Below are 228,386 nucleotides of genomic sequence, written 5' to 3' on the forward strand. Positions count from 1 at the left end.
TTTTCGGTTTGTTGTCGACTTCAACCATCGAGCACACAAACAGCAAATTGTTTGGGTGTTATATGGTCAAGCCTCACGGGCAATTAGTATGGGTTAGCTCAACGCCTCACAGCGCTTACACACCCCACCTATCAACGTCGTAGTCTTCGACGGCCCTTCAGGGAGCTCAAGGCTCCAGTGAGATCTCATCTTGAGGCAAGTTTCCCGCTTAGATGCTTTCAGCGGTTATCTCTTCCGAACATAGCTACCCGGCAATGCCACTGGCGTGACAACCGGAACACCAGAGGTTCGTCCACTCCGGTCCTCTCGTACTAGGAGCAGCCCCTCTCAAATCTCAAACGTCCACGGCAGATAGGGACCGAACTGTCTCACGACGTTCTAAACCCAGCTCGCGTACCACTTTAAATGGCGAACAGCCATACCCTTGGGACCGGCTTCAGCCCCAGGATGTGATGAGCCGACATCGAGGTGCCAAACACCGCCGTCGATATGAACTCTTGGGCGGTATCAGCCTGTTATCCCCGGAGTACCTTTTATCCGTTGAGCGATGGCCCTTCCATACAGAACCACCGGATCACTAAGACCTACTTTCGTACCTGCTCGACGTGTCTGTCTCGCAGTCAAGCGCGCTTTTGCCTTTATACTCTACGACCGATTTCCGACCGGTCTGAGCGCACCTTCGTACTCCTCCGTTACTCTTTAGGAGGAGACCGCCCCAGTCAAACTACCCACCATACACTGTCCTCGATCCGGATAACGGACCAGAGTTAGAACCTCAAGGTTGCCAGGGTGGTATTTCAAGGATGGCTCCACGCGAACTGGCGTCCACGCTTCAAAGCCTCCCACCTATCCTACACAAGCAAGCTCAAAGTCCAGTGCAAAGCTATAGTAAAGGTTCACGGGGTCTTTCCGTCTAGCCGCGGATACACTGCATCTTCACAGCGATTTCAATTTCACTGAGTCTCGGGTGGAGACAGCGCCGCCATCGTTACGCCATTCGTGCAGGTCGGAACTTACCCGACAAGGAATTTCGCTACCTTAGGACCGTTATAGTTACGGCCGCCGTTTACCGGGGCTTCGATCAAGAGCTTCGCGTTAGCTAACCCCATCAATTAACCTTCCGGCACCGGGCAGGCGTCACACCCTATACGTCCACTTTCGTGTTTGCAGAGTGCTGTGTTTTTAATAAACAGTCGCAGCGGCCTGGTATCTTCGACCGGCATGGGCTTACGCAGTAAATGCTTCACCCTCACCGGCGCACCTTCTCCCGAAGTTACGGTGCCATTTTGCCTAGTTCCTTCACCCGAGTTCTCTCAAGCGCCTTGGTATTCTCTACCTAACCACCTGTGTCGGTTTGGGGTACGGTTCCTAGTTACCTGAAGCTTAGAAGCTTTTCCTGGAAGCATGGCATCAACCACTTCGTCGTCTAAAAGACAACTCGTCATCAGCTCTCGGCATTAAGCGCCCGGATTTACCTAAGCACTCTGCCTACCACCTTAAACACGGACAACCAACGCCGTGCTGGCCTAGCCTTCTCCGTCCCTCCATCGCAGTAACTAGAAGTACGGGAATATTAACCCGTTTCCCATCGACTACGCATTTCTGCCTCGCCTTAGGGGCCGACTCACCCTGCGTCGATTAACGTTGCGCAGGAAACCTTGGTCTTTCGGCGTGCGAGTTTTTCACTCGCATTGTCGTTACTCATGTCAGCATTCGCACTTCTGATACCTCCAGCAAGCTTCTCAACTCACCTTCACAGGCTTACAGAACGCTCCTCTACCGCTCAACTTACGTTGAACCCGTAGCTTCGGTGTATGGTTTGAGCCCCGTTACATCTTCCGCGCAGGCCGACTCGACTAGTGAGCTATTACGCTTTCTTTAAAGGGTGGCTGCTTCTAAGCCAACCTCCTAGCTGTCTAAGCCTTCCCACATCGTTTCCCACTTAACCATAACTTTGGGACCTTAGCTGACGGTCTGGGTTGTTTCCCTTTTCACGACGGACGTTAGCACCCGCCGTGTGTCTCCCGTGCTGACACTTGCTGGTATTCGGAGTTTGCATCGGTTTGGTAAGTCGGGATGACCCCCTAGCCGAAACAGTGCTCTACCCCCAGCAGTGATACACGAGGCGCTACCTAAATAGCTTTCGAGGAGAACCAGCTATCTCCGAGCTTGATTAGCCTTTCACTCCGATCCACAGGTCATCCGCTAACTTTTCAACGGTAGTCGGTTCGGTCCTCCAGTCAGTGTTACCTAACCTTCAACCTGCCCATGGATAGATCGCCCGGTTTCGGGTCTATACCCAGCGACTAAACGCCCTATTAAGACTCGCTTTCGCTACGCCTCCCCTATTCGGTTAAGCTCGCCACTGAATATAAGTCGCTGACCCATTATACAAAAGGTACGCAGTCACCTAACAAGTAGGCTCCCACTGCTTGTACGCATACGGTTTCAGGTTCTATTTCACTCCCCTCTCCGGGGTTCTTTTCGCCTTTCCCTCACGGTACTGGTTCACTATCGGTCAGTCAGTAGTATTTAGCCTTGGAGGATGGTCCCCCCATATTCAGACAAAGTTTCTCGTGCTCCGTCCTACTCGATTTCACTTCTAAGATCCTTTCGCGTACAGGGCTATCACCCACTATGGCCGCACTTTCCAGAGCGTTCCGCTAAAATCAAAGAAGCTTAAGGGCTAGTCCCCGTTCGCTCGCCACTACTAAGGGAATCTCGGTTGATTTCTATTCCTCAGGGTACTTAGATGTTTCAGTTCCCCTGGTTCGCCTCCTACACCTATGTATTCAGTGCAGGATACCCAGCTTGTGCTGGGTGGGTTCCCCCATTCAGAGATCTCCGGATCAAAGTCTGTTTGCCGACTCCCCGAAGCTTATCGCAGGCTACCACGTCTTTCATCGCCTCTGACTGCCAAGGCATCCACCGTATGCGCTTCTTCACTTGACCATATAACCCCAAGCAATCTGGTTACGGCCTCGAACGTGAAGACGACATTCGCCGAAAATTTGCACTTGAGAACAACGCAAATTTTACCTTGATTGATCAACTGCCAGTGAAAGCAGTCAATCAGTCACTTCTATCACATACCCAAATTTTTAAAGAACGATTTTCGTACTGATCAAAGACCAGAAATCAACATTCAGCAGGTCACACCTGGAACGCTCATTTCTGAACTCTAAACGGGCTGTCGGTGGTGGAGCCAAGCGGGATCGAACCGCTGACCTCCTGCGTGCAAGGCAGGCGCTCTCCCAGCTGAGCTATGGCCCCATATTCTACCAAGGCCAAACCCCACAACAATTGGTGGGTCTGGGCAGATTCGAACTGCCGACCTCACCCTTATCAGGGGTGCGCTCTAACCAACTGAGCTACAGACCCAATCGTCTTTCGCAATGAATCAAGCAATTCGTGTGGGAGCTTACAAGGAAGCTGATGTCGTCGATTAAGGAGGTGATCCAGCCGCAGGTTCCCCTACGGCTACCTTGTTACGACTTCACCCCAGTCATGAATCACACCGTGGTAACCGTCCCCCTTGCGGTTAGACTAGCTACTTCTGGTGCAACCCACTCCCATGGTGTGACGGGCGGTGTGTACAAGGCCCGGGAACGTATTCACCGTGACATTCTGATTCACGATTACTAGCGATTCCGACTTCACGCAGTCGAGTTGCAGACTGCGATCCGGACTACGATCGGTTTTATGGGATTAGCTCCACCTCGCGGCTTGGCAACCCTTTGTACCGACCATTGTAGCACGTGTGTAGCCCTGGCCGTAAGGGCCATGATGACTTGACGTCATCCCCACCTTCCTCCGGTTTGTCACCGGCAGTCTCCTTAGAGTTCCCGGCATGACCCGCTGGTAACTAAGGACAAGGGTTGCGCTCGTTACGGGACTTAACCCAACATCTCACGACACGAGCTGACGACAGCCATGCAGCACCTGTGTCTGAGTTCCCGAAGGCACCAATCCATCTCTGGAAAGTTCTCAGCATGTCAAGGCCAGGTAAGGTTCTTCGCGTTGCTTCGAATTAAACCACATGCTCCACCGCTTGTGCGGGCCCCCGTCAATTCATTTGAGTTTTAACCTTGCGGCCGTACTCCCCAGGCGGTCAACTTAATGCGTTAGCTGCGCCACTAAAATCTCAAGGATTCCAACGGCTAGTTGACATCGTTTACGGCGTGGACTACCAGGGTATCTAATCCTGTTTGCTCCCCACGCTTTCGCACCTCAGTGTCAGTATCAGTCCAGGTGGTCGCCTTCGCCACTGGTGTTCCTTCCTATATCTACGCATTTCACCGCTACACAGGAAATTCCACCACCCTCTACCGTACTCTAGCTTGCCAGTTTTGGATGCAGTTCCCAGGTTGAGCCCGGGGCTTTCACATCCAACTTAACAAACCACCTACGCGCGCTTTACGCCCAGTAATTCCGATTAACGCTTGCACCCTCTGTATTACCGCGGCTGCTGGCACAGAGTTAGCCGGTGCTTATTCTGTTGGTAACGTCAAAACAGCAAGGTATTAACTTACTGCCCTTCCTCCCAACTTAAAGTGCTTTACAATCCGAAGACCTTCTTCACACACGCGGCATGGCTGGATCAGGCTTTCGCCCATTGTCCAATATTCCCCACTGCTGCCTCCCGTAGGAGTCTGGACCGTGTCTCAGTTCCAGTGTGACTGATCATCCTCTCAGACCAGTTACGGATCGTCGCCTAGGTGAGCCATTACCTCACCTACTAGCTAATCCGACCTAGGCTCATCTGATAGCGCAAGGCCCGAAGGTCCCCTGCTTTCTCCCGTAGGACGTATGCGGTATTAGCGTTCCTTTCGAAACGTTGTCCCCCACTACCAGGCAGATTCCTAGGCATTACTCACCCGTCCGCCGCTGAATCATGGAGCAAGCTCCACTCATCCGCTCGACTTGCATGTGTTAGGCCTGCCGCCAGCGTTCAATCTGAGCCATGATCAAACTCTTCAGTTTAATACTGCTTGGGTTTTGAGAAAACCCTAAACTTGGCTCAGCAATCGCAAATCTCTTACTTAAAAGAGTTAACTCTCGAATTAACGAGTGTTGCTTTGTGATGCTGATAATCAGCTGACTATCAGTCTTACCTCACAAGCACCCACACGAATTGCTTGATTCAGTTGTTAAAGAACAGTTGGTTAAGTCTTTCGTCTCAACCGAGGCGCGCATTCTACAGCAGCCTCATCTTCCGTCAAGCAGTTTCGAAAATTTCTTTTCAAACTCAACCGCTTGCGCCTTCGATCAGCGTTCAGCTCCTCGTCAGCGGGAGGCGAATTCTACAGCGTTCGAAACCGCTGTCAACCACCTCCTTCAACCGCCTCCGATCACCTCGACCGAAGCCCCGACAGGACCAACCCTCCACCCTGTCAGGCCGGTGTATTCTACGCAGCCTTCGCTGCTTTGCAACCCCTCTTTTAAAGATAACCAATTGATTTACAAGAGGTTTCCGAGAGGCCCGCGCCGGAAGTGGTGCGCATTATAGGCACCGCAAGCGGCAGGTCAATGCTTTATTTGAAGAATCCATCACCTCGCATGATGAACCATGCAAGGCCAAGGCTATACATGCCTTGCATACACCGCCTAAAGCCGAGGGATAGCAGATCAGGATGAGGGGGCGAGGAGAGATCGGAACGGAAAAATGACAACAGCCCTGCAGCCCCGGGCAACAACACCTCAATAGACTGCAGAGTCTGACAGTGACCAGGTCAGCTTACGATTTACGCCGACGCAACTGCAGCAAGTACTGCAAGGGACCGGATGCCGCATAGGCCAGGAAGATGATCAGCAGTATCCGTGGCGGATCGCTGAACACCACGGCGAACAGCAGCACCACCGCCAAGATCGCGACGAAGGGCACACGCCCTTTCAGATCCAGATCCTTGAAGCTGTAGTACTTGATGTTGCTGACCATCAACATGCCCGCGGCCGCCACCAGCACCGCCACACCAAAGGCCATATTCGAGCCCTTGATACCGAAATCGCTGAAGGCCCAGACAGTGCCTGCGACCACACCCGCGGCAGCCGGACTGGCCAAGCCGATGAAATAGCGTTTGTCGGTGGTACCGATCTGGGTATTGAAACGCGCCAACCGCAGCGCCGCACCGGCGACATAGATGAAGGCCACCATCCAGCCCACCTTGCCCATGCTGCCCAGAGCCCACTCGAACGCCAACAACGCGGGCGCCACGCCGAAGGCGACCATATCGGACAAGGAGTCGTACTCGGCACCGAAGGCGCTCTGGGTATTGGTCAGACGCGCCACCCGGCCATCGAGACTGTCCAGCACCATGGCCACGAACACGGCGGCGGCGGCGACGTAGAAGTTGCCGTTCATGGCATTGATGATGGCGTAGAAGCCCGCGAACAAATTCGCCGTGGTGAAGAGATTGGGCAGCAGGTAGACGCCACGATGACGAACCTTGCGCCCTTCATCGTCATGACCCTCTTCGACATGCTCGTCGATTGGCAGCAGGCTCTCTTCCTCGGCGGCCGAGTTGGGCTCTTCTGGACGTTCGCTCATGAACAACACCTTGCAACGGATAGGAAAATTTCGGCGAGGAGCAACCCGGACAACAGACTGCCAGCCCGCCTCGATGACCTGGCTTTATACCAGAAGCCTCGCTACAGAACGAAAAAACGCGGCCAAGGCCGCGTTTTTTCTAACACCGACAGGGCTTAGTTCTTGCTCTTATCGACGATCTTGTTGGCGGAGATCCACGGCATCATCGAGCGCAGCTGCTCGCCGATGATCTCGATGCCATGGGCCGCATTGTTGCGACGCTTGGCGGTCATCGACGGATAGTTGGTCGCGCCTTCGCTGATGAACATCTTGGCGTACTCGCCGTCCTGGATGCGCTTGAGGGCGTTGCGCATGGCCTTGCGCGACTCCTCGTTGATCACTTCCGGACCGGTCACGTACTCGCCGTACTCGGCGTTGTTGGAGATCGAGTAGTTCATGTTGGCGATGCCGCCTTCGTACATCAGGTCGACGATCAGCTTCAGCTCGTGCAGGCACTCGAAGTAGGCCATTTCCGGAGCATAACCGGCTTCGACCAGGGTCTCGAAACCGGCCTTGACCAGCTCGACGCAACCGCCGCAGAGAACGGCCTGCTCGCCGAACAGGTCGGTTTCGGTCTCGTCCTTGAAGGTGGTCTCGATGATGCCGGTACGACCACCGCCGACGCCGGAGGCGTAGGACAGGGCGACGTTCTTGGCGTTGCCGGAAGCATCCTGGTAGACCGCGATCAGGTCAGGGATACCGCCGCCCTTGACGAACTCGGAACGCACGGTGTGGCCCGGGGCCTTCGGCGCGATCATGATCACGTCCAGATCGGCGCGCGGCACGACCTGGTTGTAGTGGATGGCGAAGCCATGGGAGAAGGCCAGGGTCGCGCCCTGCTTGATGTTCGGCTCGATCTCGTTCTTGTACAGCTGGCCCTGGAACTCGTCCGGGGTGAGGATCATCACCAGGTCGGCAGCCGCGACAGCGGAGGCGACGTCGGTGACCTTCAGGCCATGGGCCTCGGCCTTGGCGACAGTAGCCGAGCCCTTGCGCAGACCGATGGTGACATCGACGCCGGAGTCCTTCAGGTTGCACGCCTGGGCGTGCCCCTGGGAGCCGTAGCCGATGATGGCGACTTTCTTGCCCTGGATGATGGAGAGGTCGCAGTCTTTGTCGTAATAAACTTTCATGTTCTTGGCTCTTTTGAATCGAAAGGGATGGGGCGCAAGGCACCGTGACAGAGGCACCTTAAGTGATCCGAACCGTTGCGTAAAATGATATATTTGCAACACAACATGCCGGTACACGGAACAACCATGGACAGCCACGCCCTCGGACTCTTTCTTGCCCTGGCAGACAACCTGCACTTCGGCAAAACCAGCCGCGAGCAGCACGTCAGCCCCTCCGCACTCAGTCGCTGCATCAAGCAGCTGGAGGACGAACTCGGCGCACCGCTGTTCCTGCGCGACAATCGCTCGGTCCGGCTGACCCGCGAGGGGCAACAGTTCCGCGCGTACGCCAGCGAGGTCATAAACGGCTGGCAGGCCATTCGCCAGGCGTTCCGGCAGGACCAACTGGTTCTGCACGGCGAACTCTCCCTGTACTGCTCGGTCACGGCCAGCTACAGCTTCCTCTACGACATCCTCAGCAGCTTTCGACAGGACTACCCGCGCATCGAAATGAAGCTGCACACCGGCGACCCGGCAAGAGCCGTCGAGCGCGTGCAGCAAGGACTGGAAGACCTTGCCATCGGCGCCCGCCCCGACCACTTGCCCGCCGGCATCGACTTTCAGCCGATCACCCGTTCCGAGCTGCGCTTCATCGGCCCCCAGTCGCCACAGCTACTGACCGAAGACCAGCTGATGCACCCCGGCGCGGAAAGCTGGAAAGACGTGCCGATGATCCTATCGGAAGAAGGCCTGGCCAGAACCCGGACCGACCGGTGGCTGAAAAGCCACAACATCAAACCGCGCATCTACGCCCAGGTGAGCGGCAACGAAGCTATCGTGAGCATGGTGAGCCTGGGGTTCGGCATAGGCGTGGTGCCGCAGATCGTGCTGGACAACAGCCCGCTGACCGCACGCATCCGCATCTACGACATTCAGCCGCCGCTGACCGCCTACGATATCGGCCTGTTCGCCCTGCAAAAACGCCTCAAGGACCCGCTGATCGCGGCCTTCTGGAATCGTCAGCAATAATCTGCGGCGAAAAAAAGCCCCGCACTAGGCGGGGCTTTCCTCGGCATGGCAGTCAGAGACTCAGCACCTTGTCGCCCCGGGCGATGCCGGTGACGCCGCTGCGCACGGTTTCCAGGATCGACGCGGTGCCGATGGCCTGGATGAAGCTGTCCAGCTTGTCACTCGTGCCGGCCAATTGAATGGTGTAGACACTGGTGTTCACGTCGACGATCTGCCCACGGAAGATGTCGGTGGTACGCTTGACCTCGGCGCGCTGGGCACCCGTGGCCTTGACCTTGACCAGCATCAGCTCACGCTCGATATGGGCGCTCTCGGACAGGTCGACCAGCTTGACCACCTCGACCAGCTTGTTGAGGTTCTTGGTGATCTGCTCGATTACTTCATCATGACCGACGGTGGTGAGTGTCAGACGCGACAGGGTCGGGTCTTCGGTCGGAGCCACGGTCAGGCTTTCGATGTTGTAGTTGCGCTGCGAGAACAGACCGACCACCCGGGACAATGCGCCTGGCTCGTTTTCCAGCAGCAGGGAGATAATGTGTCGCATGGTTAGGTCCGCTCCGTCTTGCTCAGCCACATGTCACGCATCGCCCCGTCTTTGATCTGCATCGGATAGACGTGCTCGCTGGTGTCGACCTGGATGTCGAGGAACACCAGGCGATCCTTCATCGCGAAGGCCTGCTCCATCATCGGCTTGAGGTCCTTCAGCTCGGTGATGCGCATACCGACGTGGCCGTAGGCCTCGGCCAGCTTGACGAAGTCCGGCAACGACTCCATGTAGGAGTGCGAGTGACGGCTGCTGTACATCATGTCCTGCCACTGGCGCACCATGCCCAGGGCGCCGTTGTTCAGGTTGATGATCTTCACCGGCAAGTCGTACTGCAGGCAGGTCGACAGCTCCTGGATGTTCATCTGGATGCTGCCTTCGCCGGTCACGCAGGCCACGTGGTCATCCGGGAAGCTCAGCTTGACCCCCATAGCCGCCGGCAGGCCGAAGCCCATGGTGCCCAGGCCGCCCGAGTTGATCCAACGGTTGGGCTTGTTGAAGCGGTAGTACTGGGCCGCGAACATCTGGTGCTGACCGACGTCCGAGGTAACGAAGGCATCGCCCTGGGTGACCTCGCACAGCGTCTCGACCACGGTTTGCGGCTTGATGATGCTGCCGTCGCCCTTGTCGTAGGGGAACATGCCGCGGCTACCGCGCCATTCGTCGATCTGCTTCCACCAGCTGGACAGCGCTTCCTTGCTCGGGCTCTGGCCGATTTCCTTGAGGATCGCGACCATCTCGGTCAGCACGCTGTCGACCGGGCCGACGATCGGGATGTCGGCCTTGATGGTCTTGGAGATCGAGGCCGGGTCGATGTCGATGTGGATGATCTTGGCGTTCGGGCAGAACTTGCCGGCGCCATTGATCACGCGGTCGTCGAAGCGCGCACCGACGGCGAGGATCACGTCGGCATGGTGCATCGCCAGGTTGGCGGTGTAGCTGCCGTGCATGCCGAGCATGCCGAGGAACTGGCGATCGGTGCCGGGGTAGCCGCCCAGCCCCATCAGGGTGTTGGTCACCGGCAGATTGAGCATCTGCGCCAGCTCGGTCAGCGGCGCCGCCGCGCCGCCCATGATCACGCCGCCACCGGAGTAGACCACCGGACGCTTGGCGCTCAGGAGCAGCTCGGCCGCCTTGCGGATCTGTCCGGAATGTCCGCGAACGGCCGGGCTGTAGGAACGCAGCTTGGCCTTCTTCGGATAGACGTACTCGAACTTCTCGGCCGGGTTGGTCATGTCCTTGGGAATGTCCACGACCACCGGGCCGGGACGACCGGACTGGGCCAGATAGAAGGCCTTCTTCATGACTTCCGGAATTTCCGAGGCGTGCTTGATCATGAAGCTGTGCTTCACGATCGGCCGGGAGATGCCGATCATGTCGGTTTCCTGGAAGGCATCGGTACCGACCATGTTGCTCGGCACCTGACCGGACAGCACCACCATCGGAATGGAGTCCATGTAGGCGGTGGCAATGCCGGTGATGGCGTTGGTCGCGCCGGGACCCGAGGTCACCAGCACCACACCGGCCTTGCCGGTGGCCCGGGCGTAGCCGTCGGCCATGTGAGTCGCCGCTTGCTCGTGGCGAACCAGGATGTGATTGACTTCCGGTTCCTTGAACAGGGCATCGTAGATATGCAGCAGGGCACCGCCAGGGTACCCGTAGATGTTCTTTACGCCTTCGTCACGCAAAAAGCGGACGACCATTTCAGCGCCGGATAAAAGCTCCACGTTGTTCACCTCTTGAACGCCAGAATGCCACCCGACAACGAGTGACTCTAAGTAGGTCTTACTGGTCAGCGGACTTGCACGACTGTGGTCGTGAACTCTGAGTATCGGCATGACGAGTAACGGAACAGCCCATGGTGTTGCGGGGCTGACCCTCCCAGCGCGAGGTAACGCGTTGCGGGTAACACGGTTCGGCACGGGTAGCGCCTCTTGTTGCTGAGCTGGAGGACACTTGCGGCGGACTCCACTACAGCGAACGTTGGATTGTTCGGATTAGTCGAGGGCAAGTCAAGCGATGCATAACGAATTTCACAATCTTCTGCTGTGACGCAGCGCAGGATGAAGATTCGACCGATTTGGTTATAGTAAGCCCCAGCTATCGCAGCCTTTAAAAGGAACCAGCATGCGCCGCACACTCCTCCTCAGCAGCTTGCTGCTCGCCCTGAGCGCACCCGCCATGGCCGGCCAGGTGTACAAGTGGGTCGACGCCCAGGGCGTCACCCACTTCGGCGCGCAGCCGCCGCAGGGCGCACAGGCCACCAGCATCAATACCGCCACGCCGCCCCCCAAACCGGCCGAGCCACAGCCCGCGCCGACCTTCAAGAACATCGCCGACCCGGAGCAGGCCGCCATCGACAAGAAGGTGAAGCAGGAGGTCGCGGCCAAGGAGGCCGAGCGCAAGCAGTACTGCGACAGCATGCGCAACAGCCTGGCCCAGCTGCAGAACAACCCGCGCGTACGCATCGAGGAAGACGGCGAGGTCCGTCGCCTCAGCGAAGAGGAGCGTCAGGAGCGCATCGGCGCGGCGCAGAAGTCGATTGCCGACAACTGCCTGTGACCCCGTAGGCGCGGCCTCAGGCCGCGCCGCCGATCAACCGGTCGAACTCGCCCAGCAGCCGGATCAGCTCCGCGGCCTGCTCAGACCGGTCGCTGTAGACCTGCTCGGCCATCGGCTGGATACCGGAGACGCCGGGTAGCTTGCCCCCCGCCTCGAGTATCTGCTTCATCCGCGGCAGGAATATCCACTGCAGCCATTGCTCGAAGGCCATGCTGTCGACACAGAACGGCTCCCGGCTGGCCAGTGCCTGGGCGCTGGGCGACTGCTCGGCCCACCAGCCCTGCACACGTAACTCGCGCTCGATCAACAACAGCTGCTCGGCGATGGCCGGCATTCGCGTATCCATCAGAGGCTGACCCGCGCACGCTCACGCGCCTGGGCGGCACCGGCAGGGTCGCCCTGGCGCTCGCGCGCCTGGGCGATCAGGTTCCACAGACTGGCCTGCAGGGCCGGACGGCCGCTGGCGTAGCTCAGGCCACGGCGGGCGAACTGCTCGGCCTGGGCCGCGTCGCCCTGGGCCAAACGCACCTCGGCCAGGCGGTAGAGCACCTGGGGTTCGCGCGGGGCGATGCGCTGGGCGCGCTCCAGGCTGGAGGCCGCGCCATTGAGGTCGCCACTGCCCTGCTGCTGCTGAGCGGTGGTCAGCAGCGCCAGCACCGGACCATCCAGCTGCTCGTCGGCGGCCAAGCCGCCATTGCTCGGAATACCGCTCGGCATCGACGGCGGCGGGCTGTAACCGCCCAGCGGCTCGCCGCTGCCGAGCGGCGCGCTCTCGGCGGCACCGCCAATCGGCGCGCTGGGGGCCGGGAAGGTCTGAATCGGCGCGGAGCTGCCGGCGCCCTGCGGCACCATGACCACCACTCCCGAGTCCTGCGGCTGGGTCTGCGGCTGAGCGGCCGGCTGGCCATAGCTGCCACCGCCCTCTTGCTGCTCATAGACCGAACCGCTGGAGTCGACCACCGGAATCGAACCGCGCGGTACGCTGGCGCAGCCGCCCAGCACCATCGAGGCCGTTAGCGCAGGAATCCACCACTTAGTCACTTCACACCCTCTCACTTAATCCAACCAGCCACGCACCCAGTCCATCACCGAATCGACCGGCGCCTGAATACCGCAGGACGGGCCCGGCAATGGCTCACTCCCACGAATATACGGCATCTGCACGGCATTCGGGCAGCTCGGGTCGGTGCCCTGACCGGTATTGGCATCGACCCAGGCCTGCGTCACATTATCCGGCAGCGGCATGTCCAGCGGCAGCGGATCGGCCTTGCGCATGAAGTCGGTCCACACCTGCAAGGCGCCGCTGGCCCCGGTCAAGGGCGTCGGGCCGTTGTCGTCACGGCCGAGCCAGACCACCGCCAGCAGGTCCTGGCTGAAGCCGGCGAACCAGCTGTCGCGCGAGTCGTTACTGGTGCCGGTCTTGCCGGCCAGGGTCAGGGAGCCGGGCAGCTGGCTGTACACCGAACGGCCGGTACCCTCGCGCATGGTGCGCTGCATGGCGTTCTGCAACAGATAGATGGCGCCGGCATCGAAGCGCTGCTGGATCTGGTAGGGGTAGCGCTTGAGCGGTTCGCCCTCGGCGGTCAGCACGCTGCGAATGCCGCGCAACGGCGTATTGAAACCGCCGTTGGCCAGGGTCTGGTACATGTCCGCCACCTCCATCGGGGTCAAGGCACCGGCTCCCAGCAACATCGAGGGATAGGCCGGCCACTTGCGTTCGACCCCGAGACGCTCGAGGGTCTTGAGCACGTTCGGCACGCCCAGCTCTAGGCCCAGCTTGGCGGTGGAGAGGTTGTAGGAGTTGGCCAGCCCCTGGTACAGGTAGATGGTGCCATGGGCCTTGCGGTCATAGTTCTGCGGGCGCCAGACCTGGCCATCCTGGCCCTTGATGGAGAAAGGCTGGTCTTCCAGCAGGCTGGTCAGGGTGAACTGGCTGGGACGCTCCAGGGCGGTCAGGTAGATCGCCGGCTTGATCAGCGAGCCGATCGGCCGCAGTGCATCCAGGGCCCGGTTGAAGCCGGCGAAGCGCGGCTGGCGGCTGCCGATCAACGCCTGCACCTCGCCGGTTTCCGGGTTGGTCACCACCATGCCGGCCTCAACCTGATCCACGCCCTTGCGCCCGGACAGGCGCTTCAAGGAGTCGCCCAGGGCGGCCTCTGCCTTGAGCTGGAGGATGGGGTCGAAGCTGGTGAAGATGCGCAGGCCCTCTTCGGTCAGGTCGGCCTCGCGGTAGTCCTCACGCAGCTGGCGCTTGACCAGGTCGAGGAAGGCCGGGAAGGAGCTGTCGGCCAGGCTGCCGCGCTGGGTCACGCCCAGCGGCTTTTGCTTGGCCGCGGCCGCCACCTCGGCGGCGACCACGCCCTGCTCGACCAGGATGTCCAGCACCAGGTTGCGCCGCTCCAGGGCTCGCTCGGGATTGCGCCGCGGGTTGTAGTAGGTCGGCCCCTTGACCATGCCCACCAGCAGCGCCACCTGGTCGAGCTTCAGCTCGTTCAGCGGCTGGCTGAAGAAATACTGGCTGGCCAGGCCGAAGCCATGCACCGCGCGCTGGCCGTCCTGACCGAGGAACACCTCGTTGAGGTAGGCCTCGAGAATATCCTTCTTGTCGTAGTGCAGCTCCAGCAGCACCGCCATCATGGCCTCGGTGGCCTTGCGCGTGAGACTGCGCTCGTTGGTCAGGTAGAAGTTCTTCACCAGCTGCTGGGTCAGGGTGCTGCCGCCCTGGCGCAACTGCCCGGCCGTGGCGTTGATCCAGACCGCACGGGCGATGCCCTTGGGCGAGACGCCGAAGTGATTGAAGAACTCGCGGTCCTCGACCGCCACCAGGGTCTCCACCAGATAGGGTGGCACCTGCTCCAGCTTGATCAGCACGCGGTCTTCCTGGTGGGCCGGGTACAGCCCGCCGATCAGCATCGGCTCCAGGCGGGCCACCGCCAGGTTGCCGCCGTTGGCCTGGTTCAGACCGGCCACGTAATCGCCGGAGAAGCGCACGCGCACGCGCTGCGCCGGTTCGCTGCTCTCGTAGAACTGAAAGCCGCGGGTGTGCAGTTCGATGTTGTTGCCGGCCACCGCCACGGCGCCCGGGCCGCTGGCCGCGCTCTCGCGGCGATAACCCAGGGCGTCCAGTTCCTTGAGGAAGTCGCTCTTCGCCAGCTTCTGCCCGACGAACAGCTCCAGAGGCCGGGCATAGACCTTGGCCGGCACCGTCCAGCGCTTGCCGGAGAACTTCTCCTGCACCACGGCATCGAGGTAAACCGCAAAGCCCGCCAGCACCACCAGAGCGACCAGGCCGAGCTTGAAAGCCCAGCCGAGCCAGGGGCGCATGCCACGGGAACGACGTTTGGAACGGGAACGGGGAGATCGGGTACGAGTCATGGCGCGGCATTATACGCACTTTGCGAAGGCACCGGCAGGCGCTGCCGGGCGGTTTGCAGAGCGGCTCGCAGCGGCCATAATGCCGGCCTACTTAATAGTCCGAACGCCAAGGATCGCCCGTGAGCCAAGCCCTGATCGCCGCCCTGCAGAACCCGGCCCTCTACCCCCACCCGGTAGACGGCTTCCAGGTCATCGAGACGCATATCTCCTGGGTGCTGCTGACCGGCCCCTATGCCTACAAGATCAAGAAGCCGGTGAACTTCGGCTTCCTCGACTTCACCGAGCTGGCGGCCCGCGAGCACTTCTGCCGGGAGGAGTTGCGCCTCAATCAACGCCTGACCCAGGGCCTCTACCTGGAGGTTTTGCCGATCAACGGTAGCGTCGAGGCACCGCAACTGGGCGGCGACGGCCCGGCCATCGAATATGCCTTGAAGATGCGCCAGTTCCCCCAGGACCAGCTGCTCGGCGAGGTCCAGGCCCGCGGCGAACTGAGCGAGGAACATATCGAGGCGCTGGCCCGGCAGATCGCCGCCTTCCACCTCAAGGCCCCGCAGGTGCCCCAGGCACACGAACTCGGCACGCCGCAGGCGGTCATGGCGCCGGTGCTGCAGAACTTCGAGCAGATCCGCCCGCTGCTCTCGGACCCGGCCGACCTGCAGCAGCTCGACGCCCTGCAGGCCTGGGCCGAAACCAGCTTCGCCCGCCTCGAACCCGTGCTGGCGCGGCGCAAGGCCGAGGGCTTCATCCGTGAATGCCACGGCGACATCCACTTGGGCAACGTGACCCTGCTCGACGGCCAGGTGACGCTGTTCGACTGCATCGAGTTCAACGAGCCCTTCCGCCTGATCGACATCGCCTCCGATGCCGCCTTCCTCGCCATGGACCTGGAAGACCGCGGCCTCAAGTGCCTGGCCCGCCGCTTCGTCAGCGCCTGGCTGGAGCACACCGGCGACTACGCCGCAGTGGAGCTGCTCAACTTCTACAAGGCCTACCGCGCCATGGTCCGTGGCAAGGTCGCGCTGTTCCGCCTCGGCCAGGAGCAGGACGCCGTGCAGCGTGCGGTGATCCTGCGCCAGTACCGCCGCTATGCCAGCCTGGCGGAAAGCTACAGCGCCATCCCCTCGCGCTTCCTGGCCATCACCCATGGCGTTTCCGCGGTCGGCAAGAGCTCCGTGGCCATGCGCCTGGTCGAGGCGCTGGGCGCCGTACGGCTGCGCTCGGATGTCGAGCGCAAGCGCCTGTTCGGCGAGCAGCCGAGCGGTGACCGGGGCCAGCTGGATGCCGGCATCTACAGCGCCGATGCCAGCAGCGCCACCTACCAGCGCCTGCATCAGCTGGCCGACGCCGCCCTGCATGCCGGTTTCCCGGTGGTGATCGACGCCACCTACCTGAAACAAGCCCAACGCCGGGCGGCCTGGCAGATCGCCGAAGCCACCGGAGTGCCCTTCCTGATCCTCGACTGCCGGGCCCCGCAGGAGGTGATCGCCGGCTGGCTCGCCCAGCGCCAGGCCGCCGGCCTCGACCCGTCCGATGCGACCCTGGAGGTGATTCAGGCGCAACAGGCCAGCCGCGAGCCACTCGATGCAGACGAGCAGGCCAACAGCAAGCGGGTCGACACCCACGACAGCGCCAGTCTGGATAATCTGGTGAAGCAGATCCGCCAGCGCCTGCCCGGGTTGTAAGGGCGCAGAACCGGCGCCCGGCGCGACGAGCGGATCGCGCCGCGGCTTCTATACTGGCGGAAACCCTCCTATGGAAAGCCCGTCATGAGCCAGCCGCGCCAACTCGATAGCCCGCTCTACCGCCTGCTGCGCGAGGAAAACATCGCAGGGTTCAACACCCAGCGCCCCATGGACGTCGAGATCGACTTGAGCGGCGGCGACTTCCGCGGACTCGACCTGCGCGCCCTGGACGCCCAGGGCATCGACTTCACCGATGCCTATTTCCGCGGCACCGACCTGCGCGGCCTGGACCTGCGCCAGTCCCGCCTGGAAGGCGCCAGCCTGGCCCATGCGCAGATCTCCGGGGCCTACTTCCCGGCAGACCTCTCGGCCGACGAGCTGCTGATGTCGGTCAACTTCGGCACCCGCCTGCGCTACCGAACCCGCTGAGCATGAGCGAGATCAGCGCGCTGTTCGGTGCCGGCGCAGAGGCCTACGCCAGCTATCGCCCGCACTACCCGGACGATCTGTTCGCCTGGCTGGCCAGGCACAGCCCGCAACACCAGAGGGCCCTGGATATCGGCTGCGGCAACGGCCAGGCCAGCCAGCCGCTGCGCCGCTACTTCAGCCAGGTGCTGGCCTGCGACGCCAGCATCGAACAGCTGCGCGCCGGCAGCGACTGGAGGGGTATCCAGCTGTTCGTCGCCGACGCCCAAGTGCTGCCACTGCCGTCGGCCAGCCTCGACCTGGTGGTGGTCGCCCAGGCGCTGCACTGGTTCGCCAGCCCGGCGTTCTTCGCCGAGGTCAACCGCCTGCTCAGGCCGGACGGTCTGTTCTGCGCCTGGTGCTATGGCCTGATGCAGATCGACGCCGGCCTGGACGCCTTGGTCGCAGATTTCTACCGCGGCACGCTGGCCGGCTACTGGCTGGACGGGCGCGCCAGCGTCGATGCCGGCTACCGGGACATCCACTGCCCCCTGTCCCCCATCGAGACGCCCGAACTGGCCCTCGCGACGTCTTGGGACTTCGCCCAACTGCTCGGCTATCTGCGCACCTGGTCTGCGGTACAGCGCTGGGAACGGCAACACGGCCGCGACCCGGTTGCCGAACTGGCGCCGGCATTGCGCCAGGCCTGGGGCGATGTCAGACAACCGCGGCCGATACGCTGGCCGCTACACTTCCTGGCAGGCATTGCACGCTGATCGCGCTTCGTTCCGCACTCGCAGACGCAAGGAGACTCGATGAACGACGAACTGCAACACCTGAAGAACCTGGGCAAGACCTCGGTGCAATGGCTGCACGCGGCCGGCATCCACAGCGCCAACGACCTGCGCCGCCTGGGTGCCGTGAGCGCCTACCGGGCCGTTCGGGCGCGGGGCTTTCGCGCCTCCAAGGTGCTGCTCTACGCCATCGAGGGGGCACTGCTGGACGTGCACTGGAACGAGCTGCCCCCCGCCCACAAGGCCGAACTCAATGGCCAGGTCGAGGCCTACGCGGCCCACAACAAGAGCTAGCTCACAACCTGTGCCGACGAGGATTTACCAAAACCGCCGCGCCACCTATTGTTTCAAGGCCATTCGTGCGCTCTAGCCCGCCCAAGCCCGTTCAAGGAATTACGCTCATGTATCTACTCGGGGAGCAACCGGCATATGCCGACCAGCTGATCAGTCGACTGCAAAGCATCCCCGCCCAACTGCTGGACGACCTGCAGCCGGCGGGCGACGTGCTCAGGCTGGAGCAGGTCGAGGACCTGGCGCCGATGCTGCCAAGCAATCAACTGTTCATCATCGAGGACGGCCTGCTCCATGCCCTGGTCGACGAACGCCCGCTGTTCTATCTACAAGAGGGCGACCTGGTCGGCCTGCGCCAAGGCATCGATCTGCCCAGCTGCCGCTATCGCAGCGAAGAGCCGCTGAGCCTGGTGCCCTACTCGCGCAGCGAGGTGTTCCGGCATATCTACGCCAGCGAATCGCGCCAGGAGCAGTTCATCCAGTACCTGATCGGCCACACGGCGCTGCTCTCCGATGCCCTGGCACGCCTCAAGCAACCGGAAATACGCCCCGCCACCGGCTTCCAGCACTTCGCCGCCGGCGAAGAACTGATCCACCAGGGCGATGCCGCCGATCATGTGTTCATCATCATCGAAGGCCACGCCGAAGCCTTCGTCGACGGCCACAAGGTCGGCGACGTGCAGAAGGACGAGATCTTCGGCGCCATGGCGGTGTTCACCCGGGAGCGGCGCAGCGCCACGGTACTGGCCACCGAGCCCTGCACCGTGATGGTGATCCCCAAGGAACAGTTCCTCGGCCTGATGCAGAGCAACCCGCGAATCGCCCACAGCCTGATCGAGAGCATGGCCCGGCGCATCGACCTGTTGAACAAGGAAGTCACCCAGTTGCGCCTGCCGGCCGAGGCGGTCTAGCCGGCGCACCAGCCCGAAGCGGGACGGCGAGAATTTATTTGCCCGGAAGCGTTGACATCGAAATGAGAATTGTTATTATTCAATCAACTGATCGCGAGATCAGCCGGTAAGCTAAAGGGGCCTTCAATCGGACTCTTCAGGTTATCTCCTCATCAGGCTAATCACGGTTATTGACCCGGCGCATGCCGGGTCTTTTTTTGCCTGCAGTTTCTGCCTCCGCCCCCCGCCTAATACTCCAACTTGGCGTAGGTGGTATTCTGCGAGGCTTCGCGCGCCTGCCGCAGCGTGTGGATGCCACGCTCGGCGAGCAGCGGGATCAAACGCAGGAACACCTCCCCGGTGACCATGGCATCCCCCAGGGCGGTATGCCGATCTATCACCTGCACCCCCAGGCGGGCGGCGATCTGCTCGAGACGATGCTCGTCGGCCGTATGGCCGGGATGGACCAGGGCCGACAGCAGCAGGGTGTCGAGCACCGGCTGGATGAAGCGGATGCCGGTCTGCGCCTCCTTGAGTTGCAGGAAGCGCATGTCGAATGCCGCATTGTGGGCGACCAGCACGGTGTCCTCGGCGAAACGCTGGAACAGCGGCAGCACCTGGGCGATGCTCGGCTGGCCGGTCAGCAGCTCCGGGGTCAGACCGTGCACCTGCTGGGACTCACGGGGAATCGAACGGTGCGGGTCGATCAGCTGCTCGAAACACTCCTGCTTGAGCAGGTGGCCGTTGACAATGCGCACCGCGCCGATCGAGATGATCTCGTCGCCCTCGGAGGGCGCCAAGCCGGTGGTCTCGGTATCGAACACCGTATAGGCCAACTCGACCAGGGGGCGCTCGTCCAGTTCCGGGGTCTGCCCCGGCTGACTGAACAGGTCGAAGTCGTAGTACACCGGACGCCCCTGGCTGGGCTCCGCACAGGCCTCCGCCGGCTCCGGCTCGATGATCGGCAACTGCAGACACAGACGGCTGGCGCCGGTGGCGCGATCGCTCCGGCACCAGAGCTCGCCGCCGTGGCGCTCCAGCACCTCGCGCAGGGTCGCCGCGCCGGGGTCGTCGCCGCCCAGGCTGAACGGCCGTTCCTCCCACTCGTGCAACAGTTCAGGCTCCAGGGGAGCCCCCTGCCAGCACAGGCCCAGGCGGGCGAAACCGTCCTCCTCGGCCAGTTCCAGTTCGACCTCGCGCACCGCACAGGCGCTGGCCAGGGCTCCCATCAGCTGGGTCATGGCCTGCACCAGGGAGTAGCTGTCCAGGCACAGCCAGAGCGGCGGGGCGTTGCCCGCGTAGTGCGCGGTGACGTCCAGCACCGCGGCAAAGTTGCGCTGCAGGGCGAGCAGCAGGTCGCCGGCCAGCATGTCCTCCAGCGGCCATTGCGGTCGCAGAATATCGGCGTGCCGGGCCAGCGACTGCTCCAGCTGTCGGGACAGCCGCTGCGCCTCGTCGAGGATCACCGCACCGAAGCGCTGGCGGCGCTCGGCATCCATCTCGGGATACTGCTGCAGGGTTTCGGCGGCGGCACGGATATTGGCCAGGGCACCGCGGCTGCCCTCGGTGAGCTGCAGCATCAGGGCATCGCGGCGGCTGTTGAGTTGCACCGCGCGGGTAATGTCCTCGAGGATCAGCACAAAACCGACCAACTCGCCCTCCCCGTCCTGCAGCGGCACCATCTGGGACCGCAACAGCTGGGTGCCGCGGGCCGCGACGAAAGTGGCCACGGGTCGCGGACTGCGCTGTTCCAGACGCCGGCGCACGCGTTCCAGGGCATGCCCGATCAGGCGCCGGTCGAGGATGGCGAAGATCGACCGCCCCAGCCCGACCGGTGCGCCGCCGACCTGTGTGGCGGAGGGTTCCAGCAACAGGCTGGCACGGCTGTTGTACAACAGGATGCGCCCCTCGCGGTTGCACACCAGCACGCTCTGGGCCAGTTCCGACATCAGCGCCGCCAGGCGGTTCTTCTCCTGTTCCAGATGGACGTTGGCCTCCTCAATGCGCTGCCTGACCTCCTCCTGCAGGGCGCCATGGCTCTCGGCGAAGGCATTCAGCGCGCGCGCCAGTCGACGCATCGCTCGTGCGCCGCCCGGCTGGATGCGGTGTCCGGGATTGACCCGGTGGATGATGCCGACTTCCTCGGCCAGGCGCGCCGCCGACTCCGGGTAGGCCTGCAGGGCGAGGCGCAGGAGCACGGCGAAGGGCACCAGCAGCAGGGCGCCGAGCACCGCCAGCAAGGCGCCGCGGCCCTCGAGCAGGACCGCCAGCGCGGCACGCTCGGCCGGGTCCAGGTCGCTCCACAACGCCGCCCCGGCCAGGCCGAGCAGGACCATGAGCAGCCCGACGAGTCCGGCCAGCCAGGCGACGAACCTGAGCCGTGGGCTCATGCCTGGTCGCCCCCGAGCAAGGTGCGTACCCGGGCCAGCAGGTCCTGGGTCGAGAACGGCTTGGTGATGTAGGCATCGGCCCCCAGCGCCAGGCCCTTGCTGATCTCCACCTCGCGGCCCTTGGCGGTCAGCATGACGATACGCAGTCGGGCCCAGGCCGGATTCTCGCGAATCTTCTGGCACAGGTCGAAGCCGCTCAGGTGCGGCAGCATCACATCGAGCAGCACCAGATCAGGCGGCTGGCGCTGGATCGACTCCCAGGCCTGCTGGCCGTCGTGGGCCACCCGCACCTGGTAGCCCGCCTGCTGCAGGAGGAACTCCAGGGAGATGACGATGTTCGGCTCGTCGTCGGCGATCAGCACGCTATGGCTCATACCGAGTCCTCCGTCTTGCGATCGGGGGCCGGCGCCTCGGCGCGCGCCCCTAGGGGAAGGGTAAAAGAAAAGCACGCGCCCTGCCCGCGCGCGCTGTCCACCCACAGGCGGCCGCCGAAGTGCTCGATGATCTGCCGGCTGATGGGCAGCCCCAGGCCGGTGCCCTGGGGCTTGCCGGTGAGGCTGTCGCCGACCTGGCGGAATTTCTCGAAGATCGCCTCCTGGTCGGCCGGGTCGATGCCGGCGCCGTTGTCGCGCACCTCCACCCGCAACGCCTCGGCCTGCTCGCGCAGGACGATGTCGATGCGCCCATGTTCGCGGTCGCAGAACTTCACCGCGTTGCCGATCAGGTTGAGCAGCACCTGCAGCAGGCGGTCGCGGTCGGCCACTACCGGCGCCACCCGTGGCGGCAGCTCGAGCCCCAGGCCGATCCGCTGGTCGCCGAGCAGCTGGCTGGTGCTGGCCACGGCGTCCTCGATCACCGCCCTGAGGTCGACCTCTGATGCCTGCCACTCGACCTGCCCCGATTCGAGCTTGGCCAGGTCCAGCACCTGGTTGATCATCCGCGTCAGACGCTCGCTCTCCTTGACGATGATGGCGACGAAGCGCGCGCGCTGCTGCGCCGCCAGCTCCGGGTTGTCGTTAAGTATCTCGGCGAAGGCGCGGATCGAGGTCAGCGGCGTGCGCAGTTCGTGGGTCACGGTGGCGACGAAGTCGTCCTTCAGCCGGTCGAGCTCCTGCAGCCGGGCATTGGCCGCGCGCAGCTCGCCGGTGGCGGCCTCCAGCTCCCGCGATTGCTGTTCCAGGCGGCGGCTGTAGGCGCGCACCTGGGAGGCCTCGTCGAGTATGCCCAGCACCTCGTCCATGCCCAACGGCTCCTCCTGGACCACCGAGGCCAGCATCACCCGCGCCGAGGCGGTGCCGATGGCGCCGGCCAGCTGCTGCTCGGCGAAACGCACCAGCTCGGCGTCCGGCGTCAACTCGGCGGGCGCAGCCAGCCCGCGGCGCCGGGCATGATCGGCGAAGGCCTCGGCGGCCCGCTGCGGACCGAGGAAGCGGCCGACCAGGGCGACCACCTCGCTCATCGAGGCACTGCCGCGCCACGGGCTGGAGCCACCGCCGGCGACCTTGAAGGCATCGACGAACAACAGCGCCTGGGCATGCTCGCGGGCGCTCTGACGGCCCAGCAGCGACACCCCGACATAGGCGCCGAGGTTGGCCGCGAGGCTCCAGAACAGTGCGTGACCGATCTCGTCCAGTCCCTCCAGGCCGAACAGTGCCAGCGGCTTGAGCCAGGCGATGGCCAGCGGTCCCTGTTCGATGAAGGACAGCGGCAGCCAGCCGGACTTGGCGAACGCCGGCAGCAGCAGGGTGTAGGCCCAGAGCGCGAAGCCCAGCGTCAGGCCGCTCAGGGCGCCGGCGCGACTGCCCTGCGTCCAGTACATGCCGCCGAGCAGCGCCGGGGCGAACTGCGCCACCGCGGCGAAGGACACCAGGCCGATCGACACCAGGGCATAGGCCTCCCCGGCCGCCCGGTAATAGGCATAGCCGAGCAACAGCAGCAGCAGAATGGCGCCGCGACGAATGCCCAGCAGCAGCCCGGAGAGATCGCTGCGACGGGCCAGGGCCTTCCAGCGCAGCAGCAGGGGCATCGTCAGGTCGTTGCAGATCATGGTCGACAGGGCGATGGTCTCGACTATGACCATGCCGGTGGCCGCCGACAGCCCGCCGATGAACACCAGCAGCGCCAGCGCCACCTGGTGCTGGGACAGGGGCAGGCTGAGGACGAAGGTATCGGCATCCAGCGTGCCGGCGGGGAACTGCAGCAAGCCGGCGAAGGCGATCGGCAGGACGAACAGGTTGATCGCCAGCAGGTACAGCGGAAACAGCCATACGGCCTTGGCCAGGTGGTCCTCGTTGACGTTCTCCACCACACCGACCTGGAACTGCCGCGGCAGCAGCAGGACCGACAGCATCGACAGGCAGATCAGCGCCGTCCAGGAACCGTAGCGGCCTTCCGGGCCGCCCAGGGTCAGCAGGCGGTCGAAATCCGGCAACCGCGCCGCCTGGGCGAACAGGTCGGCGAAGCCCTGGTAGAGGCCGAAGGTGACGAACAGGCCGACGGCCAGGAAGGCCAGCAACTTGACCAGCGACTCGAAGGCGATGGCCGCGACCATGCCCTCGTGGCGCTCGGTGGCATCCAGGTGGCGGGTGCCGAAGAGGATGGTGAAGGCCGCCAGCAGCAGCGCCACATAGAGCGCGGTGTCCTGCAGCGGGCCGGGGGCCTGGGCCTGCCCCGGCATGCGCAGCGCCGGGTACTGCCAGAGGATCAGGAAGCTGGTGGACACCGCCTTGAGCTGCAGGGCGATATAGGGGATCACCCCGACCACCGCGATCAGCGTCACCAGGCCGCCGAGCAGCGCGCTCTTGCCATAGCGCGCGGCGACGAAGTCGGCGATCGAGGTGATGCGGTTGGCCTTGCTGATGCGGATCATCTTGCGCAGCACCAGCCAGAACAGCGCCGCCATCAGGGTCGGCCCCAGGTAGACCGGCAGGAAGCCGACGCCACTGTCTGCCGCGCGGCCGACGCTGCCGTAGAAGGTCCAGGAGGTGGCATAGACCGCCAGCGACAGCGCATAGATATAGGGGTTGGCGATGATCGAGCGGCCGGCGTCGGCGCGCCTGTCGCCCCAGTAGGCGATGGCGAAGAGCAGCCCCAGGTAAGCGCCGGCGGCCAGCAGGATCAGGGCGCCGAGGGACATGCTCAGGGCTCCCTCATCGACGCGAAACCTCGATGACCAGCACCATCAGGCCGATCAGCGCGGCCCAGGCCAGAAACAGATAGGCATAGAGCAGCGGGATGCCCAGCAGCCGAGCGTCGTTGTCGAACAGGGTCAGCAAGGGATAGCTGAACAACAGCCAGCCCAGCAGGAACAACGCCGCCAGGCGCTGCCCGCGCAGCGAACGATCGGCCATAAGCGCCCACCTCCTGAGCCTAAGTGTGGCCTATTCGTCGGGCGACGCTCGGCGAGCCTGGCCGGCACAGGGTCGGACCCGCCGCGTTTCGCCGTCGCTCAGCCGCCGATGCGCGCGCAGTGATCCTGTTCCGGCACGGCCGGGGTGTACCAGACGAAGTCCGCCTGCGCGGCCGTGACCGCCGCCCCCACCTCGGCCAGCTGCAGCACCCGGGTGCCACCCCCGGCGCCCAGGTCGGCCAGGTGCAGCGGCACGCCCAGGTCGCGGCGCACATGGTAGGCCCCGGCCAGCAGCAGGCTCGGTGCCGGCGCCGCCAGCAGCGCCTCGGCCATGCGCCGGTCGCGCTGCTGCTGCACGGCGAGCATGGCCGGCAGCTGGCTGTCCGGCAGCTTGTCGCAGTGGGCCTGGCGGAGCTGCGTCAGCAGTCGCTCGCGCACCGCCGGCGCGCTCGCCGCACCGGCGGGCAAGGCCGGTGGCTGGCGATAGACGGCCAGCAGCTCGTCACGGCTCAGGTTGGCCGCGCGCAGCGGGACGCCCTCGGTCAGGGCATGGCGCAGGATGGGTCCGTACAGCGCCCAGTCCCAACCGGGCTGCCAGGCCAGTGCCGCCGGCAGGTCGGCGGGCAGGCGCGCGGCGGCCTGGACGGCATCCACCCGCGCCTGCTGCGCGGCGTCGAGCATCTCCAGCAGCAACGCCCCCGGCTCCCGGCGCGCCGCCAGGGCCTCGAGCAGCCACAGCTGCAGGGCGTGGTGGTCGGGGTTGTCGTGGCGCTCGCCGACCAGCAACCGCTCGGCGTCGGCCAGGCGCTCCACCAGCGCCTCGGGCGAGAGGCGTTCGCCGCTGCGCAGGTCGCGGATGACGCCGAGGTCGGCATGATCGCGACCTGCGGGGCTCTGCCAGGCCGGCATCGGCGGCAGCGCCTGGCAGGCGCTCAGCAGCATCAGCACAAAGGGCAGGAGCAGGCGCATGGCGGCTTCCTCAACGGGCGACTATCAGCGGGTGACCGCGTTCGGGATGAACCTGCACCAACACCTCCAGGCCGAACACCGCCTGCAGCGGCTCGGCGCGCAGCACCTGCTGCGGCGTGCCCAGGGCATGGGGGCGGCCGCGCTCGAGCAGCAGCAGGCGGTCGCAGTAGCGCGCGGACAGGTTGAGGTCATGCAGTATCACCAGCACCGCGGCGCCCTGCTCGGCGAAGGTGCGCACGGCCTGCAGGGTGGTGTGCTGGTGCAGCGGGTCGAGCATCGAGGTCGGCTCGTCCAACAGCAGCACCTGGCCCTCGCCTCCCGGCCACAGCTGCGCCAGCACCCGCGCCAGGTGCACGCGCTGACGCTCCCCGCCGGACAGTTCCAGGTAGCTGCGCCCGCCCAGGTGCGCGGCATCGGCCGCCTGCAACGCCGCCTCGACTATCTCGCCGTCGCGCAGACGGCCGCTGGCGTGGGGCAAACGCCCCATGGCCACCACCTGCTCGACGCGAAAGGCGAAGTTCAGGGTCGAGCTCTGCGGCAGCACCGCCAGGCGCCGCGCCCGCTCCGGGCCGGACCAGGCGCCGAGGGGACGCTCGTCCAGCAGCACCTGGCCCTGGGCCGGCGGCAACTCGCCGCACAGCGCACCGAGCAGGGTGCTCTTGCCGGCGCCGTTGGGGCCGAGCACGCCGAGCACCTCGCCCGGCTGCAGCCGCAGGTCGATATCCGCCAGCACGCTACGGCCGCCACGCCGCACCGCCAGGTTCTGCGCACACAGCATCAGGGCCGCCCCCGCAACAGCAGGTAGAGGAAGAAGGGCGCCCCGATCAGCGCGGTAACGATGCCGATCGGCAACTCCGCCGGGGCCAGGGCCAGGCGCGCGGCCAGGTCGGCGAACAACAGCAGGCTGGCACCGGCCAGGGCCGACGCCGGTAGCAGCAGGCGGTGATCCGGCCCGACCAGCAGGCGCATCAGGTGGGGCACCACCAGGCCGATGAAGCCGATCATGCCGGCGGCCGCCACCGCCGCGCCGACGCCCAGGGCGGTGCACAGCACCAGTTCGCGCTTGATCCGCTCCACGGCGAAGCCCAGGTGGCGCGCCTCCGACTCGCCCAGCAGCAGGGCATTGAGCGCCCTGGCCCGCCGCGGCAGCCACAGCGCCACGCCGCAGGTCACCAGCAGCAAGGGCCACAGCCGCGCGTAGCTGGCGCCGTTGAGGCTGCCCAGGTTCCAGAAGGTCAGGCTGCGCAAGGTGGTGTCGTCGGCCAGGTAGGTGAACAGGCCGATCGCCGCACCGGCCAGGGCGGTCAGCGCGATGCCGGCCAGGAGCATGGTCGCCACGCTGGTCTGGCCGTCGCGCCGGCCGAGGCGATAGACCAGCGCCGTCACCCCCAGGCCGCCGGCGAAGGCGCACAGCGACAGCAGATAAGGCGCCAGGGCCGCGGGCAGACCGCCCAGGGCAGCGCCACCGACTATGGCCAGGGCCGCCCCCAGCGCCGCGCCGCTGGAGACCCCGACCAGCCCCGGGTCGGCCAGCGGATTGCGGAACAGCCCCTGCATCGCCACGCCGCACAGCGCCAGCACCGCGCCGACCGTCAGGCCCAGCAAGGCGCGCGGCAGGCGGATCTGCCCGAGAATCAGCTCGGCCTGCCCCCGTTCGGCGCCGCCCAACGGCAGGCCGAGCAGGCGCAGCGCCGCCTGCAGGGTGTCCGCCGGCGGCAGGCTGACCGGCCCCAGGGCCAGCGACAGCCACAGGGCCAGTGTCAGCAACAGGCCCAGGGCGGTGAACAGTGAGCGCGGCTGGATGACGGGATGCATGGGGTAGGCTGGCTTCGCGCGGCTGGGTTGGCTGGCAGGATAAAAGGCCGCGACCCGGGCCGCCAGCCCGGTCAACGGCCGGTTCCCCTTGGCAGCGCCCGACAGAGGGGGATAATGCCCGCCTGCCATGGAGAGACCGATGATGCGTTTATGTGCCCCCGACGAGCTGGCCGAAGGCCACAGCCGGGGCTTTGTGATTACCGAGCAGAAGCTGCTGGCCGTGCGCAAGGACGGCCGGGTGTACCTCTACCGCAACCGCTGCCCGCATCGCGGCATTCCCCTGGAGTGGCTGCCGGACCAGTTCCTCGATGCCAGCGCCAGCCTGATCCAGTGCGCCACCCACGGCGCGCTGTTTCTCATCGACTCGGGCGAATGCGTGGCCGGTCCCTGTGCCGGGCAGGCGCTGGAGGCGCTGCCCTGCGAGGAAAACGCCGAGGGTATCTGGGCCGAGCTGTAGCCCGTTACGGCCGCACCTCGAGCCGGCGCACCAGGCGCACCTCCTCCGGGTCGAGCTGCGCGCCATAGGCCAGCACCTCGACGCCCGCCGCCCGCGCCTCGCGCAGGGCCGCGGCATAGGCCGGGTCGATCTCCTCGGCCGGACGCACCGCCTCGATACCACTCAGGTTGACGCAGTACAGCTGCACCGCCCGCACGCCCTCGCGGGCCAGCGCGGCCAACTCGCGCAGGTGCTTGGCGCCGCGCTCGGTACGGGCATCGGGAAAGGCCGCCACCGGGTTGTCGGCGAAGCCCAGGGTCACGCTCTTGACCTCGACGAAGGCCGGCCCCTCCGGGTAGTCCAGGCGAAAATCGATGCGGCTGCGTTCCTGGCCATAGGGTACCTCGCGCTTCAGCCCGCTGAAGCCGGCCAGCTCGGCGATCAGTCCGGCACGCAGGGCCTCCTCCACCAGGGCGTTGGCCCGCCCGGTATTGATCAGCGCCAGGCGCCCGTGGGGGGTCTCGCCGATCTCCCAGGTGCCCGGCAGCTTGCGCCTGGGGTCGTCGGAGCGGCTGAACCAGACCCGCGCGCCCTCGCTCATGCAGTTGAGCATCGAACCGGTGTTGGGACAGTGGATGCACAGCCGCTCGCCGCCCGCCGTCTCGATGTCGGCGAGGAAGCGCTTGTAGCGGCGCAGCAGGCGCCCCTGCTGCAGCGGCAGCTCAAAGCGCATCGGGGCGCCAGGTCTTGAGGCCGCGGGCCAGGCGCTCGACCGCCTGCTCCAAGCACGGCAGGTCCTGGGTGTAGGCGAAGCGCACATGCTGGCCGGCCAGGTGGCGGCCGAAATCCAGGCCCGGGGTGAACGCCAGGTGTTCGGTCTCCAGAAAGTGCTGGCAGAAGGCGAAGGCGTCGCCGCCGAAGGCGCCGATGTCGGCATATAGATAGAAGGCGCCCTCCGGTTCCACGGCGATCCTGAAGCCCAGCTCGCGCAGGGCCGGCAGGAGGAAGTCGCGGCGCCGCTGGAACTCGTGACGGCGCTGCTCGCAGATCGCCAGGGTCTGCGGCTCGAAGCAGGCCAGGGCGGCGTGCTGGGCCATGCTCGGCGCGCTGATGTAGAGGTTCTGCGCCAGCTTCTCCAGCTCCGGCACCGCCGCCGGCGGCGCCACCAGCCAGCCCAGGCGCCAGCCGGTCATGCCGAAGTACTTGGAGAAGCTGTTGAGCACGAAGGCCTCGTCGTCCACCTCCAGCACGCTGGTCGCCTCCACCCCGTAGGTCAGGCCGTGGTAGATCTCGTCGACCACCAGATGGCCGCCGCGCCCCTTCAGCGTGCGGGACAGCGCCGTCAGTTCGTCGCGGTGCAACAGGGTGCCGGTGGGGTTGGCCGGCGAGGCGATCAGGGCGCCGACGCTGTCGCCATCCCAGTGCCGCTCGACCAGCTCGGGGGTCAGCTGGTAGCGCACCTCCGGGCCCACCGGCACCAGCTGCGCGGCGCCCTCGATCAGGCGCAGGAAGTGGCGGTTGCAGGGGTAGCCCGGGTCGGCCAGCAGCCAGTGCTTGCCGGGATCGACCAGCAGGCTGCTGGCCAGCAGCAGGGCGCCGGAGCCCCCCGGGGTAATCAAGATCCGCTCAGGGTCTATGCTCAACCGATAGCGTTGCGCGTAGAAGCCGGCGATGGCCTCGCGCAGGGCCGGAATGCCGCGCGCCGCGGTGTAGCGGGTATGCCCGGCGGCCAGCGCGGCCTGGCCGGCGGCGACTATGGGCGCGGCAGTGGTGAAGTCCGGTTCGCCGATCTCCAGATGGATCACGTCATGACCGGCGGCCTGCAACTGGTTGGCGCGGGCCAGCAGGGCCATGACATGGAAGGGTTCGATGGCGCGGCTGCGCGCACTGTAGGACTGGGCCATGGACCTGCCTGAATAAAGGTTGGACCGCGGATTCTAACCAAGGGCTCGGCGAAACGGCAGTAACCTAGACAACCGGGAGTGGCGCGGCTGCAATCGATCTGGTAAGTTCGCCCGCTTGCAGCCGCAGGGCCGATATGCCTAATCGGCACAAAGGGACACCACTCCTGCGCAGTGGAATTAGAGAGTGAGAGGCGGTCATCCATGCCCACCAAAGCAAAAGCAAAGAGCAGCCAACTGATTCGTGGCTTCGAACCCTACCAAGAGAGCAAGGGCGAGGAGTACATGAGTGAGCCGATGCGCGCCCACTTCACCGGCATCCTCAACAAGTGGAAGCTGGAACTGATGCAGGAAGTCGACCGCACCGTGCACCACATGCAGGACGAGGCGGCCAACTTCCCCGACCCGGCCGACCGTGCCAGCCAGGAAGAAGAGTTCAGCCTGGAACTGCGCGCCCGCGACCGCGAGCGCAAGCTGATCAAGAAGATCGACGAGACGCTGGAGCTGATCGAGGAGAACGAATACGGCTGGTGCGACTCCTGCGGCGTCGAGATCGGCATCCGTCGCCTGGAAGCCCGCCCCACCGCCACCCTGTGCATCGACTGCAAGACCCTGGCGGAAATCAAGGAAAAACAGATCGGTTCCTGAACCGACCACGGGGCGCGCAAGCGCCCCGCGTTGTTTCCGGGCGACAGCGGCCGCCCTAGCCCGCCGCCCCCGTTCGCGCATCGCCAGCCCATCGCCCGCATGAACGCTCCCGCCTATATCGGTCGTTTCGCCCCCACCCCCAGCGGTTACCTGCACTTCGGCTCCCTGGTCGCGGCCCTGGCCTCCTACCTGGATGCGCGCGCCGTCGGCGGTCGCTGGCTGCTGCGCATGGAAGACCTCGACCCGCCGCGGGAGGTGCCCGGCGCCCAGGATGCAATTCTCAGAACCCTGGAAAGCTACGGCCTGCACTGGGACGGCGTGCTGGTGCGCCAGAGCGCGCGACATGCCGAGTACCAGGCGCTGATCGAACGCCTGCTGGACAGCGGCCTGGCCTACGCCTGCACCTGTTCGCGCAAGCAGCTGGAGGGCTATCACGGGGTCTACCCGGGGTTCTGCCGCGACGCCGGCCACGGCCCGCGGGATGCGGCGATCCGCCTGCGGGTGCCGCAGCTGAGCTATGGCTTCGACGACCGCGTGCAGGGCGAGTATCGCCAGCACCTGGGCCGCGAAGTGGGCGACTTCGTCATCCGCCGCCGCGACGGCCTGTACGCCTACCAGCTGGCGGTGGTGCTCGACGATGCCTGGCAGGGCGTGACCGACGTGGTGCGCGGCGCCGACCTGCTCGACTCCACCCCGCGCCAGCTGTACCTGCAGGAGCTGCTCGGCGCCCCCCAGCCACGCTACCTGCACGTGCCGCTGATTATCCAGCCGGACGGCCACAAACTGGGCAAGTCCTACCGCTCGCCGCCGCTGCCCGCCGACCGGGCCGCGCCCCTGCTGCTACGCGCCCTGCACGCCCTGGGACAAGAGGTGCCCGAAGCGCTCGCCGAGGCGCGCCCGCCGCACCTGCTGGAGTGGGCGGCCCGGCACTGGGACGCCGGGCGCATTCCCCGCAGCCGCACCCTGGCCGAGGCGCAGCTGCGCTGAGCCCGCCCTATTCCTGCGGCGGCGTTGCTCCGGGGCCGTCGCGCTCAAGGGCGGCCTCCTCCTCCAGCCAGGACCAGAACGCCTCGGCCTGGGGCGACAGGTACTGGTGCGCAGGACAGGCCAGGTAGAAGGCCTCCGAGGTGGCGATGCGCTGCTCGAACGGCGCCACCAGGCGTCCGCTGGCGATCATCCCGGCCACCAGGGAGGTGCGCCCCAGGGCCAGGCCATGGCCGAGGGTGGCCATCTCCAGGGCGGTGATCAGGGTGTCGAACTGCATGCCCTGGGATGCATCGACCTGGTGGAAGCCGGTCTGGCTGAGCCAGTAGCCCCAGCCCTCCTCGTAGCCGATCACATGCAGCAGGCTGTAGGCGTCCAACTCCGCCGGCGAGGTAGGCGGCGGCGCGCCGTCGAGCAGGCGCGGGCTGCACACCGGGAACAGCTCGTCCCAGGTCAGCCGGCTGGACTTGTAGCCCGGCCAGACGCCCTGGCCGTAGCGGATCTCCATGTCCGCCTCCTTGCCCTGCTCGTCCAGCCAGATGTTGCTGGCGAAACGCAGGCCGACATCCGGGTGGCGCGCACGGAAGCGCGCCAGGCGCGGCGCCAGCCAGGTGGTGAAGAACACCAGGTTGACCCGCAGGGTGAGCAGGCGCTTGCGACCCTGGCCGAACAGCTCGTCGGTGGCGGCGGCCAGGCGCTCGACGGCCTCGTGCACCACCGGCATATAGGCCTGGCCGGCCTCGGTCAGCTCCAGGCCGCGCGGCAGGCGCTTGAACAGGCTGACGCCCAGCTGCGACTCCAGCCCCTTGACCTGCTGGCTGATGGCCGCCTGGGTCAGGTTCAGCTCGGCGGCGGCCTGGGTGAAGTTGAGATGACGGGCGGACGCCTCGAAGGCGCGCAGCCAGTTCAGTGGGGGTAGCCTTTTCTTCATCGCAAGCGCTCGCTATCGGTCCCTGACGACCTCCGTGTCGCTGATCAGCCGGCCCAGCTCCCCGGCCGCCTCGCGTAGCAGCGGAGTATATGCCAGCAGTTCCGCCAGGCTCTTGCGTATCAGCGGCGCATGGGCGAACAGACAGGCGAATAAGCGACCATCGCGACCGCGGATCGGCACCGCGCAGGCCGCCAGGCCATCGACGAACTCCTCGTCGTCGGTACCCAGCTCCGCCTCGCGGATCTTCAGCAGGGCCGCCTCCAGTGCAACGGCGTCGGTCAGGGTGTTGCGCGCGTAACGCTGCAGCGGCAGGTTGTGGAGAATGCGCCGGCGCCGCTCCCTGGGCAGCGAGCTGAGGTACAGCTTGCCGCTGGCGGTGCACCAGATCGGCGTATGGCTGCCGACCGACAGCTGCAACTGCAGGGGCCGCTCGCTCTGCACCCGGTCGTAGTAGATCATCTCGGTGCCATTGGGGATGGCGATGCCGCAGGTCTCGCCGATCTGCGCGGTGAGACGCTTGAGGATGGCCTGGCGCGGCGCCTTGAAGCGGCCGCTGTAGAGCACGCCCAGGGCGATGTCGAGCATGCGCTCGCCCGGCACCAGCTGGCCGCGCATGTTGAGCTGCAGGTAGCCCTCGCCCTCCAGCTGGCCGAGCAGGCGGTGGATGCTCGGCTTGGGGATGTCCAGCTGGTAGGCCAGGTCGGCCGGCGACATGGGCCGCTCGGCCTTGGCGACCGCTTCGATGATCTCCAGCACCCGACCGATCGAGGAACCCTTCTCTCGGGTTGTGCTACTCACCATGGCATCTCCCCCGTATGACGGACACAGCGCCGAACGCCACAGGCCACGCCCTGGCATGGGCGTGGCCTGTGGCCCGAGCGGGCAGACGCCTACTTCAGGGTCGGCATGGAGAAGGAGATCCCCTCGCGCACCCCGGCCGACGGCCAGCGCTGGGTGATGGTCTTGCGCTTGGTGTAGAAGCGCACGGCGTCCGGGCCGTAGGCATGCAGGTCACCGAACAGCGAGCGCTTCCAACCGCCGAAGCTGTGGTAGGCCACCGGCACCGGCAGCGGCACGTTGATGCCGACCATGCCGACCTTGATGTGGTCGGAGAAGTAACGCGCCGCCTCGCCGTCTCGGGTGAAGATGCAGGTGCCGTTGCCGTACTCGTGGGCATCGATCAGCTCCATGGCCTCCTGCATGCTGTCGACACGTACCACCTGCAGCACCGGGCCGAAGATTTCCTCCTGGTAGCTGAGCATCTCCGGGCGCACCTTGTCGATCAGCGTGCCGCCGACGAAGAAGCCGTTCTCGTGACCTTCGACCTGCAGATTGCGGCCGTCGACCACCACGGTGGCGCCCTGCTCCTCGGCGCTATTGATGTAGCCGACCACCTTCTGCTGATGGGCCTTGGTGATCACCGGGCCGAAGTCGTTGCGCTTGTCCGAGTAGGCGCCGACCTTCAGCGACTGCATGGCGGCCTGCATCTTCTCGACCAGCGCATCGGCGGCCGCATCGCCCACCGCCACGGCCACCGACAGCGCCATGCAGCGCTCGCCGGAGGAACCGAAGGCGGCGCCGAGCAACTGGTTGACGGCGTTGTCCATGTCCGCGTCGGGCATCACGATGGCGTGGTTCTTCGCGCCACCTAAAGCCTGGCAGCGCTTGCCGTTGGCATTGGCGGTCCTGTAGATGTACTCGGCGATCGGCGTCGAGCCGACGAAGCTGACGGCCTGGATGCGCTCGTCGCCGAGCAGCACGTCGACCGCTTCCTTGTCGCCGTTGACCACGTTCATCACGCCATCGGGCAGACCGGCTTCCTGCAGCAGCTGGGCGATGAACAGGGTGGAGCTGGGGTCGCGCTCGGACGGCTTGAGGATGAAGCAGTTGCCGCAGACGATGGCCATGGGGAACATCCACAGCGGCACCATCGCCGGGAAGTTGAACGGGGTGATGCCGGCGACCACGCCCAGGGGCTGGAACTCGCTCCAGGAGTCGATGTTCGGGCCGACGTTCTTGCTGTGCTCGCCCTTGAGCAGCTCGGGGGCGCCGCAGGCGTATTCGACGTTCTCGATGCCGCGCTGCAGCTCGCCCAGGGCGTCGTGGGCGATCTTGCCGTGCTCCTCGCCGATCATCTGGGCGATGCGCTCGGCGTTCTGCTCGAGCAGCTCCTTGAAGCGGAACATCACCCGCGCGCGCTTGATCGGCGGGGTGTTGCGCCACTCGGGGAAGGCCGCCTCGGCGGCGGCGATGGCCTGCTCGACGGTGGCCTTGGACGCCAGGGCCACCTGCTTGCTGACCTCGCCGGTGGAGGGGTTGTAAACGTCCTGCAGGCGCGCGGCTTCGTTGATGACTTGGCCGTTGATCAGGTGTCCTACTGTGTTCATCGCAGCTATTCCTCGAAAGTAATTCAGATGGCGGGAGCACCGCCGTGGGCGTCTAAAAAATTGGCTTACCAGAGCTGCTTGTAGAGTTCGATGATCTCTGCGGCGCTCGGCACGCGGGGGTTGTTGTTCGGCGAGCCGGAGCCCAGGGCCTGCTCGGCCATCACCTGCAGCTGGTCGAAGAAGTGCTGGCGATCGATGCCGAACTGCTCGGGCGTGGGCACCTGCAGCTCGTCGTTGAGGGCGCGCAGTTCGGCGAGCAGCTTGTCGTTGGCCACCTCGTCGCTGTCCTGGGCACTGGCCACGCCCATGGCACGGGCGCAGTCGGCGTAACGCGCGGCGGCGGCCGGGATGGAGAACTCGGTAACGGTCGGCAGCAGCATGGCGTTGGACAGGCCATGGGGCACGTGGAAGTGCGCGCCGATCGGCCGGCTCATGCCGTGCACCAGCGCCACCGAGGCGTTGGAGAACGCCACCCCGGCCAGGGTCGAGCCGAGCATCATGGCCTCGCGGGCGGCCTTGTCCGCGCCGTCGTGGTAGGCGCGGCGCAGGTTCGGCGCGATCAGGCGCATGGCCTCCAGGGCCTGGCTGTCGCTGTACAGGCTGGCCTTCTTGCTGACATAGGCCTCCATGGCGTGGGTCAGGGCGTCGATGCCGGTGTCGGCGGTGATGCGCGCCGGCAGGCTGAGGGTCAGGCTGAAGTCGATCAGCGCCGCCACCGGCATGAAGCCGATGCCCACGCAGAGCATTTTCTCGTCGGTCTTCTCGTCGGCGATGATGGTCACCCGGGTGACTTCCGAACCGGTGCCGGCGGTGGTGGGCACCGCGATGATCGGCAGGCCGGACTCGACGACAATGCGCGGGAACTTGTAGTCGCGCATCTCGCCGCCGTGCTTGGCGAGGATGGCGATGGCCTTGGCGCTGTCGATCGGGCTGCCGCCGCCGAGGGCGATGATGCAGTCGTAGTCGCCGCTGCGCGCCTTCGCCACGCCGGCCTGGATCGACGCCACGGTCGGCTCCGGCACCGTCTCGTCGAACACTTCGGCCTGGATGTCGTGGGCCTCTAGGCGCTGCTGGATGGCGGCGGCGTAGCCCAGCTTGACCATCATCTTGTCGGTGATGATCAACGGCCGCTTGCAGCCCAGATTGGCCATGACGACCGGAATGTCCTGACTGGCGTTCTCGCCGATCTGCAGGATGCGAGGAAGTATCACTTGAGTGGACATGGCGACTCCGCTATTGGCGAATGACCGGGCGCGGGAGTAAGCCTGCGCACTCCCAGACGCTGTTATTGATTTAAATATTGCGCATTGTCCAAGTGCGCGGCGTTATTCGTGACAGCACTGCACGGCACAACTAACCAGCACTTTTCCACGCTATAAACGGCGACACCTTAGCGCGTGACAATTGGACGGAAGTTATTGTTTATCCGGGCAACGTTTGCCGCTGCCTCGCCCTCGTCTCTACTTCACCGATTCGACTTTCGCCCAACTTGCAGCGACCGCCGATATCGAGACGAAATCTATTGTTATGAAGAAGAAAAACCATGAAAAGCAAAAAAAAAGCGGCCTATGACGCGCTTTTCCTTATGGCTCCATTAGCCAAATCCAGCCACGACCGACACCGGCAATCGAGGTCATGCCGCTGCAGCGAGCGCGCACATAGGGAGTCGCCCAGACACTTGTGCACCCATAAATAAAACCCCGCCTTAGGTCCATTTTTTATTGCTGGTTGCGGCAATTCTTCATTCCTACTATCCGCCTCACCGATGAAGGCCATGCGCCTGTCGACTGCCCTGATAAATCGCGTTCGATTAAACAACCCACCCACTTGACTGTTCGCACCAGCAGGCTGGATCGTTCCTCGAGGGATAAGTAGCCATGAATAACAACAATCAATTGCCTTTGACCGGTGTTCGCGTCGTCGACTTCGGTCAGCAGATCGCCGGCCCCGCCGTGGCCATGACCCTGGCCGACCTGGGCGCCAGCGTGGTGCATATCGATCCGCCCGAAGGCCCGCAGTGGGAGCACCCGGCCAACGCCGTGCTCAACCGCAACAAGAGCTGTCTGCGCCTGAACCTCAAGTCGCAGGAGGGCCTGACCCAGGCCCTGGCCCTGATCGACCAGGCCGACATCGTCATCGAGAGCTTCCGCCCCGGCGTCATGCAGCGCCTGGGCATCGACTTCGCCCAACTGCGCGAGGCCCGCCCCGAGCTGATCTGCCTGTCGCTGCCGGGCTTCGCCAGCAACGACACGCTGCGCCGCGAATGGAAGGCCACCGAGGCCGTGGTCGCGGCCACCGCCGGCGCCTTCACCGACATGGGCTTCAACCGCGTGCTGCTGGGCCTGAACCCGAGTTTCTCGCCGCTGCCGCTGGGCTCGGCCTACGCCACCACCCTGGCCGCCGCCTCCGTCGCCCTGGCCCTGCAGGCCCGCGAGCGTACGGGCCGTGGCGATGCCATCGAGGTGCCGGTGATCTCCGCGCTGATGGAAGGCCTGTCGTACAACTCCTATGTCATCGAGGGCCTGCCCGAGCGCTACAAGACCATGCGCGAGCTGGAAATCGAGTACCGCAAGGCCAACAACATTCCGATGGACCTGAGCTACGACGACCTGCAGGAATACCTGGACCCCTTCTACCGCACCTACAAGTGCGCGGACGGGCGCATGTTCTATTGCGTCTGCCCCTCGCACCGCAACCACGCCAAGCGCGCCCTGACCGTGCTGGGCATCTACGACGAGCTGGTGGCCGAGGGCCTGCCGGAGGTCAACGACCTGCATGCGCCGATCAGCGAGTGGGACGGCGAGACCTCCATCGGTGTCTACCCGCTGCCGAAGAAGTGGGCCGACCACATCTCCGCCAAGATGAAGCAGGCCTTCCTGACCAAGACCTCCGAGGAGTGGGGCAAGATCTTCGGCGAGGGCCAGATTCCCGGCGCGCCGCACCGCACCACCCAGGAGTGGGTCAACCACGAGCACACCAACGCCGCCGGCCTGATCGTCGAAGTCGACGACCCCGAGTACGGCCTGATGAAGCAGCCCGGCCCCTTCGCCTGGCTGGAAGAAAGCGCGGGGCAGATGGTCAGCCCGCGCCCACGCAAGAACGTCAGCTTCGAGCAGGCCCTGGCCGAACTCAGCGCCGTGGCCGCCGCCGAGGTCGTCACCCGTCCGGTCGGCGCCGCGATCAAGCCGGCGTCCAAGGCCGGCTGGCTCGACGGCCTGCGCATCCTCGACCTGACCAACGTGATCGCCGGCCCGCACTCCACCGCCTTCCTCGCCCGCTTCGGCGCCGAGGTGATCAAGCTCGACCCGGTCAAACCGCTGTACGACCCGCTGATCGGCACCCTGTTCAGCTTCCAGACCAGCATGGGCAAGCGCAGCGCCCTGGTCGACATCATGAGCGCCGAAGGCCGCGAGGTGTTCAACCGCCTGGTGCGCTCGGTGGACATGGTGGTGATCAACGCCCCCGAGCGTCAGCTCGCCCCCCTGGGCCTGGATAACGACAGCCTGCAGGCGGTCAACCCGGGCGTGCTGTTCTGCCGCCTCGACTGCCTCGGCGGCCCGCTGCCGGGACCGAAGACCAACTACATCGGCTACGACGACATCATCCAGGCCCACAGCGGCATCATGAGCCGCTTCGGCGGCCCGGACACGCCGGAGGAGCACGCCCACCTCGGCACCCTGGACGTCAACTGCGGCTTCGCCGCCGGCCTGGGCATGGCGGTGTCGATCTACCACAAGCTCAAGACCGGCCAGGCGACCCGCGCGCGCACCTCGCTGTCGGCCATCACCAACCTGGCGCAGCTGTCGTTCGCCTTCGACTACGCCGGCCGCGCGCCCTTCGACGAGCCGTCCGGCCGCGAGGTGCTGGGCCACCACGCCCTGTCGCACTTCTACCAGACCGCCGACGGCTGGCTGTACCTCGACGCCAAGCCCGCCGAACTGGCGAAGCTGGAGCGCATCGAGGGCCTGGCCGGCATCGCCGCCGCACCCGACGTCGGCGCCTTCCTCGAGCAGGCGCTGCAGGCCGCACCGGCCGCCTACTGGGCCGAGCAGCTGCAGGCCGCCGACATCGCCGCGGCGGTGCCGATGTCCATCGAGTCGCTGCGTGAACAGTACAGCCGCGACGGCGATGGTAGCGTGGGCATCGACCGGGGCAGCTTCGCCTTCTCGATCCACCGCGACCACCCGAGCGGCCACTGCCTGACGCAGATCGACCACCTGGCGATCCGCCCGAGCGAGGCCAGCATCAAGGCGGTGAGCCTGCCGGAGCGCTGGGGCCACTCGACCCGCGAGGTGCTGGCCGATGCCGGGTACAGCTCGAGCGAGATCGAGTCGATGCTCGCGCGCAACATCGCCAGCCTGGGCTGGGCCAGGGAGTTCCTGCCCAGCTAAGCTCGGCCTCAAGCGGGCGGAACAGCCGTCCCGTCCGCCACCACCCGGCTCTGCCGCGCACCTGCGCGGCAGAGCCGTTTTGCCTGATGCGCCTGGCATCGTTGGGGGGAAGCATGCTGCAGCAGACTGTCCGTTCCGTTTGGCCGCTGTTCTTCGGCCTGGGCATCATCGGCCTGTGCATCGGCGCCCAGGGCTCGCTGCTGGGCATTCGCGCCGAACTGGAGGGCTTCGACACCCGCGCCACCGGCCTGCTGATGTCCTGCTACTACGTCGGCTTCCTGCTCGGCTCGCTGCGCGCGCCGGCGATCATCCAGCGGGTCGGCCATGTGCGCGCCTTCGCCGCGCTGACCGCCCTGGCCTCCATGACCATCCTGGTCCACTCGGTGCTCGTCGACCCCTGGGTGTGGGGGCTGATGCGCCTGCTCACCGGCTTTGCCGTGTCGGCCATCTACGTGGTGGCCGAGAGCTGGCTGAACCAGGCCGCCGACAACCGCACCCGCGGCCAGCTGCTGTCGCTGTACATGATCACCATGCTCGCCGGGCTGTCCGCCGGCCAGTTCCTGCTCAACCTGTCCGACCCGGCCGGCTTCGAGCTGTTCACCCTGATCTCCATCCTCATCAGCCTGGCGGCCATCCCCATCCTGATCACCGCCACGCCGATGCCGGCCTTCGAGAGCGCCCGCCCGGTGAGCATCGCCACCCTGTACCGCCTGGCGCCCACCGGCCTGGTCGGCTCCTTCCTGATCAACGCCTGCTACGCCATGGTGCTGGGCATGGGCTCGGTGTACGCCAGCCGCCTGGGCATGCGGGTCGAACAGATCGCGCTGTTCATGGCCCTGCTGGTGGTCGGCGGCATGCTGCTGCAATGGCCCCTGGGCCGACTGTCGGACAGCCGCGACCGGCGCACGGTGATCGCCGCGGCGGCCGTCGCCGCCCTGCTGTGCGCCCTGGTCAGCGCCCAGGTCGGCTTCGCCAGCAATCACAGTCATCTGCTGCTGGCGCTGCTGTTCGGCGGCACCTGCTTCCCCCTGCTGGCCCTGTACCTGGCGCTGACCAACGACCAGCTGGAAGCCGACCAGGCCACCGGCGCCAGCAGCACCCTGTTGCTGGTGGGCGGGGTGGGCGCCAGCATCGGCCCCTTCCTGATCTCCCTGACCATGGACCGCTGGGGCCCGGCCAGCTTCTTCTGGAGCCTGGCGGTGATGGCCGGGCTGATGGCCGCCCATGCCCTGTACAAGCGCATCACCGACCCCTTCCCGGCCACCAGCGAGAGCGCCAACCCCTTCCAGATGCAGGCGCCCTTCCCGGTGGGCTCGGTGCTGATGGAGTCGATGCCGGGGGAGGACAGCGCAGGCGAAATGCCCAGCGAAGGCAGCCCAGCGGCGGCCCGCGACGAGGCGCCGCCCCTTGCCTGAGCGCACCCCGGCGGGCGCGGGGGCGGCGATTTCGGCTATCCTTGCCGCCCCTTTTTTCGCCAGGAACCTCGCCATGCAAGCCCAACTCGAAGAACTGATCGGCAAGATAAGCTCGGGCTGCATGCAGGCCACCGACATCGCCCGCATCGCCGCCGAGGCCGCCCAGGCCTACGCCGACCCGCAGGCCTTCCTCGCCGCCAACCCGGACATCAACTACGACGACGACTTCCCCATCCCCCTCGGCGAATGGGTGGTGGTCGGCAGCCTGCCGGACACCGTGCTGTTCCAGGCCGACAGCTACGAGCAGCTGTTCCAGCAGATCACCGACTCCTTCGGCCCCGGCGTGAACTTCGTGCTCAAGCCCAAGCAGCTGGCCAAGACCGAGCCGCTCAAGGCGCTCAACCGCATCCAAGTGCAACTCTCCAGCCTCTCCCCGGAGACCCAGGGCTACGTGCTGGTGGACTTCAGCGAACCGCTGGACGACGAACTGCAGGCCGTGCTGGTGTACAGCAGCGACCTGCAGCGGGTGCTGGAACTGGCGGTGGAAGTGGGCATCTATGCGGCGCCGGCCTACGAGGCCATGAAGGCGGCCCAGGCCGAGTGACCGATGCCACACGGCAACCCGCCTCAATCGTCAAGGCCCTGAGCGATAAGATTGCTCGTAGAGGCCCCAGCACATAATCTGCAGGCGCCCTTGCCGGGCGGCCTCGACGCCCGGCGACAGCCCAATCACTTGGCCGGCGGCGCCACGTCGAAGCCTCCGAACTAGCCAGTTTGTTGAACAACTTGTGCAGCATCGCCACGCGCAACGCGGCAGCCAGCTGGAAATGGCAGACCGAGGACGCCGGCAAACAAGCGGCTCGACAGATTTCGGGAAGGGAATGACAGCGAGTGTGTTGCTAGCCATGGCGCACCTCCAAAACGGAGGGCAAGCCCGATGAAAGGAAGCTGTTTGCCACAACAACTTGTGGCGACGCGCCGCATTCGGGTAGCTTCAACCCACGCAATGAAGCACCCCGCAGGCAGGACGCCCGTTATCTTCCCCCTGCTCGCATAGGCCGTTTTCAACGAAACCTTCCGCCGATGCGGATACTTGCCCTGGGCTGCCGATGAGCCCTGGTGCACAACACCCCCCAAAGGCCCCTGCCGCAAGCTGGACACCTCAAGATTGAGAGGTCGCACTGGCAACGGCAGGGAATGTTATCCACCAAGTGGCGCATTTAATCGCACCACTGGGTGTTCAATTTTAGGTAGAGGTACTGCTGTTGGCCATATCTATTCGAGAAGCACGCCCGGAAGACGCGGTGGAAATCAGCGCCCTCATAATTTCTGCCATTAAAGAGACTAACGCCAAAGACTATCCCACCTCTCTTATTGAGAAATTGCCAGAGAATTTCTCCCCCGAGCAAATAGCAAGCCGCATGCTGACCCGTGAGACTTTCGTTTCCGTGAAAGACGGAGAGATCACCGGAACTGCAAGCTTAGACAAAAAGACCATTCGATCTGTTTTCGTAATGCCAAGACATCAGGGCTTCGGTATTGGCCTAGCCCTAATGAAGCACATAGAAAAGCTAGCCTCAAACAACAAAACAGAAGAACTGACTGTGCCCTCTTCAATCACTGCTGAAGGTTTTTATCAGAAACTAGGGTATACAAAGATGCGTGAAGAGCATGAAGAAGTTGAGAAAATCATCATAATGAGCAAGATCATTTCACCAGTCTAGCTAGTGCTATACGGACGCGCGCCCATGAGCAGTGAGCAATAGCGTTCAGACCTGTCGTCAGTGCGCTTGCACTCGTATATCCGGCCTGTAATTCACGCACAGGCCTCACTCCCGTGGGATGGGCTAACGCCCAACCCTTAATCCAAGTTCTGGACCATGTAAGAAGCCATGCGGGCCTCCACTGCAACTGAAGACGCCACGATAGAAATCACCGCGTACGATCCAGCTTGGCCACGTATTTTCGCAGAGGAGCAGACGTTACTGGCCGAAGCTCTTAAACCCTGGCTTGTCGGCCCCATCGAGCACGTCGGCAGCACTTCAGTGCCTGGCTTGGTTGCCAAACCGATCATCGACATTGCTGCGCCTGTCAGGTCGCTGGCAGAGTCCCGCGGTGCTATTGAAGCACTGCGCCATTTGCTCTATCAGCACTACCCGTATAAACCCGAAGACATGCACTGGTTCTGCAAGCCTTCGCCTACATTTCGCACGCACCACCTTCATATCTTGGTTTATAACAGCCCGACGTGGCTTGATCGGCTGGCATTCCGCGACACCTTGCGCTCAAACCCTGAGCTCGCTGCGCAGTACGCCGCCTTGAAACTACAGCTTGCCGTTCAGCATCGCACTGACCGCGAAGCGTACACAGCGGCCAAAGCACCCTTCATACAGGCGGTACTCACTCTCTGCCGGCGCGGCCAGGGCAGTGAGGCCTAACAAGCAGCGCAGGCCGCACGCAGGGCTTACACAGGACGGGCGAAAACCGGACTTTAACCAAGCGGTTATCTAGAGGAAGCACTCAATGGAATATGAGGCACTAAACCTCGAAAGCAAACTTTCTCTCTTTGACGAGCAATGGACACCCAAAGTCATCGCAGAGATGAATGACTACCAGTTCAAACTAGTGAAAATCAAAGGCGACTTTGTCTGGCATGAACACAAGGATACAGACGAAACCTTTATTGTGCTGGACGGGAAATTACGAATTGATTTTCGTGACGGGCATGTGACCCTATCGAAAGGCGAGATGTACGTCGTACCGAAGGGCAAGGAGCACAAACCTTTCGCCGAGGAAGAAGTAAAGATTCTACTTATTGAACCCCGAGGCGTACTGAATACCGGTCACGAAGATGGTGAGCGCACCGCTAAAAATGATATTTGGATTTAAATACCTCGTAGGATGGGTTGGCCGCGCAGCGGCGTAACCCATCGCCCATATCCCAGGCGACACCCGGTTTGCGTCAACCACATGGGTGTCACTACGTGATACCCATCCTACGGGCTAGTGTGCACCTTAGGAAGTGATGACATATGAAACGGATAGCTGTTTTTGGTAAACCTGGCGGCGGCAAGTCTACTCTTAGTAGACATCTGGCGAAGGCCGTGGGCGTTGAGTTGTTCCCCTTGGATCGAATCGAGTATCGACCAGACGGCTCAAAGGTACCCGCCGAAGAATACAAGTCATCCCACAGAGATATTCTGATCAAGGATGGCTGGATCATAGAAGGGCTGGGGACTCTGGAGTCCTTTTGGCAAAGAATAGATTCGGCGGATACGCTCATCTATGTTGATCTACCATACTGGCAACACTACTGGTTCACCACCAAGAGATTGCTAAAAAGTCCATTTTTAAAACCGGAAGGTTGGCCAGAGGGTAGCTCTGTGCTGAAAGGAACCTTGGCGAGCTGGAAATACCTTCGGCTTTCTCCCAATTTCTGGACTACTGGCTTCCTCGACAAGATCAAAGCGAGAGCCGCTGGGAAGGCGGTATACCATATAAAGTCAGCATCAGATCTCAACACATTCGTTAACAATCACATAACAAGGCGCTGAAGCCGCTCATTTCATTCGCTGGGACCGGCCCAAGCCGGCCCGTAGTTCAATCATTATATTTTTACCAAAAAAGGTGTCATTCAAATGTCTCAATCAGAAACAAACTGCCTTTGTGGCGCTGTCAAAATCGTTGCCGAGAAAGTCAACCCCAAGTTTACAGTATGCCATTGCCAATCATGTAGAACTTGGGGCGGCGCCCCATTCTTTGCAGTGAAATGTGGCACCAAGGTGAAAATTGAAGGCAATGATAAAGTCAAAATGTTTGAGTCGTCGTCATGGGCATCCCGTGGCTTTTGCACAGAATGTGGTACTCATCTGTTCTATAAATTCAAAGAGACGGGTGAGTACAACATGCCAGTAGGCATGTTTTCAAATCTGGAAGGGCTGGAAATGGATATGCAGTACTTTAGCGACATGCGCCCTAGCTATTACTGCTTTTCAAACCAAACAAAAGAAATGACTACAGCTGAGATAATGGCTTATTTTGCACCCAAAATGTAATCACACATATCGCCATGCGTGTATGGACGCTCCCCAGAAGCGGTGAGGAATAGCTTTCCCAACCCTGTCGCCAGCCTCTAGGCGGGTGTCCGTGAAACCGGGGGCAGCTCACCAAACGCTATGCCACAAGGCCGAACTCATGAACAACATCGACATACGCGTGCTATCCATGAGCGATTGGGAAACATATAGGTCCTTGCGGCTTAGCTCATTGAAAGACTCGCCTGACTCCTTCGGCTCAACTTTCGAGCGCGAGGCAGAGTATTCAGATGATGAGTGGATGTCTCGCCTCAACCTGCCCAGTCGCGAAGACACGGCTCTGCCTCTTGTAGCCGAAGTCAACGGCGTACCATCCGGCTTGGCTTGGGGGCTGCTTCATCAAGCAGAGTCTAAAACAGCACACATATATCAAATGTGGGTAAGACCAGAGAGCCGAGGCATGGGTATAGGCCGGGCGTTGATTGAATACATAATCTCATGGGCTACAGCATCGCAGCTAAGCTCATTGTCACTCGCAGTCACTACAAGCAATTCGGCAGCAATATCGCTATACCATTCATTGGGGTTCGTACCTGTGGGTGAGCCTGAGGAACTACGGACTGGCTCACCGCTTCGAACTCAGCCGATGATTTTGGCGCTCTGTGTAAATGCTGCATAACAGCAGCGGCGTAACCCATCCTACGGGCTACGCACTACAAGGTTCCGCGTAGCGCCTTCTCGAACAGCTGGCTGTACTGGCTCGCACTGAAGGGGATCGGGTTGGTACCGGCCGAAGGATCGGCCTCGGCCATCTGCCCGACCTGTTCGATGCGGGCGTCGTCGATGCCGATCTCGCCGAGGCTGTGGGGGATGCCGACCTCGCTGCGCAGTTCCAGCACCCAGTCGAGCACGCCAGCGAACCCCGCCTTGCTCAGGCCCAGGTAGCGCGCCAGGCGGTACATCTGCGGGCCGATGCTGGCCTGGTTGGCCTGCAGCACGTAGGGCATCAACACCGCGTTGAGCAGGCCGTGGTGGGCATCGTAGAGCGCGCCGAGCGGGTGGGCCAGGGCATGCATGGCACCCAGCCCACGCTGGAAGGCGGTGGCGCCCATGGTCGAGGCCACCAGCATCTGCAGCCGCGCCTCGACATCCGCGCCGTGGGCCACCGCCCGCGGCAGATACTGCTGCACCAGGCGCATGCCCTCCAGGGCGATGCCCTCGGCCATGGGGTGGAACAGCGGCGAGCAATAGGCCTCCAGGCTGTGCGACAGGGCGTCCATGCCGGTGGCGGCGGTGACCTTGGCCGGCAGGCCGATGGTCAGTTGCGGATCGAGGATGACCAGCGCCGGCAGCATGCGGGCGTGGAAGATGATGCGTTTGATGTGCGCCGCCTCGTCGGTGATCACCGAGGCGCGGCCGACCTCCGAGCCGGTGCCGGCGGTGGTCGGCACCGCCACCACCGGGGCCATGCCGGCGACCTTGACGCGGCTGGCGTTGTCGCCGATGTCCTCGAAGTCCCACAGGGGGCGGTCCTGCCCGACCATCAGGGCGATGGCCTTGCCGGCGTCCAGGGCCGAGCCGCCGCCGAAGGCGATCACCCCGTCGTGGCCGCCGGCCTTGAAGGCCGCCACGCCGTCCATCACGTTCTGCCCGGTGGGGTTGCCCTTGATCGCCGCGAACAGCCCGGCCTTGAGGCCATCGTCGCGGCATTGCAGCAGGGCGTCATCGATGATCGACAGGGCCGCCAGGCCAGGGTCGGTGACCAGCAGCGGCGCGGCCATGCCCAGCTCACGGCAGGCGGCGGGCAGTTCGCGGATGCGTCCGGCGCCGACGCGGATCGCGGTGGGGTAATTCCAGTTCATGCGGTAGTGGTTCAGGTCCATGGCGCGCCTCACAACTGGGTCTTGAAGTGGAAGGATTTCGGCCGGGTCAGCTGTTCGTAGCCGATGCTCGACAGGGTGCAGCCACGGCCGGAGTGCTTGACCCCGGTCCAGGCCAGGGCCGGGTCGAGGTAGTCGCAGCGGTTGAGGAACACGGTGCCGGCCTCGACCCGCTCGGCCAGGGCCAGGGCGGCCTCGGCGTCGCGGCTGAAGATGGCGGCGGTGAGGCCGAACTCGCTGTCGTTCATCAGCGCCAGGGCCTCCTCATCGTCCTTGACCTTCTGGATGCCTACCACCGGGCCGAAGGACTCCTCGGTCATCACCCGCATGCCGTGGTAGACGTCGGTCAGCACCTGGGGCGCCAGGTAGGCGCTGCCCGGCCGGTCGAGGGCGAAGTCGGCCGGGTCGATATGGGCGGTGGCGCCCTGGGCCAGGGCCTCGTTGATCTGCCGGCGGACGAAATCCGCGGCCTCGGCCCGTACCAACGGCCCCAGGGTGGTGGCAGGGTCGTCGGGGCGGCCCAGCTTGTAGCGCTTGACCAGGGCCACCGCCTGCTCGACGAAGGCCTCGAACAGCGACTCGTGCACGTAGATGCGCTCGATGCCGCAGCAGGACTGCCCGGAATTGAAGAAGGCGCCGTCGATGGCGGTCTCCACCGCGTGGGCCAGGTCGGCGTCGGCGCGCACGTAGGCCGGGTCCTTGCCGCCCAGCTCCAGGCCGGTGCCGATGAAGCGTCCGGCGGCCGCCCGCTCGACCATGGCGCCGCCCGGCACCGAGCCGGTAAAGGCCACGTACTGCACGGCCGGCGCCTGGATCAGCCGCTCGGTGTCGGCGTGGCTGAGGTGCAGGTACTGGAACACCCCGTCCGGCAGGCCGGCCTCGACGAAGGCCTCGACCATGCGCTCGGCGCACAGCGGGGTCTGCGCCGAGTGCTTGAGCAGCACCGCGTTGCCGGCCAGCAATGCCGGCATCACCGCGTTCACGGCGGTCAGGTAGGGGTAGTTCCAGGGCGCGATGATCAGCGCCACGCCCAGCGGCTCGCGGCGGATGAAACGGGTGAAACCGGGTTTGTCCGGCAGGCGGATATCGGCCAGGGCGCTCTCGGCGATATCGGCCATGTGGCTGGCGCGCTCGACGAAGCCGCGGACTTCCCCGGCGCAATAGCGGATCGGCCGGCCCATCATCCAGCACAACTCCTCGGCCAGCTGCTCTTCCTTGGCGGCGAAGGCGGCGATGGCCTTGCGGCCGATGGCGACCCGTTCGCTCAGGGGGGTGGTCTTCCAGGCCCGCTGGGCCTGCTCGGCCTTGGCCAGGGCCGCCTCGATCTGCGCGGCCGTGGCCAGCTCGCGCTCGACGTAGAGGCTGTCGTCGACCGGTGATATGCACTGCAACTTGCTCATTGCGACGCTCCAGAACCGGAGGCGGCACCGTGGCGCCGCCCCCGGCGATCAGATGATTTCGAAGTAGCGATCGAGCTCCCAATCGCTGACATGCCGACGGTATTCACGTTCCTCCCATTCGCGGCTGGCGGCGTAGTGCTCGACGAACGGGTCGCCGAACAACTCGCGCGCCGCCTGGGAGGCCTTCAGGCGCTGCGCCGCGTCCCACAGGGTGCGCGGCAGGGCCAGTTCCGGCGGGTGCTTCTGCGCATAGGCGTTGCCGGACACCGGCTCGGTCGGCTGCCAGCCCTGCATCACCCCGTACAGCCCGGAGCCGATAGCCACCGCCAGGGCCAGGAAGGGGTTGCCGTCGGCGGCGCCCAGGCGATATTCCTGGCGCTGCGACTTGTCGCTGCCGGGGATCACCCGCAACGCCGCGGTGCGGTTCTCCACGCCCCAGGTGGCGTCGGTCGGCGCCCAGAAGCCGGGGATCAGCCGGCGGTAGCTGTTCAGGGTCGGCGCCACCATGCACAGGAACTCGGGCATCAGGCGCTGCTGGCCGGCGAGGAACTGGCGCTGGACCTGGCTCATGCAGTGCGGCTGGCTGGGGTCGTGGAAGGCCGACTTGCCGCTCTCGCGCTCACGCAGGGAGACGTGGATATGGCCGCTCTGCCCCGGGTACTTGCCCGACCACTTGGCCATGAAGGTGGCCATCAGGCCGTTGCGCTGGGCCAGCACCTTCATGAAGGTCTTGAACAGCGCGCCCTTGTCCGCCGCGTCCTCGGCCTGGTCATAGGCGATGGCCGCCTCCAGCACGCCGGGGCCGGTCTCGGTGTGCAGGCCCTCGATGGGGAAGTCCATCTGCTCGCCCAGCTCGAGAATCTGGTGGTACAGCTCGGCATGCACCGAGTTGCGGATCATCGAGTAGCCGAACCAGTCCGGGGTGAACGGCTTGAGGTTGCGAAAGCCCTTCTCCCGCGCCGACTCCGGGGTCTCGTCGAACATGAAGAATTCGTACTCCAGCGCTGCGAAGGGATCGAAGCCCATCTCCTCGCAGCGCTTGACCACCCGCCGCAGGGTGCCGCGCGGGCAGACCGCCTCGGCCTGCTCGGCGAACTCGCAGATGAACAGCAGCATACCGTTCTCGAAGGGAATCTCCCGGCAGGTGTGCGGCAGCACCCGCACCGGCGCGTCCGGGTAGCCGGTGTGCCAGCCGGTGTAGCTGGCGTTGTCGTAGAGCTGGTCCTTGACGTCCCAGCCCAGTACCACGTCGCAGAAGGCGAAGCCCGAGTCCAGCGCGGAAAGGAACTTGCTGCGGCTCAGGTACTTGCCGCGCATCACCCCGTCGTTGTCGAACACCCCGACCTTGATATGACTGAGCCCGCGCTCCTCGACGATGCGTTTGGCATCTTCGACGGTCTTCACTTCTCGCGGTTTGAGCATATGCACCCCCATCTATTGTTATGGCCGACGTCCCCTGTCGGTTGTCTCCAATGCCCCGAACGGCGACCGGCGCTCCAACGCAGGGCGCCCATGCCCGCGGAGAGCCATCCGGGCACGGGCGTGCGCCTGGGCGCCGACGGCGTGGTCGCCGGTATCAGTAGCGATAGGGTGGGCCGGCCTTGGCCATCAGGGCGTTGTACTTCTTGAAGATCTCCACCACCTTGGCGCTGCGCGGGCTGGCCTTGGCGATCTCGTCCCAGAACTTGTGCGCCTCGTCCTCCACCGTCTTCCACTCCGCGTCGGGAATGGTGGTCAGCTGCAGCTTGCCGCCCTCCACGCGCAGCTGCGCCTCGCCGCCCCAGTACCAGTGCTGGCGGTAGTAGTGGGAGCTGTCCATGCACAGCTTGAACAGGGTCTGCAGGTGCGCAGGCACCTCGGCCCACTTCGCCGAGTTGGCGAAGTAGGAACCGATCCAGGCGCCGGAGATGTTGTTGGTGAGGAAGTACTTGGTGACGTTGGCCCAGCCGACGGTGTAGTCCTCGGTGATGCCCGACCAGGTGATGCCGTCCAGCTCGCCGGTCTGCACCGCCACCTCGACGTCCTCCCAGGGCAGGGTCACCGGGATCACGCCGAAGCGCGAGAGAAACTTGCCGGCGGTGGGGAAGGTGAAGATGCGCTTGCCCTTGAGGTCGGCCAGGCTGCGGATCGGCTCGACCGTGGCGAAGTGGCAGGGGTCCCAGGCGCCGGCGCCAAGCCAGGTGACGCCCTCGACCTCGCCGTAGGCCTCCTCCCAGATCTGCCGCAGGCCGTACTTCTCGAACAGCACCGGCACGTCCAGGCTGTAGCGGGTGGCGAAGGGGAAGTAGCCGCCGAACACCGAAACGTCCACCGGCGCGGCGATGGAGTCGTCGTCGCTCTGCACCGCATCGATGGTGCCGCGCTGCATGGCGCGGAACAGCTCGCCGGTGGGCACCAGCTGGTCGGCGAAGTACAGCTGGATCTCCATCTCGCCCTTGGCCGCCAGGTTGAAGGCGTCGATCGAGGGCTTGATCACGTGCTCGGCCAGGGCCGGGCCGGCGTAGGTCTGCAGGCGCCAGGTGATCTTCTTCGGCTCCTGCGCGTAGATATGCGCCGAGCCCAGGGCCGATGCGCCCACCGCGCCGGTGGTGACCGCGGCGGTCTTGAGGAACTTGCGTCTCGTACTCATGCTGTTATCTCCAATGAATGTCGATCCAGATGTCATACAACCGCATGGCACCACTGCGACCCGGCGAGGTCGGTGCAGCGTGTTCAGGTGGGCGCGTTACCCCGCAGGGCGGCCAGCGCCTGTCGCCGCTCGGGGTGAAAAAACCAACTGCGTCCGAGCCTCTCCTGAATTCTGTGGGTCAGCGCGCGTAGTGCCACTGGGGCAACCACAGCGCGATCTGCGGAAACATCATCACCAGCACCAGGGCCAGCACCATGATCAGCACGAAGGGGGTGACCGAGAGGTAGATGTCGCGAAGGGTCACCTCCGGCGGCGCCATGGCGCGCATGAGGAACAGGTTGTAGCCGAAGGGCGGGGTCATGTAGGCGATCTGGCAGGTGATGGTGTAGAGCACGCCGTACCAGATCAGATCGAAGCCCAGGGCGCCGACCAGGGGCACGTATAGCGGCGCGACGATCACCAGCATGGCGGTGTCGTCGAGAAACATGCCCATCAGGATGAACGACAGCTGCATCATGATCAGCACCTGCCAGGGGCCCAGCTCCAGGCGGTCGATGAAGAAGGCCTCGATGGCGTTGACCGCGCCGAGGCCGTCGAACACCGCGCCGAAGCACAGGGCGGCGAGGATGATCCACATGAACATGCAGCTGATGCCGAGGGTCTTGCGCAGGGTGTCTTCCATCACCTGGGCGCTCAGCCGGCCCTTGACCAGAGCGGTGAAGGTGGCGGCCGCGGCGCCCACCGCCGAGCTTTCCACCAGGCTGGTGATGCCCATCAGGAACAGGCCGGTCATGCAGAAGAAGATGAACAGCGGGGCGATGCCGGCCTTGAGCAGACGCAGCTTCTCGCCCCAGCCGATCTGCTGGCGCTCCTCCTCGGCCAGGGCCGGCCCCAGGTGCGGTTGCAGGCGGCAGCGGATGACGATGTAGAGGACGAACAGCCCGGCCATCATCAGCCCCGGGAACACCCCGGCCAGCCACAGCTGGCCGACCGGCTGGCGGGCGATCATGCCGTACAGCACCAGCACCACGCTGGGCGGAATGAGGATGCCCAGGGAGCTGCCGGCCTGGATCACCCCGGTGACCATGATCTTGTCGTAGCCGCGGCGCAGCAGTTCCGGCAGGGCGATGCTGGCGCCGATGGCCATGCCGGCGACGCTCAGGCCGTTCATCGCCGAGATCGCCACCATCAGGCCGATGGTGCCGATGGCCAGGCCGCCGTTCAGCGGCCCCATCCACACGTGGAACATGCGGTAGAGGTCTTCGGCCAGCCCCGACTCGGAGAGCATGTAGCCCATGTAGACGAACATCGGCAGGGTCAGCAGCGGGTACCACTTCATCAGTTTCATCGCCGCGCTGAAGGCGATCTCCGAGCCGCCGTCGCCCCACAACAGCAAGGCGGCGCTGACCGCGACGAAGCCGATGGCGCCGAACACCCGCTTGCCGGTGAGCAACAGCAACATCATCGAGGAGAACATCAGCAGGGCGATGAGCTCGTAACTCATTACAGCGTCTCCCCGCGGGCGGCGGCGATATCCTTGAAGAAGGTGGCAACGGTCTGCAGCAGCATCAGCGCCACGCCGACGGTCATGATGATCTTGATCGGCGCCATGGGCGGCGACCAGGCCGAATAGCTGGTCTCGCCGTACTGCAGGGCGTACTGGGTCGAGGAGATGCCGCCGTAGAGCAGGAAGATCAGGTAGAAGATCAGGAAGCCGACGGTGATGGCGTCCATGATCGCGCTGGTGCGCGGCGACCAGCGGCTGTAGAACAGGTCCATGCGCACATGGGCATCGAGCTGCATGGAGTAGCCGCCGCCGAGGAGAAAGTAGGCGACCATGAGGAACTGCGCGGTTTCCAGGGTCCAGATCGCCGGGTCGGCGAAGGTCTTGCTGATGGATGAGTACAGCAGCACCGCCAGCATGGCGAAGATCAGGTACATGGCGAACCGGCCGATGACCCGGTTCATCGCGTCCACTCCCCGCACGAACAGCCGAATCGCCTTGGGCATTCAGTTCTCTTCGAAATAGATGTTATCCCGTCAGACTAGCCGAAGATTTCCCAATGCCAACTCGCCGCGGGAGAGGCGAAAGCGCCATTGCGAGGCTGCGCGCGACCGACGGGCCTGGCGGCCTCGCGCGGGCGCCAGGCCGGCGCAGTTCCTGGGCAAGTTGAGGGGAAAACCCGCGAAGACGCCGGCTAAAAGCGCTTATATCCCAACATCACCAAGATCGATGGGCACTATCGAGGCACTCGACTTCTTATCCGCGGGCAAGTCCTTAACATCTCCTCCCGTAGCCATTGTTCTCCAACGGGAGGAGCCATCATGAAACGCCAACTCGCCCTCAGCCTGGTCCTCGCCCTGTTCGCCGCCAACGCCTTCGCCCTGCCGAGCCTCAACCCGCAACCCTTGCTCGGCGAGGCGAAGGACAGCCAGCAGGAAGTCCGCCCGCTGGACCGCCATGTCGCCGAAGGCGGGGCAGAGCGCACCCCCGGCCAGCAGCGCCTGCGCCTCGCCGAAGGCGGGGCCGAACGCCTGCTGGAGCACCGCCGAGCCGGCTAACGCCGGCCGCACCGGACCACCGCGAGCCTGCGCAGCGGCACGCTCCATTCCAACCTGCCCAACGGCCCCGCAAGTCTCCCGCCGATCAGCGCCAGGGATGGCAAGCTCGCCTGAGCAGCTACCATAACAACAGGGGCTCCAGGGCCCGGCACGCCACGCAGAGGTCATGCGGCGAGCGTCTGCGGCAACGCACAGTGGAGTCCGACACCACGTGCCCCGCGGGAGGCCACCATGCACCAGCAAACCCTGGGCGTCCTCGCCCTGTTGAGCACCCTGTCCGGCTGCGCCGGCTCCCTGGGCAACCCGAACGCCTACCTGACCTATCGTGACGAACCGCTGGTGGCGCACGTCGCCCGGGACATGAGCAAGCAGCAGGTCCTGGAGATCGGCGGAGCCCCGTCCGGGGTGATGCCGCGCAGCGTCCACCCGGGCAGCTGTCACGACTACATCCTCACCCGGGACGGCCAGCCCCAGGCCTACCATGTCAGCTTCGACTCGGCCGGGCGCGTCGACGGCAAGGGCTTCAGCACCTGCACGCAGATGGAAGACGGCGAACGCGCCCGAGCGCGCAGGCCGGTCGGCATAGGCGGCGGGGGCGGCTACTGAGCGGGCGCGGCATTCGCGCTCCCCCCGGTCACCCAGGCTGTCCGCAAAGGTGTGCCGGCTGTCGCGATTCACCTCTCGCCGCCCTCCCTTTCCTTTGTCATAGTCCGGGCTCGCCCTTTCACAGCCACCTTGGAAGCCTCCATGCTGCGCCTCGCCCGTTTTCTTCTCGCGCCCTTGCTGCTGACTGCCATCGCCCTGCTGACCCTGATGCTGACCAGCCACCCGGCGTCGCCGCCGGCCGTGCTCGCGGCCCTGGGTGAGCGGCCCCTGGTGATCGCCCATCGCGGCGGCAAGGGCCTGTGGCCGGAAAACAGCCTGTTCGCCTTCGAACGCGCCAGCGCCCTGGGCGTGGACATGCTGGAGATGGACCTGCACCTCTCCAGCGATGGCGAGCTGGTAGTGATCCACGACAGCACCCTGGAGCGCACCACCGACGGCCAGGGTCCGGTCGCCGCCCAGAGCCTCGCCCAGCTGCAAGCCCTGGATGCCGGCTACCGCTGGACCGCCGACGGCGGCGAGAGCCACCCCTACCGCGGCCAGGGCATTCGTATCCCGAGCTTCGCCGAGGTCCTCGAGCGTTTCCCGGACAAGCCCAAGGTGGTCGAGATCAAGGTGCCGGACGTCGGCATGGAGGCGCAGCTGTGCGCCATGCTGCAGGCCCATGGCCAGCGCGACCTGGTGCTGGTCGGCAGCTTCTACGAGCGCAGCCTGCAGCTGTTCCGCGAACACTGCCCGGGGGTTGCCACCTCCGCCGGCCCCGGCTCGGTACGCCTGCTGGTGGCGCTCGACTGGCTGGGACTGGGCGGCGTGCTGTCCCCCTCCTACCAGGCGCTGCAGATCCCCGAGCGCCACAGCGGCCTGCCGATCGCCAGCGCCAGCCTGCTGCACACCGCCCGGGAGCGCGGGCTCAACGTGCAGCTGTGGACCATCAACGAACAGCCGGCCATGCGCCGTCTGCTCGACATGGGGGCCCAGGGCCTGATCACCGACTACCCGGACCGTGCCTTGCAGCTGCTCGATCGCTCGACCCGGATCGGCGCGCTGGGCGAATAGCCCCGCCCAGCGATCAAAACTCGACCAGCGCCCGCCAGGCCGCTCTCCGCCTGGCTTGGCGCCAGGCGCCCGCAGCTTATCCACAGCACCTTCCACAGTTTGCCTGGATAACTGCCGCCCCGCCTCCGCACGGATAGTGCGGCCCTGGATTTTGGCTTGACGCCGGGCCGCAGCTGAGGCGCTCGCACAAGACGACCGAGCGCTGATCAAAAAACACCCGATCCGCGAAGCCCCAGGGCCTGCCTGGCCTGCAGCGACTTCACCGGCAGTTATCAACAGGACTACCCACAGTAGTGGTGGACAACTCGGACACGCCCAGGCTCGCCCAGCCATCCCTCTAAGTTACTGTTTTAAGTGAATAAAAGCGGATAGCTCGAAAATTGACCAAGGCCCCAGAAGGACCATCCGGCAAGGCCTGCACGGTTCTACCACCACTTTATCCACAATTCGTTCCACAGACTTTGTGGGCAACTGGCCGCGACGGCTCGCCGGAGGCCACTCGAGGGATAAGAGGAGCCAACGTTGCGTGGCCAGCAGTGCGCCAGCCACCTCGGTTCGACGAAGGAGTCGCGCGTGCCGCCACGGCACGCGCGCTCCGGAGGGTGACGGAACTCAGTGCCCGCCCAGATAGGCCTTGCGTACCTCTTCGTTGCCCAGCAGCTCCTCGCCGGTGCCGCTCAGGCGGATCTCGCCGTTGACCATCACGTAGCCGCGGTTGGACAGGCGCAACGCATGGTTGGCGTTCTGCTCGACCAGGAAGATGGTCATGCCGCTGCGGGCCAGCTCGCGCAGGGTCTGGAAGATCTGCTTGACCACGATAGGCGCCAAGCCCAGGCTCGGCTCGTCCAGCAGCAGCAGCTTGGGCCGGCTCATCAGCGCCCGGGCGATGGCGAGCATCTGCTGCTCGCCGCCGGACATGGTCATGGCCCGCTGGTTGCGCCGCTCCTTGAGGCGCGGGAACAGCTCGAACATGCGCTGCTTGTCCTCGTCGACATGTTTGTCGCCAATGGGGATGGTGCCCATCATCAGGTTTTCCTCGACGCTCATGTCGGGGAACACCCGCCGCCCTTCCGGCGACTGGGCGATGCCGTTGGAGGCGACGTAGTGCGAGGACTTCAGGGTGATGTCGGTGCCGCGGTAGAGGATCTGCCCGGCCGCCGCCCGCGGCTGGCCGAAGATCGACATCAGCAGGGTCGACTTGCCCGCGCCGTTGGCGCCGATCAGGCTGACCGTTTCGCCCTCGTCGATGTGCAGGTCGACCTTCTTCAACGCCTGAATCGGGCCGTAGAACACGTCCAGCTGCTTCAGTTCGAGGATCGGCTGACTCATACCAGTTCCTCCTCGTCGGCGCCCAGGTAGGCGGCGATCACTTTGGGGTCGTTGCGAATCGCCTCGGGACCGCCCTGGGCGATCACCAGGCCGTGGTCGAGTACGACGATATGGTCGGAAATGCTCATGACCATGCCCATGTCGTGCTCGATCAGCAGCACGGTCAGGTCGTGCTCGTCGCGCAGCAGGCGGATGATCCGGCTCAGCGCCTCGGTTTCCTGCGGGTTGAGGCCGGCGGCCGGCTCGTCCAGACAGATGATCTGCGGCCGCGTGCACATGGCCCGGGCGATCTCCAGGCGGCGCTGCTGACCGTAGGACAGCTCGCCGGCCAGGCGGTTGGCGCAGTCGACCAGGTCGACCACCTCCAGCCAGTAGAAGGCATGGTCCAACGCCTGGCTCTCGGACTTGCGGAAGCCCGGGGTATTGAACACGCCGGCCAGCAGGTTGCGGTTAATCCACATGTGCTGGGCCACCAGCAGGTTCTCCACCACCGACATCTCCTTGAACAGGCGGATGTTCTGGAAGGTGCGCGCCAGGCCGGCGCGGTTGACCAGGTGGGTGCCGCCGAACATCTTGTAGTACAGGCGGCTGAAGAACTTCGGCGGAGAGACGAAGTCCCCCGGCGCGAAGGGTTCGCCGAGCACCTTGATCACGTCGGTGGTCTTGCCCCGGGCCTTGAGCTTGATGCTGCCGCCGGTGGCGCTGTAGAAGCCGGTCAGGCAGTTGAACACCGTGGTCTTGCCGGCACCGTTGGGACCGATCAGGGCCGAGATGGAGTTGCGCTTGATGGTCAGGCTGACATCGTTCAGCGCCTTGATCCCGCCGAAGTGCATGGCCAGGCGGTCTACCGAGAGGACAATTTCTTCGCTCATGGCGCTACTCCTTGGCGCGGTTGCACACCGTTGCGGCTGACCCGGATCAGGCCCCGGGGGCGCCAGATCATCATCAACACCATCAGGATGCCGAACAGCAGCACCCGGTACTCGGCGAAGCTGCGCAGCAACTCCGGGGCGACGGTCAGGACGAAGGCCGCCAAGACCACGCCGACGGTCGAGCCCATGCCGCCGAGCACGACGATGGCGAGAATCAGCGCCGACTCGAAGAAGGTGAACGAGGCCGGGTTGACGAAGCCCTGGTAGCTGGCGAAGAACACCCCGGCCAGACCGGCCGTGGAGGCGCCGATCATGAAGGCCGAGAGCTTGACCAGCACGTGGTTCAGCCCCATGGCGCGGCAGGCGATCTCGTCCTCGCGCAGCGCCTCCCAGGCACGGCCGATCGGCATGCGGGTCAGGCGGTTCTTCACGTAGAGCACCAGCAGCACCACCAGCAGCAGCACCAGATAGATGAACAGGAACTTCAGGTTGGAGTCGTAGGGAATGCCGAAGAACTCATGGAACGGCACCCCGCCGTCCTTGGCCCGGCGGGTGAACTCCAGGCCCATGAAGCTCGGCGACGGCGCCGACATGCCGTTCGGCCCGCCGGTGAACTCCAGCCAGTTGTTCAGCACCAGGCGGATGATCTCGCCGAAACCGAGGGTGACGATGGCCAGGTAGTCGCCGTGCATGCGCAGCACCGGAAAGCCGAGAATGCCCCCGGCCACCGCCGCCGCCACCGCCGCCAGCGGCAGCACCGACCAGAAGCCCAGGCCGAGGTACTCGTAACCCAGCGCCAGGCCGTAGGCGCCGATGGCGTAGAAGGCCACGTAGCCCAGGTCGAGCAGGCCGGCGAGGCCGACCACTATGTTCAGGCCGAGGCCGAGCAGCACATAGATCAGGCCGAGGATGACCACGGTCAGCAGGTACTTGCCGGCGAAGAACGGAAACACCAGGGCGACCGCCACCAGCAGCGGGATGACCCAACGCAGCTGGCTCTTGTGGTCCGGCGCCAGCACATGCACGCCGGAGCCGGTGGTCTCGAAGCCGGCGAGGATCGCCAGGCCCTTGGGGGTCTGCAGGAACAGGCTGAGGAGGAAGCGGCCGAGCATGACCACGCCGACCACCGCCGCCATGCGCTGGGTTTCCAGGTTGAACTCATAGCCGTCGAGAACCACCCCGACGATCGGGCCGAATACGATCAGCGCGATCAGGCCGGCGAGAACCGCATCGACCAGGCTCTTCTTCACATCTAGACGCTTGCTTGCAAGGGCTGAGGACATGGTTACACCTTCGCCACGTGGGGACGGCCCAACAGGCCCTGGGGACGGAAGATCAGGATCAGCACCAGCAGCGAGAAACTGAACACGTCCTTGTAGTCGGTGTTGACCATGCCGGAGAACTGCGCCTCGGCCACGCCGAGAATCAGCCCGCCGAGCATGGCTCCGGGCAGCGAACCGATGCCGCCGAGCACCGCGGCGGTGAAGGCCTTGATGCCGATGATGAAACCGGCATAGAAGTCGAAGGTGCCGTAGTTCATGGTGATCAGCACCCCGGCCAGGGCCGCCATGGCCGCGCCGATGACGAACACGTAGGAGATCACCCGGTCGGTGTTGATCCCGAGGATCGAGGCCATCTTGCGGTCCTGCTGGGTGGCGCGGCACATGCGCCCGAGCTTGGTGCAGCGGATCACATAGGTCAGCAGCGCCATGCCGGCGAAAGCGGCGATGAGGATGAACACCTTGGTGTAGGTCAGCTGCACGAAGCCTTCGCCGATGTTCAGCTTGAAGGCGCCCTCGAGCAGGGTCGGCACGCCTTGCTGACGCGCGCCCTGGCTGATCTGCACATAGTTCTGCAACACCAGCGACATGCCGATGGCGCTGATCAGCGGCGCCAGGCGGGTGGAGTTGCGCAGCGGCTTGTAGGCCACCCGCTCGATCACCCAACCGTACACACCGGTGATGCAGATGGTGAACAGCAGCGTGCCGAGAATCAGCAGCGGAAAGGATTCGAGGCCGAAGTAGGCCAGTATGGCCAGGGTGATGGCCGCCAGGTAGGCGCTGATCATGTACACCTCGCCGTGGGCGAAGTTGATCATGCCGATGATGCCGTAGACCATGGTGTAGCCGATGGCGATCAGGCCATAGACCGCCCCGAGCGTGAGCCCGTTGATCATTTGCTGCAGGAAGATACCGTCCATTGACTCAGTCTCGTCTGCTGGGCTGCCGGCCGGGTCGGGCCGGGCGCCTCAGGTGTTGTCAGACGGGTACTGCTGAGCGCCGCCGCATGAGGTGCGGCGGCGGACGGGGTCGACGACTCAGCAGTTCCCGGAAGGCACTAGTCCTTCGGCGACGCTGCGTCGCCGAGGGCTAGCCGAGCAAGGCGCCGGCAGGACCGGGACATCCCCAGCGGGACGCCCTGGGCCTGCCACGCGCCCCGAGCTTACTGCTGGTGGTATTTGCCCTGGTCGTCCCATTCGTAGACGACATAGTCGGAGACTTTCAGGTCGCCCTTGGCGTCCCACTCCTTCTGGCCCATCACGGTCTGCACCGGATTGGCCTTCAGCCAGGCACTGGCCTTTTCGCTGTCGTTGCTGCCGGCACCGCCGAAGGCGGCCGCCAGGGCCTGCACCGAGGCATAGGAGTAGAGGGTATAGCCCTCGGGCTCGAAGCCGTTGGCGCGGAACTTCTCGATCACCGCCTGGCCATCGGGGATCAGGCGCGGGTCGGCGCCGAAGGTCATCAGCACGCCCTTGGTGTATTGCGGCCCGCCGGCTGTGGTGACCATCTCGTCGGTGACGATGCCGTCGCCGGAGAGGAAGGTCGCGGTCAGCCCCTGTTCGCGCATCTGCCGCACCAGCGGGCCGGCTTCGGCATGCAGGCCGCCGAAGTACACGACCTCGACGTCGGCGGCGCGCAGCTTGGTGACCAGCGCGTTGAAGTCTTTCTCGCCGCGGGTCAGGCCCTCGTAGATCGCCTCGGTGACGCCGCGCTTGTTCAGCTGGGCCTTGGTCGCATCCGCCAGGCCCTGGCCGTAGGTGTCCTTGTCGTGAATGATCGCGACCTTGCTGGCCTTGAGGGTATCGACGATGTAATCGCCGGCGATGATGCCTTGCTGGTCGTCCCGGCCGCAGATGCGGAACATGCCCGGCAGGCCACGCTCGGTGACCTGGGGATTGGTCGAGCCCGGAGTAATGGCGATGATCCCGGCCTCGTCGTAGACCTCGGAAGCCGGAATGGTCGAGGAGGAACAGAAATGCCCGACCACGCCGTTGACGCCGTCCTGATCGACCAGGCGGTTGGCCACGGCCACCGCCTGCTTGGGCTCGCAGGCATCGTCGGCCTTGATCAGCTTGATCATCTCGCCATTGACGCCGCCGGCGGCGTTGATGTCCTCGGCCGCCTGCTTCGCACCCTGCCAGAACTGTTCGCCGAAGGTCGCGTTGGCCCCGGTGTGCGGCCCCGCGACGCCGATCACCAAGTCGGCCTGGGCCAGGGAGGAAAGGCCCATGGCACCGGTGACCGCGAGTGCCAGAAAACCCTTTTTGAAAATCATCTGCGACATAGCTTTGTTACTCCATATGGTGGGTGTGAGTACCGCTACTGTTCTTGTTGGTTGCAGCAAATGGCATGAGCAAATGGCATGCCACGGTTTTCTACCGGGGAATCAGCCGACAGAAAAAGAGGTTTTTGCAAAAAAACCGGAAGTTCTTGATAGACATTTTCTTATTCCAGACAAGCCGGAGCCGATCATGGCGATAAGGCCGATCGATGCCGTTTACTTTCGGTAACGGCCGGGCGATGGCTGCACCAAGACGGCGCCACGGATGCGTCTTTACGACCCACCGGGCCCGCCGCGGGGCCATTCAGATCACCACGCGCAGGCATTGACCGGCGTGGTACAGCGAGAACCCCGCCTCATAGAGGCCGCTGCGCAGCCCGGCGACACTGACCTTGCGCATCGGCTGCACGGGCATCGGCAAGGCTTGCGCGCCCCCCTGACACAGGTAGTCGGCGAAGGCCTTGCCGACCACGCTGCCGGTGGTGACCCCGCGGCCGTTGTAGCCGGTGACGGCGAGCAAGCCGGGCGCCGGCTCGAACAGGCGCATCAGGTGGTCCGGGGTGAAGGCGATGCAGCCGGTCCAGGTGCTCTGCCACTGCACCCGTCCCAACTGGGGAAAGTAATGCTGCTGGATGCGGTCCGCCCAGGCCCGCAGGAACCAGAGCGGCTTGGCCGCGCCGTTGCCCAGGCTGCCGAGGAGCAGGCGGCCCTCGGCGTCGCGACGAATGCTGCTGAGCACCTGGCGGGTGTCCCAGGCGCCCTGTCCGCCGGGCAGGATGCCCGCGGCCGGCTCGCCCTGCAGCGGCGCGGAAGCCACCTGGTAGTAGAAGCCCGGGAAGAAGTTGCGGCGCAGCTCGCTCCATTCGCCTTCGGTGTAGGCATTGGACGCCAGCACCACCTGCTCGGCGCTGACCGCTCCGCCCTGGGTGATCACGCACCAGCCCTGCCCCTGGCGCTCCAGGCTGGTCACCGGGGAATGATGGAACAGCCGCCCCCCCAGGCCGATGACCGCGCGGGCCAGGCCGCTGGTGTAAGCCATGGGGTTGAGGGTGCCGGCGCGCCTGTCGAGCAGCGCCGCGGCGATCCGCCGGGTACCGGTGGCCTGCTGGCAGGCCGCGCCGGTGAGCAGCTCGACCGGCGCACCGCGGCGCTGCCACTGCTCGCAACGACTCTGCAGGTCGGCCTGGCCGCGGGCGTTGTGCGCCATGTGCAGGGTGCCTTCGCGGCGCGCCTGGCAGTCGATGCCGTACTTGTCGATCAAGGCGAACACCAGCGCCGGTGCCGCCCCCATGGTCGCCAGCAGCTTACCGCCCACCGCGGCGCCGAGCTTGCGCTCGACCTCGTCCGGTGCGATCCACATCCCGGCATTGACCAGGCCGACGTTGCGCCCGGAGCCGCCATGGCCGGTTTCATGGGCCTCCAGCACGCACACCGTCTTGCCCTGCTCGAGCAGGTGCAGGGCGGCGCTGAGCCCGGTAATGCCGGCGCCGACCACACAGACATCGACCTTCAACTCGCCGCGCAGCGCCTCGGCGCGGGGCCGTTGTGGCGTCAGTCGCTCCCACAAACACTCTTGGCGTAGGCTCATCCAGCAATCCTTACAAGGGCACGGCAAATATCGCCCGAACAACCGAGCAACGGCTCATCTGGCCCGAAGTAATAGCCGGCTGCGAGGCCGACAACAAACAACCTTTATTCGCCATGTCATTCCATTTGGTGATGCAGCCGTCGCGTGCGCGGCGTTCCGGCTATCGCCCCCATCGAGACAATCAAGCGGATCGCCGGCGGCGGCGACGCCTACACTGTGGCCAGCCCCTCGTCGGAGCATGACCATGGCCATCACCACCCTGCTGCAACGCCTGCTCGCCAGCTATGCCTGCGGCGCCAGCGGCACCGAACTGCCGCTGTAACGACTTGGTCGCGGCGGGCACAACCGCTACCCTGAGCGCCTCGATTCGCCTTCAGGAGTGGCCATGTCCCTGCAATCCATCTGCGTGTTCTGCGGCGCCAGCCCCGGCGCCCAGCCCATCTACCGCCAGGCCGCGGAAAGCCTCGGCCGCCACCTGGCCGAGCAGGGCTTGCGCCTGGTCTACGGCGGCGGCGCGGTGGGGCTGATGGGCGTCGTCGCGGACGCGGCGCTGGCCGCCGGTGGCGAGGTCATCGGCATCATCCCGCAGAGCCTGGAGCGGGCGGAGATCGGCCACCAGGGCCTGAGCCGCCTGGAGGTGGTCGACGGCATGCATGCGCGCAAGGCGCGCATGGCCGAACTCAGCGATGCCTTCATCGCCCTGCCCGGCGGCCTCGGCACCCTGGAGGAGCTGTTCGAGGTATGGACCTGGGGTCAGCTCGGCTACCACAGCAAGCCCCTGGGCCTGCTGGACGTCGGCGGCTTCTACAGCAAGCTCGGCGACTTCCTCGACCACCTGGTGGCCGAGCGTTTCGTCCGCTCCCAGCACCGCGCCATGCTCCAACTCGGCGACTCGCCGGGCGAACTGCTGCAGACGCTGCGCCAGTGGCAACCGAGCGCGGCGCCGAAGTGGGTCGATCGCCACCCCGACTGAGCGGCCACGCCCCCCATCACTCAACCGCCCCAAGAGAAGGAACCCTTGCATGGCCGGCGCCAGCCTTTTGACCCTGCTCGACGACATCGCCACCCTGCTCGACGATGTCGCCCTGATGACCAAGGTCGCCGCGAAGAAGACCGCCGGCGTGCTCGGCGACGACCTGGCGCTGAACGCCCAACAGGTCACCGGCGTACGCGCCGAACGGGAGCTGCCGGTGGTCTGGGCGGTGGCCAAGGGCTCGCTGAAGAACAAGCTGATCCTGGTGCCGGCGGCGCTGCTGATCGGCGCCTTCGCACCCTGGGCGGTGACGCCCCTGCTGATGCTGGGCGGCGCCTTCCTCTGCTACGAGGGCTTCGAGAAGCTGGCGCACCGTTTCCTCCACGCGCCGGAGGAAGACCTGGTGCAGCACCAGCAGCTGGTGCAGGCGGTGGCCAACCCGCAGGTGGACATGCTGACCTTCGAGCGGGACAAGATTCGCGGGGCGGTGCGCACCGACTTCATCCTCTCCGCCGAGATCATCGCCATCACCCTGGGCACGGTGGCGGCGGCCCCCTTCCCCCAGCAACTGATGGTGCTGAGCGGCATCGCCCTGCTGATCACGGCCGGGGTCTACGGCCTGGTTGCCGCCATCGTCAAACTCGACGACGCCGGCCTGTACCTCAACCGGCGCGCCGGCGCGGACCTGGTCGCTCGCCTGCAACGCGGGCTCGGCCGCGCCATTCTGCGGGCGGCGCCCTGGCTGATGAAGGGCCTGTCGGTGCTCGGCACCGCGGCGATGTTCATGGTCGGCGGCGGCATCCTCAGCCATGGCGTGCCCGTCGCCCACCACGCCATCGAGCAGCTGGCCCAGGGCACCGGCCACGACCTGCTGGGCGCGCTGGTCCCGCCGCTGATCAATGGCCTGGGCGGCATAGTCGCCGGCGCCATCACCCTGGTCGCCGTCACCCTGGCCACCCGGCTGTGGCGGGCCTTGAAGCCCGCGACCGCGCGCTGAGCCGCCTCAGGCCGGCGCCGCGGCCTCGGGCGCGGCCAGGGGCAGCACGGTGACGCTCACCTCGGGGTCGTGGCTGCCGCCGCCGAGGATCACCCCGCGCAGCGGCGAGACATCGGCAAAGTCGCGCCCCCAGGCCAGGGTGATGTGCTCCAGGGCCGGCAGGACGTTGTTGGTCGGATCGAAGTCGACCCAGCCCTGGCGCGGGCAGTACACCGAGATCCAGGCGTGCGAGGCGTCGGCCCCGATCAACCGCGGCTGCCCCGGCGGCGGCTGGGTCAGCAGGTAGCCGCTGACGTAGCGGGCGGCCAGGCCGCGGGAACGCAGGCAGGCGAGCATCAGGTGGGCGAAGTCCTGGCACACCCCGCGGCGCGCCTCCAGCACCTGCAGCAGTGGCGTGGCCACCTGGGTGGCCACGGCATCGAAGGTGAATTCGCCGAAGATCTTGCCCATCAGCGCCTGCACCGCCAGCAACAGCGGGCGCCTGGCCGGAAAGCAGTCGGCGGCGTAGTCGACGAAGGCCTGCTTGATCCGCACATAGGGCGACTCGAAACGGTAGCGGGCAGCCTCCAGCAAGGCGTCGGGCAGCGCCTGACCGCTGTAGCTCAGGGCGCCGCTGATGCTCTCCCAGGGCGGCGAATCGCGCAGTGCCAGCGGCGGCCGGGCCAGCACCTCGATGCGCAGGCGCGTGCCCACCACCAGGGCATCGTGGGGACGCTCGAACACCAGCCGGGTCAGCGGGTTGCCGAACACATCGAATTCGTCGCGCCGCTGGCTGGGTGACGGACTGACCTGCAACCGACGCTCGTGGCAGTGCTGCCAGGGGCAGGGCCGCGGCCACAAATGCGCCAGCTGCTGGGCCAGGGACACCGAGGCCGAATACCGGTAGTGGGTGTCGTGGATGACTTGATAGGTCGTACTGTTCATGTCGACTGGGTCCCCTGGCTCGGATCGACATGCACGAAGAAGCGCAGGCCGAGATGCTCGGAGGCGTCTTCGCCGGCCTGGGCGATGCGCTCCAGCAGCTCGGCCAGCCCCTCGAGCACCGCCGTCACGCTGCTCGGGCCGAACAGCGGGTTCTCCAGGCTGGCCAGGCTGAAGCCGCTCAACTGCCGCTCCAGTTGCAGCAGGGGCACCTCGACAGGCAGCTCGAAGTGCTCGCCCAGGCGCTTGAGCGAACGCAGCAGGGTCCGCAGCTGGAACAGCACGGCGTGCGGGTTCTGCGCATCCAGCAGCAACAGGTCGAGCACCGGGATCAGCTGCGCCGAGGCCAGGTAGCGGGTGCGATAGGTGATGCTGCTGTTGCCCAGCTCCAGCAGCCAGCCCAGGGCCGATGCGTCGGCGACGGCGTCGCTGCGCAGGAAACCGGCGATGCTCTCGGCCATGAAGTGCAGGCGTTCGATGCTGCGCCCGAGCAGCAGGAAGCGCCAGCCGTCGTCGCGGGTCATGTCGTCCAGGGCGAAGCCGGACAAGGCCGCCAGCGAGATCAGCAGGCCGTCGAGGTAGTCCAGCAACTCGCCGAAGTCCTCGACCTCGGCGTCCAGTCGCTGGGCCTCGCGCTGCAGCTCCAGCAGCACCTGCCAGTTGCCCTGGGACAGCTTGCCGCGCACGCTGCCAGCGGTCCATTGCAGGCGCTGCAGGTTGGCCTTCAGGCTGGCCGGCCAGTCGACCCCGAGCAGGGCCTGCAGCAGGCGCTGCTCCAGCTCGCCGCTCTCCTCCTCGGGCAGCAGGCCGAGGCTTTCCCCCAAGGCCAGGGCGGTCTGCAGGGCCTGGGGATCGTCGTCATCGTCGACATAGCGCGCCAGCATGATGCGCAGCAAGCGTGCGCCATCCTCGCAGCGGGAGCTGTAGCGACCGAACCAGAACAGGTTCTCCACCACCCGCGACGGCAGGAAGGGGTCGCTGCGCACCAGGTCGGCCACCCCCAGCGAACGCCGCCACTGCCAGGGCTCGCCGGCGGCGTGACGCTCGCCGAGCACCCAGGTGTCCTTGCTCGACCCGCCGCGCTGCATCGACACCTCCTCGGCATCGGCCTCGGCGGCCACCCGGGTCAGGCCACCGGGCATGACCCGATAGCCCTCGGCGCTGGCCACGGCGAACACCCGCATGCCGATGGCACGGGACTGCAGGCCACCCGCCTCGCCCAGCCAGACCGGGGCCTGGGACAACTGCGCCAGGGCCTGGGCGACATAGGCATAGGGCCTGGCCCGCAGGCGCTCGGTCAGCGCCGCACGCTGGGCCGGATCGAGATCGCGCCCGTACACCGGGGCGAAACTCTGGGAGGGGAAACTCGCCCGGATCAGCAGCTCCGGCAGTTTCTCCAGCGCCTGCTCCAGCACCGGCGGCTCACCGCACCACCAACTGGCGATGCTCGGCAGCAACAGTTCTTCGCCGAGCAGCCTCTGGCCGATCGCCGGCAGAAAGCCCGGCAAGCCCGGCGACTCCAGCACCCCGCTGCCCAGGGCGTTGGCCACCAGCACACGACCGCGGCGCACCGCCTCCAGCAACCCGGGCACGCCGAGCGCCGAGTCGGTGCGCAGCTCCAGGGGGTCGCAGAAATCGGCGTCCAGCCGGCGCAGCACCGCATGCACCCGGCGCAAGCCGCCCAGGGTCTTGAGGTAGAGGGTGGCGTCGCGCACGGTCAGGTCGCTGCCCTCGACCAGCGGATAGCCGAGCTGACGCGCCAGATACAGATGCTCGAAGTAACTCTCGTTGAAGCGCCCGGAGGTCAGCAACACCACCAGGGGCGTCTCGCCGTCGGCCGGCGCCTGCTGCGCCAGGCTGTTCTGCAGGGTACGGAAGAAACCGCCGAGGTACTGCACGTTGAGCTCGCGGTACAGCTCCGGCAGGGTGCGCGAGACGATCTGCCGGTTCTCCAGGGCGTAGCCGGCACCGGATGGCGCCTGGGTGCGATCGGCGGTGACCCACCAGCGGCCGTCCGGGGCCCGCGCCAGGTCCACCGCATACAGATGCAGGAAGGTGCCGCCCGGCGGCTGTACGCCCTGGCACGGCCAGAGGAAGTTGTTGTGGCCGAACACCAGCTCGGCCGGCAACAGGCCGTCGGCGATCAGCCGCTGCGGCCCGTAGATATCCGCCAGCACGGCATTCAGCAGGCTGGCGCGCTGCGCCACCCCGGCGGCGATCTGCTGCCACTCCTGCGCCGGGATCAGGTTCGGCAGCAGGTCCAGCTCCCAGGGCCGGTCGGCGCCGTCGGGCTCGGCGTAGACGTTGTAGGTCACGCCGTTTTCCTGGATCTGCCGATTCACCAGGGCCAGGCGCTGCGCCAGTTGCGCCGGGGTGCTGCGCTGCAGCCGCTCGAACAGGCGGCGCCAGTGTGCCCGCACCTTGCCCTTGCCATCGACCAGCTCGTGGTAGGCCGCATCTGTCGGGGGGTAATCGGCAAGCAGATCGGACATGGCTCACTCAACAAATGACGGATAAGGGATGGGATAACGCCCGGCGCCTAGCCGCGGCGCAAGTCCAGGGTCATCGGCAGCTCCGGGTTGGCCGTGGTCGGCATGGCCGTGACCGTACCCGGGCTATGGCCGATCCGGAAGAAACGGGCCAGGCGCCGGCTTTCCGCCTCGTAGGCATTGACCGGCAGGCTTGCGTAATTGCGGCCGCCGGGATGGGCGACATGATACTGGCAACCGCCCAGGGAGCGGCTCATCCAGCCGTCGACCAGGTCGAACACCAGCGGCGCGTGCACGCCGATGTTCGGCTGTAGACAGGAGGCCGGCTGCCAGGCGCGGAAGCGCACGCCGCCGACGAACTCGCCGACCGTGCCGGTGGGCCGCAGCGGCACCGGCCGGCCATTGCAGGTCAGCACATAGCGATCCGCCGGCATGCCGCTGACCTTGACCTGCAGGCGCTCCAGGGACGAATCGACATAGCGCACGGTACCGCCGGCACTGCCCTCCTCGCCCAGCACGTGCCAGGGCTCCAGGGCCTGGCGCAGCTCCAGTTCGATGCCCTTGACGTTGAAGTCGCCGGCCTTGGGGAAGCGGAACTCGAAGTGCGGGGCGAACCACTCGGCGCGCACCGGGTAGCCGGCGGCATAGAGTTCCTGCAACACATCGGCGAAGTCCTGCTCGACGAAATACGGCAGAAGGAAGCGGTCATGCAGCTCGCTGCCCCAGCGCACCAGCCGGTGCGGGGTGTAGGGCTGCTGCCAGAAGCGCGCGATCAGGGCGCGCAGGAGCAACTGCTGGGCCAGGCTCATCTGCGCGTGGGGCGGCATCTCGAAGGCGCGCAACTCGAGCAGGCCGAGGCGGCCGCTGGCCGAGTCCGGCGAATACAGCTTGTCGATGCAGAACTCGGCCCGGTGGGTGTTGCCGGTGACGTCCACCAGCAGGTGGCGCAGCAGCCGGTCGACCAGCCAGGGCGGGCACTGCCGGCCCGCCTCGGGCATCTGCGCGAAGGCGATCTCCAACTCGTAGAGCGCATCGTTGCGCGCCTCGTCGATCCGCGGCGCCTGGGAGGTCGGGCCGATGAACAGGCCGGAGAACAGGTAGGACAGCGACGGATGGTTGTGCCAGTAGCCGATCAGGCTGCGCAGCAGGTCGGGACGGCGCAGGAAGGGCGAGTCGGCCGGGGTCGCACCGCCGAGGACGAAATGGTTGCCGCCGCCGGTGCCGGTGTGACGCCCGTCGACCATGAACTTCTCGCTGGACAGGCGGCATTCCCGCGCCGCCTGGTAGAGAAACTCGGTGCGCTCGACCAGCTCCTCCCAGCTGCCCGCCGGGTGGATGTTGACCTCGATCACCCCCGGGTCCGGGGTCACGCGGAAGAACTGCAGGCGCGGGTCGGCCGGCGGCTCGTAGCCTTCCAGCAGCACCGGGCAGTCGAGCTCGGCGGCGGTGGCCTCGATGACCGCGACCAGCTCCAGGTAGTCCTCCAGGCGACTCAGCGGCGGCATGAACAGGTACAGGCGCCCGTGTCTCGGTTCCGCGCACAAGGCGGTGCGCACCAGGCCCGCGGCCGACTGCCCCGGCTGCGGCGCTGCGAGCTCGGCGCCCTGCTCCGATGCGCCATCGCGCAACTGCCGGACGATCTGCGCCGCGCCGGGCAGTGGGGCGAAGGGCTGGGACGGGTCGGCCGGGTTCACATAGGGGTAGTCGGCCTCCCTGACCCAGGGCTGGGAGTCCAGCGGCAGGCGGTAGCCCAGCGGCGAGTCGCCCGGCAGCAGCCGGCAGTGCTCGTCGCGCAGGAACCAGGGGCCGCTCTGCCAGCCAAGCTCGTCGGCGCGCCGGGCCAGCGGCAGGACATGGCCCACCACCTTGCCCAGGCCCTGCTCGAACACCTGGCGCAGACGCTCGCGCTCCAGCGGGTCGGCCAGCCGCGGATCCTCGGGGGTGAGGTTGCTCGGCAGCTTGCGCTCGCGCCACAGGTAATAGAGGAAGTCCTCGTAGGCGGCGAAGCAGTGCTCGCCGCCGATGCCCAGGCGCGGCGCCAGGGCCGCCAGGAAGTGCGCGGCCAGGGTCGCGTCGACGCCGTAATCGCTCTGCTCGTCGGCATACAGCCGGGCATCGTGCCAGATGGGCTCGCCGTCACGACGCCAGTAACAGTTGAGCGACCAGCGCGGCAGCTGCTCGCCGGGGTACCACTTGCCCTGGCCGAAATGCACCAGCGCCGCGGGCGCGTAGTGTTCGCGCAGGCGGTGGAACAGGTCGGCGGCCAGGCGGCGCTTGTTCGGCCCCAGGGCGGCGGTGTTCCACTCGGGGTCGTCCGGGTAGTCGAGGGCGATGAAGGTCGGCTCGCCGCCCATGGTCAGGCGCACGTCGCCGCGCCGCAGGTCCTCGTCGACCCGCCGACCGAGGGCCTCGATCGCCTGCCACTGCGCCGCGCTGTAGGGCCGGGTCACCCGCGGCGCCTCCCAGATGCGCTCGACGCGCATCTCATGGGAGAACTCGCACTCGCTCTCGTCCACCCCGCCGCTGATCGGCGCCGCCGAGGACGGCTCCGGGCTGCAGGCCAGGGGAATGTGGCCCTCGCCGGCGAACAGGCCGCTGGTCGGGTCCAGGCCGATCCAGCCGGCGCCGGGCAGGTAGACCTCGCACCAGGCGTGCAGGTCGGTGAAGTCCACCTCGGTGCCCGACGGCCCGTCCAGCGCCTTGACGTCGGCGGTGAGCTGGATCAGGTAGCCGGAGACGAAACGCGCGGCCAGGCCCAGGTGGCGCAGCAGCTGCACCAGCAGCCAGGCCGAGTCGCGACAGGAGCCCGAGCCCTTCTCCAGGGTTTGCTCGGGGGTCTGCACCCCCGGCTCCAGGCGGATCAGGTAGGCGATGTCGCAGGACAGGCGCTGGTTCAGCGCCACCAGGAAATCGACGCTGGCGCTCGGCGTGCGGTCGATGCCGGCCAGGTACTCGGCGAACAGCGGGGTCGCCGGCAGCTGCACCAGATAGGGCGCCAGCTCGCGCCGCTCGCCCTCGGTGTAGGCGAAGGGGATCTGCTCGGCATAGGGCTCGAGGAAGAAGTCGAAGGGGTTGAACACCGCCATCTCGGCGACCAGATCCACTTCCACCTTCATCTCGCGGGTCTTCTCCGGGAACACCAGGCGCGCCAGGTAGTTGCCTTGCGGGTCCTGCTGCCAGTTGAGGAAGTGCCCGCCCGGCTCGACCTTCAGGCCGTAGGACAACACCCGGGTGCGGCTGTGGGGCGCCGGACGCAGGCGCACGATCTGCGGGCCGAGCTGGACCGCACGGTCGTAGCGATAATGACTGACGTGGTGCAGGGCGACATGGATCGACACGGTGGGCCTCCTGCGAGCCTGGACGGTACGCACGCTGCGCAAGACCAATGCCTTAGCTCTGTTACAAAGACTCTAGTCCCTCGCCCCCCATCGCGCGCCCCAGCAGGCGCCGCGGGCGCCCTCGGACTGCACTGCCGCGCCCCTGCCATCCCCATGCCGCCGGGCGTGCAGGCCGTCATGGCGCCCTACGCAGGCCGGCGCGCATCCGTTACCATCGCGACACTCCCGAGACGAGAAGCGGCATGTATATCTATCGATTGGTTCTGATCCTGGTGGTGGGGATCTACCTGTTCTCCCCGGCCATCATGGACTGGTGGACCGACCCCAACGGCGCCTGGTACCGGCCCTATCTGCTGTGGCTGATCCTCATCGTGGTGACCTTTATCCTGCAGAGCCAGCGCGATACCGATGAACTTTGAAGCATGCCGGGGAAACCCGGTGACCGCCCTTTATCATTCTTCGCAGAGCCTGCGCGCTACCGACGAGCTCTGATCCGCAGCGGCGCCCAGTGACCGCCCACTCTCTTTATCCGCAGAGCCAACGAGATGCCGATGAGCTTTAGCCTGACCGAACTGATCCTGATCAGCGCCGCCTACCTGCTGGTGCTGTTCGGCGTCGCCTGGGTCAGCGAACACGGCCTAATCCCGCGCTGGATCATCCGCCACCCCCTGACCTACACCCTGTCGCTCGGCGTCTACGCCAGCGCCTGGGCCTACTACGGCACCGTCGGCCTGGCCTATCAGTACGGCTACGGCTTCCTCGCCAGCTACCTGGGGGTGTCCGGCGCCTTCCTCCTGGCGCCGGTGCTGCTCTACCCGATCCTGCGCATCACCCGCACCTACCAGCTGTCGTCCCTGGCCGACCTGTTCGCCTTCCGCTTCCGCAGCACCTGGGCCGGCGCCCTGAGCACGGTGTTCATGCTGATCGGCGTGCTGCCGCTGCTGGCGCTGCAGATCCAGGCGGTGGCCGACTCCATCGGCATCCTCACCCAGGAGCCGGTGAAAGACCGCGTGGCCCTGGCCTTCTGCGGCCTGATCATCCTCTTCACCACCCTGTTCGGTGCCCGCCATATCGCCACTCGCGAGAAGCACGAGGGCCTGGTGTTCGCCATCGCCTTCGAGTCGGTGGTCAAGCTCGGCGCCCTGGCGGCCATCGGCCTCTATGCCTTGTACGGCGTGTTCGACGGTCCCCAGGCGCTGGAGAGTTGGCTGGTGCAGAACCAGGCCGCGCTGACCAGCCTGCACACGCCGCTGCAGGAAGGCCCGTGGCGCACCCTGCTGCTGGTGTTCTTCGCCTCGGCCATCGTCATGCCGCACATGTACCACATGACCTTCACCGAGAACCTCAACCCGCGGGCCATGGTCAGCGCCAGCTGGGGCCTGCCGCTGTTCCTGCTGCTGATGAGCCTGGCGGTGCCGCTGATCCTCTGGGCCGGCCTGCGCCTGGGCGCGACCACCAACCCGGAATATTTCACCCTCGGCCTGGGGCTGGCGCTGAACAGCCAGACCCTGGCGCTGATCGCCTACATCGGCGGCCTGTCGGCCTCCAGCGGGCTGATCATCGTCACCACCCTGGCACTGTCGGGCATGGTCCTCAACCATGTGGTACTGCCGCTGTACCAGCCGCCGGCCGAAGGCAACATCTACCGCTGGCTGAAGTGGACCCGCCGCGCGCTGATCTTCGCCATCATCATGGCCGGCTTCGGCTTCTATCACCTGCTCGGCGCCGAGCAGGACCTGGCCAACCTGGGCATAGTCGCCTTCGTCGCCACCCTGCAGTTCCTCCCCGGGGTGCTCTCGGTGCTGTACTGGCCGACCGCCAACCGCCGCGGCTTCATCGCCGGCCTGCTGGCCGGCATCGGCGTCTGGGTGGTGGGCATGCTGCTGCCGATGGTCGGCAACCTGCAGGGTTTCTACCTGCCGCTGTTCAACCTGGTCTACGTGCTGGACGACAGCAGCTGGCACTTCGCCGCGATCGGCTCGCTGGCGGTCAACGTGCTGGTGTTCACCCTGGTCTCGCTGTTCACCGAGGCCAGCCCCGAGGAGAAGAGCGCCGCCGAGGCCTGCGCGGTGGACAACGTGCGCCGCCCGCAACGTCGCGAGCTGCTGGCCCTGTCGCCCCAGGAGTTCGCCGCCCAGCTGGCCAAGCCCCTGGGCGCCAAGACCGCCCAGCGCGAGGTCGAGCAGGCCCTGCGCGACCTGCACCTGCCCTTCGACGAAGGCCGCCCCTACGCCCTGCGCCGCCTACGCGACCGCATCGAGGCCAACCTCTCCGGGCTGATGGGGCCGAGCGTGGCCCAGGACATAGTCGAGACCTTCCTGCCCTACAAGGCCGGCAGCGAAAGCTACGTCACCGAGGACATCCACTTCATCGAGAGCCGCCTGGAGGACTACCACTCGCGCCTGACCGGCCTGGCCGCCGAGCTCGACGCCCTGCGCCGCTACCACCGCCAGACCCTGCAGGAGCTGCCCATGGGCGTCTGCTCGCTGGCCAAGGACCAGGAAATCCTGATGTGGAACAGGGCCATGGAGGAACTCACCGAGATTCCCGCGCAGCGCGTGGTCGGCTCGCGCCTGGCCACCCTCGGCGAGCCCTGGCTCGGCCTGCTCACCCGCTTCATCGAACTGCCCGACCAGCACCTGCACAAGCAGCAGCTGAAGCTGGACGGCCAGGTGCGCTGGCTCAACCTGCACAAGGCGGCCATCGACGAGCCGCTGGCGCCCGGCAACAGCGGCCTGGTGCTGCTGGTCGAGGACCTCACCGAGACCCAGCTGCTGGAGGACAAGCTAGTGCACTCCGAACGCCTGGCCAGCATCGGCCGCCTGGCCGCCGGGGTGGCCCACGAGATCGGCAACCCCATCACCGGCATCGCCTGCCTGGCGCAGAACCTGCGCGAGGAACGCGAAGACGACGGCGAACTGACCGAGATCAGCGAACAGATACTCGAACAGACCAAGCGGGTCTCGCGCATCGTCCAGTCGCTGATGAGTTTCGCCCACTCCGGCACCCACCTGCAGACCGACGAGCCGGTGTCCCTGGCCCAGGTGGCGCAGGACGCCATCGGCCTGCTGGCGCTGAATCGGCGCAGCGTCGAGGTGCAGTTCTTCAACCTGTGCGACCCCGAGCACTGGGCCGAAGGCGACGCCCAACGCCTGGCCCAGGTGCTGATCAACCTGCTGTCCAACGCCCGCGACGCCTCCCCCCCGGGCGCGGCGATCCGGGTCAAGAGCGAGGCGTCCGAGCACACCGTCGACCTCATAGTCGAGGACGAAGGCAGCGGCATTCCCAAGGCGATCATGGATCGCCTGTTCGAGCCCTTCTTCACCACCAAGGAGGTCGGCAAGGGCACCGGCCTCGGCCTCGCGCTGGTCTATTCCATCGTGGAGGAGCATTATGGACAGATAACAATCGACAGCCCGGCCGACCCCGAGCACCAACGCGGCACCCGCATCCGGGTGACTCTGCCACGGCATGTCGAGGCGACGTCCATAGCGAATTGAACCTGCGACCTGAGACCGTCGAGAGACCAGATTAATGCCTCATATTTTGATCGTCGAAGACGAAACCATCATCCGCTCCGCCCTGCGCCGCCTGCTCGAGCGCAACCAGTACCAGGTCAGCGAAGCCGGCTCGGTGCAGGAGGCCCAGGAACGCTTCAGCATTCCCGGCTTCGACCTGATCGTCAGCGACCTGCGCCTGCCCGGTGCCCCCGGCACCGAGATGATCAAGCTGGCCGAGGGCACCCCGGTGCTGATCATGACCAGCTATGCCAGCCTGCGCTCGGCGGTGGACTCGATGAAAATGGGCGCGGTCGACTACATCGCCAAGCCCTTCGACCATGACGAGATGCTGCAGACCGTGGCGCGCATCCTGCGCGACCGCCAGACCGCCAAGAGCAGCCCAGGCGAGCGCCCCGCCAGCAGCCGCGGCGGCGCCGACAAGGGCGCCGAGGCCGGCAACGGCGAGATCGGCATCATCGGCTCCTGCGCCCCCATGCAGGAGCTCTACGGCAAGATCCGCAAGGTCGCGCCGACCGACTCCAATGTGCTGATCCAGGGCGAATCCGGCACCGGCAAGGAGCTGGTCGCCCGCGCCCTGCACAACCTGTCCAGGCGCGCCAAGGCCCCGCTGATCTCGGTCAACTGCGCGGCGATCCCGGAGACCCTGATCGAGTCCGAGCTGTTCGGCCACGAGAAAGGCGCCTTCACCGGCGCCAGCGCCAGCCGCGCCGGGTTGGTCGAGGCCGCCGATGGCGGCACGCTGTTCCTCGACGAAATCGGCGAGCTGCCGCTGGAGGCCCAGGCCCGCCTGCTGCGCGTGTTGCAGGAAGGCGAGATCCGCCGGGTCGGCTCGGTGCAGTCGCAGAAGGTCGACGTGCGCCTGATCGCCGCCACCCACCGCGACCTCAAGGGCCTGGCCAAGGTCGGCCAGTTCCGCGAGGACCTGTACTACCGCCTGCACGTCATCGCCCTGAAGCTGCCGGCCCTGCGCGAGCGCGGCAACGACGTGATCGAGATCGCCCGCGCCTTCCTGTTGCGCCAGTGCACCCGCATGGGGCGTGACGACCTGCACTTCGCCCCCGACGCCGAGCAGGCGATCCGTCATTACGCCTGGCCGGGCAACGTCCGCGAACTGGAGAACGCCATCGAGCGCGCGGTGATCCTCTGCGAGAACACCGCCATCTCGGCCGAGCTGCTGGGCATCGACATCGAGCTGGACAACCTGGACGACAGCGACGACGAATTCACAGGCGCCTCCCCTCAGGCCGGCAACAGCAGTATGGAGCCGACCGAAGACCTGTCACTGGAAGACTATTTCCAGCACTTCGTGCTGGAACACCAGGACCACATGACCGAGACCGAACTGGCGCGCAAGCTCGGCATCAGCCGCAAGTGCCTGTGGGAGCGGCGCCAGCGCCTGGGCATCCCAAGACGCAAATCCGGCGCGGCGACCGGCACCTGAGAGGCCAGCAGCGCCGACAAGGAGAGCACGCGAAAGGTTCCCTAAAACCGTTACCCAGTCGACATCTCGTAACAAAAGCCGGGTCTATCGGTAACGAAGACCCGGCTTTTTTATTGCCGCCGCACACCGCCGAAATCTCGCAAGCCTTTGTTTTTAAAGGATTCTAAAAAACTGGCACGAGTCCTGCTCTCTCTAGCGCACAACAACAATAACAAGCACGACCCAAAACAATAAAAATAAGACGTATCGGCTCCAGCACAACAAGAACAACAGGGCGGAGGCGCAGCTAACTGATCATTTTGGAACGGAATTGCCTTTGGGGTTCGCCCCACAACCAGGCCGAGAACAATAAAACTGCCACGAGGCAGCTCCTGAACTGGTTGGGTCATGGAATGATCAAGGTAGCGTCAGCATCCAAAGTAATCCGTTTGCTATTGGTTCCCGGCTTGGGAGCTTGTCCCCGGGTCGCTGACCCGATCAAGCGAACACCTCAACAAGAACAACAAGTTCGCCATAACAATAAAAACGAAGCACGCACCTACTTGGGGGGGAGCCTAGGCTCCCCCAGTAGCTTCTACCCCGCGCAGCACGCCGTTCTCCCGCCGCTTCCTACACCATCTCCCGACTCGATGCTAGAATCCGCGCCACTCTCGCGGCCATCACCCGTTCTGGCCAGTCATTCCGTCACACAGTGCCTCCCATGCTGAAAAAGCTGTTCAAGTCTTTACGCTCCCCGCTGCGCCGCGCGAAACAATCGCACAGCACCCCCGAAGTGCTGAGCAACCGTCAGCACCCGATCCACCGCGGGGACATCAGCCGCTATGCCATCAGCGTGGTCGAGCGCCTGCAGAATGCCGGCTACCAGGCCTACTTGGTCGGCGGCTGCGTGCGCGACCTGCTGCTGGACCTCGACCCCAAGGATTTCGACGTCGCCACCAGCGCCACCCCCGAGCAGGTCCGCGCCGAGTTCCGCAACGCCCGGGTGATCGGCCGACGCTTCAAGCTGGTGCACGTGCATTTCGGCCGCGAGATCATCGAGGTGGCCACCTTCCGCGCCAACCACCCCCAGGACGAGGAGGACGACGATCCGCGCGCGTCGCGCCACGAGAGCGGACGCATCCTGCGCGACAACGTCTACGGCAGCCTGGAGGACGACGCCCAGCGCCGCGACTTCACCATCAACGCGCTGTATTACGACCCGGGCAGCGAACGCATCCTCGACTACGCCCACGGCGTGCACGACATCCGCAACCACCTGATCCGCCTGATCGGCGACCCGACCCAGCGCTACCAGGAAGACCCGGTGCGCATGCTGCGGGCGGTGCGCTTCGCCGCCAAGCTGGATTTCGACATCGAGAAACACAGCGCCGCCCCCATCTACAAGCTGGCGCCCATGCTCGGCGAGATTCCCGCCGCGCGCCTGTTCGACGAGGTGCTCAAGCTGTTCCTCGCCGGCTATGCGGTCTACACCTACGAGCTGCTGGTGGACTACGGCCTGTTCGGCCAGCTGTTCCCGGCCAGCGCCGCGGCGCTCAAGCACAACCCGGACTACACCGATACCCTGATCCACAACGCCCTGGCCAACACCGACCTGCGCATCCAGCAGGGCAAGCCGGTGACCCCGGCGTTCCTCTTCGCCGCCCTGCTCTGGCCGGCGCTGCCGGCCCGCGTGCTGAAGCTGCAGGAGCGCGGCATGCCGCCGATCCCGGCGATGCAGGAGGCGGCCCACGAGCTGATCAGCGAGCAGTGCCAGCGCATCGCCGTACCCAAGCGCTTCACCCTGCCGATCCGCGAGATCTGGGACATGCAGGAGCGCCTGCCGCGGCGCAGCGGCAAACGCGCCGACCTGCTGCTGGAGAACCCGCGCTTCCGCGCCGGCTACGACTTCCTCCTGCTGCGCGAAAGCGCCGGCGAGCAGACCGGCGGCCTGGGCGACTGGTGGACCGCCTACCAGGACGCCAGCGACAGCGAGCGGCGCAGCATGATCCGCGACCTCAGCGGCAAGGAAGACGGCCCCGGGGCGCCGCGCAAGCGCAAGCGCAGTGGCGGCCGGCGCAAACGCGGCGCCGGCGAAGGCACGGCCAAGCCCGGTAACGATTGATGGAAAGGGTCTATATCGGCCTGGGCAGCAACCTGGCCGAACCGCTGCAGCAACTGCGCGGCGCCCTCGCCGCGCTGGCCGAGCTGCCCGACTCGCGGCTCGCGGCCACCTCGTCCTTCTATGCCAGCGACCCGCTCGGCCCGGCGGACCAGCCGCGCTACGTCAACGCCGTGGCCGCGCTGGACACCGAGCTCGCCCCCCTGGCCCTGCTCGATGCCCTGCAGGCCATCGAACTGAACCAGGGGCGCACGCGCAAGGCCGAGCGCTGGGGGCCGCGCACCCTGGACCTGGACATCCTGCTGTTCGGCCAGCGCACCCTGGACGAGCCGCGCCTGTGCGTGCCGCACTACCACATGCATGCCCGGCCCTTCGTGCTCTACCCGCTGGCCGAACTGGCCCCCGAGCTGCGCCTGCCGGATGGCCGCTGCCTGAGCGAGTTGCTCGCCGCCTGCCCCTTCGTCGGCCTGGAGCGTCTGGGCTGAGGGCAACCGGCGCAATATGCCCGGTAACGCCCGTAACGAGTCGGTAACACCCGCAATTGACTTCGAGCCGCCCCATCAGGACTATAGGCGTCCCGTTGCCCCGCACCGGTGAAAACCGAGGCCAATGCAGGCCCTTTAGAAGCAGCCCGACTGCCGGCTGGACGCCTGAGTGAGGACGATTTTCATGCCTGACGTTACCCTGAGCACCCTGCAGAGCCTCAAGCAGAGCGGCGAGAAGATCGCCATGCTGACCTGTTACGACGCCACCTTCGCCCAGGTCGCCTGCCAGGCCGGGGTCGAGGTGCTGCTGGTCGGCGACTCCCTCGGCATGGTCCTGCAGGGGCACGACAGCACCCTGCCGGTCAGCGTCGCCGACATGGCCTACCACGTCGCCGCCGTCAAACGCGGCAACCAGGGTGCCCTGATTCTCGTCGACCTGCCCTTCATGGCCTACGCCACCCACGAGCAGACCCTGGCCAACTGCGCCACCCTGATGCAGGCCGGCGCCCACATGGTCAAACTGGAAGGCGCGGCCTGGCTGGCCGAGCCGGTTCGCCTGCTGGCCGAACGCGGCGTGCCGGTCTGCGCCCACCTGGGCCTGACCCCGCAGGCGGTCAACCTGCTCGGCGGCTACAAGGTCCAGGGCCGCCAGGAAGCCCAGGCGCGGCAGATGCGCGCCGACGCCATGGCCCTGGAACAGGCCGGCGCGGCCATGCTGCTGCTCGAGTGCGTGCCCAGCGAACTGGCCGCGGAGATCAGCCAGGCGGTGCGCATCCCGGTGATCGGCATCGGCGCCGGCGGCGCCACCGACGGCCAGGTACTGGTGCTGCACGACATGCTCGGGCTGTCTTTGAGCGGCCGTACGCCCAAGTTCGTCAAGGACTTCATGGCCGGCCAGGACGGCATCCCGGCGGCGCTCGCCGCCTACGTCAGGGCGGTCAAGGACGCCAGCTTCCCCGCCGCCGAACACGGGTTCTCCGCATGAACACGGTCAAGACCATCCGCGATCTGCGCGCCGCCGTAGCCCAGGCCCGCGCCGAGGGCAAGCAGATCGGCTTCGTGCCGACCATGGGCAACCTGCACGCCGGCCATGCCGCCCTGGTGACCAAGGCGGCCCAGCGCGCCGACTTCGTGGTGGCGAGCATCTTCGTCAACCCGTTGCAGTTCGGCCCCAACGAAGACCTCGCCACCTACCCGCGCACCCTCGCCGACGACCAGGACAGGCTGCTCGACGCCGGCTGCCACCTGCTGTTCACCCCGGACGTCGAGGAGATGTACCCGGACGGCATGGCCGGGCAGACCCGGGTCAGCGTACCGGGGGTCGCCGAAGGCCTGTGCGGCGCCAGCCGCCCCGGACACTTCGAGGGGGTCGCCACCGTGGTGACCAAGCTGCTCAACATGGTCCAGCCGGACCTGGCGGTGTTCGGCCAGAAGGACTATCAGCAGCTGGCGGTGATCCGCACCCTGGTGCGCGACCTGAACATGCCGATCCAGATCATCGGCGAGCCGACGGTGCGCGCCGCGGACGGCCTGGCACTGTCTTCGCGCAACGGCTACCTGACGGCCGCACAGCGCACCGTGGCGCCCACCCTGTACCGCGGCCTGCAACAGATCGCCACGGCGCTGCACGCAGGCGAACGCGACTTCGTCCAGTTGATCGCCGCCGCCCAGCAGCAACAGCAGGACGCCGGTTTCCGCCCGGACTACCTGGAGATTCGCGAGGCGAACAGCCTGCGCCCGGCCAGCGCCGCGGACCGCCAGCTGGTGATCCTGGTTGCGGCCTTCCTCGGCAGCACCCGGCTGATCGACAACCTGACGCTCGACCTCGACGCCACCCCCTGACCCGGCAGACACCGGCTGCCGCCCTTACCCGCTTTAGGAGAACGCCATGCATGCGATCATGCTCAAGGCCAAACTGCACCGCGCCGAAGTCACCCATGCCGTGCTCGACTACGAAGGCTCCTGCGCCATCGACGGCGAGTGGCTGGACCTGGCCGGCATCCACGAATACGAGCAGATCCAGATCTACAACATCGACAACGGCGAGCGCTTCACCACCTATGCGATTCGCGGCGAAGCCGGCTCGCGGATGATCTCGGTCAACGGCGCCGCGGCGCACAAGGCCAAGGTAGGCGACCGGGTGATCATCTGCGCCTATGCCCACTACAGCGAGGCCGAACTGGCCAGCTTCAAGCCGCGCATGCTGTACATGGCGCCGGGCAACGAGCTGAGCCACACCAGCAACGCGATCCCGGTGCAGGTTGCCTGAGCCGGCACCAGCCCGGTTACACTCGAAGCCCGGACACGGCCTGTGCTCCGGGCTTTTTATTGTCCCGGGAGCGCGCTCCCGCGACCGCACCAACAGAAGGAAGCCCCGCAATGACGTACTACCAGCACCCGCTCGATGTCACCGCCCTGCCGGCCTGGCAGGCGCTGCAGGACCATCGGGCACGCTTGCAGAACTTCAGCATGCGCGAGGCGTTCAACTCCGACCCCGAGCGCTTCGACCGACTGTCGCTGAGCAGCTGCGGCCTGTTTCTCGACTATTCGAAGAACCTGATCACCGGCGAGACCCGCGACCTGCTGGTACGCCTGGCCCGGGACTGCGGCCTGCAGCAGGCGCTCGACGCCCTGTTCGACGGCGAGGCGGTCAACGCCTCGGAGAGCCGCCCGGCCCTGCACACCGCCCTGCGTCGACCGATCGGCGACCGGGTGCTGGTCGACGGTGTCGACGTTATGCCCGAGGTGCACCGGGTGCTGCACCAGATGACCGAGCTGGTCGGCCGGGTGCACGACGGCCTGTGGCGCGGCTACAGCGAGAAGCCGATCACCGACGTGGTCAACATCGGCATCGGCGGCTCCTTCCTCGGCCCGCAGCTGGTCTCCGAGGCGCTGCTGCCCTTCGCCCAGCGCGGCGTGCGCTGCCACTACCTGGCCAATATCGACGGCAGCTCCTTCCATGAGCTGGCGGCCAGGCTGCGGGCCGAGACCACCCTGTTCATCGTCTCGTCGAAGTCCTTCGGCACCCTGGAGACCCTGAAGAACGCCCAGGCCGCGCGGCGCTGGTACCTGGCCCAGGGCGGCTCCGAGGCCGAGCTGTATCGCCACTTCATCGCCGTGACCAGCAACCAGGAGGCGGCGGTGGCCTTCGGCATCCACGAGGAGAACATCCTGCCGATGTGGGACTGGGTCGGCGGCCGCTACTCGCTGTGGTCGGCCATCGGCCTGCCGATCGCCATGTCCATCGGCATGTCCAACTTCAAGGAGCTGCTGTCCGGCGCCTACAGCATGGACCAGCACTTCCAGAGCGCGCCCTTCGAGGAAAACATGCCGGTGCTGCTGGCCCTGCTGGGTATCTGGTACGGCAACTTCTGGGGCGCCCAGACCCAGGCGATCCTGCCCTACGACCACTACCTGCGCAACATCACCAAGCACCTGCAGCAGCTGGACATGGAGTCCAACGGCAAGCGCGTGCTGCAGGACGGCGCTCCGGCGCCCTGCGCCACCGGGCCGGTGATCTGGGGCGGGGTCGGCTGCAACGGCCAGCATGCCTATCACCAGCTGCTGCACCAGGGCACCCTGTTGATCCCGGCCGACTTCATCGTGCCGGTGGTCAGTTACAACCCGGTGGCCGACCACCACCAGTGGCTGTATGCCAACTGCCTGTCGCAGAGCCAGGCGCTGATGCTCGGCAAGACCCGGGAAGAGGCCGAGGCGGAACTGCGCGCCCAGGGCCTGGACGAGGACGAGGTGCGGCGCCTGGCACCGCACAAGGTGATTCCCGGCAACCGGCCGAGCAACACCCTGGTGCTGGAACGGGTCAGCCCTCGGCGCCTCGGCGCCCTGGTCGCCCTGTACGAGCACAAGGTGTTCGCCCAGAGCGCGATCTGGGGCATCAACGCCTTCGATCAGTGGGGCGTGGAACTGGGCAAGGAACTGGGCAAGAGCGTCTACTCGCGCCTGCTGGGCGCCGAACAGAGCACCGCCGAGGATCAGTCCACCCAGGGCCTGATCGACTTCTTCCGCGCACGCCACCGCGGTTGAACCTGCCCGCGGCCGGGACTTGAAACCGGCCGCCGCTTGGGTGCTACCCTTACGGACATCGCGGACACAACGACAAAAGGACCCGCCATGTTTGAGATCACCCGCCACCCCGTGGCCGACGCCGTGCGCCAGCGCGCCCACCTCGACGCCGAGGCCTACGAGCGCCTGTACCGGCAGTCGGTCGAACAGCCGGAAAGCTTCTGGGCCGAGCAGGCCAAGGCCTTCCTCGACTGGTTCAAACCCTGGCTCAGCGTGCACCACGTCGACATGCACAAGGGCCAGGCCAGCTGGTTCAAGGGCGGGCAGCTGAATGTCAGCTACAACTGCATCGACCGCCACCTGCTGCAGCGCGGCGAACAGATCGCCCTGATCTGGGAGGGCGACAACCCCGGCGAGTCCGCCCACATCAGCTACAACAAGCTGCACCACCAGGTCTGCCGCCTGGCCAACGTGCTCAAGAGCCGGGGCGTGCAGAAGGGCGACCGGGTGTGCATCTACATGCCGATGGTCCCGGAAGCGGCCTATGCCATGCTCGCCTGCGCGCGCATCGGCGCGGTGCACTCGGTGGTGTTCGGCGGCTTCTCCCCCGACGCCCTGCGCGACCGCATCCTCGATGCCGATTGCCGCACCGTGATCACCGCCGACGAAGGCGTGCGCGGCGGCAAGTACGTGCCGCTCAAGGCCAACGTCGACAAGGCCCTGCAGAGCTGCCCGAACGTCTCCACGGTGCTGGTGGTGCAGCGCACCCAGGGCGACATCGCCTGGAATCCCGAGCGCGACCTCTGGTACCACGAGGCCCTGCACGGCGCCAGCAACGATTGCCCGCCCGAGCCGATGGACGCCGAAGACCCGCTGTTCATCCTCTATACCTCGGGCTCCACCGGCAAGCCCAAGGGCGTGCTGCACACCACCGGCGGCTACCTGCTGCAGGCGGCGATGACCCACAAGTACGTGTTCGACTACCACGACGGCGACATCTACTGGTGCACCGCCGATGTCGGCTGGGTCACCGGCCACAGCTACATCGTCTACGGCCCCCTGGCCAACGGCGCCACCAGCCTGATCTTCGAGGGCGTACCGAACTACCCGGACGCCTCGCGCTTCTGGCAGGTCATCGACAAGCACCAGGTCAATATCTTCTACACCGCGCCGACCGCCATCCGCGCCCTGATGCGCGAGGGCGAGGGGCCGGTCAAGAGCGCCTCGCGCAGCAGCCTGCGCCTGCTCGGCTCGGTGGGCGAGCCGATCAACCCGGAAGCCTGGGAGTGGTACTTCAACGTGGTCGGCGAGCGCCGCTGCCCGATCGTCGACACCTGGTGGCAGACCGAGACCGGCGCCATCATGATCGCCCCGCTGCCCGGCGCCACCGACCTCAAGCCCGGCTCGGCGACCCGCCCGTTCTTCGGCGTACAGCCGGTGCTGCTGGACGACCAGGGCCAGGAAATCGAGGGGCCGGGCGCCGGCGTGCTGGCGATCAAGGCCAGCTGGCCGAGCCAGATCCGCAGCGTCTACGGCGATCACCAGCGACTGATCGACACCTACTTCAAGCCCTACCCCGGCTACTACTTCAGCGGCGACGGCGCCCGCCGCGACGAGGACGGCTACTACTGGATCACCGGCCGGGTCGACGACGTGATCAACGTCTCCGGCCACCGCATCGGCACCGCCGAGGTGGAAAGCGCCCTGGTGCTGCACGACGCGGTGGCCGAGGCCGCGGTGGTCGGCTACCCCCACGACGTCAAGGGCCAGGGCATCTACGCCTTCGTCACGCCGATGAACGGGGTGGCGCCGAGCGACGAGCTGAAGAAAGAACTGCTGGCCCTGGTCGGCAAGGAAATCGGCAGCTTCGCCAAGCCGGAACTGCTGCAGTGGGCCCCGGGCCTGCCGAAGACCCGCTCCGGCAAGATCATGCGGCGCATCCTGCGCAAGATCGCCTGCAACGAGCTGGACAGCCTCGGCGACACCTCGACCCTGGCCGATCCCTCGGTGGTCGACGGCCTGATCGACCAGCGCCTCAATCGCTGAACGAGGCAACCGCCGCCCCGTCCACCGCGACGGGGCGCTGCCCCCTGCGCCAGGCGCCACGCACCTGACCGGGCGGTTCGGCCGCTGGCCGGCGGCCTGGGCTCTGTGCCAACATAGCCCTCCTTCGCGGCCTGCCGCGCCCGCCATTCGTGAGGATCGATCATGCAAGAAGTCGTCATCGTCGCCGCCACCCGCACCGCCATAGGCAGCTTCCAGGGCTCGCTGGCCGGCATTCCGGCCGTCGAACTGGGCGCCGCGGTGATCCGCCGCCTGCTCGAGCAGAGCGGCCTGGAGGGCGCCCAGGTCGACGAGGTGATCCTCGGCCAGGTACTCACCGCAGGCGCCGGGCAGAACCCCGCGCGCCAGGCGGCGATCCACGCCGGCCTGCCCCACGCGGTACCGGCGCTGACCCTCAACAAGGTCTGCGGCTCCGGGCTCAAGGCCCTGCACCTGGGGGCCCAGGCCATTCGCTGCGGCGACGCCGAGGTAATCATCGCCGGCGGCATGGAAAACATGAGCCTGGCCCCCCACGTCGTGCCCAACATGCGCAGCGGCCTGCGCATGGGCCACGGCAAGCTGATCGACAGCATGATCCACGACGGCCTGTGGGACGCCTTCAACGACTACCACATGGGCATCACCGCCGAGAACCTGGCCGACAAGTACCAGATCGGCCGCGCGGAGCAGGACGCCTTCGCCGCCGAGTCGCAGCGCAAGGCCGCGGCGGCCATCGAGTCGGGCCGCTTCGTGGAGGAGATCACCCCGATCCTCATCCCCCAGCGCAAGGGCGAGCCCCTGGCCTTCGCCACCGACGAGCAGCCCCGCGCCGGCACCACCCTGGAGTCCCTGGCCAGCATCAAGCCGGCATTCAAGAAGGACGGCAGCGTCACCTCCGGCAACGCCTCCAGCCTCAACGACGGCGCCGCCGCGGTGCTGCTGATGAGCGCGGCCAAGGCCGAGGCCCTCGGCCTGCCGGTGCTGGCGCGGATTGCCGCCTACGCCAACGCCGGGGTCGATCCGGCGATCATGGGCATCGCCCCGGTCTCCGCCACCCGCCGCTGCCTGGACAAGGCCGGCTGGAGCCTGGAGCAGCTGGACCTGATCGAGGCCAACGAGGCCTTCGCCGTGCAGGCCCTGGCGGTCGGCAAGGAACTGGGCTGGGAGGCCGAGAAGGTCAACGTCAATGGCGGCGCCATCGCCCTGGGCCACCCGATCGGCGGCTCCGGCTGCCGGGTGCTGGTGACCCTGCTGCACGAGATGCTCAAGCGCGACGCCAAGAAGGGCCTGGCCACCCTGTGCATCGGCGGCGGCCAGGGCGTGGCCCTGGCCATCGAGCGCTAAGCACCGCCACCGCGCGACTTAACGCCGGCGTGACTGCGCAAAGAAGGCGCCGGCGTTTTTCTTGCTAAACTGCGCGCCCCTCTATTAGCGAGTCGCCGCGCATGTCCTCTCTCGATCAGGCGCTGCGCGCCGCCCTCCACAACCGCCAGGCGCTGCTCGACGAACTGCACGGGCAGGGCAGCGACTGCTACCGCCTGTTCCACGGCAGCCAGGAGGGCGCCGGTGGCCTGACCCTGGACCGCTACGGCCCGCAGCTGCTGGTGCAAAGCTTCCACCGGCCCCTCGAGCGCGAGCAGTTGCTGAGCCTGGCCGAGCAGTGCCGCACATGGCTCGGCCAGCCCCTGCTGCTGGTGTACAACGACCGCTCCGGCGGCAACTCGCGGATCGACCGCAGCGACCCGGTCTACCGCGCCGAGGAGGCCGCCCTGGCGGATCTGGTCGGCCACGAATGGGGGCTAAAGTATCGGGTGCGTGGTCGCCACCCTGGACAGGACCCGCTGCTGTTTCTCGACCTGCGCAACGCCCGCGGCTGGGTCAAGGCCCACTGCGCCGGCCAGTCGGTGCTCAACCTGTTCGCCTACACCTGTGGCGTCGGCCTCGCCGCAGCAGCCGGCGGCGCCCGCGAGGTGCTCAACCTGGACTTCGCCGAAGGCAACCTGGCCGTGGGTCGCGAGAACGGCGCGCTCAACCCCGAGCTACCGGCCATGCAGTTCGTCCAGTCGGACTACTTCCCGGCGATTCGCCAACTGGCCGGCCTGCCGATCGCCCAGCGCCGCGGACAGAAGCTGCCGAACTACCCGCGCCTGGCGCCACGCCAGTTCGACCTGGTCTTCCTCGACCCGCCGGCCTGGGCCAAGAGCGCCTTCGGCACCGTCGACCTGCTGCGCGACTACCAGAGCCTGCTCAAGCCGGCGATTCTCGCCACCGCCGACGACGGCGTGCTGGTCTGCTGCAACAACCTGGCGAAGGTCGCCCTGGTCGACTGGCGCGAGCAGGTGCTGCGCTGCGCCGCCAAGCTCGGCCGCCCGGTACGCGACTGCCAGGTGCTGAGCCCCGCGGCGGACTTCCCCTCCCAGGATGGCCAGCCGCCGCTGAAGACCCTGATCCTGAGATTCTGAGTCAGGCAGTTGCGACCGAAAAGCCGGCACCCGCGGCATTTTGAACCCGCGGCCCGTGCCATACTCCAAGGCACTTCGCATCGGAACAGTTGCCGCTTCATGTACAAAGGATTGAAACGCGCCGTCGGCGCCCTGTTGATCGCCAGCGTCCTCTACAGCCTGCTGGGCTTCCTCATCCTGCCCGGCATCGCCCTGCGCATCGCCAACCAGCAGCTGGCGCTGTACGCCACCCAACCGGCCCGGGTGGAACGCCTGCAACTCAACCCCTTCAGTCTGGAACTCGGCCTGTGGGGGTTGCGCATCGGCGAGTCGGGCCAGGAGCAACTGGCCTTCGAGCGTCTGTACGCCGACCTGCAACTGGACAGCCTGTGGCGCGGCGTCCTGCACCTGGCGGCCATCGAGCTGGATAAGGGCCATGGCGAGGTGCGGCTGGCCCGAGACGGCACCCTCAACCTGAGCCAGTTGTTCAAGCTGCCGCCCCCTCAGGAGCGGCCCCCCGAAGAGCCGGACGCCGCCCCCTTCCCGCTGCGCATCGAGCGCCTGCGTCTGAGCGAGTCGAGCCTGCGCTTCGAAGACCTGCGACCCGGCGAGCCGGTGGCCCTCGCCTACGACTCGCTCGACCTGGAGCTGCGCAATCTTAGCACCCTGGCCGACGACAGCACCGAGATGCGCCTGGTCGCCAGCGGCCCCCAGGGCGCGCGAATCGACTGGCAAGGCCAGCTCAGCCTGGCCCCTCTCGCCTCCAGTGGCCAGTTGCGCGTCTCCGGCATCCGCCTGCGCACCTTCTGGCCCTATGTACGCCAAGCCATGCCCCTGGCCCTGGAAAGCGGCGAGCTCGACCTGAACACCGACTATCGCCTGAGCCTGGCCCAGGGCACCGAACTGCAACTGAGCAACGCGGCCGTCGGCGTGGCCGACGTGGCCCTGGCCGGCCCGGACGGCAAGCCGCTGCTGCGCCTGGAACGCCTGGACATCGGCGAGACCCGCCTGGACCTGGGCAAACGCCAGGTCGTGGTCGGCAAGCTGCGCAGTCGCAACCTGGAAACCTGGGCCGCCCGCGAAGCCGACGGCCAGCTGGACTGGCAGAAGCTGCTGGCCGGCCAGCCCGCCACTGCGCCATCCCCGTCGCGCCCCGCTGCTGCCACCGAGCAGGATGCGCCAGCGGCCGCGAACAAGGCCACCCCGGAACCCGCCTGGCAGGTGCTACTGCGCGATGTGCAACTGCGCGAGTACCGGGCCCACCTGGCCGACCGCGTACCGCAGCAGCAGGTGGAACTGGAGCTCGGCCCCCTCGCGCTCGACCTGAGCGACTTCGACAGCCGCGGCACCTCGCCCTTCGTCCTCAAGCTGGATACCGGCCTGGGCAAGCAGGGCCGACTGCAGGCCGAGGGCCAGGTGCAGCTGAGCCCCACCACGGCCAGCCTGCAAGTCGCCAGTCGCGATATCGATCTGCGCCTGGCCCAGGCCTACCTCAGCCCTTACCTGCGTCTGGAACTGCGCAGTGGCCAGCTCGGCAGCGACCTGCAGGTCGAGCTGGCCGGCCTCCAGCCGCTGAGTTTCAGCATTCGCGGCCAGGCTCAGATCAACCAGCTGCACAGCCTCGACACAATCAAGGAGCGCGACTTCGTGCGCTGGCAGCGCCTCGACCTGGATGGCCTCGACTACCGGCACGGCGACAGCCTGAACATCGACAAGGTGCGCCTGCAGCAACCCTATGCACGCTTCATCATCAACGAGGACCTGAGCACCAACCTCAACGAACTGCTGATCGCTCAGCCAGACGCTCCAGCCGCAACGACGCCCGCCGGCAAGGCGCTGGGCATTCGCATCGGCGAGGTGAGCATCGCCGACGGCTCGGCCAACTTCGCCGACTTCAGCCTGACCCCCAACTTCGCCACCGCCATCCAGCAGCTGGACGGCCGTATCGGCACCCTCGACAGCCGCAGCGCCAAGCCGGCCAGCGTGACCCTGAACGGCAAGGTCGACCGCTACGCGCCGATGAGCGTCGAGGGCAGCCTCAACCCCTTCGACCCGCTGGACAGCCTGGATATCGCCACCCAGTTCAAGCAGGTCGAGCTCACCACCCTCACCCCCTATTCCGGCAAGTTCGCCGGCTACCGCATCCGCAAGGGGCGCCTCAACCTGGACCTGCACTACCGCATCAGCAAGGGCCGGCTGCAGGCCGAGAACAGCGTGCTGGTCGAGCAGCTGCAACTGGGCGAGAAGGTCGACAGCCCCAGCGCGGTGGATCTGCCGGTACGCCTGGCCGTCGCCCTGCTCAAGGATGCCGATGGCCGGATCGCCCTCCAGCTGCCGGTCCAGGGTGACCTCAACAACCCCGAGTTCAGCGTGATGCCGATCGTCTGGAAGACCCTGCGCAACCTGGTACTGCGGGCCGCCCAGGCGCCGTTCAAGTTCATCGGCGGCCTGGTCGGCGGCGGCGCCGACATGGACCTGAGCAACGTGCCGTTCGCCGTCGGCAGCGCGGAGCTCGATGGCAACGCCCAGGCCACCCTGGATACCCTGGCAGGCGCGCTGAACCAACGCCCGGCGCTGCGCCTGGAGGTCGAGGGCCTGAGTGCCCAGGACAGCGATGGTCCGCCACTAGCCGAACAACGCCTGCAGCGCGAATACCAGAACACCTACTACAAGATCCTCCAGCGCCGCGGCGAGGCCGTACCGGACGAGCCGGCCCAGCTGCAGGTGCCCGAGGACGAGAAAGCCGCGTTGCTCGAGGGCATCTACCGGGTCCGCCTGAAACAGCAGCCCCCTGCCGAATGGCTCGAGCTGGACACGCCAGAGCGCACCGCCAGGCTGCGCGACGCCGTGCTGCAGTCCTGGGCCCAGAGCAAGTTGCTGCAACGCCAACTGGCCCAGGCCCGCGCCGCCACCATCAAGGACTACCTGGTCGAGCGCGGCGGTCTGGCCGACGCGCGCATCTACCTGCTGGATGTCCGCCTGGGCCAGGCCCAGGCGGACGGACGAGTGGCCACCCCCCTGCACCTCGATAGCGAATAAGCTGAAGCCGATGATCATGAAAGCCTTAAGCCTGGCCCTGCTCATGGGCTACACCGCCCTCGCCCAGGCCGACACCCTGCGCTGCGGCAGCCAACTGGTCAGCCTCGGCGACCGCAGCTTCGAGGTCGAGCAGAAGTGCGGCGAGCCGGCATTCCGCGATCTGGTCGGCTACACCCTGGGCCCCTACGAGCGGCGCGAGTTCAAGATCGAGGAGTGGGTCTACGGCCCCAGCAACGGGGTGCTGAGCATTCTCACCTTCGAGGGCAACCGCCTGACCCGCATCGAACGGCGCCGCCAACGCTGACGTCCGCCCTGCCAGGGTATAGGCTGAAGCCTTCCAAGCCGTTCCCGGTGACCCCGATGAAAGCCTTCATCCTCATCCTCGCGCTCGGCCTGTCGACTTCGCTCGTTGCAGCCTCGACCCTGCGTTGCGGCAGCGCCCTGGTCAGTCGCGACGACAGCGCCGCCGAGGTCCTCGACAAGTGCGGCGAGCCACGCAGTCGAGACTTCCTCGGCTACCGCGAAGTGGTGGACTACTACGGCTTGCGCCACGAAGTGGCGGTGGAAGAGTGGACCTACGGCCCGCGCAACGGCATGTACCACTTCCTGCGCTTCGAGGGTAATCGCCTGCACAGCATCGACAGCGAGCGCGGCAACTGACAAGCGCCGATGCGCCTGCTAGGCTCGCAGCTTTGCCCCGGAACAAGGAAGCTCCACCATGCGCCGAATCGGTCTGTTCATCACCCTGCTCTTGAGCGTCACCTGCGCCCAGGCCTCCCTGCGCTGCGAACATGGCATCGCCGACAAGGGCGACCGCACCAGCGAAGTCCAGGCCAAGTGTGGCGAAGCCGCCAGCCGCAGCCTGGTCGGCTATACCCAGAACGCCGACGGCAACCAGGAACTGCCGATCGAGGAGTGGGTCTACGGCCCGCGCAACGGCATGTACTACTACCTGACCTTCCAGGGCGGTCGCCTGCAGCGCATCGACAGCCAGCGCGGCAACTGACGCGGGCAGGGCCATCAGCACATGCTCATCCTACCTGCCGAACACCCGCTGGACTGGAAGAAACCGCCGGTCGTCACCCTGCTGCTGATCCTGCTCAACGTGCTGATCTACTTCGGCTACCAGGGCGGCGATCAGGCGCGCGAGGCGCAGGCGATCCAGACCTACCTCGACGGCGGCCTGCTCAACCGCGAGCGGACGCTGTTTCTCGAGTCCTTCAGCGAGCGCCGCGAACTGGATGCCGAGCAGCGGCGCTACGTCGACGCCATGCGCCGCAGCGACCTGGCCCGCCTGGTGCTCTACGACCTGCAGTTCGAGAGCCGCCTGCACCACAACCCCGAGTATCTGGCCGATTCGGCCTGGCAGGCCGCGCGCACACAGGCGGAAGCGGCGCGCGACCGCATCAGCAGCATGCGCTTCGGCTTCATCCCGGCCCGCTTCAGTGTCGAGGGGCTGTTCGGCGCCATGTTCCTGCACGGCGACTTCGGCCACCTGGCCGGCAACATGCTGTTCCTGTTCATCTTCGGCTTCGCCCTGGAAATCGCCCTGGGCCGCTGGCTGTACCTCGGTCTCTACCTGCTCAGCGGGGTGGCCTCGCACCTGCTGTGGTGGATCATGGACCCGGTCTGGGTCAGCGGCGTCGGCGCCTCCGGGGCCATCTCCGGTTTGATGGGCATGTATCTGGGCGTCTACGGCCTGCGCCGGATCAACTTCTTCTACTGGCTGGGCCCGCTGTTCGGCTACTTCCGCGCGCCGGCCCTGTGGATCCTGCCGGTGTGGCTGGGCAAGGAGTTGTACGGCCTGCTGCTGGCCGACGACAACGTCAACTATTACGCCCACCTCGGCGGCCTGGGTGCCGGTTTCCTCACGGTCTGGTTGCCGCGCCTGAGCGGCAAACTGCGGGTCGATGAGGCCTACCTGCACAAGGAAGACCCGGACGCGCCTTTCAAGCGCGAACTGGAGAGCCTGGACCGCGCGATCGGCAGCTTCGCCCTCGACCAGGCCGCCAGCCGCGGCCGGCAACTGCTCGAGCGTCACCCCGGCCGCCTGGAGCTGCTCGAGCGCCTCTACCCGCTGGCCCATAGCCGTCAGGACAAGGCCCTGCTCGGCGACGTGCTGCGCCAGCTATTCGCCCTGCCGCAGCAGGCCGCCAGTTTGCCCCTGCTGCAGCGCCTGGCCGAAGACAGCCGTGCGGCCGGCCAGCCCCTGCTGCAGCACCCGGCCGTGCAACTGCACCTGCTGCGCCACCTGCTGCAGGCCGAGCAGCACGCCTTGGCCCTGGCCGCCTGGCGCCGTCTCAGCCGCGCCGCCCAGCAGCCCGCCGAACTGCCGGCGCTGACCCTGCGCCTGGGCAAGCTACTCGGCCGCCGGCAGGACATGGGCGGCCTCGCCGAACTCGGTCAGTTCCTCAGTCAACGCTACCCAGAGGCCGAGCAGACCGTACAACTCGGCCTGCTCCGGCGCCACCTGGCACGCTGAGCAGCACGGCCCCTGGGCACAGGGCCGTCAGGACGGCTCGGTCAGCTTGCCCAGGGTCGCCTCCAGGGCGGCGACTTCCCCCAGCAGAGGCGATTGCGGGTAGCGCGTCCGGATGAAGGCCAGCAGCTTCTGCGCCGGACCGAGCTGGCCCAGGCCTTCGGCAAAGCCGCGACTGGCCAGCAGGTAGGCCCGGGGAATATGCGGGTAGTCGGGAAAGCGCTGGTGCAGGTTGCGCAACAGGCTCAGGCCTTCCCGGGTCTTGTGCCGCTGCAACAGCGCCTCGGCCACCCGTTCGCAGACCAGGGCATCGTCGGGCAGGTAGTCGGCCCCGAGCTGGCGCGCATTGAGCACGGCCGTCGCCGCCAGCGCCGGATTCAGCCGGGCAGCCAGCGGCAGATAATGCGCCAGGTGACGCAAGCAGCGCTCGCGGGCATTGAGGCCGAACAGCAGCTGATGGAAGCGCTCGTTGAGCTTGAGGTCGTTGGCGTCACGCTCCAGGGCCTTGGCCAGGGTTTCCAGGGCCTGGCCGCTCTGGCCTTCCTTGAGGCGTACTTCCGCCTCGGCCAGGGCGCGCCGGCGCAGATACTCCGGGGCCGGATAGGCCGCAGAGGCGTTTTCATCGGCGATCACATAACCCAGGGCGCCCTGATACTGGAACACCGCATAGCCCATCATGGCGCACATCACCACGCCGAAATAGCCGAACAGGAAGGCGGCGACCGGCATCAGCACCACTCGCGGCAGGCCGCTGGAGAGCATATAGGTGACCCAGCTCGGCGACTGCCAGAGGATGAACAGGAAGACGCAGAGGATCAGGTAGCGCCAGCCCATGGCCCCCATCACCTGGCCGATCTGCTCCGGGCTCAGCGCCGCGCCCAGCTCCTTGTCCAGTGCCAGGCGGATGATGCTCGCCGGCAATGCCAGCAGCAGGCCGATATTCACCGCCCAGTACAGCGCTTCGCTGTCGAAGTCGGCGGCCAGCCACAGCACGGCGAAGGCGATCAGAAACACCGCCAGCTGCTTGCAGAACAGGCTGAAGCCCTCGCCGCCGAAGGCGCTGGCCAGACTCGGGGCCTGCCGGTCGGCCTGGCTGCTGGCCTCGATCACGCTGTGGAAGTACTTGGTCGCCACGCTGAACAGCAGGATCCACAGCACTATCCAGCGCGGCATGAACAGGCTGGCCAGAGCCAGCAGGGCGGCGAACGCCAGGGGGCCGCCCTGCAGGGCGTAGACGAAGAATGCGGGGATACGCTCCCAGAACGGCTGGGCCGTGTTGGCTGCGCCGAGAAACTGCAAGCGGCCGGCGCACAGGGGGCAAGTAGGGGTTTCGTCCGGGGCATCGGCATTCAAGGGAATGCAGCAGTCGCCATAGGCACGCTGGCAGGGCGGGCACTGCCAGGTGGCCGGTTGCGCCGGATGGTAGCGGCAGAGGGTCTTATCCATAAGCGATATGTCCTGATGCGGTTCACGGCGGCCGCCAGTGGCCGCGGCACTGCGCGGGGCGGCCCCTGCAGCGGCGCTATTGTCCAGGCAAAAAAAAGAGGGCCGCAATGCGGCCCTATTTTTCAGCGTGGCAGTCGCCCGCTATCAGACACCCGAGGCCTCGGCCGCAGCGACGTCCTTGATCGACAGCTTGATCCGGCCGCGGTTGTCCACGTCCAGTACCAGGACCTTCACTTCCTGGCCTTCCTTCAGCACGTCGGTGACCTTCTCGACGCGCTGATCGCTCAGCATCGAGATGTGCACCAGGCCGTCCTTGCCCGGGAGGATGTTGACGAAGGCGCCGAAGTCGACGATGCGCTCGACCTTGCCGACGTAGATCTTGCCGATCTCGGCCTCGGCGGTGATGGCCAGCACGCGCTGCTTGGCCGCTTCCGCCGCTTCCTTGGTTTCGCCGAAGATCTTGATGCTGCCGTCGTCTTCGATGTCGATCGAGGCCTTGGTCTCCTCGCAGATGGCACGGATGGTCGCGCCGCCCTTGCCGATCACGTCGCGGATCTTGTCCTGGTCGATCTTCATCGCCAGCATGGTCGGGGCGTTGGCCGACAGCTCGCTGCGCGACTGGGCGATCACCTGGTTCATCTGGCCGAGGATGTTCAGGCGCGCTTCCAGGGCCTGGCCCAGGGCGATTTCCATGATCTCTTCGGTGATGCCCTGGATCTTGATGTCCATCTGCAGCGCGGTGACGCCCTTGGCGGTACCGGCCACCTTGAAGTCCATGTCGCCCAGGTGGTCTTCGTCGCCGAGGATGTCGGTCAGCACGGCGAACTTCTCGCCTTCCTTGACCAGACCCATGGCGATACCGGCCACCGGCGCCTTCATCGGCACACCGGCGTCCATCAGCGCCAGGGAGGCACCGCAGACCGAGGCCATGGAGCTGGAGCCGTTGGATTCGGTGATTTCCGAGACCACGCGGATGGTGTAGGGGAACTCGTCGGCGCTCGGCAGCATGGCCGAGACGCTGCGGCGGGCCAGGCGGCCGTGACCGATCTCGCGGCGACCGGCGCCACCCATGCGCCCACACTCACCGACCGAGAACGGCGGGAAGTTGTAGTGCAGCATGAAGGGGTCTTTCTTCTCGCCTTCCAGGGTGTCGAGCAGCTGGGCGTCGCGGGCGGTGCCGAGGGTGGCGACCACCAGGGCCTGGGTCTCGCCACGGGTGAACAGCGCCGAACCGTGGGTCTTGCCCAGTACGCCGACCTCGATGGCCAGCGGGCGCACGGTGCGGGTGTCGCGGCCGTCGATACGCGGCTGGCCGTTGACGATGTTCTCGCGCACGGTGCGGTACTCGATCTCGCCGAAGGCGTCCTTGACCTCGCCGGCGCTCGGCTGGCCTTCCTCGCCGGACAGCTTGGCCACGGCCTGGTCACGCAGCTCGCCCAGACGGTTGTAGCGGTCCTGTTTGACGGTGATGCAGTAGGCCTTGGAGATTTCCGCGCCGAACTCGCCACGGATGGCGTCCAACAGTGCGGTGTTCTCCGCCTTGGGCTGCCAGTCCCAGGTCGGCTTGCCGGCTTCGGCCGCCAGCTCCTTGACCGCCTGGATCACCGACTGGAATTCCTGGTGGGCGAACAGCACGGCGCCCAGCATCTGGTCCTCGGTCAGCTCCTTGGCTTCCGACTCGACCATCAGCACAGCGTCCTCGGTACCGGCCACGACCATGTCCAGGCTGGAGGCCTTGAGCTGCTCGTAGGTCGGGTTAAGCAGGTAGCCGGTGCTTTCATGGAAGGCCACGCGGGCAGCGCCGATCGGGCCATCGAAGGGAATGCCGGAGACGGCCAGGGCGGCCGAGGTGCCGATCATGGCGGCGACGTCCGGGTCGGTCTTCTTGCTGGTGGAGACCACGGTGCAGACGACCTGCACTTCGTTCATGAAGCCTTCCGGGAACAGCGGGCGAATCGGCCGGTCGATCAGGCGCGAGGTCAGGGTTTCCTTCTCGGAAGGGCGGCCTTCGCGCTTGAAGAAGCCACCGGGGATCTTGCCGGCGGCGTAGGTCTTCTCCTGGTAGTGCACCGACAGCGGGAAGAAGCCCTTGCTCGGGTCGGCGGTCTTGGCACCGACCACGGTCACCAGCACGCTGACGTCGTCGTCGACGGTGACCAGCACGGCGCCGGAGGCCTGACGGGCGATACGGCCAGTCTCGAGGGTAACGGTCGACTGACCGAACTGGAATTTCTTGATTACCGGGTTCACGGTGTTTTCCTTCTCTCTGTTGCCTTTGGGGAAATCTGGATAGTGCAAAATTCGTGGGCAGTTACGGGAGTCGGACCCGAGCCTGTCCAAAATGCGCCGGGCTGAAACGCAAAAGCTGGAAGCGGGGGCCAGCCCCACTTCCAGCTTCGGCATTCAGCTACGCGTAAGCATTGCTTAGCGACGCAGACCCAGACGACCGATCAGGGTGCTGTAACGAGTGGTGTCCTTACCCTTCAGGTAATCCAGCAGCTTACGACGCTGGTTTACCATGCGGATCAGACCACGACGGGAGTGGTGGTCCTTGCCGTTGGCCTTGAAGTGACCTTGCAGCTTGTTGATGTTGGCCGACAGCAGGGCAACCTGCACTTCCGGGCTACCGGTGTCGCCTTCAGCTTGCTTGTACTCGTTTACGATCTGGGCTTTCTCTTCAACGCTGAGTGCCATGGGGGCATCCTCTCAGTAAGGCAACTGCCGAAGCAGTCGCAATAGGCCGGGAATCGCTTCCCGTGTTTTTAAGTGAGGTATGACCGTGCCTATTAACAGCCACCCTCGATACACGCGGACCAGAGCCGAAACCCCAGGCCCGCGCTACGGTCATGCCGACCGAATCAAGCGACGCGGCGCGATGCGCCCGTCTTCGCTCACTTCACCGATACCGATGAAGCGGCCGTTGTGATCTTGCACCCGCACCATGCCGAACTTCGGCGCCTCGGGCGCGCGCACCGGCTGCCCCTGCAGCCAATAGAACGCACTGTGCTCGGAGAACTGCAGCAGCGGCCAGTGCTGCAAGCCGCTGTCCACCGGCAGCAGGAAGCGGTCCAGGGCCTCGTTGCCGCCTTCGGCGTGAGCCTGCTCCAATGCTTCCAGGCTGACCGTCTGCGCCAGGGCGAAGGGGCCGGCCTTGGTCCTGCGCAACTCGGCGACATGGGCGCCGCAGCCGAGCAGCTGACCGAGGTCTTCGACCAGGGTGCGAATATAGGTGCCCTTGCTGCAGTCCACCGCCAGGCGCGCCTGCTCCGCCTCGCAGTCCAGCAATTCCAAGCGCGCAATAGTAACAGAACGCGGCTCGCGCTCCACTACTTCGCCGGCACGCGCCAGCTTGTACAGCGGCTGGCCGTCGCGCTTGAGGGCCGAGTGCATGGGCGGTATCTGGCTGATCTCGCCGCGAAACTGCGGCAGCAGCGCCTCGATATCGGCGCGCCCGACGGTCACCGCACGGCGTTCCAGCACCTCCCCCTCGGCATCCCCGGTGCTGGTGGTCACCCCCAGCTGCATCAGGGTTTCATAGCCCTTGTCGGCATCCAGCAGGTACTGGGAGAACTTGGTCGCCTCGCCGAAGCACAGCGGCAACACGCCGGTGGCCAGGGGGTCGAGACTGCCGGTGTGCCCGGCCTTCTCGGCATTGAGCAACCAGCGCACCTTCTGCAGTGCCGCGTTGGAGCTGAAGCCGCGCGGCTTGTCCAGCAGGATGATGCCATTGACCTGGCGACGCACACGTTTTACCTGGGCCATCGGCTACTCCTCTGTCTTGCCTGCGTCATGCTGGCTGTCTTCCGCCATGGCACGATCGATCAGGGCCGACAGGTGGGCGCCACGACTGACGCTCTCGTCGTAATGGAAGCGCAGCTGCGGCACGCTGCGCAGCTTCATGGCCTTGCCCAGCTGCATGCGCAGGAAACCACTGGCGTCGTTGAGCACCTTGAGGCTCTGGGCCACCTGGTCGACGCCATCTTCGGCCGCCATCACGGTGATATAGATCTTCGCGTGGCCGACGTCGCGGCTGACTTCCACGGCGGTGATGGTCACCAGCCCCAGGCGCGGGTCCTTGACCTCACGACGGATCAATTGCGCCAGCTCGCGCTGCATCTGGTCGCCGATGCGCTGGGCCCGGCTATAGTCTTTTGCCATCTCTACTACCTTCCACTCGCCGCGACGCGTCGAAGGCATCGGGCTCAAAAGCGGCAAACGCCCGGCCGCGCGAGAGCGGGGCCGGGCGCTGCATATTGCGACTCGTCGCCTTAGAGGCTGCGAGCCACCTGGACTTTCTCGAACACCTCGATCTTGTCGCCGACCTTGACGTCGTTGTAGCTCTTCACCGCGATGCCGCACTCCATGCCAGCCCGCACTTCGGACATGTCGTCCTTGAAGCGGCGCAGGGATTCCAGCTCGCCCTCGAAGATCACCACGTCGTCGCGCAGTACGCGGATCGGACGGTTGCGGTGCACCACGCCCTCGACGACCATGCAACCGGCCACCGCGCCGAACTTCGGCGAGCGGAACACGTCGCGGACCTCGGCGATACCCAGGATGTTCTCCCGGACGTCGCTGCCGAGCATGCCGGTGAGGGCCTTCTTGACGTCTTCGATGATGTCGTAGATGACGTTGTAGTAACGCATGTCCAGCGCTTCCTGCTCGACGATCTTCCGGGCGCCGGCATCGGCGCGCACGTTGAAGCCGAACAGCACGGCGTTGGAGGCCAGCGCCAGGTTGGCGTCGGATTCGGTGATACCACCGACACCGCCACCGACCACACGCACCTGCACCTCGTCGTTGCCCAGACCGCTGAGCGAGCCCTGCAGGGCCTCGAGCGAACCGCGCACATCGGCCTTGAGGACGATGTTGAGGGTCTTCTTCTCATCCTGGCCCATGCTCTCGAAGATGTTCTCCAGCTTGCCGGCGTGAGCCCGGGCCAGCTTGACCTCGCGGAACTTGCCCTGACGGAACAGGGCGACCTCGCGGGCCTTCTTCTCATCGGCCACCACGGTCATCTCGTCACCGGCATCCGGCGTACCGTCCAAGCCGAGGATCTCGACCGGGATCGACGGGCCGGCCTCTTTCACCGGCTTGCCGTTCTCGTCGAGCATGGCGCGGATGCGGCCATAGTTGGAGCCGACCAGGACCATGTCGCCCTGACGCAGGGTGCCGTCCTGTACCAGCAGGGTCGCCACCGGGCCACGGCCCTTGTCCAGACGCGATTCCACCACCACGCCGCGCCCAGGGGCGGTCGGCGTGGCCTTGAGCTCGAGGACTTCGGCCTGCAGCAGCACGGCTTCGAGCAGCTCGTCGACGCCGGTACCCATCTTCGCCGAAACCGGAACGAAGGGTGCGTCACCGCCCCACTCTTCCGGAATCACGTCCAGAGCGGCCAGGCCGTTCTTGATGTTGTCCGGGTTGGCCTCCGGCTTGTCGATCTTGTTCACCGCGACCACGATCGGTACACCGGCAGCCTTGGCGTGCTGCACGGCTTCCTGGGTCTGCGGCATGACGCCGTCGTCGGCCGCCACCACCAGGATGACGATGTCGGTGGCCTTGGCACCACGGGCACGCATCTGGGTGAACGCGGCGTGGCCCGGGGTATCGAGGAAGGTGACCATGCCGCGGTCGGTTTCCACGTGGTAGGCACCGATATGCTGAGTGATGCCGCCGGCCTCGCCCGCCGCCACCTTGGCACGACGGATGTAGTCGAGCAGCGAGGTCTTGCCGTGGTCGACGTGGCCCATCACGGTCACCACCGGCGCACGGGAGATCGCCTCGCCTTCGAACTTCAGGGACTCGGCCAGCTGCTCTTCCAGGGCGTTGTCGCTGACCAGCTTGACCTTGTGGCCCAGCTCTTCGGCGATCAGTTGCGCGGTTTCCTGATCCAGCACCTGGTTGATGGTCACCGGAGTGCCCAGCTTGAACATGAACTTGATCACTTCGGCGGCCTTCACCGCCATCTGCTGAGCCAGCTCGCCGACGGTGATGGTCTCACCGATCGCCACTTCGCGGACGATAGGCCCGCTCGGGCTCTGGAAGCCATGCTGATTGCGCTTCTTCAGCTTGGACTTGCCGCGGCCGCCACGACGGAAGCCATCGCTCTCCTCGTCAATGGTGCGCGGCGCGACGCGCGGGGCCGGCGCCTTCTCCTTGACGGTCGGGCGATGCTGGGTGGTCTTGCGCTCGCCACGACGATCGTCATCGCCACGCACCTTGTCGGCGCGACGCGGCTCTTCCTTCTTGCGCTCTTCCACCACCGGAGCGGCCACCGGCAATTCGACCACGGTCGCAGAAGCCGGCGCCGGGGCGCTCTCCTCGACCTTGGTGGAGGCCGCCTTGAGCTTGGCCTCTTCCTCGGCGCGACGCTTGGCCTCTTCCTCGGCCTTCAGGCGCGCCGCCTCGGCGGCTGCGCGCTGCTCGGCCAGCTCGCGCTGCTTCTCGGCTTCGATCTCTTCGGCGCTGCGCTTGACGAAGGTCTTCTTCTTGCGCACTTCGACGCTGATGGTCTTGCTGCCAGCCACCCGCAGGGTGCTGGTGGTCTTGCGCTGCAAGGTGATCTTGCGCGGCTCTTCGACCTTATCGCCGTGGCTGCTCTTGAGATGAGCCAGCAGGGCTTGCTTCTCGTTATCGGTGACAACTTGCTCGGCACTGCTGTGCGGCAAACCCGCCTCTCGCATCTGCTGCAGCAGGCGCTCTACCGGTGTGTCGACCACTTGGGCCAGTTCTTTCACCGTGACTTGCGACATGCATTTCTCTCCTCAGGCCGTAAAACTTACTCGAACCAGTGGGCTCGGGCGGCCATGATCAGCTTGCCGGCACGCTCTTCGTCGATGCCGTCTATGTCGAGCAAGTCGTCGATCGACTGCTCGGCCAGGTCTTCGCGGGTAACCACGCCGCGCACTGCCAGTTCCTGCGCCAACCCCTTTTCCATGCCCTCGAGAGAGAGCAGGTCTTCGGCCGGGTGGGCGTCTGCCAGCTTTTCTTCTGTGGCGATGGCTTTGGTCAGCAGGCGGTCTTTAGCCCGCGCGCGCAGTTCGTTGACGATTTCCTCGTCGAACCCCTCGATGCTGAGCATCTCCTCCATCGGCACGTAGGCGATTTCTTCCAGGCTGGTGAAGCCTTCTTCCACCAACACCTGGGCCAGCTCCTCGTCGACTTCCAGCTCGTCGATGAAGCGCTGCAGGATGTCGCCCGTCTCGGCCTGCTGCTTGGCCTGGATGTCCGCCTCGCTCATCACGTTCAGCGTCCAGCCGGTCAGCTGGCTGGCCAAACGGACGTTCTGACCGCCGCGGCCGATGGCCTGGGCCAGGTTGTCCTCGGCGACGGCGATGTCCATGGCATGGGCATCTTCGTCGACGATGATCGCCGCCACTTCCGCCGGCGACATGGCGTTGATGACGAACTGCGCCGGGTTCTCGTCCCACAGCACGATATCCACCCGTTCGCCGCCCAACTCACCGGAAACCGCCTGCACGCGCGAACCACGCATGCCGATACAGGCGCCCTGCGGATCGATGCGCTTGTCCTTGGAGCGCACCGCAATCTTGGCGCGCGAACCCGGGTCGCGGGATGCCGCCATGACCTCGATCAGCTCCTCGGCGATCTCCGGCACTTCGATGCGGAACAGCTCGATCAGCATTTCCGGCGCGGTGCGCGAGAGGATCAGCTGCGGACCGCGGTTCTCGGTGCGGATCTCCTTGAGCAATGCACGCAGACGCGCACCGACACGGAAAGTCTCGCGGGAGATGATGTCTTCACGGGCCAGCAGGGCTTCGGCGTTGTTGCCCAGATCGACGATGACGCTGTCGCGGGTCACCTTCTTCACGGTGCCGGAGATGATCTCGCCCAGACGTTCGCGATAGGCCTCGACCACCTGCGCCCGCTCGGCCTCGCGCACCTTCTGCACGATCACCTGCTTGGCGGTCTGCGCGGCGATGCGGCCGAACTCGATGGACTCGATCTTCTCCTCGAGCACATCGCCGACCTTGGCATTGGCTTCGCGCGCACGCTCCATGTCCGTGGTCAGCTGGTAGGCCGGGTCCTCGAACTCTTCCTCTTCTACCACTGTCCAGCAGCGGAAAGTCTCGTAGTTGCCGGTCAGGCGATTGATTGCCACCCGCAACTCGACTTCATCTTCAAAACGTTTCTTGGTCGCAGTGGCCAGGGCCAACTCCAGCGCCTCGAAAATCACGCCGGCCGGAACGCCCTTTTCGTTGGACACCGACTCAACAACCAGCAGTACTTCTTTGCTCATCGTACGCCTCGCCTTTCGCAATCCATTGGGATCCACGCAATCCGCGTACCCCGCGGGATCCGCGTCTCAATCAAACCGGGGGATAACATTGGCCTTGTCGATCGAGTCGATCGGCAACAGGAACTCGTGGTCATCCACCTGCACCACCACGTCCTGCTCCTCCACAGCGCGAAGGAGACCCTGAAAGTTGCGACGCCCTTCGAACGGCGAACGCAGCTTGATCTTCACCTGTTCACCGATATAGCTGGCGAACTGCTCCAGCGTGAACAGCGGTCGATCCATGCCCGGCGAAGACACCTCCAGGGTGTACTCCGCGCTGATCGGGTCTTCGACATCGAGGACGCCACTGACCTGCCGACTGACCTTCTCGCAATCGTCAATCAGAACGCCGTCGGCATGATCGATATAAATACGCAGCAGCGAATGCCGCCCTTGCGACAGGAACTCGACACCCCAGCATTGATAGCCGAGTGCCTCGACTACCGGGGCCACCAAGGCCTGCAACTGTTCTAGCTTGCTCGACACCTGAACCCCTCGCGCATGCTGTACAAATAAAAAATGGGCGAAACGCCCATCCCTTCGATTCGGCTCGACCGGCCGAAAATACTGTCTCCCAGCTAGCAAAAAGCCCCTTGACAGGGGCTCCGCTACTACTGGTTGCGGGGGCTGGATTTGAACCAACGACCTTCGGGTTATGAGCCCGACGAGCTACCAGACTGCTCCACCCCGCGTCAAAGCTGGGGCCGAAGTATACGGCCGAACCCACAGAGGGGTCAACCGAAGCTCCAGCAACGAAAAGACCCGCATGTAGCGGGCCTTCTCGTAAATTGGTACCGAGGAGGGGACTCGAACCCCTACAGCCTATGGCCACTACCACCTCAAGGTAGCGTGTCTACCAATTCCACCACCTCGGCAAAATCGTTTGAAACCAATACCGCATTTACTGCTGCTCTGGAGCCTGAGGTACGTCCGCTGCTTCCGCCGCCGACTTCTGCTCTTCGAGCACCGGCACATCTTCAGCTGCCGGTCTTTCTTGCTGCACTTCCTCAACCGCCGGGGCTGGCAGCCCCACCTGGCTCAACACATCAGCTTTTTGATTAGCAAAGAACGCTAAGCCCAAGCTGGTTAAGAAAAAAGCGGTGGCAAGTATAGCAGTAACACGACTCAAAAAGGTAGAGGAACCTTGGCTACCGAAAACGGTAGCAGAAGCACCCGACCCGAAAGACGCACCCGCATCGGCACCCTTACCCTGCTGCAACAGCACCAACGCAACCACACCGATCGCACCCAGCAGATGAAGAACTACTACGACTGTTTCCAGCATGTTTTCAGCTTCCCGCGGCGCGACAGATCGCACCGAACTCATCCGCATTCAGAGAGGCTCCACCCACAAGCCCCCCATCTATATCCGGCATACCGAACAGCTCGGCAGCATTGGCAGCCTTGACACTGCCGCCATAAAGAATTCTCACCTTACTCGCCACATCGGCATCCTGCGCCGCGAGCCGCGCCCGTATGGCCGCATGCACCTCTTGCGCTTGCTCGGGCGAGGCCGTCAGCCCGGTGCCTATCGCCCAGACCGGCTCATACGCCACTACAGCGCGAGCAAACACCCCAACCCCCTGAGCATCGACAACCGCAGCCAGCTGACGCTCCACCACGGCCAAGGTTTCACCCGCCTCACGCTGCGCCAGGGTCTCCCCCACACAGAACACCGGGATCAAGCCACAGGATTGAGCCGCAACAAACTTGCGCACCACAACCTCATCGGACTCGCCTAGGGACAAACGGCGCTCCGAGTGCCCAACCAGCACCATTGCACAACCAGCCTCCTGCAACTGACTGGCAGCCACCTCGCCAGTCAGCGCACCCTGCCGGGGCTCGACCGCGCAATCCTGACCACCAATCACCACAGGCACTTCAGCCAGCCCCTCTACGACCTGCGCGATATGCAGGCAGGACGGAAAGACTGCCACCTCAGCATCACCCGACAACGACTGCCGGCGAAGACCTTCGATCAGCTCTGCGACGCTGGCGCGGGTACCGTGCATTTTCCAGTTACCAGCAACCAGGGGGCGACGCATGCTTTACCTCGTCGGTCAAAGAGGGCGCAGATGTTACCCAACAGCTCTCGGCCTGGCAAGCCGTATCAAGCACATACTTCGGCAACAACTTTAGCCAATTCATCGGCATAGCCGCGCACCTGGCCCTCGTCGTCGCCCTCGACCATGACACGCACCAGCGGCTCGGTACCGGACTTGCGCAGCAGTACACGCCCACGCCCAGCCATGCGCTCGGTCACCCGCGCACTGGCATCCTGCACCGCCGGATGCTCGAGCGGGTCCTCGCCGCCAGCGAAGCGCACATTCACCAGCACCTGCGGGCACTTGCGCATGCCCTGGCGAGCCTCGGCCAGGCTCTGCCCCCGGCGCTTGAGCGCCAGCAACAGCTGCAAGGCGGCGATGACCGCATCGCCGGTGGTGGTGTGCTGGAAACACACCAGATGGCCGGAGTTCTCCCCGCCGAGCTGCCAGCTCCGTGCGAGCAACTCGGCGATGACATAACGGTCACCGACCTTGGCACGCACGAAAGGAATGCCCAGGTCGGCGCAGGCCAGTTCCAGACCGAGATTGCTCATCAGGGTACCGACCACCCCGCCGTGCAGCTTGCCTCGCTCCTGCAGGTCGCGGGCGATGATGTACAAGAGCTCGTCGCCATCGACCAAAGCACCGGTGTGATCGACCATCAGCACCCGGTCGGCGTCGCCATCGAAGGCGATACCCAGATCGGCCTGCTGGGCGACCACCTCGGCCTGCAGCGCGTCCATATGGGTCGAACCGCAGCCGTCGTTGATATTGAGCCCGTTGGGCTGCGCGGAAAGCACCGACACCTGGGCGCCGAGCTCGCGGAATACGCTAGGCGCCACCTTGTAGGCTGCGCCATGGGCACAGTCGACCACCAGCTTCAGCCCGCTGAAGTCGGTACTGGTCGGCACACTGGCCTTGCAAAACTCGATGTAGCGACCGGCCGCATCGTTGATACGCGTTACCTTGCCCAGTTGCTCGGACTCGACGACGGTCATGGGGGCGTCGAGCAGCTCCTCGATCATCAGCTCCACTTCGTCAGGCAGCTTGGTGCCCTGGCCGGAGAAGAACTTGATGCCGTTGTCATGGTGCGGATTGTGCGAGGCACTGATGACGATGCCCGCCTCGGCATGGAAGGTGCGGGTCAGGTAGGCGATCGCCGGCGTCGGCATGGGCCCCAGCAGCATCACGTCGGCACCGGCCGCCAGCAGCCCGGCCTCCAGGGCCGACTCGAACATGTAGCCGGAAATGCGCGTGTCCTTGCCGATCAGGATGCGGCACTTGCCCTGCTTGCGAAACGCCATGCCGGCTGCCCAGCCGAGCTTGAGCATGAAATCCGGGGTGATGGGAAACTCACCGACACGCCCACGGATACCGTCAGTACCGAAATATTTTCTACCCATAACCAGACTTCCTTCTGAATTATTCGGCCGCTTCGACCGCGGCGATCATGCGTACCACGTCGACCGTTTCCGCCACGTCGTGAACCCGAACGATGTGCGCGCCCTTGGCCACGGCGAGCGCCGCCAGGGCCAGGCTGCCGTACAGGCGCTCGCCCACCTCGTGACCGAGCACCCGGCCGATCATGCTCTTGCGCGAAACACCGACCAGCAATGGCCGCCCGAGTTCATGCAACGACTCCAGGCGCTTGAATAGACTGAGATTGTGCTCCAGGGTTTTGGCGAAGCCAAAGCCCGGATCGAGGATCACCCGCTCGGCGGCGATACCGGCCGTCGCACAGGTCGCCAGCCGCTCGGCCAGAAAACCGCGCACCTCGCACAAGATATCGGCATAGCTGGGGCTCTGCTGCATGGTGCTCGGCTCGCCGCGCATGTGCATCAGGCACACGGGCAGGCCACTGGCGGCGACGGCCTCCAGCGCGCCGTCGCGCTGCAGCGAGCGCACATCATTGATCAATCCGGCCCCCAGGCGCGCGGATTCGCGCATGACCGCCGGCGTCGAGGTATCCACCGAGATGATCACGTCGAGCTCGGCGGCAATGGCCTCCACCACCGGCGCTACGCGCTCCAGCTCTTCGACGGGCGATACCGCGCGGGCACCGGGGCGGGTCGACTCGCCGCCGACGTCGATCAGCGTCGCCCCGGCGTGCACCATCTCGGCCGCATGGCGCAGCGCCGCATCGCGCCGACTGAAGCGACCGCCATCGGAGAACGAGTCGGGGGTTACGTTGAGGATACCCATCACCTGTGGACGGGACAAATCAAGAAACCGGCTGCCACAGGGCAGCCGGTTCGCATCTAACACTAGGGACATGTGCGACCTTAATGCTCGGCGGCGGGACCACCGATAGGCTTCTCGGAGCTATCCGCCTCGTCGGCCTTGGCCGAAGGCTTGCCAGCGCCATCACCACCACCCCACCCCTTCGGTTCACGGGGCGTGCGACCGCTCATGATGTCATCGATCTGCTCGGCGTCGATGGTCTCGTACTTCATCAACGCCTCGGCCATGGCGTCGAGCTTGTCGCGGTTTTCCTCCAGCAGGCGCTTGGCGGTGGCGTAGCACTGATCGATGATGCTGCGCACCTCCTGGTCGATCATCTTCGCCGTGTCGGCGGATACGTTGCTGTGCTGGGTACCCATGCTGCGACCGAGGAACACCTCGCCCTCTTCCTCGACATACATCAGCGGGCCGAGCTTCTCGGACAGGCCCCACTTGGTCACCATGTTCCGCGCCAGCTGGGTGGCACGCTGGATGTCGTTGGACGCCCCCGTGGTGACCCCCTCGAATCCCAGGGTCATTTCCTCGGCGATACGCCCGCCGAACAGCGAACAAATCTGGCTGGTCAGCGCCCGCTTGCTCAGGCTGTAACGGTCTTCCTCCGGCAGGAACATGGTCACGCCCAGGGCGCGGCCGCGCGGAATGATCGACACCTTGTAGACCGGATCGTGTTCCGGCACCAAGCGCCCGACTATGGCGTGACCGGCCTCATGGAACGCGGTATTGAGGCGCTCCTTCTCGGACATGACCATGGTCTTGCGCTCGGCGCCCATCATGATCTTGTCCTTGGCCAGCTCGAACTCCTTCATTTCCACCAGACGCTTACCGGCGCGAGCGGCGAACAGCGAGGCCTCGTTGACCAGGTTGGCCAGGTCGGCACCGGAGAAGCCCGGGGTACCGCGGGCGATCACTGCCGGGTTGACGTCCTCGCTCATCGGCACCTTGCGCATATGAACCTTGAGGATCTGCTCGCGGCCGCGAATATCCGGCAGGCCAACCACCACCTGACGGTCGAAGCGGCCAGGGCGCAGCAGCGCCGGGTCGAGCACGTCGGGACGGTTGGTGGCGGCGATGACGATCACGCCATCGTTCATCTCGAAGCCGTCCATCTCCACCAGCAACTGGTTGAGGGTCTGTTCGCGCTCGTCATGCCCGCCGCCCATGCCGGCGCCACGATGACGACCGACCGCATCGATCTCGTCGATGAAGATAATGCAAGGGGCGTGCTTCTTCGCCTGCTCGAACATGTCGCGCACGCGGGAGGCGCCGACACCGACGAACATCTCGACGAAGTCGGAGCCGGAAATGGTGAAGAACGGCACCTTGGCCTCGCCGGCAACCGCCTTGGCCAGCAGGGTCTTGCCGGTACCGGGCGAGCCGACCATCAGCACGCCGCGCGGAATGCGCCCGCCGAGGCGCTGGAACTTGCCCGGGTCGCGGAGGAACTCCACCAACTCGCTGACCTCCTCCTTGGCCTCGTCGCAGCCGGCGACATCGGCGAAGGTGGTCTTGACCTGGTCCTCGGACAGCAGGCGTGCCTTGCTCTTGCCGAAGCTCATGGGCCCGCCCTTGCCGCCGGCGCCGCCCTGCATCTGGCGCATGAAGAACATGAACACGGCGATGATCACCAGGATCGGGAAGCTGGCCACCAGCAGCTGGGTCCAGATGCTCTGCTGCTCCGGTTGCTTGCCGACGATCTCGACGTTGTTGTCGATCAGGTCCTTGATCAGGCCGTTGTCCTGAATGGCCGGACGCACGGTCTCGAAGGACGATCCGTCGATGCGCACCCCGTTGATGATGTAGCCGTCAACGGTAACCCGCTGAACCCGACCATCCTGAACCTGCTCGATGAAATCCGAGTAGTTGAGCTTGTTCGTCTCGCTCGGGCTGGAGAAATTGTTCATCACCGTGACCAAAACAGCAGCGATGATCAGCCACAGGATCAGATTCTTTGCCATGTCGTTCAATTAGCTACCCTCTGAAGCAGGCCCCGTGCGCAAGCGTGCTTCGCATGACGACCAGTTATGTACCGATCTAACTTACTACACAACGCCTGCAGCTGGCAGACGCGGTCTGTAACCCTTTATTTGACGCCAACAGCCCCGCCGTCGAACACCCTACCGTCAAAGCGTTGGACTGACAGCCCCGCCCTTGGTTGCATCGGTGTCAGGCGCCGCGAAAGCCACGGGCCAACAGATACTGCTCACGGGAGCGATCGCGGGACGACAACGGCTTGCGCATCTGCACCTTGTCGAACATCTCGCGCACCTGCTTGTGGTACTGATCGAAACCTTCGCCCTGGAAGATCTTGATCAAGAAGTCGCCGCCCGGGCGCAACACGCGCCCCGCCAGATCCAGGGCCAACTCGCACAGGTACATGGCGCGCGGCTGGTCGGCCGCCCTTACCCCACTCATATTGGGGGCCATATCGGAAATCACAAGGTCCACCGGCTTGCCGCCGATCGCCTCGAGGATCTGCGCGAACACCGCGTCCTCGGTGAAATCGCCCTGGATGAAGGTGACATCCGGGATGCTGTCCATCTCCAGGATGTCGGAGGCGATCAGGGTGCCCTTGTCGCCGATCAGACGACTGGTCACCTGCGACCACCCCCCCGGAGCGGCGCCGAGGTCGACCACCGTCATGCCTGGCCGCAGGATGCGGTCCTTCTCCTGGATCTCCAGCAACTTGTAGCTGGCGCGCGAACGGTAACCGTCCCTCTGCGCCATTTTGACGTAGGGATCGTCGAAGTGTTCTTTCAGCCAACGGGGGCTGGTCTTGGAGCGGGCCACACGGCACCTCTATTTGTGCAGGTCGTGAATAACTGGGCGGGCCCGAAGGCGCTCGGGTAAACTAGCCGCCGCTTTTTACCAGATCAGACGCAGGGGTCAGATTATGCCGCTCACTCAGGAGCAGAAGAAACAATACAAATCTATCGGCCACCACCTGAAACCGGTATTGATCGTGGCCGACAACGGTTTGACCGAGGGCGTTCTGGCCGAACTGGAGCGCGCACTGAACGACCACGAACTGATCAAGGTTCAACTGCGCATCACCGAACGCGAAGATCGCCTGGCCGCGATCGATGAGTTGTGCAAGGCCGGCCGTGGCGAACTGGTGCAAGTCATCGGCAAGATGGCGCTGATCTACCGCAAGAATCCCAAGCCGAACAAGAACCTGTCCAACATCAGCCGCTTCCAGGGCTGATGCGGCACAAGCCGACCGCCTCGACGCCGTCGGCTTGCCTCGCCTGTCAGTCGCGACGGACCGGCACCGGCTGCAACACCAGCAGCAATCCACAGAACGCCGACACCAGGTAGCTGAACAGCAGCCAGCGCTGGGCGTCCGGCCACCACTGGCGTACCACGAAATAGCCGCCGGCCATCAGCAACACGGTCAGCAGCAGCTGACCGCGCAGGTCCCGCCACAGACTCGCCAGACGCTCGACCCGCACCAGCACCCATAGCTGCAGCAGGACGCAGCAGGCCGCCAGACCGATCAGCAGCGCGGTCAGTGTCGCGCCGATCTCCTCGATCAGCAGCGGCGCCAGCCCCAGCTTGGCCAGCGCCGGCAACACCAGAAACTTCAGCAGCCACAAGCCGCCGACCCAGAAGGTCTGGGCCAGCAGCCAGCTGATGGCGCCGGCACCCAAGGCCTGTCGCTCAGATATGGCGAACCTCGACGATCTCATATTCGACCAGACCGCTCGGCGTATGCACCGCCACCACATCGCCCTCCTCCTTGCCCACCAGGGCGCGGGCGATGGGCGAGCTGACCGACAGTTTGCGCTGCTTGATGTCGGCCTCATCCTCGCCGACGATCTTGTAGACCACACTCTCGTCGGTTTCGACGTTGGCGATCTCCACCGTGGTTCCGAAGATCACCTTGCCGGTGTGGGCGATGGTGGTGACGTCGATGATCACGGCGTTCTGCAGACGCCCCTCGATATCGCGGATGCGCGCCTCGACCATGCCCTGCTGCTCGCGAGCGGCATGGTACTCGGCGTTCTCCTTGAGGTCGCCCAGTTCGCGCGCCTCGCCGATGTCCTGACTGAGTTTGGGACGAACGACCTTGGTCAGATGAGCCAGCTCTTCCTCCAGGGCGCGCGCGCCCTGGACGGTCATCGGGTATTTATTCATGCCTGGATTCCTGCATGCAGATCCTGCAGCCGGCGCACGGTCTTCTCGGGACCGAACTTGAGCGCCTCACAGATCGCCTGACCCGCCGCGATGGTGGTGGTGCAGTAGATCTTGTGCTGCAGGGCGTTACGACGAATCGAGTAGGAGTCGGCGATGGACTGACGCCCCTCGGTGGTGTTGATGATGAGGGTGACCTCGTCATTCTTGATCATGTCGACGACATGCGGACGCCCCTCGGTCACCTTGTTCACGCGGCGCACCGGCAGGCCAGCCGCCTCGATGACCCGGGCGGTGCCGGCGGTGGCGACCACCTCGAAGCCCAGTTCGACCAGGTCGCGAGCGACCTGCACGGCGGCCGGCTTGTCGTCCTCGCGCACACTGATGAAGGCACAACCGCTGTTCGGCAGGATCTCGCTGGCCCCCAGCTGGGCCTTGGCGAAGGCCTCGCCGAAGCTGTCGCCGACCCCCATGACCTCACCGGTGGACTTCATCTCCGGGCCGAGGATGGGGTCGACGCCGGGGAACTTGGCGAAGGGGAATACCGCCTCCTTGACGCTGTAGAAGGGCGGGATGATTTCCTCGGTGAAGCCGACTTCGGCCAGGCTCTTGCCGGCCATGACCCGAGCGGCCACCTTGGCCAGCGACTCGCCGATGCACTTGGAAACGAACGGCACGGTACGCGAAGCGCGCGGATTGACCTCGATGACGAAGATGTCCTCGCCCTGCACGGCCATCTGCACGTTCATCAGGCCGACCACGCCGAGCTCCAGGGCCATCTTCTTGACCTGCTCGCGGATCTCGTCCTGGATGTGCGCCGGCAACGAGTAGGGCGGCAGGGAGCAGGCCGAGTCGCCGGAGTGCACGCCGGCCTGCTCGATGTGCTGCATGATCGCGCCGATCACCACGGTCTCGCCGTCGCACACCGCATCCACGTCCACCTCGATGGCGCAGTTGAGGAAGTGATCCAGCAACACCGGACTGTCATTGGACACCTGCACCGCCTCGCGCATGTAGCGCTTGAGCTCGTCTTCCTGATAGACGATTTCCATGGCGCGGCCGCCCAGCACGTAGGACGGGCGCACCACCAGCGGATAGCCGATGGCCTTGGACGCGGCCAGGGCCTCGTCTTCGCTGCGCGCGGTGGCGTTCGGCGGCTGGCGCAGGTTGAGGCGCTCGACCATCTGCTGGAAGCGCTCGCGGTCTTCGGCGCGGTCGATGGCGTCCGGGCTGGTGCCGATGATCGGCACGCCGGCCTCTTCCAGGGCGCGGCACAGCTTCAGCGGGGTCTGCCCGCCGTACTGCACGATGACGCCCTTGGGCTGCTCGACGCGGACGATCTCCAGCACGTCCTCCAGGGTCACCGGCTCGAAGTACAGGCGATCGGAGGTGTCGTAGTCGGTGGAGACGGTTTCCGGGTTGCAGTTGACCATGATGGTCTCGTAACCGTCTTCGCGCATGGCCAGCGCCGCGTGCACGCAGCAGTAGTCGAACTCGATACCCTGACCGATGCGGTTGGGACCGCCGCCGAGGATCATGATCTTGTCGCGGGCGGACGGGTTGGCCTCGCACTCTTCCTCGTAGGTCGAGTACATGTAGGCGGTATCGGTGGCGAACTCGGCGGCGCAGGTGTCGACGCGCTTGAACACCGGCAACACTTTGAGCTTGTGGCGCTGGCTGCGCAGGTTCTTCTCGGTGACGCCGAGCAGCTTGGCCAGGCGCGCATCGGAGAAGCCCTTGCGCTTGAGCTTGTACATCAGCTCGCGGTCGATGCTGGCCAGGCCGAGGGTCTTGACCCGCTCCTCGTCCTTGATCAGATCCTCGATCTGCACCAGGAACCACTCGTCGATGCGGGTCAGCTCGAAGACTTCGGCGACGCTCTTGCCGGCACGGAAGGCGTCGGCGACGAACCAGATGCGGTCGGCGCCCGGCACGGTCAGCTCGCGCTTGAGCACGCTCTCGGCTTCCGGGTCGTTGAGGTCGAGCTTGGGATCGAAGCCGGCGACGCCGACTTCCAGGCCGCGCAGAGCCTTCTGCACCGACTCCTGGAAGGTGCGGCCGATGGCCATGACCTCGCCCACCGACTTCATCTGGGTGGTCAGGCGGGCGTCGGCCTTGGGGAACTTCTCGAAGGCGAAACGCGGGATCTTGGTCACGACATAGTCGATGGCCGGCTCGAACGAGGCCGGGGTGCGACCGCCGGTGATGTCGTTCTGCAGCTCGTCGAGGGTGTAGCCCACGGCCAGCTTGGCGGCGATCTTGGCGATGGGGAAGCCGGTAGCCTTGGAGGCCAGGGCCGAGGAACGCGACACCCGCGGGTTCATCTCGATCACCACCATGCGTCCGGTGTTCGGGCAGATGCCGAACTGCACGTTGGAGCCGCCGGTTTCCACGCCGATCTCACGCAGCACCGCCAGGGAGGCGTTACGCAGGATCTGGTATTCCTTGTCGGTCAGGGTCTGCGCCGGGGCGACGGTGATCGAGTCGCCGGTGTGCACCCCCATGGGGTCGAAGTTCTCGATGGAGCAGACGATGATGCAGTTGTCCTTCTTGTCGCGGACCACCTCCATCTCGTATTCCTTCCAGCCGATCAGCGACTCGTCGATCAGCAGCTCGTTGGTCGGCGACAGATCCAGGCCGCGGGCGCAGATTTCCTCGAACTCCTCGCGGTTGTAGGCGATGCCGCCGCCGGTGCCGCCCATGGTGAAGCTCGGGCGGATGATGCAGGGGAAGCCGACCTTCTCCAGCACGCCGTAGGCTTCTTCCATGCTGTGGGCGATGCCGGAAACCGGGCACGCCAGGCCGATGTCCTTCATCGCCTTGTCGAAGCGCGAACGGTCCTCGGCCTTGTCGATGGTGTCGGCGTTGGCGCCGATCATCTCGACCCCGAACTTCTCCAGGACGCCATGGCGCTCCAGATCCAGGGCGCAGTTCAGCGCGGTCTGGCCACCCATGGTCGGCAGCAGGGCGTCGGGGCGCTCCTTCTCGATGATCTTGGCCACGGTCGACCACTTGATCGGCTCGATGTAGGTGGCATCGGCCATGGCCGGGTCGGTCATGATGGTGGCCGGGTTGGAGTTCACCAGGATGACGCGGAAGCCTTCTTCCTTCAGGGCCTTGCAGGCCTGGGCGCCGGAGTAGTCGAACTCGCAGGCCTGGCCGATGACGATCGGGCCGGCGCCGAGGATCAGGATGCTTTTGATGTCTGTACGTTTTGGCATGTGTCTTACTCGAATCCTTGGGTCAGTCGGCGTGGCTTAGCGGCGCTTGGCCATGGCTTCGATGAAGCGGTCGAACAGCGGCGCGACGTCGTGCGGGCCGGGGCTCGCCTCGGGGTGGCCCTGGAAGCTGAAGGCGACCTTGTCGGTGCGCTCGATGCCCTGCAGGGTGCCGTCGAACAGCGACTTGTGAATGGCGCGGACGTTGCCCGGCAGGCTGCTCTCGTCCACGGCGAAGCCGTGGTTCTGGCTGGTGATCATCACCACGCCCGAGTCGAGGTCCTGCACCGGGTGGTTGGCGCCATGGTGGCCGTGGCCCATCTTCAGGGTCTTGGCGCCGGAGGCCAGGGCCAGCAGCTGATGGCCGAGGCAGATGCCGAATACCGGGATATCGGTCTCCAGCACGTCCTTGATCGCCTGGATCGCGTAGTCGCACGGCTCGGGGTCGCCCGGGCCGTTGGACAGGAACACGCCGTCCGGGCTCAGGGCCAGCACCTCGCTGGCCGGGGTCTGCGCCGGCACCACGGTCAGGCGGCAGCCGCGCGCCACCAGCATGCGCAGGATGTTCAGCTTGACCCCGTAGTCGTAGGCGACCACGTGGTAGGGCAGCTCGGCCGCCGGGATCTGCGGATGGCTGTCCTCCTTCAGGTTCCAGGTGCTCTCGCGCCACTCGTAGGGCTCACTGCAGCTGACCACCTTGGCCAGGTCCATGCCCTTGAGGCCGGGGAAGCTGCGCGCCAGCTCCAGGGCCTTCTCCTCGGTGGCATCGGCGCCGGCGAGGATGCAGCCGTTCTGCGAACCCTTCTCGCGCAGGATGCGGGTCAGGCGGCGGGTATCGATGCCGGCGATGGCGACGGTACCGTTCGCCTTGAGGTACTCGTCCAGCGGCTGCTTGTCGCGCCAGTTGCTGGAGATCAGCGGCAGATCGCGGATGATCAGGCCGGCGGCCCAGACCCGGTTGGACTCGGCATCCTCCGGCGTGGTGCCGGTGTTGCCGATGTGCGGGTAGGTCAGGGTGACGATTTGCTGGGCATAGGAGGGATCGGTGAGGATTTCCTGATAGCCGGTCATGGCGGTATTGAACACCACCTCTCCAATAGTATGGCCATCGGCACCGATGGCCTCGCCGCGAAAAATGCTGCCGTCAGCAAGGGCGAGTATGGCTGGCTTAGTCAAGAAGACCTCCCGTCGATCAAGGCTTGAAGCAAACGCAGATTGTAAAAAAGCGGGATGACGTATCGACCGTCACCCCGCTTTTTTATCTGATTCATTCTGCGTAACTTTTAGTGGACACACTAAAGCGGGAAGCTTACAGGAAGGCGGCCTTTCGGTCCACCGCCAGATACGCCCTCTACCCGCCTCGCGGGCGCTCAGTCGAGCCCCAGCACGTCCGGCATGTCGTACAGGCCTGCGGCCCGGCCCTGCAGCCACAACGCCGAGCGCACCGCTCCCTTGGCGAAGGTCATGCGGCTGGAGGCCTTGTGGGTGATCTCCACCCGCTCGCCCTCGGCCGCGAACAGCACGGTGTGGTCGCCCACCACATCGCCGGCACGCACCGTGGCGAAGCCGATAGTCTCGCGCGCACGAGCGCCGGTCTGCCCCTCGCGCCCGTAGACCGCGACCTTCTGCAGGTCGCGTCCCAGGGCATCGGCCACCACCTCGCCCATGCGCAGGGCGGTGCCGGAGGGGGCGTCCACCTTGTGCCGGTGATGGGCCTCGATGATCTCGATATCCACCTCGTCGCCCAGCACCCGCGCCGCGGTGTCCAACAGCTTGAGGCAGAGGTTGACGCCGACGCTGAAGTTGGCAGCGAAGACGATGGGAATCTGCTTGGCCGCATCGTTCAGCTGCTGCTTCTCCTCCGCGGTGAAACCGGTGGTGCCGATGACCATAGCCTTGCCCGCCTGGCGGCAGAGCTCCAGGTTCTTCAGGGTCACCGAGGGGTGGGTGAAGTCGATCAGCACATCGAACTGGTCCAGCACCGCCGCCAACTCGCCGGACAGCGTTACTCCGATCTTGCCGACCCCGACCAGTTCGCCGGCGTCGGCACCCACCAGACTGCTGTCCGGCCGGTCGACCGCCGCACTCAGGGCGACGCCCTCGGCCTGCCGCACCGCCTCGATCAGGGTCTTGCCCATGCGCCCGGCGGCGCCCATCACTGCAATACGCTGCATATCTACAAGCTCCAAGCTGGAAGCCGGAAACCGGCCCCGGGAGCACAAACTCACCCCCGGGCCCGGCCGGTTAATTACAGATCGCCGAAGAAGCGCTTGACGCCCTCGAACCAGCCATTGGCCTTGGGCGAGTGGGAACTGTCGCCGGCCAGAGACTGGCGGAACTCCTCGAGCAGCTCGCGCTGGCGCCGGTCCAGATGGACCGGCGTCTCCACCGCCACCCGGCACATCAGGTCGCCGGCGCCACCGCCACGCACCGGCGCCACGCCCTTGCCGCGCAGGCGGAACAGCTTGCCGGTCTGGGTACCCTCGGGAATCTTCAACTTAACCCGGCCATCCAGGGTCGGCACCTCCAGCTCGCCGCCCAGGGCCGCGTCGGCGAAGCTGATCGGCACCTCGCAGTACAGGTGCTTGCCGTCGCGCTGGAAGATCGAGTGCTCGCGCACGTTGACCACCACGTAGAGGTCACCGGCCGGGCCACCCATGGCGCCCGCCTCGCCCTCGCCGGACAGACGGATGCGATCGCCGGTATCGACACCGGCCGGCACCTTCACCGACAGGGTCTTGTGCTCCTCGACCCGGCCATGACCATGGCAGCTGCCACAGGGGTCGGTAATCATCTTGCCGTTGCCATGGCAACGCGGACAGGTCTGCTGCACCGAGAAGAAGCCCTGCTGCATGCGCACCTGACCGATACCGCCACAGGTGGTACAGGTCACCGGGCTGGTGCCCTTCTTGGCGCCCGAGCCGTCGCAGGTCTTGCAATTGACCAGGGTCGGCACGCGGATGGTCACCGTGGTGCCACGCACCGCCTCCTCCAGGTCCAGCTCCAGGGTGTAACGCAGATCGCTGCCGCGCTGGGCACCGCCGCGCTGACCACCACGACCGCCACCGAAGAAATCGCTGAACACATCGCCGAAGATGTCGGAGAAATTCGCCCCGCCGAAGCCCGCACCGGCGCCGCCCCCCATGTTCGGGTCGACCCCGGCATGACCGTACTGATCGTAGGCCGCGCGCTTGCTGGCGTCGGACAGCACCTCGTAGGCCTCGTTGGCCTCCTTGAACTTCTCTTCCGACGCTTTGTCGTCGGGATTGCGGTCCGGGTGGTGCTTCATCGCCAGGCGCCGGTAAGCCTTCTTCAGCTCCGCCTCGCTGGCGCCGCGCTCGACACCCAGCACCTCGTAATAGTCACGTTTAGACATAGATCCTCAACACCCTCAAATCGCCTCCTCCAGACACGCCAACGCGGGAGCAAGCTCCCGCGCGACGGTTCCTCCTAAACGCGACGCCTGTCGCGCCGGACGGAGCTGCTGGCAGCCGCCGCTCCCGGCGGCCTGCTGCATTTCCCACCTCCTTGTGGGCCAAGCCTGCGCTTACTTGTTTTCCTTGACCTCTTCGAACTCGGCGTCGACCACGTCGTCGCCCGCGTTCTTGGCCTGCTCGCCCGCCTCGGCGGAAGCGCCCGGCTGCGGCTGCTCGGCATACATCTTCTGCGCCAGCGGCGTGGTCGCCTCGGACAAGGCATTCATCTTAGCCTCGATGGCCGCCTTGTCGTCGCCCTTCACCGCGACTTCCAGCTCGCCCAGCGCCTTCTCGATGGCCGCCTTCTCGTCCTCGGTGGCTTTGTCGCCCGCCTCGGTGAGCATCTTGCGGGTGGCATGCACCAGCTGATCGCCCTGGTTGCGCGCGGTGGCCAGCTCCTCGAACTTGCGGTCTTCCTCGGCGTTGGCCTCGGCGTCCCGGACCATCTGCTCGATTTCTTCCTCGGACAGGCCGGAGTTGGCCTTGATCACGATGGACTGCTGCTTGCCGGTGGCCTTGTCCTTCGCGCCGACGTGCAGGATGCCGTTGGCATCGATGTCGAAGGTCACTTCGATCTGCGGCACGCCGCGCGGAGCCGGCGGGATCTCGGCCAGATCGAACTTGCCGAGGGACTTGTTCTGCGAGGCCTGCTTGCGCTCGCCCTGCAGCACGTGGATGGTCACGGCGCTCTGGTTGTCGTCGGCGGTGGAGAACACCTGGGACTTCTTGGTCGGGATGGTGGTGTTCTTCTCGATCAGCGCGGTCATCACCCCGCCCATGGTCTCGATACCCAGGGTCAGCGGCGACACGTCCAGCAGCAGCACGTCCTTGACGTCGCCGGCCAGCACCGCTCCCTGAATGGCGGCGCCCATGGCCACGGCCTCGTCCGGGTTGACGTCCTTACGCGCTTCCTTGCCGAAGAACTCGGCAACGGTCTTCTGCACCAGCGGCATGCGGGTCTGACCGCCGACCAGGATCACGTCATGGATCGAGCCCACGTCGATGCCGGCGTCCTTCAGGGCGATGCGGCACGGCTCGATGGTGCGCTGCACCAGGTCTTCCACCAGGGACTCCAGCTTGGAACGGGAGATCTTCACGTTCAGGTGCTTCGGACCGCTGGCGTCGGCGGTGATGTACGGCAGGTTGACGTCGGTCTGCTGGCTCGAGGACAGCTCGATCTTGGCCTTCTCCGCGGCCTCCTTCAGGCGCTGCATGGCCAGCGGGTCGCCCTTGAGGTTCATGCCGCTTTCTTTCTTGAATTCCTCGACGAGGTAGTCGATCAGACGCAGGTCGAAGTCCTCACCACCGAGGAAGGTGTCGCCGTTGGTGGCCAGCACCTCGAACTGGTGCTCGCCGTCGACCTCGGCGATCTCGATGACCGAGATATCGAAGGTACCGCCACCCAGGTCATAGACGATCACGGTGTGGTCGCCCTTGGCCTTGTCCATGCCATAGGCCAGCGCCGCTGCGGTCGGCTCGTTGATGATGCGCTTGACGTCCAGGCCGGCGATGCGCCCGGCGTCCTTGGTGGCCTGACGCTGGCTGTCGTTGAAGTAGGCCGGCACGGTGATCACCGCTTCGGTCACCGGCTCGCCGAGATAGTCTTCGGCGGTCTTCTTCATCTTCTTCAGCACTTCCGCGGAGATCTGCGGCGGCGCCATCTTCTGGTCCTTGACCTGCACCCAGGCGTCACCGTTGTCGGCCTTGACGATCTTGTACGGGACCATCTGGATGTCTTTCTGCACCACGTTCTCTTCGAAACGACGGCCGATCAGACGCTTCACCGCGTACAGGGTGTTGTGCGGGTTGGTCACCGCCTGGCGCTTGGCCGACTGACCGACGAGGATCTCGCCATCGTTGCTGTAGGCGATGATCGACGGCGTGGTGCGAGCGCCTTCGGCGTTCTCCAGCACCTTGACGCTGCCGTTTTCCAGGATGGAGACGCAGGAGTTGGTGGTCCCCAGGTCGATACCGATGATTTTGCCCATATTCACTCTCCCGAAACTTGGATATTCCCGCCGCCTCGCTAGGCCGGCCGCGGTAGCACTAAAACGCTTGATTCAACAAATGGGGGCTCGATGGCGAATTTCAAGCCTGCTCGTCGATGGACGGTGGCGCCTCGGCCGGGGCCTTGCTGACCACCACCATGGCCGGGCGCAACAGCCGGCCGTTGAGCAGGTAGCCCTTCTGGAACACCTTGAGTACGCTGCCCGGCTCGGCCTGGGCACTCTCCTGCATGGCCATCGCCTGGTGGTGCTCCGGATCGAAGGGCGCGCCCTCCGGATCGACCACTTCCAGCTGATAACGCTTGAGGGTGTCCTGGAACAGCTTGAGGGTCAGCTCCATGCCCTCGCGCACCGCCTTGATCGCCTCGTCGTTCGGGCTGGACAGCTCCAGGCCACGCTCGAGACTGTCGACCACCGGCAACAGGTCGCTGGCGAACTTCTCCAGGGCGAACTTGTGCGCCTTCTCCACATCCTGCTCGGCGCGACGACGCACGTTCTGCAGGTCGGCCGCCATGCGCAAGGCCTTGTCCTGGGCGGCAGCCAACTCTTCCTCGAGAACCTGGATACGCGCATCCAACTCGCCACCCGCCGCCTCGACTTCGGCGGAAACCTCAGGAAGCTGGTTATCTTGGGTCTGTTCGTCTGCCATGCATCTCTCCTCTGAAAATTTGGCGCCGGCCGGAACCCGCGCACCTGCCGCCTATATGGGGCCGAAATTTCCCGCTTCAAGGGTGGCGGGAGGATTGTCAGGCACAAAACAAACACTGTATAAATAACCAGACTTTCATTCCGAGGGGCCTCACCATGCTGGTGCACCTGTCCGTACACAACTACGCCATCGTTGAACATCTCGACCTGGAACTGGACGGCGGAATGAGCGTGATCAGCGGCGAAACCGGCGCCGGCAAGTCGATCATGCTCGACGCTCTCGGCCTGTGCCTGGGCGACCGCGCCGACAGCGGCGTGGTCCGCCCCGGCGCGGACAAGGCGGACATCCTCGCCAGCTTCGACCTGCACGACATCCCCGAGGCCCGCGCCTGGCTGGCCGAGCGCGACCTGGAACAAGACGGCCCATGCATCCTGCGCCGGGTGATCACCGCCGAAGGCCGCTCGCGCGGCTACATCAACGGCGCACCCTGCCCCCAGGGCGACCTCAAGGCCCTGGGCGAGCTGCTGATCGACATCCACAGCCAGCACGAACACCAGTCCCTGCTCAAAGCCGACACCCATCGCCGCCTGCTCGACGAATTCGCCGGCAGCCAGGAACTGGCGCGCCAGGTACAGCTGGCCGCGCAGCGCTGGAAGCAGACCAAGAGCGAGCTGGAGCGGCTGTCCGGCCTCGGCGACGAGCAGCGCGCCCGCCACCAGCTGCTCAGCTACCAGCTGGAGGAACTGGACAACCTGGCCCTCGGCGAGCAGGAACTGGACCAGCTGGAACAGGAACACAAGACCCTGACCAATGCCGAGAGCCTGCTCAGCGCCTGTCGCCTGGTGATCGAACAATGCAGCGAGAACGACGCCGGCAACGTGCTGGCGGCATTGACCGGCAGCCTCAACCGTCTCAGCGGCTTCCAGGGCCAGCCCGGCGCGCTGAACGAGGCCATCAACCTGCTGGCCAGCGCGCAGATCCAGGTCGAGGAGGCGGTCGGCGAGCTCAACCGCTTCCTCGACCACTTCGATGCCGACCCCGAGCGCCTGCAACAACTGGAGGAGCGCCTCGACAGCATCTATACCCTGGCGCGCAAGCACCGCATCCAGCCCAACGACATGGCGGCCCTGCAACAGCAGCTGTTCGAGGAACTGGAGAGCCTCAACGCCGACGACCAGGCCGTCGAGCGCCTGAGCGAGGAGCTCGCCGCCTATGCCCGCCACTACCAGGACAAGGCCGGCGAGCTGAGCCAGCTGCGCAGCGCGGCGGCCCAGCGCCTGGCCAGCGCCGTGGAGGCGGAAATGCACAGCCTGGGCATGCCCGGGGGACACTTCAGCATCCAGTTGCGCGCCAACGCCAGCGACGAGCCCCAGGCCAACGGCCTGGAGCAGGTCGAGTTCCTGGTCAGCGCCAACCCGGGCCAGCCGCTCAAGCCCCTGGCCAAGGTCGCCTCCGGCGGCGAACTGTCGCGCATCAGCCTGGCCATCCAGGTGATCACCGCGCAGACCTCGCGGGTACCCACCCTGGTCTTCGACGAAGTCGACGTCGGCATCGGCGGGCCGACCGCCGAGGTGGTCGGCCAACTGCTGCGCCGCCTCGGCGAACGCGGCCAGGTGCTGTGCGTCACCCACCTGCCACAGGTGGCCGCCCAAGGCCATCAGCACCTGTTTGTGCACAAGCTGCGCGACAGCGACGCCACGCGCACGGCGGTGAGCACGCTCGACCGCAGCCAGCGGGTCGAGGAGATCGCCCGCATGCTCGGCGGCGTCGACCTCACCGAGGAGTCCCTGGCCCACGCCCGGCAGATGGTCGGCAGCGCCCAGGCATAAGACGCGGCAAACTGCACACACGAAAAAGGCGACCCAGGGGTCGCCTTTTTCGTGAGCGGTGCCGACGCGTTTACTTCTTCTTGCGCACGTAGAGCACCAGGTTGTGATCGACCAACTCGAAGCCGTGCTCGCGCACGACCTCCTTCTGGCGCTTCTCGATCTCCGGATCGAAGAACTCGATCACCTCACCGGAGTCGACGCAGACCATATGGTCGTGATGACCGCTGTCGGCCAGCTCGAACACCGCATGACCGCCGTCGAAATTGTGTCGCACCACCAGGCCCGCCGCCTCGAACTGAGTCAGCACGCGATACACCGTGGCCAAGCCGACATCCTCGCCCGCCTCCATCAGCGCCTTGTAGACATCTTCTGCGCTCATGTGGCGCTGCTCCGCGGAGTCGAGCATCTGCAAAATCTTGACCCTCGGCAGGGTCACTTTCAGGCCAGCCTTGCGTAGTTCGCTATTTTCAACCATGGTCTGCTTTCTCGTGGAAGCGGTTTCGCAGCTTCCCTTATTGCGGGTATGATCCGGGTTTACGTTGCCCAGCCAAGATAGTGGAAGTCACCCACCGATGCAAAATGCCAAGCTCCTGCTGACCAGCCTCACCTTCACGGGGCTCTTCGCACTCGCCGGTTGCTCATTCCCCGGGGTTTACAAGATCGACATCCAACAGGGCAATGTCGTGACGCAGGACATGATAGACCAGTTGCGCCCCGGAATGACCCGCCGCCAAGTGCGGTTTATCATGGGCAACCCGCTGCTGACCGACACCTTCCACAGCAATCGCTGGGACTACCTCTACAGCATCCAGCCGGGCGGCGGCCAGCGCCTGCAGGAGCGCGTGAGCCTGGCCTTCGACGGCAACGACCAACTGATCGGCCTGGCCGGCGACTTCATGCCGGGCGTCAGCCGCGACCAGGAAATCCTCGGCGAAGGCAGCGACACCAGCGCGACCGCCGCCGACAAGCCGCGGATCGAGGACGCACCGCCGGCGCCCGGCTCCCTGCTCGAGCAGATCCAGCGCGAGGTGGACAGCGTCAAGACCGTGCCGGTGCCCACCCCCGAGCCACTGGAAAGCTCACCGCAATAAGCGTCGCGCACAAAAAAGCCCGGAAAAATCCGGGCTTTTTTATGTCTGCCGCCGCGACCTCAAGCGTCCTGTCCCTCGGCCTTGGCCTTCGCCGCCCGGGCCGCACGCTGCTTGCGCACCTCCTTGGGGTCGGCGATCAGCGGGCGATAGATCTCCACTCGCTCGCCGTCTTCCAGCACCCGCTCGTCCGGCTTGGCCACCGCCTTGCCGAATATCCCCAGGGGGCTGCTTGCCAGATCCAGCCCCGGGAAATGCGCCTCCATTCCGGACTGCAGCGCCGCCTGGCGCACGGTGGTGCCGTGGGGCAGGGTCAGGCGCAGCAGCTTCTGCTTGTCGGCCAGGGCATAGACCACCTCGACCACTATGGTTCTGTTATCCATACAGCTCCTTGGCCCTTTGACAGAAGGCGTCCACCAGGGTGTTGGCGGCCTGGTTGAACAGCGGGCCGAGGGTCGCCCGCACCAGCGGACCGGCGTAGTCGAAGGTCAGGTCCAGGCTGATCTTGCAGGCCTTCTCCCCCAGCGCCTTGAACTCCCAGCGCCCGTGCAACTGGGTGAAAGGCCCCTCCTCCAGATTCAGCTCGATCGACTGCCCCGGCACCAGGCTGTTGCAGGTGACGAAGCGCTGGCTCAGCCCGCCCTTGGCCACCGCCAGGCTGGCGCGCATGCGCGTCTCGCTGACCTCCAGCACCTCGCTGGTCGAGCACCAGGGCAGGAACTGCGGATAGCTCGCCACATCGTTGACCAGCTCGAACAGCGCCTGGGCCGGATAGGGCAGCAAGGCCGAACGATGGATATGGGTGCTCATAGGCCCGCCACCTCGCTCATCGGATCGACCGCGCTCATTTGCTCAGCTCGGCCACGAACACGACCAGCACGCCGATCGGCGCGACCACCCGGATCAGCCACAGGGCCAGGTTGAACAGCAGCGGACTCTTCGCCGCCAGCTCCTCGCGCAGCGCTTCGCGGCTCAGCACCCAGCCGGCGAACAGGGCGAAGGCCAGGCCGCCCAGCGGCAGGAGGATGCGACTGGTCAGGTAGTCGATGCTGTCGAAGAAGGTCTTGCCGCCCTCGGCACCCCACTGGAACAGACGGAAGCCTTCCTCGCCAAACACGAAGAACTTGGCCTCGGCACCGACATTGAACGACAGCACCGTGCCCATGCCGACCACCCAGCACAGCAGCGCCAGCACCGCCGTCACCTGGGCGCGGCTGCGCCCGCTGCGCTCGACGAAGTAGGCCACCGCCGGCTCCAGCATGGAGATCGACGAACTCCAGGCCGCCACCGCCACCAGAATGAAGAACACCAGCCCCATCACTTGGCCGAAGGCGATATTGCCGAAGGCGATCGGCAGGGTGACGAACATCAGCCCAGGCCCCGCCCCCGGCTCCAGGCCGGCGGCGAAGACGATGGGGAACAGCGCCAGGCCCGCGGTCAGCGCGACCAGGGTGTCGAGCAGGCCCACCGCCATGACGGTGCCCCCGATGGAGGCGCTCTTCGGCATATAGGCACCGTAGACCATGATCGAGCCGACTCCCACGCTGAGGGTGAAGAAGGCATGGCCCATGGCCGCGAGAATACCGCCCTGCACCTTGCTCGGGTCGAAGTGGAAGAGGAAGTCGAAGCCCTGCCGGAAATAGCCGGTGGTCAGGCTGTAGCCGAGCAGCACCAGCAGCAGGACGAACAGCAGCGGCATCATGATGCGCAGGCTGCGCTCCAGGCCAGCCACCACCCCGCGGGCGATCACCAGCGCGGTGAGGAACATGAACAGCGTATGCCACAGGGTCAGGCGCCAGGGGTCGCTGGTCAGGCCACCGAATGCGGCACCGGCGCCCTCGCCACTGATGCCCTCAAAGCGCCCGCTGCCCATGCCGAGGATGTACTCCAGCGACCAGCCGGCCACCACGCTGTAGAAGGACAGGATTAGCAAGGCGGCGACCATGCCCATCAGCGCCGCCAGCGACCAGTGTCGCGAGGCCCCCGCCTCGATGGCCAGACTCTTCATGGCGTTGACCGGGCTCTGCCGGCCGCGCCGACCGATCAGGGTCTCGGCCAGCATGATCGGCACACCGACCAGGGCGATGCAGATCAGGTACATGACGACGAAGGCGCCGCCGCCGTAGACCCCGGTCATGTAGGGAAACTTCCAGATATTGCCCAGGCCTACGGCCGAGCCGGTCGCCGCGAGAATGAAGACCCAGCGGCTGGCCCAGGCGCCGTGAATCGAGACCTTGTCGTTCGCCATGTGCGATGCGTTCGCTCTGATTGGGAAAAAGATCGCGCATTGTCGGGGATTCATGAAAGCGGCTCAAGCGCGGCCCGAACGAAGGCCCGCCGCAGGCCGGCGAAAAACCGCGTTTTTGCCCCGCCCGGCGCATGGCGTCGGCGTCGGCGACTCCCTATAATGCGCGCCCTATGGCTAAACAAAAGAAACACCCTCAAGGCACCATCGCGCAGAACAAGAAGGCGCTGCACGACTATTTCGTCGACCAGAAGTTCGAGGCGGGCCTGGCCCTGTCCGGCTGGGAAGTGAAGAGCCTGCGCGCCGGCAAGGCCCAGTTGGTCGACAGCTACGTGCTGCTCAAGGACGACGAGGCCTGGCTGATGGGCTGTCACATCACCCCGCTGAAGACCGCCAGCACCCACGTGATCGCCGACCCGACCCGCACGCGCAAGCTGCTGCTGAACAAGCGCGAGCTGGACAAGCTGTTCGGCTCGGTGCAGCAGAAGGGCTACACCTGCGTGGCCCTGTCGCTGTACTGGAAACAGCACCTGGTCAAGTGCGAGATCGCCCTGGCCAAGGGCAAGAAGGACTTCGACAAGCGCCACACCGAGAAGGAGCGTGACGCCGACCGCGAAGTGCAGCGCGCCATGCGCAGCAAGGGCAAGGACGAGTAAGAGAGGCCGCAGCCCCTAGCGCAAACCGCGACGCTGGGCCCGCGCCACCCGCTGGGCCTCCTCCCGCACCTCGGCGAGCACTTCCTGCACATAGTCGATATGCCGGTTGGACAGCGCCCGCGCCTCCTCGGCATGCCCCGCCATGATCGCCTCGAACAGCGCGCGGTGCTGTGCGATCAGCATGTCGCGGGTCTCGTCACGCTGGGCGTACATGCCGCCGATATTGGTCACCACGTTGCGCTTGAGCAGGTCGAACAGACCACGGATGGTATGCAGCAACACCGCATTGTGGCTGGCCTCGGCGATGGCCAGGTGGAAGCGCGCATCGGCCGCCCCCTCCTCGACGCGCGTGACCTTGCCGCTGCGGCTGTAGCAGTCCTGCAGGGCGGCGAAGGCCTCGCTCAGGCGCTCGCGGTCCAGCTCGGTGGCGCGCAACGCGGCGTAATAGGCGCAGGAACCCTCCAGGGTGTGACGGAACTCCAACAGATCGCGTTGCGCCTCCGGATTGCTCTCCAGCAGGTGCAGCAAGGGGTCGCTGAAAGTCGAGCCCAGTGACTCCGCCACATAGTTGCCGCCCCCCTGACGACTGACCAGCAGCCCCTTGGCCACCAGCTTCTGGATCGCCTCGCGCAACGACGGCCGCGACACGCCGAAGCGCTCGGCCAGCACCCGCTCGGCCGGGAGCCGCTCGCCGGCCTTGAGCGTGCCTTCCAGGATCATGGTCTCCAGCTGAGCGACGATATCGTCCGACAAACGGCGCTGGCGCACCTGACCTACTTCCATAACCCGCTCCCCATTGGTTTTACCAGCTTTACGTGCCTGCTCAGACACTTGCCTGGCCAGCCTATAGCGCCCACCGCCCCCTTACAAGCCGAGCCCCCACGACCAAAGTCGTAAGCCCGCCAATTGACAGGCCGGCGCATGCACTCTTACCCTGATCAGGCCATTTTGTTAATTGGTCTTACCAATTATCGAATAGCCATAACAATTCCAAGATGCTTACGAGGTCTCCCATGCCCGCTACGCTCGCAGCAACGCAGTCTCCCTCGAACTCACCGCGCCCCGTGCGCCCTTGAGCGGAGGACTCGCCATGTCATCCGGACTACTCGCCCTACTCGCCTTCTCCCCCATATTGCTCGCCGCCATCCTGTTGATCGGCCTGCGCTGGCCGGCCAAACGCGCCATGCCGCTGGTCTACCTGCTCACCGCCGGCATCGCCCTGTTCGCCTGGGACATGAGCCTCAACCGCGTGCTGGCCTCCTCGCTCCAGGGCCTGGTGATCACCGCCGGCGTGCTGTGGATCATCTTCGGCGCCATATTGCTGCTCAATACCCTCAAGCACTCCGGCGGCATCACCGCGATCCGCGCCGGATTCGCCACCGTCAGCCCGGACCGGCGCATCCAGGCGATCATCATCGCCTGGCTGTTCGGCTGCTTCATCGAGGGCGCCTCGGGCTTCGGCACACCGGCGGCGATCGCCGCACCGCTGCTGGTGGCCATCGGCTTCCCGGCGCTGGCCGCGGTGATGCTGGGCATGCTGGTGCAGAGCACGCCGGTGTCCTTCGGCGCGGTCGGCACGCCGATCATCATCGGCATCAACAGCGGCCTGGACAGCGCCGCCCTGGGGGCGCAACTGAGCGCCCAGGGCTCCAGCTGGGAAATCTTCCTGCAGCTGATCACCAGCAACGTGGCGATCATCCACGCCCTGGTCGGCAGCCTGATGCCGCTGATCATGGTGCTGATGCTGACGCGCTTCTTCGGCAAGGAGAAAAGCTGGAAGGCCGGCTTCGAGGTGCTGCCCTTCGCCCTGTTCGCCGGCCTGGCCTTCACCCTGCCCTACATGGCCACCGGCGTATTCCTCGGCCCCGAGTTCCCGTCCCTGGCCGGCGGCCTGATCGGCCTGGCCATCGTCACCAGCGCCGCCCGCGCCGGTTTCCTGGTGCCGAAGAACACCTGGGACTTCGCCCCGGCCCGGGATTGGCCGAGCGAGTGGCTCGGCAGCGTGGAGATGAAGCTGGACGAGCTGACCGCCAAGCCGATGAGCAGCCTGCGTGCCTGGCTGCCCTACGTGCTGGTCGGCGCCCTGCTGGTGATCAGCCGGGTATTCCCGGAGGTCAGCGGCGCGCTGAAGTCGGTGCTGCTGGTGTTCCCCGACATCCTCGGCGAGGCCGGCATCAAGGCGGACTTCATGCCGCTGTACCTGCCCGGCGGCATCCTGGTGACGGTGGTGCTGGCGACCTTCTTCCTGCACGGCATGAAGCTGCGCGAACTGGGCGCTGCGGTCGGCGAGTCGAGCAAGGTGCTGCTGGGTGCCGGCTTCGTCCTGCTGTTCACCGTGCCCATGGTGCGCATCCTGATCAACTCCGGGGTCAACGCCGCGGACCTGCCGAGCATGCCCATCGCCATGGCCCGCTATGTGGCCGACAGCGTCGGCGGCGTGTATCCGCTGCTCGCCCCCAGCGTCGGCGCCCTGGGCGCCTTCATCGCCGGCTCCAACACGGTCAGCAACATGATGCTCAGCCAGTTCCAGTACGGCGTGGCCCATAGCCTGGGGATCTCCGGCGCACTGATCGTCGCGGTGCAGGCCATCGGCGCGGCCGCCGGCAACATGGTCGCCATCCACAACGTGGTGGCCGCCTCGGCCACGGTCGGCCTGCTCGGTCGCGAGGGCACCACCCTGCGCAAGACCGTCTGGCCTACCCTGTACTACGTGCTGTTCACCGGGCTGATCGCCCTCGTCGCGATCTACCTGCTGGGCGTCAGCGACCCACTGAGCGTCGGCCGCTGATAGCCCCGCGCGCTTCGGCTCGGTCGCGGCGCGCCTCTTCAACCCCTGTCTCGACCGGCCGGCCACCGCTGCCGGCCTGTCGACCCCGAACCCTTAACTCTGGCACTCGAGAGAAGCCGATGATCATTTCCGCCTCGACCGACTACCGCGCCGCGGCCCAGCGCAAGCTGCCGCCGTTCCTGTTCCACTACCTCGACGGCGGCGCCTACGCCGAGCACACGCTGCGGCGCAACGTCGCCGACCTGGCCGACATCGCCCTACGCCAGCGCGTGCTGCGCAACATGGCCGAGCTGAGCCTGGAGACCCGCCTGTTCGGCGAGACCCTGGCGCTGCCGGTGGCGCTGGGCCCGGTCGGCCTGACCGGCATGTACGCGCGCCGCGGCGAAGTGCAGGCGGCCAAGGCGGCGGCGGCCAAGGGCGTGCCCTTCACCCTGTCCACCGTCTCGGTGTGCCCGATCGAGGAGGTGGCGCCAGCCATCGACCGGCCCATGTGGTTCCAGCTCTACGTCCTGAAGGACCGCGGCTTCATGCGCAACGCCCTGGAGCGCGCCAAGGCCGCCGGGGTCAGCACCCTGGTGTTCACCGTGGACATGCCGGTACCCGGCGCCCGCTACCGCGACGCCCACTCCGGCATGAGCGGCCCCAACGCACCGCTGCGCCGCATGCTACAGGCCATGACCCACCCGAGTTGGGCCTGGGACGTGGGCCTGCACGGCCGCCCCCACGACCTGGGCAATATCTCCGCCTACCGCGGCAATCCGACGGGGTTGGCCGACTACATCGGCTGGCTGGGCGCCAACTTCGACCCCTCGATCTCCTGGCAGGACCTGGAATGGATCCGCGACTTCTGGGACGGCCCCATGGTGATCAAGGGCATCCTCGATCCGGAGGACGCGAAGGATGCGGTCAAGTTCGGTGCCGACGGCATCGTCGTATCGAACCACGGCGGCCGTCAGCTCGACGGCGTGCTGTCCAGCGCCCGGGCGCTGCCGGCCATCGCCGACGCCGTCAAGGGCGAGCTGGCGATCCTCGCCGACTCGGGCGTACGCACCGGCCTGGACGTGGTGCGCATGCTCGCCCTCGGCGCCGACACCGTGCTGCTCGGCCGCGCCTTCGTCTATGCCCTGGCCGCCGCCGGCGGTGCCGGGGTCAGCAACCTGCTGGAGCTGATCGACAAGGAAATGCGCGTGGCCATGGTGCTGACCGGCGCCAAATCGGTCGGCGAGATCAACGCCGACGCCCTGGTACGCGAACTGGCGCGCTAAGCCGCGCCTCCCTATGCCGACGAGGCCGCCCGCGCGGCCCGCCCCCTGACTCCCGGAGCCCGCATGAGCCTGCCTGCCCCCTTCCTCGCCGAGGTCAATCGCCTGATTCCGCGCCAGCGGCGCTTCGATGACCCGCTGTCGACCCTGGCTTTCGGCACCGACGCCAGCTTCTACCGGCTGATTCCCAAGCTGGTGGTACGGGTCGAGAGCGAGGCGGAAGTGGTGCGCCTGCTCGAACTGGCCAGCGCCCATCGCGTGCCGGTGACCTTCCGCGCCGCCGGCACCAGCCTGTCCGGCCAGGCCATCAGCGACTCGCTGCTGATCGTGCTGGGCGACCACTGGAACGACCGCGAGATCCGCGACCAGGGCGCGCAGATCCGCCTGCAACCAGGCGTCATAGGCGCCCAGGCGAACGCCGCGCTGGCGCCCTTCCGGCGCAAGATCGGCCCCGACCCGGCCTCGATCAACGCCTGCAAGATCGGCGGCATAGTCGCCAACAATGCCAGCGGCATGTGCTGCGGCACCGCGCAGAACAGCTACCACACCCTGGCCGGCATGCGCCTGGTGCTGGCCGACGGCAGCGTGCTGGACACCGAGGACGCGGCCAGCATCGAAGCCTTCCAGGCCCGCCACGGCGAACTGCTCGAACAGCTCGCCCGGCTCGGCCGCGAGACCCGCGCCAACGAGCCGCTGGCCGCGCGCATCCGCCACAAGTACCGGCTGAAGAACACCACCGGCCTGTCGCTCAACGCCCTGGTCGACTTCGATCAGCCGCTGGATATCCTCAGCCACCTGCTGGTCGGTTCCGAAGGCACCCTGGGCTTTATCAGCGCGGTGACCTACCGCACGGTGCCCGACCACCCGCACAAGGCCAGCGCCCTGCTGGTGTTCCCCGAGGTGGAGAGCTGCTGCCGCGCGGTGACGCTACTCAAGCACCAGCCGGTCTCGGCGGTGGAACTGCTGGACCGGCGCAGCCTGCGCTCGGTGCAGGACAAGCCGGGCATGCCCGAGTGGGTCAAGGCCCTGTCGAACGGCGCCTGCGCCCTGCTGATCGAGTCCCGCGCCGCCAGCCAGAGCCTGCTGCACGAGCAACTGGCGCAGATCATGGCCGCCCTCGCGCCCTTCCCCCTGGAGAAGCGGGTCGACTTCAGCGAGGACCCGGCGGTCTACGACCTGCTGTGGAAGATCCGCAAGGACACCTTCCCGGCCGTCGGCGCGGTACGCCAGACCGGCACCACGGTGATCATCGAGGACGTCACCTTCCCGGTCGAGCAGCTGGCCGAGGGCGTCAAGGGCCTGCTGGCGCTGTTCGACAAGCATGGCTACTTTGAGGCGATCATCTTCGGCCATGCCCTGGAGGGCAACCTGCACTTCGTCTTCACCCAGGGCTTCGACGATCCGCTGCAGGTCGCGCGCTACGAGGCCTTCATGCAGGACGTCGCGCAGCTGGTGGCGGTGGAGTTCGGCGGCTCGCTCAAGGCCGAACACGGCACCGGGCGCAATATGGCGCCCTTTGTGGAACTCGAGTGGGGCGCGGACGCCTATCAACTGATGTGGCGGATCAAGCGCCTGCTCGACCCCCAGGGCATCCTCAACCCGGACGTGGTGCTGAGCGAGGACCCCGAGATTCATCTCAAGCACCTCAAGCCCCTGCCGGCCGCCGACGTAATAGTCGACAAGTGCATCGAGTGCGGTTTCTGCGAACCGGTCTGCCCGTCCAAGGAGCTGACCCTGAGCCCGCGTCAGCGCATCGTCATCTGGCGCGACATCCAGGCGCGGCGGCGTCGCGGCGAAGACACCGCGGCCCTGGAGCGCGAGTATCGGTACCAGGGCGTCGACACCTGCGCCGCCACCGGCCTGTGCGCCCAGCGCTGTCCGGTGGGTATCAACACCGGCGACCTGGTGCGCAAGCTGCGCGCCCGCACGGCGACGCACCAGGCCACGGCCGACTGGCTGGCCGGGCACTTCGCCATGGCGCTCAAGGGCACCCGCCTGAGCCTGCTGGCCGCCGACGCGGCGCGCCGGCTGCTCGGCGCCCCGCTGTTGACGAAGGTCTCCGCGCGCCTGCGCCAGGCCTCCGGCCAGCGCCTGCCGCAGTGGACCCCGGCCATGCCGCAGGCCGTCCAACCCATACGCATCGCCCCGACGGTCGAGGACGACCGGCCGCGGGTGGTCTACCTGGCCGCCTGCGTGTCCCGGGCCATGGGCCCGGCTTGCAGTGATGGCGAGCAGGCGACGCTCGTCGACAAGACCCGCGCATTGCTGGAGAAAGGCGGTTTCCAGGTGGTCTTCCCGGCGAACCAGGACAGCCTCTGCTGCGGCCAGCCCTTCGCCTCCAAGGGCTACGCGGCCCAGGGCGACGCCAAGCGCGAGGAGCTGGTCGCAGCACTGCTCGCCGCCAGCCGCGGCGGCCTCGACCCGATCTACTGCGACACCAGCCCCTGCACCCTGCGCTTGCTGCAGGACGGCCTCGACCCGCGCCTGCAGCTGTTCGACCCGGTGAAGTTCATCCGCGAACGCCTGCTCGAGCGCCTGGAGTTCCACCCCCAGGCCGAGCCGGTGGCGGTGCATGTGACCTGCAGCACCCAGCATCTGGGCGAGGCCCAGGGGTTGATCGACATCGTCCGGCGCTGCACCACGGAAGTCGTGGTGCCCGAAGGCATTCACTGCTGCGGCTTCGCCGGCGACAAGGGCTTCACCACACCGGAGCTCAACGCCCACGCGCTACGCAGCCTGAAGGAAGCGGTGCAGCACTGCGCGGAAGGCATTTCCACCAGCCGCACCTGCGAGGTCGGCCTGTCCCAGCACGGCGGCATCGACTACCACGGCCTGGTCTATCTGGTCGACCGGGTCACCCGCCCCAGTGCCCGCCACTAGCAGGTACAGCCAACGCGACGCTTAGCCTGGCCGCGCAGATACGGGCCGGGCAGGGAAAGCAGACCAGCGGCCCTGAGCCCCGTGCGGCACTTTCTATACTGAAAGTCCCACTCCCTGAAGGAGCCACACCATGCGTCGCCTAGTCGCTTTCCTCGCCGCCGCCCTGCTCAGCGCCCCGCTCTGGGCCGCCCACTGCCCCGCGGATATGGCGAAGATCGATGCCCTGCTGCAAAGCAACCCGCCCAGCGACCCGGCCGTGCTGGCGCAAGTGCAGAAACTCCGCGCCGAAGGCGAGGAGCTGCACAATAGCGGCAATCACGGCCAGTCCGTAGAGGTGCTCGGCGAAGCCCTGAAACTGCTCGAGGCCAAGCACTAAGCCCTAGCGGCCGGGGCCACTGGCTCCGGTCGCGGGACCCGCGACGCCTACCGGCCCCGCCTCAGCATGGCCCGCAGTTGCGGCATTCATGCCGGGTGCCAGCAGACGCCTGGACCGGCGCGGGCAACGCCCGATAGGCGATTATCGACCTGGAGGTACGCTTAAGGAGCCACCTGCGGGGCATCAGGCTCAGGCGTGGCGTCCGAGGCCGGCGCCGCGGCGCTGGGCAGGTCGATCCAGAAGCGACTGCCGACCCCGACGTGACTCTCGAAGCCCATCTCCCCCCCCATCAGGCTGGCCAGCTCGCGGCTCAGGACCAAGCCGATACCGGTACCTGGCGTACTCGAATTCTCCCGCCCGAGCCGCTGGAACGGCTGGAACAACTGCGCCTGCTGCTCGGGCGTCAGGCCAGGACCGCTGTCCTCGACCCACAGCCGCACACCATCCGAGCGCAGCTCGTAACCCATGCGGATGACGCCCTGGGGGCTGTTGTACTTGATCGCATTGGACAGCAGGTTGAGCACCACCTGGCGCACACGGCGCAAGTCAGCCTGCACATACAGCGCCGCGTCGACATCGGCCTGCACCTCCAGTCGTAGGTGCCGCTGCTGCACCTCCGGCTGCACCAGCTCGGCGCAACCGTTCAGCAACGGGCCGATCTCCACCGGCTGCATGTTCAGCTGCTGGCGACGACTCTCGATGCTCGACAGGTCGAGGATGTCGTCGACCAAGGACGTCAGGTGGCGACTGGCGTTGACGATTTCCCGTGCGTAATCCGCCTCCTGTTGCGTACCGGCCTTCTCCTGCGCCTCCATCTCGATCAACTGGCCGAACCCATAGATCGCGTTCAAGGGCGTACGCAGCTCATGGCTCATGCTCGACAGGAAACGGCTCTTCGCCTGGCTGGCCGCCTGGGCCTCCAGGCTGGCGCGGCGCAGCTCCTCCTGGGCCTGCTTGAGCCGGGTGATGTCGACATGGGTGCCGGCGATGCGCAGTACCTGCCCCTGCGCATCGCGCTCCAGCACCTTGCCGCGGCTGAGTAACCAGGCATATTCACCGCGGGCGTCGGCGTAACGGTACTCGGCCTCGAACTGGTCTTCGCCACTGCTGGCGAACTGCCCGCGCAGGTGACGAATGCGCTCCAGGTCGTCCGGATGCATGCGCTGATTGAATTCGCTCAGGGTCATGCACTCCTGGCTCAGGCCGAAGCGCTTGAGGAAGCGACCGCTGAGCTTGATGGTCATGTTCAGCGAATCCACTTCCCACAAGCTCTCGGTGGTGCTCTCCAGCACCAACTCGAGAATCCGCTGCGCCTGACGGCGCTCGGTCTCGCTGGCTTGCAGCTGCTCACCGGTCTGCTGCACCGCCTGCGCCATGGAGCTCAGCTCGGCAATCTGGCTGGCGGGTGCGCTGGGATGGAAATCCCCCTGGCCGATCCGTCGCATCATCCCGCCGATACCGGCAATCGGCTGTACCAGTTGATCGCTCAGATGCCGCGAACGCCACCACATCCAGGCGAAGAACAGCAGATAGAACAGGGCCAGGCCGACGATCAGCAGGTAACCGATCTGCAGGTAGCGCTCGGCCAGGCGGTTGGTCTCGCTGAAGATCTGCTCCTCGTCCACCACCAGCAGCAGGCGCCAGCCAGTCTGCGGAATCTCGCTCCAGGCGACCAGGCGGTTGCGTCCGCCCAGTTGCACCTCCTGTACCTTGCTCTGCCCGGCCGCCATGGCCCGCAGCAACGGTTGCAGGTCGGCGTACTTGTCCAGGCGGAAGTCCTCGGGCTTGAGTACCTCGCGGCGCACCGCCTCGGCATAGGAGTACTCGGTCAGCTCACGCAGACCGAAATCCCGCTCACCGGCCTGCGGCAGCGCCATGATGTTGTGATCGCGGCTGACCAACATCGCGTAGCCCTGCCAGGGCACGTCCAGCTCGCCGATCTCCGTAAGCATCTGGCCGACGGTGATGTCCAACCCCACCACGCCTTCGAGGAACTCGCCCTGATACACCGGGGCGACCGCCGACATCATCCAGCCCTGGCCGGCCGGGTCGAGATAGACATCGGTCCAGGCCACCTTGCGCTCCGGATTGTGGCGAGCGTCGGCCAGATAATAGAAGTTGTAGTCGGGTATCACCATGTCATGGGGATACTGCTCGGGGGTCATAAAGAAGGGATAGATGCGGTTGTAGCTGTCCCAGCTGTTGAAATAGACCGCCGCGACCAGCGGGTTGGCCGCCCGGATCGAACGCATCAGCGGGTCGATCTGCGACAGTCGCAGGGCCTTGGCACGATCCTGCCGTTCCGCGGGTGTGCTGTTGGCGTAGAAGGACGCCGCGCGGCCATCGTCGCTGCGACTGTAGTACACCCCACTGGCAGTCGAGGCGTGGCGCTGGCGCTCCAGCTCATCGGGCTGGAAGCCGGTGTTCTGCAGCGCCTGCAACGTCGCATCGCGAAAAATCTGCACCTGCGCCTCGACCGCCCGCAGCCGGCTGTCGATTACCTGTCCCTCACGGGCCACGGCCGCCGCCAGGTCCCCCAGCGCGCTCTGCTGCAAGTAACCGATCTGCGCGTCGCGAATCGCCGCATTGCTCAGCAAATAGACGGTAATCAGCACCGACTCGACCAGGATCAGCGGGATCAACGCACTCTGTACGAAGGCGCGCCAGATCCACTGGCGCAAGGGATAACGCGACGCGCGCGGCATAGGTAAGGTCTCGTCCCAAAGACATGACTGAAACTCAGGTGTCTAATCATAGCCGCACTCGGGAGCCCGCGTCCGAACTGACATCGCCGGGTCGACGCCGGGGAACCTATGCCGTACACTGCGCGTCCTAGCTTTACCCACGACAGTTTTGGGGCCGATTAGGATTCGACGCCGGTAGCAAAACTTGAGGGGCATGCCGAGCTGGTAGCAGAACTCGTAAATTCGCTGCTGCAAACTTATAGTTGCCAACGACGACAACTACGCTCTAGCCGCCTAAGTGCCGCTAGCTGACCCTAGGGGATGCCTGTAAACCCGAAGATTTGGTCAGTCATATAGAACAGGATCGCCGCCAAGTTCGCTGTAGACGTAACGGCTAAAACTCATACAGCTCGCTCAAAGCGCCCTGCCACTCGGGCCGCGATGAGTTAACTCAATAGAGATGGCTAAGCATGTAGAACCGATAGCGGAGAACTGGCGGACGGGGGTTCAAATCCCCCCGGCTCCACCAAATGTAAGTTTCCACATGTTCCCACATGACCGGAAACACCCTGAAAAGCCCGCCCCGTGCGGGCTTTCTTGTTTCTACACGCCCCCAAACAGATACACACAGCACGCACCGCCGTGTATCCTCAGCTGTACCCGCCATATAAATTGAAACTACGGGGTACACGGATGAAGCGCAGTGAAATCAAGCGTCGCCCGCTGGCGGACACAGTGGTCGCCACCCTGGAGCCAGAGGATAAGGAATACCGCGAGCACGACGGCAGCAGCCTGTATCTGCGCGTTAAACCGGATGGCCGCAAGTCGTGGCAACTGCGCTACAAGAAACCCGACGGCAAGTGGTCATGGATCGGCCTGGGCGGTTATCCCGAAGTTGGTGGCTCACTGGCTCGCCAGAAGGCAGCGGAAATGCGCGGCGATGTATCCCAGGGCCGCAACCCGCTAGCAATGAAACGCGCCCGGAAAGCAGCAGAGGCCGAGGCCGCATCCAACACCTTCGAAAAACTCGCCCGCGAGTGGTACGCCAACAAGCGCAAAGGTTGGACGGAAGGAACAGCGGTGCGGACTATCGGCGCGCTGGAGCTGCACGTTTTCCCGGTGCTCGGCAAACGCCCATTCGCCGAGATTCTGCCCATCGAGTGGATGGAGTTTCTGCGCGGCATGGAACAGAAAGGCATCGTCGAACAGACCAGCCGCGTGCGAGGCATGTGCAAGGAAATCTACGACCTGGCGCGAGTGACCGGCCGGGCGACGCACAACCCGCTGGAGGGACTGCACAAGTTCCTGCAAACCCGACCGGTGGAAAACTTCGCCCATGTATCCCAGGCAGAATTACCGGCGCTCTTGCGTGCTATTCGGTCCTACCCCAGCGCCACCGACATTCGCATCGGCCTGCAACTGCTTTCCATGCTGGCTTGTCGACCTTCGGAGCTGCGCGAGGCCAGCTGGTCAGAGTTTGATCTTGATAAAGCCCTGTGGACCATTCCGGCCGAGCGCATGAAACGACGCCGCGAGCATCTGGTGCCGCTGCCTCAACAGGCTGTCGAGCTGCTGCGCGATCTGCACATACTGACCGGCACCTATCCCCTGCTCTTCCCTGGCCGCAGCGACACGACCAAGCCCCGGAGCAATACCGTTTTCCTAATGGCACTGCGCCGTCTCGGCTACGAGGGCCGGCAGACCGGCCACGGCTTCCGGCACATCGCGTCCACCACCCTCAACGAACACGGCTTCGATGAAAACCACATCGAGGCCCAGCTATCCCACGTCAAGGAAGGTGTGGCCGGCGTGTACAACAAGGCGGTGTATCTCCCCCAGCGCCGAGAAATGATGCAGTGGTATGCCGACCACCTCGACAAGCTAGCCGGCGGCAATGTAGTGGCAATAAAGCGGGCCTGAAGCAATTTGTGTAGACCGGGATTTCAACGACCAGCAGCAGGGAAACGCATGGCACTCAAGCCCCTAAAAAACCATCGATATCTGAGTGAAGATGAGGCAGCCGAGATGCTGTCCTCAAGAATTGGTGAAGCCGTATCCGCCGAAGAAATGGCGAGGTATGCCTTCAAAGGTGTGGTTCCTGCTTACATGCAGTACCAGCCTAGAAATCAGGAGCTATACCCGGCAGCACACTTTGAGCTGATCAGGTTAAGCGAGTTGAGCAGTCTTGCCGGAAGCCCGCTATCGGTTATTCACTCCGAGCGATATTTGAAGACGCTGCCTTTCCCTCTACCAGACGACGGAATCGTCACCGATAGTCGTGGCGAATACTGGAGGGTATTTGCAGGAAGGTCAGACAGGGGGCTCGATGAGGTTTCTGCGGAGCACTATGTGAGGGTCTACGCCCCGCGTGAACTGGCGCGGGCGGCCAAAGTCATCAATGACCCGTCAAATACAAGCTGGCCCACAGTTGCCCACAGTAGTGGTGAAACCTGGGAAATTGAGCGGGACGAATACAACGATGGGGAAGTGGTAAGCATCCTGAGTCCATTTCTCGATGAGGCCTGTAGTGGTCTACTGATCCCGGACACCGATTTAGGCGAAAATCCTCGCCGTGAAAGAGGTGTTTGATGAGCAAGCAACGACGTACGTTTTCCGCCGAGTTCAAGCGAGAGGCAGCGGCCTTGGTACTGGATCAAGGCTACAGCCATATCGAAGCCTGCCGTTCGCTGGGCGTCGTGGACTCGGCATTACGCCGCTGGGTGAAACAGCTTCAGGATGAGCGCCAGGGAGTCACCCCGAAGAGCAAGGCGCTGACGCCCGAGCAGCAGAAGATCCAAGAGCTGGAAGCCCGGATCAACCGGCTGGAGCGGGAGAAAGCGATATTAAAAAAGGCTACCGCTCTCTTGATGTCAGACGAACTCGATCGTACGCGCTGATAGACCAGTTGAGTGAGCAGGAGCCGGTAGAGGTGGTCTGTTCAGCCTTCGATGTGGCGCGCTCTTGCTACTACGCCCATCGTCTTCGATGTCGCCGTATCGATGCTCGCCGCGTGGCGCTACGCAGCCAGGTCAATCAGTTGTTCAGTCAGAGTCGAGGCTCGGCCGGAAGCCGGAGCATCTTGGGCATGCTGCGCGAGAGTGGCGAGACGATTGGCCGTTTTCGTGTACGCCGGCTAATGCGTGAACTGGGCCTGGTCAGCAAGCAGCCGGGCTCGCACGCCTACAAGCAGGCCACTGTTGAACGACCAGATATTCCGAATCGGCTGAATCGCGAGTTCACGACCGAAACTCCCAATCAGGTCTGGTGTGGCGACATCACCTATGTCTGGGCGCAAGGTCGCTGGCATTACCTGGCCGCAGTGCTGGATCTACATACCCGTCGGGTAGTTGGCTGGGCGTTCTCGGCCAAACCGGATGCCGAGTTGGTAATCAAGGCCCTGGACATGGCTTACGAGCAACGCGGCAAGCCACAACAGGTAATGTTCCATTCGGATCAGGGCAGCCAGTACGCCAGCCGCCTGTTCCGCCAGCGGCTGTGGCGTTACCGGATGCAGCAGAGCATGAGCCGTCGGGGTAATTGCTGGGACAACTCGCCGATGGAGCGCCTGTTCCGAAGCCTGAAGTCGGAATGGGTACCAACGACCGGATACCTGACCGCCCAGGAAGCTCAACGGGACATCAGTCATTACCTGATGCACCGTTACAACTGGGTCAGGCCGCATCAGTTCAACGACGGACTGCCACCTGCGGTGGCCGAAGAAAAACTTAACCCACTGTCCGGAATGGGTTGACCACTACAAGGGGAGTAGGTTTAAGAGTCCGACACTTAGGGTTACCCCGCCTAGACCACCAACCTAAGTATCAAGGCTTCAGCGCTGCTATCGCCGCTGGACCAGCTTTACGCTTCTTAGCCGTAGCAGTGCTACGTGCCTCTATCTGCCCACGCCAAGTCTCCAGAGCCGTGATGTCTGCGAGCAACTCGTCGGGATCAGGAACCGCGACACCGCCCATAAGCGCCTTATCGTGAGCATAGTTAGAGCACTTCGTCATACCGGCATTGACTTGAGCATAATCCTCGTCAGCCACCTCAACTCCGGCAAGACGCTGTGTTTCTACGCCTTTTCGGAAGCGCAGGATAACTTCGCGCAATAGCACTTCTTCGACAGCGCGCTCCCATGCCATGCGCAGCTTGAAGTAGGCATCGACGGTTTGCCTGTAATGCTCCTGTTCTTCACCGTCCCGGTATAGTTTCGCTATGAGTTGCTGCTGCGCTTTCAAAGCACCTATGCGCTTACTTGCATTCTTGCCTTCAAATGGCAAGTCGGGGTCAGCAATGCCAAAACCCTCAGCGCGACGTGTGAGGCTCTGAGTCGCGATAGGCACACCTGCTCGCATGGCCTCCTCTGTCAAAAGACACAGGAAATATATGTCGTGGGTGAAGATTACGACTTGTCGCTGGGCTGCCTCCGCCGTCAAGCGTTTAGCCACGCGTTCACGTCGACGATGATCAAGTGATGAAACCGGGTCATCGAAAATGATTCCCCCTTTTCCGCCGGTCAAACTAACCTCCGCAAGGAAGGAGCCAATCGCAATTGCGCGCTGCTCACCCTCACTCAGAATTTCGCCAGGATTACGGGTCTGAGGTAGCTCCAGTTTAAGTTTATGTAATGGCCTGCCTTTATCAGCGCGACTCTTTAGGGAGACCTTCAATGCTCCAACACCTAGCGCCTTGAACTCTCGATTGAGTGCGGTTTCCAAATCTTTGGATACAATCTTTTCTGCAAGCTCGGATGCCTTTAAAGAGATTGCATTGGTCTTAAGCCCACTTACACACTTGGCAAGCCGGGCTTGGTGAATGAGCCGGCTAACGGCGCTGACGACGGCCCCCTTGACCTTGCTCAGCTGCACCCGGGCATCTAGCGCAGTAAATTTCGCCTGAAGCTCTGCACGTGCTTTTTCATCCGAAGCCTTTTCAAGTGTTTCAGCATCAACGTTCAGTTTGTCTACTAATGCTTGAAGGCGATCAGTCGGGCTGAATAGCTCCTGCTCAGTACCACTCCAGTCATGTGAAAGCACTGCGGCCTTAACAGCCTCCTGCCGAACCTTCAGTGCCGCCTCGAAGGCCCTAGTATCGATAGCGAGTTGAGCATCCAGAGCCTCAATTTCACCATAGGTAACATCGTCTAGGTCGAGTGCCAGAACTTGCGCAATGAAGGGTTTGTATTCGGCATACAACTCCAAGCGACAGCGCTGAGAGGTCTTTTCCGCTTCCTGCTGAATAAAGCTCTCGAAGCGCAACAACCTTTCGGCGCCCTCAGCGAGAGGTTGCTGACACAACGGGCAGGCAGAGTCTTCTCCCAATACGGGAAAGTGCTTGTCCGGGTGCGACTCGATAGCGAACTTTCGAGCTGCATCGAAAAGCTCTCGCCACGCATCGCCACCTGTCCCCGGTAGTAGACTCTCCGACTCTTTGAACTGCTGAGCTGCAAGCAAAGATGCTGCCTGTGCTGTGCGATAAGTATTCGCCAGTTCACGCAATTTAGTAACCGCCGCCTGATTAACTAACGCCCCCTTATTTGTAGCATTCGTCGTTACGGTAGCAACTCGGCGAGCTAGCTGACGCAGTTGATTGGCCTTTTCCTTTGGATTGCTTTCTTTCAGGCTTTTTTCCCATACCTCATGCTGAGTTAATTCCTCCGGGGTCAGTGTCGCTAGTGCATCAATCTGTACCTCTGTCGTCTTGGCCGACAGAGCTTCAATCAACTTACCTACTGGGGTCTCCCCACGGAGTGGCGCAAAAGCAGTAAGGTCGACAATGGACTGTGCACTCTCTGCTTCTGCCATAACCTTGAGCTGTCGACAGAGCTTGGCCAACCCTTCAAAAATATCGAGCCCATAAGGCACATAGGAAAAATCATCTTCATTATCAAGGTATGCCCGGGCGCACCGAGTATCGAATACCGTGAACGACGACAGCAGCGCAGGGGCAGGCTGGCCATGAATCCACTGCACATCCTGGGAAACGCCATCGACATCGAGTTCAAACCAGGCTTCAGCAGGAGCAGGTTGGCCTGCGGGAATATTGGCATTAGGCAGAATCTGCTCCATCTGGTCCCGGGCTCGGCATGCGCGCTTCAGAACTCGTGAGTAACCAGACTTCCCGGAACCATTGTCACCATAAATGACTGTCATTCCTGTCGCGCCAAAAGGAAGGTGCTGCAACTCAGCGATAGCGTTGACGTTGCGCAGGTTCTTCATCGCTCGAAGCTCAATTTGCGCCTGCATCTGCACCGGTGCTGGGATTTGGTCAGCTGCAAGTGGCTTTGGAACCCTACCTTTAGGGTCAGGAATGCCATGCGCAATCTTGAGCAACGCGAACAAGTCATCTTGGTCTTCTGCACTCAAGGTCTGCTTGGACAGCAATCGTGCGACTGCATCGCTTTGCCATGCAGGTAGGCCCTGAGTCCACTCCAGTATTTCCTGCAATATCGACATGTGTCTCCCTCACTAAATTGAGCGCCAGTTCCGTTTTCGTGTCGCTACCAATACCTGCTCGCCTCTTTCACTTGCAACTGTATTCGGTGATTCTTTTGGAGAGACTCATCTCCTTGGCGCTCCACGGCGATGCCCTCGATAGGTTGGGTCCCTCTGGCGATGACGTGTTGGCACACGGTCGTCAGGCTCGCACGGTTCGCGGATTTTCCAACTCGCCGAAATCGGTGCCTTTTGTCCACCTTTTTTGGCCAGATAGCAGGCAACCCGAACACCTAACGCGTTGTTTTTCCTCACGTCCACCACCTAAAGAAAAGGTGGCAAGGTGGACACGACGAGCACACCAGCCTCAAGCCAAACACGCTACAACCCGCGCCGCCACTGGTTTTAGCGCGTATACGGGGAGGGGGTGGTCAAATCCCTGGAGCCTCATAAGCTCGACACCGTGCCCCCAATCGTTTTCACGCACCCGCGAAATAAAAAATTTTAGGGCAGAGGCCAGAATGGTGGTAAATGGCAGTCCTCTGGCAGTATTCGCGGGTAGTGGCGCGGCAGTAGAGAGGCATATGGACGAGAAGGAATTACGCACGGACTTTGAAACCTTTGGATTTCTTGGCGCCGGGATTGAGTACAGCTTGGATTTATTCAGAGCTGAAAATGCCGAGTGGTTCCAGCTAGCAGAGGACCTCAATAAGGCTCTTGTACGCACAGCGCTGACAGCTATGGAATTGGCAAAGACAAACCTGCTCGCTCCACAGGCTATCGCGGTGCGGATTCTGCTGCGGTCATGCGGCCAATTTCAGGGAGTGGTACTGCTCGCCTCGCGAGGGATGGTTGCAGAGAGTCGGACCTTAGCCCGCAGCGTTCTGGAAGGAGCTTTCGCTATCGCTGCGCTACACGACAATCCCGAAAAGTTTCTGGCACTCCTGAGAGAAGACAATTCAGCCAGCAAAAAAAATCAGGGAAAGTACATTCTCGCTGAGCGCCTGGTAGCAGACCCCGCCAATGAGGCCAGACTTCGCGAGATAGTCGAGAGCATGGGGAAGGTGAACTACATGACTCCGAAGGCAATAGCTGCGCTTGGCCCTCTCACCGCTCACTACCTTGCCTACCAACGGCTATCGGATGACTCAGCCCATATATCGGCAAAGTCGCTGGATAGGCATGTAGCGCGGAATGGTGACAAATCAGGGTGGCTTTATAGCTGGGGGCCTGGAAGCCCGGAAGACAACGCAGCCACCCTCCACGGGGCAATCCTTGGGGGTATGTCTATCGGAGTCGGGGTCACTGCAATGCTCAATGATGAGAATGGCAATGCAGAGTTTGCAGAGTTAGCGAGACGCTTCCAGCTAATGCCAGAGGTACAAACGATCTAGCTGCCCCCGTCCCGGGCTGCCCAGCACCCAGCGCGCTGTATCCCAGCGTGTATCCCAACTCAAACCAGATTAATATTATATAAATAGAATCAATAGGTTACAGATCAAGTTCAAACGCCCCCGGCACCAAATAAGCCCCTGAAAAGCCTAGCGTTTTTCAGGGGTTTTTCTTTGGGTGTCGAAAAAGTGTCGATAGCCGCAATGACACACCGCGCCGCTGACCGCCCCCGCAGGCTCTTCTATGCTCTAGCCACAGCCCGTCGCGGAATCCCCCTCCATGCCTGCTAACCCACGCCTTCTGCTGCACGCCCTGCTGTCGCTGCTACTGGCCGGAACCCTTTCCGCCTGCGGGACCTTGGCTCTGCGCGATCCGCTGCGCATCGATCTTGTCGGTCTGGAGCCGCTCCCGGGGCAGGGCCTGGAGATGCGTTTCGCGTTGAAACTGCGGATTCAGAACCCCAACGACGCGGCACTCGACTACGACGGCGTGGCGCTGGAGTTGGAGGTCAATGGTCAGCCGCTGGCCAGCGGAGTGAGCGACCAGCAAGGACAGGTGCCGCGCTTCGGCGAGGCGCTGCTCAGTGTACCGGTGAGCATTTCCGCCTTCTCCGCCATGCGCCAGGCCTGGGGAGCTGCCGGCTATCAGCCGGGGCAAGGGCTACCCTATGCGTTGAGCGGCAAGTTGGCGGCCGGGCTGTTCGGCACGACCCGCTTCGAGGACCAGGGCGTGCTGCACTGGCCGGCCCCAAAGACCACGCCCTGAAGACGGCGGCGTCCGTGCTCCCACGCGCCCGTGGACTTGAGTCGAAAGGCCGAGCCTCAGGCGTCTCAGTGAGCCCCCCGCCCTGGCCGCCAGCCACCAGGGCTCAGGCGCCGCGAGGCGGAAAGGCAGGGTGCGGTCGTCGCCATGGTACCGGCCGAACCTCCGAGTGCGTGCTTCAGCCACAGCCAGACGCCACGGAGCCAGGTCATCAGGGATAGCCCCCAGGAGAGCGCCCGAGGTGGCTGGTGCAGGGCAAGCAGGAGGCGCGCGCCGTGAGCCGGACAACTTTCGTCCCGCAGGAGGCCGGTCAGATAGTGTCCGGCGATGAGTGGTGCGTCGGCATCGGACCAACGCCCGGTATCACAACCCGCATAACGACTGGGCATCGCGCGTGATGCGCGCGGATGACCACCCGGCAACCCGGTACTGCTCTTGCTGCCCATTTATCGTCCTGCCCTTTGCTGAGATCCGTCGAACCGCCGGATTCGACGGTCATTCTCTATGGTCAGGCGTCCCAGCCGATGCAACTTCTTCTCCGCCAACGGCAAGCGTGGTCATACGTATTACACCCCTACCGTTTTATCGGTTTAGCTGTGCAGCGCGCAGACGTCAAGAAGCCGGCAAAGCCCTAGAACCAGAGCACAATAACGACAAGCCATTGATTTCCAATGATTTAAGGCAATCATAAAAATAACGAACCGCTCGCTTATAGCCAATGAATAACCCGCCTCGCCTCAAAGCGCCCCCAGTTCCTTGCGCCAGTCCCGCGGCGACTGCCCGACATAGCGGCTGAACGCCCGCGACAACGCCTCCGGGCTGGTGTAACCGACGGCCGGCGCCACCAACCCCAGGGGCTTGCCCTGCTTGAGCAGGCCCTTGGCCAGGCTCAGGCGCCACTCGGTGAGGTAGTCCAGCGGGGTCATGCCCACCGCCTCGCGGAAGTTCACCGCGAAGCGGGCCCGCGACATGCCCGCGCACTGGGCCAGGCTCGCCAGGGTCCAGGTCGCCTGCGGCTGCTCGTGCATGGCGTTGATCGCCTTGGCCAGGCGTGGCTCGGCCAGACCGGCGAGGATGCCGACCCGCAGCAGGTTGGCATCCATGGCATGGCGCATCAGCAGGATCAGCACGTACTCGACCAGGCGATCGATGGCCGCCTGACGTCCGCAATGGTCGGCGAAGGCCTCGTCGAACAGCAGGTCGAGCACCGGCTCCAGGCTGGGGATTGCCTGCAAGGGCACCAGCAGCTCGCCGGGCAGGGTCCTTACCAACGGGTTGCCCAAGCCGCCGCCGAAATCGAATGTGGCGCAGAGCAGCTCGGCGCCGTCCGGCCCCTCGCCCTCCAGGCGGTGACCGCAGGGCCGCGGGAACAGCAACAGCGTGGGCTGGTCGATCTGGTAGCTGCGGATGTGTGGACCGGAGACGCGCAGGCGGCCCCTGCGCAGCAGGTGCAGACGGCCAAAGCTGTCGCCGTCGAAGTGTTCGGAGAGTCCGCACAGCGGCCCGCTGTGGAACACCTGGGCGCTGAGGGCGAAACGCGCCAGCAAGGGCGAAAGACGATCCACTCGATACGATCTGCATGATTTCCGAGACTAATCATCATCACCAATCTCGACCTCTCCGTCAAAGTGAACTCAGCCATCCGGCTATCACACAGGAGAAACACCATGCCCCGTATCGCCCCCCTCGATCTCAGCCACGCCGACGCCCAAACCGCCGCCGCCCTCAGCGCCGTCAAAGGCAAGCTCGGCATGCTGCCCAACCTGTTCACCACCCTGGCCCAGGCGCCTGCGGCGCTGCAGGGTTACCTGGGCCTGTCGGACACCCTCGGTCAGGGCCGTCTGAGTGCACGTCAGCGGGAACTCGTCGCCCTCGCCGTGGCCCAGGCCAACGGTTGCGCTTACTGCCTGAGCGCCCACAGCCTGCTGGGTAAGGGTGCCGGCCTGAAGGACGAGGAACTGCTCGCCGCCCGTGCCGGCCGCACCGCCAGTGCCGGGGAGCTGCCCGTCGCCGAACTGGCTGCACGCCTCCTCGCGCAGCGCGGCCGGCTCAGCGACGCAGAGCTGGTCGCCGCCCGCGAAGCCGGGCTGGACGACGGCCTGATCCTCGAGGTGGTGGCCCAGGTCGCGCTCAACGTGCTGACCAACTTCACTAATAACCTGGCGCACACCGACATCGACTTCCCGCCGGTGCCCGCCGCCCTGTAACGCCGCGGCGCCCTGGGCGCCGCCACCCACCGCAACACAGGAGTCATGCCATGAAACCCTTAGTTGCTCTCACCATCGCCCTGACCAGCCTGTCGGCCCAAGGGGCGGACCTGGCCGAACAGACCTTCAGCACCTACGTCGACGCCAAGGGCGACATTCGCCTGCCCGCCGATGCGCGCAGTACCTGGATTCACCTGGGTTCCTGGGTGGTCGCCGACCAGCAGGCCCCGGGCTATGGCTTCCATGACGTCTACACCCAGCCGGAAACCGTCGCGGCCTACCGCAAGACCGGGGCGTTCCCCGACGGCGCGGTGCTGATCAAGGAGATTCGCGCAGTCGAACAAGGGCCGCAGACCACCGGCCAGGCCCAGTGGGCCGGAGATGCCAACGTCTGGTTCGTCATGGTCAAGGACCGCCAGAGCCGCTTCCCGGACAACCCGCACTGGGCCGAGGGCTGGGGTTGGGGGCTGTACGAAGCGAAGAACCCCGCCGTCAACGTGTCCAAGGGCTTCGCCGAGACCTGCCGCGGCTGCCATGTGCCGGCGCAGCAGAGCGACTGGGTGTTCAGCCAGGGTTACCCGACCCTCGCCAAGCCCTGACGCCACGCGCCGGGCTGCCCGCACCGCCTAGGGGGTGCGGGCCAGCTCGCGGCTCAAGGCCAGGCGCGCGCGGGCCTGGGTCATGCGCGTGACCTCCACCTGCAGCGCCCCGGCGCCGAGCAGGAAGTCGGCGAGCTTCTGCGAGAACGGCCAGTAGTTCAGGTCCGCACGCAGGCTCAGCGGCCCGACGGCATCGGCCGGCACCCGGAAGCTGAACTCGCGGACGATGTAGCCCTTGGGCAGGATGCGGTTGTCGGAAAGGATCTGCGTGGCGTTCCACACCTCGATGTCCAGCTCGTTGCCGTCCTTATCCCCCAGGTGCACCTTGAAGTTGCGCGTGCCGGCCTCGGTCTCGCCGTCCCTGACCGCCCCCAGGCGGTAGACCTGGCGCCCGCGGGCATCGCTCACGCGCAGGTCGATCCAGATCTCGCGGCCCTCGGGGAAGCCGGTCGGCAGCTTGTGGCCGGCGCCGACATTGCTCACCCTGACCGCCAGCCTGACGTCCTGCCCGGGCCGCACCCGCTCCGGCAGGGCCTCGAACTCGATGCGGGCCGCCCGTGCCAGCATGTCGCGGGCGCGCTGCGCCGCCTCTTCCCGGCCCAGGTGACTGAGCAGCGCGGCATTGGCGCCGCTGAACCAATGCGAGGCGACATGCTCGCGCTGCGGCCCCATGCTCGCCGCGCGGCCGGCGAAGCCCGGCATGTGGCAGTCCTGGCAGGTCTCGCCGTTGAGGCTGTAGGCGCTCTCCAGCCATTCGTCGTAGGTGCGCTCCACCGCCACGCTGCTGAACGGGTGGGTGACGTTATGGCAGGTGGCGCAGAAGTCCGAGCGGGTATGCAGCGCCGAGTAAACGGTGTCGTGGTAGGGCGACACGGCATCCTGGCGCGGGCCGAACTTGGTCGGGCGACCGTGGGCCCGGGGCGTCATGACATAGGCGCCGTTGTCCAGCCCGGTACGGGCGCTGATGTTGTGGCAGCTCTCGCAATCGACGCCCGGCAGCGGATGATCCCGCGCGCTGTCCTCGACCGAGGAGCGGTTGAGCGCGGTGGTGATCTGCCCGGTGGTGAGGCCGACCGGCGAATGGCAGCCGGTGCAGAAGGTATCCACCCGTCCCTCGGTGGCCTCGCTGGCCAGCTTGAGCAGGGCGCGATAGACCGGCTCGTCCCACGCCTGGGCCATCATCGAGCTGCGCCACTGGCGGTAGATCTCGGTGTGACAGGCGCCGCACAGCTCGGTGCTCTCGAAGTCCTGCGGCTGCAGCACGACATTGCCCCGGGTGTTGGCCCGATGCGGGAAGAAGGGTAGAGCTTCGCGCGCCTGCATCAAGCGGCTGCGCGCCGGCTCCAGCCACTTGTCGTTGCCCGCCTGCGCGGCAACGGGCTGCTCGTCGCCCAGCACCAGGTCGACCGCGACCAGGGCTGCGAGCAGGGTCGCCGCCAGCAGCACCAGAGCCCCGCAGTGGAGACCGATGAGGGTCGAGCGAACCCTTGCGCCTCTGTCCTGCATGCCGGCCATCTCACCGCCCTCCTCCTGTGCGACGCCGAAGGGGCAAGGTCGCAACACACCCTGCGGCCGGGCACGGCGGCACGCGCGCAGGCACGCCAGCGGCTCCCGGAAGCAGGCTTGAACGAGGCGCCGCGCGAGGCCGGTCGCGGCGGGCGGACCACGCACCTTTGCCCTAGCGGTGCACCGGCCCGACGCCCCGCCTGCGGCGCGTGGAGCGCTCCTCTGCGGAGCGTACCTAAGGTATTAGTTGCCGAGGGCGGGCAAGTCAAAATTACGTTAGCCACCCAGGCAACCCCCAATCGGAAGGCCAAATGACTGATATCCATGGGTTTTGCGTGAAAGCCCAGCGCGTCTGGTCGCCTGCAGCTCGTCGCCTGGGCTAACCGGGCCCCGACTCGTCGTCGCGCGGCGGCGCGGCGGAAACCTGCAGCCGCTGCCCCTCGCCCAGGTCCAGGCGCAGGCTGCCGGAACGCAGGTGCAGGTCGCGCTGGGGGAAGGGAATCTCCACACCGGCCAGGCGCAGCTGGTCGTCGATGGCCCACATGAAGCGGGCATGGGTGGCACCGGGGGAGATCATCAGGTCGTGCTCGACCCAGACCACCAGCTCGAAATCCAGGCTGCTGTCGCCGAAGCGGGTCAACCACACATCCGGCTGCCGCCCCGGCAGACTGGTGATGCAGCCGGGCACCGCCTCCACCGCCTTGAGCACGGCGGCCTTGACCCTGTGCTTGTCGCTGCCGTAGGCCACGCCGAAGGGCACGTGGATGCGCCGGAACTTCTCGTCGAAGCTCCAGTTGGTCACCCGACCGGTCACGAACTCGGAGTTCGGCACGATGATGTCGACCAGATCGTTGGTGGTGATGCGCGTGTAGCGCATGCCGATCTCCGTGACCCGGCCCATCACCCCGGACTGCAGATCGACGAAGTCGCCGACCTTGAGGGTCTTCTCCAGCAGCAGGATCAACCCGGAGATGAAATTGCTGAAGATGTTCTGCAGGCCCAGGCCGATGCCGACGCCGATGGCGCCGCCGACCAGGGCGATGTTGGTCAGGTCCAGGCCCAGGTAGCGCAGGCCCACCAGGGTACCGATGATCCACACCGCATAGCGGATGATGCGGGTCAGCGCATACATCCCCGAGGAGTTCATGTGGGTGCCCTTGCTGCGCGCCGCGACATTGCGCAGGCCGTGCTCCAGCAGGGAGGAGAACCACCAGGCGAAGAACAGGATCAGCGCCAGGCCGATCAGGCGCGCCAGGTGCAGGTCGGTCTCGCCGATCTGCAGCCAGGGCGTGGTCACCCAGCGCCACAGGGTCTCGAGGAGGTTGCCGGTGAACTCGTCCAATTGCATGCTCGCTGCCTGCGCTGCGGGAGGGGTGGCGGCGAACCGAGGGCCGCTGTTCTGAGGATAGCCGCCCGGCGTCATTCGCCAGGTTCGCCCCCTCCCAGGGGATGCCCCGGCGCGGCGGTCGAACGGGCTTGGCTATGCTCAAGAGTGCAGCGCCCTCCGAGACGGTACAGGCACCAACATGAGCACAGCAGCGGTGCGCATCACCCTCTACCGCTGGGCCGGCAGCTTCGGCCCGCTGAAGATCAGGGTTGCCTGCGGCGAATGCGCCCTGACCCGGGACGTGATCGAGGACACCCTGGCCAACGAGCTGGCGGACATCCCGGTGGAGCTGCAGGTGCGCGACTGGCTGAGCCTGTGGTGGCAACCGCTGCTCAAGGGCGGCTGGCACGCCCCCATCGTCATGGTCGATGGCCGGGTGATCAGCCAGGGCAACGCCCTCAACCGCGGCGTGCTGACCGAGGCGGTGATCGCCCGGCATGCCGGGCGCAGCCCAACCAGCGGCAACCACCTGTTCGGCAAGGCGAGCTGCCCGCACTGCCGGCGGGCCAAGGGCTACCTGGAGCGCGCCGGCATCGACTTCCGCTACCACGACGTGATCAAGGACGCCCGCGCCCTCTACGAGATGCTCGCCCGGGTCAAACCCCTGGTGGGGCCGAGCACGCCGATCACCGTGCCGCAAATCTGGCTGGACGGCCGCTACATCGGCGGCGCCGACGAGTTGAGCGAGCGCCTGCACAGCGCGGTGCAGCCCAACCCCGAGCGCGGCCAATCGTCCCTGGCCGCCCATGACCTGACCCGGCGCCGCTGAGGCGGGCCGTGCCCGGCGCAACGCGAGGGTCGCCAGCATGCCGGAGAACCCCGTCGCCCCAGCCTTGACCGCGGCGCGCCTGCGTGCCCTGCACGGGCGTGGCTTCGTCCTGCTGCCCGGGGTGCTGGAGGCGCCACAGGTGGCCGAGTTGCGCGCGGCCATCGACCGCCTGCAACCGCAGCACTGGGATTACAGCGGGCTGCTGGACCACTACAAGTGCGTGTTCAACCGCGACCCGCTGTGGCTGCCCTACCTCGACCCGCCGGGGGTGATCGAACTGGCCGAGGCGGCCCTCGGCGCCGACTGCCACGTGATCGGCCAAACCGCCTGGCGTTGCCACCCCGGTTTCGTCGGCGCCGCGCTACACCTGGACTACCTGGTGCTGCAGCTGCCGCCGGCGCTGCTGGCCGACCCGGGCTTCGCGTTGCCCATGCAGATCTGCACCGCCCAGCTGTACCTCGACGACATCGACGCCGACCTCTGCCCCACCCTGGTGATCCCCGGCAGCCACCGTGCCGGACGGGGGCCGCGGCCGGGGGAGGACAGCTGGCAGGGCACCCCGGCGCAGCCGGTGCTGTGCCGGGCCGGCGACGTGCTGATGCTGCGCAGCGAGCTGTGGCACGCCGGCAGCCGCAACCGCACGACGGACCGCAGCCGCTACCTGCTGCAGGTGCACTACGGCCGGCGCATGGTCGCGCAGAAGTTCTCGCCCTATCTGGCCTGGCGCTTCAACCCCGCGGTGCTGGCCGCCTGCACGCCCCGGCAGCGTCGCCTGCTGGGCGAGCACGCGGAAGCCGAATACGACTGAGGGCCCGGCGCGGCGCCCTTCACCAGGCTCGCCGCGAAGCGGCAGCCGGCAGCTTTACACAAGCTTTACCTAGCCCGGGCGCGATATCCGCCGGCGACAGTGGTCGAAATTTAACCGGCACCTGCCGACCGTAGAAGGAGGTCCGTCCATGTTTGGCCGCATTCCCCTACTGACTCTGCTGCTTGCCAGCCTGGTGTTCAGCGCTGACGCCTCGGCCCGTGGTTCCGGCCGCGACGCCGCAATTGCCGGAGCCGTGGTCGGCGCGGTGATCGGCGGCGTGATAGTCGCCAACAGCCGCTACGAGCGCGCGCCGGTGTACGTCGAGATCGGCCCACTGCCGCACCGCTATCGTTACTACGAGGAGCCTTATCCGGACTACTACTCGCCACGGCCCTACTATCGGAGCTACCCACGGGTGGTGGTACCGCACTACGGCTACCGACCGCATCAGTACAAGCACCAGCATCGTCAGCACTATCACCGGCACCACCGCCATCATCGGCACGGCCATTACCGCCCCCGCTGGTAGCCGTCGCGGGTCGCGCCCTGGCCGGGCGCGGTGCCCGCAAGGGCGGTAAATCCCTATACACTGTGCGGTTTCCCACCTCAGCGTCCTCGAGGAGCCCCAGTGAGCCCCCTGCCACCCTGCCCCCAGTGTCAATCCGAATACAGCTATCAAGACGGCCAGCTGCTGGTCTGCCCCGAGTGCGCCCACGAGTGGTCCGCCAGCACCGAGACGCCGGACGCCGATGACGACGCCCGGGTGATCAAGGATGCGGTGGGCAATCCCCTGCAGGACGGCGACAGCGTCACCGTGATCAAGGACCTCAAGGTCAAGGGCTCCTCGCTGGTGGTCAAGGTCGGCACCAAGGTCAAGGGCATCCGCCTGGTCGACGGCGATCACGACATCGACTGCAAGATCGACGGCATCGGTGCGATGAAGCTCAAGTCCGAGTTCGTCAGGAAGGTCTGAAGCCTTTGCCTCCGGCGCCCCGCCAGGGGTGTCGGCATAGGGTGGAAACTGCGTCCTAGACGCTCCCGCTCGCCTCCAGCAGCGGTTATCATGCGCGGCTTTTTTTGCCCAGAGCCGTCTATGCCCCGCCTGCTTGTCCTGCTGTGCCTGCTGTTCACCCTCCCCGCCCACGCCGATGCCCCGCAAAGCTTCACCGCCGCCAAGAAGATCGCCTGGAAGCTCTACGCCCCGCAACAGACCACCTTCTACTGTGGCTGCGCCTACCAGGGCAACCGGGTGGACCTGGCCAGCTGCGGCTATGTCCCGCGCAAGCAGCCACGCCGCGCGCAACGCCTGGAATGGGAGCACGTGGTGCCGGCCTGGGTGATCGGCCATCAGCGCCAGTGCTGGCAGCAGGGCGGGCGCAAGAACTGCACGCGCAACGACCCGGTATTCCGCGCCGCCGAGGCCGACCTGCACAACCTGGTGCCCAGCATCGGCGAAGTGAATGGCGACCGCTCCAACTATGCCCTGGGCATGCTCGGGGCCAGCCCCAAGCAGTACGGCGCCTGCCCGATGCGCGTCGACTTCAAGGCCAGGACCGCCATGCCGCCGGAGCCGGCCCGCGGCGCCTCGGCGCGCATCTACCTGTACATGGCCGACCATTACCGGCTGCGCCTGTCGCGCCAGGACCGGCGCACCTACGAGGCCTGGCACCGCCTGTATCCGGTCAGCGACTGGGAACGCTGGCGCAACCAGCAGGTCGGCTGCGTCATGGGCCACGGCAACCCCTATGTCGGCGCCATCGACCGGCAGCGCTGCACGCCGTTGCGCCACGCCGGCGACGCCCCGCGACACAGCGGCTGAGTGCAAAAGCGGCCGGAAACAACTACCGTTGAACCGTCGAGCGTCCGCAATTGCCCGCGACTGGCACGGGCGCCATGCTTGATCACTCGCCGGCTGGAACCCACCGATGCGCTTACTGTTGTGCTGCCTGCTCCTCGCCCTCTGTGCCCCGTCGCTGGCGGAGCCATGGCAGGTGGTCGGCGACAAGCAGTTCGCCCCCTACAGCTATGTAGCCCCCGACGATGACGCCCCCCTGGGGCTGGACGTCGAGTTGGTCGACGCCGTGCTGCAGGCCGCGGGCGTCGACTACCACCTGCGCCTGTATCCCTGGCTGCGGGTCAAGGCCATGCTCGAACGTGGCGAAGCCACCATGGCCTTCCAGTTCGCCGGCACCCCGGAGCGTCAGGCCCAGTATCGGCTGGTCGGCCCCCTGCGCACCGGCACCACGGTATTCATGACCACATCCAAGGCGGCGCTAGAGGACTGGCGACAACTGAGTGACCTGGCGCCCTACCGGATCGGTCAGATCGAGGGCTATGCCTACGAGACCGCGTTCGACCGCGCCGAGCTGCGGCGCGACGCCATCGCCCAGAGCCCGCGGCAGCTGGTGGCCATGCTGCTGGCCGGGCGCTTCGACGTCATCGTCGGCGACCGTACCCAACTGCTCTATTTCGCCCGCGAACAGAACGCCGAACAGCGGGTCCGGGTGCTGCCGCGGCCACTGGTGCAGATGCCGCGCTACGTCGCCTTCGGCCAAGAGGACTACCAGCGCGCCGAGCTATTCGCCGATGCCCTGGAGCGCCTGCAGAACACGGGCGAGCTGGAGGCCATCTACCAGCGCTGGGAGCACTGAGCCCCGTCAGTGCACGTCCCGCTCAATGTGGCGGGCGGGCTCGGCACCGAGCAGCACAATCCGGCCCTGGTCACGCCCTCCCGCCTTCGCGGCGTAGAGCGCGTCGTCGGCCAGTTTGTACAGGCTTTCCAGGGTCAGGCCGGGCACGGCCTGGGCGTGGACGATGCCCAGGGAAATCGTCAACTTGCAGGGCGCAGTCGAGCCCGCCAGCGGGATCTCCAGCTGACGCACCGCATTCAGCAACTGCGCCGCCGCCTGCTCCAGCACCGCGGCGGCGACCGGCTCGCCACTGGAAAACAGGGCGAACTCCTCGCCGCCCAGGCGAAAGCAGTAATCGCCGGCACGCCGGTACAGCTGCGCCAGGCACGCGCCCACGCGGCGGATCGCCTCGTCGCCGGCCCCATGCCCATGGGCATCGTTGACCCGCTTGAAATAGTCGATGTCGACTATCGCCAGCGTCACCCATAGCGGCATCTTCTGCAGGCGGCCCAGGCGTGCCAGCTCCTGCGGCACCAAGCTGTGGAACTGACGCCGGTTGTACAACCCCGACAGCTCGTCGATGGTGGCCAACCGGGCCAGGCGCTCGTTGGCCTGGGTCAGCTCTGCGGTGCGCTTGGCGACCTGGGCGTCGAGGTCGCGGTTGGCGGCCAGCAGCGCCAGGCGGGACTCTTCCAGCTCCCGCGCCGTCTCGCGATAGCGGCTGGCCAACAGACCGAATTCGTCCTGCCGCTGCGGCAGGTCGCTGTCGCGCAGCTCGGCCAAACCGTTCTGCCCGACCTTCTCGGTCACCGTCACGAAGCGCCGCAGCGGCGCCAGCACATAGCGCGCAATCAACAGCCAGAGCACGGCGAACTCCGAGAGCAGGCCAAGCAAGGCGATGCCGAGGATGATCGCCGCGGCGGCCAGGGCCTGCTCCTGCAGCAGCTGCTTGGGATAGATGTTGACCAGATACCAGCCCGGCCCGTCGATGCGCGTGTAGGCGAGAAAGGCCTCATCGCTCTCGGTGACGCCGTTGTGCCGCCCCTCGGCCCTGACGGCCTGGTAGATGCGTTGCAGTCCCGGGCGGCTTGCATCGATCTTCAGCGTGCCCCCGGCGGCCTGGATATCGGCCAGCAGCGGCTCGTAGGCGATCAAGGTGCCATCGCCGTCGAAGGCGATGTTATCGGTGCCCTCCAGGGCATCTCGCAGGGTGCGCCGCATGAACTCGTCCAGGAGGATGTCCTGGCCCAGGGTCGCCACCAGGCGGTCCTCCAGGTAGACCGGCCTGAGACTGCTGAGCATCCACAGCTTCGCGGTTTCATCGAAATAGAAGTGGGTCCAGACCGAACGCCGCGCGGGGTTCTGCGTCTGGTTGGCCGGCGCCACGAAGATCTCGTCGGGAAAATAGCTGTCGGCCGGCACCTGATGCAGGTAGGGCACGCCGATGAACTCGCCGATCAGCAGGTTCTCCGGCGCCGAGAGGAAATAGTTGATGTACTGCCCGGTGGCGGTCCAAGCCGAGCCGTACCAGTCGAGCAACGCCGCCATCAGCGCGGCGCGGTGGCGCAGCTCGGGGGTCAGCGCCACGTCGCGACCGATGAAACCGGTGAAGCCGCGATGCTGCAGGCCGTCCCTGGCCAACTGGCCGTCGTACCAGCCGCGCCGGGTGCGCCAGGTGCCGTCGGGCCAGGGCTCGAAATAGTCGTCGAACAACGCCGCACCAGTCGGGATCGGCACCGCCTGCAGCTGCTCCAGCAGGGCCTGCTCGACGGCCAGGTGATGGCGCTCGGTCTGCAGGAACTGCTGCGAATCGCGCAGACCGCGCTCGGCGATGAACTGCTCGAGCTGCTCGACCAGCTCCTCCTCGAGGATGCTCACCACATGGAAGTAGCTGGCGACGCACAACAGCCCGGCGATGACCAGGCTGCGCAGCGCGCCACGCACGATGATCAAGGTGCGCAGCGAACTGCGCGCCGGCACTGCATCGGCTTTCTCGATGGTCATTGCGATGTCTCGACTGCAGGCACGCGCTCGCGGCTCGTATCCCTGCCAACGCGCAGGCACGGGGCAACCCCATGCTTAGACAGCGGGCTCGCTGTATTTGTGATAGGCCCTCGCCGCTCATCGACCCAGGGCAGCGCCGCACGAAGGCCTATAACGCCATCATTTAGCCAGCAGCCTATCGGCGGCGCAAGCGCAGGCCGCCGGGCGGTGTGGGCCCCACTGGGAAACAGGCGGAAGCCACCTAGACCAGCCTCAATCCCCCGACTCACGCCACTCAGGCTCGCCCAACCAGGCGCCGACCCGGGCCAGGGCCTGCTGTTGGCGCCGCGGCCAGTCGCCCTGCAGCTCGACAACGGCCTGGCCGTGGGCCTGCAACCAGTCGCGGCAGCCCCGGTGGAAGCGCAGGCGCTCGGCCAGGTGCGGCTGGCAGCGCTGGCCGTCGTCGACCCAGAGCATGCCGCGCGGGTCGAGCAGCAGGTGCAGGTCGTAACGGCGCGCCAACAGGGCCGGCTCGAGCCAAACCGGGCAGTCGCCGAACAGGGTCCGGCTCCACAGCAGGTTGCTCAGCAGGTGGGTGTCGAGGATCAGCAGCGGCGGCGCACTGGCGCGGGCGCGGTCTTCCCAGTCAAGCTGGCCCCGGGCGATGGCCTCGATGTCCCCGTAGCAGGTGTCACGCCCCTGCTGCTCGATGAAGTGGCGCACGTACTCGCCGACCACCAGGCCGCCGAAGCGCGCCTGCAGGGCCTGGGCCAGACGGCTCTTGCCGCTCGACTCCGGGCCGGTCAGCACCAGCACCCTCATGCGCGGGCCAGGGCCGGAGCGCGCCGCCAGCTCTGCCAGCCGTACAGCGCCAGCAGGCAGAACAGCCCGTAGAGCACGGCGGTGGGGTACAGCGCCTTGTGCACGAACAGGCCGACGAACACCACGTCCAGGGCCAGCCACAATGGCCAGCACTCCAGGCGCTTCTGCGCCATCCACACCTGGGCCACCAGGCTGAAGCCGGTCAGCGCGGCATCCAGCCAGGGCGCCGCGGCGTCGGTGTAGGTGGCCATCATATAGCCCAGGCCGAGGCTGCCGGCGGCGCCGATGGCCAGGCTCAGGGCCAGGCCGCCGGCGCTCAGGCGGCTGACCTCGCGGCCCTGGTGCCGATCGCCGCCACGCCGCCACTGCCACCAGCCGTAGAGCTGCAAGCCGGCGTAGACCAGCTGCAGCAGCATGTCCGAATACAGCTTCACCTCGAAGAAGATCCAGCTGTACATCGACACCATGACCAGGCCGATCGGCCAGCACCAGATGTTCTGTCGAACCGTCAGCCAGACGGCGATCACGCCGAGCGTGGCGGCGCAGAGTTCAAGGGGCGACATGGGCAACCTCGGCAGAGCGCGCCAGGCGTGGCGCGGAAAAGGGCCGTGGATTGTACCCAATCCACGGCCCCGTCCGCTGACCGGCGGCCGGATGGCCGCGAAAGGACAGTTGCCCCTGCATTCTGGCGCGATCCCCCTTTGCCTCGTTCTCCGCCAATCCCTACTGTGATCCGCACGTTCCGCAGGCCATGAGAAAGACCATGAAATCCAGCTCCGCGGCCGCGCGCTTGCCGGCCAATGCGCAGTGGCTGCACTGCAGCAACCAGGGCGCGCCCGCCCACTTCTACCACGCCAACGGTTTTCCGCTGCGGGTCTACGAGCCGCTGCTCGGTCGCCTGAGCGGCAGCCTGGCGCTCAGCGGCCTGGCCTGCCGCGCGACCTGGCCGGACATCGGCCCGCCGCCGCGGCGACGCGACTGGCAGCTGTATGCCGACGACCTGATCGCCTTCATCGAGCAGGAGTACCAGGCGCCGATCATCGGCATCGGCCACTCCCTGGGCGCCACCTCCACCATCCTCGCCGCCGCCAAGCGCCCCGAGCTGTTCAAGGCGCTGGTACTGATCGAGCCGGCCATGGTCTCCCCCGCCCTGGCGCGGTTGGTGCGCTGGCTGCCCAAGGCGCTGATGAACCGCACCGACCCGGCCAGGAGCACCCTGCGCAAGCCCGACCGCTGGCCCAGCCGCCAGGCCTTCCTGCAGCAATGCCGGAACGCCCGCGGCTACAAGCGCTTCGGTCCCGAGGCCCTGCAGGCGCTGGCCGAGCATGGACTGGTGGAAGGCGCCGACGGCCAGGTGCAGCTGGCCTTCCCCAAACACTGGGAAGCGCACAACTACACCCAGCCGCCGAACGTGATGGCGCAGCTGCAACGCCTGCCGATGCCCTGCGTGGCGATCCGCGGCAAACCCTCGGTGTTCTTCAGCGAACAGCTGTGGCAGGAATGGCAACGGCGCTGCCCGCAAACCCGGTTCCTGGAGGACCTGGAACACGGCCACCTGCTGCCGCTGGAAAACCCCGCCGGCTGTCACCGGCTGATCGAACAGGGCCTGCACGCTATCGGCGCACTGCCCCCACGCTGAGTTCGGCCTGCGCCTGCAACTGCTGCAGGTAGGCGGCCAGCGCGGCGATGCGCTGGTCGCTGAAGCCGTCGGCGATGGTCATCATCACCGAGCCGGCACGGCTCGGGTCCTTGTCGCGAAAACGGGTCAGGGCACGGCGCAGGTACTCGGCCGGCTGGCCGGCCAGGCGCGGGGTATTGTCGCGGCCCTCGGCGTTCACCCCGTGGCAGCCCGTGCAGAGCGTCTTGAAGGTCGCCTCGCCGTCCTGGCGCAGCGCCGGGTCGACCGCCTCCTCATGCCCCTGCAGCTGCTGCTGGCCGAAGTAGATGGCCACGTTGACCCTGTCCTCCAGGCTCAGGTTCGGCGCCAGCTTGGACATCACATAGTCGCTGCGCTCACCGCTGGCGAACTTCTCGAAGGCATTGAACAGGTACACCGGGTTCTGCTGCGCCAGGTTGGGGATGTGCGGGCGCCGGCTGTTGCCGTTCTCGCCATGGCAATTGCCGCAGAAACGGATGCGCTCGTGGCCGGCCTCGTAGGCCTGCTGGCGCAGCACCGGGTCGGCGTTGAGCTGGGTGAAACGCTGCATCGCCTCGTTGCTGGCCTGGGCCAGGCCGGCGAGGCAACAAAACAGTACAAGGGCGAGCGCACGCATGGCGGAAGTCCTTTTCTCGTTGATACCGGGCTGAAATTTCAGCGCCGGACTATAGGCCCCCGCGCCAGGGCAAACCCCGGCACAGATCAAGCAAAGTGCAGATTCTGCCTATCCACCGCCGCAGCCAGCGGCTCCCTATGGCGCCGTGACAGCATCCGCAGTATGTTCGGGACACGCACCTATCAAGGACCGACCATGGCCGCCAAACCCAGCGCCCCGCAGCAACAGAAGCTCCTCGCCGTGCTGATCGACGCCGACAACGCCTCGGCCGCCATGGTCGAGGGCCTGTTCGAGGAAATCGCCAAGTTCGGCGTCGCCAGCGTCAAGCGCATCTACGGCGACTGGACCCAGCCGAACCTCGGCAAGTGGAAGCAGGTGCTGCTCGACCACAGCATCCAGCCGATCCAGCAATTCGCCTACACCCGCGGCAAGAACGCCACCGACAGCGCGCTGATCATCGACGCCATGGACCTGCTCTACACCCGGCGCTTCGACGGCTTCTGCCTGGTCTCCAGCGACAGCGACTTCACCCGCCTGGCCGCCCGCCTGCGCGAGGAAGGCCTGACCGTGTACGGCTTCGGCGAGGAGAAGACCCCCGCCCCCTTCGTCTCGGCCTGCGACAAGTTCATCTACACCGAGATCCTGCGTGCCGACGCGGCCCAGGCCGTGGACGAACCGGCCGCCAGCGCCGACAGGGGCAAGGCCGCCGGCGGCAGCGCCCCCGCCGAACCAGCCAAGCCCGCCGCCAAGAAGAAACCGCAGAAGGTGCCGGTGGACTTCATCGCCAAACTGATCGACGACATCGACGACGAGGACGGCTGGGTCGAACTGGGCGTGCTCGGGCAGAACATCAGCAAGCTGCGCCCGGCCTTCGATGCCCGGCTGTATGGCTTCAAGAAGCTCAGCGACCTGATCAAGGGCCAGGCCAAGCGCTTCGAGCTGCAGGTGCGCGGCAGCAGTGCGACGGGGGGAGAGGCGTTGTATGTGCGGAATCGGAAGGTGGGGAAGTGAATACAATGAGTTAAAAAATAAATCCGCCAATTTTTTCTTTATTAAGAACGGGACTGCCCCATTACCATTCAGGCAGACAACGGCCACAACATCTGCAAGCTTAACGAACAAGGCACAGGCGCATCATGAAAGAAAATTTAGATTTTTTTGAGTTAGAAGATGAAGACGACAGCATCGCCCCTCCTTGCGATCTGAGCCTATATTCACAAGCCGTACTGCACTCTTCTGACTGGACGGTTGGAACCATAATCGACCAACTTGAAAGAAAGAACATAGAAATGAACCCTCGCTTCCAAAGAAGGGATGCGTGGAGCAGAACAAGAAAGAGCTTGTTCATTGAGTCGCTAATCCTCAACCTACCAGTACCGCAAATAGTCTTGGCAGAGAAAAAGGACCAGCGGGGGCGATACATCGTACTTGATGGAAAACAAAGACTTTTATCCCTCCTCCAGTTCACAGGAAAATCCGAAACACCTAATAACAACTTCGGACTTTCAGGACTAGAAATAAAGAAAGACCTATCAAGAAAGAAATATAAGAGCCTAGATGAGAACCCCGAACTCATCGACGACCTAAACTCGTTCCTCAACTACACTATCAGAACGGTCGTCATCAAAAACTGGCCTAACTATGACTTCCTGCACACTGTGTTCCTTAGACTAAATACAGGAAGCGTGAAGCTTTCCCCACAAGAGCTAAGGCAAGCACTCTTCCCCGGCGAATACTCAAACTATATAGATGACTACGCAGCCAAATCCTCGAGCCTAAAGGCACTACTTGGAAATAAAGAGCCAGACGCTAGAATGCGTGACGTAGAGATAATATCTAGATTCCTCTCATTCCAACTATATCTAGACAGCTACCATGGGCGAATGAAGAGCTTTCTAGATGAATGCTGCGAGAAACTGAACAAAAATTGGCCAGAAATTAAGGACGAGATTGACAAGCAAATCTCCAATTTCGAGGACGGTATCAGCCTGTTAGTTGATATATTTGGGAGCCCATCAATCGCCAGAAAATCGGACTCCAGATCATTTAACAGAGCAATTTTCGATGCACTTATTTATTACACCGCAAAATTCCAAATTCGCGAAGCCATGAGAAAGAACCCTGTAAAGCTCAAGAAAGCCTACGAAGAGATCATTAGCGACGACCAGTTTTTGAACTCTGTGGAAAGCGACACAGCAGGAATACCAAACACATTCAAACGCCTGCAGCTTTGGGGCAACAAGATCCAAGACGCGTTAGAAATTGAAGTCTTAATACCGACTCTAGTCGACAACCGAATAGCCACTCGATAGAGCGAGAGCCCAAATGGAGTCACCTCGCTACAGAGAAATGATCTTAAACATCGAGAATCTAAGAAAATTTCTTCTGCCTGAAAATTTTGACCCAACAGGAAACTATGAGGACTCTGACCGCGTGTGTGCGCTCGCACTATCCTTTAGAGTTCTGAGCCATGCCGAAGTGGAATCATATCTTGAGGATCGCGCCATGAGCGCAACAATTCAAGCCTGGGAGGCTTGGAGCAAATATGGGATAGCAACAAGAACAGCATTGAGCCTAATTGCATTTAGCGGGACAGAAATGAGTGCCCCGCCAGAAACCTTGCAGGCCAAACATCCATCACAAGAGAAAGGCTGGAAGGAAAAAATAGACATAGATAGCAAATTAAAATCCGCCATCACAAAGTACAACAACCACATCAAGCGAAAGAATCACGGAGTAAAAGAAGAGAACATTTTAGCCATATTCTTGCCGATTGGAATAAGACCTGAAAGAATTGACCAGACGCTCTTGGCCGACCTGAATAGCTTTGGCGAAAGTAGGGGACTGGCCGCACACTCAAACACCAAGAGAGCGCAACAGGGCATCGACCCCAAAAGCGAGCATGATCGAGTCATGAGCATTACCAAAGCACTTATTGAGCTAGACCGAGAAATTGAAAATCTATTTAAAAAGCCGAGAAAAGCCGCTTACTTCTCAAACTAACACTATACTCGCAACCGGATAACCTACCACTCTACTTTCCATTTACACCTAAGAACCAGCACAACGCCCCAATTCATTATCACCACTCTCTTTCATTCAGCTTTCTACATCCGATATTTCCGCGCCGCCTCAATCGCCCCAATCAGTAAGTAACCTGAATTTCCGTAGGGTGGACAACGCGAAGCTTGTCCACCTTTGATCTCACGAAACTTGCGTCGATCCGCCACAATGCTTTTCGCCCTTACGGCGAGTTACTTATTCGCTTCGCTCACCCTTCGGGCCAGCCTGCGGCTGTTTACTCCGCTTCGCTCCGTTTCTTTTTGCTCGCGCGAAAGAGAAAGCGCGCCCTAGGCCAGCGCTCCCCACATTTGCACCACGCCCAGCAGATGCACCAGTCCATAGACCAGGCAGATCGCCGAGCTGACCACGATAAAGCGAACGCTGTGCCCAGTGCCGGCCAAGGCGAACGGTCCCAACAGGCCACGCAGCAGATAGACCAAGGTAATCGCGCACAATGCAGGGCGCAGCAGAGGCAAGGGCTCGATCACCCCAGCACCGGACAGCGCGTACGCCGCCCATGTAGCGAGTATCAGGGCAATTCCCGCCGTGACCACCGCAGGAAACCAGCGCCCGGCCTGGGCCGCCTGCACAAAGCGCTCGCCAGCGCCAAACAAGCGATACCAAGCAGGGCCGACCATGATCACCCCTAGATGCATCAGCGCCGCCAGCAGGCTGAGCCCGGCGCCGATCACCAGCGCGATGTTGTATTCGTTTGTCATTCCACCGCTCCTTGATGCGACTCCACCTTCGGTGAATCCAATGATTCACGCGCGGCAGCATAGCAAGTAGCCCATATTCTGATCGTGCCCACGCTCTGCGTGGGCACGCAGCCACAGACGCTCCGCGTCTGCGGGACGCAAAGCGCCCCCATAGGGGTTCCCACGCGGAGCGTGGGAACCATCAAGGCCATCAAGCAAACCGCCCCCACAGCCTGACCCGGCAGACCTGTCGGTTGCAGATGGGCGCGCGGCGACACGACAAAATCAAACTTGCCCAGCCCCACGCACCGGGCTAGAGTCTCGCTCGTCACGGTCAATCCCGTGGCCGGGTGTGGTAACCCGAATATTGTCTGAGGCGCGACAGCGCCATAGCCGTAAACAGCAGGCGCTTTTTTTGTGCCCGCTGTTTTCGCGCAGTTATGGCGGGCCGTGCAAGGCAGGCTTCGGCCTGGCCGGTTCCCTCGGACGCCGGTTTACCACCCTTGTACGGTCCGCCTCCATTCGTGTGGTAACGGGTGGGAGCGGCTCCTTAAACAGTTCGAGGAGCATAAGGAAAATGCACTATCCCCCTTTTACCCACGCGATACCCCACGCCGTTTCGCTCACCTCTACCCTGGAGGTGCGCCATGCCTGATCCGCACTCCCCCTCGCCCACCCCGGGCGCCTTACGCAGCCCCATGCCCGCTGCACTCTGTGACTTAGCGTCGCTGCGCATGGGCGCGGTACAGGCCTTGATCAAGGTGTTGATCGACGAGTCTGAAGCCCACAGCTCGCCCCGTGTTCCGCGTCACACCCTGTCTGCTGCCAATGCGCTGTTGACGGAGGCCGACAAGCTGTACCGCGAGGCCTTCGCCCGGCTGGACGCTGGGGAGCGGAGCTAAGCAAGCGGCCGCCCCAGCGGGGCTCACAAAACAAAAAGGCCAGTCCCACGACTGGCCTTTTTGCTTACCGCCCTAGCAAGACTCAGCCATTGCTGGGGAAGGCGAACTGCGCGGCCTCGTGGCTCTTGCGCGCCGGCCAGCGCTGGGTGACGGCCTTCTTGCGGGTGTAGAAGCGCACGCCGTCCGGGCCGTAGGCGTGCAGGTCGCCGAACAGCGAGCGCTTCCAGCCGCCGAAGCTGTGGTAGCTGACCGGTACCGGCAGCGGCACGTTGACGCCGACCATGCCCACTTCGATCTCGTCGACGAACAGGCGCGCCGCCTCGCCGTCGCGGGTGAAGATGCAGGTGCCGTTGCCGTATTCGTGCTCGTTGATCAGGGCCATGGCCTGTTCCAGGCTGTCGACGCGGACGATGCACAGCACCGGGCCGAAGATCTCGTCGGTGTAGATGCTCATCTGCGGGGTCACCTTGTCGAACAGGGTGCCGCCGACGAAGTAGCCCTGCTCATGGCCGGCCACCTGCAGGCCGCGGCCGTCGACCACCAGTTCGGCACCGGCTTCGATGCCGGCGTCGATATAGCCGGTGACCCGCTCCTGGGCGGCACGGGTGACCAGCGGGCCCATGTCCAGGCCGCAGTTGGTGCCGGCGCCGATCTTCAGCGCCTGGATCTGCGGGGTGATCTTCTGCACCAGGGCGTCGGCGATCTGGTCGCCCACGCACACGGCCACCGAGATGGCCATGCAGCGCTCGCCGCAGGAGCCGTAGGCCGCGCCCATCAGCGCGCTGACGGCGTTGTCGAGGTCGGCGTCGGGCATCAGCACCGCGTGGTTCTTCGCCCCGCCCAGGGCCTGCACGCGCTTGCCGCGCTTGGTGCCCTCGCTATAGATGTACTCGGCGATCGGGGTCGAACCGACGAAGCTCAGGGCCTTGACCTCCGGGGCCTCGATCAGCGCGTCGACCGCTTCCTTGTCGCCGTGCACCACGCTCAGCACGCCCTTGGGCAGGCCGGCCTCGTGCAGCAGTTCGGCGATGTACAGGGTGGAGCTGGGGTCGCGCTCGGACGGCTTGAGGATGAAGCAGTTGCCGCAGACGATGGCCAGCGGGTACATCCACAGCGGCACCATGGCCGGGAAGTTGAACGGGGTGATGCCGGCGACCACGCCGACCGGCTGCAGGTCGCTCCAGGCGTCGATGTCCGGGCCGACGTTGCGGCTGTACTCGCCCTTGAGGATCTGCGGCGCGCCACAGGCGAACTCGACGTTCTCGATGCCGCGCTTGAGCTCGCCGGCGGCGTCTTCCAGGGTCTTGCCGTGCTCCTCGCTGATCAGCCTGGCGATCTCGGCCTCGTGCTGCTCGAGCAGCTGCTTGAAGCGGAACATGACCTGGGCGCGCTTGGCCGGCGGGGTCTTGCGCCAGGCCGGGAAGGCGGCCTTGGCGGCGTCGATGGCCTGCTGCACGGTGGCGCGGTCGGCCAGGGCGACCTGGCCGGTCACGGCGCCGGTGGAGGGGTTGAACACATCGGCGGTGCGGCCGCTGGTGGCGATGCGCTCGCCGTTGATCAGGTGGGCGATGGGGGTCATGGGCTTCTCCGTTAATCGAATTCTGTAGGGTGGATGACGCGAAGCTCATCCACCGTGCGGTCTTGTCTGTGGGTGGATAAGGCGCCGACTACGCGTCCCGATCCACCCTGGGGCTTAATCCAGCGTGTTCAGGGTCTCGCCGACGGCGCCGAACAGGCGGTCGAGGTCGTCCATCCTGGCGTTGAAGGTCGGGCCGAACTGCAGGGTGTCGCCGCCGAAGCGCACGTAGAAGCCGGCCTGCCACAGGGCCATGCCGGCCTCGAACGGGCGGATCACCGGGTCGCCGTCACGCGGGGCGATCTGCAGGGCGCCGGCCAGACCGCAGCTGCGGATGTCGACGATGTGCTTGGCGCCCTTGAGGTCATGCAGGGCCGCGGCAAACTGGGGCGCCAGCTCGGCGGCCTGCTGCACCAGGTTCTCGCGCCTCAGCAGCTCCAGCGAGGCCAGGCCGGCGGCGCAGGCCACCGGGTGGGCCGAGTAGGTGTAGCCGTGGGCGAACTCGACCATGTGCTCGGGCGAGGGCTGCTGCATGAAGGTGTCGTAGATCTCGCTGCTGGCGATCACCGCGCCCAGGGGGATGGCGCCGTTGGTGATCTGCTTGGCGGTATTCATGATGTCCGGGGTCACGCCGAAGTACTCGGCGCCGCTCCATTTGCCCATGCGCCCAAAGGCGGTGATCACCTCGTCGAAGATCAGCAGGATGTTGTGCTGATCGCAGATCTCGCGCAGGCGCGGCAGGTAGCCCACCGGCGGCGCGATGACCCCGGCCGAGCCGGACATCGGCTCGACTATGACCGCGGCGATGTTCGAGGCGTCGTGCAGCTCGATCAGTTTGAGCAGTTCGTTGGCCAGCTCGACGCCGCCGGTTGCGGCCATGCCCGGGGTGTAGGCCAGGTGCGGCTGCAGGGTGTGCGGCAGGTGGTCGACGTCCATGAACTGGCCGAACATCTTGCGGTTGCCGCCGATGCCGCCGAGGCTGGTGCCGGCGATGTTGACGCCGTGGTAGCCGCGGGCACGGCCGATGAGCTTGGTCTTGGCCGGCTGGCCCTTCAGGCGCCAGTAGGCCCTGGCCATCTTCACCGCGGTGTCGGCGCACTCGGAGCCGGAGCCGGTGAAGAACACGTGGTTGAGGCTGCCCGGCATCAGGTCGGCAATCTGCTCGGCCAGCTTGAACGACAGCGGGTGGCCGTACTGGAAGCCCGGCGAGTAGTCGAGGGTGCCGAGCTGCTTGGCCACCGCCTCCTGGATCTCCTGGCGCGAGTGGCCGGCGCCGCAGGTCCACAGGCCGGACAGGCTGTCGTAGACCTTGCGGCCCTTGTCGTCGGTCAGCCAGCTGCCTTCGGCCGCGACGATCAGGCGCGGGTCGCGCTGGAAGTTGCGGTTGGCGGAAAACGGCATCCAGTGGGCATCCAGCTTGAGCTGGCTGGCCAGGGACGGGGTGGCGGTCTGCGGCATGTTCATCGGCGGCCTCGCAAGGAAGGGCGGTGTTCTTGTGTGGGGTACTTGCGAGTAAAGGTGCCACGGGCATAAAGTCAGTAAAACACAACTCTTTTAATCTTTAGTTAACTGGACGCTAAACCAATGACCACCCACCGCCCGGTCCCGCTGGCCCAGGTCAGCGACTTCGAGATCCGCCTGCTCAAGCTGTTTCGCAGCGTGGTGGAATGCGGCGGTTTCTCCGCCGCCGAGAGCGTGCTGGGCATCGGTCGCTCGGCCATCAGCCAGCAGATGAGCGACCTGGAGCAGCGCCTGGGCCTGCGCCTGTGCCAGCGTGGCCGCGCCGGCTTCGCCCTGACCGAGGAAGGCCGCGAGGTGTACCAGTCGACCCAGCAGTTGCTGGCGGCGCTGGAGAGCTTTCGCACCGAGGTCAACGGCCTGCACCAGCACCTGCGCGGCGAGCTGAACATCGGCCTGACCGACAACCTGGTGACGGTGCCGCACATGCGCATCACCCACGCCCTGGCGCGCCTCAAGGAGCGCGGACCGGAGGTGCGCATCCATATCCGCATGACGCCGCCGAGCGAGGTGGAACAGGGGGTGCTCGACGGCCGCCTGCACATCGGCGTGGTGCCCCAGGCCGGCGCCCTCTCAGGGCTGGAGTACCAGAGCCTGTACGACGAGCGCTCGCTGCTGTACTGCGCGGTGGGCCATCCGCTGTTCTACGTCGACGACCAGGAGCTGGAGGACGCGCGCCTGGATGCCCAGGACGCCATCGCCCCGACCTTCCGCCTGCCGCCGGAGATCCAGCAGCACTACCAGCAGCTCAACTGCACGGCCAGCGCCTCGGACCGCGAGGGCATGGCCTTCCTGATTCTCACCGGGCGCTATATCGGCTACCTGCCGGACCACTACGCGAGCGCCTGGGTGCAGCAGGGCCGCCTGCGCGCGCTGAAACCCGGCACGCGCTACTACGACCTCAGCCTGGCGTCGGTGACGCGCAAGGGCCGCCGCCCGCACCTGGTGCTGGAGAGCTTTCTCGAGGCCTTGGCGGCGAGCGGCTGAGCGAAGGGGCGGCGGCCCGACTGGTGTCGGGCCGCCGGGAGGGGATCACTGCATCCAGGGCGGCGGCGGTTCGGCGCCGGCGGGCGCCTCCTCGGCATTGAGCAGGGCCTGGCGCCGTGCTTCCTCGGCCAGGGCGGCCTTGATCTCGCGCATCACCGCGTCGATATCGGCGGCGTCCTCGGGCTCGGCGAACTCGCCGGTCAGCCGGCTGTCCGGGGTCAGCTTGCCTTCCTCGTACAGCGCCCACATCTCCTTGGCGTACTTGGTGTACCTGAGCTCCGGGGCGAACTGGCCGAAGTAGGCGGCCATGTTGCCGACGTCGCGCTCGAGCATCTTGAACGCGTGGTTGTTGCCGGCCGCATCCACCGCCTGGGGCAGGTCGATGATCACCGGCCCCTCGGGGCCGAGCAGCACGTTGAACTCGGAGAGGTCGCCGTGCACCAGGCCGGCGCAGAGCATCTTCACCACTTCCTGGATCATGAAGGCGTGGAACTCGCGGGCGTCTTCCGGGTGCAGGTCGACGTCGTTGAGCCGCGGCGCCACGCCGCCCTCGCCGTCGTCGACCAGTTCCATCAACAGCACACCCTCGAGGAAGTCGTAGGGCTTGGGCACCCGCACCCCGGCGCCCGCCAGGCGGAACAGCGCCGCCACCTCGGCGTTCTGCCAGGCATCTTCCTGGCCCTTGCGGCCGTACTTGGAGCCCTTGGCCATGGCCCGCGCGTCGCGGCTGTTGCGCACCTTGCGGCCCTCCTGGTACTCCACGGACTGGCGAAAGCCGCGCTTGTTGGCCTCCTTGTAGACCTTGGCGCAACGCAACTCGTCGCCGCAGCGCACCACGAACACCGCGGCCTCCTTGCCGCTCATCAGTGGGCGTATGACCTCGTCGACCAGACCATCCTCGACCAGGGGTTCAATACGTTTGGGTGTCTTCATCGGTGTGGATCGCGGCTCCTAGGCTGGCCAATGCGCTAATGCCGCCCCTTATACGGCAATCGGCCGGCAGCGCCCAGCCCGCAGCGACCATCGTGCGGCCCGTGAGCAGTCCAGGCGCCCGCAAATGCTGACCTGGCGCTGAGCGCACTTTGAAAGCGCGATTCGGATTGGCGACGGCGCCAGCAGGGCCGACAATCAAACCATAGCCCCACGGAGCCGCGCCATGCTCGACCCTGACCTTTGCTGGCAAGCCGTCTGCAGCCGCGAGGCCGCCTATGATGGCCAGTTCGTCTTCGCCGTGCGCTCCACCGGCATCTACTGCCGGCCGAGCTGCCCGGCGCGGCGACCGCTGCGCGCCAACGTCAGCTTTCACCCCGACGCGGCCAGCGCCGAGGCCGCCGGCTTCCGTGCCTGCCGGCGCTGCACGCCTCAGGGCGCCAGCCCGGCCGAACAGCTGGATGAGCTGGTCGCCGCCGCCTGCCAGCTGCTCGGCGAACTGCAGCCCACCCCGACCCTCGCGCAGCTGGCCGCACGCATCGGCCTGTCGCCCTCCCATCTGGTACGGGCCTTCAAATCCCGCACCGGGCTGACGCCCAAGGCCTGGATCGACGCTCAGCGGCGCGCCGCGCTGGAGGCGCGCCTGCCCCGGGCCGACTCGGTGCTGGACGCGGCGCTGGCGGCCGGCTACTCCGGCACCCGCGCGCTGTACGAGCGGGACGACGGCCTGAGCCCGGCGCAACGCCGCCGGGGCGGCGCCGGCGAATGCCTGCGCTACGGCATCGCCCCCTGCCCGCTCGGTCAGCTGCTGCTGGCGGCCAGCGCCAAGGGGGTGTGCGCCCTGCTGTTCGGCGACGAGGTCGCACAACTGGAAGACGAACTGCGCCAACGCTTCGCCGCCGCCGAGCTGCAACGCGACGACGCCGGCCTGGGCGACTGGCTGCAGCGGGTGGTGGCGCAGATCGAAGAGCCCGAGCGCGCCGCCCGGCTGCCCCTGGACCTGCGCGGTACGGCCTACCAGCAGCAGGTGTGGCAGGCGCTGCGGCAGATTCCAGCGGGCCAGACCCGCGGCTACGGCGAACTGGCCGCCGCGCTCGGCAGCCACCCCCGTGCCGTGGCCCGGGCCTGCGCCAGCAATCCCCTGGGCCTGCTGGTGCCCTGTCACCGGGTGGTGGCGGCCGACGGCACGCTGGGGGGCTATCGCTGGGGCACGGCCCGCAAGGCGGCGCTGCTGCGCCGCGAACAGCTGGCAGACTGAGGCGGCCTCAACCCCGATACAGGGCCAACAGCTCGGGCAGGGCCTCGGCGATCAGGCTGCCCCCGGCCAGCACCAGCAGTGCGAAGACCAGCCAACGTACCGTGCGCAGCGACAGCTTCGGCGGATAGCGGCGCACCAGCCAGCTGAGCAGCATGACCAGCGGCAGGGCCTCGGCGCTGAGCCACAGGGTGCTCAGCGACAGCTCGCCCTGGGCCGCCACCAGGCCCAGGCGCATGGCCGCGTTGCAGGCGAAGACGGTGATCAGGGTGTTGCGGATCAGCTCGTACCCCAGGGGCTGGCGATACAGGTGATAGACGATCGGCGGCCCGCCGCTGGAGAACAGGCCGTTGAGCACGCCGCAGAGGCCGCCAGCCACCCAGAACGCCGGCGCCCCGGACAGCCGTTCGCGCGGTTTGCTCTGTACCACCAGCATCAGGCTGGCGACGAGAATCACCCCGCCGAGCAACAGGCGCAGCCAGGCGATCTGCCGGCCATCCAGGGCACCGAGCCCCCAGATGCCCAGGCACACGCCGAGCAGGCTGCTGATCAACAGGGGCATGAGGATGCGCCGATCCAGCTGCGGCTTGGGGCCGGCCACCGTGACCAGGGCATTGCCCAGGGTGAGGATGCTGATCACCACCGCCACTTCGCCGAGCGGTATCAGCTGCAGGATGGCCACCAGGCCGATGAGAATCAGGCCGAAGGCGAAACCGGTCAGGCACTGGGCAAAGGTGGCCAGGGCCACGCAGAGCAGAAACAACAGATGCACGTCCAGGCTCATGCCAACATCCTTATCGGGCCCGCGAGCCCTCGTTGCGAGCGGCCCGCGGGCCGGCCGATGAAGCAGGCCGCCACTGTAGCGCGAACGGCGCCAGAACGGCGCGGCCCGCGAGGCCCTTCGTCGATGACAAGGGACCTCGCGGGCCGGCCAGTGGCGTCACCCCGAGCAAGCGGCGACGCCTAGGTTGTCCGGGCCTCAGGCGCCCGGGACGGCGCGGGCGCAGAGCGCCTCGCCCTCTTCCTGATGCAGCGCGCGCACCAGGCTGTAGCAGATCACCAGCAGCACCACGGAGAACGGCAGCGCCGCGGCGATGGTGGCCGCCTGCAGGCCCTTCAGGCCGCCGGCCAGCAGCAACACGCCGGCCAGGGCGCCTAGGCCCAGACCCCAGATGACGCGGAAGCGCTGCGGCGGGTTCTGGTTACCCATGGACAGGATGGTGCAGATCACCAGGGTCGCCGAGTCGGCCGAGGTGACGAACCAGCTGATGATCATCAGGGTCGCCAGGCCGGCCATGGCCATGGTCGCCCAGGACACGTTCAGGCCCTCGATGGTCTTGTACAGCACCATGGTCACGTCGGAGTTGGCCACCGCGTTGAGGTCGATGGCGCCGGCCAGCTGCAGCGACACGCCGGTACCGCCCATGATCACGATCCACAGGAAGGCGCCCAGGGTCGAGGCGAGCATGCCGCCCAGGACTACCTGGCGCACGGTGCGGCCACGGGAGATGCGGGCGATGAACATGCCGACGAACGGGCCCCAGGACAGCCACCAGCCCCAGTAGAAGATGGTCCACCAGCCCTGCCACTGACGCTCGGGGTTGGAATCGGTCCACATGCCCATGGGGATGAAGGTGGCCAGGTAGTCGCCCAGGCTGGTGGCGTACAGACCCAGCAGGAACACGGTCGGCCCGGCCAGCAGCAGGAATAGGAAGAGGATGCTGCTCAGGCGGATGTTCCACTCGCTGAGCCAGAGAATGCCCTTGCGCACCCCGGAGACCGCCGACAGGGTGGCGACCACCGCGGTCCCGGCGATCAGGATCAGCTGGTTGGCGGTGGAGATCTCGACGCCGAACATGTAGTTCAGACCGGCGTTCATCTGCGACACGCCCAGCCCCAGGGTGGTGGCGGTGCCGAACAGGGTGCTGAAGATCGCCAGCAGGTCGACGGCATGGCCGATGGGGCCGTAGATGCGCTCGCCGATCAGCGGGTAGAGCGCCGATCGCACGGTCAGCGGCAGGCCGCGTCGGTAGGTGAAGTAGGCCAGGATCAGGCCGACGATGATGTAGATGCACCAGCCGTGCAGCCCCCAGTGGAACATGGTCACGCGCAGGGCGATCTGCGCCGCTTCCGGCGTATTCGCTGCGACCCCGGCCATGTCCATGAAGGGGTTGCCCTGCATGTGCATCAGCGGCTCGGCGATGCTCCAGAACAGCAGGCCGGTACCGACCGCGGCGCTGAACAGCATGGCGAACCAGGAGAAGTTGCTGAATTCCGGGCGCTCGTCCTCGCGCCCCAGGCGCAGGTTGCCGAAGCGGCTCAGCCCGACCCAGAAGGTGAAGAACAACACGCCGCTGACCACGGCCACGTAATACCAGCCCAGGGAGCTCTCGATCCACTGCTTGATGCCGGTGTACAGACCGTTGGCCAGCTCGCTGTAGGACACGGTGAACAGCACGAAGGCCAGCACCATCACCAGGGATGAGATGGCCATCGTCGGATTTACGCCTGCGAACAGACGCTGGGTGCCTTGCATAGGATGTTCGCTCACGAGCGCGCCTCCTCCTTATTTTTGTATGGGACACACATAGGTGCTTGTCGCGACCGCGAGGGGCACTGTGGCCCCCGCGCCCTCTGCAACCAGAGAGCTGCAGGCAGCAGCAATCGCTCCGATCATGGTATACCACACACCATAATACGGTAAACCCATTCGACACCCCGCGATAAAGACTCTGACGCAACCGCCCGTGGCCTCGTTACGACACCTCCTCTTGCCCCCAGAACTATCCGACGGAGCGCCGCCTAGCTAGCGCGCGCCGATCAGCCATTGATTGAGGAAAAAACCGCCCACGATCAGCAGCAGGAACAGGATCAGCGCCAGCACCATGGGCCCGGCGCCCGCCTGACGAATGGTGCTCCAGCGCGTCTGCACGCCGAGGGCGGCCATGGCGATGGCCAGGGTGAACTGGCTGACCAGTTGGATGGCCGGCATGGCGGCCGGCGGCAGCACCTGCAGGCTGTTGATGCCGGCGGCGGCGACGAAGCCCAGGACGAACCAGGGGATCACCAGCTTGCCACCGCCCTCGCCGTCACCGCGGCGCGCCAGGAAGGTGCTGAGCAGCAGGATGAAGGGCGCGAGCATCATCACCCGGATCAGCTTGACCACCACCGCCGCCTGCAGCGCCTCGCCGCCTACGGCCTCCCCGGCGGCGACCGCCTGGGCCACCTCGTGCACGGTGCTGCCTATATAGATGCCGAACGCCTGCTCGCTCATGCCGGAGAACTGGTAGATCAGCGGATAGCTGAACATCGCCAGGGTGCCGAACAGCACGACCGTGGCCACCGCGACCGTGACGTGCTGCTGGCGCGACTTGAGCACCGACTCGGTGGCCATCACCGCCGCCGCGCCGCACACGGCGCTGCCCACCGCAGTCAGTATCGCGACGTCCCTGGGCAACCTGAACAGCCGCGTGCCGATCAGCGTGCCGACGGCGAATACCGTGCAGATGATCACGCCATCGAGCACCAGGGCGCGCCAGCCGACGGCGGCCAGTTGCTGAAAGCTCAGGCCGAAACCGAACAGGATGATGCCGACGCGCAGCAGGCGCTGCTGGCAGAAGCGGGTGAAGGCGGCCTCCCGCGCCGAAGCGGCAGGCGGCTTGCAGTGACCGACCAGCATGCCCATGAGGATCGCCAGTGGCAGGGCGCTCAAACCGAAGCGCGCCACCTCGGGGATGGCGGCAATCGACAAGGCGGCGAGGGCGATCAGCGGCAGGAGGACTCGCGAGGACATGACGGCGACCCGGTTGAGTGGAGGTGCCGCCAGCTTCGGGCCTTAGCAAACATAAGTATATTGGATATAAATTAAGATACTCATAAGCAGTAACGAACGATAAGACCATGAACGTCAATATCCGTCAGCTGAAGATCTTCGAAGCCACCGCACGGCTGGGGCGCCTCACCCTGGCCGCCGCCGACCAATCGATCAGCCAGTCCGCTGCCAGCCAGGCACTCAAGGAGCTGCAGGGCACCCTGGGCTACCCGCTGTTCAACCGCGTCGGCCGGGAACTGGTGATCACCCAGGCGGGCCGCCAGGTGCTGCCGCAGATCTGCCAGATCCTGCAACTGGTCGAGGGTCTCAGGTCGCCGGACCCGAGCGCGCTCACCGGCACCCTGCGGGTCACCGCCAGCGTCACCATCGCCTGCTACCTGCTGCCGCGCCTGCTGGCCGAGTTCGGCCGCCGCCACCCCGCCGTGGAGCCGGCCCTGACCATCGCCAACACCAGCGAGGTACTGGCCCAGCTGGAGAGGGGCCAGGCGCACGTGGGCCTGATCGAAGGACCGGCCCTGCACCAGCAGCTGCAGATCCGCCCCTGGCGCGAAGATCATCTGGAAGTCTTCTGCCCCCCCGAGCACCCGCTCGCCCGCTCAGGCCGCATGGACATCTCGCAGATCGCCGAGCAGCGCTGGGTCCTGCGCGAGCCCGGCTCGGGCACCCGGGCGATCTTCGATGCCGCGGTGCAGCAGCTCGGCGCACGGCTCAAGCTGGCCCTGGAGCTCAACCGCCAGGAGGCGATCAAGCAGTCGGTCAAGGCCGGCCTCGGGGTCGGCTGCCTCTCCCGGCTGGCCATCGCCGAGGAGGTCGCGGCGGGGGAGCTGGTCATCCTGCAGACGCCGATGAACCTCAGGCGCCGCCTGTCCCTGGTGACCCAACCCAGGGAACTGAGCAGCGCCCTCGGCCAGGCCTTCGGCGACTTCCTCGGCGCCGCGCCGCCCGTCGACTGAGGCCATCGCCCCGGCGCCGCGCTCGCTGCGACTGCGGCAGGCGCCGCCAGCGGGGACGCCACAGGCTCGCCCTCCACTACAGGCGCCCCCTGTCGCACCTCGGCTGCAACAGGATTTGCACAAGTCGTATTATGGTATACCATGATACCAACTTAGATGCCCCCCTCCCCCTTCAGCAGCCAGGAGAGCCTCATGAGCTTCGAAATCCGCAAGATCGTCAGCTACGTGGAAGAAACCCTTATCGAAGGTGGCAAGGCCACCGACAAGCCGGTCACCATGGTCGGCCTGGCGGTCGTGATGAAGAACCCCTGGGCCGGCCGCGGCTTCGTCGAAGATATCCGCTCCGAACTCAATCCCCACGCCTCCGAGCTGGGCGCACTGATGGTCGAGCGCCTGAGCGCCGCCATCGGCGGCGCCGACAAGATCGAAGCCTACGGCAAGGCCGCCGTGGTCGGCGCCGACGGCGAGATCGAGCACGCCTCCGCGGTGATCCACAACCTGCGCTTCGGCAACCACTACCGCCAGGCCGTGAACGCCAAGAGCTACCTGAGCTTCACCAACAAGCGCGGCGGCCCGGGCACCTCGATCCAGATCCCGATGATGCACAAGGACGACGAAGGCGCACGTTCGCACTACGTCACCCTGGAAATGCAGATCGAAGACGCACCGCGCGCCGACGAGATCGTCGTGGTCCTGGGCGCCTCCGACGGCGGCCGCCTGCACCCGCGCATCGGCAGCCGCTACATCGACCTGGAAGAACTGGCCGCCGAGCAAGCCCAGCAGGCTCAGTAATCACCGGTCAGTGCAGGAGCGCCCATGACACTACTCACCGCTGAACGCACCCCCGCCGGCACCAGCTACCTGGCGACCGGCCAAGGCCAACCCGTGGTCCTGATCCACGGCGTGGGCCTGAACAAAGAGATGTGGGGCGGACAGATCGTCGGCCTGGCTCCGCACTACCGGGTCATCGCCTACGACATGCTCGGCCATGGCGCCAGCCCACGCCCGGCCAGCGGCACGGACCTGGTCGGCTATGCCGAGCAGCTGCTCGAGCTGCTCGACCACCTGGAGCTGGCTCAGGCCAGCATCATCGGCTTCTCCATGGGCGGCCTGATCGCCCGGGCCTTCGCCCTGCACCACCCGCAGCGCACCGGCGGCCTGGTGGTGCTCAACAGCGTGTTCAACCGCAGCCCGGAGCAGCGCGCCGGGGTGATCGAACGCGCCCGCCAGGTCGCCGAGCACGGCCCCAACGCCAACGCCGAGGCGGCCCTGGCGCGCTGGTTCAGCCGCGAATACCAGGCGGCCAACCCGGCGCAGATCGCCGCGCTGCGCCAGACCCTGGCCAGCAACGATCCGCAGGGCTACCTGACCACCTACGAGCTGTTCGCCACCCAGGACATGTACCGGGCCGATGCCCTGCACGGCATCCGCGTGCCGGCCTTGATCGCCACCGGCGAGCTGGACCCCGGCTCGACTCCGCAGATGGCCCGCGAGCTGGCCGCGCGCATTCCCGGCGCAGAGGTCGCGGTGCTCGCCGAGCAGCGGCATATGATGCCGGTAGAGTCGCCGCGCCTGGTCAACCAGCTGCTGCTCGACTTCCTCCATCGTGCCCAGACCATAGAGAACCCAGCAGAGGGGATCGTTGCATGACACTCACGCGCTTTCAGATGTGCATCGACGGCCAATGGGTCGATGCCCTTTCCGGCAAGACCTTCCACAGCCTCGACCCGGCGCATGCCGAGCCCTGGGCCGAGCTGCCCGACGCCGCCGAAGCCGACGTCGAGCGCGCCGTGCAGGCCGCGCAAGCGGCCTTCGACGGCGCGGCCTGGCGCGGCCTGACGGCCACCGCCCGGGGCAAGCTGCTGCGCCGCCTGGGCGACCTGATCGCCGAGAACAAGGAGCGCCTGGCCCAGCTGGAGAGCCGCGACAACGGCAAGCTGATCCGCGAGACCCGCGGCCAGGTCGGCTACCTGCCGGAGTTCTTCCATTACACCGCGGGCCTGGCCGACAAGCTCGAAGGCGGCACCCTGCCGCTGGATAAGAGCGACATGTTCGGCTACACGGTGCACGAGCCCCTCGGCGTGGTGGCGGCGATCATCCCCTGGAACAGCCCGCTGTACCTGACCGCGATCAAGCTGGCGCCGGCCCTGGCCGCCGGCAACACCATGGTCATCAAGCCCTCCGAGCACGCCTCGGCGACCCTGCTGGAGCTGGCGCGCCTGGCCCTGGAAGCCGGCATTCCGCCGGGCGTGGTCAACGTCATCACCGGCTACGGCGCCAGCACCGGCGCGGCCCTGACCCGCCACCCGCTGGTACGCAAGATCGCCTTCACCGGCGGCGCCGCCACCGCCCGCCACGTGGTGCGCAGCAGCGCGGAGAACTTTGCCAAGCTGTCCCTGGAGCTGGGCGGCAAGTCGCCGAACATCATCTTCGCCGACGCCGACCTGGACAGCGCCATCAACGGCGCGGTCGCCGGCATCTATGCCGCCTCCGGGCAGAGCTGCGTGTCCGGCTCGCGCCTGCTGGTGCAGGACGAGATCTACGACGAATTCGTCGAGCGCCTGGTCGAGCGCGCCCGGCGCATCCGCATCGGCAACCCGCAGGACGACAGCAGCGAGATGGGCCCCATGGCCACCGCGCAGCAGCTGGCGGTGGTCGAAGGCCTGGTCGCCGACGCCCTGGCCGAAGGCGCCACCCTGCGCCTGGGTGGCAAGCGCCCGCAGATCGAGGGCAACGGCTGGTACTACGAGCCGACCCTGTTCGAGTGCGACAGCAACTCGCTGAAGATCATGCAGGAGGAGGTGTTCGGCCCGGTCGCCTCGGTGATCCGCTTCAAGGACGAGGCCGAGGCCCTGGCCATCGCCAACGACTCGCAGTTCGGCCTGGCCGCCGGCATCTGGACCCGCGACCTGAGTCGCGCCCACCGCCTGGCCCGCGACGTGCGCTCCGGCATCATCTGGGTCAACACCTACCGCGCGGTCTCGGCCATGGCGCCGATCGGCGGCTTCAAGAACAGCGGCTACGGTCGCGAGAGCGGCATCGACTCGGTGCTCGCCTACACCGAGCAGAAGACGGTGTGGATCAACCTCTCGCAGGCGCCCATGGCCGACCCCTTCGTGATGCGTTGAGCGCACCGCAACCGTATTCAGAGAGAGCGAAAATGATCGAACCCGGCATTTACAAAGAGGTGATGGGCTCCTTCCCTTCCGGCGTCACCGTGGTCACCTGCCTGGACCAGGACGGCGGCATCGTCGGCATCACCGCCAGCGCCTTCAGCGCCCTGTCCATCGACCCGGCGCTGGTGCTGTTCTGCCCCAACTACGCCTCGGACTCCTACCCGGTGCTCTGCGCCAACAAGCGCTTCGCCATCCACCTGCTGTCCGCCGAGCAGAAGGCCGAGGCCTACGCCTTCGCCGGCAAGGGCAAGGACAAGGCCAAGGGCATCGACTGGCACCTCAGCGAGCGGGGCAACCCGCTGCTGAACAACGCCACCGCGATCATCGAGTGCGAGCTGTGGCGCGAGTACGACGGCGGCGACCACGCCATCATCGTCGGCGCGGTGCAGAACCTGATCCTGCCCGAGACCGAGGTCACGCCCATGGTCTATCACCGCGGCAAGCTCGGCGCCCTGCCCGCCATCGCCTGAGCCGGATCGCAGACTTTTTCGGGGTCGCCTGCCGTTCACCCTGGTGGCGGCCCCTTTTTTATTTTCGGAGCCGACATGACCCCAGCAGCCGCGCAACTGTTCCGCCAGCAGGCCTATATCGACGGCCAATGGTGCGACGCCCAGGACGCCTCCACCCAGGACATCTTCAACCCGGCCAACGGCGCCCTGATCGGCCGGGTGCCGAACATGGGCAGCGCCGAAGCCCAGCGCGCCATCGCCGCCGCCAACGCCGCCTGGCCGGCCTGGCGCGCGCGCACCGCCAAGGAGCGCAGCGCCGTCCTCAAACGCTGGCACGCGCTGATGCTGGAGCACGCCGACGCCCTGGCCGAGATCCTCACCCTGGAGCAGGGCAAGCCGCTGGCCGAGGCCAGGGGCGAGATCCTGTATGCCGCCAGCTTCATCGAATGGTTCGCCGAGGAAGCCAAGCGCATCTACGGCGACACCATCCCCAGCCACAAGGGCGATGCGCGCATCGTGGTGAGCAAGGAGCCGATCGGCGTGGTCGCCGCCATCACCCCGTGGAACTTCCCCGCCGCGATGATCACCCGCAAGGCCGGCCCGGCCCTGGCCGCCGGCTGCCCGTGCATCGTCAAGCCGGCGCCGGAGACGCCCTTCTCCGCCCTGGCCATGGCCGCCCTGGCCGAACAGGCCGGCGTCCCGGCCGGCATCTTCAACGTGATCACCGGCGACGCGGTGGCCATCGGCGGCGAGCTGACCGCCAGTGCCGCGGTGCGCAAGCTGTCCTTCACCGGCTCCACGGCCATCGGCAAGCTGCTGATGGCCCAGTGCGCCGACACCCTGAAGAAGGTCTCCCTGGAGCTGGGCGGCAACGCGCCGTTCATCGTCTTCGACGACGCCGACCTGGAGCGTGCAGTCGAGGGCGCGCTGCTCGCCAAATACCGCAACGCCGGGCAGACCTGCGTGTGCGTCAACCGCTTCCTGGTGCAGGACGGCATCTACGAGGCGTTCGTGACCCGCCTGGCCGAGCGCGTGGTCGAATTCAAGGTCGGCGACGGCTTCGCGTCCGGCGTCACCCAGGGGCCGCTGATCAACGAGCGTGCCGTGGCCAAGGTCGAAGACCACGTGCAGGACGCCCTGGGCAAGGGTGCGCGCCTGCTCTGCGGCGGCGAGCGCCACGCCCTGGGCCACGGCTTCTTCCAGCCCACGGTGCTGGCCGACCTGAGCCTGGAGATGAAGGTGGCCCGCGAGGAGACCTTCGGCCCGCTGGCCGCGGTGTTCCGCTTCGGCAGCGAAGCCGAGGCCGTGCAGCTGGCCAACGACACCGAGTACGGCCTGGCGGCCTACTGCTACACCCGCGACCTGGGCCGCGCCTGGCGCATGAGCGAGGCGCTGGAATATGGCATGGTCGGCATCAACGAGGGGTTGATCTCCACCGAGGTGGCGCCCTTCGGCGGCGTCAAGGCCTCGGGCCTGGGCCGCGAAGGCTCCAAGTACGGCATCGAGGACTACCTCGAGATCAAATACACCCTGATGGGCGGCCTGTAACGGCCCGCCCCCGAAGGAGAGCAGCATGAGCAACGACAAGTACGAGAAGGGCCTGGCGATCCGCACCCAGGTGCTGGGCGAGGCCTATGTCAGCAAGTCGATCGACAACGCCGACGACTTCAACCGCCCCCTGCAGGAGCTGGTCACCGAGTACTGCTGGGGCCACGTGTGGGGCCGCGAGGGTTTGTCCCTGGCCGAACGCAGCATGATAAACTTGGCGATGATTTCGGCACTCAATCGCCCGCACGAACTGAAGCTGCATATCCGCGGCGCCCTGCGCAACGGCCTGAGCCGTGAGCAGATTCGCGAGATCCTGCTTCAGGTCGGCATTTACTGCGGCGTGCCAGCCGCCGTGGACAGTTTCCGCATCGCCCGCGAAGCCTTCGCCGAGGCCGATGCCGAAAGCCAACCGTAACAACTGGCTGAAGGAAGCATCCCGAGCACCCTCGATCCAGGATCTGGGTGCTTTTTGCTTTTTTACGGACAGTCTCAACCAGAGCGGAATCCATGAAACGCCTGCCCCTCGACGATAGCTTCAAGGTCAATCGCAACCCCGTTACCCTGCGCGAGATCGTGCTGGACAAGCTGCGCAGCGCCATCATGAACTTCCAGCTGCTGCCCGGCGACCGCCTGGTCGAGCGCGACCTGTGCGACCGCCTCGGGGTCAGCCGCACCTCGGTGCGCGAGGCCCTGCGCCACCTGGAGTCCGAGGGCCTGGTGGAGTTCGCCGACGCCCGCGGCCCGCGGGTGGCCATCATCACCCTGGAGGACGCCCGCGACATCTACGAGCTGCGCTGCGTGCTCGAGGGCCTGATCGTCCAGCTGTTCACCCTCAACGCCAAGGCCAAGGACATCCGCGCCCTGGAGCGCGCCCTGGAGGACAACCGCCGGGTGCTCGAGGAGGGCGAGCTGCAGCAGGTGCTCGACTCGGTTCAGGGCTTCTACGACGTGCTGCTGGAAGGCTCCGGCAACCACATCGCCGCCACCCAGCTGCGCCAGCTGCAGGCACGCATCAGCTACCTGCGCGCCACCTCGGTGTCCCAGGCCAACCGCCGCGGCAGCAGCAACCAGGAGATGGAGCGCATCGTCGCGGCGATCAAGAGCGGCGACCCGCTGGCCGCCCACCAGGCCTCGGTGGACCATGTGCGCGCCGCCGCCAAGGTGGCCCTGGACTACCTCAGGTCCAAGCAGGACGACGCCGGCACGCCCCGCGAGATTGCCACGCCGATCGCCCTCAAAGACCCGCGCATCGGACGCTGAGGCCGTGCCCGCCCCGCGCTTCTGCCCCCAGTGTGGCGCCGACCGCCTGAGCCGCCGGGTACCGCCCGGCGACAGCCATGAACGGCTGATGTGCGCGGACTGCGCCTACATCCACTACGAAAACCCGAAGATCATCGCCGGCTGCATCATCGAACAGGACGGCAAGTACCTGCTGTGCCAGCGCGCCATCGCCCCGCGCCCCGGCACCTGGACCCTGCCGGCGGGCTTCATGGAAGGTGGCGAGACCACCGAGCAGGCGGCCCTGCGCGAGGTGTGGGAGGAGACCGGGGTGCGCGCGGACATCGTCTCGCCCTATTCGATCTTCAGCGTGCCGAAGATCAGCGAGGTGTACATCATCTTCCGCGCCGTGGTGGTGGAAGTGACCGGCAGCTTCGGTCCGGAGACCCTCGACTACCGCTTCTTCGCCCCCGAGGAGATTCCCTGGGAGAGCATCTACTACCCGGCCATCCGGCAGATCCTCGAGCGTTACATCGAGGAGCGCCAGGCCGGGGTCTATGGCATCTACATCGGCAACGACGACAGCGGCAAGGTGCACTTTATCCGCTGAGGCCGCCGGCCCTCGCGGGCCGGACCCAGCGCCCTCAGGGCGCGCAGCCTTCGACTATGATCACCTCGGCGACCGCCGCACCCTGGCGGTGGCCGCAGGCCTCCTGGTACTCCGCCGAGTTGTAGCAGGCCAACGCCTGCTCGTAGGAGTCGAACTCGATGACCACGTTGCGCGGCGGCGTCGCCCGCCCCTCCAGCGCCTGGGCGCGGCCGCCGCGGGCGAGAAAGGTGCCGCCGTACTTGGCGAACGCCGCCGGCGCGCGCCGGGTGTATTCGCCGTACTGCTCGGGGTCCGTCACCTCGACATGGGCGATCCAGTAAGCCTTCATCCTGCCTCCGCTATTCGTCACTTGTGTGTATTATGGTATACCATAAAGCCTGCCGCACATCCTCATCCATCGCAACCCCGAGAGCACTGGCATGGCATTCAACAGCATCGAAGAAATCATCGAGGACTACCGCCAGGGCAAGATGGTCCTGCTGGTCGACGACGAAGACCGCGAGAACGAGGGCGACCTGCTGCTGGCGGCGGAACGCTGCACGCCGGCGGCGATCAACTTCATGGCCCGCGAGGCCCGCGGCCTGATCTGCCTGACCCTGACCGACGCGCACTGCCAGCGCCTGGGCCTGGAGCAGATGGTGCCGAGCAACGGCAGCGCCTTCTCCACCGCCTTCACCATCTCCATCGAGGCCGCCAGCGGGGTGACCACCGGCATCTCCGCCGCCGACCGCGCCCGCACCGTGCTGGCCGCCGTGGCGCCGGACGCCAAGGCCGAAGACCTGGTGCAGCCCGGGCACATCTTCCCGTTGCGCGCCCGCGACGGCGGCGTGCTCAACCGCGCCGGGCATACCGAGGCCGGCTGCGACCTGGCGCGCCTGGCCGGCTTCAGCCCGGCGTCGGTCATAGTCGAGGTGATGAACGAGGACGGCAGCATGGCCCGCCGCCCCGACCTGGAAAGATTCGCCGCCCAGCACGGCATCAAGATCGGCACCATCGCCGACCTGATCCACTACCGCCTGAGCACCGAGCACACCGTGACCCGCATCGGCGAGCGCGAGCTGCCCACGGTGCACGGCGACTTCCGCCTGATCACCTACGAGGACCGCATCGAAGGCGGCGTGCACATGGCCATGGTCATGGGCGAGATCGAACGCGACGTCCCCACCCTGGTGCGGGTGCACGTGATCGACCCGCTGCGCGACCTGGTCGGCGCCGAATACACCGGACCGCAGAACTGGACGCTGTGGGCGGCGCTGCAGAAGGTCGCCGAGGAAGGCCGCGGCGTGGTGGTGGTGCTGGCCAACAACGAGTCGTCCCAAGCCCTGCTGGAGCGGGTGCCGCAACTGACCCAGCCGCGCCAGCAGTTCAACCGCTCGCAGTCGCGCATCTACTCCGAGGTCGGCACCGGCGCGCAGATCCTCCAGGACATCGGCGTCGGCAAGCTGCGCCACCTCGGCGCCCCGCTGAAGTACGCCGGCCTCACCGGCTACGACCTGGAAGTGGTGGAAACCCTGACCTTCGGCGCCTAAGCGCCGCCAGGCGGCCCTCGGCATGGGCCGCCCGCCGGCCGACAGCGCGCACGCCAGGACAGGGTGGCCGCTACGCCTGTCGGCGGATCGCCGCCATGGCGATTAAAGCGCTTGCATAGTCAATATTACGGTATACCATCAGACACAACGCGCCACCCGCCTGGTGGCGACCCCCGACTCCTTCCCCTGCGCTGCCGGGTGCAGCATGTCTCCGGAGGTCTCCCAGATGATCGATGCAAGCACCTACAAACAAGTCATGGGTTCCTTCCCCTCTGGCGTCACCGTGATCACCACCCTGGACGATAACGGCGGGCTGGTCGGCATGACCGCCAGCGCCTTCAGCTCCCTGTCCATGGACCCGGCCCTGGTGCTGTTCTGCCCCAACTACAGCTCCGACTCCTACCCAGCACTGATCAAGCGCAAGCGCTTCGCCATCCACCTGCTGTCGGCCGAGCAGCAGGGCGAAGCCTATGCCTTCGCCCGCAAGGGCAGCGACAAGGCCCAGGGCATCGAGTGGACCCTCAGCGAGCTGGGCAACCCCATCCTGAGCAAGGCCACGGCGATCATCGAGTGCGAGCTGTGGCGCGAATACGAGGGCGGCGACCACGCCATCCTGGTCGGCGCGGTGAAGAACCTCATAGTGCCGCAGCAGGAGGTGATCCCGATGGTCTACTGCCGCGGCAAGATGGGCGCCCTGCAAGCCTTCGCCTGACGCCCCGCTACGCCCTCCGGTCGCCGCCACGACAACCTCAGCCATCCTCCGGTCGCCCGTTCCCGGCACCCATGCCGGGAACGGGGAGCCCCCGTTCAAGTGCGAAAGCGCTGGACCAGGGCGTTGAGCTCGTCGGACAGACCGGTGAGCCGCTGCGCGTCATCGCGGGTGGAGCCGGCCAGCTCGGCCACCAGCTGCGCATCGCCGTGGATCTGGCTGATGTGCCGGTTGATGTCCTCGGCCACCTGATGCTGCTCCTCGGCGGCGGTGGCGATCTGGCTGTTCATGTCGCGAATCACGTCCACCGATTCGCGGATCTGCTCGAAACTGGCGCTCGCCGCGTTGATCGAGCCGACGCTCTGCTGGGACACCGTCAGGCTGCCGCGCATCTGCACGCCCATCTGCTGGGTGCGCTGGGCCAGCTTGCCGAGCAGGTCGTCGATCTCGCCGGTGGTATCGGCAGTGCGCTTGGCCAGGGCGCGCACCTCGTCGGCGACCACCGCGAAGCCGCGCCCCTGTTCACCGGCCCGGGCCGCCTCGATAGCCGCGTTGAGGGCCAGCAGGTTGGTCTGTTCGGCGATCGAGCGGATGGTGCCGAGAATCGACTGGATGTCGCTGCTGTCCTGCTCCAGCTGCAGCATGGCGTCGGCGGACTGCTCGATCTCCCGACTGAGCCGGTTGACGCTGCCGACCGCCGCATCGATCTGGCGCTGGCCGTCGTGGGCCTGGCGCTGGCCGTTCTCGGCGGACTCGGCGGCCTGGCTGCAGGAGCGCGCCACCTCGTTGGCGGTCATGACCATCTCGTGGAAGGCGGTGGAGACCATGTCCACCGCCTCGCGCTGGCGCCCGGCGGCCTCGGCCATCTCCGCGGCCAGGCTGCTGGAGCTGCCGGAGGCGCGGTGGATCTGCACCGCCGCCTGGCCGATGCGCTGGATCAGCTGGCGGATGGCGCCGAGAAACTGGTTGAACCAGCCGGCCAGTTGCGCGGTTTCGTCGCGGCCGCGCACCGTCAGGCTGCCGGTCAGGTCGCCCTCGCCCAGGGCGATGCTCTCCAGGCCGCCGGTCACCGCGCGGATCGGCCGCACCAGCAGGCCGGCGAACCAGGCACCGACGCCGGCGAACAGCAGCGCCAGCAGCACCGCGATCAGGGCGATGCCCCAGGTCAGGCGGGTCGCGCCGCTCATCACCTCGCTCTCGCGCACCAGGCCGACGAAGCGCCAGCCCAGCTGTGCGGAGGGCCAGACATGGGCCATGTAGCGCTCGCCGTCCAGCTCGACCTCCACCAGGCCCCGGTCGGCACTGCCGAGCCGGGCATAGGCCTCGCCCAGTTCGCTCAACTGCTTGAAGTTGTGCGCCGGCTCGCTGGGGTCGACCAGCACCGTGCCGTCGTGCTCCATGAGCATCAGGTAGCCGCTGTCGCCCAGCTTGATTTGCTTGACGATGTCGGTCAGCTGCTGCAGCGACACGTCGATGTTCACCACCCCGCCCGGGTTGCCCAGGCGATTGGCGAAGCTGCGCACGGTGCTGACCAGCACCACGTCGTCGTCGGCCCAGTAGTAGGCCTCGGTGCGCTGGGTCTGGCCGGGCTGGGCCATGGCCCGCCGGTACCAGGGTCGGCTGCGCGGGTCGTAGCTGCTGAGCTGGGGGTCGCCGGGCCAGAACACGTAACCGCCCTCCTGGGTGCCCAGCGACAGGTAGGCATAGGCCGGATGGCTGGCGGCCAGGCCGGCGAACAGCTCGAACAGGCGCCGGTCCTGCGCGCCCATGGGCGTGGCGGCGGCATCCGCCGCGACATAGCGCTTCAGCCCGCCGTCGATGGCCGCGAGCCGCGGGTGATCGGCGAGAAACTCGACGTTCTGGCTGATGCCCTGGAAGAACAGCTGCATGGCGTTGTCGACCTGGCGAATCTCCCGGCCGCTGCTGTCGAGAAAGCCCGTACGCGCCTCGCTGCGCAGGTTGAGCACGATCAACACGGCGACCAGGACGAGCGGTACGCAGGCGATGACCGCGAAGGCCAGGGTGAGTTTTTGCTTGATATTCATCCTCTATCCTTGTTCTGAGGGCTATCCGGTGGGCAGAAAGATTTTGCGGACATTCCGTATTATGGTATACCAATAATACGCGAGAGGCGGCGTCTTGTGCTGGGACATCAGCCATCGCCGCAGACTCACATCGATGCAGCGCGCAGCGCTCTTAACCCCCGCGGCCAACCCCGTGTCGAGGCCGACTACACCCAGGTTCGAGGTAAGCGTCATGAAGTTTTCTTTGTTCGTGCACATGGAGCGCTACGACGAGCAGATCAGCCATCGTCAACTGTTCGAGAATCTCACCGAACTGACCCTGATGGCCGAGGCCGGCGGCTTCAGCACCGTCTGGATCGGCGAACACCACGCGATGGAATACACCATCTCGCCGAGCCCCATGCCGCTGCTGTCCTACCTGGCGGGCAAGACCACGACCATCCGCCTCGGCGCCGGCACCATCATCGCGCCGTTCTGGCACCCCATCCGCGTCGCCGGCGAATGCGCCCTGCTCGACGTGATCAGCAACGGGCGCATGGAGGTGGGCCTGGCCCGCGGCGCCTACCAGTACGAATTCGACCGCATGGCCGGCGGCATGCCGGCCTCCTCCGGCGGTCAGCACCTGCGCGAGATGGTCCCGGTGGTCAAGGCGCTGTGGCAGGGCGACTACGCCCACGACGGCGAGCTGTGGAAGTTCCCCACCGCCACCTCCTCGCCCAAGCCGGTGCAGCAGCCCGGCCCGCCCGTGTGGATCGCCGCCCGCGACCCCGACTCGCACAACTTCGCGGTGAAGCACGGCTGCAACGTGATGGTCACCCCGCTGATGAAGGGCGACGAGGAAGTGGTCGACCTGATGAACAAGTTCGAAACCGCCCTGGCCAACAACCCGGAGGTGCCGCGCCCGCAACTGATGGTGCTGCGCCATACCCACGTGCACAGCCCAGAAGACAGCGAAGGCTGGAAGGTCGGCGCCCAGGCCATCTCGCGCTTCTACCGCACCTTCGACGCCTGGTTCGGCAACAAGCAGACCCCGGTCAACGGCCTGCTGGCGCCGAGCCCAGAGGAGAAGTTCAAGGAGCGCCCGGAGTTCGAACTGGAGAACATCCACAAGAACACCATGATCGGCACCCCGGAAGAAATCATCGCGCGCATCCGCCACTACCAGGAACTGGGCGTCGACGAGTTCAGCTTCTGGGCCGACAACGGCCTGTCCCACGAGGAAAAGAAGAAGTCCCTGGCGCTGTTCATCCAGCACGTGGTTCCGGCCTTCCGCTGAGCCCCAGCTGAGCAGCACAGAACAGCCGGATCAGCGCTGATCCGGCTTTTTTCGTTCGGCCGCGGGGATGCGCACCCGCGACAGGATGCTAATAACCAGATCGCATAAATGTGCGCTCGGTCTAGGCACGGAGACCGGCATACCGGTATACCGAATCCCATAATTACAACGCGCACCATCCCAGGATGGCTGCACAGCATGAGCGAGGGAGTTGGGTTATGGGGTTGGCAAGGCCGGTTATCGTCCTGTTGGGCGCTTTATGCATGGGCGCGCACGCCGCGCAGGCCCAGGAGAGCCTGACCTTCGTCAGCTGGGGCGGCTCGACCCAGGCGGCCCAGCAGAAGGCCTGGGCCGAGCCCTTCAGCCGGGCCACCGGCATCGCCGTGAAGCAGGCCGGGCCCACCGACTACGCCGCCTTCAAGGCCATGGTCGAGAGCGGCGAGGTGACCTGGGACGTGGTCGACGTCGAACCCGACTTCGCCCTGCGCGCCGGCCGCGAAGGCCTGCTCGAACCCATGGACTTCAAGCAGATCGCCCAGCCGCAGATCGACCCGCGCTTCGTCACCCTGTACGCCGTGGGCTCCTTCTACTTCTCCTTCGTCCTCGGCTATAACAGCGAGCGCCTGGCGGCGGCGCCACAAGGCTGGGCCGCGCTGTTCGACACGGCCAACTTCCCCGGCAAACGCGCGCTGTACAAGTGGCCGAGCCCGGGCGTGCTGGAGATGGCGCTGCTGGCCGACGGCGTCGCCGCCGAACGCCTCTACCCGCTGGACCTGGATCGCGCCTTCGCCAAGCTCGAGCGCATCAAGGCCGATATCCTCTGGTGGGACAGCGGCGAGGAGTCCCAGCGTCTGTTGACCTCCGGCGAGGCCAGCCTGGGCATGTTCTGGAACGGCCGGATCAACGCCCTGCAGCAGAGCAGCACGGCGATCGGCATCGGCTGGCAGCAGAACCTGGTCAGCGGCGATTTCCTGGTGATCCCCCGCGGCGCCAAGAACGCCGAGGCGGCCAAGCGCTTCCTCGGCTTCGCCAGCAGCCCCCAGGCCCAGGCGGACTTCGCCATGCTCAGCGGCTATGCGCCGGTCAACCTGGACAGTACCAGCCGGGTACCCAAGGTGCTGGCCGACAGCCTGCCCAGCGCCCACGGCGACAGCCAGGTGACCCTGGACTTCAAATACTGGAGCAAGCACGGCGAGGCCATCGCCCAGCGCTGGTACGAATGGCAGCAGCAGTAGGGCAAAGAACCCGGCGCAAAAAAGCGGCACCCGACTGGCGGGGCCGCCCTCAAGCATGAAGTTGCGTACATCCCGTGGCCGCGATGACGGGCGGCCACGGTCGTTGGCTTACCTTTCCAGGATCGCGGCCACACCCTGGCCGCCTGCCGCGCAGATCGAGATCAACCCGCGACCCTGCCCTGCCACCGCCAGCAGCTTGGCCAGGTTGGCGACGATACGCCCGCCGGTGGCGGCGAACGGGTGGCCGGCGGCCAGGGAGCTGCCCTTGACGTTTATCTTGCTGCGTTCGATCGCCCCCAGGGGCTGCGCCAGGCCCAGGCGGCTCCGGCAGTAGTCGGCGTCTTCCCAGGCCCTGAGGGTGCACAACACCTGGGCGGCGAAGGCCTCGTGAATCTCGTAGTAGTCGAAGTCCTGCAAGCTCAGGCCGTTGCGCGCCAGCAGCCGCGGCACCCCGTAGACCGGCGCCATCAGCAGCCCCTCGGCGCCCTCGACGAAATCCACCGCGGCCGCCTCGCCGTCCCTGAAGTAGGCCAGCACCGGCAGGCCGCGGGCCTTGGCCCAGTCCTCGCTGGCCAGCAACACCAGCGCGGCGCCATCGGTCAGCGGGGTCGAGTTGGCCGCGGTCAGGGTGCCCCGGGCGCCCCGTTCGAACACCGGTCTGAGGCTGGCGAGCGTGTCGATGTCGATGTCCGGGCGCAGGTTCTGGTCGCGGGTCAGGCCGTTGAACGGCGTGAGCAGGTCGTCCTGCCAACCCTCGGCATAGGCGGCGGCCAGATTGCGGTGACTGGCGATGGCCAGCTGATCCTGCGCGTCGCGGGGGATGGCCCAGGTCTGCGCCATCAGTTCGCAGTGCTCGCCCATCGACAGGCCGGTGCGTGGCTCGCTGTTGCGCGGCAGCGACGGCGCCAGGTGCCGCGGGCGCAGCTTGAGCAGGCTCTTGAGCTTGGCGCCGGTGGTTTTGCCGCGATTGCTCTCCAGGAGGATCTTGCGCAGCCCCTCGCCGACCGCGATGGGCGCGTCCGAGGTCGTGTCGACGCCGCCGGCTATACCGCAGTCGATCTGCCCGAGGGCGATCTTGTTGGCCACCAGCAGTGCGGCCTCCAGGCCGGTGCCGCAGGCCTGCTGCAGATCGTAGGCCGGCGTCTCGGCGGCCAGGCGCGAGCCCAGCACGCATTCACGGGTCAGGTTGAAGTCGCGCGAATGCTTGAGCACGGCACCGGCCACCACCTCACCCAGGCGTTCGCCGTGCAGGTTGAAACGCTCCACCAGGCCCTCCAGGGCGCTGGTGAGCATCTCCTGGTTGCTCGCCGTGGCGTAGGCGCCGTTGGCGCGGGCGAAGGGAATGCGGTTGCCGCCGACTATGGCGACGCGGCGTGGCTCCATCATGCTCGACTCCTGGCGATTCAAGGCTGGAATGAGGCTCAGGCTAGCCTATGGTTGCACTAGTGCACCGGGCGACTCGCCCATCAGGAGCCCCCATGTCCGACCGCTACCTCGCCTTCGCCAACTCCGCCGCCGGTCGCCGACTGCTGCGCACCCTCGGCCTGCCGACGCCGGTGCGCCTGGAACGCTGGCTGCCTGGGCGCAGCCGGACCCTGGACGGCGCCCTGCTGCTCGGCGGCGATGGCGCCCTGCTCGAGTCGCTACCGGGCTTCGCCCACAAGCTCAGCGGCGAACTCTACGCCGACCGCCCGGAGCGTTTCGGCCTGCCCTGCTGGAGACGGACGGACGACGCCCGGCTCAAGGCCCTGGTGTTCGATGCCAGTGGCCTGAGCCGTTTCGAGCAGCTGGGCGAGCTGCGCACGTTCTTTCAGCCGGAACTCAAGCACCTCGCCCCCTGCCCGCGACTGCTGGTGCTCGGTCGCGCACCAGAGTCCCTGGACGACCCGCAGGCCGCCAGTGTGCAGCGCGCCCTGGAAGGTTTTACCCGCTCCCTGGGCAAGGAGGTGCGCCGGGGCGGCTGCGTGCAGCTGCTGTATGTCGGCGAAGGCGCCGAACCCCGGCTGGAAGGCGCACTGCGCTTCTTTCTCTCGCCGAAGAGCGCCTACGTCAGCGGCCAGGTGCTGCGCCTCGCCCCCTGCGCCGCGCAGGTCAAGGACTGGACCCGCCCCCTGGCCGGCAAAACGGCCCTGGTCACCGGCGCCTCGCGGGGCATCGGCGCCGCCATCGCCGAGACCCTGGCGCGCGACGGCGCCGAGGTGGTGCTGCTGGACGTGCCGGCCGCCGCAGACGCCCTCGCCGCCCTGGCCGCGCGCTTCGGCGGCAGCGCCCTGACCCTGGACATCTGCAGCGAGGATGCCCCCGCCAGGCTGGTCGAGGCCCTGCCCGAGGGCATCGACATCCTGGTGCACAACGCCGGCATCACCCGCGACAAGACCCTGGCGAAAATGAACGAGGCGCAGTGGGAGGCGGTCATCGAGGTCAACCTGCAGGCCCCGCACCTGCTGACCCAGGCGCTGCTGCAGGCGGGCAAGCTGCGCGAGCAGGGGCGCGTGGTGCTGATCGCCTCGATCAGCGGCATCGCCGGCAACCCTGGACAGAGCAACTACGCCACCAGCAAGGCCGGCTTGATCGGCCTGGCCCAGGCCTGGGCGCCAACGTTGGCCGGGCGCGGCATCAGCATCAACGCGGTGGCGCCGGGTTTTATCGAGACCCGGATGACCGCCGCCATGCCCCTGGCTTTGCGCGAGGCCGGCAGGCGGATGAACGCCCTGGGCCAGGGCGGCCTGCCCCAGGACGTCGCCGAGACGGTGGCCTGGCTCGCCCAGCCGGGCTCCGGCGCCGTCAGCGGCCAGGTGTTGCGGGTCTGCGGGCAGAGCCTACTCGGCGCCTGAACCTATGCCCCATCTAACCGAGGACAGCGCCATGGTCATCGACTGGCATGAGCTTGCCGAACCACCGGCGCTGCCCGGTCTGTATGCCCGCGCGCTGCTGCGACGCGGCATCCGTGGCCGCAGCCTGCCCGAACTGGGCCTGCGCTGCCCGGTCAGCGTCGACCCCGCTCACCTGGCGCGCTATCGCGCTATCTGCGCCTGCCAAGACGACGCCCGGCTGCCGCCCACCTACCCCCACGTGCTGGCATTCGCCCTGCAGCTGAAGCTGCTCGCCCATCCGTCCTTCCCCTTTCCGCTGCTCGGCCTGGTGCACCTGGAGAACCGCATTCGCGTGCTGCGCCAGCTCGGTGGCCTGGGCCCCTTCACCGTCAGCGTGCACACGGCCGACCTGCGCCCCCATGACAAGGGCGCTCAGTTCAGCCTGGTCACCCGCCTGCAGGACCAGCTCGGCCTGCTCTGGGAAGGCGACAGCCGCATCCTCTGCCGCGGCCTCAGGCTCGAGGGTCACCCCCCGGACCACGACACGCCCCCCGAGCAGGCGCTGGCGGAGTTGTCCCGCTGGCAGGCGCCCGCCGACATCGGCCGGCGCTATGCGCGCATCGCCGGCGACTGCAACCCGATCCACCTGAGCGCCCTCAGCGCCCGGCTGTTCGGCTTCCCCCGCGCCATCGCCCACGGCCTGTGGAACAAGGCGCGCTGCCTGGCGGCCCTGAGCGAACACCTGCCAACTGCCGGCTACGAGGTCGAGGTGCGTTTCCAGAAACCGGTGCTGCTGCCCGCCGAGCTGCGCCTGATGGCCAGCGCGCCGGCAGCCCAGGGCCAGCTGCGCCTGCTCGGCGAGAACGACCTGCCGCACCTGGCCGGGCGCTGGCGGGCGCTCTGACCCCGTGAAACAATGCGCCTCCAGCCGACCGTCACCGCCGGAGCCCCATGGACCTCGCCGAACTCACCGCCCGCCTGCACGCCATCCGCGACCGCAACGACTGGCGGCAATTCCACAGCCCGAAGAACCTGGCCATGGCCGCCAGCGTGGAGATGGCCGAGCTGGTGGAGATCTTCCAGTGGCTCAACGAGGCGCAGTCGCGCCAGCTCGCCCCGGCGCAACTGGCGCACGCCGGCCAGGAGGTCGGCGACATCGTCCTCTATCTGCTCTTGCTGTGCAGCGAGCTGGGCATCGACCTGGAGCAGGCGGTGCGCGCCAAGCTGGCCGACAGCGAACGACGCTTCGCCCCATGAAGGACCGCCACTTCGACGAGCTGGCCACGCGCTTCGCCGAGAAGATCTACGGCGGCGCCAAGGGCGCGATCCGCCTGGCGGTGCTCCAGGCCGACCTGGCCGAGGCCCTGCCGGACCGCCCGTTGCGCGTGCTGGATATCGGCGCCGGCCTCGGCCACATGGCGCTGTGGCTGGCCGGCCGCGGTCACCTGGTGACCCTGGCCGAGCCGGCCGCGCCGATGCTCGAAGGGGCCCGCGCGCGCTTCGCCGGCGCCGGCCAGCCGGCCACCTTCATCCAGGCGCCCTGGCAGGAGCTGCTCGGCCAGCTCCACCAGCCCTACGACCTGGTGGTCTGCCATGCGGTGCTGGAATGGCTGGCCGAGCCCGCCGCCATCCTGCCGGTGCTGCACCAGCTCACCGCGCCGGACGGCTGGCTGTCGCTGGCGTTCTACAACAAGGACGCGCTGATCTACCGCAACCTGCTCAAGGGCCACTTCCGCAAGCTGCGCAAGGCCGAGTTCGCCGGCGAGAAGCGCAGCCTGACGCCGCAACGCCCCCTGGACCCGCGGGAGCTGGCGACGCAACTCGACGCACTCTGGCGGGTCGAAAGTCAGAGTGGCGTGCGGGTCTTCCACGACTACATGGCCCCGGAATTCCAGGCCAAGGCCGAGCCGATCGACCTGCTGGAGATGGAGTTGGCCTACCGCCGCCACCCCAGCTTCGCCGGCCTGGGCCGCTACCTGCACTGGGTCTGCCGCCCGCGCTGAGGGAGGGACGATGAAGGGCCTCGCCGCACTGCTGTCGTGTCTGCTGTTGGCCGCCTGCCAGGGCGCCAATCCTTACCGCGCGCAGTCCCTGCCGCTGCCGCCGGCCCCGGCGCAGGCCGCCCAGCAGCTGGATCTCAGCGCCTATCCGGCGCCGCCGCGGGACTATGCCCGCTACCGCAACTGGACCTGGCAGGAGGGCCGCCAACCGGCCGCCAGCGCCTGGGCCAGCGCCGAGCTGCTGCAGGAGGCGTTGAGCAACGCCCTCGACCAGCGCGGCCTGCGCCCGGCCCGCGGCGACGCGGCCGCCGACCTCGAGGTCGGTGTCGAGTTGCGCCGGGAGCAACGCATCCGCCAGGTCATCGACCACTATGACGGCTATTACGGGCGCGGCTACTACGCCGACTACCCCGGTTACTGGGGCCGCATGCCCGTGGAGCGCGCCTACCAGATCGAGGTGCTGGTGCTCGACATCACCCTGGTCGATGCCCGCGACGGCCAGCCGGTGTGGCAAGGCCGCGCCGAACTGCCCAGCGCGGGCAGCCAGGCCGAACGCGCCGACGCCCTGCGCGCCGCCTGCCAACGCGCCCTGCGGGGTTATCCACCGGCCTGAGGAGGCTCGCTTATGCGCCCGTACCTGCTGCTGCCGATCGTCCTGCTGCTGTTGACGGCCTGCCAGACCAGCCGCCTGGATCGCGACTTCGACCCGCAGCGCGACTTCGCCGCCTACCGCAGCTGGAGCTGGCAGGAACCGGCGGTGCGCTACCGCCCCGACGACCCCAGGCTCGCCAGCGACCTCACCGAACAGCGCCTGCGCGCCGCCATCGCCGCGCAACTCGAACAGCGCGGCCTGCGCCAGGCGGCCGCAGGCACGAGCGGCGACCTGCGGGTGCAGGCCTGGCTGATAGTCGACCAGCGCCAGCAGCAGATCAGCACCCACTACGGCGGCGCCTGGCACGGCCACTGGGGCGGCTTCTGGGGCGGCCCGGGCTATGTCGAGACACGCACCGTCGACTACCGGGTCGGCACCCTGCAGATCGACCTGTTCGACGGCCACGACGGCCGGCTGGTGTGGCGCGGCAGCGCGGCGCAGAACCTGGGCGAAGGTTCGCCCAGTCCGGCCGAGCGCGCCGCGGCGCTACGCCGGACGGTGGCCGAGGTACTCGGCCAGTACCCGCCGCACTGAGACCCGGGCCGCGCCTCCACGTCGCCGACGCGACAAGCGGGCGCGACGCTGCTATGAATGGGGTCCCTGCGCACAGGAGCCCCAGCGATGCCGCCATCCCCTGCCCTCGACCACCGCCCGGCCGACGCCGCCGACCTGGCCGAGGTAGTCGCCTTCCCCCAGAACGCCCTGGAGCTGTTCTTCGCCTATCCGAAAGCCGACTGGCCGCTGAGCGTCGCCCAGTTGGCCGCGGCCATGGCCGAGCGGCGCGACAGCACCGTGGCCCTGCTCGGCGAGCGGGTCGCCGGCTTCGCCAACTTCTACCAATGGCAGCACGGCGACTTCTGCGCCCTGGGCAACCTGCTGGTGGCGCCCTGGGCCCGCGGCCAGGGCGTGGCCCAATACCTGGTGGCGGTGATGGAAGGCCTGGCCCGCGAACACTTCAAGGCCAAGCGCATGCAGGTCTCCTGCTTCAACGCCAACAGCGCCGGGCTGCTGCTCTACCCCAGGCTCGGCTACCGGGCCGAGGCGATCCTCGAGCGCCGGGACCCGCAGGGCCGGCGGGTGGCGCTGATCCAGTTCAGCAAGGCGCTGTACCCCCCCGCGCCGCCGCTCCGGCCGCCCTGCCGGTGCGGCCCAGGCCCCGCTGTGGTAGGGTGTGCGCCCTTTTTCGGCCCGCCGGGCGCTGCCGCGACCGGCTTCCCGTCCACCGTCTTTCGTCCCAGCCGCCGTGCGGGCGGCGCATCGTCATTGGAAACACCCATGCTGCAGAGCCTGAAACAAACCTGGTTGTTCAACATCCGCGGCGACGTGCTCGCCGGCCTGGTGGTCGCCCTGGCGCTGATCCCCGAGGCCATCGCCTTCTCGATCATCGCCGGGGTCGATCCCAAGGTCGGCCTCTACGCCTCCTTCTGCATCGCCGTGGTGATCGCCTTCGTCGGCGGCCGCCCGGGGATGATCAGCGCCGCCACCGGGGCCATGGCCCTGGTGATGGTGACCCTGGTCAAGGAGCACGGCCTGCAGTACCTGCTGGCGGCCACCCTGCTCACCGGGGTGCTGCAGATCGGCGCCGGCTACCTCAAGCTCGGCAGCCTGATGCGCTTCGTCTCGCGCTCGGTGGTCACCGGCTTCGTCAACGCCCTGGCGATCCTGATCTTTATGGCCCAATTACCCGAACTCACGGATGTGACTTGGCACGTGTACGCCATGACCGCCACGGGCCTGGCCATCATCTACCTGTTCCCCTATGTGCCCAGGGTCGGCAAGGTGATTCCCTCGCCGCTGGTGTGCATCCTGTCGATGACCGCCGTGGCCATGCTCCTGGGCCTGGACATCCGCACCGTCGGCGACATGGGCGAGCTGCCGGACACCCTGCCGGTATTCCTCTGGCCCGAGGTGCCGCTAAGCTTCGAGACCCTGGCGATCATCTTCCCCTACGCCGCCGCCCTGGCCGTGGTCGGCCTGCTGGAGTCGATGATGACCGCCACCATCCTCGACGACCTGACCGACACCGGCAGCGACAAGAACCGCGAGTGCAAGGGCCAGGGCGTGGCCAACATCGCCGCCGGCCTGCTCGGCGGCATGGCCGGCTGCGCGATGATCGGCCAGTCGGTGATCAACGTGAAATCCGGCGGCCGCGGCCGTCTGTCGACCCTGGTGGCCGGCGCCGTGCTGCTGCTGATGGTGGTATTCCTCAGCGACTGGGTCAGCCAGATCCCCATGGCCGCCCTGGTGGCGGTGATGATCATGGTGTCGATCGGCACCTTCAGCTGGGACTCGATCCGCAACCTCAGGACCTTCCCGCTGTCGACCAATCTGGTGATGCTGGCCACGGTGGCGGTCACCGTCTATACCCACAACCTGGCCTACGGCGTGTTCGTCGGCGTGCTGCTGGCGGCGCTGTTCTTCGCCAACAAGATCGGTCACTTCCTGTACATCGACTCCGAAATCGACGCCGACGGCCGCCGCCGCAGTTACAAGGTGGTGGGCCAGGTGTTCTTCGCCTCCGCCGGCAAATTCGTCGGCGCCTTTGACTTCAAGGAAGCCCTTGATAAGGTCAGCATCGACCTGTCGCGTGCGCACTTCTGGGACATCACCGCCGTCGAATCCCTGGACAAGGTGGTGCTCAAGCTGCGCCGCGAAGGCACCGAAGTCGAGGTCCTGGGCCTCAACGAGGCCAGCGCCACCATCGTCGACCGCTTCGCCGTGCACGATAAGCCGGATGCCGTCGACAACCTGATGGGCCACTAAGGAGCAACCCCATGAGCCACGTAATGGCCTGTATCGACGCCTCCCCGGCCGCCCCGGCGGTGTGCGACTACGCCGCCTGGGCCAGCCAGCGCCTGGGCGCGCCGCTGAGCTTCCTGCATGTGCTGGACCAGGTGCAGTACCCGCAGCGCAGCGATCTGTCCGGCACCATCGGCCTGGGCAGCCGCGAACACCTGCTGGAAGAGCTGGCCGAGCTGGACGAGAAACGCAGCAAGCTGGCCCTGGAGCAGGGCCATCTGATGCTCGAGGCGGCCAAGGCGCGCGCCGCGGCCGCCGGCATCGCCGATGCCCAGCTGCGCCAGCGCCATGGCGAGCTGGTCGACAGCCTGGCCGAGCTGCAGCAGGACATCCGCCTGCTGGTGATCGGCCGCCAGGGCGAGGCCAGCGCCAGCCTCGGCCAGCAGGTCGGCAGCCACCTGGAGAACGCCATCCGCACCCTGGCCCGACCGATCCTGGTCAGCTGCGGCGCATTCAAGGCGCCGCAGAGCTATATGTTCGCCTTCGACGGCAGCGCCACCGCGCGCAAGGGCATCGAGCTGCTCGCCGCCAGCCCCCTGCTCGCGGGCCTGCCCTGCCATCTGGTGATGGTCGGCGCCGACACCAACGATGCCTGGGAGCAGCTCAAGGCCGCCGAGCGCGCCTTGCAGGGCTCGGCCAGCGAGGTCCGCCTGGCGATCCGCGCCGGCGAGGTCGAGCCGACCCTGCACGCCTACCAGGCCGAACACGGCATCGACCTGCTGGTGATGGGCGCCTACGGCCACTCGCGGATCCGCCAGCTCCTGGTCGGCAGCACCACCGGCCACCTGCTGCGCTCCAGCGACAGTCCGCTGCTGATCCTGCGCTAAAGCCCCCTGTCCCGGCCGAGCCATCCGGGTTCGGCCGGGACAACAGCCCCAATGCGTCGAACAGGCAATTTGGCGCAACGCCCACAGCAGAAACGCTATGCTCTAACTCGGCTGTTTTTGCGATCCCTTGCCATGACCCACAGCGAGCTCCCCAAAGACCCCGCGGCCTTCGCCCTCTGGCGCGAGGCCCAGGACACGCGCATTCGCACGCGCCTGGGCGGTGTCTACTACCTGCTCGCCTGGCTGTTGACCTGGCTGTTCAGCAACGCCCCGGGACAGCAGCTCGGCGCGGGGCTGGCCGGCATCGCCCTGTTCGCCCTGCTGCTGCTGTTACGCATGCTTCATCGCCTGCCCGCCAAGGACACGCCCCAGGCGCTGGCGGTGTGGATCGACCGGCACTGGACGCTGATCCTGGTGACCACCCTGGCCTGGGGCCTGACCCACGCCTGGGCGCTGAGCCATCCGCAGTTCGCCAGTTCCTGGCTGATCGCCACCCTCGGCACCATCGCCTTCAGCACCGCCCTGGCCTTCAGCTTCTCGATGCGCCGGGGCCGCGCCATCCTCGCCCTGCTGCTGCTCTACCTGCCGGGACTGGCAGTGCTCGCCCAGCACTGGGAGATCCAGTACGCCACCCTGGTCACCCTGACCTTCTACCTGAGCTACCTGCTGCTGGCCCTCAACCGCAGCCACCAGGAGTACCACAACACCCTGGGCCTGGAGCTCAAGCTGCTGGAGCAGCAGCAGAGCCTGGAGCAGCTCAGCCGCACCGACAGCCTGACCCAGCTGGGCAACCGCTATCAGTTCAACAGCCTGTTCCCGGTGATGGTGGCCAACGCCCACCGGCAGAACGAGCCGCTGTCCCTGGTACTGCTGGACATCGACTTCTTCAAGCGGATCAACGACGAGCACGGTCACGCCTGCGGCGATGCCTGCCTCAGCGCCTTCGCCGAACGCATGCGCCAGGTGTTCCGCCGCGAGAGCGACGCCCTGCTGCGCCTCGGCGGCGAGGAGTTCGGCGTGCTGATGCCCAACACCCCGCTGGAGCAGGCCAAGCTCCTGGCGGAGAGCTTTCGCCAGGAACTGGCACGCCAGGGCTTCAAGGTGCAGGGCAACAGCCTGCCGCTGACCGCCAGCCTCGGCGTCGGCTGCTTCGCCCCGGAACTCGACAACAACGCCGAGGCCTTCTTCAAGCGGGTCGACGCGGCGCTCTACCTGGCCAAGGACGCCGGGCGCAATCGCCTGGCGCTGGCCTGAGGCCACGCCCTCTTAGCTAGAGGCGGAAGCTGCCCATCTGCTTGGCCAGGTCCTCGGCCAGGCCGCGCAGGCTCTGGCAATCCTCGCGGCAAGCCAGCACTTCGCCGGCCGTGGCGTGGGCCAGGTCGGCGATGCCCTGGACGTTGCGGTTGATCTCCTCGGTGACCGACGACTGCTCCTCGGTCGCCGCCGCCACCTGGGTGTTCATGTCGCTGATCCGCTCCACCTGCTCGGTGATAGCGCCGAGGGATTGGCCGGTGCGCTGGCTGGCCTGCACCCCGGTGCCGGTGGCGGCCTGGCCGGCGTGCATGGAGCTGACCGCGGTTTCCGCCCCCTGCTTGAGGCGCTGGATCATCTCCTGGATCTCGTCGGTGGAGCTCTGGGTGCGACTGGCCAGGGTGCGCACCTCGTCGGCCACCACGGCGAAGCCGCGCCCCATCTCCCCGGCCCGCGCCGCCTCGATGGCGGCGTTGAGCGCCAGCAGGTTGGTCTGCTCGGAAATGCCGCGGATCACCGCCAGCACCTGGTCGATCGACGCCACCTGGTTGGCCAGTTCGCCGACCGCCTCGGCCGCGCCGCCGATGTCGGTGGACATGCGCTCGATATGGGCGATCGATTGGCCTACCACCTGGCGCGCCTGTTGCGCCTCGTCCCGGGCCTCGTGGGAGGCCTGGGCGGCATTGCTGGCATTGCGCGCGATCTCCTGCACGGTGAGGCCCATCTCGTGCACCGCGGTGGCCACCATGTCGGTCATCTCCTGCTGGCGGCCGGCGCGCCCGGCGGTGTTTTCCACCACCTGGGCGACCTGGCCGACGGCGCTACGCAGGCGCTCGCTGGTGGCCAGCACGTCGCCGATCAGGCTGCGCTGGCTGGCGATGAAGCGGTTGAAACCACGGGCCAGGTCGCCCAGCTCGTCGCCCCGCGACTCGTCCAGGCGGCGGGTCAGGTCGCCGCCACCGCCGCCGATCTCCACCAGGGCGGCGGTGACCTGGCGAATCGGCCGCACCAGGCCACGGGCCAGCAGCACCACCAGGCCGAGGAACAACAGGGCCACGGCGACGCCGATCAGACTGCTGGTGAACATGGCCTGGCGCGCCTCGGCGTAGATCTCCGCCTCGGGAATCTCGCTGACCAGCAGCCAGTCCAGCGCCTGCAGCGGCTGGGCGATGGCCAGGAAGGCTTCACCATCGCGCTCGAAGCGTAGCGCCTCGCGCCCCTTGCCGAGCAGCCCGGCGGCCGTGTCGGCGCCGACCAACTGCGTCAACTCGCGACTGTCGTTGAATTCCGACTGCGGGTGCACCTTGACCCGACCGTCGGCGCTGACCAGGTAGACCCGCCCGGCCTCGCCGAAGCGGAAGTCGCGGATCATCTGCGACATGGCGCCGAGGCTGAAACCCAGGCCTGCCACCCCCAGGGTCTTGCCGCCGACGGCGACCCGCTGGTTGATGAACAGGGTCGGCTGACGACTGCTCTGGTCGATATCGATGTCCAGCGAGCGCTCCTTGCCGCTGTCGACGAAGCCGTAGAACCAGGCGTTGTCCGCCGGGCCGCGCTGCAGGGTGCGCTGGAGTCCCTCGCCGGTGAAGTAGTTGCCGCTGTCGAGGCTGACGATGAAGGTGGTCAGGGCCTTCTGCTGTGCCTGCACCCCGGCCAGGTAGCGGGCGAAGGCCTCGCGCCGGGCGGCGTCCTCGCCATCGCTCAGCCAGTCCGCCACCAGGCTGTTCTGGGCGATGCCGCGCGCCGCGGTGAGCGGCTCGGCGAGCACCCGCTCCAGGTCGTTGCGGATCGCCAGGACGCTCGCCGGCAACGCCTCCTCGACCAGGTAGCGCTCGGCCAGGCGGTTGACCAGCGCCGAATAGATGGCCACCACGATCAGGATGCTGGCCAGCAGGGCCGCACCCATGCTGAGGATCAGTTGCCACTGAATGCTGCGTTGCCAGAGGCGCATGGAGAGTCTCCCGTTGTTATTGTCGATATACAGGCAAAATTTTGGATACAGCATTGTGCACGATAAGTCGAGCCATGACAGCCTTGCTCGGTTATCGGCCGCAGGCCACGGGAGTTAAGCCCCCTCGTGAGCCGAGCCGACGCGCGGTGCAGTACCCTCCCTGGCGAGGGCCGGGGCCGATACCGGATGCTGCCTAGCCAAACGCCACCGGCAAGCGAGAACCAGCGCACAGTGGGCGTAGCGCAACAGCCGCTGGCCAGTGGCCACTCGGCCCTGGTTTTTGTAGACTTCGCCCGCCTCGCCAGGGCTGGACGGGTGGCTGCCATAAAGTTGGCCCCCACCCAGGTACCTGCACGCGAATACAGCCGATCAGCCGCACTCCAGCTGTTGGCCGGAACAAGGATTCCAGGGTCATGGATGCACCACAGGCGTTTCCCCCGCTTCATCACGCCGCAGCCCCCTCGCCGCGCCCACGCCACGGGCCGTGGCGCACGCCCCTGCCCCTGGGCTCGAGCACCGCTAAATCCCCTATCACGAGAAACTTCCCATGAAGAAAACGGTACTGGCCGTCAGTCTGCTCGGCCTGCTGGCCGGCTGCGCCACCGAGCAATCGCGCACCCTCGAAGTCGCCAAGGTGACCTCCGCCCATAGCACCTACCAAGGCGCTCGCAGCCCCATCGCAGTGGGTAAGTTCGACAACCGCTCCAGCTACATGCGCGGCCTGTTCTCCGACGGCGTCGACCGCCTCGGCGGCCAGGCCAAGACCATCCTGGTCACCCACCTGCAACAGTCCAACAGGTTCAACGTGCTGGACCGCGACAACCTCGCGGAAATCGCCCGGGAAAGCACCTTCGCGAAGAAGCACCAGCAAGTGCGCGGGGCCAATTTCGTGGTGACCGGCGACGTCACCGAGTTCGGTCGCAAGGAAGTCGGCGACCACCAGCTGTTCGGCATCCTCGGCCGCGCCAAATCCCAGATCGCCTATGCCAAGGTCAACCTGAACATCGTCGACGTCACCACCTCCGAGGTGGTCTATTCGGTCCAGGGCGCCGGCGAGTACAGCCTGTCCAATCGCGAAGTCATCGGCTTCGGCGGTACCGCCAGCTACGACTCCACCCTCAACGGCAAGGTCCTCGACCTGGCCATCCGCGAGGCGGTCAACAACCTGGTCTCCGGCGTCGACACCGGCGCCTGGCATCCGGCGCAATAATCTCCAGGGAAGGACTGCACATGCCCCAACAGAAACAGCCATACGCCGCGCTGCTCACCCTGGCCGCGGCCACCTTGCTCGGCGGCTGCGTCAGCCAGCCCAAGCCGCTCTATCACTGGGTCGGCTACCAGGAACAGGTCTACGCACACTTCAAGAATGACGGCAGCGGCCCGGAGCAGCAGATCGCCGCCCTGGAAGCCAGCCTGCAGGAGGCACGCGCCCAGGACGCCGTGCCACCGCCCGGCTTCCATGCCCACCTCGGCATGCTCTACGCCGAAGTCGGCAAGGCCGATCAGGTCCGCCAGCAATTCGAGACCGAGAAGACCCTGTTCCCCGAGTCCGCCCCCTACATGGACTTCCTACTGCGCAACGCCGAGAGATAACCCGCCATGATGCGCTTCAACCCCTGCAAAGCCCTTGCACTGCTGCTGTTGGCCGGCCTGCTCGGCGGCTGCGCCACTCCCACGCCCTACGACTACAGCGCGTTCAAGCAGAGCAACCCGGCCTCCATCCTGGTGCTGCCGCCGGTCAACCGATCGCCGGACATCAAGGCCAGCTACAGCCTGCTGTCCCATGTCACGCTGCCCCTCGCCGAAGCGGGCTACTACGTCCTGCCGGTGGCGCTGGTGGACGAGACCTTCAAACAGAATGGCCTGATGAACGCAGACGAAATGCACATGGCGCCACCGGCCAAGCTGCACGAGATCTTCGGCGCGGATGCCGCCCTCTACATCGAGGTCAGCGAATACGGCAGCAGCTACAAGCTGGTGACCAGCGAAGTCGCGGTGACCGCCAACGCCAAGCTGGTCGACCTGCGCAACGGCCAGCTGCTGTGGGAAGGCAGCGCCCGGGCCAGCTCGGCGGAGAACCAGAACAACAGCGGCGGCGGCCTGGTCGGCATGCTGATCACCGCCGCGGTCAATCAGATCATCAACACCCTGAGCGACCGAGGCCACGAGATCGCCGGCATCACCAGCCAGCGCCTGCTGACCGCCGGCACCTTCAACGGCATCCTCCCCGGCCCTCGCGCGCCACAAGCCATGCGCGACCAGCTGGCGGCGCAGTAACACGTGCCCTGACAGGCGCAGAACGGCGCAAGGCCGCTCTGCGCCTGTCAGGAGCTCGCGCAGAAGCAACCGACTACCCCCTCCCTCGCCGAGACAGTTGACGACAGGCCATGCATACAGTCACAGTCCCCATTCGTATACACAGCAGTCCGAAAGGGACTCGGCCCCTGCTTCTGAGATTCATACTGGGATAGGCACGCCTCGATTCGATGGAGTCACGCGGGCGGGCCAGGCACCCAGCCGGGCACTTCATGAAATCGATCCTTGCATGTTTTCTTCTGGCGCTCTGCCTGGCCTCGGCGCAGGTCCTGGGCAGCCAGCACATCAAGGTCTATGCCTACCACCTAAAGCCCCCCTTCATCGTCGACTTGCAGCAACGCCAGGGCCTGTATTTCGACTTCTCCGACTACCTCAACAGCAAGGGCGACGCCTACCGCTTCGAAACGCTATACCTGCCGCGCAACCGCATCGAACACGACCTCGACCACGGACACCTGGACGGCGTGGTGATCGGGGTGAATCCGCTCTGGTTCCAGGATCAGGCGCAGGAGAGGTTCCTCTGGACCCCGAGCCTCTACCAGGACCAGGACGAGATCGTCTCCCTGACCGGGACTGGCCTGAACTACCGCGGCCCGGAATCGCTCAGCGGCCTGCACCTGGCCGGCGTCCTGGGCTTTAGCTACCACGGCATCGACGACTGGGTCGCTGCCGGCAAGATCGACAGGAGCGACACCCCAGGCGAGCGCGAGGTACTGCTGATGCTGCTCAAGGGCCGCGTCGACGTCGGTATCGTCAGCCGCTCGACCCTGGACTACCTGATCGAACGCGAAGGCTGGCAGGGCCTGTTCCATGTCTCGCCGACACCCCACGACCGCTTCGCCCGCCGCCTGCTGCTGCCCCCGGGGCAAGAGGCCCTGTACCACTACCTGCTGCCGATCCTCGAGCAGCTGCCACAGGACCCGGCCTGGCAGGCCATCCTCGAGCGCTATGCCGAGCCGGCCAGGGCTTCTGGCTCGGACAGTGAGTTGCCGCTGACCGACTAAGGGCTAGTCGCCGACCCGGAAACCCACCTGGGCGGTCTGTCCGCCCTCGTCCAACACGCTGAGCTGGTAGTGGCCGGCATGCCGGAAGCTGTGGCTGAAGCGGGCTTCGGCACCGCTCTCCCCTATCGGCCGACCGTCGAGGAACCACCAGCGCCGGCCGCTGCCGCCCAGGGTCGACAGGCTCAGGCGCAGGGGCTCGGCGCTGCCGGCGGGGCGCCTCAGGCGGTCGCCGTCGCGCACCCCGACTATCGCCAGCGGCGCGACCTGGCCGAGCCGGTGCGGCGGGCAGCTCGGCTCCACCGCGGGCAGGCGCGCGCCGCGCCGTTCGCGGCGCGGCAGCCAGGGCTCCAGTGGCGCCGGCCACAGGGCGATGGCGTGGGCCTGCGCACCGGGACAGCCGGCATCCACGCGCAGCCCCGCGGCATTGACCCAGATCGTTTCAGACAGCCCCAGGCCCAGGGGTTGTTCCGTCGCCTGCAGGGTCGGCGGCGTGGTGCCGGCCAGGGTCCAGGCGAAGCGCTGGCGCCGGCAGTTCGGGTCGGCCTTGTCCAGGGGCTGGCCCAGGGGCCAGCAGATCGCGGCCACGCCGACCTCGTCCGGCTGCGGGTCGGCCGGCAGACCGATGCCGCGCTGGCTGTCCCGATTGGCCAGCAGGTCGTGCACCTGCAGCAGCAGCGGCGCGGCCGAGGCCAGACCGAACTGGCCGGGCACCGGGGTGCCGTCCGGGCGACCGATCCACACGCCGATGACATGGCGCGGCGCCACGCCTATCGCCCAGGCATCGCGAAAGCCGTAGCTGGTGCCGGTCTTCCAGGCCAGGGTCGGGCGCTGCAGCAGCTGCGCCCGGGCGTCGCGGTCCGGCCGCGCCTGGCCTGCGAGGATGCGCCGTACGATCCAGGCCGCACCGGGCGACAACAGGCGCCGCTCCCGCAAGGCATCGCCGGGCTGAAAGCGCGGACGCGCGGCCCGGCCGCCGCGGGCGAAGGCGCTGTAGCCGCCGACCAGGTCCTCCAGACGACTGCCGGCACCGCCGAGGATCAGCGCCAGGTTCGGCTCGGCCAGCGGCGGCAGGGCCAGGGGCACCCCGACATGCCGCAGTTCGCCGGCGAAGCGCTTGGGCCCGTAGGCCTCCAGCAGCTGCACCGCCGGCAGGTTGAGCGAGCTGGACAGCGCCTGGCTGGCCGACACCGCGCCGCTGAAGCCGGCGGAAAAATTGCTCGGGCGGTAGTCGCCATAGCGCCGCGGCACGTCCTGCAGCAGCGACTCGGAATGGATCAACCCGGCGTCCAGGGCCATGCCGTAGAGGAAGGGCTTCAGGGTCGAGCCCGGCGAGCGTAGCGCGGCGATCATGTCGACATGGCCGAAGCGCTCGGCATCGCCGATATCCACCGAGCCCAGGTAGGCGCGCACCGCCATGCTCGGCTGCTCGACCACCAGGATCGCCGCCGAGGTACGCTCCGGCAGGCGTGCCCGCCAGCCCAGCAGCAGGTCCTCCAGGCGGCGCTGCAGCGCGGCGTCTATCGTGCTGCGAATCAGCGCCGGGCTGCCGGGGCGGTTCAGCCGCCGCGCCAGCAGGGGCGCCAGACGCGGCTGGCGGCGCGGCGCCAGCAGCACCGCCTCCTCCAGGGCATCCTCGACCGTCCCCCGGGGCCACACGCCGAAGTCGACCAGGCGCGCCAGCACCTTGTCGCGCGCCGCCCGGGCCCGCTCGGGGTGCCGATCCGGGCGCAGGCGGCTGGGCGCCTGGGGCAGCACCGCGAGCAGGGCCGCCTCGGCGCGGGTCAGGCTGGCCGGCGACTTGCCCAGGTAGCTCCAGCTGGCCGCTGCCACGCCCTGCAGGGTGCCGCCGAACGGCGCGCGGTTGAGGTAGAGCGTGAGGATCTCGTCCTTGGACAGGTGCCACTCCAGCTGCGCGGTGCGCCACAGCTGCTTGAACTTGCCGGCCAGCGAGCGGGAATGGGGATCGAGCAGGCGCGCCACCTGCATCGACAGGGTGCTGCCGCCGGACACCACCCGCCCGCCGGCCAGGTTCTGCCAGGCGGCCCGCGCCAGGGCCAGGGGGTTGACCCCGGGATGGCGATAGAACCAGCGGTCCTCGTAGGTCAGCAACGCCTCCAGGTAATAGGGCGACACTTCGCCCGGGCTGACCGGGTAGCGCCACACGCCCTCGCCATCGGCGAAGCGCCACAGCGGCGTGCCGTCCTCGGCCAGCACCACCCGGGCCTGGTCGTCCCCGGGCAGGGGCAGCGGGAACAGGCGGTCGGCCGACCACAGCAGCGCGCCGAACAGCACCGCGGCCATCGGCCAGCGCCGCGACCGGGCCCAGCCACTCAGGCGCGGCATGCCGGGCTCCCTGACCGTAGGCGGTGCCGCGTCCGCAGCCCCACGAACCGCCGCGCCGACGCGCCAAGGCAGGGCGAAGCCTGGCACACTAGCGGCCATTCGCGACGAGGCTGCGGGCGGCAATCCGGCCGACGTCTGCACTTCACCAGGCTCATGGGAACGCTTGCATGCATGTAGAAGGCTTTTTCGAGTGGCTCGGCCAGGCGCTCGGCACCCTGATCCGCTTCGTCGTCGAGGCCTTGAGTGGCGTCTTCGGCGTACTCGGCGACGCCGTCAGCGGCTTTATCGGCGGTCTGTCCAAGGCCCTGGGCATCACGCCGTCCGTACTCGGCATCCTGGTACTGGTGATCGGCCTGTTGTTGCTCTACGCCGCCGTGCGCGCCTTTCTGCGCCGCGCCATCCTCATGGGGGTCGTCTGGCTGCTGCTGGGCCTGTGGCTGCTCGGCGGCCTGATCGGCTGACTCGGCCTGCAGGCCCGCCGCCGCGGCGGCGGGCCTGAACCTCCTCAAGGCTCCTCGACCACCAGGCGCCCCGGCGTCTCGCCGAGGGCCTGCCAGTTCGGCCGGTACATCGACTCCACCTGCGGCGGCGGCACCAAGTAATTGCCGGGGGTGACGGCGCGCGCCAGGTACAGCAGGTGCGTGCCCTCGTAGGGGCTGACGTCCAGCGCCGCGACGTAGCGGTCGCCGCGGAACTCCTGGTGCTTGATCCGGGCATTGGCCATCGACCTCTGCCAATCCTTCACCGCGCGGCCGGCATCGGCCAGGCTCGCGGCGCTCTGCGCCAGGTTCTGGTTCTCCAGCTCCAGGCCGGCAGGCAGCAGGTCGACCACCAGGGCATCCGGCACCCGCTGCTTGGCCTCCACCAATAGGTGTACCAGCACCAGTTCGCCGCTGCGCAACCCGTCCAGCGCCAGCGGCTGGCCGTCCATACCGAGGTACTCGCGGAAGATGTGCATATTCTCACCGCCGGCGGCCGGCGCCTCGACCGGGTAACCGGACAGGGTCAGTTGCTGGTACAACGGCTCGTCGCCGGTCTGGCTCAGGCTCAGGGGCGCGGCCAGCTCGGCGCCGTCCAGCTTGATGCCCGGCCGGGTATCGCTCAGCGCGAACGCGAAGGCCCCGCTCTCGAGCCCGGCCTGCCAGGGCGACTCGGGCTTGCCGAGCAGGCTGCGTCCGGCCAGGTACAGGGCGTTGCGCTCCTGGGTCGACAGCCAGCGCTGACCGGCCACTTCGTCGGCCAGGGCGAACAAGCGCTGCTCGCGGCTGCCGGCGGCCAGGTCGTGCTCTTCGAGCAGGGCGAGGATCAGTGCCTGGTCGCGCAGCGCGCTGCCGTAGTCGCCCAGCCAGTGGCGATTGTCGCGACTGTGGGCCAGGCCGGCGGCCAGGGCCTGCTCGGCCCGCGGCCCATCGCCCATCTTCTGCAACGCCACGGCCAGGTGCACCAGGGGCAGCCCGGACTGGGCGTCGCCGCGGCGCTCGAACAGGCTGCGCAAGGCGCCCAGCGGCGCCTGCTGGCTGCGCGCCAATACGTAACCGGCATAGGCCTGCACGGCGAAGCGGCTGTGGCTGGCGTCGTCGCTGTAGCCGACCTCGATCAGGTTGCGCTCCTGCAGATAGCGCAACAGCCGCTCGCTGGCCTTCTTCAGCGCCTCGCCCGGCACGCCGAAGCCCTGCTCGCGGGCGCGCAGGAGGAAGTCGGTGACATAGGCGCTGAGCCAGTACTCCTCGTCGCCGTCGGCGCCCCACAGGCCGAAGCTGCCGTTGTAGCGCTGCATGCCCAGCAGGCGCTCGATGCCCAGCTCGATGGCACGCCGGCGCGACGCCTCCGGCTCGGCCTCCAGGCCCAGGCGCGCGAGGCTCGCCGCGTCGGCGTAAAGCGACGGGTACAGGCCGCTGGCGGTCTGCTCCAGGCAGCCGTAGGGGTAGGCCTTGAGCGCGCGGATCTGCTCGCCGAGGTTCAGCGGCGGCCGACTGGATACGGCCAGCAGCGCCTCGCGCCCGGCCGGCTCGAAGGCCTCCAGGGCGCCGGCCGGCAGGCTCCAGGGCTCGCCCTTGAGTACGCTGCGGAAGTGCCGCCGCTGCGCCGGATAGGCCGGCCGGATGCCCAGGGTCCACTCGCGGCGCAGCGGCGCCAGCGCCTCGTCGGGCAGCGCCAGCCCCTGCACCTCGACAGCGATCCGCCCCTGGCCGTAACCGCCGAGGGCGCGCACCGGAATGCGCAGGATGCTGCGCTCGCCTGCTTGCAGGCCGATGCTGCGCTCGGCGTCGGCCGCCTCGGCCAGGCTCAGCTGGCCCTCGGCCACGATCCGCACCTGCAGTTGCTGGGCCTGGCCGGAGAGGTTGTTGAGGTCCAGCGCCAGGCGGGTCTGATCGCCGCCGGCGAGGAAGCGCGGCATCGACAGCTCGGCGATCAGCGGTGCGGCCACCACCGTCTGGGCCTCGGCCATGCCGTAGCGCTCGTCGCTCCAGGCCTGGGCCATCAGGCGCAGTTCGCCGTTGAAGTCGGGGATATCCAGGCTGACCTCGCCCTCGCCCCGCTCATCCAGCAGCAGCGGCTGGCTCTGCAGCGCGACGATCAGCACGCCGGTGTCCGGGCGCTTGCCGCCGGCCGCCAGCGCCGCGTCGCCACCGAAGGCCAGCTTGGCCAGCCGCCCCTGGCCGGCCTCGATCAGCTGGCCGTACACGTCCAGCTGGTCGGCGCCATAGGCCTTGCGGCCGAATAGCGCGGCGAAAGGATCGGGCGTGGGGTAGTCGGTGATATTGAGGATGCCGGCATCCACCGCGGCCACCAGCACCTGCACCCGCTCGGGCAGGCTGCCGTCGGCGTTGCGCGCCTGCACCTTGATCGTCAGCGGCTGGTTCGGCCGCATCTTGTCCGCCGCGGTCAGGCTCAGCGCCAGCTTGCGCGGCGCCCGGTCCAGCGGCAGGTGCAGCAGGCCGACCGCACGCTTGGGCGTGGCGCCGCTCTGCGGCTCGCCGGGGCGGATCACCAGGGCGCTGACGTACAGGTCGTGGCGCGCCCAGTCCCTGGCGAGGGGGAGGTCGAACGCCTGGCCCTCGGCCGGCACCTCGATCTCCTGCCACCACAGCGGCCCGTCGCTGGACTCGACCAGCAGGTAGCCGCGGCCCGCCGCCGGCGGGGTCACCGTGATCCGGGCCGTGTCGCCTGCGGCGTAGGCCGGCTTGTCCAGCGCCAGCTTGACCTGGTCCGGGCGCACCGCGCCGCCGTCGGCGTTGTCCTGCCAGCGGTAGCCGGCCCAGAAGCGCTGGCTGCTGAGCAGGCCGGTGTCGGCGTCGACCACCTCGACCCGGTAGGGGCCCCACTCCACCGGGAAACCGACCTTCGCCGTGGCCCCGGCCGCGACGCGCAGCGGCTGCTCGCTGAGGGTCAGGTACTTCTCGTTGTAGTGATGGCTCCAGCCGTCGCTGTCGGAGAAGCGCCAGTAATAGTCGCGGCGCTCGCGGACCAGGCGCACGCGGAGTCGATCGGCCGCCAGCTTGTTGCCGGCGGCGTCGGCCACCAGCACCTCGAACTCGGCCAGGCTGCCGGCATCGACTCGCTCGCCGTCGAACAGCCCGCGCAGGCCCGGCAGGCGTTCGGCCGGCCACACCGGCTGCACCAGGCGACGGGTGATCGGCCGACCGCCGGACTCCTGCAGGCTGGCCTGGAGAATCAGCTGCAGCGGCGACTTGGCCGCCGCCCAGCGGCTGTCGATGGCCAGGCGGGCCTTGCCCTGCTCGTCCAGCGTGGTCTCGTCCAGCTCGATGTCCTGGCTCAGCTCCTGCTCGGTCAGCGAGCCGAACTGGTAGCCCGGCAGGCTCGCCACCGCCTCGCGCAGCGGGCGCACGTAGAGTTGGCCGCCGAGACGGTTGCCGGCGGCCGGCGCCCCGTACAGGTAGCGACCGCTGACCGCGAAACGGGCCGCCTCGGCCGGCGCCAACGGCGTGTCACGGCCCTCGAGCTCCAGGGCCAGGCGTTCGGGGAGGAAATCCTCGACGGCGAACTCGTACAGCTGCGGCTTGCCGTCGCCCAGGTCGAACAGCAGCTGCCAGCGCCCGGTCGGCGCCTCCTCGGCCAGTGCCAGCTGGTACTGGTAGAGGCCGGACGCATCCGCCTGCCAGACGAACTTGCGGCTGACCTGGGCGTCCGGCCGGCGCACCTCGACGCTCACCGGCTGCGCCGCCACCGCGCGGCCGTCGGCATCGCGCAGCAAGGCATTGAGCAGCACGGTCTCGCCGGGGCGATAGAGATCCCGCGGGCCGAACACGAAGAACTGCAGCGGGTGCGCCTTGGGCCCGGCGATGTCGAACTCGGCCAGGTCCAGCGCCGGGCCGCCGAGCCGCAGCAGGCTGGTCTGCCCCTCCTGCCGGGCCAGCAGCAGCTCGGCCCCGGCCGGCAGCGGCAGCTCGGCATGGCCGGCGGCGTCGGTCTTGCCTTCGGCCAGCTGCCGGCCCTGGTCATCGAGCAGCTGCAGCGCGATTCCGGGCAGCGCCCGGCCGCCGGCCAGGGCCTGGGTGAACACGTCCAGGCGATCGCGGTAGCGGTGCGCCGACAGGCCGATGTCGCTCAGGCTGAACAGCGTGGCCGGCTGCGAATAGCCGTAGCTGCCCGCCTCGCGCATCACCGCCAGGTACACCCCGGGCTGCTGCAAGGGCGCCAGGCCGGCGATCGGCAACAGCAGGGTCTCGCGGGTGTTGCGCGCCGGATCGAGGCGGAAGCGCCCGCCGTAGACGAGCTCGGCCATCGGCAGCAACTGCTGCGCCTCCCAGGTGTCGAGGTTGCTGCTGCGCCCCCACTTGCCGAGGAAGCGCGGCAGCGCCTGGTCCTTGATGCGGAAGAACTCGACGTTGACCTGGTCGACGTTCAGGGCGATCACCGGCAGACCCTCGGCCAGCCGGGTCGGCAGCAGCGAGCCACGGCTGGCGAAGCCGACGCTGGCCTGCAAGTCGCGGGTCTGCAGGCGACTGCTGTATTCCTCGGCCAGTTGCGCGCCATTGAGTCCCTGCAACCCGGCATCCACGGTCAACACCAGCTTGCGCTGCGGCTCCAAATGGCGCAGGCGCAGCTCCATCAGGCTGTCGGCCAGCTCCCAGGCACCGTCGACCTTGCCGGTCTTGCTGTCGACCAGGTGCAGGCGCGCGGCGAAGTCCTGCTCCGGCTCCAGCGGCGCGGAGAAACTCACCGATAGCGTGCTGGCGCCGTCCAGCTGGACCTCGGAGACGTCCACCACCTTGAGCTCGCGGCCGGCATAGCGCGCGGCCAGGGCGCCGCGGTCGAGGCCTGGCGCGGCGGCGGGCCGGCTGGCGAGCGCGGTCTCCGGCGCGCTGGCATCGACCTGCGGCGGCTCGGTGGCCGAGTCGCAGGCGCCGAGCAGGCCGAGAATAAGTGCCAGAAACAGTCCTTTGTACGGCATTGCGGGCTCCGATCTTGCGGGTGCAGAAGCCGCACACTATAGCCCCCGCGCCCCCGTGGGGCTAACCGGCGCGCGGCAAAATGCTCAGCCGCGCACAGGGCGCCCGGTACCCGGGCGTATGGCCTTGCGTATACTGCGCCGCTGTACCCGGAGCCCCTATGTCCCTGTTACGCGATGCCTGGCGCCATCGCCCGACCCACCGCCGGGTCTGGGCACTGGCGGCGCCGATGATCCTCTCCAACCTGTCGGTGCCCCTGGTGGCGCTGGTCGACAGCGCCGTGGTCGGTCACCTGCCCCATGCGCACCAGCTCGCGGCGGTGGCGGTCGGCGCCAGCCTCTACACCCTGCTGGTGTGGAGCGTGGGCTTCCTGCGCATGGGCAGCACCGGCTTCGCCGCCCAGGCCGCCGGGCGCGAGGACGGCGGCGCGCTGCGCCAGGTGTTGCTGCAGGGGCTGCTGCTCGGCGGCGGCCTGGCGCTGCTGCTGAGCCTGCTGGCGCTGCCCCTGGGCAGCCTGGCCCTGGGCCTGATGCAGCCCTCGGCGCAGCTGGACGAACTGGCCCGCGGCTACCTGCAGATCCGCCTGCTCGGCCTGCCGGCCGCCCTGGCCAGCTACGCGCTGATCGGCTGGCTGCTCGGCACCCAGAATGCCCGCGGGCCGCTGGCCATACTCTTGACCGCCAACCTGCTCAACGTCGCCCTCGACCTGCTCTTCGTCCTCGGCCTGGGCTGGGGCGTGGCCGGCGCCGCCTGGGCCTCGGTGCTCGCCGAGTGGAGCGGCGCACTGCTCGGCCTGTACCTGGCCCGACGCGCCCTGCACCGCTACGCCGGGCGCATCGACTGGCCGGCGCTGCGCCGCTGGGCCAGCTGGCGGCCGCTGCTGGCGGTCAACCGCGACATCTTCATCCGCAGCCTGGCGCTGCAGTCGGTGTTCTTCCTGGTCACGGTGCAGGGCACCCGCCTGGGCGACGCCACGGTGGCGGCCAATGCCCTGCTGCTCAACGGCCTGCTGCTCACCGCCCACGCCCTCGACGGCCTGGCCCATGCGGTCGAGGCGCTGTGCGGCCATGCCCTCGGCGCCGGCGACCGCCAGGCGCTGCGCCGCAACCTGCTGGTCGCCGGCGTCTGGTCGTTGCTGGCGAGCCTGGGCTTCGCCCTGTTCTTCCTGCTGGCCGGGCACTGGTTCATCGCCCTGCAGACCGATATCGCCCCGGTGCGCGCCACGGCGCTCGCCTACCTGCCCTACCTGGCGCTGCTGCCGCTGCTGACGGTGTGGAGTTACCTGCTCGACGGCCTGTTCATCGGCGCCACCCGGGCGCGGGAGATGCGCGACGCCATGCTCCTGGCGCTGCTGCCGGGTCTGGCCCTGGGCTGGGCGCTGCAGCCCCTGGGCAACCACGGCCTGTGGCTGGCCTTCCTCGCCTTCATGCTGCTGCGCAGCCTCAGCCTGGGCGGCTATGCTTATCGCCTCAGCCGCGACGACGCCTGGTTCGGCAGGCAGACGCACGTGCGCGAACGCCCCGCCGACTGAGCACAATTCATTCGCCCCACCGAGAAAGGATCCCCCGATGGCCGCCGCGCTCGCCGCCTACCTGCACTACCTGGCGATCTTCGCCCTGTTCGCCCTGCTCACCCTGGAACACCGCCTGCTCCGGCTGCCGCTGGACCTGGACAGGGCGCGCAGCCTGGTGCGCATCGATGCGGCCTACGGCCTCAGCGCCGTGCTGGTACTCGTCACCGGCGGCGCCCGGGCCCTGTGGTTCGCCAAGGGCCTGGACTACTACCTGCACAACGCCCTGTTCCACGCCAAGCTCGGCCTGTTCGTGCTGGTCGGCCTGCTGTCGATCGTGCCGACGGTGCAATTCCTGCGCTGGCGCGCGCCGCTCAAGGCCGGCCAACTGCCGCAGCTCGACGCGAGCCAGGCCCGGCGGCTGACCCTGGTCATCCGCCTGGAACTGCTGCTGGTGCTGCTGCTCCCGCTGCTGGCCGCGCTGATGGCCCGCGGTTACGGCTTCTTCGGCTGACCGACGGCTGAAACGAAAACGCCCGGCACGAGCCGGGCGTTGTCATTGGGCGGCGAGATTTCAGGACGCCAGGTAGGACGAGCGGGTCAGGCCCAGCCGCAGGGCGTCGAGGAACTGGGTGCGCTCGCGGGCGCTGATCTTGGCGCTGGCCACCTTGTCGCGGTAGTGGGTCATCAGCTCCTCCGGCGACAGGTGCACGTAGCGCAGCATGTCCTCGATGGTGTCGTGGGTCTCGATGCCGGCGCTGTACACGCTGCCGTCCTGGTTCTGGTAGATGTTCACCGAGTCGGTGTCGCCGAACAGGTTGTGCATGTCGCCGAGGATCTCCTGGTAGGCGCCGACCAGGAAGATGCCCAGCAGGTAGTCCTCGCCCTCGCGCACCTCGTGCACCGGCAGGCTGGTCTCGATGCTCTGCTCGTCGACGTACTGCTTGATCTTGCCGTCCGAGTCGCAGGTCAGGTCCTGCAGCACGGCGCGGCGCAGCGGCTCCTCCTCCAGGCGGTTGAGCGGCAGGATCGGCAGCACCTGGTCGATGGCCCAGGTGTCCGGCAGGCTCTGGAACACCGAGAAGTTGCAGATGTACTTGTCGGCCAGCTTGTCGTTGAGCTCGTCGAGCACCTGGCGATGGGAGCGCTGGCGCGCCTTCAGCGAGTTGTACAGGCGCCGGCACAGGGCGAAGTAGCACTGCTCGGCCAGGGCCTTTTCGCGCAGGCCGACCTTGCCCTCGGCGTACTGCGCGGCCACGTCGCTCATGTAGTGGGTGGCGCGCCAGTAGGTCTCGGTGACCATCTCGATGTCGGTGTGGCCGAGCAACTCGACCAGGTACTGCACGGTCTCCGGCAGGCTGGCCTTGTCCTCGATCAGCGGTACCTCGTCGTTGTGCTTCTCCACGTCGGTGACCTGCACCACCAGCATGGCATGGTGCGCGGTCAGCGAGCGGCCGCTCTCGGAGAAGATATGCGGGTGCGGCAACTCCTGGGCGTCGCAGAACTCCTTGAGCATGCCCACCACCACGCCGGCGTAGTCGTCCATGTCGTAGTTGATCGAGCTGGCGTTGCGCGAGTGGGTGCCGTCGTAGTCGACCCCCAGGCCGCCGCCGACGTCGACGTGGTCCACCGGCAGGCCCAGGCCGCGCAGCTCGCCGTAGTAGCGGATGGCCTCGCGGAAGCCGTGCTGGTAGTCGGCCAGGTTGGCGATCTGCGAGCCCATGTGGAAGTGCAGCAGGCGGATACCCTGGTCCAGGCCGGCGCCGCGGAAGCGCTCGACCACCGACAGCAGCTGCGCCGCCGACAGGCCGAACTTGGACTTCTCGCCGCCGGTGTCGGCCCACTTGCTCGAGGCCAGGGAGGACAGGCGCACGCGCAGGCCGATCTGCGGGGCGACCTTGAGCTCGGCCGCCTCCTCGATCACCAGCTGCACCTCGGATTCCTTCTCGATGACGATGAACACGTTGTGGCCGAGCTTCTGCCCCATCAGCGCCAGGCGGATGAACTCGCGGTCCTTGTAGCCGTTGCAGACGATGGTGCCGCCCTTCGGCGCCAGCGCCAGCACCGCCAGCAGCTCGGGCTTGGAGCCTGCCTCCAGGCCGATGGAGACGTTCTGCGTGGCGATGATGTTCTCCACCACCGCCTCCTGCTGGTTGACCTTGATCGGGTACAGGGCGGTGTACTGGCTCTGGTAGCCCAGGCGCGCGATATTGGCGTCGAAGGCCCCGGTCAGCTGGCGCACACGGTCCTGCAGGATGTCCGGGAAGCGCACCAGCAGCGGCAGGCTCAGGCCGCTCTCGCGCAGCTCCGCGACCTGGGCGAACAGGTCGATCGGCGTGCTGTCCGGGCCGTTCGGGCGCACCTCGACGCGGCCGCTGTCGTTGATCGCGAAATAGCCCGCGCCCCAGTGGCGAATGCCGTAGACGCTGCGGCTGTCCGCGACCGTCCACTGGCTGCCGTCATCTTTGCGTGTGCGTCGTGCAGACATCGAGTTCTCCCTTGCTAGAGATAAGAGCCGGGGATCAGCCCGGGCAGCAGCAGATTAGAGTGAGGAAATGAGCATTGCCCGGCAGTCGACCCGCGACCTGCCGAGAAAGTTTAGAAGACCCGGGACGAGGGACCGGCTAACCGCCGGACTTCTTCGCCTGGAAGCCGCGTTTGAGCAGTTCGTCGAGGAGCAGTTGGACGTGATCGCCCTGGATCTCGATCACCCCGTCTTTCAGCGCCCCCCCACAACCGCAACGCTTCTTCAGCGCGCTGGCCAGCTCCTTGAGCGCATCCTCGGCCAGGGCCACGCCGCTGACGGTGGTTACCGTCTTGCCGCCGCGGCCCTTGGTTTCGCGGCGCACGCGAGCGATACCGTCGCCGACAGGGATCTGGGTCTTGTGGCAGATGCAGGCGTCCACCGGCTGGCCGCAATCCGGGCAGTGCCGGCCGCCGTCGGTGGAGTACACCAGGCCGCCGAGGGCGGCGAATGACGAGGCTTTCTTGACCACCGGCTTGTCCTCGTAGGGGTCAGGATAGCGACTGGCTGATAGCAATCAGCCGCGAAGCCCCACTCTGGCAGGGGCAGCGCAGCCCAGCTGGACGGCTCGGGCTTAGAGGGCGCGCAGTGTAAAGGCAAACTCCGCCGCTGCTAAGTACAAAATTGCGCCAGCATCCGACAGATTGGCGACGCCGTCCAACATAGCGCACGACAGTGCAACGCTATGTTGCACAGTCGACCCGCGACAGCCCCCTTCAGCTCGCCAGATAGCGCCGCAGCGCCTCCAGCGAGTCCGGGCAGTAGGGTTTCTCGAGGGCCTCGGTCAGGGCCTGGTGCGGCGCCATGAAGTGCGCCTCCAGCACCTCCTCCGGCTGCAGCACCAGGGGCGCATCGGAGACCGCCGAGAACACCGCGCACCACAGGCGGTTGTCCGCCTGGTCGAAGAAGAAGCGCTCGTGCTCGCGCAATTCGACCCCGGCGATGCCCAGCTCCTCCGCCAGCTCGCGGGCGGCGGACTCGGCGTAGCTCTCCTCGGCCAGCACCATGCCGCCAGCGGCCACGTCCCAGTACCCCGGATACAGCGCCTTGCTCAGGGTGCGCCGGTGCACGCACAGCAAGCCTGCGGAGTTGAACAGCAGGATGAAGGTGCCGCGGCCGATCAGGCCGCGCTCGCGCAGCTCCGCCCGGGGCAGGCTGCCGAGCGGCCGGTCGTCCGCATCGACCCAGGCGATCCGCTCGGCATCGGAGGCGGCGCGGTGCGCCGCCTCGGCGTCGGACAGGCCCATCGCTAACCCTGGCTCAGCAGGGTGCGCAGGTCGATGATCGCCGCGTTGGCCCGCGAGATGTAGTTGGCCATCACCAGCGAGTGGTTGGCCAGCAGGCCGTAACCGCTGCCGTTGAGGATCATCGGGCTCCACAGGGTCTCCTGGGCGGCCTCCAGCTCGCGGATGATCTGCCGCAGGCTGATGGTGGCGTTCTTCTTCGCCAGCACGTCGGCGAAGTCCACCTCGATGGCGCGCAACAGGTGCGACAGCGCCCAGGCCTGGCCACGGGCCTCGTAGAACACGTTGTCGATCTGCATCCAGGGTGTCTCGTAGATGCCCTCGGCGATGCCGCCGGTGCCTTCCTCGGCCAGGGCCGGGTCCGGCAGGTCGGTGTTCAGGCGCACCTGGCCGACGCTGGCCGACAGGCGCTGGGACAACGAGCCGAGGCGGGTGGCGGCGTCGCCCAGCCAGTTGTTGAGGTTGTCGGCACGGGTGTAGAACTGCGCGCCGGGCTTGGCCGGGTCGGCCAGGCGGGCCAGGTAGCGGTCCAGCAGCTTGATCCCTTCGCGGTACTCCGACTCCGAGGCCGGCAGTGCCCAGCTCTTGTTGTCGAAGTTGAAGCGCGGCTCGGCCTTGGCCAGGTCGACGTCCTCGGTGGATTGCGACTGCGAGCGGGCGAAGTCCTTGCGCAGCGCCCGCGACAGGTCGCGCACCTGCACCAGCACGCCGTACTCCCAGCTCGGCATGTTGTCCAGCCACAGGCCCGGCGGGGCCAGGTCGTTGGCCAGGTAGCCACCGGGCTTGTCCAGCAGGGTGCTGGCGACCCGCTTGAGGGTCTCCACCGTGGTGTAGCCATTGACCATCTGCCGCCCGCTGCTCTGCGCCGCGGCCTGGGCCTGCAGTTGCACCGGGAACAGCTCGGGCTCCTGGCTCCAGTACCAACCGACCACCAGCGCCAGCAGCAGATAGAGACCGATCAGGCTGCCCAGTGCCCGGCCGGCCCAGCCCCCGGCAGATTTCCTGGGCGCGCGCTCGCCCGAGTCTTCGAGGCTGTCGCGTACACCAGCAGCGCCCTTCTTCCAGTCCAGCATGGCAAAGTCCTTCATCTACGGCATTCGAGTGTTCGACCACAACCTCAGGGAAAGTTGGGCGACGGCCTCGCACTATAAGGGAAGCATAGGCCGCCGCGCAGCGCCGACCGGCAAACTTAGCGCCGTCGTCCGTCCGGCCTCCCGGCTCGACAGGTTGCCATATGTGATCGGCGGCACTGGCGTACCAATCTTTCGGTGATAGCATTCAGCCATCCGCCATCCAGGCCACACCAGCCGAAGAGTCAGGGATATGACCGAGCACACCGACCCCGGCCGCGATCAGCTCAAGCAACACTTCGCCCAGCGCGTGATCAACCAGGCGCGCCAGGTGCTGGAGGTCTGGCAACGGCTGCAGCGCCAGGACTGGAACGAGGCACGCATGCACGAGTTGCGCGAGGCGGCGCTGCTGCTGCAGCGCTATGCCGAACGCTTCGACCAGGCCGAGCATGCGCAACTGGCCGAGGCTGTCGGACATTGCATGCACGTGGCAGCCGACAACCATGGACGCCTGACCAGCGAGCTGATCGGCGAACTCAACCGACTGATGCAGCAGCTGTCACGTACCGGCCTGCGCCACGGCGACCGTTTCGAGCAGACCTTTCTGCCACCGCTGCGCAAGCCGGTCTACCTGGCCCTGCAACACCTCGAACGCGCCGAGCACCTGGCCCAGCAGCTGGCGTTCTTCGGCATGTCGGCGCAGCCCCTGGACAGCGCCAACGCCTTTCGCGCGGCCATGCTCGAACGCCACCCGGCGGCGATCCTCATGGACGTGCACTTCTCCGGCCCGGGCGCCGGCCTGCACCTGGCCGCCGCGGTGCAGCAGGGCCTGGAACAGAAGATCCCGCTGCTGTTCTGCGCCCCCGAGGACACCGACACCCCGACCCGCCTGGCGGCGGTACGCGCCGGCGGCCAGGAATTCCTCACCGGCAGCCTGGATGCCTCCGGCCTGCTCGAGCGCATCGAGGTGCTCACCCAGGTCGCCCAGTACGACCCCTACCGGGTGCTGATCATCGACGACTCCCGGGCCCAGGCCACCCACACCGAGCGGGTACTCAACGGTGCCGGCATCCTCACCCGTACCCTGACCGAGCCGATCCAGGCCATGGCCGAGCTGGCCGAGTTCCAGCCCGACCTGATCATCCTCGACATGTACATGCCCGGCTGCAGCGGCACCGAGCTGGCCAAGGTGATTCGCCACAACGACCGCTACGTCGGCGTGCCGATCATCTACCTGTCCGCCGAGGACGATCTGGACAAGCAACTCGACGCCATGAGCGAGGGCGGCGACGACTTCCTCACGAAGCCGATCAAGCCGCGCCACCTGATCGCCACGGTGCGCAACCGCGCCGCCCGTGCCCGCCACCTCAAGGCACGCATGGTGCGCGACAGCCTCACCGGCCTGTACAACCACACCCACACCCTGCAGCTGCTCGAAGACGCCCGCTACCGCGCCCAACGCGACGGCCAGCCGCTGAGCTTCGCCATGCTCGACATCGACTATTTCAAGAGGGTCAACGATACCTATGGCCACCCCATGGGCGACCGGGTGATCAAGAGCCTGGCGCTGTTCCTCAAGCAACGCCTGCGCAAGACCGACCATATCGGCCGCTACGGCGGCGAGGAGTTCGCCGTGGTCATGCCGGACACCGATGCCCGGGCCGCGCAACAGGTGATCGACGGCATCCGCCGGCGTTTCGCCGAGATCCATTACCCGGCCCACCCTCAGGACCTGTCCTGCACCTTCAGCGCCGGCATCGCCGAACTGCGCGACGACATGGACGGCAAGCACCTCTCGCAGCAGGCCGACGAGGCGCTGTACCGGGCCAAGCACGGTGGGCGCAACCGGGTCGAGCGGTACGTCGCCGACTGAGCCGCCGGCGCAACCGTGACGCGGCGCATGCTGTCATAACGCCGTCATGAAAACGCAATAACTTCAGACCCATACGGGTCGCGCCCAAGGCCGCCCGCCCCATCGTCCACCGGTCGAGCCCCATGCGCCTGAAGTCACTCACCAACCTCAACACCCTGCTGCTGGTCGCCGTGTGCATCGCCCTGGGCGCCGCGCTCTGGTGGTCGCAGCGCGCCCTGGAGCGCCCCTACCTGCTGATGGAGCGCTACCTGAGCCTGTCGCAACAGTTCCAGCAGGAGGTCGCCCGCAACATCCTCGATTACCTCGACAACGGCGACGCCCTGCGCCACAGCAGCGCCCTGCAGGCCCTCGACAGCCTGGAGCCGGCCATTGCCGCACTGCCGCCGCAACTGGCCGAGGACCTGCGCCCGAGCCTCGTCGAGTTGCGCGGCTTCAGCGCCGCAGAACTGCTGGCCGCCGGCAAGCTGGCCGGCGACCCCCAGGGCTTGCTGCTGCAGGCCGAACGGGAAATGGCCGGCGCCCTGGAACAGCTCGCCCAGTACGCCGACGGCGCCGATGCCGGCGCGGCCCTGGCCTACCGCCGCCCGCTGTTCGACGCGGCCCAGCACCTGGCGCGCCTGGCCCACGCGCGCAACAAGCTGGTCAGCAGCGGCCGCGGCGAACTGATCGCCGCCGTCGAGCGCGAGCTGGCCGCCCTGCGCCGCCAGGCCGAGGCGCTGAATGCCCTGCCACTGCTGGGCGTGGTCGACGACGGCGCCTCGGCCAGCGACGGCTTCGCCGCCCTGCTCGGCCTGGACAGCGACAGCCAAAACGCCCAGGCGCAAGACCGCGGCATCGCCCTCAAGCGCGACTTCGCCAGCCTGGTCGGCCGCTACCCGGCCGAGCTGCAGCGCACCCAGACGCTGATCGGGCAACGCGGCGAGCTGATCGAGGCCACCCGCACGCGGGTGGATAAGGTGCAGCAGGCCCTCGCCGCCCTGGAGCCGCTGGTGCGCGCCGAGCACGGCCGCATCCAGGGCGAGGTGCGCCTCATCCAGGGCCTGATGATCGGCCTGATCCTGCTCATCGCCCTGACCATCGACCGCATTCAGCGGCGCCTGACCCTGTTGCTCGAACAGTTGGTGCCGGCCCTGTCATCCTGGGCCCAGGGCGACTTCGGCGAGACGGTGCAGCTGGACACGCGCATCCGCGAACTGGGCGATATCGCCGAGTCGCTCAACCGCCTGCGCCGCTATCTGGTCGAGCTGGTCGGCACCATCCGCCAACACGCCGAACAGGTCGCCGGCTCCAGCCGCACCCTGGCCGACCTCAGCGGCGGCCTGCATGCCGGGGCCGAACGCCAGGCCGGCGACACGGCGCAGATTCGCGACGCCCTCGGCGAGCTGGAGGCGACCATCGTCCAGGTGGCCGGCGACGCCAGCCAGGCCGCCGATGCCAGCCGCGACGCCGATCGCGCCCTGGGCCAGGGCCAGCAGGTCATCGGCCAGAGCCTGGCCGGCCTGCACGCCCTGGTCGGCGAGGTGCAAGGCAACGCCCAGGCCATCGAGTGCCTGGCCGAGGAAACCGCCACCATCGGCAACGTGCTCACGGTGATCCGCGGCGTCGCCGAGCAGACCAACCTGCTGGCCCTCAACGCCGCCATCGAGGCGGCCCGCGCCGGCGAGGCCGGGCGCGGCTTTGCCGTGGTCGCCGACGAGGTGCGTTCGCTGTCGCAGCGCACCGGCAGCGCCACCGCCGAGATCCAGGAACTGATCGGCCGCCTGCAGCAGGCCGCACGCCAGTCGGTGGACGCCATGCGCGCCCAGGTCGAGCACGCCGAAACCACCGCCAGCCAGGCCGAGGCCGCCGACGGCGCCCTCGACGAGATGGTCAAGGCGATCCGCACCATCGCCAGCATGGCCGAGCGCATCGCCGATGCCACCGCCCAGCAGCGCGGCGCGGCCAGCGGGATCCGCGGCCACAGCGAGCGCATCCACCAACTCGGCGGCGACAACCTGCAGCGGATCGGCGCCGCACGCCTGCAGGGCGAACAGCTGCTGCACCTGGGCGAGCAGTTGCATACCGCGGCGCAGGCGTTCCGCCTCTAGTCACGCGCCGTCGGCGCCACGGACACGACCGCTTACAGCCTGCATCTGCACCCTGGCCACGGCCTTGGTTATGATGCAGGCACCGATTCGTGACGAGACGCCCCATGCACCGCCTGCTCTGCCTGCTCCTGCTGCTGTTCACCCTGCCCGCCGGCGCCGGCCTGCTCGACAGCCGCCCCGCCGCCGCCCCGCTGGGCGCGGCGCTGAACAACAGCGCGGACTTCCTGCCGGTGCGCGAGGCCTTCAAGCTGAGCCTGGTCGACAGCTCGGCCGACTCGCTCAGGCTGCGTTTCGTCGCCGCCGACGGCTACTACCTCTACAAGCACCGCTTCAAGTTCGCCAGCGCGCCGGCCGATGTCGGCCTGGGGGCGGCGCGGCTGCCAGCCGGGCAACCCAAGACCGACGAGTACTTCGGCGACGTCGAGGTGTACTACGGCGTGCTCGACGTCGAGTTGCCGCGCAACGCCGCAGACGGCCGGCCGTTCGATCTGCAGGTCACCTACCAGGGCTGCGCCGACAAGGGCCTGTGCTATCCGCCGGAAACCGAGACCCTGGCCATCGACGGCGGCCAGGCGGGCGACGGCACCTCGGGCGCCGCGGCCTCCGGCTGGCGCTGGACCGACCTGGCGCTGTTCTTCCTCGCCGGCCTGGGCCTGACCTTCACCCCCTGCGTGCTGCCCATGCTGCCGATCCTCTCGGGGGTGGTGCTGCGTGGCCGCCCGAGCAACCGCCGGGGCCTGGTGCTGTCGCTGGCCTATGTGCTGCCGATGGCGGCCTGCTATGCGGCCCTGGGCGCTTTGATGGGGATGTTCGGCGCCAGCCTGAACCTGCAGGCCATGCTGCAGTCGCCCTGGGTGCTGGTGCCCTTCGCCACCTTCTTCGCCCTGTTCGCCCTGGCCATGTTCGGCCTGTTCGAGTTGCGCCTGCCGGCCTTCATACGCGAACGCCTCGACCGCAAGGCGGCGCAGACCCGCGGCGGCACAGTCGCCGGTGCGGCCACCCTCGGCGTGCTCTCCAGCCTGATCGTCTCGCCCTGCGTCACCGCCCCGCTGACCGGCCTGCTGCTGTACATCAGCAGCACCGGCGACGCCCTCGGCGGCGGCCTGCAGCTGTTCGCCCTGGGCCTGGGCATGGGCGCCCCGCTGGTGCTGATCGGCGCCGGCGGCGGCGCGCTACTGCCCAAGAGCGGCGCCTGGATGACCGGGGTGCGCAACCTGTTCGGCGTGATGCTCCTGGCGGTCTCCGTCTGGCTGCTCGAACGGGTACTGCCCGGGCCGCTGGCCCTGGCCCTGTGGGGCCTGCTGGCCGGCGGCGCCGCGCTGTTCCTCGGCGCCCTGGAGTTCGGCCCGAAGAGCCACGTGCAGAAGCTCGGCCAACTGGCCGGTCTGCTCCTGCTGGTCTACGCCCTGGCCAGCTGGACCGGCGCCCTGCAGGGCCAGGACGACCCGCTACGCCCCCTCGGCCGCCCCGCGCCCCCGGCTGGCGCCCTGGCCAGCCAGGCCGAGGCCGGCCGCTGGCAGACCGTCAGCAGCCCCGCCGAACTGGATACCGCGCTCGCCTCCGCCCAGGCCGACGGCCAGCCGTTGCTGCTCGACTGGTACGCCGACTGGTGCATCAGCTGCAAGGTGATCGAGCGCGAAGTGCTCAGCGCCCCGCAGGTGGACAGCCAGCTGGCCGGCTTCCGCCTGGTACGCTTCGACATGACCGACAGCACCCCGGCCCAGCGTGCCCTGCTCGACCGCTATCAGCTGTTCGGCCCGCCGGCGATCCTGCTGTTCGATCCCAGGGGCGACGAATGGCTGGACCTGCGGGTGGTCGGCGAGGTGGACGCCGTCACCTTCGCCGCCCGCCTGCAGCAGGCCCGCGAACGCCTCTGACGCTTCCAGTCATATATCTGCCGCAAACTACTGACATCGTGTCGACTATTGCCGACAACTGGACAGCCCCGCGCCCTCTCCGGCATAGTCGCGCGCAGCGCAGAAAACCTTAGGAGCACGATCATGGCCACCTTGCTGGTATTGCACGGGCCCAACCTCAACTTGCTGGGCAGCCGCGAGCCGGGCGTCTACGGCGCCACCACCCTGGCGCAGATCAACCTCGACCTGGAGCGCCGTGCCCGCGAAGCCGGCCACCACCTGCAGTACCTGCAGAGCAATGCCGAGTACGAGCTGATCGACCGCATTCACGCCGCGAAGGACGAAGGTGTCGACTTTATCCTGATCAATCCCGCCGCTTTTACCCATACCAGCGTCGCATTACGTGACGCGTTGCTGGCGGTGAGCATCCCATTCATCGAAGTGCACCTGTCCAACGTGCACAAACGCGAACCTTTCCGCCATCACTCCTACTTTTCCGACGTCGCGGTAGGAGTGATCTGCGGCCTTGGCGCCAGCGGCTACCGCCTGGCCCTGGAGGCCGCGCTCGAACAACTTGAACGGCCCTGACCTCACCTGGGAGTGGAGCAACTATGGATATTCGTAAAGTCAAGAAACTGATCGAACTGCTGGAAGAGTCCGGCATCGACGAGCTGGAGATTCGCGAAGGCGAAGAGTCCGTGCGCATCAGCCGCCACAGCAAGCAGGCCGCCATCATGCAGCAGCCGGTCTATGCCCAGGCGCCTGCGCCTGCCGCACCGGCCGCCGCGCCGGCTGCCCCTGCCGCCGAAGCCGCCGCACCGGCCGCGCCCAAGCTGAACGGCACCGTGGTGCGCTCGCCGATGGTCGGCACCTTCTACCGCGCCTCCTCGCCCACCTCGGGCAACTTCGTCGAAGTCGGCCAGAGCGTGAAGAAAGGCGACATCCTCTGCATCGTCGAGGCGATGAAGATGATGAACCACATCGAGGCCGAGACCAGCGGCGTGATCGAATCCATCCTGGGCGAGAACGGCCAGCCGGTGGAATACGATCAGCCCCTGTTCACCATCGTTTGAACCGGGGAGAGCCTGCGATGTTGGAAAAAGTCCTGATCGCCAACCGCGGCGAGATTGCCCTGCGCGTGCTGCGCGCCTGTAAGGAACTGGGCATCAAGACCGTGGCGGTGCACTCCACCGCCGACCGCGAACTGATGCACCTGGCCCTGGCCGACGAGTCGGTGTGCATCGGCCCGGCGCCTGGCGCCCAGTCCTACCTGAACATCCCGGCGATCATCAGCGCCGCGGAAGTCACCGGCGCCACCGCCATCCACCCCGGCTACGGCTTCCTCGCGGAAAACGCCGACTTCGCCGAGCAGGTGGAGAACTCCGGCTTCGCCTTCATCGGCCCCAAGGCCGAGACCATCCGCCTGATGGGCGACAAGGTCTCGGCCAAGGAGGCCATGATCAAATCCGGCGTACCGGTGGTCCCCGGCTCCGACGGCCCGCTGCCGGAAGACGAGGAGACCGCCCTGGCGATCGCCCGTGAAGTCGGCTACCCGGTGATCATCAAGGCCGCCGGCGGCGGCGGCGGTCGCGGCATGCGCGTGGTGCACAAGGAAGAGGACCTGATCAAGTCGGCCAAGCTGACCCGCAGCGAAGCCGGTGCGGTGTTCGGCAACCCGATGGTCTACCTGGAGAAGTTCCTCGGCAACCCGCGCCACGTGGAAGTCCAGGTGCTGTCCGACGGCCAGGGCAACGCCATCCACCTGGGCGACCGCGACTGCTCGCTGCAGCGCCGCCACCAGAAGGTCCTGGAAGAAGCCCCGGCCCCGTTCATCGACGAACGCGCGCGCGCCCAGGTCCTCGACCGCTGCGTCAACGCCTGCATCGAGATCGGCTACCGCGGCGCCGGCACCTTCGAGTTCCTCTACGAGGACGGCAACTTCTACTTCATCGAGATGAACACCCGCGTCCAGGTCGAGCACCCGGTCACCGAGATGGTCACCGGCGTCGACATCGTCAAGGAGATGCTGAGCATCGCCGCGGGCAACAAGCTGTCGATCAAGCAGGAAGACGTGGTGATCCGCGGCCATGCCCTGGAATGCCGGATCAACGCCGAAGACCCGGACAACTTCATGCCCTGCCCGGGCAAGGTCAAGCACTTCCATGCCCCGGGCGGCTTCGGCGTGCGGGTCGACTCGCACCTGTACAGCGGCTACAGCGTGCCGCCGAACTACGACTCGCTGATCGGCAAGCTGATCACCTACGGCGCCAGCCGTGACGAGGCGCTGGCGCGCATGCGCAACGCCCTGGACGAGATCGTGGTCGACGGCATCAAGACCAACGTGCCGCTGCACCGCGAGCTGGTCATCGACAAGGGCTTCTGCCAAGGCGGGGTGAACATCCACTACCTGGAAAAGAAACTGGGTATGGACAAGCACTGACGCCGCCGCGTCGACGCACAAGGGCTGCCCACGGGCGGCCCTTGTCATTTCCGGTCCCGGCGGAAACCGTCGCGGCGACAGCCGGCGCGGTGGAAGCCGGTCCGGTGGTCGAGTAAGCTTGCCCGCCAATCGCACCACGCCCCATCGCGCAAGAGGTTTCCCCATGCCCTGGCTGCAAGTCCGTCTCGCCATCACCCCGGAACAGGCGCAGACCTACGAGGACGCCCTGCTCGAAGTCGGCGCCGTCTCGGTCACCTTCATGGACGCCGAGGACCAGCCGATCTTCGAACCGGACCTGGGCACCACCCCGCTGTGGTCGCACACCCACCTGCTGGCGCTGTTCGAAGCCGATACGGACGCCAACAGCCTGCTCGCCCACCTGCAGCTGCTGACCGGCGGCGCCCTGCCCGAGCACCAGATCGAGCGGATCGAGGACCAGGACTGGGAGCGCAGCTGGATGGACGGCTTTCAGCCGATGCGCTTCGGCCGCCGCCTGTGGATAGTGCCAAGCTGGCATGCCGCCCCCGAGCCGGACGCGGTCAACCTGCTGCTCGATCCGGGCCTGGCCTTCGGCACCGGCACCCACCCGACCACGGCCCTGTGCCTGGAGTGGCTGGATGCCCAGGAGCTGGCGGGCTGCAGCGTGCTGGACTTCGGCTGCGGCTCCGGCATCCTGGCCATCGCCGCCCTGCTGCTGGGCGCCCCCCAGGCCGTCGGCACCGACATCGACCCCCAGGCCCTGGAGGCCTCCCGCGACAATGCCGGGCGCAACGGCATCGATCCGGCACGCCTGCCCCTCTATCTGCCGGCCGACCTGCCACCGCAGCCGGCCGACGTGGTGGTCGCCAATATCCTCGCCGGCCCCCTGGTGGGCCTGGCCCCGCAGATCACCGGCCTGGTCAAGCCGGGCGGCCGCCTGGCGCTGTCCGGCATCCTCGCCGAGCAGGCCGAGGAGGTCCGCGCCGCCTACAAGGACGCCTTCGACCTCGACCCGACCGCGAGCAAGGACGGCTGGGTACGCATCAGCGGCGTGCGTCGCTGATGCGTCGCCCTGCTGCGTTGCCAGGCACTTGCGTTAGACTGATCGCCCCGCCACATCCGCTCGCAGGCCGCCGGATCACCGCATGACCGAGACGTTCGTCACCCAGTGCCCCCATTGCCGCACCAGCTTCAGGGTCAACCAGGCACAGTTGGGCGCGGCCCATGGCGTGGTGCGCTGCGGAGCCTGCCTGCACGTGTTCAATGCCGCGCAGCAGCTGCGCGGGCAGGGTCATGACCTGGCCGACACCGTGCCCACCCAGGCGCCCCCCGCCAGCCCCGCGAGCGCGGCGCAAGCGCCCGCCGG

At 66.3% G+C, this 228,386-nt stretch carries 195 protein-coding genes, 4 tRNA genes, 2 rRNA genes, 1 other RNA gene and 3 pseudogenes (1 of these 205 running past the window's edge); 109 read left to right on the forward strand and 96 right to left on the reverse strand.

Annotated features, from left to right (window positions below):
* Positions 1-62: 62 nt before the first annotated feature.
* The 6 genes from ACSX1C_RS11750 to ilvC all read right to left on the reverse strand — a co-directional run bounded on the left by ACSX1C_RS11750 (position 63) and on the right by ilvC (position 7,719).
* Positions 63-2,952 (reverse strand): 23S ribosomal RNA (locus ACSX1C_RS11750).
* 245 nt (positions 2,953-3,197) lie between these two features.
* Positions 3,198-3,273: transfer RNA gene (locus tag ACSX1C_RS11755), tRNA-Ala, on the reverse strand.
* 31 nt (positions 3,274-3,304) lie between these two features.
* A tRNA-Ile gene (locus ACSX1C_RS11760) sits at positions 3,305-3,381 on the reverse strand.
* A gap of 65 nt (positions 3,382-3,446) precedes the next feature.
* Positions 3,447-4,983: ribosomal RNA gene (locus ACSX1C_RS11765) — 16S ribosomal RNA — on the reverse strand.
* The 16S and 23S rRNA genes sit together here with 2 tRNA genes alongside, the layout of an rRNA operon.
* A gap of 754 nt (positions 4,984-5,737) precedes the next feature.
* Positions 5,738-6,547, reverse strand: a complete 810-nt coding sequence (gene pssA / locus ACSX1C_RS11770) for a CDP-diacylglycerol--serine O-phosphatidyltransferase (protein ID WP_318645081.1) — start codon at positions 6,545-6,547, stop codon at positions 5,738-5,740.
* A gap of 155 nt (positions 6,548-6,702) precedes the next feature.
* Positions 6,703-7,719 (reverse strand): ketol-acid reductoisomerase, encoded by a 1,017-nt coding sequence (gene ilvC / locus ACSX1C_RS11775; protein ID WP_318645080.1) that lies wholly within the window; start codon positions 7,717-7,719, stop codon positions 6,703-6,705.
* Between the two features lie 126 nt (positions 7,720-7,845).
* Here ilvC and ilvY point away from each other — a divergent pair, with 126 nt between their 5' ends.
* Complete coding sequence (ilvY, locus tag ACSX1C_RS11780) at positions 7,846-8,727, forward strand: HTH-type transcriptional activator IlvY (protein ID WP_439886283.1); 882 nt, start codon at positions 7,846-7,848, stop codon at positions 8,725-8,727.
* Positions 8,728-8,779: 52 nt separating this feature from the next.
* Here ilvY and ilvN read toward each other — a convergent pair whose 3' ends face one another.
* Both ilvN and ACSX1C_RS11790 read right to left on the reverse strand, forming a co-directional pair.
* Positions 8,780-9,271 (reverse strand): acetolactate synthase small subunit, encoded by a 492-nt coding sequence (gene ilvN / locus ACSX1C_RS11785; RefSeq protein WP_439886284.1) that lies wholly within the window; start codon positions 9,269-9,271, stop codon positions 8,780-8,782.
* 2 nt (positions 9,272-9,273) lie between these two features.
* Positions 9,274-10,998 (reverse strand): acetolactate synthase 3 large subunit, encoded by a 1,725-nt coding sequence (locus tag ACSX1C_RS11790; RefSeq protein ID WP_439886285.1) that lies wholly within the window; start codon positions 10,996-10,998, stop codon positions 9,274-9,276.
* A 400-nt stretch (positions 10,999-11,398) separates the two neighbouring features.
* Between ACSX1C_RS11790 and ACSX1C_RS11795 the strand changes: the two genes are divergently transcribed.
* Positions 11,399-11,833: a DUF4124 domain-containing protein gene (locus ACSX1C_RS11795; protein WP_439886286.1), complete on the forward strand. Its 435-nt coding sequence runs from the start codon at positions 11,399-11,401 to the stop codon at positions 11,831-11,833.
* 16 nt (positions 11,834-11,849) lie between these two features.
* Here the strand turns inward: ACSX1C_RS11795 and ACSX1C_RS11800 are convergent, their stop codons facing one another.
* From ACSX1C_RS11800 to mrcB, 3 genes are read right to left on the reverse strand one after another with little or no spacing between them, the layout of a single operon-like run.
* Positions 11,850-12,179 (reverse strand): YqcC family protein, encoded by a 330-nt coding sequence (locus ACSX1C_RS11800; protein ID WP_439886287.1) that lies wholly within the window; start codon positions 12,177-12,179, stop codon positions 11,850-11,852.
* The gene (locus tag ACSX1C_RS11805) at positions 12,179-12,838 is read right to left on the reverse strand and encodes a tetratricopeptide repeat protein (RefSeq protein WP_439889408.1); all 660 of its coding nucleotides are present in this window, start codon (positions 12,836-12,838) and stop codon (positions 12,179-12,181) included. The genes ACSX1C_RS11800 and ACSX1C_RS11805 overlap by 1 nt, the downstream gene beginning before the upstream one ends.
* A 51-nt stretch (positions 12,839-12,889) precedes the next feature.
* A complete protein-coding gene (mrcB, locus tag ACSX1C_RS11810; RefSeq protein WP_439886288.1) occupies positions 12,890-15,208 on the reverse strand; it encodes a penicillin-binding protein 1B in 2,319 nt (772 codons plus the stop codon).
* A 119-nt stretch (positions 15,209-15,327) separates the two neighbouring features.
* Here mrcB and ACSX1C_RS11815 point away from each other — a divergent pair, with 119 nt between their 5' ends.
* The 5 genes from ACSX1C_RS11815 (at position 15,328) to ACSX1C_RS11835 (ending at position 19,291) form a co-directional block, all read left to right on the forward strand.
* Complete coding sequence (locus tag ACSX1C_RS11815) at positions 15,328-16,890, forward strand: AAA family ATPase (protein ID WP_439886289.1); 1,563 nt, start codon at positions 15,328-15,330, stop codon at positions 16,888-16,890.
* Between the two features lie 84 nt (positions 16,891-16,974).
* Complete coding sequence (locus ACSX1C_RS11820; RefSeq protein WP_439886290.1) at positions 16,975-17,319, forward strand: pentapeptide repeat-containing protein; 345 nt, start codon at positions 16,975-16,977, stop codon at positions 17,317-17,319.
* Positions 17,320-17,321: 2 nt separating this feature from the next.
* Positions 17,322-18,071: a class I SAM-dependent methyltransferase gene (locus ACSX1C_RS11825; RefSeq protein ID WP_439886291.1), complete on the forward strand. Its 750-nt coding sequence runs from the start codon at positions 17,322-17,324 to the stop codon at positions 18,069-18,071.
* A 39-nt stretch (positions 18,072-18,110) separates the two neighbouring features.
* Positions 18,111-18,383, forward strand: coding sequence for a TfoX/Sxy family protein (locus ACSX1C_RS11830; RefSeq protein ID WP_318645069.1), 273 nt, complete (start codon positions 18,111-18,113; stop codon positions 18,381-18,383).
* 107 nt (positions 18,384-18,490) lie between these two features.
* Positions 18,491-19,291, forward strand: a complete 801-nt coding sequence (locus tag ACSX1C_RS11835) for a Crp/Fnr family transcriptional regulator (RefSeq protein WP_369959945.1) — start codon at positions 18,491-18,493, stop codon at positions 19,289-19,291.
* Between the two features lie 227 nt (positions 19,292-19,518).
* Here the strand turns inward: ACSX1C_RS11835 and ACSX1C_RS11840 are convergent, their stop codons facing one another.
* From ACSX1C_RS11840 to ACSX1C_RS11870, 7 genes are all read right to left on the reverse strand, one after another.
* Positions 19,519-21,660, reverse strand: a complete 2,142-nt coding sequence (locus tag ACSX1C_RS11840) for an exonuclease domain-containing protein (RefSeq protein ID WP_439886292.1) — start codon at positions 21,658-21,660, stop codon at positions 19,519-19,521.
* Complete coding sequence (locus tag ACSX1C_RS11845; protein WP_439886293.1) at positions 21,657-22,034, reverse strand: response regulator transcription factor; 378 nt, start codon at positions 22,032-22,034, stop codon at positions 21,657-21,659. Before ACSX1C_RS11845 ends, ACSX1C_RS11840 begins: the two co-directional genes overlap by 4 nt.
* Positions 22,031-24,796 (reverse strand): ATP-binding protein, encoded by a 2,766-nt coding sequence (locus ACSX1C_RS11850; RefSeq protein WP_439886294.1) that lies wholly within the window; start codon positions 24,794-24,796, stop codon positions 22,031-22,033. The genes ACSX1C_RS11845 and ACSX1C_RS11850 overlap by 4 nt, the downstream gene beginning before the upstream one ends.
* A gap of 13 nt (positions 24,797-24,809) precedes the next feature.
* A complete protein-coding gene (locus ACSX1C_RS11855) occupies positions 24,810-25,010 on the reverse strand; it encodes a hypothetical protein (protein ID WP_439886295.1) in 201 nt (66 codons plus the stop codon).
* A gap of 98 nt (positions 25,011-25,108) precedes the next feature.
* Entirely contained in the window at positions 25,109-25,978 is an 870-nt protein-coding gene (locus ACSX1C_RS11860; RefSeq protein ID WP_439886296.1) for a ChaN family lipoprotein, read from the reverse strand.
* A gap of 10 nt (positions 25,979-25,988) precedes the next feature.
* A complete protein-coding gene (locus tag ACSX1C_RS11865) occupies positions 25,989-26,756 on the reverse strand; it encodes a heme ABC transporter ATP-binding protein (RefSeq protein WP_439886297.1) in 768 nt (255 codons plus the stop codon).
* A complete protein-coding gene (locus tag ACSX1C_RS11870; RefSeq protein ID WP_439886298.1) occupies positions 26,756-27,793 on the reverse strand; it encodes a FecCD family ABC transporter permease in 1,038 nt (345 codons plus the stop codon). The genes ACSX1C_RS11865 and ACSX1C_RS11870 overlap by 1 nt, the downstream gene beginning before the upstream one ends.
* 139 nt (positions 27,794-27,932) lie before the next feature.
* Here ACSX1C_RS11870 and ACSX1C_RS11875 point away from each other — a divergent pair, with 139 nt between their 5' ends.
* Positions 27,933-28,250, forward strand: a complete 318-nt coding sequence (locus ACSX1C_RS11875; RefSeq protein ID WP_439886299.1) for a Rieske (2Fe-2S) protein — start codon at positions 27,933-27,935, stop codon at positions 28,248-28,250.
* Between the two features lie 4 nt (positions 28,251-28,254).
* Here the strand turns inward: ACSX1C_RS11875 and sfsA are convergent, their stop codons facing one another.
* Together sfsA and ACSX1C_RS11885 are read right to left on the reverse strand one after the other, a co-directional pair.
* A complete protein-coding gene (gene sfsA / locus ACSX1C_RS11880) occupies positions 28,255-28,962 on the reverse strand; it encodes a DNA/RNA nuclease SfsA (protein ID WP_439886300.1) in 708 nt (235 codons plus the stop codon).
* Positions 28,952-30,133: a pyridoxal phosphate-dependent aminotransferase gene (locus ACSX1C_RS11885; RefSeq protein WP_439886301.1), complete on the reverse strand. Its 1,182-nt coding sequence runs from the start codon at positions 30,131-30,133 to the stop codon at positions 28,952-28,954. Before ACSX1C_RS11885 ends, sfsA begins: the two co-directional genes overlap by 11 nt.
* A gap of 201 nt (positions 30,134-30,334) precedes the next feature.
* Between ACSX1C_RS11885 and dksA the strand changes: the two genes are divergently transcribed.
* Both dksA and gluQRS read left to right on the forward strand, forming a co-directional pair.
* Positions 30,335-30,778 carry an RNA polymerase-binding protein DksA gene (gene dksA / locus ACSX1C_RS11890; RefSeq protein ID WP_255839902.1) on the forward strand — a complete coding sequence of 148 codons (444 nt, stop codon included), beginning with the start codon at positions 30,335-30,337 and terminating at the stop codon, positions 30,776-30,778.
* Between the two features lie 99 nt (positions 30,779-30,877).
* Positions 30,878-31,765 (forward strand): tRNA glutamyl-Q(34) synthetase GluQRS, encoded by an 888-nt coding sequence (gluQRS, locus tag ACSX1C_RS11895; RefSeq protein ID WP_318645058.1) that lies wholly within the window; start codon positions 30,878-30,880, stop codon positions 31,763-31,765.
* A 7-nt stretch (positions 31,766-31,772) separates the two neighbouring features.
* Here gluQRS and gcvA read toward each other — a convergent pair whose 3' ends face one another.
* The 4 genes from gcvA to ACSX1C_RS11915 form a co-directional block, all read right to left on the reverse strand.
* A complete protein-coding gene (gcvA, locus tag ACSX1C_RS11900; RefSeq protein WP_318645057.1) occupies positions 31,773-32,693 on the reverse strand; it encodes a transcriptional regulator GcvA in 921 nt (306 codons plus the stop codon).
* A 12-nt stretch (positions 32,694-32,705) separates the two neighbouring features.
* The gene (locus ACSX1C_RS11905; protein ID WP_439886302.1) at positions 32,706-33,491 is read right to left on the reverse strand and encodes an IclR family transcriptional regulator; all 786 of its coding nucleotides are present in this window, start codon (positions 33,489-33,491) and stop codon (positions 32,706-32,708) included.
* 92 nt (positions 33,492-33,583) lie between these two features.
* Positions 33,584-35,080: a CoA-acylating methylmalonate-semialdehyde dehydrogenase gene (locus ACSX1C_RS11910; protein WP_439886303.1), complete on the reverse strand. Its 1,497-nt coding sequence runs from the start codon at positions 35,078-35,080 to the stop codon at positions 33,584-33,586.
* Positions 35,081-35,145: 65 nt separating this feature from the next.
* The gene (locus ACSX1C_RS11915) at positions 35,146-36,303 is read right to left on the reverse strand and encodes an iron-containing alcohol dehydrogenase (protein ID WP_439886304.1); all 1,158 of its coding nucleotides are present in this window, start codon (positions 36,301-36,303) and stop codon (positions 35,146-35,148) included.
* A gap of 654 nt (positions 36,304-36,957) precedes the next feature.
* On the opposite strand from ACSX1C_RS11915, the gene ACSX1C_RS11920 reads away from it, so the two are divergent.
* From ACSX1C_RS11920 to ACSX1C_RS11960, 9 genes are all read left to right on the forward strand, one after another.
* Positions 36,958-39,471 carry a CoA transferase gene (locus ACSX1C_RS11920; protein ID WP_439886305.1) on the forward strand — a complete coding sequence of 838 codons (2,514 nt, stop codon included), beginning with the start codon at positions 36,958-36,960 and terminating at the stop codon, positions 39,469-39,471.
* A gap of 113 nt (positions 39,472-39,584) precedes the next feature.
* The gene (locus ACSX1C_RS11925) at positions 39,585-40,886 is read left to right on the forward strand and encodes an MFS transporter (protein WP_439886306.1); all 1,302 of its coding nucleotides are present in this window, start codon (positions 39,585-39,587) and stop codon (positions 40,884-40,886) included.
* Positions 40,887-40,959: 73 nt separating this feature from the next.
* Positions 40,960-41,490: a hypothetical protein gene (locus ACSX1C_RS11930; RefSeq protein WP_439886307.1), complete on the forward strand. Its 531-nt coding sequence runs from the start codon at positions 40,960-40,962 to the stop codon at positions 41,488-41,490.
* A 700-nt stretch (positions 41,491-42,190) separates the two neighbouring features.
* Positions 42,191-42,610 carry a GNAT family N-acetyltransferase gene (locus tag ACSX1C_RS11935; RefSeq protein ID WP_439886308.1) on the forward strand — a complete coding sequence of 140 codons (420 nt, stop codon included), beginning with the start codon at positions 42,191-42,193 and terminating at the stop codon, positions 42,608-42,610.
* A gap of 168 nt (positions 42,611-42,778) precedes the next feature.
* Complete coding sequence (locus ACSX1C_RS11940) at positions 42,779-43,324, forward strand: GrpB family protein (RefSeq protein ID WP_439886309.1); 546 nt, start codon at positions 42,779-42,781, stop codon at positions 43,322-43,324.
* A gap of 85 nt (positions 43,325-43,409) precedes the next feature.
* Complete coding sequence (locus tag ACSX1C_RS11945; protein WP_439886310.1) at positions 43,410-43,775, forward strand: cupin domain-containing protein; 366 nt, start codon at positions 43,410-43,412, stop codon at positions 43,773-43,775.
* Positions 43,776-43,918: 143 nt separating this feature from the next.
* Complete coding sequence (locus tag ACSX1C_RS11950; RefSeq protein WP_439886311.1) at positions 43,919-44,440, forward strand: hypothetical protein; 522 nt, start codon at positions 43,919-43,921, stop codon at positions 44,438-44,440.
* An 84-nt stretch (positions 44,441-44,524) separates the two neighbouring features.
* Positions 44,525-44,941, forward strand: a complete 417-nt coding sequence (locus ACSX1C_RS11955) for a GFA family protein (RefSeq protein ID WP_439886312.1) — start codon at positions 44,525-44,527, stop codon at positions 44,939-44,941.
* 169 nt (positions 44,942-45,110) lie between these two features.
* Complete coding sequence (locus ACSX1C_RS11960; RefSeq protein WP_439889409.1) at positions 45,111-45,599, forward strand: GNAT family N-acetyltransferase; 489 nt, start codon at positions 45,111-45,113, stop codon at positions 45,597-45,599.
* A 34-nt stretch (positions 45,600-45,633) separates the two neighbouring features.
* Here ACSX1C_RS11960 and ACSX1C_RS11965 read toward each other — a convergent pair whose 3' ends face one another.
* From ACSX1C_RS11965 to ACSX1C_RS11990, 6 genes are all read right to left on the reverse strand, one after another.
* Positions 45,634-46,803, reverse strand: coding sequence for an iron-containing alcohol dehydrogenase (locus tag ACSX1C_RS11965; protein WP_439886313.1), 1,170 nt, complete (start codon positions 46,801-46,803; stop codon positions 45,634-45,636).
* A gap of 8 nt (positions 46,804-46,811) precedes the next feature.
* Entirely contained in the window at positions 46,812-48,200 is a 1,389-nt protein-coding gene (locus ACSX1C_RS11970) for an aldehyde dehydrogenase family protein (protein WP_439886314.1), read from the reverse strand.
* A 48-nt stretch (positions 48,201-48,248) separates the two neighbouring features.
* Positions 48,249-49,622 carry a glutamine synthetase family protein gene (locus ACSX1C_RS11975; protein WP_439886315.1) on the reverse strand — a complete coding sequence of 458 codons (1,374 nt, stop codon included), beginning with the start codon at positions 49,620-49,622 and terminating at the stop codon, positions 48,249-48,251.
* A gap of 154 nt (positions 49,623-49,776) precedes the next feature.
* Entirely contained in the window at positions 49,777-50,829 is a 1,053-nt protein-coding gene (locus ACSX1C_RS11980; protein ID WP_439886316.1) for a TRAP transporter substrate-binding protein, read from the reverse strand.
* A gap of 178 nt (positions 50,830-51,007) precedes the next feature.
* Positions 51,008-52,333: a TRAP transporter large permease gene (locus ACSX1C_RS11985; protein WP_439886317.1), complete on the reverse strand. Its 1,326-nt coding sequence runs from the start codon at positions 52,331-52,333 to the stop codon at positions 51,008-51,010.
* Entirely contained in the window at positions 52,333-52,839 is a 507-nt protein-coding gene (locus tag ACSX1C_RS11990) for a TRAP transporter small permease subunit (protein ID WP_439886318.1), read from the reverse strand. The genes ACSX1C_RS11985 and ACSX1C_RS11990 overlap by 1 nt, the downstream gene beginning before the upstream one ends.
* 315 nt (positions 52,840-53,154) lie before the next feature.
* Here ACSX1C_RS11990 and ACSX1C_RS11995 point away from each other — a divergent pair, with 315 nt between their 5' ends.
* The 3 genes from ACSX1C_RS11995 to ACSX1C_RS12005 all read left to right on the forward strand — a co-directional run bounded on the left by ACSX1C_RS11995 (position 53,155) and on the right by ACSX1C_RS12005 (position 55,050).
* Positions 53,155-53,391, forward strand: coding sequence for a hypothetical protein (locus ACSX1C_RS11995; protein ID WP_439886319.1), 237 nt, complete (start codon positions 53,155-53,157; stop codon positions 53,389-53,391).
* A gap of 231 nt (positions 53,392-53,622) precedes the next feature.
* The gene (gene osmE, locus ACSX1C_RS12000) at positions 53,623-53,997 is read left to right on the forward strand and encodes an osmotically-inducible lipoprotein OsmE (protein ID WP_439886320.1); all 375 of its coding nucleotides are present in this window, start codon (positions 53,623-53,625) and stop codon (positions 53,995-53,997) included.
* A 141-nt stretch (positions 53,998-54,138) separates the two neighbouring features.
* Complete coding sequence (locus ACSX1C_RS12005; protein WP_439886321.1) at positions 54,139-55,050, forward strand: glycerophosphodiester phosphodiesterase; 912 nt, start codon at positions 54,139-54,141, stop codon at positions 55,048-55,050.
* 612 nt (positions 55,051-55,662) lie between these two features.
* On the opposite strand, the gene ACSX1C_RS12010 is transcribed toward ACSX1C_RS12005, so the two are convergent.
* The 5 genes from ACSX1C_RS12010 to ACSX1C_RS12030 all read right to left on the reverse strand — a co-directional run bounded on the left by ACSX1C_RS12010 (position 55,663) and on the right by ACSX1C_RS12030 (position 60,815).
* Positions 55,663-56,379: an ABC transporter ATP-binding protein gene (locus ACSX1C_RS12010; RefSeq protein ID WP_318645029.1), complete on the reverse strand. Its 717-nt coding sequence runs from the start codon at positions 56,377-56,379 to the stop codon at positions 55,663-55,665.
* Positions 56,376-57,251 carry an ATP-binding cassette domain-containing protein gene (locus ACSX1C_RS12015; RefSeq protein ID WP_439886322.1) on the reverse strand — a complete coding sequence of 292 codons (876 nt, stop codon included), beginning with the start codon at positions 57,249-57,251 and terminating at the stop codon, positions 56,376-56,378. The genes ACSX1C_RS12010 and ACSX1C_RS12015 overlap by 4 nt, the downstream gene beginning before the upstream one ends.
* Complete coding sequence (livM, locus tag ACSX1C_RS12020; protein WP_439886323.1) at positions 57,248-58,534, reverse strand: high-affinity branched-chain amino acid ABC transporter permease LivM; 1,287 nt, start codon at positions 58,532-58,534, stop codon at positions 57,248-57,250. Before livM ends, ACSX1C_RS12015 begins: the two co-directional genes overlap by 4 nt.
* 2 nt (positions 58,535-58,536) lie before the next feature.
* The gene (locus ACSX1C_RS12025; protein ID WP_318645026.1) at positions 58,537-59,451 is read right to left on the reverse strand and encodes an ABC transporter permease subunit; all 915 of its coding nucleotides are present in this window, start codon (positions 59,449-59,451) and stop codon (positions 58,537-58,539) included.
* A gap of 242 nt (positions 59,452-59,693) precedes the next feature.
* Complete coding sequence (locus ACSX1C_RS12030; protein ID WP_439886324.1) at positions 59,694-60,815, reverse strand: branched-chain amino acid ABC transporter substrate-binding protein; 1,122 nt, start codon at positions 60,813-60,815, stop codon at positions 59,694-59,696.
* Here ACSX1C_RS12030 and ACSX1C_RS12035 point away from each other — a divergent pair.
* Positions 60,760-61,041 (forward strand): hypothetical protein, encoded by a 282-nt coding sequence (locus tag ACSX1C_RS12035; RefSeq protein WP_439889468.1) that lies wholly within the window; start codon positions 60,760-60,762, stop codon positions 61,039-61,041. The two genes, ACSX1C_RS12030 and ACSX1C_RS12035, sit on opposite strands and share 56 nt — an antisense overlap.
* Before the next feature lie 75 nt (positions 61,042-61,116).
* On the opposite strand, the gene amaA is transcribed toward ACSX1C_RS12035, so the two are convergent.
* Positions 61,117-62,400 (reverse strand): L-pipecolate oxidase, encoded by a 1,284-nt coding sequence (gene amaA, locus ACSX1C_RS12040; protein ID WP_439886325.1) that lies wholly within the window; start codon positions 62,398-62,400, stop codon positions 61,117-61,119.
* A gap of 385 nt (positions 62,401-62,785) precedes the next feature.
* Between amaA and ACSX1C_RS12045 the strand changes: the two genes are divergently transcribed.
* Both ACSX1C_RS12045 and ACSX1C_RS12050 read left to right on the forward strand, forming a co-directional pair.
* Positions 62,786-63,373 carry a TIGR00730 family Rossman fold protein gene (locus ACSX1C_RS12045; RefSeq protein ID WP_439886326.1) on the forward strand — a complete coding sequence of 196 codons (588 nt, stop codon included), beginning with the start codon at positions 62,786-62,788 and terminating at the stop codon, positions 63,371-63,373.
* A gap of 49 nt (positions 63,374-63,422) precedes the next feature.
* Positions 63,423-64,370, forward strand: a complete 948-nt coding sequence (locus ACSX1C_RS12050) for a DUF808 domain-containing protein (protein WP_439886327.1) — start codon at positions 63,423-63,425, stop codon at positions 64,368-64,370.
* Positions 64,371-64,376: 6 nt separating this feature from the next.
* On the opposite strand, the gene ACSX1C_RS12055 is transcribed toward ACSX1C_RS12050, so the two are convergent.
* The 3 genes from ACSX1C_RS12055 to ACSX1C_RS12065 are packed head-to-tail and all read right to left on the reverse strand — an operon-like array spanning position 64,377 to position 71,118.
* A complete protein-coding gene (locus tag ACSX1C_RS12055) occupies positions 64,377-65,294 on the reverse strand; it encodes a transglutaminase family protein (protein ID WP_439886328.1) in 918 nt (305 codons plus the stop codon).
* Positions 65,291-67,783: a circularly permuted type 2 ATP-grasp protein gene (locus ACSX1C_RS12060; RefSeq protein WP_439886329.1), complete on the reverse strand. Its 2,493-nt coding sequence runs from the start codon at positions 67,781-67,783 to the stop codon at positions 65,291-65,293. Before ACSX1C_RS12060 ends, ACSX1C_RS12055 begins: the two co-directional genes overlap by 4 nt.
* 47 nt (positions 67,784-67,830) lie before the next feature.
* Positions 67,831-71,118, reverse strand: a complete 3,288-nt coding sequence (locus tag ACSX1C_RS12065) for a DUF2126 domain-containing protein (protein WP_439886330.1) — start codon at positions 71,116-71,118, stop codon at positions 67,831-67,833.
* Positions 71,119-71,360: 242 nt separating this feature from the next.
* Here ACSX1C_RS12065 and ACSX1C_RS12070 point away from each other — a divergent pair, with 242 nt between their 5' ends.
* The 17 genes from ACSX1C_RS12070 to ACSX1C_RS12150 all read left to right on the forward strand — a co-directional run bounded on the left by ACSX1C_RS12070 (position 71,361) and on the right by ACSX1C_RS12150 (position 92,691).
* Complete coding sequence (locus ACSX1C_RS12070) at positions 71,361-71,537, forward strand: hypothetical protein (protein ID WP_208708330.1); 177 nt, start codon at positions 71,361-71,363, stop codon at positions 71,535-71,537.
* 126 nt (positions 71,538-71,663) lie between these two features.
* Positions 71,664-74,618, forward strand: a complete 2,955-nt coding sequence (locus ACSX1C_RS12075; RefSeq protein WP_318645018.1) for a sensor histidine kinase — start codon at positions 71,664-71,666, stop codon at positions 74,616-74,618.
* Positions 74,619-74,652: 34 nt separating this feature from the next.
* Positions 74,653-76,080, forward strand: a complete 1,428-nt coding sequence (locus ACSX1C_RS12080; RefSeq protein WP_439886331.1) for a sigma-54-dependent transcriptional regulator — start codon at positions 74,653-74,655, stop codon at positions 76,078-76,080.
* Positions 76,081-76,780: 700 nt separating this feature from the next.
* Positions 76,781-78,181, forward strand: coding sequence for a polynucleotide adenylyltransferase PcnB (locus tag ACSX1C_RS12085; protein WP_318645016.1), 1,401 nt, complete (start codon positions 76,781-76,783; stop codon positions 78,179-78,181).
* Complete coding sequence (folK, locus tag ACSX1C_RS12090; RefSeq protein WP_369959977.1) at positions 78,181-78,663, forward strand: 2-amino-4-hydroxy-6-hydroxymethyldihydropteridine diphosphokinase; 483 nt, start codon at positions 78,181-78,183, stop codon at positions 78,661-78,663. The genes ACSX1C_RS12085 and folK overlap by 1 nt, the downstream gene beginning before the upstream one ends.
* A gap of 184 nt (positions 78,664-78,847) precedes the next feature.
* Entirely contained in the window at positions 78,848-79,648 is an 801-nt protein-coding gene (panB, locus tag ACSX1C_RS12095) for a 3-methyl-2-oxobutanoate hydroxymethyltransferase (protein WP_439886332.1), read from the forward strand.
* The gene (gene panC / locus ACSX1C_RS12100; RefSeq protein WP_439886333.1) at positions 79,645-80,505 is read left to right on the forward strand and encodes a pantoate--beta-alanine ligase; all 861 of its coding nucleotides are present in this window, start codon (positions 79,645-79,647) and stop codon (positions 80,503-80,505) included. The genes panB and panC overlap by 4 nt, the downstream gene beginning before the upstream one ends.
* Positions 80,506-80,551: 46 nt before the next feature.
* A complete protein-coding gene (panD, locus tag ACSX1C_RS12105) occupies positions 80,552-80,932 on the forward strand; it encodes an aspartate 1-decarboxylase (RefSeq protein WP_213639319.1) in 381 nt (126 codons plus the stop codon).
* Between the two features lie 110 nt (positions 80,933-81,042).
* A complete protein-coding gene (gene pgi, locus ACSX1C_RS12110) occupies positions 81,043-82,707 on the forward strand; it encodes a glucose-6-phosphate isomerase (RefSeq protein WP_439886334.1) in 1,665 nt (554 codons plus the stop codon).
* 87 nt (positions 82,708-82,794) lie between these two features.
* The gene (gene acs, locus ACSX1C_RS12115; RefSeq protein WP_439886335.1) at positions 82,795-84,732 is read left to right on the forward strand and encodes an acetate--CoA ligase; all 1,938 of its coding nucleotides are present in this window, start codon (positions 82,795-82,797) and stop codon (positions 84,730-84,732) included.
* A 162-nt stretch (positions 84,733-84,894) separates the two neighbouring features.
* Positions 84,895-86,073 (forward strand): acetyl-CoA C-acetyltransferase, encoded by a 1,179-nt coding sequence (locus tag ACSX1C_RS12120; RefSeq protein ID WP_439886336.1) that lies wholly within the window; start codon positions 84,895-84,897, stop codon positions 86,071-86,073.
* Positions 86,074-86,174: 101 nt separating this feature from the next.
* On the forward strand, positions 86,175-87,191 hold the full coding sequence (locus tag ACSX1C_RS12125) for a class I SAM-dependent rRNA methyltransferase (protein WP_439886337.1): 1,017 nt from the start codon (positions 86,175-86,177) through the stop codon (positions 87,189-87,191).
* Positions 87,192-87,290: 99 nt separating this feature from the next.
* Positions 87,291-90,209, forward strand: a complete 2,919-nt coding sequence (locus ACSX1C_RS12130) for a DUF748 domain-containing protein (protein WP_439886338.1) — start codon at positions 87,291-87,293, stop codon at positions 90,207-90,209.
* Positions 90,210-90,219: 10 nt separating this feature from the next.
* A complete protein-coding gene (locus tag ACSX1C_RS12135; RefSeq protein WP_439886339.1) occupies positions 90,220-90,513 on the forward strand; it encodes a DUF2845 domain-containing protein in 294 nt (97 codons plus the stop codon).
* 56 nt (positions 90,514-90,569) lie between these two features.
* Positions 90,570-90,869: a DUF2845 domain-containing protein gene (locus ACSX1C_RS12140; protein WP_439886340.1), complete on the forward strand. Its 300-nt coding sequence runs from the start codon at positions 90,570-90,572 to the stop codon at positions 90,867-90,869.
* A gap of 58 nt (positions 90,870-90,927) precedes the next feature.
* The gene (locus tag ACSX1C_RS12145) at positions 90,928-91,215 is read left to right on the forward strand and encodes a DUF2845 domain-containing protein (protein ID WP_439886341.1); all 288 of its coding nucleotides are present in this window, start codon (positions 90,928-90,930) and stop codon (positions 91,213-91,215) included.
* A 21-nt stretch (positions 91,216-91,236) separates the two neighbouring features.
* On the forward strand, positions 91,237-92,691 hold the full coding sequence (locus ACSX1C_RS12150; protein ID WP_439886342.1) for a rhomboid family intramembrane serine protease: 1,455 nt from the start codon (positions 91,237-91,239) through the stop codon (positions 92,689-92,691).
* A gap of 27 nt (positions 92,692-92,718) precedes the next feature.
* Here the strand turns inward: ACSX1C_RS12150 and ACSX1C_RS12155 are convergent, their stop codons facing one another.
* From ACSX1C_RS12155 to rlmE, 16 genes are all read right to left on the reverse strand, one after another.
* Positions 92,719-94,134 (reverse strand): tetratricopeptide repeat protein, encoded by a 1,416-nt coding sequence (locus ACSX1C_RS12155; RefSeq protein ID WP_439886343.1) that lies wholly within the window; start codon positions 94,132-94,134, stop codon positions 92,719-92,721.
* Between the two features lie 144 nt (positions 94,135-94,278).
* Entirely contained in the window at positions 94,279-96,384 is a 2,106-nt protein-coding gene (pnp, locus tag ACSX1C_RS12160; protein WP_439886344.1) for a polyribonucleotide nucleotidyltransferase, read from the reverse strand.
* A gap of 174 nt (positions 96,385-96,558) precedes the next feature.
* A complete protein-coding gene (gene rpsO / locus ACSX1C_RS12165; protein WP_318645001.1) occupies positions 96,559-96,828 on the reverse strand; it encodes a 30S ribosomal protein S15 in 270 nt (89 codons plus the stop codon).
* 150 nt (positions 96,829-96,978) lie between these two features.
* The gene (gene truB / locus ACSX1C_RS12170) at positions 96,979-97,896 is read right to left on the reverse strand and encodes a tRNA pseudouridine(55) synthase TruB (RefSeq protein ID WP_439886345.1); all 918 of its coding nucleotides are present in this window, start codon (positions 97,894-97,896) and stop codon (positions 96,979-96,981) included.
* 3 nt (positions 97,897-97,899) lie between these two features.
* Positions 97,900-98,292: a 30S ribosome-binding factor RbfA gene (rbfA, locus tag ACSX1C_RS12175; RefSeq protein ID WP_369959987.1), complete on the reverse strand. Its 393-nt coding sequence runs from the start codon at positions 98,290-98,292 to the stop codon at positions 97,900-97,902.
* Positions 98,293-98,402: 110 nt separating this feature from the next.
* The gene (gene infB, locus ACSX1C_RS12180) at positions 98,403-100,886 is read right to left on the reverse strand and encodes a translation initiation factor IF-2 (protein ID WP_318644998.1); all 2,484 of its coding nucleotides are present in this window, start codon (positions 100,884-100,886) and stop codon (positions 98,403-98,405) included.
* 26 nt (positions 100,887-100,912) lie between these two features.
* Entirely contained in the window at positions 100,913-102,394 is a 1,482-nt protein-coding gene (gene nusA, locus ACSX1C_RS12185; protein WP_318644997.1) for a transcription termination factor NusA, read from the reverse strand.
* Between the two features lie 66 nt (positions 102,395-102,460).
* Complete coding sequence (gene rimP, locus ACSX1C_RS12190) at positions 102,461-102,919, reverse strand: ribosome maturation factor RimP (RefSeq protein ID WP_318644996.1); 459 nt, start codon at positions 102,917-102,919, stop codon at positions 102,461-102,463.
* A 129-nt stretch (positions 102,920-103,048) separates the two neighbouring features.
* A tRNA-Met gene (locus ACSX1C_RS12195) sits at positions 103,049-103,125 on the reverse strand.
* Between the two features lie 97 nt (positions 103,126-103,222).
* A tRNA-Leu gene (locus ACSX1C_RS12200) sits at positions 103,223-103,308 on the reverse strand.
* A gap of 26 nt (positions 103,309-103,334) precedes the next feature.
* Positions 103,335-103,718, reverse strand: coding sequence for a preprotein translocase subunit SecG (secG, locus tag ACSX1C_RS12205; protein WP_318644995.1), 384 nt, complete (start codon positions 103,716-103,718; stop codon positions 103,335-103,337).
* A 4-nt stretch (positions 103,719-103,722) separates the two neighbouring features.
* Positions 103,723-104,478: a triose-phosphate isomerase gene (gene tpiA / locus ACSX1C_RS12210; protein WP_439886346.1), complete on the reverse strand. Its 756-nt coding sequence runs from the start codon at positions 104,476-104,478 to the stop codon at positions 103,723-103,725.
* A gap of 65 nt (positions 104,479-104,543) precedes the next feature.
* Positions 104,544-105,881 carry a phosphoglucosamine mutase gene (glmM, locus tag ACSX1C_RS12215; RefSeq protein WP_439886347.1) on the reverse strand — a complete coding sequence of 446 codons (1,338 nt, stop codon included), beginning with the start codon at positions 105,879-105,881 and terminating at the stop codon, positions 104,544-104,546.
* Positions 105,882-105,900: 19 nt separating this feature from the next.
* Positions 105,901-106,752, reverse strand: coding sequence for a dihydropteroate synthase (folP, locus tag ACSX1C_RS12220; protein WP_439886348.1), 852 nt, complete (start codon positions 106,750-106,752; stop codon positions 105,901-105,903).
* 8 nt (positions 106,753-106,760) lie between these two features.
* Positions 106,761-108,674: an ATP-dependent zinc metalloprotease FtsH gene (gene ftsH, locus ACSX1C_RS12225; RefSeq protein WP_439889410.1), complete on the reverse strand. Its 1,914-nt coding sequence runs from the start codon at positions 108,672-108,674 to the stop codon at positions 106,761-106,763.
* 208 nt (positions 108,675-108,882) lie between these two features.
* Positions 108,883-109,506: a 23S rRNA (uridine(2552)-2'-O)-methyltransferase RlmE gene (rlmE, locus tag ACSX1C_RS12230; protein ID WP_318644990.1), complete on the reverse strand. Its 624-nt coding sequence runs from the start codon at positions 109,504-109,506 to the stop codon at positions 108,883-108,885.
* Between the two features lie 103 nt (positions 109,507-109,609).
* Between rlmE and yhbY the strand changes: the two genes are divergently transcribed.
* Positions 109,610-109,921, forward strand: coding sequence for a ribosome assembly RNA-binding protein YhbY (gene yhbY, locus ACSX1C_RS12235; protein WP_255839960.1), 312 nt, complete (start codon positions 109,610-109,612; stop codon positions 109,919-109,921).
* A 46-nt stretch (positions 109,922-109,967) separates the two neighbouring features.
* Here yhbY and ACSX1C_RS12240 read toward each other — a convergent pair whose 3' ends face one another.
* The 8 genes from ACSX1C_RS12240 to grpE all read right to left on the reverse strand — a co-directional run bounded on the left by ACSX1C_RS12240 (position 109,968) and on the right by grpE (position 120,199).
* Positions 109,968-110,366 (reverse strand): DUF4149 domain-containing protein, encoded by a 399-nt coding sequence (locus ACSX1C_RS12240; RefSeq protein WP_318644989.1) that lies wholly within the window; start codon positions 110,364-110,366, stop codon positions 109,968-109,970.
* 10 nt (positions 110,367-110,376) lie between these two features.
* The gene (gene greA, locus ACSX1C_RS12245) at positions 110,377-110,853 is read right to left on the reverse strand and encodes a transcription elongation factor GreA (protein WP_318644988.1); all 477 of its coding nucleotides are present in this window, start codon (positions 110,851-110,853) and stop codon (positions 110,377-110,379) included.
* The gene (gene carB, locus ACSX1C_RS12250) at positions 110,850-114,071 is read right to left on the reverse strand and encodes a carbamoyl-phosphate synthase large subunit (protein WP_439886349.1); all 3,222 of its coding nucleotides are present in this window, start codon (positions 114,069-114,071) and stop codon (positions 110,850-110,852) included. The genes greA and carB overlap by 4 nt, the downstream gene beginning before the upstream one ends.
* A gap of 36 nt (positions 114,072-114,107) precedes the next feature.
* Positions 114,108-115,244: a glutamine-hydrolyzing carbamoyl-phosphate synthase small subunit gene (carA, locus tag ACSX1C_RS12255; RefSeq protein ID WP_439886350.1), complete on the reverse strand. Its 1,137-nt coding sequence runs from the start codon at positions 115,242-115,244 to the stop codon at positions 114,108-114,110.
* A 194-nt stretch (positions 115,245-115,438) separates the two neighbouring features.
* Positions 115,439-116,242: a 4-hydroxy-tetrahydrodipicolinate reductase gene (dapB, locus tag ACSX1C_RS12260; RefSeq protein ID WP_439886351.1), complete on the reverse strand. Its 804-nt coding sequence runs from the start codon at positions 116,240-116,242 to the stop codon at positions 115,439-115,441.
* 74 nt (positions 116,243-116,316) lie between these two features.
* Positions 116,317-117,444, reverse strand: a complete 1,128-nt coding sequence (gene dnaJ / locus ACSX1C_RS12265) for a molecular chaperone DnaJ (RefSeq protein WP_439886352.1) — start codon at positions 117,442-117,444, stop codon at positions 116,317-116,319.
* Between the two features lie 171 nt (positions 117,445-117,615).
* Complete coding sequence (gene dnaK, locus ACSX1C_RS12270; protein WP_439886353.1) at positions 117,616-119,532, reverse strand: molecular chaperone DnaK; 1,917 nt, start codon at positions 119,530-119,532, stop codon at positions 117,616-117,618.
* Between the two features lie 100 nt (positions 119,533-119,632).
* Positions 119,633-120,199, reverse strand: coding sequence for a nucleotide exchange factor GrpE (grpE, locus tag ACSX1C_RS12275; RefSeq protein ID WP_439886354.1), 567 nt, complete (start codon positions 120,197-120,199; stop codon positions 119,633-119,635).
* A gap of 155 nt (positions 120,200-120,354) precedes the next feature.
* Here grpE and recN point away from each other — a divergent pair, with 155 nt between their 5' ends.
* The gene (gene recN / locus ACSX1C_RS12280) at positions 120,355-122,028 is read left to right on the forward strand and encodes a DNA repair protein RecN (protein ID WP_439886355.1); all 1,674 of its coding nucleotides are present in this window, start codon (positions 120,355-120,357) and stop codon (positions 122,026-122,028) included.
* Between the two features lie 70 nt (positions 122,029-122,098).
* On the opposite strand, the gene fur is transcribed toward recN, so the two are convergent.
* On the reverse strand, positions 122,099-122,503 hold the full coding sequence (gene fur, locus ACSX1C_RS12285) for a ferric iron uptake transcriptional regulator (RefSeq protein ID WP_318644980.1): 405 nt from the start codon (positions 122,501-122,503) through the stop codon (positions 122,099-122,101).
* A 97-nt stretch (positions 122,504-122,600) separates the two neighbouring features.
* Here fur and ACSX1C_RS12290 point away from each other — a divergent pair, with 97 nt between their 5' ends.
* The gene (locus ACSX1C_RS12290; RefSeq protein WP_439886356.1) at positions 122,601-123,119 is read left to right on the forward strand and encodes an outer membrane protein assembly factor BamE; all 519 of its coding nucleotides are present in this window, start codon (positions 122,601-122,603) and stop codon (positions 123,117-123,119) included.
* Positions 123,120-123,178: 59 nt separating this feature from the next.
* On the opposite strand, the gene ACSX1C_RS12295 is transcribed toward ACSX1C_RS12290, so the two are convergent.
* The 3 genes from ACSX1C_RS12295 to ACSX1C_RS12305 are packed head-to-tail and all read right to left on the reverse strand — an operon-like array spanning position 123,179 to position 125,364.
* Positions 123,179-123,499 carry an RnfH family protein gene (locus ACSX1C_RS12295; protein WP_439886357.1) on the reverse strand — a complete coding sequence of 107 codons (321 nt, stop codon included), beginning with the start codon at positions 123,497-123,499 and terminating at the stop codon, positions 123,179-123,181.
* Entirely contained in the window at positions 123,492-123,926 is a 435-nt protein-coding gene (locus ACSX1C_RS12300) for a type II toxin-antitoxin system RatA family toxin (protein ID WP_213639354.1), read from the reverse strand. The genes ACSX1C_RS12295 and ACSX1C_RS12300 overlap by 8 nt, the downstream gene beginning before the upstream one ends.
* Before the next feature lie 34 nt (positions 123,927-123,960).
* Positions 123,961-125,364, reverse strand: a complete 1,404-nt coding sequence (locus ACSX1C_RS12305) for a sodium-dependent transporter (RefSeq protein ID WP_439886358.1) — start codon at positions 125,362-125,364, stop codon at positions 123,961-123,963.
* A 170-nt stretch (positions 125,365-125,534) separates the two neighbouring features.
* Between ACSX1C_RS12305 and smpB the strand changes: the two genes are divergently transcribed.
* Positions 125,535-126,017 (forward strand): SsrA-binding protein SmpB, encoded by a 483-nt coding sequence (smpB, locus tag ACSX1C_RS12310; protein WP_213639356.1) that lies wholly within the window; start codon positions 125,535-125,537, stop codon positions 126,015-126,017.
* A gap of 15 nt (positions 126,018-126,032) precedes the next feature.
* Here the strand turns inward: smpB and ACSX1C_RS12315 are convergent, their stop codons facing one another.
* The gene (locus ACSX1C_RS12315; protein WP_439886359.1) at positions 126,033-126,800 is read right to left on the reverse strand and encodes an FCD domain-containing protein; all 768 of its coding nucleotides are present in this window, start codon (positions 126,798-126,800) and stop codon (positions 126,033-126,035) included.
* 307 nt (positions 126,801-127,107) lie between these two features.
* On the opposite strand from ACSX1C_RS12315, the gene ACSX1C_RS12320 reads away from it, so the two are divergent.
* The 4 genes from ACSX1C_RS12320 to ACSX1C_RS12335 all read left to right on the forward strand — a co-directional run bounded on the left by ACSX1C_RS12320 (position 127,108) and on the right by ACSX1C_RS12335 (position 133,323).
* A complete protein-coding gene (locus ACSX1C_RS12320; protein ID WP_439886360.1) occupies positions 127,108-128,805 on the forward strand; it encodes an L-lactate permease in 1,698 nt (565 codons plus the stop codon).
* A 119-nt stretch (positions 128,806-128,924) separates the two neighbouring features.
* Entirely contained in the window at positions 128,925-130,070 is a 1,146-nt protein-coding gene (gene lldD / locus ACSX1C_RS12325) for an FMN-dependent L-lactate dehydrogenase LldD (RefSeq protein WP_318644974.1), read from the forward strand.
* Between the two features lie 63 nt (positions 130,071-130,133).
* On the forward strand, positions 130,134-132,947 hold the full coding sequence (locus ACSX1C_RS12330; RefSeq protein WP_439886361.1) for an FAD-binding and (Fe-S)-binding domain-containing protein: 2,814 nt from the start codon (positions 130,134-130,136) through the stop codon (positions 132,945-132,947).
* A gap of 130 nt (positions 132,948-133,077) precedes the next feature.
* Positions 133,078-133,323, forward strand: a complete 246-nt coding sequence (locus ACSX1C_RS12335; RefSeq protein WP_318644972.1) for a hypothetical protein — start codon at positions 133,078-133,080, stop codon at positions 133,321-133,323.
* A gap of 161 nt (positions 133,324-133,484) precedes the next feature.
* Here the strand turns inward: ACSX1C_RS12335 and ACSX1C_RS12340 are convergent, their stop codons facing one another.
* Positions 133,485-136,028: an ATP-binding protein gene (locus ACSX1C_RS12340; RefSeq protein WP_439886362.1), complete on the reverse strand. Its 2,544-nt coding sequence runs from the start codon at positions 136,026-136,028 to the stop codon at positions 133,485-133,487.
* Between the two features lie 150 nt (positions 136,029-136,178).
* On the opposite strand from ACSX1C_RS12340, the gene ssrA reads away from it, so the two are divergent.
* The 4 genes from ssrA (at position 136,179) to ACSX1C_RS12360 (ending at position 139,758) form a co-directional block, all read left to right on the forward strand.
* Positions 136,179-136,536: a transfer-messenger RNA gene (gene ssrA, locus ACSX1C_RS12345) on the forward strand.
* A gap of 164 nt (positions 136,537-136,700) precedes the next feature.
* On the forward strand, positions 136,701-137,927 hold the full coding sequence (locus ACSX1C_RS12350) for a tyrosine-type recombinase/integrase (RefSeq protein WP_439886363.1): 1,227 nt from the start codon (positions 136,701-136,703) through the stop codon (positions 137,925-137,927).
* A 48-nt stretch (positions 137,928-137,975) separates the two neighbouring features.
* Positions 137,976-138,596, forward strand: coding sequence for a hypothetical protein (locus tag ACSX1C_RS12355; protein ID WP_439886364.1), 621 nt, complete (start codon positions 137,976-137,978; stop codon positions 138,594-138,596).
* Positions 138,596-139,758, forward strand: a protein-coding gene (locus ACSX1C_RS12360; RefSeq protein ID WP_439886365.1) for an IS3 family transposase whose coding sequence is annotated in 2 segments (ribosomal slippage) — positions 138,596-138,851 and positions 138,851-139,758 — 1,164 coding nt in all. Because the reading frame shifts where the segments join, the coding sequence is not laid out codon by codon here. Before ACSX1C_RS12355 ends, ACSX1C_RS12360 begins: the two co-directional genes overlap by 1 nt.
* Positions 139,759-139,828: 70 nt before the next feature.
* Here ACSX1C_RS12360 and ACSX1C_RS12365 read toward each other — a convergent pair.
* A complete protein-coding gene (locus ACSX1C_RS12365; RefSeq protein WP_439886366.1) occupies positions 139,829-142,462 on the reverse strand; it encodes an AAA family ATPase in 2,634 nt (877 codons plus the stop codon).
* Positions 142,463-143,025: 563 nt separating this feature from the next.
* Between ACSX1C_RS12365 and ACSX1C_RS12370 the strand changes: the two genes are divergently transcribed.
* On the forward strand, positions 143,026-143,835 hold the full coding sequence (locus tag ACSX1C_RS12370) for a DUF5677 domain-containing protein (RefSeq protein WP_439886367.1): 810 nt from the start codon (positions 143,026-143,028) through the stop codon (positions 143,833-143,835).
* A 277-nt stretch (positions 143,836-144,112) separates the two neighbouring features.
* Positions 144,113-144,598 carry an LEA type 2 family protein gene (locus tag ACSX1C_RS12375; RefSeq protein WP_439886368.1) on the forward strand — a complete coding sequence of 162 codons (486 nt, stop codon included), beginning with the start codon at positions 144,113-144,115 and terminating at the stop codon, positions 144,596-144,598.
* Positions 144,599-145,332: 734 nt separating this feature from the next.
* Here ACSX1C_RS12375 and ACSX1C_RS12380 read toward each other — a convergent pair.
* Complete coding sequence (locus ACSX1C_RS12380) at positions 145,333-146,160, reverse strand: cupin domain-containing protein (RefSeq protein ID WP_439886369.1); 828 nt, start codon at positions 146,158-146,160, stop codon at positions 145,333-145,335.
* A 102-nt stretch (positions 146,161-146,262) separates the two neighbouring features.
* On the opposite strand from ACSX1C_RS12380, the gene ACSX1C_RS12385 reads away from it, so the two are divergent.
* Positions 146,263-146,802, forward strand: coding sequence for a carboxymuconolactone decarboxylase family protein (locus ACSX1C_RS12385; RefSeq protein ID WP_439886370.1), 540 nt, complete (start codon positions 146,263-146,265; stop codon positions 146,800-146,802).
* A 50-nt stretch (positions 146,803-146,852) separates the two neighbouring features.
* On the forward strand, positions 146,853-147,401 hold the full coding sequence (locus ACSX1C_RS12390; RefSeq protein ID WP_439886371.1) for a cytochrome P460 family protein: 549 nt from the start codon (positions 146,853-146,855) through the stop codon (positions 147,399-147,401).
* Between the two features lie 27 nt (positions 147,402-147,428).
* On the opposite strand, the gene ACSX1C_RS12395 is transcribed toward ACSX1C_RS12390, so the two are convergent.
* On the reverse strand, positions 147,429-148,916 hold the full coding sequence (locus ACSX1C_RS12395; protein ID WP_439886372.1) for a multiheme c-type cytochrome: 1,488 nt from the start codon (positions 148,914-148,916) through the stop codon (positions 147,429-147,431).
* A gap of 370 nt (positions 148,917-149,286) precedes the next feature.
* Positions 149,287-150,255, reverse strand: coding sequence for a mechanosensitive ion channel family protein (locus ACSX1C_RS12400; protein WP_439886373.1), 969 nt, complete (start codon positions 150,253-150,255; stop codon positions 149,287-149,289).
* Positions 150,256-150,433: 178 nt separating this feature from the next.
* On the opposite strand from ACSX1C_RS12400, the gene ACSX1C_RS12405 reads away from it, so the two are divergent.
* From ACSX1C_RS12405 to ACSX1C_RS12430, 6 genes are all read left to right on the forward strand, one after another.
* Complete coding sequence (locus ACSX1C_RS12405; RefSeq protein WP_439886374.1) at positions 150,434-151,063, forward strand: glutaredoxin family protein; 630 nt, start codon at positions 150,434-150,436, stop codon at positions 151,061-151,063.
* 37 nt (positions 151,064-151,100) lie between these two features.
* Positions 151,101-151,871, forward strand: a complete 771-nt coding sequence (locus ACSX1C_RS12410) for a phytanoyl-CoA dioxygenase family protein (protein ID WP_439886375.1) — start codon at positions 151,101-151,103, stop codon at positions 151,869-151,871.
* A gap of 148 nt (positions 151,872-152,019) precedes the next feature.
* The gene (locus ACSX1C_RS12415; protein WP_439886376.1) at positions 152,020-152,400 is read left to right on the forward strand and encodes a hypothetical protein; all 381 of its coding nucleotides are present in this window, start codon (positions 152,020-152,022) and stop codon (positions 152,398-152,400) included.
* A gap of 99 nt (positions 152,401-152,499) precedes the next feature.
* Entirely contained in the window at positions 152,500-152,844 is a 345-nt protein-coding gene (locus ACSX1C_RS12420; protein ID WP_439886377.1) for a zinc ribbon domain-containing protein YjdM, read from the forward strand.
* A gap of 120 nt (positions 152,845-152,964) precedes the next feature.
* Positions 152,965-153,690 carry an endonuclease gene (locus tag ACSX1C_RS12425; RefSeq protein ID WP_318644961.1) on the forward strand — a complete coding sequence of 242 codons (726 nt, stop codon included), beginning with the start codon at positions 152,965-152,967 and terminating at the stop codon, positions 153,688-153,690.
* Between the two features lie 106 nt (positions 153,691-153,796).
* Entirely contained in the window at positions 153,797-154,522 is a 726-nt protein-coding gene (locus ACSX1C_RS12430; RefSeq protein WP_439886378.1) for a substrate-binding periplasmic protein, read from the forward strand.
* Between the two features lie 6 nt (positions 154,523-154,528).
* Here ACSX1C_RS12430 and ACSX1C_RS12435 read toward each other — a convergent pair whose 3' ends face one another.
* The 3 genes from ACSX1C_RS12435 to pnuC form a co-directional block, all read right to left on the reverse strand.
* Entirely contained in the window at positions 154,529-156,505 is a 1,977-nt protein-coding gene (locus ACSX1C_RS12435) for a sensor domain-containing diguanylate cyclase (RefSeq protein WP_439886379.1), read from the reverse strand.
* A gap of 252 nt (positions 156,506-156,757) precedes the next feature.
* Positions 156,758-157,306, reverse strand: coding sequence for an AAA family ATPase (locus ACSX1C_RS12440; RefSeq protein WP_439886380.1), 549 nt, complete (start codon positions 157,304-157,306; stop codon positions 156,758-156,760).
* Positions 157,303-157,869, reverse strand: a complete 567-nt coding sequence (gene pnuC / locus ACSX1C_RS12445) for a nicotinamide riboside transporter PnuC (protein WP_439886381.1) — start codon at positions 157,867-157,869, stop codon at positions 157,303-157,305. The genes ACSX1C_RS12440 and pnuC overlap by 4 nt, the downstream gene beginning before the upstream one ends.
* A 200-nt stretch (positions 157,870-158,069) precedes the next feature.
* On the opposite strand from pnuC, the gene ACSX1C_RS12450 reads away from it, so the two are divergent.
* Positions 158,070-158,945 (forward strand): alpha/beta fold hydrolase, encoded by an 876-nt coding sequence (locus ACSX1C_RS12450; RefSeq protein ID WP_439886382.1) that lies wholly within the window; start codon positions 158,070-158,072, stop codon positions 158,943-158,945.
* Here ACSX1C_RS12450 and ACSX1C_RS12455 read toward each other — a convergent pair.
* Positions 158,920-159,579, reverse strand: a complete 660-nt coding sequence (locus ACSX1C_RS12455; protein WP_439886383.1) for a c-type cytochrome — start codon at positions 159,577-159,579, stop codon at positions 158,920-158,922. The genes ACSX1C_RS12450 and ACSX1C_RS12455 overlap by 26 nt on opposite strands.
* A 195-nt stretch (positions 159,580-159,774) precedes the next feature.
* On the opposite strand from ACSX1C_RS12455, the gene ACSX1C_RS12460 reads away from it, so the two are divergent.
* From ACSX1C_RS12460 to ACSX1C_RS12470, 3 genes are all read left to right on the forward strand, one after another.
* Entirely contained in the window at positions 159,775-160,590 is an 816-nt protein-coding gene (locus ACSX1C_RS12460; protein WP_439886384.1) for an NYN domain-containing protein, read from the forward strand.
* A 125-nt stretch (positions 160,591-160,715) separates the two neighbouring features.
* Complete coding sequence (locus ACSX1C_RS12465) at positions 160,716-161,891, forward strand: DUF262 domain-containing protein (protein WP_439886385.1); 1,176 nt, start codon at positions 160,716-160,718, stop codon at positions 161,889-161,891.
* 13 nt (positions 161,892-161,904) lie between these two features.
* The gene (locus ACSX1C_RS12470) at positions 161,905-162,582 is read left to right on the forward strand and encodes a hypothetical protein (protein WP_439886386.1); all 678 of its coding nucleotides are present in this window, start codon (positions 161,905-161,907) and stop codon (positions 162,580-162,582) included.
* Positions 162,583-162,929: 347 nt separating this feature from the next.
* On the opposite strand, the gene ACSX1C_RS12475 is transcribed toward ACSX1C_RS12470, so the two are convergent.
* A complete protein-coding gene (locus ACSX1C_RS12475) occupies positions 162,930-163,361 on the reverse strand; it encodes a hypothetical protein (RefSeq protein ID WP_213639426.1) in 432 nt (143 codons plus the stop codon).
* Between the two features lie 626 nt (positions 163,362-163,987).
* Between ACSX1C_RS12475 and ACSX1C_RS12480 the strand changes: the two genes are divergently transcribed.
* Positions 163,988-164,242, forward strand: a complete 255-nt coding sequence (locus ACSX1C_RS12480) for a hypothetical protein (protein WP_439886387.1) — start codon at positions 163,988-163,990, stop codon at positions 164,240-164,242.
* Between the two features lie 82 nt (positions 164,243-164,324).
* Here ACSX1C_RS12480 and ACSX1C_RS12485 read toward each other — a convergent pair whose 3' ends face one another.
* Together ACSX1C_RS12485 and ACSX1C_RS12490 are read right to left on the reverse strand one after the other, a co-directional pair.
* Positions 164,325-165,821, reverse strand: a complete 1,497-nt coding sequence (locus tag ACSX1C_RS12485; protein WP_439886388.1) for a CoA-acylating methylmalonate-semialdehyde dehydrogenase — start codon at positions 165,819-165,821, stop codon at positions 164,325-164,327.
* A gap of 114 nt (positions 165,822-165,935) precedes the next feature.
* Positions 165,936-167,282: an aspartate aminotransferase family protein gene (locus tag ACSX1C_RS12490; RefSeq protein ID WP_439886389.1), complete on the reverse strand. Its 1,347-nt coding sequence runs from the start codon at positions 167,280-167,282 to the stop codon at positions 165,936-165,938.
* A gap of 120 nt (positions 167,283-167,402) precedes the next feature.
* On the opposite strand from ACSX1C_RS12490, the gene ACSX1C_RS12495 reads away from it, so the two are divergent.
* Entirely contained in the window at positions 167,403-168,323 is a 921-nt protein-coding gene (locus ACSX1C_RS12495) for a LysR family transcriptional regulator (RefSeq protein ID WP_439886390.1), read from the forward strand.
* A gap of 45 nt (positions 168,324-168,368) precedes the next feature.
* Here the strand turns inward: ACSX1C_RS12495 and ACSX1C_RS12500 are convergent, their stop codons facing one another.
* Positions 168,369-169,256: a PA4780 family RIO1-like protein kinase gene (locus tag ACSX1C_RS12500; protein ID WP_318644948.1), complete on the reverse strand. Its 888-nt coding sequence runs from the start codon at positions 169,254-169,256 to the stop codon at positions 168,369-168,371.
* 223 nt (positions 169,257-169,479) lie between these two features.
* Here ACSX1C_RS12500 and ada point away from each other — a divergent pair, with 223 nt between their 5' ends.
* Complete coding sequence (gene ada / locus ACSX1C_RS12505) at positions 169,480-170,511, forward strand: bifunctional DNA-binding transcriptional regulator/O6-methylguanine-DNA methyltransferase Ada (RefSeq protein WP_439886391.1); 1,032 nt, start codon at positions 169,480-169,482, stop codon at positions 170,509-170,511.
* 7 nt (positions 170,512-170,518) lie between these two features.
* Here the strand turns inward: ada and ACSX1C_RS12510 are convergent, their stop codons facing one another.
* From ACSX1C_RS12510 to ACSX1C_RS12520, 3 genes are all read right to left on the reverse strand, one after another.
* The gene (locus tag ACSX1C_RS12510) at positions 170,519-171,292 is read right to left on the reverse strand and encodes a TSUP family transporter (protein ID WP_439886392.1); all 774 of its coding nucleotides are present in this window, start codon (positions 171,290-171,292) and stop codon (positions 170,519-170,521) included.
* 195 nt (positions 171,293-171,487) lie between these two features.
* Positions 171,488-173,059 carry a BCCT family transporter gene (locus ACSX1C_RS12515; RefSeq protein WP_439886393.1) on the reverse strand — a complete coding sequence of 524 codons (1,572 nt, stop codon included), beginning with the start codon at positions 173,057-173,059 and terminating at the stop codon, positions 171,488-171,490.
* Between the two features lie 255 nt (positions 173,060-173,314).
* Entirely contained in the window at positions 173,315-174,301 is a 987-nt protein-coding gene (locus tag ACSX1C_RS12520) for a YeiH family protein (RefSeq protein ID WP_439886394.1), read from the reverse strand.
* Positions 174,302-174,408: 107 nt separating this feature from the next.
* Between ACSX1C_RS12520 and ACSX1C_RS12525 the strand changes: the two genes are divergently transcribed.
* The 9 genes from ACSX1C_RS12525 to ACSX1C_RS12565 all read left to right on the forward strand — a co-directional run bounded on the left by ACSX1C_RS12525 (position 174,409) and on the right by ACSX1C_RS12565 (position 182,294).
* Positions 174,409-175,293 (forward strand): LysR family transcriptional regulator, encoded by an 885-nt coding sequence (locus tag ACSX1C_RS12525; RefSeq protein ID WP_439886395.1) that lies wholly within the window; start codon positions 174,409-174,411, stop codon positions 175,291-175,293.
* 192 nt (positions 175,294-175,485) lie between these two features.
* A complete protein-coding gene (locus ACSX1C_RS12530) occupies positions 175,486-176,085 on the forward strand; it encodes an amino acid synthesis family protein (RefSeq protein WP_369960012.1) in 600 nt (199 codons plus the stop codon).
* Between the two features lie 24 nt (positions 176,086-176,109).
* Complete coding sequence (locus ACSX1C_RS12535; protein WP_439886396.1) at positions 176,110-176,943, forward strand: alpha/beta fold hydrolase; 834 nt, start codon at positions 176,110-176,112, stop codon at positions 176,941-176,943.
* Positions 176,940-178,421 carry an aldehyde dehydrogenase gene (locus ACSX1C_RS12540; RefSeq protein WP_439886397.1) on the forward strand — a complete coding sequence of 494 codons (1,482 nt, stop codon included), beginning with the start codon at positions 176,940-176,942 and terminating at the stop codon, positions 178,419-178,421. Before ACSX1C_RS12535 ends, ACSX1C_RS12540 begins: the two co-directional genes overlap by 4 nt.
* Before the next feature lie 32 nt (positions 178,422-178,453).
* Positions 178,454-178,939 carry a flavin reductase family protein gene (locus tag ACSX1C_RS12545; protein WP_439886398.1) on the forward strand — a complete coding sequence of 162 codons (486 nt, stop codon included), beginning with the start codon at positions 178,454-178,456 and terminating at the stop codon, positions 178,937-178,939.
* Positions 178,940-179,014: 75 nt separating this feature from the next.
* Positions 179,015-180,466 carry an NAD-dependent succinate-semialdehyde dehydrogenase gene (locus ACSX1C_RS12550; RefSeq protein ID WP_439886399.1) on the forward strand — a complete coding sequence of 484 codons (1,452 nt, stop codon included), beginning with the start codon at positions 179,015-179,017 and terminating at the stop codon, positions 180,464-180,466.
* A 25-nt stretch (positions 180,467-180,491) separates the two neighbouring features.
* On the forward strand, positions 180,492-180,881 hold the full coding sequence (locus tag ACSX1C_RS12555) for a carboxymuconolactone decarboxylase family protein (protein ID WP_318644938.1): 390 nt from the start codon (positions 180,492-180,494) through the stop codon (positions 180,879-180,881).
* A gap of 92 nt (positions 180,882-180,973) precedes the next feature.
* Positions 180,974-181,726: a GntR family transcriptional regulator gene (locus ACSX1C_RS12560; protein WP_318644937.1), complete on the forward strand. Its 753-nt coding sequence runs from the start codon at positions 180,974-180,976 to the stop codon at positions 181,724-181,726.
* Positions 181,727-181,730: 4 nt separating this feature from the next.
* Complete coding sequence (locus ACSX1C_RS12565) at positions 181,731-182,294, forward strand: NUDIX hydrolase (RefSeq protein ID WP_318644936.1); 564 nt, start codon at positions 181,731-181,733, stop codon at positions 182,292-182,294.
* Positions 182,295-182,328: 34 nt separating this feature from the next.
* Here ACSX1C_RS12565 and ACSX1C_RS12570 read toward each other — a convergent pair whose 3' ends face one another.
* Complete coding sequence (locus tag ACSX1C_RS12570) at positions 182,329-182,622, reverse strand: DUF1330 domain-containing protein (protein WP_318644935.1); 294 nt, start codon at positions 182,620-182,622, stop codon at positions 182,329-182,331.
* A gap of 91 nt (positions 182,623-182,713) precedes the next feature.
* Between ACSX1C_RS12570 and ribBA the strand changes: the two genes are divergently transcribed.
* Both ribBA and ACSX1C_RS12580 read left to right on the forward strand, forming a co-directional pair.
* Positions 182,714-183,823, forward strand: a complete 1,110-nt coding sequence (gene ribBA / locus ACSX1C_RS12575) for a bifunctional 3,4-dihydroxy-2-butanone-4-phosphate synthase/GTP cyclohydrolase II (protein WP_369960024.1) — start codon at positions 182,714-182,716, stop codon at positions 183,821-183,823.
* A 226-nt stretch (positions 183,824-184,049) separates the two neighbouring features.
* Complete coding sequence (locus ACSX1C_RS12580; RefSeq protein WP_439886400.1) at positions 184,050-184,535, forward strand: flavin reductase family protein; 486 nt, start codon at positions 184,050-184,052, stop codon at positions 184,533-184,535.
* 95 nt (positions 184,536-184,630) lie between these two features.
* Here the strand turns inward: ACSX1C_RS12580 and ACSX1C_RS12585 are convergent, their stop codons facing one another.
* Positions 184,631-185,398, reverse strand: a complete 768-nt coding sequence (locus ACSX1C_RS12585; protein WP_369960380.1) for a methyl-accepting chemotaxis protein — start codon at positions 185,396-185,398, stop codon at positions 184,631-184,633.
* Positions 185,399-185,485: 87 nt separating this feature from the next.
* A pseudogene (locus ACSX1C_RS12590) lies at positions 185,486-186,577 on the reverse strand (HAMP domain-containing protein); the annotation flags it as partial.
* 211 nt (positions 186,578-186,788) lie between these two features.
* On the opposite strand from ACSX1C_RS12590, the gene ACSX1C_RS12595 reads away from it, so the two are divergent.
* Both ACSX1C_RS12595 and ACSX1C_RS12600 read left to right on the forward strand, forming a co-directional pair.
* Complete coding sequence (locus tag ACSX1C_RS12595) at positions 186,789-187,832, forward strand: LLM class flavin-dependent oxidoreductase (RefSeq protein ID WP_439886401.1); 1,044 nt, start codon at positions 186,789-186,791, stop codon at positions 187,830-187,832.
* A 218-nt stretch (positions 187,833-188,050) separates the two neighbouring features.
* Positions 188,051-189,067 carry an ABC transporter substrate-binding protein gene (locus ACSX1C_RS12600; protein ID WP_439886402.1) on the forward strand — a complete coding sequence of 339 codons (1,017 nt, stop codon included), beginning with the start codon at positions 188,051-188,053 and terminating at the stop codon, positions 189,065-189,067.
* Positions 189,068-189,175: 108 nt separating this feature from the next.
* Here ACSX1C_RS12600 and ACSX1C_RS12605 read toward each other — a convergent pair whose 3' ends face one another.
* Entirely contained in the window at positions 189,176-190,453 is a 1,278-nt protein-coding gene (locus tag ACSX1C_RS12605; RefSeq protein WP_439886403.1) for an acetyl-CoA C-acetyltransferase, read from the reverse strand.
* 92 nt (positions 190,454-190,545) lie between these two features.
* Between ACSX1C_RS12605 and ACSX1C_RS12610 the strand changes: the two genes are divergently transcribed.
* The 10 genes and pseudogenes from ACSX1C_RS12610 to ACSX1C_RS12655 all read left to right on the forward strand — a co-directional run bounded on the left by ACSX1C_RS12610 (position 190,546) and on the right by ACSX1C_RS12655 (position 199,412).
* Complete coding sequence (locus tag ACSX1C_RS12610) at positions 190,546-191,901, forward strand: 3-oxoacyl-ACP reductase (protein WP_439886404.1); 1,356 nt, start codon at positions 190,546-190,548, stop codon at positions 191,899-191,901.
* Between the two features lie 31 nt (positions 191,902-191,932).
* Positions 191,933-192,784 carry a MaoC family dehydratase gene (locus tag ACSX1C_RS12615; protein WP_439889411.1) on the forward strand — a complete coding sequence of 284 codons (852 nt, stop codon included), beginning with the start codon at positions 191,933-191,935 and terminating at the stop codon, positions 192,782-192,784.
* Between the two features lie 47 nt (positions 192,785-192,831).
* The gene (locus ACSX1C_RS12620; protein WP_439886405.1) at positions 192,832-193,137 is read left to right on the forward strand and encodes a nucleotide pyrophosphohydrolase; all 306 of its coding nucleotides are present in this window, start codon (positions 192,832-192,834) and stop codon (positions 193,135-193,137) included.
* Positions 193,134-193,883, forward strand: coding sequence for a methyltransferase domain-containing protein (locus ACSX1C_RS12625; RefSeq protein ID WP_439886406.1), 750 nt, complete (start codon positions 193,134-193,136; stop codon positions 193,881-193,883). The genes ACSX1C_RS12620 and ACSX1C_RS12625 overlap by 4 nt, the downstream gene beginning before the upstream one ends.
* 10 nt (positions 193,884-193,893) lie before the next feature.
* A complete protein-coding gene (locus tag ACSX1C_RS12630) occupies positions 193,894-194,493 on the forward strand; it encodes a DUF4136 domain-containing protein (RefSeq protein WP_439886407.1) in 600 nt (199 codons plus the stop codon).
* 12 nt (positions 194,494-194,505) lie between these two features.
* Positions 194,506-195,066, forward strand: coding sequence for a DUF4136 domain-containing protein (locus ACSX1C_RS12635; protein WP_439886408.1), 561 nt, complete (start codon positions 194,506-194,508; stop codon positions 195,064-195,066).
* An 87-nt stretch (positions 195,067-195,153) separates the two neighbouring features.
* Positions 195,154-195,555: pseudogene (locus tag ACSX1C_RS12640) on the forward strand (GNAT family N-acetyltransferase); the annotation flags it as partial.
* Between the two features lie 252 nt (positions 195,556-195,807).
* Entirely contained in the window at positions 195,808-197,295 is a 1,488-nt protein-coding gene (locus ACSX1C_RS12645) for a SulP family inorganic anion transporter (protein ID WP_439889412.1), read from the forward strand.
* An 11-nt stretch (positions 197,296-197,306) separates the two neighbouring features.
* Positions 197,307-198,158: a universal stress protein gene (locus ACSX1C_RS12650; protein WP_439886409.1), complete on the forward strand. Its 852-nt coding sequence runs from the start codon at positions 197,307-197,309 to the stop codon at positions 198,156-198,158.
* Between the two features lie 132 nt (positions 198,159-198,290).
* Complete coding sequence (locus tag ACSX1C_RS12655; protein WP_439886410.1) at positions 198,291-199,412, forward strand: GGDEF domain-containing protein; 1,122 nt, start codon at positions 198,291-198,293, stop codon at positions 199,410-199,412.
* A 16-nt stretch (positions 199,413-199,428) separates the two neighbouring features.
* On the opposite strand, the gene ACSX1C_RS12660 is transcribed toward ACSX1C_RS12655, so the two are convergent.
* Entirely contained in the window at positions 199,429-200,166 is a 738-nt protein-coding gene (locus ACSX1C_RS12660; protein ID WP_369960382.1) for a methyl-accepting chemotaxis protein, read from the reverse strand.
* Positions 200,167-200,292: 126 nt separating this feature from the next.
* A pseudogene (locus ACSX1C_RS12665) lies at positions 200,293-201,414 on the reverse strand (HAMP domain-containing protein); the annotation flags it as partial.
* 493 nt (positions 201,415-201,907) lie between these two features.
* On the opposite strand from ACSX1C_RS12665, the gene ACSX1C_RS12670 reads away from it, so the two are divergent.
* The 4 genes from ACSX1C_RS12670 to ACSX1C_RS12685 all read left to right on the forward strand — a co-directional run bounded on the left by ACSX1C_RS12670 (position 201,908) and on the right by ACSX1C_RS12685 (position 204,680).
* On the forward strand, positions 201,908-202,570 hold the full coding sequence (locus ACSX1C_RS12670; RefSeq protein WP_439886411.1) for a CsgG/HfaB family protein: 663 nt from the start codon (positions 201,908-201,910) through the stop codon (positions 202,568-202,570).
* A 20-nt stretch (positions 202,571-202,590) separates the two neighbouring features.
* On the forward strand, positions 202,591-202,953 hold the full coding sequence (locus ACSX1C_RS12675; protein ID WP_439886412.1) for a DUF4810 domain-containing protein: 363 nt from the start codon (positions 202,591-202,593) through the stop codon (positions 202,951-202,953).
* 9 nt (positions 202,954-202,962) lie between these two features.
* Complete coding sequence (locus ACSX1C_RS12680; RefSeq protein WP_439889413.1) at positions 202,963-203,637, forward strand: DUF799 domain-containing protein; 675 nt, start codon at positions 202,963-202,965, stop codon at positions 203,635-203,637.
* A 251-nt stretch (positions 203,638-203,888) separates the two neighbouring features.
* Positions 203,889-204,680 carry a substrate-binding periplasmic protein gene (locus tag ACSX1C_RS12685; protein ID WP_439886413.1) on the forward strand — a complete coding sequence of 264 codons (792 nt, stop codon included), beginning with the start codon at positions 203,889-203,891 and terminating at the stop codon, positions 204,678-204,680.
* 3 nt (positions 204,681-204,683) lie between these two features.
* Here ACSX1C_RS12685 and pbpC read toward each other — a convergent pair whose 3' ends face one another.
* Positions 204,684-206,981 (reverse strand): peptidoglycan glycosyltransferase PbpC, encoded by a 2,298-nt coding sequence (pbpC, locus tag ACSX1C_RS12690; RefSeq protein ID WP_439889414.1) that lies wholly within the window; start codon positions 206,979-206,981, stop codon positions 204,684-204,686.
* 209 nt (positions 206,982-207,190) lie between these two features.
* On the opposite strand from pbpC, the gene ACSX1C_RS12695 reads away from it, so the two are divergent.
* Entirely contained in the window at positions 207,191-207,484 is a 294-nt protein-coding gene (locus ACSX1C_RS12695; protein ID WP_439886414.1) for a hypothetical protein, read from the forward strand.
* Between the two features lie 44 nt (positions 207,485-207,528).
* Here ACSX1C_RS12695 and ACSX1C_RS12700 read toward each other — a convergent pair whose 3' ends face one another.
* Positions 207,529-212,439 carry an alpha-2-macroglobulin family protein gene (locus ACSX1C_RS12700; RefSeq protein ID WP_439886415.1) on the reverse strand — a complete coding sequence of 1,637 codons (4,911 nt, stop codon included), beginning with the start codon at positions 212,437-212,439 and terminating at the stop codon, positions 207,529-207,531.
* 158 nt (positions 212,440-212,597) lie between these two features.
* On the opposite strand from ACSX1C_RS12700, the gene ACSX1C_RS12705 reads away from it, so the two are divergent.
* Both ACSX1C_RS12705 and ACSX1C_RS12710 read left to right on the forward strand, forming a co-directional pair.
* A complete protein-coding gene (locus ACSX1C_RS12705; protein WP_439886416.1) occupies positions 212,598-213,968 on the forward strand; it encodes an MATE family efflux transporter in 1,371 nt (456 codons plus the stop codon).
* A gap of 37 nt (positions 213,969-214,005) precedes the next feature.
* Complete coding sequence (locus ACSX1C_RS12710; protein WP_439886417.1) at positions 214,006-214,461, forward strand: DUF2214 family protein; 456 nt, start codon at positions 214,006-214,008, stop codon at positions 214,459-214,461.
* A 60-nt stretch (positions 214,462-214,521) separates the two neighbouring features.
* On the opposite strand, the gene speA is transcribed toward ACSX1C_RS12710, so the two are convergent.
* The 4 genes from speA to ACSX1C_RS12730 form a co-directional block, all read right to left on the reverse strand.
* Entirely contained in the window at positions 214,522-216,435 is a 1,914-nt protein-coding gene (gene speA, locus ACSX1C_RS12715; RefSeq protein ID WP_439886418.1) for an arginine decarboxylase, read from the reverse strand.
* Between the two features lie 136 nt (positions 216,436-216,571).
* A complete protein-coding gene (locus ACSX1C_RS12720; protein WP_439886419.1) occupies positions 216,572-216,943 on the reverse strand; it encodes a translation initiation factor Sui1 in 372 nt (123 codons plus the stop codon).
* A gap of 244 nt (positions 216,944-217,187) precedes the next feature.
* A complete protein-coding gene (locus tag ACSX1C_RS12725) occupies positions 217,188-217,718 on the reverse strand; it encodes an NUDIX hydrolase (protein WP_439886420.1) in 531 nt (176 codons plus the stop codon).
* A 2-nt stretch (positions 217,719-217,720) separates the two neighbouring features.
* Positions 217,721-218,803 carry a DUF2333 family protein gene (locus ACSX1C_RS12730; RefSeq protein WP_439886421.1) on the reverse strand — a complete coding sequence of 361 codons (1,083 nt, stop codon included), beginning with the start codon at positions 218,801-218,803 and terminating at the stop codon, positions 217,721-217,723.
* A gap of 235 nt (positions 218,804-219,038) precedes the next feature.
* Between ACSX1C_RS12730 and ACSX1C_RS12735 the strand changes: the two genes are divergently transcribed.
* From ACSX1C_RS12735 to ACSX1C_RS12770, 8 genes are all read left to right on the forward strand, one after another.
* Entirely contained in the window at positions 219,039-220,658 is a 1,620-nt protein-coding gene (locus tag ACSX1C_RS12735; RefSeq protein ID WP_439886422.1) for a diguanylate cyclase, read from the forward strand.
* 122 nt (positions 220,659-220,780) lie between these two features.
* The gene (locus ACSX1C_RS12740; protein ID WP_439886423.1) at positions 220,781-222,745 is read left to right on the forward strand and encodes a methyl-accepting chemotaxis protein; all 1,965 of its coding nucleotides are present in this window, start codon (positions 220,781-220,783) and stop codon (positions 222,743-222,745) included.
* A gap of 104 nt (positions 222,746-222,849) precedes the next feature.
* On the forward strand, positions 222,850-224,622 hold the full coding sequence (locus ACSX1C_RS12745; RefSeq protein ID WP_439886424.1) for a protein-disulfide reductase DsbD: 1,773 nt from the start codon (positions 222,850-222,852) through the stop codon (positions 224,620-224,622).
* Positions 224,623-224,745: 123 nt separating this feature from the next.
* A complete protein-coding gene (gene aroQ, locus ACSX1C_RS12750) occupies positions 224,746-225,189 on the forward strand; it encodes a type II 3-dehydroquinate dehydratase (RefSeq protein WP_318644899.1) in 444 nt (147 codons plus the stop codon).
* A 23-nt stretch (positions 225,190-225,212) separates the two neighbouring features.
* Positions 225,213-225,674 (forward strand): acetyl-CoA carboxylase biotin carboxyl carrier protein, encoded by a 462-nt coding sequence (accB, locus tag ACSX1C_RS12755; RefSeq protein WP_318644898.1) that lies wholly within the window; start codon positions 225,213-225,215, stop codon positions 225,672-225,674.
* A gap of 17 nt (positions 225,675-225,691) precedes the next feature.
* Complete coding sequence (accC, locus tag ACSX1C_RS12760) at positions 225,692-227,041, forward strand: acetyl-CoA carboxylase biotin carboxylase subunit (RefSeq protein ID WP_439886425.1); 1,350 nt, start codon at positions 225,692-225,694, stop codon at positions 227,039-227,041.
* A gap of 163 nt (positions 227,042-227,204) precedes the next feature.
* Complete coding sequence (gene prmA, locus ACSX1C_RS12765) at positions 227,205-228,083, forward strand: 50S ribosomal protein L11 methyltransferase (protein ID WP_439886426.1); 879 nt, start codon at positions 227,205-227,207, stop codon at positions 228,081-228,083.
* A gap of 82 nt (positions 228,084-228,165) precedes the next feature.
* Positions 228,166-228,386, forward strand: the 5' end (the start) of a protein-coding gene (locus ACSX1C_RS12770) for a DUF3426 domain-containing protein (protein ID WP_439886427.1). The gene runs 1,096 nt beyond the window's last position; only the first 221 of its 1,317 coding nucleotides appear in the window; it begins with the start codon at positions 228,166-228,168; the stop codon falls past the right edge of the window.

The organism is Pseudomonas sp. MBLB4123, from assembly GCF_051904775.1.
Lineage (GTDB): Bacteria > Pseudomonadota > Gammaproteobacteria > Pseudomonadales > Pseudomonadaceae > Aquipseudomonas > Aquipseudomonas benzenivorans_B.

Bases quoted from the DNA above. Each gene is read 5' to 3' on its own strand.
- pssA (WP_318645081.1), bottom strand. From the start codon at position 6,547: ATGAGCGAACGTCCAGAAGAGCCCAACTCGGCCGCCGAGGAAGAGAGC.
- ilvC (WP_318645080.1), bottom strand. From the start codon at position 7,719: ATGAAAGTTTATTACGACAAAGACTGCGACCTCTCCATCATCCAGGGC.
- ilvY (WP_439886283.1), top strand. From the start codon at position 7,846: ATGGACAGCCACGCCCTCGGACTCTTTCTTGCCCTGGCAGACAACCTG.
- ilvN (WP_439886284.1), bottom strand. From the start codon at position 9,271: ATGCGACACATTATCTCCCTGCTGCTGGAAAACGAGCCAGGCGCATTG.
- ACSX1C_RS11795 (WP_439886286.1), top strand. From the start codon at position 11,399: ATGCGCCGCACACTCCTCCTCAGCAGCTTGCTGCTCGCCCTGAGCGCA.
- ACSX1C_RS11800 (WP_439886287.1), bottom strand. From the start codon at position 12,179: ATGGATACGCGAATGCCGGCCATCGCCGAGCAGCTGTTGTTGATCGAG.
- ACSX1C_RS11805 (WP_439889408.1), bottom strand. From the start codon at position 12,838: ATGGTGCTGGGCGGCTGCGCCAGCGTACCGCGCGGTTCGATTCCGGTG.
- mrcB (WP_439886288.1), bottom strand. From the start codon at position 15,208: ATGACTCGTACCCGATCTCCCCGTTCCCGTTCCAAACGTCGTTCCCGT.
- ACSX1C_RS11820 (WP_439886290.1), top strand. From the start codon at position 16,975: ATGAGCCAGCCGCGCCAACTCGATAGCCCGCTCTACCGCCTGCTGCGC.
- ACSX1C_RS11825 (WP_439886291.1), top strand. From the start codon at position 17,322: ATGAGCGAGATCAGCGCGCTGTTCGGTGCCGGCGCAGAGGCCTACGCC.
- ACSX1C_RS11830 (WP_318645069.1), top strand. From the start codon at position 18,111: ATGAACGACGAACTGCAACACCTGAAGAACCTGGGCAAGACCTCGGTG.
- ACSX1C_RS11835 (WP_369959945.1), top strand. From the start codon at position 18,491: ATGTATCTACTCGGGGAGCAACCGGCATATGCCGACCAGCTGATCAGT.
- ACSX1C_RS11840 (WP_439886292.1), bottom strand. From the start codon at position 21,660: ATGAGCCCACGGCTCAGGTTCGTCGCCTGGCTGGCCGGACTCGTCGGG.
- ACSX1C_RS11845 (WP_439886293.1), bottom strand. From the start codon at position 22,034: ATGAGCCATAGCGTGCTGATCGCCGACGACGAGCCGAACATCGTCATC.
- ACSX1C_RS11850 (WP_439886294.1), bottom strand. From the start codon at position 24,796: ATGTCCCTCGGCGCCCTGATCCTGCTGGCCGCCGGCGCTTACCTGGGG.
- ACSX1C_RS11855 (WP_439886295.1), bottom strand. From the start codon at position 25,010: ATGGCCGATCGTTCGCTGCGCGGGCAGCGCCTGGCGGCGTTGTTCCTG.
- ACSX1C_RS11860 (WP_439886296.1), bottom strand. From the start codon at position 25,978: ATGCGCCTGCTCCTGCCCTTTGTGCTGATGCTGCTGAGCGCCTGCCAG.
- ACSX1C_RS11865 (WP_439886297.1), bottom strand. From the start codon at position 26,756: ATGCTGTGTGCGCAGAACCTGGCGGTGCGGCGTGGCGGCCGTAGCGTG.
- ACSX1C_RS11870 (WP_439886298.1), bottom strand. From the start codon at position 27,793: ATGCATCCCGTCATCCAGCCGCGCTCACTGTTCACCGCCCTGGGCCTG.
- ACSX1C_RS11875 (WP_439886299.1), top strand. From the start codon at position 27,933: ATGATGCGTTTATGTGCCCCCGACGAGCTGGCCGAAGGCCACAGCCGG.
- sfsA (WP_439886300.1), bottom strand. From the start codon at position 28,962: ATGCGCTTTGAGCTGCCGCTGCAGCAGGGGCGCCTGCTGCGCCGCTAC.
- ACSX1C_RS11885 (WP_439886301.1), bottom strand. From the start codon at position 30,133: ATGGCCCAGTCCTACAGTGCGCGCAGCCGCGCCATCGAACCCTTCCAT.
- dksA (WP_255839902.1), top strand. From the start codon at position 30,335: ATGCCCACCAAAGCAAAAGCAAAGAGCAGCCAACTGATTCGTGGCTTC.
- gluQRS (WP_318645058.1), top strand. From the start codon at position 30,878: ATGAACGCTCCCGCCTATATCGGTCGTTTCGCCCCCACCCCCAGCGGT.
- gcvA (WP_318645057.1), bottom strand. From the start codon at position 32,693: ATGAAGAAAAGGCTACCCCCACTGAACTGGCTGCGCGCCTTCGAGGCG.
- ACSX1C_RS11910 (WP_439886303.1), bottom strand. From the start codon at position 35,080: ATGAACACAGTAGGACACCTGATCAACGGCCAAGTCATCAACGAAGCC.
- ACSX1C_RS11915 (WP_439886304.1), bottom strand. From the start codon at position 36,303: ATGTCCACTCAAGTGATACTTCCTCGCATCCTGCAGATCGGCGAGAAC.
- ACSX1C_RS11920 (WP_439886305.1), top strand. From the start codon at position 36,958: ATGAATAACAACAATCAATTGCCTTTGACCGGTGTTCGCGTCGTCGAC.
- ACSX1C_RS11925 (WP_439886306.1), top strand. From the start codon at position 39,585: ATGCTGCAGCAGACTGTCCGTTCCGTTTGGCCGCTGTTCTTCGGCCTG.
- ACSX1C_RS11930 (WP_439886307.1), top strand. From the start codon at position 40,960: ATGCAAGCCCAACTCGAAGAACTGATCGGCAAGATAAGCTCGGGCTGC.
- ACSX1C_RS11940 (WP_439886309.1), top strand. From the start codon at position 42,779: ATGCGGGCCTCCACTGCAACTGAAGACGCCACGATAGAAATCACCGCG.
- ACSX1C_RS11945 (WP_439886310.1), top strand. From the start codon at position 43,410: ATGGAATATGAGGCACTAAACCTCGAAAGCAAACTTTCTCTCTTTGAC.
- ACSX1C_RS11950 (WP_439886311.1), top strand. From the start codon at position 43,919: ATGAAACGGATAGCTGTTTTTGGTAAACCTGGCGGCGGCAAGTCTACT.
- ACSX1C_RS11955 (WP_439886312.1), top strand. From the start codon at position 44,525: ATGTCTCAATCAGAAACAAACTGCCTTTGTGGCGCTGTCAAAATCGTT.
- ACSX1C_RS11960 (WP_439889409.1), top strand. From the start codon at position 45,111: ATGAGCGATTGGGAAACATATAGGTCCTTGCGGCTTAGCTCATTGAAA.
- ACSX1C_RS11965 (WP_439886313.1), bottom strand. From the start codon at position 46,803: ATGGACCTGAACCACTACCGCATGAACTGGAATTACCCCACCGCGATC.
- ACSX1C_RS11970 (WP_439886314.1), bottom strand. From the start codon at position 48,200: ATGAGCAAGTTGCAGTGCATATCACCGGTCGACGACAGCCTCTACGTC.
- ACSX1C_RS11975 (WP_439886315.1), bottom strand. From the start codon at position 49,622: ATGCTCAAACCGCGAGAAGTGAAGACCGTCGAAGATGCCAAACGCATC.
- ACSX1C_RS11980 (WP_439886316.1), bottom strand. From the start codon at position 50,829: ATGAGTACGAGACGCAAGTTCCTCAAGACCGCCGCGGTCACCACCGGC.
- ACSX1C_RS11985 (WP_439886317.1), bottom strand. From the start codon at position 52,333: ATGAGTTACGAGCTCATCGCCCTGCTGATGTTCTCCTCGATGATGTTG.
- ACSX1C_RS11990 (WP_439886318.1), bottom strand. From the start codon at position 52,839: ATGCCCAAGGCGATTCGGCTGTTCGTGCGGGGAGTGGACGCGATGAAC.
- ACSX1C_RS11995 (WP_439886319.1), top strand. From the start codon at position 53,155: ATGAAACGCCAACTCGCCCTCAGCCTGGTCCTCGCCCTGTTCGCCGCC.
- osmE (WP_439886320.1), top strand. From the start codon at position 53,623: ATGCACCAGCAAACCCTGGGCGTCCTCGCCCTGTTGAGCACCCTGTCC.
- ACSX1C_RS12005 (WP_439886321.1), top strand. From the start codon at position 54,139: ATGCTGCGCCTCGCCCGTTTTCTTCTCGCGCCCTTGCTGCTGACTGCC.
- ACSX1C_RS12010 (WP_318645029.1), bottom strand. From the start codon at position 56,379: ATGAGTCAGCCGATCCTCGAACTGAAGCAGCTGGACGTGTTCTACGGC.
- ACSX1C_RS12015 (WP_439886322.1), bottom strand. From the start codon at position 57,251: ATGAGCGAAGAAATTGTCCTCTCGGTAGACCGCCTGGCCATGCACTTC.
- livM (WP_439886323.1), bottom strand. From the start codon at position 58,534: ATGTCCTCAGCCCTTGCAAGCAAGCGTCTAGATGTGAAGAAGAGCCTG.
- ACSX1C_RS12025 (WP_318645026.1), bottom strand. From the start codon at position 59,451: ATGGACGGTATCTTCCTGCAGCAAATGATCAACGGGCTCACGCTCGGG.
- ACSX1C_RS12035 (WP_439889468.1), top strand. From the start codon at position 60,760: ATGGCACCGGTGACCGCGAGTGCCAGAAAACCCTTTTTGAAAATCATC.
- ACSX1C_RS12030 (WP_439886324.1), bottom strand. From the start codon at position 60,815: ATGTCGCAGATGATTTTCAAAAAGGGTTTTCTGGCACTCGCGGTCACC.
- amaA (WP_439886325.1), bottom strand. From the start codon at position 62,400: ATGAGCCTACGCCAAGAGTGTTTGTGGGAGCGACTGACGCCACAACGG.
- ACSX1C_RS12045 (WP_439886326.1), top strand. From the start codon at position 62,786: ATGTCCCTGCAATCCATCTGCGTGTTCTGCGGCGCCAGCCCCGGCGCC.
- ACSX1C_RS12050 (WP_439886327.1), top strand. From the start codon at position 63,423: ATGGCCGGCGCCAGCCTTTTGACCCTGCTCGACGACATCGCCACCCTG.
- ACSX1C_RS12055 (WP_439886328.1), bottom strand. From the start codon at position 65,294: ATGAACAGTACGACCTATCAAGTCATCCACGACACCCACTACCGGTAT.
- ACSX1C_RS12060 (WP_439886329.1), bottom strand. From the start codon at position 67,783: ATGTCCGATCTGCTTGCCGATTACCCCCCGACAGATGCGGCCTACCAC.
- ACSX1C_RS12070 (WP_208708330.1), top strand. From the start codon at position 71,361: ATGTATATCTATCGATTGGTTCTGATCCTGGTGGTGGGGATCTACCTG.
- ACSX1C_RS12075 (WP_318645018.1), top strand. From the start codon at position 71,664: ATGCCGATGAGCTTTAGCCTGACCGAACTGATCCTGATCAGCGCCGCC.
- ACSX1C_RS12080 (WP_439886331.1), top strand. From the start codon at position 74,653: ATGCCTCATATTTTGATCGTCGAAGACGAAACCATCATCCGCTCCGCC.
- ACSX1C_RS12085 (WP_318645016.1), top strand. From the start codon at position 76,781: ATGCTGAAAAAGCTGTTCAAGTCTTTACGCTCCCCGCTGCGCCGCGCG.
- folK (WP_369959977.1), top strand. From the start codon at position 78,181: ATGGAAAGGGTCTATATCGGCCTGGGCAGCAACCTGGCCGAACCGCTG.
- panB (WP_439886332.1), top strand. From the start codon at position 78,848: ATGCCTGACGTTACCCTGAGCACCCTGCAGAGCCTCAAGCAGAGCGGC.
- panC (WP_439886333.1), top strand. From the start codon at position 79,645: ATGAACACGGTCAAGACCATCCGCGATCTGCGCGCCGCCGTAGCCCAG.
- panD (WP_213639319.1), top strand. From the start codon at position 80,552: ATGCATGCGATCATGCTCAAGGCCAAACTGCACCGCGCCGAAGTCACC.
- pgi (WP_439886334.1), top strand. From the start codon at position 81,043: ATGACGTACTACCAGCACCCGCTCGATGTCACCGCCCTGCCGGCCTGG.
- acs (WP_439886335.1), top strand. From the start codon at position 82,795: ATGTTTGAGATCACCCGCCACCCCGTGGCCGACGCCGTGCGCCAGCGC.
- ACSX1C_RS12120 (WP_439886336.1), top strand. From the start codon at position 84,895: ATGCAAGAAGTCGTCATCGTCGCCGCCACCCGCACCGCCATAGGCAGC.
- ACSX1C_RS12125 (WP_439886337.1), top strand. From the start codon at position 86,175: ATGTCCTCTCTCGATCAGGCGCTGCGCGCCGCCCTCCACAACCGCCAG.
- ACSX1C_RS12130 (WP_439886338.1), top strand. From the start codon at position 87,291: ATGTACAAAGGATTGAAACGCGCCGTCGGCGCCCTGTTGATCGCCAGC.
- ACSX1C_RS12135 (WP_439886339.1), top strand. From the start codon at position 90,220: ATGATCATGAAAGCCTTAAGCCTGGCCCTGCTCATGGGCTACACCGCC.
- ACSX1C_RS12140 (WP_439886340.1), top strand. From the start codon at position 90,570: ATGAAAGCCTTCATCCTCATCCTCGCGCTCGGCCTGTCGACTTCGCTC.
- ACSX1C_RS12145 (WP_439886341.1), top strand. From the start codon at position 90,928: ATGCGCCGAATCGGTCTGTTCATCACCCTGCTCTTGAGCGTCACCTGC.
- ACSX1C_RS12150 (WP_439886342.1), top strand. From the start codon at position 91,237: ATGCTCATCCTACCTGCCGAACACCCGCTGGACTGGAAGAAACCGCCG.
- ACSX1C_RS12155 (WP_439886343.1), bottom strand. From the start codon at position 94,134: ATGGATAAGACCCTCTGCCGCTACCATCCGGCGCAACCGGCCACCTGG.
- rpsO (WP_318645001.1), bottom strand. From the start codon at position 96,828: ATGGCACTCAGCGTTGAAGAGAAAGCCCAGATCGTAAACGAGTACAAG.
- truB (WP_439886345.1), bottom strand. From the start codon at position 97,896: ATGGCCCAGGTAAAACGTGTGCGTCGCCAGGTCAATGGCATCATCCTG.
- rbfA (WP_369959987.1), bottom strand. From the start codon at position 98,292: ATGGCAAAAGACTATAGCCGGGCCCAGCGCATCGGCGACCAGATGCAG.
- infB (WP_318644998.1), bottom strand. From the start codon at position 100,886: ATGTCGCAAGTCACGGTGAAAGAACTGGCCCAAGTGGTCGACACACCG.
- nusA (WP_318644997.1), bottom strand. From the start codon at position 102,394: ATGAGCAAAGAAGTACTGCTGGTTGTTGAGTCGGTGTCCAACGAAAAG.
- secG (WP_318644995.1), bottom strand. From the start codon at position 103,718: ATGCTGGAAACAGTCGTAGTAGTTCTTCATCTGCTGGGTGCGATCGGT.
- tpiA (WP_439886346.1), bottom strand. From the start codon at position 104,478: ATGCGTCGCCCCCTGGTTGCTGGTAACTGGAAAATGCACGGTACCCGC.
- glmM (WP_439886347.1), bottom strand. From the start codon at position 105,881: ATGGGTAGAAAATATTTCGGTACTGACGGTATCCGTGGGCGTGTCGGT.
- folP (WP_439886348.1), bottom strand. From the start codon at position 106,752: ATGTCCCTAGTGTTAGATGCGAACCGGCTGCCCTGTGGCAGCCGGTTT.
- ftsH (WP_439889410.1), bottom strand. From the start codon at position 108,674: ATGGCAAAGAATCTGATCCTGTGGCTGATCATCGCTGCTGTTTTGGTC.
- yhbY (WP_255839960.1), top strand. From the start codon at position 109,610: ATGCCGCTCACTCAGGAGCAGAAGAAACAATACAAATCTATCGGCCAC.
- greA (WP_318644988.1), bottom strand. From the start codon at position 110,853: ATGAATAAATACCCGATGACCGTCCAGGGCGCGCGCGCCCTGGAGGAA.
- carB (WP_439886349.1), bottom strand. From the start codon at position 114,071: ATGCCAAAACGTACAGACATCAAAAGCATCCTGATCCTCGGCGCCGGC.
- dapB (WP_439886351.1), bottom strand. From the start codon at position 116,242: ATGCAGCGTATTGCAGTGATGGGCGCCGCCGGGCGCATGGGCAAGACC.
- dnaJ (WP_439886352.1), bottom strand. From the start codon at position 117,444: ATGTCTAAACGTGACTATTACGAGGTGCTGGGTGTCGAGCGCGGCGCC.
- dnaK (WP_439886353.1), bottom strand. From the start codon at position 119,532: ATGGGCAAAATCATCGGTATCGACCTGGGGACCACCAACTCCTGCGTC.
- grpE (WP_439886354.1), bottom strand. From the start codon at position 120,199: ATGGCAGACGAACAGACCCAAGATAACCAGCTTCCTGAGGTTTCCGCC.
- recN (WP_439886355.1), top strand. From the start codon at position 120,355: ATGCTGGTGCACCTGTCCGTACACAACTACGCCATCGTTGAACATCTC.
- fur (WP_318644980.1), bottom strand. From the start codon at position 122,503: ATGGTTGAAAATAGCGAACTACGCAAGGCTGGCCTGAAAGTGACCCTG.
- ACSX1C_RS12290 (WP_439886356.1), top strand. From the start codon at position 122,601: ATGCAAAATGCCAAGCTCCTGCTGACCAGCCTCACCTTCACGGGGCTC.
- ACSX1C_RS12295 (WP_439886357.1), bottom strand. From the start codon at position 123,499: ATGGATAACAGAACCATAGTGGTCGAGGTGGTCTATGCCCTGGCCGAC.
- ACSX1C_RS12300 (WP_213639354.1), bottom strand. From the start codon at position 123,926: ATGAGCACCCATATCCATCGTTCGGCCTTGCTGCCCTATCCGGCCCAG.
- ACSX1C_RS12305 (WP_439886358.1), bottom strand. From the start codon at position 125,364: ATGGCGAACGACAAGGTCTCGATTCACGGCGCCTGGGCCAGCCGCTGG.
- smpB (WP_213639356.1), top strand. From the start codon at position 125,535: ATGGCTAAACAAAAGAAACACCCTCAAGGCACCATCGCGCAGAACAAG.
- ACSX1C_RS12315 (WP_439886359.1), bottom strand. From the start codon at position 126,800: ATGGAAGTAGGTCAGGTGCGCCAGCGCCGTTTGTCGGACGATATCGTC.
- ACSX1C_RS12320 (WP_439886360.1), top strand. From the start codon at position 127,108: ATGTCATCCGGACTACTCGCCCTACTCGCCTTCTCCCCCATATTGCTC.
- lldD (WP_318644974.1), top strand. From the start codon at position 128,925: ATGATCATTTCCGCCTCGACCGACTACCGCGCCGCGGCCCAGCGCAAG.
- ACSX1C_RS12330 (WP_439886361.1), top strand. From the start codon at position 130,134: ATGAGCCTGCCTGCCCCCTTCCTCGCCGAGGTCAATCGCCTGATTCCG.
- ACSX1C_RS12335 (WP_318644972.1), top strand. From the start codon at position 133,078: ATGCGTCGCCTAGTCGCTTTCCTCGCCGCCGCCCTGCTCAGCGCCCCG.
- ACSX1C_RS12340 (WP_439886362.1), bottom strand. From the start codon at position 136,028: ATGCCGCGCGCGTCGCGTTATCCCTTGCGCCAGTGGATCTGGCGCGCC.
- ACSX1C_RS12350 (WP_439886363.1), top strand. From the start codon at position 136,701: ATGAAGCGCAGTGAAATCAAGCGTCGCCCGCTGGCGGACACAGTGGTC.
- ACSX1C_RS12355 (WP_439886364.1), top strand. From the start codon at position 137,976: ATGGCACTCAAGCCCCTAAAAAACCATCGATATCTGAGTGAAGATGAG.
- ACSX1C_RS12365 (WP_439886366.1), bottom strand. From the start codon at position 142,462: ATGTCGATATTGCAGGAAATACTGGAGTGGACTCAGGGCCTACCTGCA.
- ACSX1C_RS12370 (WP_439886367.1), top strand. From the start codon at position 143,026: ATGGACGAGAAGGAATTACGCACGGACTTTGAAACCTTTGGATTTCTT.
- ACSX1C_RS12375 (WP_439886368.1), top strand. From the start codon at position 144,113: ATGCCTGCTAACCCACGCCTTCTGCTGCACGCCCTGCTGTCGCTGCTA.
- ACSX1C_RS12385 (WP_439886370.1), top strand. From the start codon at position 146,263: ATGCCCCGTATCGCCCCCCTCGATCTCAGCCACGCCGACGCCCAAACC.
- ACSX1C_RS12390 (WP_439886371.1), top strand. From the start codon at position 146,853: ATGAAACCCTTAGTTGCTCTCACCATCGCCCTGACCAGCCTGTCGGCC.
- ACSX1C_RS12395 (WP_439886372.1), bottom strand. From the start codon at position 148,916: ATGGCCGGCATGCAGGACAGAGGCGCAAGGGTTCGCTCGACCCTCATC.
- ACSX1C_RS12400 (WP_439886373.1), bottom strand. From the start codon at position 150,255: ATGCAATTGGACGAGTTCACCGGCAACCTCCTCGAGACCCTGTGGCGC.
- ACSX1C_RS12405 (WP_439886374.1), top strand. From the start codon at position 150,434: ATGAGCACAGCAGCGGTGCGCATCACCCTCTACCGCTGGGCCGGCAGC.
- ACSX1C_RS12410 (WP_439886375.1), top strand. From the start codon at position 151,101: ATGCCGGAGAACCCCGTCGCCCCAGCCTTGACCGCGGCGCGCCTGCGT.
- ACSX1C_RS12415 (WP_439886376.1), top strand. From the start codon at position 152,020: ATGTTTGGCCGCATTCCCCTACTGACTCTGCTGCTTGCCAGCCTGGTG.
- ACSX1C_RS12425 (WP_318644961.1), top strand. From the start codon at position 152,965: ATGCCCCGCCTGCTTGTCCTGCTGTGCCTGCTGTTCACCCTCCCCGCC.
- ACSX1C_RS12430 (WP_439886378.1), top strand. From the start codon at position 153,797: ATGCGCTTACTGTTGTGCTGCCTGCTCCTCGCCCTCTGTGCCCCGTCG.
- ACSX1C_RS12435 (WP_439886379.1), bottom strand. From the start codon at position 156,505: ATGACCATCGAGAAAGCCGATGCAGTGCCGGCGCGCAGTTCGCTGCGC.
- ACSX1C_RS12440 (WP_439886380.1), bottom strand. From the start codon at position 157,306: ATGAGGGTGCTGGTGCTGACCGGCCCGGAGTCGAGCGGCAAGAGCCGT.
- pnuC (WP_439886381.1), bottom strand. From the start codon at position 157,869: ATGTCGCCCCTTGAACTCTGCGCCGCCACGCTCGGCGTGATCGCCGTC.
- ACSX1C_RS12450 (WP_439886382.1), top strand. From the start codon at position 158,070: ATGAAATCCAGCTCCGCGGCCGCGCGCTTGCCGGCCAATGCGCAGTGG.
- ACSX1C_RS12455 (WP_439886383.1), bottom strand. From the start codon at position 159,579: ATGCGTGCGCTCGCCCTTGTACTGTTTTGTTGCCTCGCCGGCCTGGCC.
- ACSX1C_RS12460 (WP_439886384.1), top strand. From the start codon at position 159,775: ATGGCCGCCAAACCCAGCGCCCCGCAGCAACAGAAGCTCCTCGCCGTG.
- ACSX1C_RS12465 (WP_439886385.1), top strand. From the start codon at position 160,716: ATGAAAGAAAATTTAGATTTTTTTGAGTTAGAAGATGAAGACGACAGC.
- ACSX1C_RS12470 (WP_439886386.1), top strand. From the start codon at position 161,905: ATGGAGTCACCTCGCTACAGAGAAATGATCTTAAACATCGAGAATCTA.
- ACSX1C_RS12475 (WP_213639426.1), bottom strand. From the start codon at position 163,361: ATGACAAACGAATACAACATCGCGCTGGTGATCGGCGCCGGGCTCAGC.
- ACSX1C_RS12480 (WP_439886387.1), top strand. From the start codon at position 163,988: ATGCCTGATCCGCACTCCCCCTCGCCCACCCCGGGCGCCTTACGCAGC.
- ACSX1C_RS12485 (WP_439886388.1), bottom strand. From the start codon at position 165,821: ATGACCCCCATCGCCCACCTGATCAACGGCGAGCGCATCGCCACCAGC.
- ACSX1C_RS12490 (WP_439886389.1), bottom strand. From the start codon at position 167,282: ATGAACATGCCGCAGACCGCCACCCCGTCCCTGGCCAGCCAGCTCAAG.
- ACSX1C_RS12495 (WP_439886390.1), top strand. From the start codon at position 167,403: ATGACCACCCACCGCCCGGTCCCGCTGGCCCAGGTCAGCGACTTCGAG.
- ACSX1C_RS12500 (WP_318644948.1), bottom strand. From the start codon at position 169,256: ATGAAGACACCCAAACGTATTGAACCCCTGGTCGAGGATGGTCTGGTC.
- ada (WP_439886391.1), top strand. From the start codon at position 169,480: ATGCTCGACCCTGACCTTTGCTGGCAAGCCGTCTGCAGCCGCGAGGCC.
- ACSX1C_RS12510 (WP_439886392.1), bottom strand. From the start codon at position 171,292: ATGAGCCTGGACGTGCATCTGTTGTTTCTGCTCTGCGTGGCCCTGGCC.
- ACSX1C_RS12520 (WP_439886394.1), bottom strand. From the start codon at position 174,301: ATGTCCTCGCGAGTCCTCCTGCCGCTGATCGCCCTCGCCGCCTTGTCG.
- ACSX1C_RS12525 (WP_439886395.1), top strand. From the start codon at position 174,409: ATGAACGTCAATATCCGTCAGCTGAAGATCTTCGAAGCCACCGCACGG.
- ACSX1C_RS12530 (WP_369960012.1), top strand. From the start codon at position 175,486: ATGAGCTTCGAAATCCGCAAGATCGTCAGCTACGTGGAAGAAACCCTT.
- ACSX1C_RS12535 (WP_439886396.1), top strand. From the start codon at position 176,110: ATGACACTACTCACCGCTGAACGCACCCCCGCCGGCACCAGCTACCTG.
- ACSX1C_RS12540 (WP_439886397.1), top strand. From the start codon at position 176,940: ATGACACTCACGCGCTTTCAGATGTGCATCGACGGCCAATGGGTCGAT.
- ACSX1C_RS12545 (WP_439886398.1), top strand. From the start codon at position 178,454: ATGATCGAACCCGGCATTTACAAAGAGGTGATGGGCTCCTTCCCTTCC.
- ACSX1C_RS12550 (WP_439886399.1), top strand. From the start codon at position 179,015: ATGACCCCAGCAGCCGCGCAACTGTTCCGCCAGCAGGCCTATATCGAC.
- ACSX1C_RS12555 (WP_318644938.1), top strand. From the start codon at position 180,492: ATGAGCAACGACAAGTACGAGAAGGGCCTGGCGATCCGCACCCAGGTG.
- ACSX1C_RS12560 (WP_318644937.1), top strand. From the start codon at position 180,974: ATGAAACGCCTGCCCCTCGACGATAGCTTCAAGGTCAATCGCAACCCC.
- ACSX1C_RS12570 (WP_318644935.1), bottom strand. From the start codon at position 182,622: ATGAAGGCTTACTGGATCGCCCATGTCGAGGTGACGGACCCCGAGCAG.
- ribBA (WP_369960024.1), top strand. From the start codon at position 182,714: ATGGCATTCAACAGCATCGAAGAAATCATCGAGGACTACCGCCAGGGC.
- ACSX1C_RS12580 (WP_439886400.1), top strand. From the start codon at position 184,050: ATGATCGATGCAAGCACCTACAAACAAGTCATGGGTTCCTTCCCCTCT.
- ACSX1C_RS12585 (WP_369960380.1), bottom strand. From the start codon at position 185,398: ATGGCCGAGGCCGCCGGGCGCCAGCGCGAGGCGGTGGACATGGTCTCC.
- ACSX1C_RS12595 (WP_439886401.1), top strand. From the start codon at position 186,789: ATGAAGTTTTCTTTGTTCGTGCACATGGAGCGCTACGACGAGCAGATC.
- ACSX1C_RS12600 (WP_439886402.1), top strand. From the start codon at position 188,051: ATGGGGTTGGCAAGGCCGGTTATCGTCCTGTTGGGCGCTTTATGCATG.
- ACSX1C_RS12605 (WP_439886403.1), bottom strand. From the start codon at position 190,453: ATGATGGAGCCACGCCGCGTCGCCATAGTCGGCGGCAACCGCATTCCC.
- ACSX1C_RS12610 (WP_439886404.1), top strand. From the start codon at position 190,546: ATGTCCGACCGCTACCTCGCCTTCGCCAACTCCGCCGCCGGTCGCCGA.
- ACSX1C_RS12615 (WP_439889411.1), top strand. From the start codon at position 191,933: ATGGTCATCGACTGGCATGAGCTTGCCGAACCACCGGCGCTGCCCGGT.
- ACSX1C_RS12620 (WP_439886405.1), top strand. From the start codon at position 192,832: ATGGACCTCGCCGAACTCACCGCCCGCCTGCACGCCATCCGCGACCGC.
- ACSX1C_RS12625 (WP_439886406.1), top strand. From the start codon at position 193,134: ATGAAGGACCGCCACTTCGACGAGCTGGCCACGCGCTTCGCCGAGAAG.
- ACSX1C_RS12630 (WP_439886407.1), top strand. From the start codon at position 193,894: ATGAAGGGCCTCGCCGCACTGCTGTCGTGTCTGCTGTTGGCCGCCTGC.
- ACSX1C_RS12635 (WP_439886408.1), top strand. From the start codon at position 194,506: ATGCGCCCGTACCTGCTGCTGCCGATCGTCCTGCTGCTGTTGACGGCC.
- ACSX1C_RS12645 (WP_439889412.1), top strand. From the start codon at position 195,808: ATGCTGCAGAGCCTGAAACAAACCTGGTTGTTCAACATCCGCGGCGAC.
- ACSX1C_RS12650 (WP_439886409.1), top strand. From the start codon at position 197,307: ATGAGCCACGTAATGGCCTGTATCGACGCCTCCCCGGCCGCCCCGGCG.
- ACSX1C_RS12655 (WP_439886410.1), top strand. From the start codon at position 198,291: ATGACCCACAGCGAGCTCCCCAAAGACCCCGCGGCCTTCGCCCTCTGG.
- ACSX1C_RS12660 (WP_369960382.1), bottom strand. From the start codon at position 200,166: ATGACCGACATGGTGGCCACCGCGGTGCACGAGATGGGCCTCACCGTG.
- ACSX1C_RS12670 (WP_439886411.1), top strand. From the start codon at position 201,908: ATGAAGAAAACGGTACTGGCCGTCAGTCTGCTCGGCCTGCTGGCCGGC.
- ACSX1C_RS12675 (WP_439886412.1), top strand. From the start codon at position 202,591: ATGCCCCAACAGAAACAGCCATACGCCGCGCTGCTCACCCTGGCCGCG.
- ACSX1C_RS12680 (WP_439889413.1), top strand. From the start codon at position 202,963: ATGCGCTTCAACCCCTGCAAAGCCCTTGCACTGCTGCTGTTGGCCGGC.
- ACSX1C_RS12685 (WP_439886413.1), top strand. From the start codon at position 203,889: ATGAAATCGATCCTTGCATGTTTTCTTCTGGCGCTCTGCCTGGCCTCG.
- pbpC (WP_439889414.1), bottom strand. From the start codon at position 206,981: ATGGCCGCGGTGCTGTTCGGCGCGCTGCTGTGGTCGGCCGACCGCCTG.
- ACSX1C_RS12695 (WP_439886414.1), top strand. From the start codon at position 207,191: ATGCATGTAGAAGGCTTTTTCGAGTGGCTCGGCCAGGCGCTCGGCACC.
- ACSX1C_RS12700 (WP_439886415.1), bottom strand. From the start codon at position 212,439: ATGCCGTACAAAGGACTGTTTCTGGCACTTATTCTCGGCCTGCTCGGC.
- ACSX1C_RS12705 (WP_439886416.1), top strand. From the start codon at position 212,598: ATGTCCCTGTTACGCGATGCCTGGCGCCATCGCCCGACCCACCGCCGG.
- ACSX1C_RS12710 (WP_439886417.1), top strand. From the start codon at position 214,006: ATGGCCGCCGCGCTCGCCGCCTACCTGCACTACCTGGCGATCTTCGCC.
- speA (WP_439886418.1), bottom strand. From the start codon at position 216,435: ATGTCTGCACGACGCACACGCAAAGATGACGGCAGCCAGTGGACGGTC.
- ACSX1C_RS12725 (WP_439886420.1), bottom strand. From the start codon at position 217,718: ATGGGCCTGTCCGACGCCGAGGCGGCGCACCGCGCCGCCTCCGATGCC.
- ACSX1C_RS12730 (WP_439886421.1), bottom strand. From the start codon at position 218,803: ATGAAGGACTTTGCCATGCTGGACTGGAAGAAGGGCGCTGCTGGTGTA.
- ACSX1C_RS12735 (WP_439886422.1), top strand. From the start codon at position 219,039: ATGACCGAGCACACCGACCCCGGCCGCGATCAGCTCAAGCAACACTTC.
- ACSX1C_RS12740 (WP_439886423.1), top strand. From the start codon at position 220,781: ATGCGCCTGAAGTCACTCACCAACCTCAACACCCTGCTGCTGGTCGCC.
- ACSX1C_RS12745 (WP_439886424.1), top strand. From the start codon at position 222,850: ATGCACCGCCTGCTCTGCCTGCTCCTGCTGCTGTTCACCCTGCCCGCC.
- aroQ (WP_318644899.1), top strand. From the start codon at position 224,746: ATGGCCACCTTGCTGGTATTGCACGGGCCCAACCTCAACTTGCTGGGC.
- accB (WP_318644898.1), top strand. From the start codon at position 225,213: ATGGATATTCGTAAAGTCAAGAAACTGATCGAACTGCTGGAAGAGTCC.
- accC (WP_439886425.1), top strand. From the start codon at position 225,692: ATGTTGGAAAAAGTCCTGATCGCCAACCGCGGCGAGATTGCCCTGCGC.
- prmA (WP_439886426.1), top strand. From the start codon at position 227,205: ATGCCCTGGCTGCAAGTCCGTCTCGCCATCACCCCGGAACAGGCGCAG.